185 protein-coding genes, 2 tRNA genes, 5 rRNA genes and 2 pseudogenes (1 of these 194 cut by a window edge) are annotated in these 230,686 nt (G+C 38.2%); 102 read left to right on the top strand and 92 right to left on the bottom strand.

Annotated features, from left to right (window positions below; all coding sequences use genetic code 11):
* Positions 1-477: 477 nt before the first annotated feature.
* From rrf (QF042_RS07925) to QF042_RS07895, 7 genes are all read right to left on the bottom strand, one after another.
* Positions 478-589, bottom strand: a 5S ribosomal RNA gene (gene rrf / locus QF042_RS07925).
* A 185-nt stretch (positions 590-774) separates the two neighbouring features.
* A 5S ribosomal RNA gene (gene rrf / locus QF042_RS07920) occupies positions 775-886 on the bottom strand.
* A gap of 185 nt (positions 887-1,071) precedes the next feature.
* Positions 1,072-1,183: ribosomal RNA gene (rrf, locus tag QF042_RS07915) — 5S ribosomal RNA — on the bottom strand.
* A 129-nt stretch (positions 1,184-1,312) separates the two neighbouring features.
* Positions 1,313-4,189, bottom strand: a 23S ribosomal RNA gene (locus QF042_RS07910).
* Positions 4,190-4,611: 422 nt separating this feature from the next.
* A tRNA-Ala gene (locus tag QF042_RS07905) sits at positions 4,612-4,688 on the bottom strand.
* An 82-nt stretch (positions 4,689-4,770) separates the two neighbouring features.
* A tRNA-Ile gene (locus QF042_RS07900) sits at positions 4,771-4,845 on the bottom strand.
* A gap of 288 nt (positions 4,846-5,133) precedes the next feature.
* Positions 5,134-6,655: ribosomal RNA gene (locus QF042_RS07895) — 16S ribosomal RNA — on the bottom strand.
* Together the 16S, 23S and 5S rRNA genes with 2 tRNA genes alongside form the textbook arrangement of a ribosomal RNA operon.
* A 1,512-nt stretch (positions 6,656-8,167) precedes the next feature.
* Here QF042_RS07895 and QF042_RS07890 point away from each other — a divergent pair.
* The 5 genes from QF042_RS07890 (at position 8,168) to QF042_RS07870 (ending at position 12,581) form a co-directional block, all read left to right on the top strand.
* A complete protein-coding gene (locus QF042_RS07890; RefSeq protein ID WP_307526994.1) occupies positions 8,168-9,115 on the top strand; it encodes an outer membrane protein assembly factor BamD in 948 nt (315 codons plus the stop codon).
* Positions 9,116-9,118: 3 nt separating this feature from the next.
* The gene (locus tag QF042_RS07885) at positions 9,119-9,445 is read left to right on the top strand and encodes a DNA-directed RNA polymerase subunit omega (RefSeq protein WP_029287811.1); all 327 of its coding nucleotides are present in this window, start codon (positions 9,119-9,121) and stop codon (positions 9,443-9,445) included.
* Positions 9,446-9,523: 78 nt separating this feature from the next.
* Positions 9,524-10,720 (top strand): bifunctional phosphopantothenoylcysteine decarboxylase/phosphopantothenate--cysteine ligase CoaBC, encoded by a 1,197-nt coding sequence (gene coaBC / locus QF042_RS07880; RefSeq protein WP_307526990.1) that lies wholly within the window; start codon positions 9,524-9,526, stop codon positions 10,718-10,720.
* Positions 10,717-11,610 carry a DUF4835 family protein gene (locus tag QF042_RS07875; RefSeq protein ID WP_307526988.1) on the top strand — a complete coding sequence of 298 codons (894 nt, stop codon included), beginning with the start codon at positions 10,717-10,719 and terminating at the stop codon, positions 11,608-11,610. Before coaBC ends, QF042_RS07875 begins: the two co-directional genes overlap by 4 nt.
* 599 nt (positions 11,611-12,209) lie before the next feature.
* Positions 12,210-12,581, top strand: coding sequence for a BlaI/MecI/CopY family transcriptional regulator (locus QF042_RS07870; protein WP_307526986.1), 372 nt, complete (start codon positions 12,210-12,212; stop codon positions 12,579-12,581).
* A gap of 2 nt (positions 12,582-12,583) precedes the next feature.
* Here QF042_RS07870 and QF042_RS26315 read toward each other — a convergent pair.
* Positions 12,584-12,670 (bottom strand): annotated as a pseudogene (locus QF042_RS26315) (hypothetical protein); the annotation flags it as partial.
* Between the two features lie 6 nt (positions 12,671-12,676).
* Here QF042_RS26315 and QF042_RS07865 point away from each other — a divergent pair.
* From QF042_RS07865 to QF042_RS07840, 6 genes are all read left to right on the top strand, one after another.
* Positions 12,677-14,785 (top strand): M56 family metallopeptidase, encoded by a 2,109-nt coding sequence (locus QF042_RS07865; RefSeq protein WP_307526985.1) that lies wholly within the window; start codon positions 12,677-12,679, stop codon positions 14,783-14,785.
* Between the two features lie 101 nt (positions 14,786-14,886).
* Entirely contained in the window at positions 14,887-16,542 is a 1,656-nt protein-coding gene (gene recN / locus QF042_RS07860; protein ID WP_307526983.1) for a DNA repair protein RecN, read from the top strand.
* A 258-nt stretch (positions 16,543-16,800) separates the two neighbouring features.
* The gene (locus tag QF042_RS07855) at positions 16,801-18,042 is read left to right on the top strand and encodes a carboxypeptidase-like regulatory domain-containing protein (RefSeq protein ID WP_307526982.1); all 1,242 of its coding nucleotides are present in this window, start codon (positions 16,801-16,803) and stop codon (positions 18,040-18,042) included.
* A 982-nt stretch (positions 18,043-19,024) separates the two neighbouring features.
* On the top strand, positions 19,025-20,263 hold the full coding sequence (locus tag QF042_RS07850; protein WP_307526980.1) for a carboxypeptidase-like regulatory domain-containing protein: 1,239 nt from the start codon (positions 19,025-19,027) through the stop codon (positions 20,261-20,263).
* A gap of 99 nt (positions 20,264-20,362) precedes the next feature.
* On the top strand, positions 20,363-21,430 hold the full coding sequence (locus QF042_RS07845) for a PA0069 family radical SAM protein (protein WP_307526979.1): 1,068 nt from the start codon (positions 20,363-20,365) through the stop codon (positions 21,428-21,430).
* 187 nt (positions 21,431-21,617) lie between these two features.
* Positions 21,618-22,490, top strand: a complete 873-nt coding sequence (locus QF042_RS07840) for a RimK family alpha-L-glutamate ligase (protein ID WP_307526977.1) — start codon at positions 21,618-21,620, stop codon at positions 22,488-22,490.
* 333 nt (positions 22,491-22,823) lie between these two features.
* Here the strand turns inward: QF042_RS07840 and QF042_RS07835 are convergent, their stop codons facing one another.
* Positions 22,824-25,376 carry an ATP-dependent Clp protease ATP-binding subunit gene (locus tag QF042_RS07835; RefSeq protein WP_307526975.1) on the bottom strand — a complete coding sequence of 851 codons (2,553 nt, stop codon included), beginning with the start codon at positions 25,374-25,376 and terminating at the stop codon, positions 22,824-22,826.
* 572 nt (positions 25,377-25,948) lie between these two features.
* Here QF042_RS07835 and QF042_RS07830 point away from each other — a divergent pair.
* The 3 genes from QF042_RS07830 to ettA all read left to right on the top strand — a co-directional run bounded on the left by QF042_RS07830 (position 25,949) and on the right by ettA (position 28,917).
* Complete coding sequence (locus QF042_RS07830; protein WP_307526973.1) at positions 25,949-26,314, top strand: hypothetical protein; 366 nt, start codon at positions 25,949-25,951, stop codon at positions 26,312-26,314.
* 189 nt (positions 26,315-26,503) lie between these two features.
* Positions 26,504-26,950, top strand: coding sequence for a DUF1569 domain-containing protein (locus tag QF042_RS07825; protein ID WP_307526971.1), 447 nt, complete (start codon positions 26,504-26,506; stop codon positions 26,948-26,950).
* Positions 26,951-27,237: 287 nt separating this feature from the next.
* Positions 27,238-28,917: an energy-dependent translational throttle protein EttA gene (gene ettA, locus QF042_RS07820; RefSeq protein ID WP_307526969.1), complete on the top strand. Its 1,680-nt coding sequence runs from the start codon at positions 27,238-27,240 to the stop codon at positions 28,915-28,917.
* 996 nt (positions 28,918-29,913) lie between these two features.
* On the opposite strand, the gene QF042_RS07815 is transcribed toward ettA, so the two are convergent.
* From QF042_RS07815 to QF042_RS07795, 5 genes are all read right to left on the bottom strand, one after another.
* Entirely contained in the window at positions 29,914-30,648 is a 735-nt protein-coding gene (locus QF042_RS07815; RefSeq protein WP_307526967.1) for a GDSL-type esterase/lipase family protein, read from the bottom strand.
* Positions 30,649-30,692: 44 nt separating this feature from the next.
* The gene (locus QF042_RS07810) at positions 30,693-33,389 is read right to left on the bottom strand and encodes a TonB-dependent receptor (RefSeq protein ID WP_307526965.1); all 2,697 of its coding nucleotides are present in this window, start codon (positions 33,387-33,389) and stop codon (positions 30,693-30,695) included.
* Positions 33,373-33,606 carry a DUF1456 family protein gene (locus QF042_RS07805; protein ID WP_029274124.1) on the bottom strand — a complete coding sequence of 78 codons (234 nt, stop codon included), beginning with the start codon at positions 33,604-33,606 and terminating at the stop codon, positions 33,373-33,375. The genes QF042_RS07810 and QF042_RS07805 overlap by 17 nt, the downstream gene beginning before the upstream one ends.
* Before the next feature lie 105 nt (positions 33,607-33,711).
* Positions 33,712-35,016: a DEAD/DEAH box helicase gene (locus QF042_RS07800; protein ID WP_307526958.1), complete on the bottom strand. Its 1,305-nt coding sequence runs from the start codon at positions 35,014-35,016 to the stop codon at positions 33,712-33,714.
* A gap of 50 nt (positions 35,017-35,066) precedes the next feature.
* Complete coding sequence (locus tag QF042_RS07795) at positions 35,067-35,285, bottom strand: hypothetical protein (protein WP_029274122.1); 219 nt, start codon at positions 35,283-35,285, stop codon at positions 35,067-35,069.
* A 235-nt stretch (positions 35,286-35,520) separates the two neighbouring features.
* Here QF042_RS07795 and QF042_RS07790 point away from each other — a divergent pair, with 235 nt between their 5' ends.
* Together QF042_RS07790 and QF042_RS07785 are read left to right on the top strand one after the other, a co-directional pair.
* A complete protein-coding gene (locus QF042_RS07790; RefSeq protein WP_307526956.1) occupies positions 35,521-35,994 on the top strand; it encodes a ribonuclease H-like YkuK family protein in 474 nt (157 codons plus the stop codon).
* A 310-nt stretch (positions 35,995-36,304) separates the two neighbouring features.
* Positions 36,305-36,772 carry an SRPBCC family protein gene (locus tag QF042_RS07785; protein ID WP_307526954.1) on the top strand — a complete coding sequence of 156 codons (468 nt, stop codon included), beginning with the start codon at positions 36,305-36,307 and terminating at the stop codon, positions 36,770-36,772.
* A gap of 10 nt (positions 36,773-36,782) precedes the next feature.
* Here QF042_RS07785 and QF042_RS07780 read toward each other — a convergent pair whose 3' ends face one another.
* The 5 genes from QF042_RS07780 to QF042_RS07760 all read right to left on the bottom strand — a co-directional run bounded on the left by QF042_RS07780 (position 36,783) and on the right by QF042_RS07760 (position 43,306).
* Positions 36,783-37,361, bottom strand: coding sequence for a DUF4468 domain-containing protein (locus QF042_RS07780; RefSeq protein WP_307526952.1), 579 nt, complete (start codon positions 37,359-37,361; stop codon positions 36,783-36,785).
* Positions 37,362-37,454: 93 nt separating this feature from the next.
* Positions 37,455-38,480 carry a porin gene (locus QF042_RS07775; protein WP_307526950.1) on the bottom strand — a complete coding sequence of 342 codons (1,026 nt, stop codon included), beginning with the start codon at positions 38,478-38,480 and terminating at the stop codon, positions 37,455-37,457.
* A gap of 37 nt (positions 38,481-38,517) precedes the next feature.
* On the bottom strand, positions 38,518-39,924 hold the full coding sequence (locus tag QF042_RS07770) for an ammonium transporter (RefSeq protein ID WP_307526948.1): 1,407 nt from the start codon (positions 39,922-39,924) through the stop codon (positions 38,518-38,520).
* A gap of 346 nt (positions 39,925-40,270) precedes the next feature.
* The gene (locus tag QF042_RS07765) at positions 40,271-41,218 is read right to left on the bottom strand and encodes a TIGR01212 family radical SAM protein (RefSeq protein ID WP_307526946.1); all 948 of its coding nucleotides are present in this window, start codon (positions 41,216-41,218) and stop codon (positions 40,271-40,273) included.
* A 645-nt stretch (positions 41,219-41,863) separates the two neighbouring features.
* Positions 41,864-43,306 carry an APC family permease gene (locus QF042_RS07760; RefSeq protein WP_307526944.1) on the bottom strand — a complete coding sequence of 481 codons (1,443 nt, stop codon included), beginning with the start codon at positions 43,304-43,306 and terminating at the stop codon, positions 41,864-41,866.
* A gap of 279 nt (positions 43,307-43,585) precedes the next feature.
* On the opposite strand from QF042_RS07760, the gene QF042_RS07755 reads away from it, so the two are divergent.
* The 4 genes from QF042_RS07755 to QF042_RS07740 all read left to right on the top strand — a co-directional run bounded on the left by QF042_RS07755 (position 43,586) and on the right by QF042_RS07740 (position 49,498).
* Positions 43,586-45,832 (top strand): sodium-translocating pyrophosphatase, encoded by a 2,247-nt coding sequence (locus tag QF042_RS07755; RefSeq protein WP_307526942.1) that lies wholly within the window; start codon positions 43,586-43,588, stop codon positions 45,830-45,832.
* Positions 45,833-45,947: 115 nt separating this feature from the next.
* Positions 45,948-47,423: an amino acid permease gene (locus QF042_RS07750; RefSeq protein WP_307526941.1), complete on the top strand. Its 1,476-nt coding sequence runs from the start codon at positions 45,948-45,950 to the stop codon at positions 47,421-47,423.
* 97 nt (positions 47,424-47,520) lie between these two features.
* Positions 47,521-48,852: a porin gene (locus QF042_RS07745; protein WP_307526939.1), complete on the top strand. Its 1,332-nt coding sequence runs from the start codon at positions 47,521-47,523 to the stop codon at positions 48,850-48,852.
* Positions 48,853-48,931: 79 nt separating this feature from the next.
* Positions 48,932-49,498: a MarC family protein gene (locus QF042_RS07740; RefSeq protein ID WP_029274105.1), complete on the top strand. Its 567-nt coding sequence runs from the start codon at positions 48,932-48,934 to the stop codon at positions 49,496-49,498.
* Between the two features lie 387 nt (positions 49,499-49,885).
* On the opposite strand, the gene QF042_RS07735 is transcribed toward QF042_RS07740, so the two are convergent.
* The 7 genes from QF042_RS07735 to QF042_RS07705 all read right to left on the bottom strand — a co-directional run bounded on the left by QF042_RS07735 (position 49,886) and on the right by QF042_RS07705 (position 56,940).
* On the bottom strand, positions 49,886-51,055 hold the full coding sequence (locus QF042_RS07735; RefSeq protein ID WP_307526937.1) for an RsmB/NOP family class I SAM-dependent RNA methyltransferase: 1,170 nt from the start codon (positions 51,053-51,055) through the stop codon (positions 49,886-49,888).
* A gap of 33 nt (positions 51,056-51,088) precedes the next feature.
* A complete protein-coding gene (locus tag QF042_RS07730; RefSeq protein ID WP_307526935.1) occupies positions 51,089-52,300 on the bottom strand; it encodes an ABC transporter substrate-binding protein in 1,212 nt (403 codons plus the stop codon).
* Between the two features lie 111 nt (positions 52,301-52,411).
* Positions 52,412-53,941 carry a glutamine-hydrolyzing GMP synthase gene (guaA, locus tag QF042_RS07725; RefSeq protein WP_307526933.1) on the bottom strand — a complete coding sequence of 510 codons (1,530 nt, stop codon included), beginning with the start codon at positions 53,939-53,941 and terminating at the stop codon, positions 52,412-52,414.
* A 264-nt stretch (positions 53,942-54,205) separates the two neighbouring features.
* Complete coding sequence (locus tag QF042_RS07720; protein WP_307526931.1) at positions 54,206-54,604, bottom strand: type II toxin-antitoxin system VapC family toxin; 399 nt, start codon at positions 54,602-54,604, stop codon at positions 54,206-54,208.
* The gene (locus QF042_RS07715; RefSeq protein ID WP_307526929.1) at positions 54,601-54,837 is read right to left on the bottom strand and encodes a type II toxin-antitoxin system Phd/YefM family antitoxin; all 237 of its coding nucleotides are present in this window, start codon (positions 54,835-54,837) and stop codon (positions 54,601-54,603) included. Before QF042_RS07715 ends, QF042_RS07720 begins: the two co-directional genes overlap by 4 nt.
* 143 nt (positions 54,838-54,980) lie before the next feature.
* On the bottom strand, positions 54,981-55,439 hold the full coding sequence (locus tag QF042_RS07710; RefSeq protein ID WP_131530401.1) for a dCMP deaminase family protein: 459 nt from the start codon (positions 55,437-55,439) through the stop codon (positions 54,981-54,983).
* A 64-nt stretch (positions 55,440-55,503) separates the two neighbouring features.
* Positions 55,504-56,940 (bottom strand): MFS transporter, encoded by a 1,437-nt coding sequence (locus QF042_RS07705; protein WP_307526926.1) that lies wholly within the window; start codon positions 56,938-56,940, stop codon positions 55,504-55,506.
* A 143-nt stretch (positions 56,941-57,083) separates the two neighbouring features.
* Between QF042_RS07705 and QF042_RS07700 the strand changes: the two genes are divergently transcribed.
* Complete coding sequence (locus QF042_RS07700) at positions 57,084-57,710, top strand: LysE family translocator (RefSeq protein WP_307526924.1); 627 nt, start codon at positions 57,084-57,086, stop codon at positions 57,708-57,710.
* A gap of 905 nt (positions 57,711-58,615) precedes the next feature.
* On the opposite strand, the gene QF042_RS07695 is transcribed toward QF042_RS07700, so the two are convergent.
* The 15 genes from QF042_RS07695 to ubiE all read right to left on the bottom strand — a co-directional run bounded on the left by QF042_RS07695 (position 58,616) and on the right by ubiE (position 73,112).
* The gene (locus QF042_RS07695) at positions 58,616-60,517 is read right to left on the bottom strand and encodes an amidophosphoribosyltransferase (protein ID WP_307526922.1); all 1,902 of its coding nucleotides are present in this window, start codon (positions 60,515-60,517) and stop codon (positions 58,616-58,618) included.
* Positions 60,518-60,924: 407 nt separating this feature from the next.
* Positions 60,925-61,746, bottom strand: a complete 822-nt coding sequence (gene murI / locus QF042_RS07690; RefSeq protein WP_307526920.1) for a glutamate racemase — start codon at positions 61,744-61,746, stop codon at positions 60,925-60,927.
* 362 nt (positions 61,747-62,108) lie between these two features.
* On the bottom strand, positions 62,109-62,687 hold the full coding sequence (locus tag QF042_RS07685; protein ID WP_307526919.1) for an OmpH family outer membrane protein: 579 nt from the start codon (positions 62,685-62,687) through the stop codon (positions 62,109-62,111).
* 63 nt (positions 62,688-62,750) lie between these two features.
* Positions 62,751-63,281 (bottom strand): OmpH family outer membrane protein, encoded by a 531-nt coding sequence (locus QF042_RS07680; RefSeq protein WP_121283542.1) that lies wholly within the window; start codon positions 63,279-63,281, stop codon positions 62,751-62,753.
* A gap of 190 nt (positions 63,282-63,471) precedes the next feature.
* Positions 63,472-66,015 (bottom strand): outer membrane protein assembly factor BamA, encoded by a 2,544-nt coding sequence (gene bamA / locus QF042_RS07675; RefSeq protein WP_307526914.1) that lies wholly within the window; start codon positions 66,013-66,015, stop codon positions 63,472-63,474.
* A 149-nt stretch (positions 66,016-66,164) separates the two neighbouring features.
* Complete coding sequence (locus QF042_RS07670) at positions 66,165-66,905, bottom strand: isoprenyl transferase (RefSeq protein ID WP_307526912.1); 741 nt, start codon at positions 66,903-66,905, stop codon at positions 66,165-66,167.
* Positions 66,906-66,924: 19 nt separating this feature from the next.
* Positions 66,925-67,722 carry a DUF6089 family protein gene (locus tag QF042_RS07665; protein ID WP_307526910.1) on the bottom strand — a complete coding sequence of 266 codons (798 nt, stop codon included), beginning with the start codon at positions 67,720-67,722 and terminating at the stop codon, positions 66,925-66,927.
* 2 nt (positions 67,723-67,724) lie between these two features.
* Positions 67,725-68,606, bottom strand: a complete 882-nt coding sequence (locus QF042_RS07660; protein ID WP_307526909.1) for an NAD kinase — start codon at positions 68,604-68,606, stop codon at positions 67,725-67,727.
* Positions 68,607-68,615: 9 nt separating this feature from the next.
* Positions 68,616-68,966 (bottom strand): hypothetical protein, encoded by a 351-nt coding sequence (locus QF042_RS07655; protein ID WP_307526907.1) that lies wholly within the window; start codon positions 68,964-68,966, stop codon positions 68,616-68,618.
* Positions 68,944-69,279 carry a CBS domain-containing protein gene (locus tag QF042_RS07650; RefSeq protein ID WP_307526905.1) on the bottom strand — a complete coding sequence of 112 codons (336 nt, stop codon included), beginning with the start codon at positions 69,277-69,279 and terminating at the stop codon, positions 68,944-68,946. Before QF042_RS07650 ends, QF042_RS07655 begins: the two co-directional genes overlap by 23 nt.
* Entirely contained in the window at positions 69,280-70,044 is a 765-nt protein-coding gene (locus QF042_RS07645; protein WP_307526902.1) for an alpha/beta fold hydrolase, read from the bottom strand. It abuts the gene before it with no gap.
* A 187-nt stretch (positions 70,045-70,231) separates the two neighbouring features.
* Entirely contained in the window at positions 70,232-70,678 is a 447-nt protein-coding gene (locus QF042_RS07640; RefSeq protein ID WP_307526900.1) for a GatB/YqeY domain-containing protein, read from the bottom strand.
* Positions 70,679-70,738: 60 nt separating this feature from the next.
* Positions 70,739-71,497, bottom strand: coding sequence for an SDR family oxidoreductase (locus QF042_RS07635; RefSeq protein WP_307526898.1), 759 nt, complete (start codon positions 71,495-71,497; stop codon positions 70,739-70,741).
* 89 nt (positions 71,498-71,586) lie between these two features.
* Entirely contained in the window at positions 71,587-72,384 is a 798-nt protein-coding gene (locus QF042_RS07630) for an outer membrane beta-barrel protein (protein ID WP_307526896.1), read from the bottom strand.
* Positions 72,381-73,112: a bifunctional demethylmenaquinone methyltransferase/2-methoxy-6-polyprenyl-1,4-benzoquinol methylase UbiE gene (gene ubiE, locus QF042_RS07625; RefSeq protein WP_307526894.1), complete on the bottom strand. Its 732-nt coding sequence runs from the start codon at positions 73,110-73,112 to the stop codon at positions 72,381-72,383. The genes QF042_RS07630 and ubiE overlap by 4 nt, the downstream gene beginning before the upstream one ends.
* A 166-nt stretch (positions 73,113-73,278) precedes the next feature.
* Between ubiE and yihA the strand changes: the two genes are divergently transcribed.
* The 3 genes from yihA (at position 73,279) to QF042_RS07610 (ending at position 76,664) form a co-directional block, all read left to right on the top strand.
* Positions 73,279-73,902: a ribosome biogenesis GTP-binding protein YihA/YsxC gene (gene yihA / locus QF042_RS07620; RefSeq protein ID WP_307526892.1), complete on the top strand. Its 624-nt coding sequence runs from the start codon at positions 73,279-73,281 to the stop codon at positions 73,900-73,902.
* An 89-nt stretch (positions 73,903-73,991) separates the two neighbouring features.
* Complete coding sequence (locus QF042_RS07615) at positions 73,992-74,849, top strand: UbiA-like polyprenyltransferase (RefSeq protein ID WP_307526889.1); 858 nt, start codon at positions 73,992-73,994, stop codon at positions 74,847-74,849.
* Positions 74,850-74,960: 111 nt separating this feature from the next.
* The gene (locus tag QF042_RS07610) at positions 74,961-76,664 is read left to right on the top strand and encodes a M3 family oligoendopeptidase (RefSeq protein WP_307526887.1); all 1,704 of its coding nucleotides are present in this window, start codon (positions 74,961-74,963) and stop codon (positions 76,662-76,664) included.
* Between the two features lie 1,265 nt (positions 76,665-77,929).
* Here QF042_RS07610 and QF042_RS07605 read toward each other — a convergent pair.
* Positions 77,930-79,147: an MFS transporter gene (locus QF042_RS07605; protein ID WP_307533262.1), complete on the bottom strand. Its 1,218-nt coding sequence runs from the start codon at positions 79,145-79,147 to the stop codon at positions 77,930-77,932.
* A gap of 292 nt (positions 79,148-79,439) precedes the next feature.
* Between QF042_RS07605 and QF042_RS07600 the strand changes: the two are divergent.
* Together QF042_RS07600 and QF042_RS07595 are read left to right on the top strand one after the other, a co-directional pair.
* Positions 79,440-81,390 (top strand): annotated as a pseudogene (locus QF042_RS07600) (amino acid permease).
* 6 nt (positions 81,391-81,396) lie between these two features.
* Positions 81,397-81,912 carry a transposase gene (locus tag QF042_RS07595; protein WP_307526882.1) on the top strand — a complete coding sequence of 172 codons (516 nt, stop codon included), beginning with the start codon at positions 81,397-81,399 and terminating at the stop codon, positions 81,910-81,912.
* Positions 81,913-81,949: 37 nt separating this feature from the next.
* Here the strand turns inward: QF042_RS07595 and QF042_RS07590 are convergent, their stop codons facing one another.
* Both QF042_RS07590 and QF042_RS07585 read right to left on the bottom strand, forming a co-directional pair.
* A complete protein-coding gene (locus QF042_RS07590) occupies positions 81,950-82,102 on the bottom strand; it encodes a hypothetical protein (RefSeq protein ID WP_307526880.1) in 153 nt (50 codons plus the stop codon).
* 3 nt (positions 82,103-82,105) lie between these two features.
* On the bottom strand, positions 82,106-84,064 hold the full coding sequence (locus tag QF042_RS07585) for a KUP/HAK/KT family potassium transporter (protein WP_307526878.1): 1,959 nt from the start codon (positions 84,062-84,064) through the stop codon (positions 82,106-82,108).
* A 368-nt stretch (positions 84,065-84,432) separates the two neighbouring features.
* Between QF042_RS07585 and QF042_RS07580 the strand changes: the two genes are divergently transcribed.
* The 13 genes from QF042_RS07580 (at position 84,433) to QF042_RS07520 (ending at position 95,626) form a co-directional block, all read left to right on the top strand.
* The gene (locus tag QF042_RS07580) at positions 84,433-84,774 is read left to right on the top strand and encodes a T9SS type A sorting domain-containing protein (protein WP_307526876.1); all 342 of its coding nucleotides are present in this window, start codon (positions 84,433-84,435) and stop codon (positions 84,772-84,774) included.
* Positions 84,775-84,849: 75 nt separating this feature from the next.
* Positions 84,850-85,461: a fumarylacetoacetate hydrolase family protein gene (locus QF042_RS07575; protein WP_307526875.1), complete on the top strand. Its 612-nt coding sequence runs from the start codon at positions 84,850-84,852 to the stop codon at positions 85,459-85,461.
* Between the two features lie 3 nt (positions 85,462-85,464).
* Positions 85,465-87,198: a M23 family metallopeptidase gene (locus tag QF042_RS07570; RefSeq protein WP_307526873.1), complete on the top strand. Its 1,734-nt coding sequence runs from the start codon at positions 85,465-85,467 to the stop codon at positions 87,196-87,198.
* 213 nt (positions 87,199-87,411) lie between these two features.
* Positions 87,412-87,876, top strand: coding sequence for a thioredoxin-dependent thiol peroxidase (gene bcp, locus QF042_RS07565; RefSeq protein ID WP_307526871.1), 465 nt, complete (start codon positions 87,412-87,414; stop codon positions 87,874-87,876).
* A gap of 57 nt (positions 87,877-87,933) precedes the next feature.
* Positions 87,934-88,779 carry a transketolase gene (locus tag QF042_RS07560; protein WP_131530458.1) on the top strand — a complete coding sequence of 282 codons (846 nt, stop codon included), beginning with the start codon at positions 87,934-87,936 and terminating at the stop codon, positions 88,777-88,779.
* A gap of 140 nt (positions 88,780-88,919) precedes the next feature.
* Positions 88,920-89,876, top strand: coding sequence for a transketolase family protein (locus QF042_RS07555; protein WP_029274068.1), 957 nt, complete (start codon positions 88,920-88,922; stop codon positions 89,874-89,876).
* 79 nt (positions 89,877-89,955) lie between these two features.
* Positions 89,956-90,516 carry an RNA polymerase sigma factor gene (locus QF042_RS07550; RefSeq protein ID WP_025145705.1) on the top strand — a complete coding sequence of 187 codons (561 nt, stop codon included), beginning with the start codon at positions 89,956-89,958 and terminating at the stop codon, positions 90,514-90,516.
* A gap of 33 nt (positions 90,517-90,549) precedes the next feature.
* Positions 90,550-91,203, top strand: coding sequence for a hypothetical protein (locus tag QF042_RS07545; RefSeq protein WP_307526861.1), 654 nt, complete (start codon positions 90,550-90,552; stop codon positions 91,201-91,203).
* 5 nt (positions 91,204-91,208) lie between these two features.
* On the top strand, positions 91,209-91,649 hold the full coding sequence (locus tag QF042_RS07540; protein ID WP_307526859.1) for a hypothetical protein: 441 nt from the start codon (positions 91,209-91,211) through the stop codon (positions 91,647-91,649).
* A gap of 69 nt (positions 91,650-91,718) precedes the next feature.
* On the top strand, positions 91,719-92,915 hold the full coding sequence (locus tag QF042_RS07535) for an aspartate aminotransferase family protein (RefSeq protein ID WP_307526858.1): 1,197 nt from the start codon (positions 91,719-91,721) through the stop codon (positions 92,913-92,915).
* A 52-nt stretch (positions 92,916-92,967) separates the two neighbouring features.
* Positions 92,968-93,645: a response regulator transcription factor gene (locus QF042_RS07530; protein WP_307526856.1), complete on the top strand. Its 678-nt coding sequence runs from the start codon at positions 92,968-92,970 to the stop codon at positions 93,643-93,645.
* A 74-nt stretch (positions 93,646-93,719) separates the two neighbouring features.
* The gene (locus tag QF042_RS07525; RefSeq protein WP_307526854.1) at positions 93,720-95,030 is read left to right on the top strand and encodes a HAMP domain-containing sensor histidine kinase; all 1,311 of its coding nucleotides are present in this window, start codon (positions 93,720-93,722) and stop codon (positions 95,028-95,030) included.
* A gap of 122 nt (positions 95,031-95,152) precedes the next feature.
* A complete protein-coding gene (locus QF042_RS07520; protein ID WP_307526852.1) occupies positions 95,153-95,626 on the top strand; it encodes a hypothetical protein in 474 nt (157 codons plus the stop codon).
* A gap of 253 nt (positions 95,627-95,879) precedes the next feature.
* On the opposite strand, the gene QF042_RS07515 is transcribed toward QF042_RS07520, so the two are convergent.
* The 4 genes from QF042_RS07515 to QF042_RS07500 form a co-directional block, all read right to left on the bottom strand.
* Positions 95,880-96,308, bottom strand: a complete 429-nt coding sequence (locus QF042_RS07515; RefSeq protein ID WP_307526850.1) for a hypothetical protein — start codon at positions 96,306-96,308, stop codon at positions 95,880-95,882.
* An 81-nt stretch (positions 96,309-96,389) separates the two neighbouring features.
* Complete coding sequence (locus tag QF042_RS07510; RefSeq protein WP_108198402.1) at positions 96,390-97,076, bottom strand: RluA family pseudouridine synthase; 687 nt, start codon at positions 97,074-97,076, stop codon at positions 96,390-96,392.
* 151 nt (positions 97,077-97,227) lie between these two features.
* Positions 97,228-98,043, bottom strand: coding sequence for a 3-methyl-2-oxobutanoate hydroxymethyltransferase (gene panB / locus QF042_RS07505; protein WP_307526844.1), 816 nt, complete (start codon positions 98,041-98,043; stop codon positions 97,228-97,230).
* Between the two features lie 108 nt (positions 98,044-98,151).
* Positions 98,152-98,286 carry a hypothetical protein gene (locus QF042_RS07500; protein WP_307526842.1) on the bottom strand — a complete coding sequence of 45 codons (135 nt, stop codon included), beginning with the start codon at positions 98,284-98,286 and terminating at the stop codon, positions 98,152-98,154.
* 35 nt (positions 98,287-98,321) lie between these two features.
* On the opposite strand from QF042_RS07500, the gene carA reads away from it, so the two are divergent.
* From carA to QF042_RS07465, 7 genes are all read left to right on the top strand, one after another.
* Positions 98,322-99,434 carry a glutamine-hydrolyzing carbamoyl-phosphate synthase small subunit gene (gene carA, locus QF042_RS07495; RefSeq protein ID WP_307526840.1) on the top strand — a complete coding sequence of 371 codons (1,113 nt, stop codon included), beginning with the start codon at positions 98,322-98,324 and terminating at the stop codon, positions 99,432-99,434.
* 73 nt (positions 99,435-99,507) lie between these two features.
* On the top strand, positions 99,508-100,368 hold the full coding sequence (locus QF042_RS07490) for a hypothetical protein (protein WP_307526839.1): 861 nt from the start codon (positions 99,508-99,510) through the stop codon (positions 100,366-100,368).
* Between the two features lie 96 nt (positions 100,369-100,464).
* The gene (locus tag QF042_RS07485; protein ID WP_307526837.1) at positions 100,465-101,229 is read left to right on the top strand and encodes an ABC transporter ATP-binding protein; all 765 of its coding nucleotides are present in this window, start codon (positions 100,465-100,467) and stop codon (positions 101,227-101,229) included.
* A gap of 80 nt (positions 101,230-101,309) precedes the next feature.
* A complete protein-coding gene (locus QF042_RS07480; protein WP_307526835.1) occupies positions 101,310-102,431 on the top strand; it encodes an ABC transporter permease in 1,122 nt (373 codons plus the stop codon).
* 118 nt (positions 102,432-102,549) lie between these two features.
* Positions 102,550-103,035: a Fic family protein gene (locus tag QF042_RS07475; protein ID WP_307526833.1), complete on the top strand. Its 486-nt coding sequence runs from the start codon at positions 102,550-102,552 to the stop codon at positions 103,033-103,035.
* 31 nt (positions 103,036-103,066) lie between these two features.
* Complete coding sequence (locus tag QF042_RS07470; RefSeq protein ID WP_307526832.1) at positions 103,067-103,507, top strand: Fic family protein; 441 nt, start codon at positions 103,067-103,069, stop codon at positions 103,505-103,507.
* A gap of 55 nt (positions 103,508-103,562) precedes the next feature.
* Positions 103,563-104,246 carry a hypothetical protein gene (locus QF042_RS07465; protein WP_307526830.1) on the top strand — a complete coding sequence of 228 codons (684 nt, stop codon included), beginning with the start codon at positions 103,563-103,565 and terminating at the stop codon, positions 104,244-104,246.
* 132 nt (positions 104,247-104,378) lie between these two features.
* Here the strand turns inward: QF042_RS07465 and QF042_RS07460 are convergent, their stop codons facing one another.
* From QF042_RS07460 to kbl, 4 genes are all read right to left on the bottom strand, one after another.
* Complete coding sequence (locus QF042_RS07460) at positions 104,379-104,954, bottom strand: TetR/AcrR family transcriptional regulator (RefSeq protein ID WP_029274048.1); 576 nt, start codon at positions 104,952-104,954, stop codon at positions 104,379-104,381.
* Position 104,955: 1 nt separating this feature from the next.
* Positions 104,956-105,366 carry a hypothetical protein gene (locus QF042_RS07455; protein ID WP_307526827.1) on the bottom strand — a complete coding sequence of 137 codons (411 nt, stop codon included), beginning with the start codon at positions 105,364-105,366 and terminating at the stop codon, positions 104,956-104,958.
* A complete protein-coding gene (gene pheS, locus QF042_RS07450; protein WP_307526826.1) occupies positions 105,366-106,406 on the bottom strand; it encodes a phenylalanine--tRNA ligase subunit alpha in 1,041 nt (346 codons plus the stop codon). The genes QF042_RS07455 and pheS overlap by 1 nt, the downstream gene beginning before the upstream one ends.
* A gap of 148 nt (positions 106,407-106,554) precedes the next feature.
* The gene (gene kbl / locus QF042_RS07445) at positions 106,555-107,742 is read right to left on the bottom strand and encodes a glycine C-acetyltransferase (RefSeq protein WP_307526824.1); all 1,188 of its coding nucleotides are present in this window, start codon (positions 107,740-107,742) and stop codon (positions 106,555-106,557) included.
* Positions 107,743-107,990: 248 nt separating this feature from the next.
* Here kbl and QF042_RS07440 point away from each other — a divergent pair, with 248 nt between their 5' ends.
* The 10 genes from QF042_RS07440 (at position 107,991) to QF042_RS07395 (ending at position 126,771) form a co-directional block, all read left to right on the top strand.
* Entirely contained in the window at positions 107,991-110,438 is a 2,448-nt protein-coding gene (locus QF042_RS07440; protein ID WP_307526822.1) for a DUF5686 and carboxypeptidase regulatory-like domain-containing protein, read from the top strand.
* A 167-nt stretch (positions 110,439-110,605) separates the two neighbouring features.
* Entirely contained in the window at positions 110,606-111,541 is a 936-nt protein-coding gene (locus tag QF042_RS07435; RefSeq protein ID WP_307526820.1) for a rhodanese-related sulfurtransferase, read from the top strand.
* A gap of 526 nt (positions 111,542-112,067) precedes the next feature.
* Positions 112,068-114,947 (top strand): triple tyrosine motif-containing protein, encoded by a 2,880-nt coding sequence (locus QF042_RS07430; protein ID WP_307526819.1) that lies wholly within the window; start codon positions 112,068-112,070, stop codon positions 114,945-114,947.
* A gap of 365 nt (positions 114,948-115,312) precedes the next feature.
* On the top strand, positions 115,313-118,324 hold the full coding sequence (locus tag QF042_RS07425) for a TonB-dependent receptor (protein ID WP_307526817.1): 3,012 nt from the start codon (positions 115,313-115,315) through the stop codon (positions 118,322-118,324).
* Between the two features lie 10 nt (positions 118,325-118,334).
* A complete protein-coding gene (locus QF042_RS07420; protein ID WP_307526816.1) occupies positions 118,335-119,807 on the top strand; it encodes a RagB/SusD family nutrient uptake outer membrane protein in 1,473 nt (490 codons plus the stop codon).
* A 59-nt stretch (positions 119,808-119,866) separates the two neighbouring features.
* Complete coding sequence (locus QF042_RS07415; RefSeq protein WP_307526813.1) at positions 119,867-121,240, top strand: glucoamylase family protein; 1,374 nt, start codon at positions 119,867-119,869, stop codon at positions 121,238-121,240.
* A 58-nt stretch (positions 121,241-121,298) separates the two neighbouring features.
* Positions 121,299-121,700, top strand: coding sequence for a hypothetical protein (locus QF042_RS07410; protein WP_307526812.1), 402 nt, complete (start codon positions 121,299-121,301; stop codon positions 121,698-121,700).
* 13 nt (positions 121,701-121,713) lie between these two features.
* Positions 121,714-123,468, top strand: coding sequence for a discoidin domain-containing protein (locus QF042_RS07405; RefSeq protein ID WP_307526810.1), 1,755 nt, complete (start codon positions 121,714-121,716; stop codon positions 123,466-123,468).
* Between the two features lie 158 nt (positions 123,469-123,626).
* Positions 123,627-125,924 (top strand): beta-glucosidase BglX, encoded by a 2,298-nt coding sequence (bglX, locus tag QF042_RS07400; protein WP_307526808.1) that lies wholly within the window; start codon positions 123,627-123,629, stop codon positions 125,922-125,924.
* A gap of 67 nt (positions 125,925-125,991) precedes the next feature.
* Positions 125,992-126,771 (top strand): dienelactone hydrolase family protein, encoded by a 780-nt coding sequence (locus QF042_RS07395; protein ID WP_307526805.1) that lies wholly within the window; start codon positions 125,992-125,994, stop codon positions 126,769-126,771.
* A 481-nt stretch (positions 126,772-127,252) separates the two neighbouring features.
* Here QF042_RS07395 and QF042_RS07390 read toward each other — a convergent pair whose 3' ends face one another.
* Complete coding sequence (locus QF042_RS07390) at positions 127,253-127,981, bottom strand: YebC/PmpR family DNA-binding transcriptional regulator (protein WP_307526803.1); 729 nt, start codon at positions 127,979-127,981, stop codon at positions 127,253-127,255.
* A 75-nt stretch (positions 127,982-128,056) separates the two neighbouring features.
* Positions 128,057-129,001, bottom strand: coding sequence for an NAD-dependent epimerase/dehydratase family protein (locus tag QF042_RS07385; protein ID WP_307526802.1), 945 nt, complete (start codon positions 128,999-129,001; stop codon positions 128,057-128,059).
* Between the two features lie 221 nt (positions 129,002-129,222).
* On the opposite strand from QF042_RS07385, the gene QF042_RS07380 reads away from it, so the two are divergent.
* From QF042_RS07380 to QF042_RS07290, 19 genes are all read left to right on the top strand, one after another.
* Positions 129,223-129,783 carry a sigma-70 family RNA polymerase sigma factor gene (locus tag QF042_RS07380; protein WP_307526800.1) on the top strand — a complete coding sequence of 187 codons (561 nt, stop codon included), beginning with the start codon at positions 129,223-129,225 and terminating at the stop codon, positions 129,781-129,783.
* A 106-nt stretch (positions 129,784-129,889) separates the two neighbouring features.
* Positions 129,890-130,912 (top strand): FecR family protein, encoded by a 1,023-nt coding sequence (locus QF042_RS07375; RefSeq protein ID WP_307526798.1) that lies wholly within the window; start codon positions 129,890-129,892, stop codon positions 130,910-130,912.
* Positions 130,913-131,106: 194 nt separating this feature from the next.
* Positions 131,107-134,037: a TonB-dependent receptor gene (locus tag QF042_RS07370; RefSeq protein WP_307526796.1), complete on the top strand. Its 2,931-nt coding sequence runs from the start codon at positions 131,107-131,109 to the stop codon at positions 134,035-134,037.
* 48 nt (positions 134,038-134,085) lie between these two features.
* Positions 134,086-134,991 carry a TIM barrel protein gene (locus QF042_RS07365; RefSeq protein ID WP_307526794.1) on the top strand — a complete coding sequence of 302 codons (906 nt, stop codon included), beginning with the start codon at positions 134,086-134,088 and terminating at the stop codon, positions 134,989-134,991.
* A 279-nt stretch (positions 134,992-135,270) separates the two neighbouring features.
* On the top strand, positions 135,271-135,855 hold the full coding sequence (locus QF042_RS07360; protein ID WP_307526792.1) for a gluconate 2-dehydrogenase subunit 3 family protein: 585 nt from the start codon (positions 135,271-135,273) through the stop codon (positions 135,853-135,855).
* A 24-nt stretch (positions 135,856-135,879) separates the two neighbouring features.
* Positions 135,880-137,580 carry a GMC oxidoreductase gene (locus QF042_RS07355; protein WP_307526790.1) on the top strand — a complete coding sequence of 567 codons (1,701 nt, stop codon included), beginning with the start codon at positions 135,880-135,882 and terminating at the stop codon, positions 137,578-137,580.
* A gap of 84 nt (positions 137,581-137,664) precedes the next feature.
* Positions 137,665-138,822 (top strand): Gfo/Idh/MocA family protein, encoded by a 1,158-nt coding sequence (locus QF042_RS07350; protein WP_307526789.1) that lies wholly within the window; start codon positions 137,665-137,667, stop codon positions 138,820-138,822.
* Between the two features lie 9 nt (positions 138,823-138,831).
* Complete coding sequence (locus tag QF042_RS07345; protein WP_307526788.1) at positions 138,832-139,890, top strand: sugar phosphate isomerase/epimerase; 1,059 nt, start codon at positions 138,832-138,834, stop codon at positions 139,888-139,890.
* A gap of 95 nt (positions 139,891-139,985) precedes the next feature.
* The gene (locus QF042_RS07340; RefSeq protein ID WP_307526786.1) at positions 139,986-140,372 is read left to right on the top strand and encodes a c-type cytochrome; all 387 of its coding nucleotides are present in this window, start codon (positions 139,986-139,988) and stop codon (positions 140,370-140,372) included.
* Positions 140,373-140,404: 32 nt separating this feature from the next.
* Positions 140,405-141,862, top strand: coding sequence for a Gfo/Idh/MocA family protein (locus QF042_RS07335; protein ID WP_307526784.1), 1,458 nt, complete (start codon positions 140,405-140,407; stop codon positions 141,860-141,862).
* A 100-nt stretch (positions 141,863-141,962) separates the two neighbouring features.
* A complete protein-coding gene (locus QF042_RS07330) occupies positions 141,963-142,643 on the top strand; it encodes a DUF1080 domain-containing protein (protein WP_307526782.1) in 681 nt (226 codons plus the stop codon).
* A 160-nt stretch (positions 142,644-142,803) separates the two neighbouring features.
* Complete coding sequence (locus QF042_RS07325; RefSeq protein WP_307526779.1) at positions 142,804-144,024, top strand: nucleoside permease; 1,221 nt, start codon at positions 142,804-142,806, stop codon at positions 144,022-144,024.
* 2 nt (positions 144,025-144,026) lie between these two features.
* Complete coding sequence (locus QF042_RS07320) at positions 144,027-144,917, top strand: hydroxypyruvate isomerase family protein (RefSeq protein ID WP_307526777.1); 891 nt, start codon at positions 144,027-144,029, stop codon at positions 144,915-144,917.
* Positions 144,918-144,927: 10 nt separating this feature from the next.
* A complete protein-coding gene (locus QF042_RS07315; RefSeq protein ID WP_307526774.1) occupies positions 144,928-145,803 on the top strand; it encodes a sugar phosphate isomerase/epimerase in 876 nt (291 codons plus the stop codon).
* A 9-nt stretch (positions 145,804-145,812) separates the two neighbouring features.
* Positions 145,813-146,682 carry a sugar phosphate isomerase/epimerase gene (locus tag QF042_RS07310; protein ID WP_307526772.1) on the top strand — a complete coding sequence of 290 codons (870 nt, stop codon included), beginning with the start codon at positions 145,813-145,815 and terminating at the stop codon, positions 146,680-146,682.
* Between the two features lie 625 nt (positions 146,683-147,307).
* Positions 147,308-148,297: an aspartate-semialdehyde dehydrogenase gene (locus QF042_RS07305; protein WP_131530532.1), complete on the top strand. Its 990-nt coding sequence runs from the start codon at positions 147,308-147,310 to the stop codon at positions 148,295-148,297.
* A 43-nt stretch (positions 148,298-148,340) separates the two neighbouring features.
* Positions 148,341-148,958 carry a CDP-alcohol phosphatidyltransferase family protein gene (locus QF042_RS07300; RefSeq protein ID WP_307526769.1) on the top strand — a complete coding sequence of 206 codons (618 nt, stop codon included), beginning with the start codon at positions 148,341-148,343 and terminating at the stop codon, positions 148,956-148,958.
* Between the two features lie 112 nt (positions 148,959-149,070).
* Entirely contained in the window at positions 149,071-150,480 is a 1,410-nt protein-coding gene (gene dacB / locus QF042_RS07295) for a D-alanyl-D-alanine carboxypeptidase/D-alanyl-D-alanine-endopeptidase (protein ID WP_307526766.1), read from the top strand.
* Between the two features lie 20 nt (positions 150,481-150,500).
* Positions 150,501-150,860, top strand: coding sequence for a hypothetical protein (locus QF042_RS07290; protein ID WP_307526763.1), 360 nt, complete (start codon positions 150,501-150,503; stop codon positions 150,858-150,860).
* A gap of 652 nt (positions 150,861-151,512) precedes the next feature.
* Here the strand turns inward: QF042_RS07290 and QF042_RS07285 are convergent.
* Positions 151,513-152,280, bottom strand: coding sequence for a hypothetical protein (locus QF042_RS07285; RefSeq protein ID WP_307526761.1), 768 nt, complete (start codon positions 152,278-152,280; stop codon positions 151,513-151,515).
* Positions 152,280-152,912, bottom strand: coding sequence for an ATP-binding cassette domain-containing protein (locus QF042_RS07280; protein ID WP_307526759.1), 633 nt, complete (start codon positions 152,910-152,912; stop codon positions 152,280-152,282). The genes QF042_RS07285 and QF042_RS07280 overlap by 1 nt, the downstream gene beginning before the upstream one ends.
* 71 nt (positions 152,913-152,983) lie before the next feature.
* On the opposite strand from QF042_RS07280, the gene QF042_RS07275 reads away from it, so the two are divergent.
* The 5 genes from QF042_RS07275 to QF042_RS07255 all read left to right on the top strand — a co-directional run bounded on the left by QF042_RS07275 (position 152,984) and on the right by QF042_RS07255 (position 157,214).
* Positions 152,984-153,493 carry a GNAT family N-acetyltransferase gene (locus tag QF042_RS07275; RefSeq protein ID WP_307526758.1) on the top strand — a complete coding sequence of 170 codons (510 nt, stop codon included), beginning with the start codon at positions 152,984-152,986 and terminating at the stop codon, positions 153,491-153,493.
* Positions 153,494-153,564: 71 nt separating this feature from the next.
* Positions 153,565-154,413 carry a DUF2911 domain-containing protein gene (locus tag QF042_RS07270; protein WP_307526757.1) on the top strand — a complete coding sequence of 283 codons (849 nt, stop codon included), beginning with the start codon at positions 153,565-153,567 and terminating at the stop codon, positions 154,411-154,413.
* A gap of 281 nt (positions 154,414-154,694) precedes the next feature.
* Complete coding sequence (gene eno, locus QF042_RS07265) at positions 154,695-155,990, top strand: phosphopyruvate hydratase (RefSeq protein ID WP_307526755.1); 1,296 nt, start codon at positions 154,695-154,697, stop codon at positions 155,988-155,990.
* Positions 155,991-156,165: 175 nt separating this feature from the next.
* A complete protein-coding gene (locus QF042_RS07260) occupies positions 156,166-156,465 on the top strand; it encodes a septum formation initiator family protein (protein ID WP_113951033.1) in 300 nt (99 codons plus the stop codon).
* Positions 156,466-156,599: 134 nt separating this feature from the next.
* Positions 156,600-157,214, top strand: coding sequence for a trimeric intracellular cation channel family protein (locus tag QF042_RS07255; RefSeq protein WP_307526752.1), 615 nt, complete (start codon positions 156,600-156,602; stop codon positions 157,212-157,214).
* A 188-nt stretch (positions 157,215-157,402) separates the two neighbouring features.
* Here the strand turns inward: QF042_RS07255 and QF042_RS07250 are convergent, their stop codons facing one another.
* A complete protein-coding gene (locus QF042_RS07250; protein WP_307526749.1) occupies positions 157,403-157,951 on the bottom strand; it encodes a transposase in 549 nt (182 codons plus the stop codon).
* A gap of 140 nt (positions 157,952-158,091) precedes the next feature.
* Positions 158,092-160,176, bottom strand: coding sequence for a hypothetical protein (locus QF042_RS07245; RefSeq protein WP_307526747.1), 2,085 nt, complete (start codon positions 160,174-160,176; stop codon positions 158,092-158,094).
* A gap of 205 nt (positions 160,177-160,381) precedes the next feature.
* On the opposite strand from QF042_RS07245, the gene QF042_RS07240 reads away from it, so the two are divergent.
* A complete protein-coding gene (locus QF042_RS07240) occupies positions 160,382-161,116 on the top strand; it encodes a murein L,D-transpeptidase family protein (RefSeq protein WP_307526745.1) in 735 nt (244 codons plus the stop codon).
* An 86-nt stretch (positions 161,117-161,202) separates the two neighbouring features.
* On the opposite strand, the gene fabG is transcribed toward QF042_RS07240, so the two are convergent.
* The 6 genes from fabG to QF042_RS07210 form a co-directional block, all read right to left on the bottom strand.
* Positions 161,203-161,946: a 3-oxoacyl-[acyl-carrier-protein] reductase gene (fabG, locus tag QF042_RS07235; RefSeq protein ID WP_057933957.1), complete on the bottom strand. Its 744-nt coding sequence runs from the start codon at positions 161,944-161,946 to the stop codon at positions 161,203-161,205.
* Positions 161,947-161,997: 51 nt separating this feature from the next.
* Positions 161,998-162,294 carry a GIY-YIG nuclease family protein gene (locus QF042_RS07230; RefSeq protein WP_307526742.1) on the bottom strand — a complete coding sequence of 99 codons (297 nt, stop codon included), beginning with the start codon at positions 162,292-162,294 and terminating at the stop codon, positions 161,998-162,000.
* Positions 162,295-162,441: 147 nt separating this feature from the next.
* Positions 162,442-163,518 carry an agmatine/peptidylarginine deiminase gene (locus QF042_RS07225; protein WP_307526740.1) on the bottom strand — a complete coding sequence of 359 codons (1,077 nt, stop codon included), beginning with the start codon at positions 163,516-163,518 and terminating at the stop codon, positions 162,442-162,444.
* 147 nt (positions 163,519-163,665) lie between these two features.
* Complete coding sequence (locus QF042_RS07220; RefSeq protein WP_307526738.1) at positions 163,666-164,019, bottom strand: four helix bundle protein; 354 nt, start codon at positions 164,017-164,019, stop codon at positions 163,666-163,668.
* Positions 164,020-164,239: 220 nt separating this feature from the next.
* A complete protein-coding gene (locus tag QF042_RS07215) occupies positions 164,240-165,115 on the bottom strand; it encodes a carbon-nitrogen hydrolase (RefSeq protein WP_307526736.1) in 876 nt (291 codons plus the stop codon).
* Between the two features lie 1,452 nt (positions 165,116-166,567).
* Positions 166,568-168,535 carry an SPFH domain-containing protein gene (locus QF042_RS07210; protein ID WP_307526734.1) on the bottom strand — a complete coding sequence of 656 codons (1,968 nt, stop codon included), beginning with the start codon at positions 168,533-168,535 and terminating at the stop codon, positions 166,568-166,570.
* A 411-nt stretch (positions 168,536-168,946) separates the two neighbouring features.
* Between QF042_RS07210 and QF042_RS07205 the strand changes: the two genes are divergently transcribed.
* Together QF042_RS07205 and QF042_RS07200 are read left to right on the top strand one after the other, a co-directional pair.
* Positions 168,947-169,843: a hypothetical protein gene (locus tag QF042_RS07205; protein ID WP_307526732.1), complete on the top strand. Its 897-nt coding sequence runs from the start codon at positions 168,947-168,949 to the stop codon at positions 169,841-169,843.
* Positions 169,844-169,925: 82 nt separating this feature from the next.
* Complete coding sequence (locus tag QF042_RS07200) at positions 169,926-170,093, top strand: hypothetical protein (protein ID WP_307526731.1); 168 nt, start codon at positions 169,926-169,928, stop codon at positions 170,091-170,093.
* Between the two features lie 262 nt (positions 170,094-170,355).
* Here QF042_RS07200 and QF042_RS07195 read toward each other — a convergent pair whose 3' ends face one another.
* From QF042_RS07195 to sucD, 6 genes are all read right to left on the bottom strand, one after another.
* Positions 170,356-170,595, bottom strand: a complete 240-nt coding sequence (locus QF042_RS07195; RefSeq protein ID WP_307526729.1) for a cysteine-rich CWC family protein — start codon at positions 170,593-170,595, stop codon at positions 170,356-170,358.
* A 204-nt stretch (positions 170,596-170,799) separates the two neighbouring features.
* Entirely contained in the window at positions 170,800-173,184 is a 2,385-nt protein-coding gene (locus QF042_RS07190; RefSeq protein WP_307526727.1) for a ribonucleoside-diphosphate reductase subunit alpha, read from the bottom strand.
* Positions 173,185-173,329: 145 nt separating this feature from the next.
* Positions 173,330-174,301: a ribonucleoside-diphosphate reductase small subunit gene (locus QF042_RS07185; protein ID WP_307526725.1), complete on the bottom strand. Its 972-nt coding sequence runs from the start codon at positions 174,299-174,301 to the stop codon at positions 173,330-173,332.
* Positions 174,302-174,753: 452 nt separating this feature from the next.
* Positions 174,754-175,134 carry a septal ring lytic transglycosylase RlpA family protein gene (locus QF042_RS07180; RefSeq protein WP_307526723.1) on the bottom strand — a complete coding sequence of 127 codons (381 nt, stop codon included), beginning with the start codon at positions 175,132-175,134 and terminating at the stop codon, positions 174,754-174,756.
* A 145-nt stretch (positions 175,135-175,279) separates the two neighbouring features.
* Positions 175,280-175,783 carry a methionine-R-sulfoxide reductase gene (locus QF042_RS07175; RefSeq protein WP_307526721.1) on the bottom strand — a complete coding sequence of 168 codons (504 nt, stop codon included), beginning with the start codon at positions 175,781-175,783 and terminating at the stop codon, positions 175,280-175,282.
* A 405-nt stretch (positions 175,784-176,188) separates the two neighbouring features.
* Positions 176,189-177,061 (bottom strand): succinate--CoA ligase subunit alpha, encoded by an 873-nt coding sequence (gene sucD / locus QF042_RS07170; RefSeq protein WP_307526720.1) that lies wholly within the window; start codon positions 177,059-177,061, stop codon positions 176,189-176,191.
* Positions 177,062-178,064: 1,003 nt separating this feature from the next.
* Between sucD and QF042_RS07165 the strand changes: the two genes are divergently transcribed.
* Both QF042_RS07165 and QF042_RS07160 read left to right on the top strand, forming a co-directional pair.
* Positions 178,065-178,490, top strand: coding sequence for a cupin domain-containing protein (locus QF042_RS07165; protein WP_307526719.1), 426 nt, complete (start codon positions 178,065-178,067; stop codon positions 178,488-178,490).
* A 127-nt stretch (positions 178,491-178,617) separates the two neighbouring features.
* Positions 178,618-179,307, top strand: coding sequence for a VIT family protein (locus tag QF042_RS07160; protein WP_307526717.1), 690 nt, complete (start codon positions 178,618-178,620; stop codon positions 179,305-179,307).
* 326 nt (positions 179,308-179,633) lie between these two features.
* Here the strand turns inward: QF042_RS07160 and rlmF are convergent, their stop codons facing one another.
* From rlmF to truA, 5 genes are all read right to left on the bottom strand, one after another.
* A complete protein-coding gene (rlmF, locus tag QF042_RS07155; RefSeq protein ID WP_307526715.1) occupies positions 179,634-180,650 on the bottom strand; it encodes a 23S rRNA (adenine(1618)-N(6))-methyltransferase RlmF in 1,017 nt (338 codons plus the stop codon).
* A gap of 547 nt (positions 180,651-181,197) precedes the next feature.
* Positions 181,198-182,484: a C4-dicarboxylate transporter DctA gene (gene dctA / locus QF042_RS07150; protein WP_307526713.1), complete on the bottom strand. Its 1,287-nt coding sequence runs from the start codon at positions 182,482-182,484 to the stop codon at positions 181,198-181,200.
* A gap of 86 nt (positions 182,485-182,570) precedes the next feature.
* Positions 182,571-183,596, bottom strand: coding sequence for an isoaspartyl peptidase/L-asparaginase family protein (locus tag QF042_RS07145; protein ID WP_307526710.1), 1,026 nt, complete (start codon positions 183,594-183,596; stop codon positions 182,571-182,573).
* Positions 183,597-183,653: 57 nt separating this feature from the next.
* Positions 183,654-185,423 carry an ABC transporter ATP-binding protein gene (locus QF042_RS07140; protein ID WP_307526708.1) on the bottom strand — a complete coding sequence of 590 codons (1,770 nt, stop codon included), beginning with the start codon at positions 185,421-185,423 and terminating at the stop codon, positions 183,654-183,656.
* A gap of 86 nt (positions 185,424-185,509) precedes the next feature.
* Positions 185,510-186,292 (bottom strand): tRNA pseudouridine(38-40) synthase TruA, encoded by a 783-nt coding sequence (gene truA / locus QF042_RS07135; protein WP_307526707.1) that lies wholly within the window; start codon positions 186,290-186,292, stop codon positions 185,510-185,512.
* A 188-nt stretch (positions 186,293-186,480) separates the two neighbouring features.
* Between truA and QF042_RS07130 the strand changes: the two genes are divergently transcribed.
* The 9 genes from QF042_RS07130 to QF042_RS07090 all read left to right on the top strand — a co-directional run bounded on the left by QF042_RS07130 (position 186,481) and on the right by QF042_RS07090 (position 198,124).
* Positions 186,481-186,948, top strand: a complete 468-nt coding sequence (locus tag QF042_RS07130; RefSeq protein WP_307526706.1) for a DUF4293 domain-containing protein — start codon at positions 186,481-186,483, stop codon at positions 186,946-186,948.
* Between the two features lie 99 nt (positions 186,949-187,047).
* Positions 187,048-187,581, top strand: coding sequence for a hypothetical protein (locus QF042_RS07125; RefSeq protein WP_307526704.1), 534 nt, complete (start codon positions 187,048-187,050; stop codon positions 187,579-187,581).
* Between the two features lie 299 nt (positions 187,582-187,880).
* Positions 187,881-188,738 carry a dienelactone hydrolase family protein gene (locus QF042_RS07120; protein ID WP_307526702.1) on the top strand — a complete coding sequence of 286 codons (858 nt, stop codon included), beginning with the start codon at positions 187,881-187,883 and terminating at the stop codon, positions 188,736-188,738.
* Positions 188,739-189,063: 325 nt separating this feature from the next.
* On the top strand, positions 189,064-190,986 hold the full coding sequence (locus QF042_RS07115) for a DEAD/DEAH box helicase (protein ID WP_307526700.1): 1,923 nt from the start codon (positions 189,064-189,066) through the stop codon (positions 190,984-190,986).
* A 564-nt stretch (positions 190,987-191,550) separates the two neighbouring features.
* Entirely contained in the window at positions 191,551-193,395 is a 1,845-nt protein-coding gene (locus QF042_RS07110; RefSeq protein WP_307526697.1) for an alpha-L-fucosidase, read from the top strand.
* 343 nt (positions 193,396-193,738) lie between these two features.
* The gene (bshC, locus tag QF042_RS07105) at positions 193,739-194,536 is read left to right on the top strand and encodes a bacillithiol biosynthesis BshC (protein ID WP_307526695.1); all 798 of its coding nucleotides are present in this window, start codon (positions 193,739-193,741) and stop codon (positions 194,534-194,536) included.
* On the top strand, positions 194,484-195,326 hold the full coding sequence (gene bshC, locus QF042_RS07100; protein ID WP_307526693.1) for a bacillithiol biosynthesis BshC: 843 nt from the start codon (positions 194,484-194,486) through the stop codon (positions 195,324-195,326). Before bshC (QF042_RS07105) ends, bshC (QF042_RS07100) begins: the two co-directional genes overlap by 53 nt.
* A 99-nt stretch (positions 195,327-195,425) precedes the next feature.
* Entirely contained in the window at positions 195,426-196,511 is a 1,086-nt protein-coding gene (locus tag QF042_RS07095) for an Ldh family oxidoreductase (RefSeq protein WP_307526691.1), read from the top strand.
* 431 nt (positions 196,512-196,942) lie between these two features.
* Positions 196,943-198,124 (top strand): M57 family metalloprotease, encoded by a 1,182-nt coding sequence (locus tag QF042_RS07090; protein WP_307526688.1) that lies wholly within the window; start codon positions 196,943-196,945, stop codon positions 198,122-198,124.
* 63 nt (positions 198,125-198,187) lie between these two features.
* On the opposite strand, the gene QF042_RS07085 is transcribed toward QF042_RS07090, so the two are convergent.
* The 13 genes from QF042_RS07085 to QF042_RS07030 form a co-directional block, all read right to left on the bottom strand.
* A complete protein-coding gene (locus tag QF042_RS07085) occupies positions 198,188-200,860 on the bottom strand; it encodes a beta-glucosidase (protein ID WP_307526686.1) in 2,673 nt (890 codons plus the stop codon).
* 2 nt (positions 200,861-200,862) lie between these two features.
* On the bottom strand, positions 200,863-202,284 hold the full coding sequence (locus QF042_RS07080; protein WP_307526684.1) for an alpha-L-fucosidase: 1,422 nt from the start codon (positions 202,282-202,284) through the stop codon (positions 200,863-200,865).
* Between the two features lie 156 nt (positions 202,285-202,440).
* On the bottom strand, positions 202,441-202,689 hold the full coding sequence (locus tag QF042_RS26310; RefSeq protein WP_373459063.1) for a carboxypeptidase-like regulatory domain-containing protein: 249 nt from the start codon (positions 202,687-202,689) through the stop codon (positions 202,441-202,443).
* Positions 202,690-202,867: 178 nt separating this feature from the next.
* Positions 202,868-204,055: an ROK family protein gene (locus QF042_RS07075; protein WP_307526682.1), complete on the bottom strand. Its 1,188-nt coding sequence runs from the start codon at positions 204,053-204,055 to the stop codon at positions 202,868-202,870.
* A gap of 380 nt (positions 204,056-204,435) precedes the next feature.
* Complete coding sequence (locus QF042_RS07070; RefSeq protein ID WP_307526680.1) at positions 204,436-205,770, bottom strand: cytochrome c; 1,335 nt, start codon at positions 205,768-205,770, stop codon at positions 204,436-204,438.
* On the bottom strand, positions 205,771-206,352 hold the full coding sequence (locus tag QF042_RS07065; protein ID WP_307526678.1) for a redoxin domain-containing protein: 582 nt from the start codon (positions 206,350-206,352) through the stop codon (positions 205,771-205,773).
* Between the two features lie 60 nt (positions 206,353-206,412).
* Positions 206,413-208,104: a SusD/RagB family nutrient-binding outer membrane lipoprotein gene (locus QF042_RS07060; protein WP_307526676.1), complete on the bottom strand. Its 1,692-nt coding sequence runs from the start codon at positions 208,102-208,104 to the stop codon at positions 206,413-206,415.
* A 52-nt stretch (positions 208,105-208,156) separates the two neighbouring features.
* Positions 208,157-211,471 carry a SusC/RagA family TonB-linked outer membrane protein gene (locus tag QF042_RS07055; RefSeq protein ID WP_307526674.1) on the bottom strand — a complete coding sequence of 1,105 codons (3,315 nt, stop codon included), beginning with the start codon at positions 211,469-211,471 and terminating at the stop codon, positions 208,157-208,159.
* A gap of 401 nt (positions 211,472-211,872) precedes the next feature.
* On the bottom strand, positions 211,873-213,066 hold the full coding sequence (lepB, locus tag QF042_RS07050) for a signal peptidase I (protein ID WP_307526672.1): 1,194 nt from the start codon (positions 213,064-213,066) through the stop codon (positions 211,873-211,875).
* 171 nt (positions 213,067-213,237) lie between these two features.
* Entirely contained in the window at positions 213,238-213,972 is a 735-nt protein-coding gene (gene dapB / locus QF042_RS07045; protein ID WP_307526670.1) for a 4-hydroxy-tetrahydrodipicolinate reductase, read from the bottom strand.
* Positions 213,973-214,222: 250 nt separating this feature from the next.
* Positions 214,223-214,948, bottom strand: coding sequence for a DUF5683 domain-containing protein (locus QF042_RS07040; protein WP_307526668.1), 726 nt, complete (start codon positions 214,946-214,948; stop codon positions 214,223-214,225).
* Positions 214,948-215,856 (bottom strand): ParB/RepB/Spo0J family partition protein, encoded by a 909-nt coding sequence (locus tag QF042_RS07035; protein ID WP_307526666.1) that lies wholly within the window; start codon positions 215,854-215,856, stop codon positions 214,948-214,950. Before QF042_RS07035 ends, QF042_RS07040 begins: the two co-directional genes overlap by 1 nt.
* Positions 215,857-215,863: 7 nt before the next feature.
* Positions 215,864-216,667, bottom strand: a complete 804-nt coding sequence (locus QF042_RS07030) for a ParA family protein (RefSeq protein ID WP_055912555.1) — start codon at positions 216,665-216,667, stop codon at positions 215,864-215,866.
* A 180-nt stretch (positions 216,668-216,847) separates the two neighbouring features.
* Here QF042_RS07030 and QF042_RS07025 point away from each other — a divergent pair, with 180 nt between their 5' ends.
* The 3 genes from QF042_RS07025 (at position 216,848) to QF042_RS07015 (ending at position 221,737) form a co-directional block, all read left to right on the top strand.
* A complete protein-coding gene (locus QF042_RS07025) occupies positions 216,848-217,369 on the top strand; it encodes an NADPH-dependent FMN reductase (protein ID WP_307526661.1) in 522 nt (173 codons plus the stop codon).
* A 1,041-nt stretch (positions 217,370-218,410) separates the two neighbouring features.
* Entirely contained in the window at positions 218,411-219,487 is a 1,077-nt protein-coding gene (locus tag QF042_RS07020) for an IS110 family transposase (RefSeq protein WP_307525919.1), read from the top strand.
* A gap of 498 nt (positions 219,488-219,985) precedes the next feature.
* A complete protein-coding gene (locus QF042_RS07015) occupies positions 219,986-221,737 on the top strand; it encodes an ATP-binding protein (RefSeq protein ID WP_307526659.1) in 1,752 nt (583 codons plus the stop codon).
* Positions 221,738-221,855: 118 nt separating this feature from the next.
* On the opposite strand, the gene QF042_RS07010 is transcribed toward QF042_RS07015, so the two are convergent.
* From QF042_RS07010 to QF042_RS06995, 4 genes are all read right to left on the bottom strand, one after another.
* Positions 221,856-222,332 carry an acyl-CoA thioesterase gene (locus tag QF042_RS07010; RefSeq protein ID WP_230149642.1) on the bottom strand — a complete coding sequence of 159 codons (477 nt, stop codon included), beginning with the start codon at positions 222,330-222,332 and terminating at the stop codon, positions 221,856-221,858.
* An 822-nt stretch (positions 222,333-223,154) separates the two neighbouring features.
* Positions 223,155-225,299 carry a glycoside hydrolase family 97 protein gene (locus QF042_RS07005; protein ID WP_307526655.1) on the bottom strand — a complete coding sequence of 715 codons (2,145 nt, stop codon included), beginning with the start codon at positions 225,297-225,299 and terminating at the stop codon, positions 223,155-223,157.
* 542 nt (positions 225,300-225,841) lie between these two features.
* Entirely contained in the window at positions 225,842-227,095 is a 1,254-nt protein-coding gene (locus QF042_RS07000; protein ID WP_307526654.1) for a DUF2130 domain-containing protein, read from the bottom strand.
* Between the two features lie 92 nt (positions 227,096-227,187).
* Entirely contained in the window at positions 227,188-227,568 is a 381-nt protein-coding gene (locus QF042_RS06995) for an OsmC family protein (RefSeq protein ID WP_307526651.1), read from the bottom strand.
* 178 nt (positions 227,569-227,746) lie between these two features.
* On the opposite strand from QF042_RS06995, the gene QF042_RS06990 reads away from it, so the two are divergent.
* The 5 genes from QF042_RS06990 to QF042_RS06970 all read left to right on the top strand — a co-directional run.
* On the top strand, positions 227,747-228,112 hold the full coding sequence (locus QF042_RS06990) for a YtxH domain-containing protein (RefSeq protein WP_307526649.1): 366 nt from the start codon (positions 227,747-227,749) through the stop codon (positions 228,110-228,112).
* A gap of 95 nt (positions 228,113-228,207) precedes the next feature.
* On the top strand, positions 228,208-228,954 hold the full coding sequence (locus QF042_RS06985; RefSeq protein ID WP_307526647.1) for a YdcF family protein: 747 nt from the start codon (positions 228,208-228,210) through the stop codon (positions 228,952-228,954).
* Between the two features lie 263 nt (positions 228,955-229,217).
* Positions 229,218-229,700: a hypothetical protein gene (locus tag QF042_RS06980; RefSeq protein WP_307526645.1), complete on the top strand. Its 483-nt coding sequence runs from the start codon at positions 229,218-229,220 to the stop codon at positions 229,698-229,700.
* Positions 229,701-229,722: 22 nt separating this feature from the next.
* The gene (locus QF042_RS06975) at positions 229,723-230,385 is read left to right on the top strand and encodes a hypothetical protein (RefSeq protein ID WP_307526644.1); all 663 of its coding nucleotides are present in this window, start codon (positions 229,723-229,725) and stop codon (positions 230,383-230,385) included.
* Between the two features lie 7 nt (positions 230,386-230,392).
* Positions 230,393-230,686, top strand: partial view of a sensor histidine kinase gene (locus QF042_RS06970; protein WP_307526642.1) — the 5' portion only. It continues 480 nt past the right edge of the window; 294 of the gene's 774 nt are visible here — the first part of the coding sequence; the start codon lies at positions 230,393-230,395; its stop codon lies off the right edge, out of view.

The following is a 230,686-nucleotide window of genomic DNA, read 5'->3' as shown; positions in this document are numbered from 1 at the left end:
TCCGTCCTGCTGTCCGTTTTACTCCGCCAATGAAGAATTGGCTTCGTGTCCACTTCCATCAGGGCTATGGGGCAAACTCCGGCATCCAACTACCTTAACTTTTCTTAACTCCTTAATGGTAGAAAATAACCGCTGATAGAAATGCTTTTAAACTTAAAGCAATTAAAACCATTAAGAAACATGCTGTCAACGCCTCAACTTTTTATTTCAATAAATAAACGGCCAATAGATAAGGGCTCTGCGGAGATCAGCGCTATCTGCGGGAACAAACCTTAACGCTCTTTACTTCTTAATGATCCGAAACTAATCCAGGTTTATTTACCATTAAGAAGTTAAGCGCATTAAGAAGATTATTATGAAACAGTCCCTTAACTTTCTTCATTCCTTAATGGTAGAAAAAGATAGCGAACGGCTGGAAGGAAATGCCTATAAACCAAGAAAACCCTTGAGCATTGCTGCTGAAGGGTTTCTTTTAAGATTTGGCACCGACCTACTCTCCCACGTGTTACCGCAGTACCATCGGCTCTGGTGGGCTTAACTTCTCTGTTCGGAATGGGAAGAGGTGGACACCACCGATATAGGCACCTGAATATTTTATTGAGGTAGAAGGTAGAGGGTATAAAGGTGGAGGGTAAACCCTACGCCTTAAGCCTTTCGCCTTAAACCTTTGTTCTATTTCAATTGTACTGGACGTAAACCCGCTCCGGGATTTATATAGCCTTGTATATAACCAAGAAAACCCTTGAGCATTACTGCTAAAGGGTTTCTTTTAAGATTTGGCACCGACCTACTCTCCCACGTGTTACCGCAGTACCATCGGCTCTGGTGGGCTTAACTTCTCTGTTCGGAATGGGAAGAGGTGGACACCACCGATATAGGCACCTGAATATTTTATTGAGGTAGAAGGTGGAGGGTATAAAGGTAGAGGGTAAACCCTACGCCTTAAGCCTTTCGCCTTAAACCTTTGTTCTATTTCAATTTTATTGGACCTAAACCCGCTCCGGGATTTATATAGCCTTGTATATAACCAAGAAAACCCTTGAGCATTACTGCTAAAGGGTTTCTTTTAAGATTTGGCACCGACCTACTCTCCCACGTGTTACCGCAGTACCATCGGCTCTGGTGGGCTTAACTTCTCTGTTCGGAATGGGAAGAGGTGGACACCACCGATATAGGCACCTAAATATTTTATTGAGGTAGAAGGTAGAGGGTATAAAGGTGGAGGGTAAACCCTACGCCTTAAGCCTTTTCGCCTTAAACCTTAAACAGTATTGAAAGAAGTTATTATGAAGAACAAACAACAGTCTGTTTGCTTTGAAAGCTTCGGATGATTAGTACTACTCGACTGTGCTGTCGCCAGCTTTACATCTGTAGCCTATCAACGTAGTAGTCTTCTACGGTCCTATATGGAATTCTCATCTCGTGGCTAGTTTCGCACTTAGATGCTTTCAGCGCTTATCTATTCCCAGCGTAGCTACTCTGCAATGCCCCTGGCGGAACAACAGATTCACTAGAGGCTAGTCCAACCCGGTCCTCTCGTACTAAGGTCAGCCCCACTCAAAATTCCTACGCCCACAACAGATAGGGACCGAACTGTCTCGCGACGTTCTGAACCCAGCTCGCGTGCCACTTTAATCGGCGAACAGCCGAACCCTTGGGACCTTCTCCAGCCCCAGGATGTGACGAGCCGACATCGAGGTGCCAAACCTCCCCGTCGATATGAGCTCTTGGGGGAGATCAGCCTGTTATCCCCAGCGTACCTTTTATCCTTTGAGCGATGGCCCTTCCATGCAGAACCACCGGATCACTATATCCGTCTTTCGACCCTGATCGACTTGTCTGTCTCACAGTCAAGCAAGCTTATGCTATTGCACTCCGCGTACGGTTACCAAGCGTACTGAGCTTACCTTTGAAAGCCTCCGTTACCTTTTTGGAGGCGACCACCCCAGTCAAACTACCCATCAAACAATGTCTCCGATAAGATCGGATTAGACACCGAATACAGAAAGGGTGGTATTTCAACGTTGGCTCCACGACGCCTAGCGACGCCGCTTCAAAGCCTCCCACCTATCCTACACATCCTGTATCCAATGTCAATGTTAAATTGTAGTGAAGGTGCATGGGGTCTTTCCGTCCCGTTGCGGGTACCCGGCGTCTTCACCGGGACCACAATTTCACCGAGCTCATGGCTGAGACAGCGCCCAGATCGTTACACCATTCGTGCAGGTCGGAACTTACCCGACAAGGAATTTCGCTACCTTAGGACCGTTATAGTTACGGCCGCCGTTTACTGGGGCTTCGATTCAATGCTTCTCCTTGCGGATGACATCCCCTCTTAACCTTCCAGCACCGGGCAGGTGTCAGGCCTTATACCTCATCTTTCGATTTTGCAAAGCCATGTGTTTTTGTTAAACAGTCGCCTGGGCCTTTTCACTGCGGCTGACATTGCTGCCAGCGCCCCTTCTCCCGAAGTTACAGGGCCATTTTGCCGAGTTCCTTAGCCATGATTCACTCGAGCACCTTAGAATCCTCTTCCCGGATACCTGTGTCGGTTTGCGGTACGGGTTTTTATAACCTGAAGCTTAGCGGTTTTTCTTGGAAGTCTGATTACCTGCGCTATCCACTCAGCCGAAGCCTCGTGGTACTATCAGCGTTCAGCTAGATCGGCGGATTTGCCTACCGTTCTAATACCTACAGCCTTTAACGATCTATTCCGTCAGATCGCGGCAGTGTCACTACTCCGTCCCCACATCGCAGTTATAAAAAGTACTGGAATATTAACCAGTTGTCCATCGAATTTCCCCTTCGGGTTCTCCTTAGGTCCCGACTAACCCTGATCCGATTAGCGTTGATCAGGAAACCTTATCCTTTCGGTGGGCGGGTTTCTCTCCCGCCTTATCGTTACTTATGCCTACATTTGCTTTTCTAGAAGCTCCAGCACCCATTACCAGATACCTTCGCTGCCGCTAGAATGCTCCCCTACCGATATATTTCAATCCCATAGCTTCGGTGTACAATTTAATGCCCGTTTATTATCCATGCCCGATCGCTCGACTAGTGAGCTGTTACGCACTCTTTAAATGAATGGCTGCTTCCAAGCCAACATCCTAGCTGTCTGTGCAATCGGACCTCGTTAGTTCAACTTAACTGTAACTTGGGGACCTTAGCTGATGGTCTGGGTTCTTTCCCTCTCGGCGCGTGACCTTAGCACCCCGCGCCTCACTGCAGATCATATTTAATAGCATTCGGAGTTTGTCTGGATTTGGTAGGATTTGACTCCCCCGCACCCAATCAGTAGCTCTACCTCTATTAAACTTAATATCCACGCTGTTCCTAAAAACATTTCGGGGAGTACGAGCTATTTCCCAGTTTGATTAGCCTTTCACCCCTACCCACAGATCATCCGGAAACTTTTCAACGTTTATCGGTTCGGTCCTCCAGTACGTGTTACCGCACCTTCAACCTGTCCATGGGTAGATCACAAGGTTTCGCGTCTACCCCCTCTGACTATACGCCCTATTCAGACTCGCTTTCGCTTCGGATCCGTGCCTTAGACACTTAACCTTGCCAGAGAGGAGTAACTCGTAGGCTCATTATGCAAAAGGCACGCCGTCACGCAACTTGTACGCTCCGACCGCTTGTAAGTACACGGTTTCAGGTTCTATTTCACTCCCCTGTTCGGGGTTCTTTTCACCTTTCCCTCACGGTACTGGTTCACTATCGGTCTCTCAGGAGTATTTAGCCTTACCGGATGGTGCCGGCAGATTCCCACAAGGCGTCTCCGACCTCGCGGTACTCAGGATACTACTAGGCTAGCATTCTATACGTGTACCGGGCTATCACCGTGTATCGCTGGGCTTCCCATCCCATTCCACTTCTGTTTGCTAATGCCACATTGTAGTCCTACAACCCCCACTTTGCCGTAACAAAGTAGGTTTGGGCTCTTTCCCGTTCGCTCGCCACTACTTAGGAAATCATTATTATTTTCTCTTCCTCTGCTTACTTAGATGTTTCAGTTCGGCAGGTTTGCTCATTATATGTGACTAGTCTTCAACTAGCCGGGTTGCCCCATTCGGAAATCTTCGGATTAATTCCTATTTGCAAATACCCGAAGCTTATCGCAGCTTATCACGTCCTTCATCGCCTCTGAGAGCCAAGGCATCCCCCGTGTACTCTTTATTACTTTCTTCTACTTGTACGCCTTTTGCGCCGTACAGTATGCTTTTTTTGCTCTTGTTATGATGTCTCATACTTGTTGGTTGATTGCTCTCCCTTCAAGCGAGCACAAACACAACAGTCGCCTATTGTTGTTTGCTCTTCTTTTTTAACTTCTTCCAATATGTCAAAGAACTTTATTAAGGTTGAAGGTGGAGGGTATAAAGGTAGAGGGTTTCATTGTCCCCTAACTAAGCCTCGGTTCAGCCTTATTAGTAAAAATCATGGAGTCGAACCATTCAACAGTTTCCTGTTTTGCCCCTTCGGCAATTTCTTTCTTAATCTTTATGTCAATGTATATTATCTATCCCGATAATAAGGTGTTATTTCTGTTGTGGTGTGGTTCAGCTATAGGTCTTACCCTACACCTTCTACCTTTTAACCCTCAACCTTTAATGGTGGAGAATAACGGAGTCGAACCGTTGACCTCCTGCGTGCAAGGCAGGCGCTCTAGCCAGCTGAGCTAATCCCCCAGATTTTAGTTACCAGTTGACAGTTGTTAGTTTTCAGTTTAAACTGTCCACTGTAAACTGCCAATCGTAAACTTAAAACGTGTAGTCCCGTCCAGATTTGAACTGGAGACCCCTACATTATCAGTGTAGTGCTCTAACCAGGCTGAGCTACGGGACTGTTGATTTAAGGTCGGCTTATAGTATGCAGTATATAGTATCTTACCGCTACTGCTTTTCCTTTGGCTTTCCCCATCTTCATCTCCGTTATGCTTTCGCTTTATTGCTATTGCACACCGTTTTCTTCTGGGTGTTTCTTTTTTTCTCTTTTTTTATAAAGTATTTAGTATCAAGTATCAGGTTAATTAATGTAAGGCCTTAAACCCTATACCTTTTACCTTCAGCCTTATTACCCTCTACCTTAATTAGAAATATCATGTTGCGTGGCGAGTAGGCGGTGCTACTCCAGAAAGGAGGTATTCCAGCCGCACCTTCCGGTACGGCTACCTTGTTACGACTTAGCCCCAGTTATCGGTTTTACCCTAGGACGCTCCTTGCGGTTACATACTTTAGGTACCCCCAACTTCCATGGCTTGACGGGCGGTGTGTACAAGGCCCGGGAACGTATTCACCGCGTCATTGCTGATACGCGATTACTAGCGAATCCAACTTCATGGGGTCGAGTTGCAGACCCCAATCCGAACTGTGAATGGCTTTGTGAGATTCGCATCATATTGCTATGTAGCTGCCCTCTGTACCATCCATTGTAGCACGTGTGTAGCCCCGGACGTAAGGGCCATGATGACTTGACGTCGTCCCCTCCTTCCTCTCTGTTTGCACAGGCAGTCTGTTTAGAGTCCCCACCTTAACGTGCTGGCAACTAAACATAGGGGTTGCGCTCGTTGCGGGACTTAACCCAACACCTCACGGCACGAGCTGACGACAGCCATGCAGCACCTAGTTTCGTGTGATTGCTCACTTATCCATCTCTGGATAATTCACTAACTTTCAAGCCCGGGTAAGGTTCCTCGCGTATCATCGAATTAAACCACATGCTCCTCCGCTTGTGCGGGCCCCCGTCAATTCCTTTGAGTTTCAATCTTGCGACCGTACTCCCCAGGTGGAACACTTAACGCTTTCGCTTAGCCGCTGACTGTGTATCGCCAACAGCGAGTGTTCATCGTTTAGGGCGTGGACTACCAGGGTATCTAATCCTGTTTGATCCCCACGCTTTCGTGCCTCAGCGTCAATTAAACCATAGTAAGCTGCCTTCGCAATCGGTGTTCTGAGACATATCTATGCATTTCACCGCTACTTGTCTCATTCCGCCTACCTCTAGTCCATTCAAGCCCATCAGTATCAAGGGCACTGCGATAGTTGAGCTACCGTCTTTCACCCCTGACTTAACAGGCCGCCTACGCACCCTTTAAACCCAATAAATCCGGATAACGCTTGGATCCTCCGTATTACCGCGGCTGCTGGCACGGAGTTAGCCGATCCTTATTCTTCCGGTACATTCAGCTCTCTACACGTAGAAAGGTTTATTCCCGGATAAAAGCAGTTTACAACCCATAGGGCAGTCTTCCTGCACGCGGCATGGCTGGTTCAGAGTTGCCTCCATTGACCAATATTCCTTACTGCTGCCTCCCGTAGGAGTCTGGTCCGTGTCTCAGTACCAGTGTGGGGGGTCATCCTCTCAGATCCCCTAGTCATCGTCGCCTTGGTGGGCCGTTACCCCGCCAACTAGCTAATGACACGCATGCCCATCTCAATCCCATAAATGTTTGATCATTACACAATGCTGTGCTGTGATTTTATGCGGTATTAATCCGGATTTCTCCGGGCTATCCCCCTGATTAAGGTAGGTTGCATACGCGTTACGCACCCGTGCGCCACTTTCATATCCAGCAAGCTGGATAATCTCGTTCGACTTGCATGTATTAGGCCTGCCGCTAGCGTTCATCCTGAGCCAGGATCAAACTCTCCATTGTAAAATGTGTTGTAAGATGCTGACCAGTTTTAACTATTGTTAAAAATAGTCTTCTTTTTGTTATGTTGTCTGTTAGACACCACCTTTAAAATAAAGCTACGTAATCATGTACTTTGATCAGTACTCCATTACCTCGCTACGCTACATTGACATCTCTTTTAAGAACTTATTGACCGTTAACCTCGCGGTTGGTCTTTATATATCGTCGGTTTCAGTTTCAGCCGGTCTTCTTCGTCCAGCCTGTGTTTCACCCCGTTTCAATCTTTTTTTTCTATCTTCCCGACATCCGCCGTTCCGATTATTTTCCCTTTACTTATCGTTGGGAGTGCAAAGGTAAGGATCTTTTTTGAAACCACAAATAAAATAAATTTTATTTTCTGATCTTCTTTTTCTTCCTCTCCCTTATTTCAATACGCTAATTTGATTTAGCTTCCCGTTCTTCCGAACCGGGCTGCAAAGGTAGCAATCTTTTCCTCACCCGCAAGATCTATTTTAAAATAAATCCGCTCTCCTTATCCCCCTGCCATCTTTTCATTAAAACCCTTCCTCCGAAGCGGGATGCAAAAGTAGGAAATTTAATCGCTCCTGCAAAGCTTTTTTACAGAATGATGTGGGGTTTAACGTAAACACATGGTTTTCAACAAGAAAAAATGTTGCGATGGGTAAAACTTTTTGAGCGAAAGGGTGTTTCAGGTTGCCTCCCCTTCAGACTTATTGTGTGGACACAATGAATTGTAAAGATTTTTTACCGCTCTCTGCCGCGGGGGCATGGTACTTTGGAGCGCCAAAGTACCCAAAGCGCTTTGTCAATCCAGCCAGGGGCCTTTTACACAATCCCACACTCATCAAAAAAACAGCGGCACTTTGTTTTTGTGTTCAATGCCCGTAAAGGCTTAAAATTATTACTCATGAACACAAAACCACTGCGTTTTAGGTTTGTTAGTACCGTTTATACTGCCCTGCATCTGTTTTTTTGATTTCCCCGGCCCTTGGGATTGACAACGTCCTTCGGGAAAACCTGTGTTTTTATTAAAGCGAGCTAGCAAAATGCCTAAAAAACAACACCAGAAAGACATGTCCATACGAGAGGCATCAGAATTGCAGAGTATTCCCTGCACCTAGCCGTTTAAAACCCCGGAAGTCCCTGCCAATTAAACCCGATTGGAATGAAAAGCCCACAGCGAAGCGAGGACTTGTAATGAAAAGCGGGAACAAACCTATATAGTAGCACCCAAACTGCTTTGCTAAAAAAACAAAAGCACTCTTATATATGGTAGGAATAACTTATGTGGCCTGAATCGAATTCCGAAGTTCCCTCTGCACCCGTTTAAAACTTCGGAAGCATCCGATACATATATATAGTATAAGCAGCAAACAAGATGTTACTGATAAATAGGCTACATTATATATATGTTAAAAATTGTTAACTGTTATATTGTACTGAATTGCTTTGCATAGCTTAGCGGCCAATTGTTTTTATTGATGTTATCGTATTATTAATTATCTTTGCAGAATGTTTAAAGTTAAACACTTAATTATTTTAGTATTTGTTGCCGCTTTGGGTATTGCGGGTTGTAAAAGTCGTTTCGAAAAACTGAGAGCGAGTAATGACGTTGCAAAAAAATACCAGGAGGCGCTTCGTTTGTATAATAAACGCGATTACAGTAAAGCATTGGTGCTTTTTGAAGATCTTTCTCAAAAATACCGTGGCCGTGCAGAAGCTGAGGATCTGAACTATTATTATGCTTACACCTTATACAGATTAAGTGATTATACAACTGCAAGATACCAGTTTAAAAGTTTTGCAGATACCTATCCGGCAAGTAAAAATGCTGAAGAAGCCCGATATATGGGTGCTTATTGTTTCTATTTAGAATCGCCGAATTTTTCTTTGGATCAGGAAAACACTTATAAAGCTATTGATGCACTACAATTATTCATCAACTTATATCCAACCAGCGATCGTGCTGCAGCTGCTGGTAAATATATTGCCACGTTAAGGGGTAAATTAGAGGATAAAGCTTTTGAAAACGCTAAAATGTACTTAACCACCGGACCAAGTAATGTAGATAATTACAGAGCAGCGGTTATTGCCTTAAAAAATGCGCAAAGAGATTACCCAGATATTAAATATGCTGAGGAAATGGACTTTTTAATGATTAAGGCACAATATTTATACGCTAAAAACAGTTATGTCATCCGCCAGGAAGACCGTTATAATGAAGCACTTGCTTTATATACTGAGTTTACTGAAAATCACCCTGACAGCAAATTTACAAAAGAAGCAAAACTCCTTAAGGATGATGTTGAGGCGGGGATTGCGGCTACAAAACAAGAATTGGCATTATATGCTGCTGATCAGGAAAAATACAAGCAGATGCTGATTAGAAATGGTAAACTAAAGGATACCGTTTCTACAAAACCAACTAATGCTGATAACACGAATATTAAAAACAAGTAACACATGAATACTAACAAACCTGCTGTACCAAATACTACAGTAACCAGAAACGTACACGATTTAGATAAAACTACAGATAACTTATACGAATCTTTAGTGGTGATTGCTAAAAGAGCAAATCAGATTTCGAATAACGTTAAAGAGGAGTTACATGGTAAATTGGCAGAATTTGCATCAAGCAACGATAATTTAGAAGAAATTTTCGAAAATCGCGAGCAGATTGAAATCAGCAAGCACTACGAGCGTATGCCTAAGCCTGTTTTGGTTGCTATTGATGAATTTTTGAACGATAAAATTTATCACAGAAATCCTGCTAAAGAACAAAAGTAACTGGCGTAGCGCATAGCGTTTAGGGCAAAGCGTTTAGCACTACGCTCTATGCTCCGTGCCTTATGTACTCTGCGCATTATGCTAAAAAATAAAAATATAATCCTTGGCGTTTGCGGTAGCATCGCAGCATATAAGTCGGCTTTTTTAGTTCGGCTGCTTGTAAAAGCTGGTGCAAACGTAAAGGTTATTCTTACCCCTGATGGTGCTAATTTCATTACACCACTTACCCTTGCTACGCTTTCTAAAAACCCTGTTTATACGCAATACTTCGAAGAAGAAACCGGCGTATGGAGCAACCATGTTGAGTTAGGCTTATGGGCCGATTTAATCATCATCGCTCCACTAAGTGCTAACACCCTGGCTAAGCTGGCAACAGGTATTTGCGATAATTTATTAACTGCTGTTTATCTCTCGGCCAAGTGCCCGGTTTATGTAGCCCCGGCTATGGACCTTGATATGTGGAAACACGAAACTACCCAAGGCAATATCGAACGTGTTATTAGCTATGGCAATACCGTGATAGCACCTGCCAATGGCGAACTGGCCAGCGGACTCTGGGGTGAAGGCCGGATGGCAGAACCTGAAGAAATTGTTTCTTTTCTGAACAATGCCATTAAAAAATCGATGCCCCTGTTTGGCAAAAAGGTAATGGTTACTGCCGGGCCTACTTATGAGGCTATTGATCCGGTACGTTTTATAGGCAATCATTCATCTGGTAAAATGGGTTTTGCCCTTGCTGATGAACTAGCCAGGCTTGGAGCCGATGTTACCTTAATTGCCGGACCAACAGCTCAAAAATCTAATCAAACTTTAAAAAGAATTGATGTACTAAGTGCCCAGGATATGTTCGATGCATGTTCATCTGTATTTCCTGAAACCAATATTACCGTAATGTGTGCCGCTGTGGCCGATTATCGCCCTAAACTGGTTGCCACTCAAAAAATAAAAAAACAGGATAGCGGATTAGTTTTGGAACTGGAAAAAACAGCGGATATACTTACTTCTTTAGGTGCAGCAAAAAAACAACATCAAATTTTGGTCGGTTTTGCCTTAGAAACCAACGATGAGGAGAATTATGCAAAAGGCAAACTAGAGAAGAAAAATTTAGATCTCGTGGTTTTAAATTCTTTAAATGATAAGGGTGCAGGTTTTAAATCTGATACCAATAAAATTACTATTTTTAACAAAGCTTTAGAACGGACTGTATTTGAGATGAAATCGAAAACGGATGTCGCTAAAGATATATGTGCTGCCATTTTAAAAATTGCGAAATGATAAAAAAGATTGTTTGGATATTGTTATTGGTTGGTTTCGGAAAACTACAGGCCCAGGAATTGAATGCAAGGGTAACTTTGCTGGCTCCCCAGGTTTCGAATATCAGTAAGCCAACTTTAGATGCTTTGCAAAAAACAATCCGCGATTTTTTAAACAACAACAAGTTCAGCAACGAAAGTTATAAGCCACAGGAACGGATCGACTGTAGTTTTATCATCACCATCAATTCATGGGATGGTGGCTCTGGATATATTGCTGAAGCACAGATTCAAAGCAGTCGCCCGGTTTTTAACAGCTCTTATAACAGCACTTTGTTAAATATGAGTGATAAGAATTTCGATTTTAATTTCAACGATGGCGCTACAATCGACTTTTCAGATCAGAATTACATTTCCAATATCAGTGCCCTCCTCACCTACTATGCTTATACCATTATCGGACTGGATAAAGATAGTTTTAGCAAATTGGGTGGAACTCCTTTTTACAAAAAAGCACAGAACATCATTAATCTGGCGCAAGCCTCGGGCAATACCGGCTGGAGAGCAGCTGATGGTTTACGCAATCGCTTTTGGTTTAATGAAAACGTTTTGAACCCTATTTTTAGTGAGTTGCGCAATTTCATTTATAATTACCATTTAAATGGACTGGATCAACTTACGGATAATGATAAGGGCCTTACGCAAATTGTTGCAGCCCTACCCGCCCTCCAGCAAATGGATAAACAGAAACTGGGGTCTATTTTCCCAAATGTTTACTTTGCATCTAAGGCCGAAGAAGTAACCAATGTACTTTCTAAACTAAACGGTCAGGAACGCATGAAAGCTTATAATATGTTGGCAGAAATCGATCCGGCGAATATTGGCAAGTACGAGGGGCTGAAGAAGAATTAGTTTTTTTGGTTAAGCGGTTAATTGTTTTAATCGGTTAATTGATCGCAATGCGCCAAACACGCTAAACTGCTCATTGGTTTGATAATTCATGATTTGATAAATTACTTTTCGATTAACCAATTAACCAGTTCAAACAATTAACCATTAGGTAGTCTCTCTACTTGTTGTGTTAGTTTTTAGAAAAGCAATCTCAGCATTTTAATTAAAGCCAGCCCTGCTTTCGTTCATACCTGCCCGTTCGTTCAGGCGGATGGCTGCAGGCCTTAAACACTGGCCGGTATCCACATCAATCAGGTTTAATCACTTAAGTCAGTTTTTCATAGGGGGCCTCTCCTTTCTATAGTCTAATAGCATGCAATATGCCAACCTGCTCATGCCTTTTATAGCACAGTTAACCAATTAACCAATTTATACAGTTAACCCAACATTAATCCTTTTCATAGATGCAACATTCTACCTTTTCATGCGTCTTATAGCACAGTTACCTGTTAATCAGTTTCGACAATTAACCTAAAAAGTTAAAAATTTGTTAAAATATTTTGATCTTACGAATATCTTCGTACATTTGAATACGAAATAATTCGTACAACTTGTAACATATGACTAATCATAACATCAAACCAACAGAAGGTGAAATGGAAATCCTCCAGGTGCTTTGGCAAAAGGGGAATGCAACGGTAAGAGAAGTTCATGAGGCATTGAATAAAAAAGACTCCGGGTATACCACAACTTTAAAACTGATGCAGATTCTCCACGAAAAAGGAATGGTAGAAAGAGATACTAATCAAAAAACGCATATCTATAAAGCATTGGTTAGTCAGGATAGAACTGAAAAACAACTGGTAAATAAAATGATCGATAACGTATTTAACGGATCGGCAGCGAGATTGGTAATGCAGGCTTTGGGTAACCACAGTGCAAGTGCAGATGAAATTGACGAAATAAAAAAATATCTAGATAGCCTGAAGTAAGGTTAGTGTTGAAGGTTGAAAGGTGTAGGGTTTAGATCCCTAAAAAACAGTAAAATTTTCGGATTGTCCCCGTATAAAAAATTAAAACCACCGTTATGGAAACTTTATTACAACAGTTCATCAAAGCATTTGGCTGGAGTATTTTAAACTCACTTTGGCAAAGCGCCATTATTTATGGCATCCTATTTATCGTGATGTTAAGCATTCCGAAGCTGGCAGCAAAATATAAGCACAACCTAGCTTTTGGCGCCATCATTTTAATGTTTATTGGCTTTGGCTATAATTTCATTCATCAGTTAACATTGAATGTAAATAATCAAGCTCCCACAATCAACCCTCAAAATATTCAGGTTTACCAATATTTTAATAACCTGCCACCCAGTTTTAGCAGCAAGGCAGAGCAGTATTTCCCAGTGGTAGTCGTATTTTACACTATTGGTATTTTACTTCAGTTATTCGTCATCGTTAAAGGTTATGGTCAGCTTTCAAAACTAAAAAAAGAAAGTTTAAGTGCTATTCCAGATAGTTGGAAAGCCATTTTCGAGCAAGTAACGGCCCACCTTAAAATTAATAAAGTTATCCGGTTCCATCTGTCTTCCATTGTCAATGTGCCTTTGGTTATCGGTTATTTAAAACCAGTGGTATTATTTCCATTGTCACTGGTAAACCAATTAGACAACGATCAGGTAGAAGCGATATTAATCCATGAGTTATCGCATATCAGAAGAAACGATTTCTTATTGAACCTCATTAAAACAGCCATAGAAACATTATTATTCTATAATCCATTTGTGTGGATGGCGGGTAGATTTATACATATTGAGCGCGAGCATGCCTGCGATGATCTGGTATTAAAAATTACCGGAAAACCATTGAATTATGCCCATGCCCTACTTAAACTCGAACTCTTAAAAGACAAAAACAGTCCGGCTTATGCACTGGCAGCAACAGGTAAAACCCAGAATTTATATCAACGCATAAAAAGAATAACCAACATGAAAACAAATTATTTAAACGCCAAACAACAAATGGCAGCCTTAACTTTAGGGGTAGCCTGCTTGTTTTCTATTGCCTGGATTAATCCAACAGAAAAGAAAAAAGAAACTAAAAAAACGCCTAAAATTGAGGTTTTGAGTGTGATTAACCATCATGATATAAAAACCATTGTTTGCACTGATACCACTAAAAAGCGTAAAATTAAAATTGTAACCATTGATGCGGATGGTAAAAAAACCGAATACAACTCGGTAAAAGAAATGCCTGATAGCTTAAGAAAAGATTTTTACAGGGATGAGCTTTTTGCAGGAAAAAATATCTACAGACTGCGTACCGACAGTAATTTTAAATTTAAGTTCAACGATTCGCTATTGCTGGCAAAAATCCATAAAGAGTATAATTCTCCGGAAGCGCAAGCTAAATGGAAAAAATTTGGTGAAGATATAGCCAAACAATATAACTCACCAGAAGCACAGGCTAAATGGAAAAAATTCGGAGAAGATATTGCTAAACAATACAATTCACCAGAAGCACAGGCCAAATGGAAAAAACTTGGAGAAGAGATGCAAAAGAAAATGAATTCTCCGGAAGCCCAGGCCAAATGGAAAAAAATGAGTGAAGATATGGCTAAAGAATTCGGTTCACCAGAAGCACAAGCCAAATGGAAAAAAATGGGCGAAGATATGGCTGCTAAATTCAATACGCCAGAATTTAGAGCGCAAATTGAGAGTATCAGTGCGCAGGCTTTAAAATCAGGAGATATCGCAAAATTATCAGGATTGAGAAGGTTAAATTCGGATTCGCTATTTAAAGGAAACAGAAATATGCTTAAAGGGCCAGATGGCACAGTATTTTATTACAACGACAACAATAACACCAATAGTAAGGTAAGACAGACTGAAGAATACAAAAAACTGAAAGAAAAATTTGATAACGAAGTAAAAGAGCTGAAAGAGAAAATGGAGAAGAAAGAGAAAAAGGAAAAAGTAGAAGGTGGAAATAAAAGCTCACAAGTAACTCCAGCAGTTATGTTATACCATAATCAAGATTTTACAAGTGCCGTTAAAGCCTTAAACACACTAAATGCAGTGGTCACCTATAAAAAATCTGATTTTACCAGCGCTGATCAAATAGCAGTAAAAAGTTATGTTCAGGCAGGCAACTTAAAAATTGCTGATGATAATGTAATTAATATTTCAATAAAATAAATAACACATAAACCAACCAGATCATGAGCAGCGAAGATTATTCTTCGCTGTTTTTGTTTTGTATTCACCTGTTGAATAAATTTTGATATTTTTGCTTAGCTATGCTACAAAAACTTTCTATACGTAATTACGCATTAATTGACAGTCTCGATATCGAATTTGATCAAGGCTTAAATATTATCACTGGTGAAACAGGCGCTGGTAAATCTATCATTTTAGGGGCATTGTCGCTAATTTTAGGTCAGCGGGCAGAAAGCAAGTACTTTTTTAATCAGGATAAAAAATGTGTTATTGAAGGAAGTTTTGCGTTGGCAGATGAAAACCTGAAAGAATTTTTCGAAGAAAATGATTTAGATTTCTCTAACGAAAGCATTTTACGTAGGGAGATATCTATAGACGGTAAAACCAGGTCGTTTATTAACGATACACCGGTTAATTTATCCATTCTTAAACAAGTTGGCGAAAAGCTGATCGACATTCATTCTCAGCATGCAACGCAAGAGATTAACGATGCCGATTTTCAACTTTTAATTGTCGATTCACTAGCTAACCATCAGTCGCTCCTATTTAATTACCGCAGCGGATTTAAAAAATTAAAACAGGATACCAATCTGTTGAAGAAACTGGTGAGTGAGGCAGACGAAGCGAGAAATAAGCAAGATTATGAGCAATTTCTATTTAACGAACTCGAGCAGGCAAAATTACAGGAAGGTGAACAGGAAGACTTAGAGCAAGAGTTAGAACGTTTAACGCATGCCGAAACCATAAAAAAAGCCTTACTTACCGCTTCGGGGTTAATTAATGAAAGTGAACCTTCTGCTCTCCAGATTTTAAAAGAAGCTTCGTCACAATTACAGAGTATAGAAAAATTCGATCCGGCAATTAATGTGCTGTACGAACGTTTACGCTCATCGATTATCGAAATAAAAGATATTACCGATGAGGTTTCTGGCATTGAAGAGAATACTATCCATAGTGCCGATCGTTTAGAACTGGTCAATCAAAGACTGGATCTTTTTTATTCACTCCAGCAGAAACACCGGGTTGCCAATAATACCGAATTACTGGCACTTCAAAAACAATTGGAAGAGAATCTGAACAAGCTGTTATCTTCTGATGAACATATCGAAAAACTGCAGAAAGAAATCGATCAGCTTAAAATAGAATTGCATAAACAGGCTGACCAATTGAGTGCCAACCGCAAGAAAGCAATTAAAGTGGTTGAGGAACAAACCGGTATTACTTTGAAACAGGTAGGTATGCTTAATGCTAAATTGGTTTTAGACCAAAAAGTGTTGAACGAATTGAATAAAGATGGTTTAGATGAAATAAATCTCCTCTTTACAGCCAATGCCGGCCAGGCGCCTGCACCGGTGAATAAAGTAGCTTCTGGTGGTGAGTTATCACGATTGATGTTGGCCATAAAAGCTTTATTGGCTAAACACACTTCGTTACCAACCATTATTTTCGACGAGATTGATACCGGAATTTCTGGTGAAACCGCTTTAAAAGTTGGAGAAGTAATTGCCGATTTAGGACAGAATATGCAGGTAATTTCGATTACACACCTACCACAAATTGCAGCTAAAGGCATATCGCATTACTTCGTTCATAAAAATGAAGACCGCGGAAAAACCACAACCGGCATCCGTAAACTTAAACAAGAAGAACGTATTGGGGTAATTGCTGAAATGTTAAGCGGGAAAAACCCAGGCGCATCGGCTATGGAAAATGCACGGGAGTTGCTCGCCTCATAAAGATTCCAAGCTTTCTGGCCAACTTTACGTGTAGTCAGGTGTTCCCACCCGACTAAGCTGTATTTATATTTTTTATAAAAGATAAATAATATATTAATTTGATTCAGTGTCAGATAGTAATATCTGACACCACAAAAAAAAGCACCAATAGATGTGCCGTCAGATGTTACCATCTGATGGAAAACGAAATTTGCAGAAGCACTAATAATTTTACATTCACAGCTTATTAAAACTAATAAATTAGTTTATATTTAAATAATGAAATCTTTTATACTTCTACTTTCATTATTAATCGTCGGTAAATTTTGTTCTGCTCAACAAAGTTATATTCTTTCAGGTATAGTTAAAGATAAACATGGTGAGGCTTTACCTGGTGCGGGCGTATATGTAAGTGGTTATAAAATTGCAACCGTTTCTAACAATGATGGCACATACACACTACCACTAAAACCTGGTAACTACGATATTTTAGTACAATTAATCGGCTATAAAGCTTTAAACAAAAATGTAGTGATTGCTGATAAAGCCGTAAAACTGGACCTTATCCTTGAAGAAAGTGTAACCCAATTGGCCGAAGTAACCATTAAACCCGATCCGAACAGGGAACATTATATTGCCATGTTTAAGGGGTATTTTATTGGCACCACCCCCAATGCAGAACAATGTAAACTCATCAATCCGAACGTACTGATTATTGATTACGATAAAGAGGAACATAAACTTACAGTAAAAACCACCCAATTTCTGATTATTGAAAACAAGGCGCTTGGATACCGCATTAAATACCTGCTGAACAATTTTGAATACGATAGTAAAACCAGGATCATTTATTATGAAGGTTTCCCGTATTACGAAGATTTAAAAGGATCGGCACGCCGGAAGAAAATTTGGGAGCAAAAGCGGATTACCAGTTATTTAGGTTCTCCACAACACTTTTTTAGATCCATTTATCATCACCGCGCCACCGAAGAAGGGTTTATTATTAATAAACTGGTTACAATATCAAATCCGGGTAAACCTTCCGACAGTATAATTAATGCCAACATTAAACGCTTAACAAAAGTACAGGATGGCTTAACACGTACATTAACTTTTACGCCTGGAGATTCTTTGAGCTATTGGATAAAAAAGAAAAATCTTCCAAATGGGATTTCTATTTTAAGCCGCACTCCGGTAACGCAGGATACATTGGTACACGTGGGGAACCAAAGTATTAAAAGCTTCAATTTTACTGATCAACTTTATGTTGTTTACACCAAAGAAAGGGAAGATCCTTCTTATGCCAACCGGATCGGCCTGTCTATTGCAAGGCCATTAGATATGCCAGATTACCAGATTTCTACCATTACCTTACAAGTTGTTCCGGTATATTTTTACGAAAACGGATCTGTTTACAACCCTCGTTCGATGATTTATTCTGGTTATTGGGGCTGGGAAAAAATTGCCGACAGTGTACCTATGGATTATTTACCACCGGTTAGTGTAGTGGAAAAAAAGTAGAAATATCGTTAATACAGAGAGATATAACGATCAGAAGCCATTTTTCTTTTTTTGAAAAGCAAATACAGTGCTTTTTGGTTTCAGCAGCCCCGCCCTTCGTTACAAATCCTCGCCCTCATTCTTCGGGCTGTGGGTTTTTCACTTTGGTCTGGTTTAGCCGGCAAGGCCGGTAATACTATGAGGGTTTTGGAACCATACAGCACCTACCTTTGTTAATAAACCCCACAGAGCGGGTAGCCCACAGTGAAGCGAAGCGTAACGAGGACTACAAGCGATGGCGGGACTGTTCTAGCCATGAAAAACAGACCTTCTGTTTTCAAACCGAAAACAATTTTCACTCTTCGCTTGGTCTATTTGAATAAATTCTCTTCTTAAAGATCCTTCGCTCGCTATCATTGACGTATTTAGAATAATCTGTCGTCATTTCGACTGAAGCGCAGTCCCGAATTTTCGGGCGAGAAATCTTTTAACATAGTTCAAAGATTTCTCCCACTGCGGTCGAAATGACGATACCCCGACGCTATTCACTTCCTTAAAATCACGTCATTTATATTGATTTTATACAATAAATTAACCTTCAGGATGACAAATTTTATTAGGTCACTCGAAATAACGATATTAATCAATTACTAATTAAGTTTTGGGAACCATGCAGTACCTACCTTTGTTAAATAAACCCGACAGAGCGGGTAGCCCACAGTGAAGCGTAGCGTAACGAGGACTACAAGCGATGGCGGGACTGTTCCAGCCATGAAAAACAGACCTTTCGTTTTCAAATCGAAAATGATCTTTATAACGAACTTGATCTGTTTTGGAAATAGTCGTCATCTCGACTGAAACGTAGTGGAATGGAGAGATCTACAATAGATTCCCCGACTCCGTTGCACTCCGCTCGAAATGACGATTAATTGCAAATGTTAAAATTGTTAAAAATATTTTGTGTTTTTAATAAATATTACCTCTTTTGGTTACATTCGTCTCCATGATTAAAAGTCTTTTAGTAGCCCTTACGCTGATTGTTTTGGGTACTAATGCCATTGCTCAAAACACCTTCTCGATTAGTGGTTTGGTTAGGGATCAAAAAGATGGATTACCTGGCGCAAGTATTTATTTAAGTGGATATAAAATCGCAACAATGGCCGATAATAACGGGCGTTTTAAACTATCCAACCTAAAGCCAGGCAGTTACGATCTACTCGTTCAGCTGGTTGGTTACCTCCCCTATTCTAAAAGTGTAATCATCGCCGATAAATCGGTGCAGGTAGAGCTGGTTTTGAAAGAAAATGTTGCACAACTGGAAGAAGTTGTAATTAGGGCCGATCCTAACCGGCAGAAATATATCAACCAATTTAAAGACTTTTTTATCGGGAAAACCCCAAATGCCTCACAGTGCAAGATATTAAATTCACAGGTTTTAAATGTAGATTTCGACATTACCAAAAGTACCTTAACGGTTTCTACAACCGAGTTTCTGATTGTTGAGAATAAAGCTTTAGGTTATCGCCTAAAATATATGCTCGATCGTTTCGAATATAATTCCAGAACACACATTATTTACTATTCCGGGCATCCGTTTTTTGAAGAGTTAAAAGCATCGGCAGCCAAAAAGAAAAAGTATATCGCCGCCAGAGAGGTGGCATATTATGGTTCTTCACAACATTTCTTCCGTTCGCTTTATGCCAACAAAACACAGGAAGAAGGATTTATCATTAATAAGATGATCAAGGTGCCCAATCCTAACCGGTATCCTGAATATTTAATTAATGCCAATTTAGAAAAGATTAAGGCCGTACCCGAGAAAACGGGCATCAGGCAGAATAAAGGTAAAATAGACACCGCACTGCTCGCCTTTTGGACCAAACAAAAAGAGATGCCCCGAACCATTGATAAATTTTCGAGAGCGGAGGTACTTACCGATACTTTAGTGCACTATTTTAACCAGAATTTAAAATATCTTAGTTATACGGACGCATTACTGATCCAGTATACCAAAGAGAAGGAATCTCTGGCTTATTCTAATACCGGTTTCTGGATTTTTAGACCGTTGGATGTACCGGAAAATGAAATTTCTGTTGCTAACTTAACCGGCGAAGGCGTTCGTTTCTATGAAAATGGTGGTATTTACGACTCCCGTTCACTCTTATATGAAGGTTTCTGGGCTTATGAAAAAGTGGCCGATATGGTGCCGATGGACTATGTACCGCTCCCGAAGAATAAGTAAGGGAAGATATGAAACGGAGCATTGATCTAAAACTAAAAATGTTGAAAAGTAACCCTTTTTAGAAATTAAAATTGCTAATATTTTTAGTAATTTTAATTTATGATTGGCGAAGAAGAAAAACAATCTTTTAAAGGACGGGGTGCTCAGGTTAATCCACATAATAAATTTTTAAAAGATGTTTACGTAAAGGAGCATGATGAAGGAATAGACGATTGGGAGGAAAGCGATCGTAAAACTTCCTTTATTTTTGAAAATTCGAAAACCATTGTAAACAAAGTTGATAGCCCCGATGTGGGCATGGCTTATTCTTTAAATCCCTACCAGGGCTGCGAACACGGTTGTACTTATTGTTATGCGCGCAACTCACATCAATATTGGGGTTATAGCGCAGGAATAGAGTTTGAGCGGAAAATAATTGTTAAAAAGGAGGCCCCAGCACTATTTAAAAAGTTCTTAGAGAAAAAAGGTTGGGATGCCACCACCATTTCTCTTTCGGGAAATACTGATTGCTACCAACCTGCAGAACGAAAGTTTAAACTCACCAGGCAGCTCCTTGAAATTGCATTGGCCTACAAGCAGCCCATTGGTATGATTACCAAAAATTCACTCATTCTTCGCGATCGGGATATTCTGCAAGAAATGGCGAAGCTAAATCTCTGCATGGTTTATGTTTCCATAAATAGCTTAAACGAAGATTTACGGCAGGTAATGGAGCCCCGCACTACAACTGCTAAACAACGCTTAAAGGTTGTAGAAGAATTGAGTAAAGATGGAATCCCTATGGGGGTAATGGTTGCTCCACTTGTCCCTGGTTTAAGCGACCATGAAATTCCTAAAATTTTAAAAGCTGTAGCAAATGCTGGCGCCATTAAAGCAGGTTATACCGTGGTGAGGCTAAATGGAGCCATTGGACAGATATTTGAAGATTGGCTACAAAAAAATTTTCCAGACCGTTTTGATAAAGTTTGGCACATGATTCAGAGTTGCCATGGTGGTCAGGTAAATGACAGCAGATTTGGCGACCGGATGCGTGGAGATGGAAATATTTCTCAAATGATCAGAGATAATTTCAGGCTGCATTGCCGCTTAAATGGTTTAAATGTAAAGGATATTATTTTAGACCACACTTTATTCAAGATTCCGAGTAATCAGGTGAGTCTGTTTTAAAAAATTTGAGGAGAAGACCCTCAGCGCTCAGGGCCGTGGTTTATAAACACGGCCATCTTAAAGAATATAGATCACGATTTAATCAAGATGCTCTGAACGTGGATTTCTTAATCGTTAGTCAGGAATATTTTCCAGACTTTAGAGCTGTGGATTTGTAATCCATAACCATAAAACTTAGTTTTAGCCTATGAATATTGCATTGGTAACTTACCTTGATAAAGGCGCTTATGATAGCGCCACGGTTGAAAGCGAGGATGATAAACTCTTAAATTTCCTGAAAGAAAAGGGACTGAATATTGAAAAAGTAATCTGGAACGATCGGGATATAAACTGGGCAGATTATTCGCTTGCTATTTTAAAATCACCATGGGATTATTTTGACCTGATTGAAGAATTTTACCGTTGGCTTGATCAGTTGGACGCAAAAAAAGTAAAATTGCTTAACCCCATTGAAGTAGTAAGGTGGAATGCAAACAAACAATATCTGCGGGAAATTGAAGCTGCCGGATTAAAAGTTACCCCTGGTTTTTATATTCAAAATAAGGAAAGTGTAAATCTGGAGCATTTCTTTAAAAAATTTAACACCAATAAATTAATTGTAAAACCCTGTGTGAGTGGTGGTGCCAAAAATACCTTCAAAGTAACTTTGGATAATGTGAATGAGGTTAATCAAAAATTAAACCTCCTTATTCAGCATGAAGATTTTATCATTCAGCCATTTCTACCTGAGATTTTGGAAAGCGGTGAATGGTCTTTCATTTTCTTTAATGGCGTGTATAGTCATTCGTTAATCAAACAGGCTAAACCCGGCGATTTTAGGGTGCAGCCGGCCCATGGTGGATCCGTTCATCAGCAAAAACCGGGTGAAGAGCTGGTTGCTACCGCGCAACAATATGTAACATTGTTTGCTAAAGATTGTCTGTATGCGAGGGTTGATGGTACTTTTGTTAATGGCGAATTTTTGTTGATGGAACTGGAATTGATAGAGCCTTTTCTGTTTTTGAACACCGAACCCGAAAATTATGAGCGGTATTACAAGGCGTTGAAGGAATTGATTTAAAAAAATAGACTCTTCGTCATTCTCGCGCATGCGGGAATCTTAAAGCGCATTAAGATTCCCACCTGCGTGGGAATGACGCCTGACTTTAGGATCTGTTATTAGTAACGAAGTAGAAATGACGATTTTAGTCTTACTTATTTCGATGCAAAAACCTGAACCCAATAATTATCCGTTTTAGCTGCACCATTTCTTTGAAATTGGCATTCCTGATATTTTTACAGTGATCTTCTTTAAAAAAATTTATACCCATCTTTTTCACACGCCAAGAACAACTAAAAGTTAGCCAATATATCTTAAACAAAAAAACTCCCGATTTTCATCGGGAGTTTCCTATTATTTACTTGAAGAATCTTCTTCCTGTTTTGGCTCTTCTTTTTTCTTTTCGCCCTTTTTGTGGTTGATCGAAATTAGTTCGGTAGTTTTATCGTAATCAATTTCTAAAACATCACCTTCAGCTAATTCGCCTTTAAGAATTTCTTCTGCGATTGGATCTTCTAAATATTTCTGGATGGCTCTTTTTAACGGACGAGCACCAAAATTACTATCAAAACCTTTCTCAGCAATATATTCTTTAGCATTCTCAGTTAATGCAATTTCATAACCAAGGGAATGAACGCGACCGAATAACGCTTTTAATTCAATATCGATAATTCTGAAGATTTCCTCTTTACCTAAGCTATTAAATACCACTACATCATCAACACGGTTTAAGAACTCGGGAGCAAAAGCACGTTTTAATGCACTTTCAATTACACCACGACTGTGAGAATCGGCCTGGTTTGTTTTCGCTGCCGTAGAGAAACCAACACCTTGTCCAAAATCTTTAAGTTGACGGGCACCAATATTGGAAGTCATGATGATGATTGTATTTCTAAAATCAACTTTACGGCCTAAACTATCAGTTAACTGTCCTTCATCCAAAACCTGTAATAAGATATTGAATACATCAGGGTGTGCTTTTTCGATCTCATCCAATAGGATTACTGCATAGGGTTTTCTTCTAACCTTTTCCGTTAACTGTCCACCTTCTTCATAACCTACATATCCCGGAGGCGCGCCCACTAAACGGGACACCGCAAATTTCTCCATGTACTCACTCATGTCGATCTGAATCAGAGAATCATCACTATCAAACATGAAACGAGCCAATTCTTTCGCCAATTCTGTTTTACCTACCCCAGTTGGGCCTAAGAAAATAAATGAACCAATTGGTTTTTTAGGATCTTTTAATCCGGCTCTCGTACGCTGGATCGCTTTGGTTAATTTTTTGATCGCATCATCCTGACCGATAATTTTCTCAGCCACTTTATCGTACATGTTCAACAGTTTTACACTGTCTGTTTGTCCTACACGTTGTACCGGAATACCGGTCATCATCGAAACCACTTCGGCTACATTATCTTCTGATACTTCGTAACGTTTAGTTTTAGTTTCAGCTTCCCACTCCGCTTTAGCTTTATCTAATTCTTCAATTAAATTTTTCTCCGTATCGCGCAGTTTTGCAGCTTCTTCATATTTCTGACTACGTACAACCTTGTTTTTCTCTAATTTGATATCTTCAATTTTACCTTCGATATCGATAATATTCTGAGGAACGTGAATGTTGGTTAAGTGAACACGCGAACCTGCTTCATCTAAAGCATCAATCGCTTTATCTGGTAAAAAACGATCAGAAATATAACGCGATGTTAAAGTAACGCAAGCTAAAATCGCTTCATCAGTATAAGTTACACCATGGTGTTCTTCGTACTTATCTTTTATACGTGTTAAAATCTCTACAGTTTCATCCGGTGTAGCCGGTTCAACCATCACTTTTTGGAAACGACGGTCCAAAGCGCCATCTTTTTCAATGTACTGACGGTATTCATCTAACGTTGTGGCACCAATACATTGAATTTCGCCCCTTGCTAATGCAGGTTTGAACATGTTGGATGCATCTAATGAACCTGATGCGCCACCAGCACCAACAATGGTATGGATCTCATCAATAAATAAAATTACATCAGTAGATTTTTCAAGCTCGTTCATCACGGCTTTCATACGTTCTTCGAACTGGCCACGGTATTTTGTACCGGCCACCAGCGATGCCAAATCTAATGTAACTACACGTTTGCCAAAAAGCACACGCGAAACTTTACGTTGTACAATGCGTAAGGCGAGACCCTCTGCAATTGCCGACTTACCCACACCTGGTTCTCCAATTAAAATTGGATTGTTCTTTTTTCTGCGGGATAAAATCTGCGATACACGCTCAATTTCTTTCTCGCGGCCTACAATTGGGTCTAAACGACCTTCTTCTGCAGCTTTTGTTAAATCACGGCCGAAGTTATCTAAAACCGGGGTTTTAGATTTTATATCTGAAACCTTTTTAGGCGTACTAAAGCTTTCCTCTTCGCGATAATCATCATCGCCTCCTGTGGAAGCACTATTTGAGATATCATCTCTGAAACCATTTTTATTCACTTCAACCTCCTGTTTAAAAACATCATAAGTAACACCATACTGCAGTAAGATTTGTGAGGCGATGTTATCATCATCTCTCAAAACCGATAACAACAAATGTTCGGTGCCAATTAAATCGCTTTTAAATATTTTGGCCTCTAAATAAGTGATTTTTAAAACTTTTTCTGCCTGTTTTGTTAATGGAATATTGCCTAAGTTTACTGTAACACTCGAAGTACCGCGAACGGCATCTTCAATTGAGCGGCGCAATTTACCGGTATCAACCCCTAACGATCGTAAAATCTTTATAGCCATGCCATCGCCTTCGCGGATGAGGCCTAATAATAAATGCTCGGTTCCGATGTAATCGTGCCCTAAGCGGAGCGCTTCCTCCCTACTAAAAGAGATTACATCTTTAACCTGTGGTGAAAATTTTGCTTCCATAATACCTTTCTTAACAGCTACGTCCCTAAACTATAAAATAACTTTATAAAAACGAACGTACTGTTTTCTTTATTTTATCAACAATTGCGCCATATGGGTGGATAAAGAGGCATTTGAATGCCTGAGAACCCAAAATTCAATGTAAGATTATTGTTTCGATAAATATTATTTTGTTTATATCTATCTACGTAATAAGTATTCTAAAGGTTTTAAAGGGACATTTGCCAAAAACATCCGAATGCAGATATTATATTGTCGGTTTATTGTAAGGATTTTTTCGCAATCAAAAACTGACAATATGTATCTTTTTACCCAGGCAATTTACAAGTTTTGACAGAAAAACAAAAAGAACGTGACATCATTTAACAAATTCATTAGATAAAAAATCAACAAACTAATCCTAATCCCCGTTACCTCTAATAACCTTAATACGAAGTTAACTGTAATTTGGTTGTTTTTGTTTTTTAACACCGTAGTTTATTGTAATTCATTTATCATAAATAATAGCTAGCCTGATGTAGAAACCACATAAGCTACACTAATAATTTTTAATCATAAAGTGCTTCGGCAAATTGCTCTTCACACTAAAAGGTTTCAACAATAAATATGTAAATAGCCAGAACGGCGCCTCAGCCATGACCTGTACCAGTACTACCGCACAAGGATGGGAACAATTTACAGTAGTAGATGCTGGCGGTGGAAAGGTAGCGTTAAGAAGCATGGGTAAATATGTATCATCCGAAAATGGTACACAGGCTATTACCTGTAACCGCACTACAATCGGCAATACTGAGAAATTTGACTGGGTTGTTGCAGCAGATGGCAAAATTGCCTTCAAAGGCAACAACGGGAAATTCATCTCAAGCGAAAACGGCACGCAGGCCATGACTTGTACTCGTACTACTGCTTCTGGCTGGGAGTATTTCACCAAAAACTAATGACAAAATGGGTTGAGATTACATTCTCTCATCCTAATTGTATATTAATGCGGGCCTAATGGTTCCGCATTAATCAATTGCAAATCACCAACCTATAACTCTGGCTCAGAATGCCCTATTATTGGCTGTTTTATACCCCATGCATGCAGATCTGGTTCTATAGCTTTGATAAGCAATAAAACATTAACCATGAAAACAATATTTGATGAAACCTTACGGACACAATTGATTGAGCGGATTAATACGCTTAACGAAAACAGCACCGCTTTATGGGGAAAAATGAACCTTTACCAGATGTTGAAACACTGTAGGGTATACGAAGAAATGATGTTGGGCAAGAATCAATATCAACGGGTATTTTTAGGCCGGCTATTCGGTAAAATGGCGCTGAAAGAATTTACCCAGGATGATAATCAAATCAAACAAAAAACGCCTACCCTTAGCCAGCTTAAGGTCAAAGAAAAAAGCGGTGATATAGAAAGCGAAAGAAAAAAATGGATTGATTTATTGAATGAATATGCAAATCCTCCGGAGCATGAAATTGTACATTCCTTTTTTGGTAAACTAAGTTATGAGCAGGTTGGCCAGCTGGTTTATAAACATACCGACCATCATCTCCGCCAGTTTAATAGTTAGGTGAGCGAAAAAATGTTTGTTTTCGAGTCTTCAAATTGGATCATATCGCTTCCAGATTAGATCGCATTATATTCTATTGTTGTTTAATGTTATCGAAAGTTAAAGTATAATCACAAACCACTTTGTTATGGGCTTGTTGTTCTTATCTTTGTAAGCAATTTTGGCTTTGCCATTATTTCGGTCGGGTTAAATCAGTTATGATGATAGAAATTCCATATTTTTTAATCATACCTTGATTATCGATCTTATAAATAAGCATTAAACTACTTTAAAAACAATACATAATAATGTCTGACGAAAAAATAATCTTTTCAATGGCAGGTGTAAATAAAATTTACCCGCCACAAAAACAGGTTTTAAAAAATATTTACCTTTCTTTCTTTTACGGGGCCAAAATCGGGGTAATCGGTTTAAACGGTTCTGGTAAGTCATCCCTTCTAAAAATCATTGCCGGTTTAGATAAAACCTATCAAGGCGAAGTGGTTTTCTCGCCGGGTTATTCGGTGGGTTATTTAGCTCAGGAGCCGATCTTAGATCCTGAAAAAACCGTTCGCGAGGTAGTTGAAGAAGGCGTTGCTGAAGTAACTGCTATTTTAAAAGAATACGAAGAAGTAAACGAAGCTTTCGGTTTAGAGGAAAACTACTCAGATCCTGATGCCATGGATAAACTGATGGCCAGACAAGGCGAACTTCAGGATAAAATTGATGCCTTAGGAGCCTGGGAAATTGATTCGAAACTAGAAAGAGCCATGGATGCTTTGCGTTGTCCTGATCCTGACACTAAAATCGGTGTATTATCAGGCGGGGAGCGCCGTCGTGTAGCCATGTGCCGTTTATTGCTTCAACACCCTGATGTATTATTATTGGATGAGCCTACCAACCACTTGGATGCCGAAAGTATCGATTGGTTAGAGCAATTTTTACAAAATTACGAAGGAACCGTTATTGCAGTTACCCACGATAGGTACTTCTTAGATAACGTTGCCGGATGGATTTTAGAATTAGACCGTGGTGAGGGTATTCCTTGGAAAGGAAATTACAGCAGTTGGTTAGAGCAAAAAGCAAAACGTTTATCGCAGGAAGAGAAAACAGAGAGCAAACGCCAGAAAACATTAGAACGTGAGTTAGAATGGGTACGTATGGCACCAAAAGCACGTCATGCAAAATCTAAAGCACGTTTAGCCAACTACGATAAATTAGCTTCAGAAGATGGCAGAGAAAGAGAAGATAAATTGGAACTTTTCATCCCTGCAGGGCCTCGCTTGGGTAACGTAGTGATTGAAGCGACCAATGTTACCAAAGCTTATGGCGATAAGATATTGTTCGATAATTTAAACTTTTCGCTTCCTCCAGCGGGTATTGTTGGTATTATTGGCCCTAATGGTGCAGGTAAAACCACTTTATTCCGTTTAATTACCGGACAGGAAGAAGCAGATGCTGGTACTTTCCGTGTGGGTGAAACCGTAGAACTGGGTTATGTAGATCAGATGCACAACGATTTAGATGCCGATAAAACCGTATATGAAAACATTACCGATGGATTAGATAATATCCAATTGGGCACTAAAGCCGTTAACGGACGTGCTTATGTATCCAAATTCAACTTCAACGGTGGCGATCAACAGAAAAAAGTAGGCATCCTATCAGGTGGTGAACGTAACCGCGTGCACCTGGCCATTACCCTGAAAAAAGGAGCAAACGTATTGCTACTGGATGAGCCAACCAACGATATCGACGTAAATACTTTACGTGCACTGGAAGAAGCCTTAGAAAACTTTGGCGGTTGTGCCGTAGTGATTAGTCACGATAGGTGGTTTTTAGACAGGATCTGTACACACATCCTAGCTTTCGAAGGAAACTCTGAAGTTTATTTCTTTGAAGGCAACTATTCAGATTATGAAGAAAACCGCAAAAAACGTTTAGGTGATGTTACTCCAAAACGCATTAGATATAAAAAATTGAATTAATGCAAAGTCCCGATGAGAATCGGGACTTTTTTGTTTGAGAAGCGTAATTTCAAAATTATTTTCTAACGTTATCGTCATTCCCGCGCATGCCTATCGTGTGGACACATCTTTCGAGTTTAACTTTTTAGGCGTTTTGCTAGCTTCCTCAAATAACACATTGTTTTAACCGAAGAACGCCGTCAATCCCAGGGGCCGGAGAAATCAAAAAAACAGGTGCAGAATAGAACAAATAGCATTGCCAAACCTAAAACGCCGTGGTTTTGTGTTCATAAACGCTAATTTAAAGTTTTAAAGAAGCATTGAACACAAAACGAAGTGCCGCTGTTTTTTTGATGTGTATAGGATTGTGTAAAAGGTCCATTGCTGGATTGGCAGAGCGCTTTGGGTACTTTGGCGCTCCAAAGTACCATGCCACCGCGGCATAGAGCGGAAAAAAAATCAACATTTATCTCCAAACTATTTAGATGTGTCCACACGATAGGCGCATGCGGGAACCACAAAGTGCTCAGCGGAGCTAATCTTAAAGTCTATTGCATTACGATTATTCATAAGTCTTCCTTTTTTCAAAGGCATTCATGAGCACTACATGGTTCCTAATCAAGTACCAAAGACAGATTCTAAAATTAGCGTCATCTCGACCGAAGCAAATGCGGAGTGGAGAGATCTTTGGACTATGTTAAAAGATCTCTCCACTGCGGTCGAGATGACGATTTATCTTACCTGTCACCCAACTCCTTTGTTTTTTGCTAAAAAACTAACCTCTGGAAATGACGATCTTCCATAAATTTATGCTGGTTGAAAAGGAACAGGTCTTTGATTTTTTTTCGCTTTGCGTTTCCCTCTAAAAAAGAAGTACGGGTTGATAAATAGCATAATACCCAAATAAATCGCAAAGCCACCAATCTTAGCACTATCGCTTGTAGCGAACGCTTTAAGATTGCTTCGTCGTTCCTCCTCCCAATGTCGACTTATTTGCAGTAATCTCTCTTAATCAAATTAGCGTCGATTCCTCAAGGCTTTTCTGATCGCAGCATCCGTCACTTCTTCCATTATTTTATAACCAGCCAGGTTGGGATGAACACCATCAACCGTTAGTTCTGCACGCTGCCCTTTTCGTTCATCAACCAGTGGTGTCCAATAATCTAAAATGGTATAATTTCTTTCTTTAGCGTAGGCCTCAATCTTTTCGTTTAAATTAACGATGCTATCGGCTGCTTTAATGCTTTTATTCCATGGATATTCATAAACAGGCAGGTATTTACAGAGTATTACCTTAATATGGTGTAACCTCGCCAGTTCTGCCATCGATTTAATGTTATCCATAATTTTATCGTTGGTAACATGGCCTGTATTGCCCGCAATGTCATTACTCCCTGCCAAAATAATAACCACTTTTGGCTTAAGGTTAATTACGTCTTGTCGAAAACGGATGAGCAGTTGCGGCGATATCTGTCCGCTGATCCCCCTATCCAGATAAGGTTTATCCCTAAAATATTCAGGATCTTTTTGCTTCCAGAATTCGAATATCGAACTCCCTAAAAAAACAACTCTTTTTTCTTTTTTGCCTGATGGCGGTAAAAGTTCATTTTCTTTCTGGTACTTACTTAAGGCAGCCCAGTCATCAGCAAAATTCTCTTTTTTAGCTTGATTACTTAACGAATCTGTCGTTAGTTGTGCAAATGAAACATTTGCAAAGACCAATAAAAAAAGGATTAAGATTTTACTTTTCATCTGATATTTGATTTGAACGAAACGCTAAACTAATTAATTCCTGATTAATTAAATTCGGCTCCACTCAAATTTACATTCGTTTTGTTTCTTTTATTTCCAAACTGGCTCAGGTTATAACCTAATGTGGCCTGTACAAATCGGCTGATAAAGCGTGTCCTGTTTTCGGATATGGAATTATTGCTAATACTGGTACTAAAGAGCGCACCCTGATTAAATAGATCATTCGCCTGGACAGAAAAAAGGAGTTTATTATCCTTTAAGAAGGAAGTGTTTAATCCCATGTTCACTAATAAAGGATTGCCGGAATATAGGCTATATCCAAAATTTAAACTTTTAGAGGCCGATGCATTTACCCTAAAACGTTTATTTGGAATCCAGCTGGCACTGCCATTTAAAGCCAAAACCTGGATATTCTTAATATTCTGGTTCATTACAGAATAAGTATTTGAACTAAAGCTATACGATACACTGGTATTAAAAGAATATTTTTTTTCATTCAGGTTAAACCTGAAAGCATTCGAAACGTTAATTCCGCCACTCCGGTTTAATACATTTTCGGTATAAAAAACATTGTGGCTGTAGGCAATATTCCCGTTGATAGAGAGCGACAGTTTATTGGTTAACAACCTTTTATTTAAGGAGTAATTACCACCAATATTATAAATACCATTTACATTTTCATAGGTAGTTTGTTGTTTTAAACTGTTTAATGTATCTCTCAGAAAAACCGTATTACTTACTACACTATTAAAAGCAAAAGTTCCCGATAAACCGGCCATAATACTCAATCCCGATTTGAGGCCAAATTGATTATAGCTCAAATCGGCAGTGTGGCTCGATGTTGCCTTCAGATCTGGATTACCAATAATCAGGTTCTGTACATCGTTATTGTTTCTAACCGGCTGGAGTTTATTAAAATCCGGCGAACTGGTATAACCGTTATAACCAAAACTCAAATTTCCATTGTCTTTAATCTGATAACTTAAATTGGCAGAGGGCGAAAAATTTAACTGGTAGTTTTTTAGCTCCTGCCCGGTATTCTGGTATTTACCGATGATGATACTCGGCGAAAAATTAAGACCTAAATTATAACTAATCTGCTTCGCATTGGTATTAAAACCAATACCGAAATTCTGATTTATAAAATTAGATACGTAATCTTGCCCTAATGAATCGACAACAAAACTGTTCCCCAGCAGATTGGTAACCCTTGTAGTTTGCAAATTCCGGCTTCTGCTAACCGAAAAACGGTAAGACAAGTTAATAAAACTGTAGCCTGTACTGTCGTTTGGCTTTTTTAATGAATTTGAAAACTGAAAATTGCCTCCAAAATTGGAGTTTGAGGTATTATTATCAACCAATCTGTTTAATAACGAGTCTTTAACCAGTACGTTGGTGGTTTCATTGTAGTACCTGATCATGTCGTTAATTGTACTGTTCGAATTTCCTTCACTTGTGCCAAAATTAAACCCCATCGATAGCGACCGCTTATTATTGGCCAACCGCCGGGACCAATTGATACTGCCGTTAACATTAGGATTGCTATTCCGCGAACCTGAATTAGACATCAGATCTTGTTTAATAAACCCGGTTTTATTCGAAGTAGAAAATGCATCGTTGTGGGTATTAGCCAGAGCCCCATTAAGCGAAATATTAAAATAATTCTTTTTTGTGGCTCCATTTAAGCCGAGATTGATGTTATTATTTAGCGATTTGGAATTATTGGCACTTTCTCTTAAATCGAATATGGTTCCCTGCGGATTAAACGTTTCGAGGTAATTACTCTGAATAGATTTATTTATTCCATTACTAAAATGATAGCCGCCATTAAAGCTAAATTCCTTTGAAATTTTGTCTCTGATATTACCGTTCAAACCTCCATTGTTCATTTTGGTAAACTCGTTATTGGTGATACCATAACGGCTTCCAAAACCAATTTGCTTCGTTTTTTTCCATATACTACCGTTACCACTAAGGTTGTGTGCATTATTGGTAGCCGAACTCATATTCACTCCGCCAAAAACACCTTTGTCCATACCCGGCTTATTAACCAGGTTTAACATTTTTTGTGGTGTACCCACTTTTATACGTGTAAAATTGGCTTCATCACCATAATCATCAATTACCTGAAGTTTAGCAATAATATCGGCTGGCAACTGCCTAATGTAATCTTCCACGTTACTGGTAAAAAAATCTTCGCCATTTACCCGCAGCTTGGTCATTTTTTTGCCCATTGCGGTAACAGCGCCTTTTTCGTCAACCTCAACGCCTTGTAGTTGCTTTAACAGATCCTCCACTTTATCATTTTCTCTTATGGTGTAGGCAGCAGCATTGTACTCAATGGTATCTTTCTTGATTTTAATGGGGTCTACTTTTACTTTAACCTCTACATCTTCAAGACGGATGGTTTCCATCTTGAGCATAATGGGTTCTAAAACAGCGTTTTTTTTTGAAGATTCAACTTCGTAGATCGAAGCAAATGGCTTGTAACCCAATGCAGTAATACTAAGATAGAACTTATTGCGGCTTACCTTTGCGAATGCAAAGTCTCCCTTCGCCTCAGAATTTGAGCGGAGGGTATCTTTATCAGTAATCAATCGAATGCTTACGCCCTCAATAGGCTTTTTCAAAGAATCGATTACAGTACCACTTATTTTAAACTGAGACTGAGCGAGAGCGTTAAAGGAAAGTGTGATCAGTATAAAAAATAATAAAAAGCATAAATTATTGCTTTTTCTCATCCCTCGGACCTCTTTTATAAATTACAAGACCATTTAAAAAATTACGCAGAATCTGATCGCCGCAAGGTTTAAAATTCTCATGGTCTTCATTTCTGAAAATATCGCCTAGTTCTGCCTTGGTTACCTTAAATCCAACGAGATCGCAAATGGTTATAATGTCTTCTGTTTTTAATGATAAGGCTACTCGTAGTTTTTTTAATATATCGTTGTTGCTCATGCTTTTAATGATTGAATTGCAGAAAGATTGAGTTAGTGAATGTTGTAAGTTGCAATGTTTGAAAGTTAAAATGTTGTAAAACGTTCAGACTTCGGACTTATCGAACTAACTCGCCACTTCTAATTTAAGTTTTTTTCCTTTAATTTTTTCACCACTTAAGGCTTTCAATAATTTCTCTACTTTGTTTCTCTTAACAGCCACATAACTGGTCGTATCTTTAACTTCGATCAGGCCAAGATCTTCTTTTGTTAAATTACCTTTCTGCAAAAATAAACCTACAATATCAATTTTGTTAATTTTATCCTTCTTGCCATGTGCAATATATAAAGTTACCCAATCGCTTGCTTCTGGTAACTTATATTGTTCAGATAAAACTTCTTCCTCAATATCATCAGGTAAATATTTATAATGTTCTTCTGTAGTTAAAATGGCGTAGGCCGTTCCTTTTGCATGCATCCTTGCTGTTCTACCATTGCGATGGATATAGGCATCTTCAGTGTAAGGCAATTGGTAATGTACAATATGTTCAACTTCGGGAATGTCGAGACCTCGGGCAGCCAGATCTGTTGTAATTAAAATCCGATGGCTACCATTTCTAAATTTAAGCAATGCCTTTTCACGATCGAACTGTTCCATCCCACCATGAAAAACGTCATGACCTAAACCATTTTCGAAAAGTAGATCACTTATCCGATCCACCGTTTCCCTGTGATTACAGAAAACCAATGTGTTTTTACTGCCTATCTTACTGAGTAACCTAAAAAGGAAATCTAATTTATCGGCCGCAGGTGCAGTTATTTTTTTAAGCTTTAAATCTGGCTTAATCTGAACATTTTTCGAAAAATCTACTTCAACAGGTGCATTTAACTTTACAAAAGCCGGAACTTCTTCCATTTTGGTCGCAGAAGTAAGCATACGCTGTTTTAGCGAAAGCAGCGAGCCAATGATGTAAGACATATCATTTTCAAAGCCAAACTCAAGTGCCTTATCAAATTCGTCTAAAACTAAAGTTTCGATAAAAGATTCGTCAAAGTTTTGATGCTCTAAATGGTAAGCTATCCTACCAGGTGTCCCGATTAAGACGGCGGGAGGATGTGCAAGATTATTTTTTTCTATCCGTACAGCGTGACCACCATAACAGCAGTTTACCTTAAATGAAGTACCCATTTGTTTAAAAACCTGCTCTATTTGCAAGGCAAGCTCTCTCGAAGGAACCAAGACTAAGGCCTGCACTCCCTTAACTCCGGCTTTAAGGTTGGAAAGTAATGGCAATAAAAAGGCCAGCGTTTTCCCCGAACCCGTTGGCGCAATCAATATTACATCTTTACCAGTCTTGGCTGCTTTTACAGAAGACTCCTGCATCTCATTAAGTGCAGTAATGTTTAATTTTTTTAAGGCATTTTCTATCATTCCGCTATAAAGGTAATCATTTCTCTTTACGGCAAAAACGATGTCCTTAGTTAGGGTTTGAAAAATCTTTCCCTAAGTTTGCGGAGGGTAGAAAAATTTAATCTTTTCTCGAGCAACATTAACATGTTACCACGTTTAGACATTGATGATAGCACTTTTTCGTTAACTGCATCAACCGAAGATAAAATCTTGTCAGCCAGTTCATCTGCAAATTTATTCGCTCTGCTGTTTTGTAATAACTGAAGCTCTTGAATTAATTCTGCTCTCATAATTAAGAATTTTAATGAATATACAAATATTAACGGACCGGATAATAATTTGTTTCATTAAATAATAAGTTCATCTAAACTATTATCACTAACTTGTTGATAACTAACTTTTTGTTAGCAAATAAACAATCTACACTTAACACATGTTTAATTTTTAGCGCTTATTTTTATAAAAACCTGATTACCATTCGTCCCAAAGGGATTCCTTTGGAATTAACCTCAAAAAACACAATGTATGACGTGGAAAAAATTTAATGGTGAAATTATTCAATCTTCGATCCTGGAAGAAATAGAAAAAGCAATTATCAGAGAAAGCGAAAACGGCTTTAAGCTTAAAGTTTGTATTGGTACCGATTCGCAGGTAAAAGGCGCAATAACCGATTTTGCAACCGTAATTGTGCTGTTAAGAGAGCATCATGGCGGCTTTATGTATATTCACCAGGAAAAAAGCACACAGCAGGTAAGCATTAAGGAAAGAATGTTGATGGAAGTACAAAAATCTATAGAAACAGCTTATTCCATCTGCGATTTACTTGATATTTATGATGTAGCCCTTGAAGTACATGCGGATATCAACACCAGTCCATCGTTTAAATCGAACAAAGCACTTAACGATGCGATGGGATATATTTTAAGTATGGGCTTTATATTTAAGGCTAAACCAGAAGCATTTGCAAGCTCAACCTGTGCGGATAAGATGGTGCATTAAATGAGTCGGAAAGCTTGGGGTCAGAGGTCCGAAGTCGGGTACCGTCATTTCGGGCGCAGCCGAGAACCACGAAGTGCTCAGCGAAGCTAAATCTGTCTAGATAGATCTCTCCATTCCACTACGTTCCAGTCGAGATGACGGCCCATTTTTTTTTTGGAATCCGTTAATAATAGCGGAATGGAGAAATTTATCGGATCAAAATGTAGATCTTTTTTGCGATTTCTGCGCCTTCATTCTGCGAACTTTACTGTTAAACCTAAACTATCCTCAACAAAACCGCATCTTTGTTGTTGTGCTTTAAAACAAAAATTTGAAAACCTATAGATTAGAATTTACCCAAAAACTCCCTGTTGATCTGGACACCGCCTGGGACTTTTTTTCTTCGCCCATGAACCTGGCCGAAATTACTCCACAAGATATGACCTTTGATGTAACCTCACCAAATATGGTCAATACTAAAATGTATCCCGGCCTGATCATCACCTATAAGGTTTCGCCCTTGTTCGGTATTAAATTAAACTGGGTCACGGAGATCACACATGTTAAGGATAAGGAATATTTTATCGATGAGCAACGCTTTGGGCCTTTTGCATTCTGGCATCACCAGCATCATTTCGAAAAAGTAGATGGTGGTGTATTAATTCACGATACTTTGCATTATAGCATTGGCTGGGGACCAATAGGCATCATGGCAAATGCTTTGATCGTAAATAATAAAATCAACGAAATTTTTAAATTCCGCTATCAAAAAGTGGAGGATTTATTTGGAAAATTTTAGTTTGAACCAATTACCATTTTTTAGTAGAAATGGTTTCTGTCTTTTTCTTGGCTTTCTCTACCCTATTGGCTGCCAAATACTTTTTAAAATCATCACCGAATTTTTCGATTTTATTATAGGTACTGTTTAAAATATCTTTCCATGCCCCAGCACCCAATTTGCCAGGTGTACGCTCTAAAGGCACGCCGATTTTTGTAGTGGCTACAAAATTTCCATAACGGTCTCTTTGGTATGGAATAAACAACAGATCGGTTAACCAGAATCTATATTTTCCATTACGTGCCTCAAAAACAAAACTATAGCTCACCTCCCCGCTAGGGTGACCAGCAACCAAAATGGTTTTATCAATTACCATCGTTCCTTTGGCTAAAACAGAAGAATCGGTGCTATTTTCCTGAGTCATCGATTTTTTATAGGCTACATGGATAAAAGATTTGGCCCTTTGCAATAAAGTATCTTTATTCAGCTGTAGCGAATCGACTACCTGATAATAGATAAATTTACCATTATCATCTTTCGAAAACTGTTTCTGTTGTGCGGATAATTGAATCGAAAAAAGAGCAAGAATAATAAAAAGAAGGTATTTCATTTGAAATCGGTTAACAGGCAAATCTAATTATTTAAAGGTACAAAAAAGCCGTCCCTATTTAACATCGGGACGGCCTAATATTATTTTATTTGCTTAAAAAGCGTAAACAGCTGCTAAAGAGAACTGACCTCCATTTGGTGCTGCAGCGCCACCTTCTTTGAAGAAAGGTTTGTCGCTGTTGTGGTCTAATCTAACCTCTGGGATAAAGGTTAAACCACCAGATTTAATGTTTGCGGTAAGCGTTACTGCAGTAAAAGCTGTAGCCGGAACTGCACCTGCCGCTTTAAATTTGAAGTACTCACCTCTTAAACCTAAAGTTACTGCATCCAATACAGCAAATTGAGGGTATAAAGCCGCACCAGCATAACTTCCTGGTACCGAGCTATCTTTGATATCATAATTGGCTGCATTTAAACCCAATTTAAATTTCTCTGTAATTTGATAAGAAGTAGTTAAATCGATAATCGTTCCATACCCGCCAAAACCAGCACCGGATAGAGCATTGATATAAGCGGTCCAGCCTTCAACCGGAGCAACCATTAACTGGCCACCGATAGCCGAAACACCTCTAGATGCTGAATAAACATTCCAATCATTAAATAAACCAGCCATTAAACTTACCTTATCACTGAATTTATAAGTTGCTTTAATACCGGCATTTTGGAATGGCCCATTGGTAAACAGGTATGAGGTAGAATAGTTGAAATTTCCAACCGGAGAGATTACTTCATACCCAATAAAGGTACCCATGTAACCAGCAGTCATGCTAAATTGATCTGTAAACTCGTAGTTAACATATAAATTCTGAATATTAAATGAAGAACCTGCAGCAGCGGCATCAGGAATAGATTGTGATTGTCCTCTTGGACCAAAAGACAACTCTCCAACAAATGAAGCCTTACCTGTTTTTTTCTTCAAAGCAATATCAATCATCCCTAAGGATACCGAGTTGTGATCAGTTACAAAAGATGTTTTTCCGTTTAATGGATTTTTAGCAAAATCATATTTAAAGTACGTATCTACCGACCCTGAAATTTCAAGTGGTGATGTAGGGGTTTCCTGAGCCAGGGCACACGTAGTGCTGGCCATTGCAAAAATAGCGGTTAAAAGTTTCTTCATGTTTGAGCTTGTTTTGAGTTTAGATATTATAAAATCCTTAAGAAATTGGTTCTGTTAATGGACTGTTTCTTTCGATATAGATCGCTCTTTCTTCAACTAACAAGGTACCTTGAGAGTATTTTTCATCGTGTTGAGATGCATCAAGACCCATTTCTTCTTCTTCATCAGAAACCCTGATTGGATTGATAAGATTTACCAGTTTGAAAATAATGAATGATACAACGAAACTGAAGATGATTACGATTACAGCACCTTTTAATTGTGTAATAAAGAAAGCTGGATTACCATAAAATAAGCCATCAGCACCAGCAGCATTCACTGTTTTTGTAGCAAAAACACCAGTTAACAACATACCAACGATACCACCCACACCATGACAAGGAAAAACATCTAAAGTATCATCTAAGCTGGTTTTTTGTTTCCATGAAACCACAAGGTTAGAAATCACTGCAGCAATAGCACCAATAAATATACTTGATGAAATACTTACAAAACCTGCACCTGGCGTAATGGCCACTAAACCAACTACTGCCCCGATACAAAAACCTAATACTGATGGTTTTTTACCTCTTGCTACATCAAAGAACATCCAGGATAAACCCGCAGCGCCTGCAGCAGTATTTGTGGTTAAAAATGCCGAAACAGCCAAGCTACCTGCGCTTAATGCAGAACCTGCATTAAAACCAAACCAACCGAACCATAATAAACCTGTACCAATTAATACGTAAGGGATATTTGCAGGTGGAACTTCTTTATGCTCTAAGTGAGATTTTCTACGTTTTAAAACCAATGCACCAGCTAATGCAGCCATACCAGCAGAAATGTGTACTACCGTACCACCTGCAAAATCTAACACACCCATTTTAAACAAGAAACCTTGTGGATGCCATGTCCAGTGAGCTAACGGAGAATAAACAAATATGGCGAACAAAACAATAAACAGAATGTACGAAGTAAAACGGATACGCTCAGCAACCGCTCCAACTACTAAACCTGGTGTGATAATGGCAAACATTAATTGAAACACAGCAAATAAAGAAAGCGGAATAGTTAAGTCTGCTCCTCCCTGAAGATGCGGTGCTCCAGAATTTACACCTTTAAAGAAAAGGAATGTTGTAGGGTTTCCGATAAAACCACCAATGGTATCTCCAAAGGCTAAACTAAATCCAACTACTGTCCATAAAACGGTAATTACTCCTGCGGCTACAACACTTTTAATCATGGTAGATAATACATTTTTACGATGAACCATTCCACCATAAAAGAATGCAAGACCTGGAGTCATTAAAAATACTAAAGCAGCGGCGATTAATATGAATGCAATATCAGGTGCACTATACTTGCCTTCATCAAAATTAGGGAGAAGTGGAATAAATAGAGCGAAAATTGCGACAATCATCAATATCGCAAAAGGCGCGTACTGTTTAAAGGAGAATTTACTCATAGTTTTTAGCTTAATTTGTTTGTATTGTTTAAATATTTAAAATATGCGTGATTTATTTTGATAAAAATACGATATATCGCAGTTTTTACACCATTAAATTGAAATATTTTAATAAAAATGAGTGATTTTTATGGAACAACACAAAAACGAACCTTAAAAATAAAAATAACAAAAAATAGAGGGGATTTTAATGCAAGATTTTAATAAAAACAAAATCCAACACTAACCATCATTTATGCGATTTTAACTAAAATTTATAAAAAAATAGCTCAAAAAACTATTAATAACACAAAAACCCATGAAATTTCATGGGTTTTTGTGAAAAATATTAAAAAATTTAATTTTTTTATGAAAAATACGCAGAACCTTGAACTACACCTCTTCTTTCAATTTCTTTATCCATATAGGTTTGAATTGCCGATTTGTTAAGCCCCCAGTTCGGTGCAATTAACAAATCCCAGTCAGAAATTCCAAAAAGACGCTGAATAACAATATCAGGACGCAATAGAGGGATTAACTCGCAAAGTAAGTCGGTATATTCTTCAAGCGAGAATAGCTTAAAGGGCTCTTTTTTGTATTTGGCACCCATTATCGAGCCCTCTACAACATGAAGGTGATGGAATTTCACAAACTTAATCTGCGGAAAACGATTAATTTCGTGAATATAACCATGCATTTGTTCTCTGGTTTCCCAGGGGAAGCCAAAAATAGTATGCACACACAGATCGAGCTTACTGTCTTTTAAAAGCTCTACCGCAGCAACAAATTCGCTATGACTACAGCCTCTGTTAATCTGGTTAAGGGTTTCGTCATAAATAGATTCCATACCCATTTCCAAGTCTACATCAAAACGATCGGTATAACTTTCTAATAAAGCTACCTTTTCGGCATCGATACAATCAGGGCGGGTACCCACCGCAAAACCCACAATATCTTCGGTATTAATTAATAAGGCTTCATCGTACATCATCTTTAAATAATGTACCGGCGCATAAGTATTGGTGTTCGGCTGAAAATAAACAATATACTTATCAGCTTTATAAGAAGTTTTAGCCCTTAACATGCCTTCGGCAAGCTGATCTTTAATATTTGGATTTTTACGTGAAGGTTCTGGTGTAAAAGAATCTACATTACAATAAGTACATCCACCATACCCCTTGCTGCCATCGCGATTGGGGCAGGTAAAACCACCATCTACAATTACTTTAAACACACGTTGCCCCTTATACTTTTCGCGCAAATGTGTACCGTAATTTTTATATCCCTTTATCCCTGAATCTACTAGTGTTCCCATTGTTTGCAAAAATACGGTTTTTGTTTGAGACGCGAGGTTAGATGTGAGATATTAGACATGAGATGTGAGATTGAGTATACATATATAAGGTAAAAGGTTTAGGGTTTAGGGTTTAGGGTTTAGGGTTTAGGGTTTAGGGTTTAGGGAAAACGATTTCGAACGGCTAAGTTTTAAAAAATCATTATTTTTTATTTTAGAAAAGCAAAGCTTGTGTTTCATTACAAAGTTAGTCCCGCCACATGCTCATACCTGCCCGTTCGTTCAGGCGGGCGCCTGCAGGCCTTAGGCGCAAGGCCGGTATCCGCCATGTCGGGTTTAGATTACTCTGTTTCCTGCACAGCTTTAAGTGAGCTAAACCCGGTAGTAGCGAACACGATCCCGATTTTTTCTATCGGGAGAAGTAAAGCGGATAACGGGGCTACCGGAACCGATTGAAACAGAACACTGCTTTTCAAAATGTAAAAATGAGATTGGAGAGGTAAGATTAGAGAAGCAAAAAACCTCGCATTTTTAAAAAACTGCGAGGTTCCGTAGTAAATTCCATCTCGTATCGTCATCCTGAACATGTTTCAGTATCTGCCCTACCATTAAGATACTAAATTAATGCAGCAGGACGATCGCGCGTACTCCTGAAATTAAATCAGATTAACTTTGCTGTTCCTTTTTGTTAATGAAAAAATAAACAGGCACACCCAGTAAAACAATTACAAGCCCAGGCCAGGTATATTGTTGTTTATAAATGAGGAGCAAAATGCAAAATGCCGCCCCAATTAATAAATAAATAATTGGCGTAATGGGATATAACCAGGTTTTGTAAGGCCTTTCAAGTTTAGGTTGTTTAATCCTTAAATAAATCACACCAAATACGGTGATCATATAAAAGAGCACAATAACAAAAGAGATCATATCTAAAAGGTTACCATACTGTCCGCTTAAACATAAAGCAGATGCCCAAATGCCCTGCATCCAAAGCGATCTTTCAGGAACTCCATTTTTATTGTTTTTAAGCGCTGCTTTAAAAAACATGCCATCTTTTGCCATGGTTTGAAATACCCTTGCACCTGCCAGTACGATTCCATTAACGCAACCAAAAGTAGAAATCATCACCAACAAGGCAATTACAATTGTACCAATTCCATTACCAAAAATTTGCTCCGAAGCAGCAACAGCAACCCGATCATTGAGTGCAAAGGCGATACTATCTCTGTTTAGGGTATTGAGATAGATAAAATTGACCAATAAATAAAGAATCATTACAGCTGAAGTACCCAAAACCATCGCGCGCACCACATTTTTTTTAGGATTTTCGATCTCTCCCGAAACAAAAGTTACGTTTTCCCAGGCCACGCTCGAAAACACCGAGCCAACCATTGCCGCTGCAATTCCACCCATTATGGTCATTCCAGAAATCGATTCCCATCCGGATTTCAAGAAATTTCCACCTGCATCTGTTTTGAGATTATTAAAAGCACTAGACCCAAACCCTAAGTTTTCAGTCCAAAAGCTGTTTTTTACCAAGAGAAAGCCTAAAATAATTAAACCAATTAAAGCGATGATTTTAGAGCCGGTAAAAATATTCTGTAATATTTTACCGCTTTCAACACCTTTTGTATTAATATAAGTTAAAAGCAAAATCACACCAATAGCTACAATCTGTATCCAGGTAATTTTATAGCCACCGCTTTGAAAAATTGGAGCAGCATCGTTAAGCGCTGGAATTAAATAAGCTGTAAATTTACCAAAAGCAACTGCAACAGCTGCTATAGTTCCGGTTTGAATTACAGTAAACAAGCCCCAACCATAAAGAAATCCCATCATTTTACCGAAAATCTCTCTCAGGTAAGTATATTGACCGCCTGCTTTAGGAAACATAGAAGAAAGTTCTCCATAAGAAATTGCGGCTGCAACGGTCATCACTCCAGTGATCACCCATACCACAATCAACCAATAACCAGAACCTAGATTCCGCATGATGTCGGCGCTAACAATAAAGATCCCGCTTCCGATCATTGAGCCCATTACCAGCATTGTAGCATCAAAAAGGCTTAATTTTCTTTTAGAAGGCCCATCTTCCTTTTGCATTTCCATTTTAGTTCAGTTTAGTTTGTGGCTAATTTATTTAAAAAAAAGAAAATAGGAGCGCTTCGCTTGTATTATTTTAATGGAGCGAAATTTTATTTGCCTTGGCAATGAAAATTTTAATCACAAGAAAAATATTTTATTATCTTGCTACTTATAAGTACGTAGTTTGGAGCGAGGCGTTCGGAGTTTAGCACCTGGAGTTTGGAATCGATAAAACAATTAACCGATTTATACAGTTCACCAATTAAACAACATAATAACCAAATATAAAACCAATTATTAACTATGGATTTTTTACAAAACAATTTAATTTACTGTATCCCGGCCCTGGGCCTTGTCGGGATTATAGTTATGATGATTAAAAGCGCCTGGGTAAACAAGCAAGATGCCGGTGATCAAAACATGCAAGAACTTGCGGGTTATATAGCCGATGGCGCGATGGCCTTTTTAAAAGCCGAATGGAGGGTGTTGAGCATTTTCGCTGTTTTTACAGCAGCGCTCCTGGCCTACTCGGGAACAATTACCGAAATTAAAGGTGTACCGATGCATTCGAGCTGGATTATCTCTATCTCTTTTATTATAGGAGCGGTATTTTCTGCAACTGCGGGTTATATCGGGATGAAATCTGCCACTAAAGCCAATGTTAGAACCACACAGGCGGCCAGAACAAGTTTAAAACAAGCATTAAAAGTTTCATTTACCGGCGGTACCGTAATGGGTTTAGGTGTTGCCGGACTTGCCGTTTTAGGTTTAGGCGGTTTATTTATTGTGTTTTTACAGGTATTTCATGTAACCAGTGCCAACAGCACCGAAATGAGAACTGCTATTGAGGTTTTAACCGGTTTCTCTTTAGGAGCCGAATCAATAGCCTTGTTTGCCCGTGTTGGTGGTGGTATATATACTAAGGCTGCCGATGTTGGTGCCGATTTAGTAGGTAAAGTAGAAGCTGGAATTCCGGAAGATGATGTGCGTAACCCTGCAACCATTGCCGATAACGTTGGCGATAACGTGGGTGACGTAGCAGGTATGGGTGCCGATTTGTTTGGTTCTTATGTAGCAACGATATTGGCCACTATGGTCCTAGGACAAGAAATTACCGTAACTGATAAATTTGGCGGCATGTCTCCTATCCTTTTGCCAATGGTAATATGTGGTCTGGGAATTTTATTTTCGATTGTGGGCACTTGGTTTGTAACCATTAAAGATGATAAATCAAATGTTCAGACGGCATTAAACTTAGGTAACTGGTCATCAATTTTAATTACGGCAATAGCCTCATTCTTTATTGTAAAATGGATGCTGCCAGAAACCCTAAACTTACGTGGTTATGAGTTTTCGAGCATTAATGTATTTTACGCCATTATTGTTGGTTTAGTAGTGGGTACGATTATGAGTATTGTTACCGAATATTTTACTGCAATGGGCAAAGGACCTGTAAATTCTATTATCCAGCAATCATCAACAGGGCATGCAACCAATATTATTGCGGGTTTAGCGGTCGGGATGAAATCGACCGTGATTCCGATTTTAGTATTGGCTGGAGGGATTATGTTATCCTATCATTTTGCAGGTTTATATGGTGTGGCTATTGCGGCAGCAGGAATGATGGCTACAACAGCTATGCAATTGGCTATTGATGCTTTCGGACCAATTGCAGATAATGCAGGTGGCATCGCCGAAATGAGCCAGTTACCGCCGGAAGTGCGCGAACGTACCGATAATTTAGATGCGGTTGGAAATACAACTGCAGCAACCGGTAAAGGATTTGCTATTGCCTCTGCAGCCTTAACTTCTTTAGCTTTATTTGCAGCTTTTGTAGGTATTGCAGGTATTACTGCTATCGATATATATAAGGCACCTGTTCTTGCCGGCTTGTTTGTTGGCGGTATGATTCCGTTTATCTTTTCTGCACTTTGCATTCAGGCAGTGGGTAAAGCAGCCATGGATATGGTTCAGGAAGTTCGCCGCCAGTTTAGGGAAATTCCTGGTATTATGGAATATAAAGCGAAACCAGAATATGAAAAATGCGTGGCCATTTCAACTAAAGCATCCATCCGCGAAATGATGATGCCTGGTGCTATTGCCTTAATTACCCCAATAATTGTTGGCTTTACTTTTGGCCCGGAAGTTTTGGGCGGATTGCTAGCCGGAGTAACCGTTACGGGTGTATTAATGGGTATTTTTCAAAGCAATGCAGGTGGCGCCTGGGATAATGCCAAAAAATCTTTTGAACAAGGTGTAATGATTAATGGCGAAATGCACTATAAAAAATCAGAACCACATAAAGCTTCTGTAACTGGTGATACGGTTGGAGATCCTTTTAAAGATACTTCAGGCCCTTCCATGAACATTTTAATCAAATTAATGTCTATTGTTTCACTGGTTATCGCTCCATACATCGCAGTTAAGGCGATTGCAAGCGAACACAAGCTAGAAGTTAGAAAAGAAATCAGAATTGAGCAAAAAACGGATAGTTTAGGACACATAATTACCGATACTTTAACAAATACAACCGATACATTAAGTCGTTAGTTGTAAAATCATGGATATAATAAAAGTAAAAGGGATTTTTAACCAAAATCCCTTTTACTTTTCCGTAATTTTTAATTACGTTTGGAGCTGAATTAATCTAAACAAAAACTATAATATGGGTTTATTTACTAAAAAGCCAATGCATCTATTGCTTGAAGAAGCAGGCGATTCAGGCAAAGGCTTAAAGCGTACACTTAGTGCAGGTGCATTAGTTGCATTAGGTGTTGGGGCTATTATTGGTGCCGGGCTATTTGTTCGTACTGCTGCTGCAGCCGCTCAAAATGCTGGACCATCAGTTACAATCGGTTTTATAATAGCAGCAATAGGCTGCGCTTTGGCTGGCTTATGTTATGCTGAGCTCTCATCTTCTATTCCAATCTCTGGTAGTGCGTATACTTATACTTATGCTACCATGGGTGAGCTAATGGCTTGGGTTATTGGCTGGGATTTAGTACTAGAGTATGCTGTTGGAGCTGCTACTGTGGGTATAGCCTGGAGTGAGTATCTGAATAAATTATTGGTAGAAGTATTACATACCTCACCCATACCCTACGAGTGGTGCCACTCGCCTTTTCAATCGCATCCAGATGGTACCGTAAATGGAATTATGAATCTTCCTGCTTTGTTTATCGTAGGCTTGTTAAGTTTGCTTTTAATTAAAGGAACATCAGAATCTGCTTTTGTAAACGGTTTAATTGTTATTACTAAAGTGGGTATTGTGATCTTAATCATTATTTTAGGCTGGGGCTTTATACACGAATCTAACCACCATCCGTATATTCCGGCTGCTACAACTTATGTAGATCATGCAGGTATTAGCCATAGCTTTGGTGGTTTCTGGGGCATTATTGGCGCTGCCGGAACCGTATTCTTTGCCTTTATCGGTTTTGATGCCGTAAGTACTGCCGCTCAGGAAACTAAAAACCCTAAAACAGCAATGCCAATTGGTATTTTAGGATCGTTAGCCGTTTGTACCATATTATACATTTTATTTGCACACGTTTTAACAGGAATTGCACCAGTTGAGTTTTTCAGAACTAAAGGTGGTGAAGCTTCTGTTGTAGCTGCAATTAGCGAATATATGACTGGATACTCATGGTTATCTAAATTAGTAACCGTAGCAATTTTAGCAGGTTTCTCTTCGGTAATTTTGGTGATGTTATTAGGCCAAAGCCGTGTATTTTATTCAATGAGTAAAGATGGGTTATTACCTAAAATGTTCAGTGATTTACACCCTAAATTTAAAACACCTTATAAAGCAAACTTAGTAATCTTGGTAATTGTAGGTTTATTTGCTGCATTTATCCCTGGCGATGTAGTTGGCGATATGACGAGTATCGGTACATTATTTGCATTTATGCTTGTTTGTATTGCGGTAATTATCTTAAGAAAAACAGATCCGGATCTTCCTCGTCAGTTTAGGACACCTTGGGTACCTTTAGTTCCAATTTTAGGTGTTCTTGCCTGCGGTTTAATGATCCTTGGTTTAGGATGGACAAACTGGTTAAGATTATTTGGCTGGTTAGCATTAGGATTTATCATTTACTTTGGATACAGTAAAAAGAATTCACATTTGAAAGACGCTAAATAAGTTATATTTTCAAAAAATTTAAAGCCTCGACAAAAAGTCGGGGCTTTTTTGTGTTAAATAATTGTTAATAAAACTACCTTTGCAAAAAAATGAAAACATGTACCGCAATTCTGCCAAAATTAAACGCGTTTATTTCTCCTTAACCATTGTTTTGCTTTTCATTTCCGTTGCCGGATATGCACAAAGAACAATTAACGATGTAATGGATTCTACAACGGTTAATCATTTGCTCATTATTTCAAAGAAATATGGTTCGTTATCTTTTAGCGGATACCTGCAGCCTCAATTCCAGGTTGCACAAGCAAATGGTGCACAAGCAGAATATCAAGGCGGAAACTTTGGCGAGTTTACCAATAACCGGTTTAGATTAAGAAGGGGGCGTTTAAGGGCAGATTACATGATGTTAACGGATGACGGCAGTCCTTCTACCTATTTTGTACTTCAATTTGATGGTACGGAACAGGGCGTAGCGATAAGGGATTTTTGGGGACGTTATTACGAAAATAAATGGAAGATACTGGCGGTTACATTAGGGCTCTCAGGCCGTCCGTTTGGGAACGAACTGCAATTATCTTCTTCAGTGAGGGAAGCCCCGGAGCGCGGCCGGATGTCGCAAATTTTAATGAAAACAGAACGAGATCTGGGGGTTACCTTTACGCTAAACCCGCGGTGGAAAGATGCCAGACTTAAAAACTTTGTATTCGATTTTGGCATTTACAACGGACAAGGCTTAGCTGGGGCAGGAGAATTTGATAACAGTAAAGATTTTATCTTCAGATTAAGCCATAAAACTTATGCATTTAATAAATTTACCATTGCAGGCGGCATCAGTACTTTACAGGGCGGGTTAAATCACCGCTTACCCGTAAGTTATAAGATGGATAGAATCAACGACCAATGGAGAATGATGAAGGATTCGTCGGCTAATACCATCAATCAGGTTGCCCCAAGGAGATATTATGGTGCCGATATTCAACTGGCTACAAAAACCAAGAGCTGGAAATCTGAGTTAAGGGCAGAAGTGGTATCAGGCTTACAAACAGGCACTTCAACAACATCAACCACACCAGGCTCCTACCCTGTTGACAGTAAATCGGTAGCGCTACCATATTATACGAGAACTTTTAACGGTGCTTACCTTACCTTTGTACAAACCTTAAACAGCACCGATAACCAGATCATTCTAAAATACGATTGGTACGATCCCAATTCAAAAGTAAAAGGCTTGGATATTTACAGCGACCGTGGACTTTCTCCTGCCGATGTTCGTTTTGATACTTTTGGCTTTGGTTTTCTACACCACTTTAACCCACATTTTAAAGCGGTGCTTTATTACGATATCATTAAAAACGAATCGACCCAAATTGAGGGCTATACCGCTGATAGAAAGGATAATGTGCTCACTTTAAGAACACAGTTCTATTTCTAACAAATAACTGCACAATTGAGGAATTGATACAAATTCCGCTACCTTTGCTTAAAATTGCGCTGCTATGAAATTTGATTTTATGACGTTCAACTTAAGCCAGATCCTATCGACAACGATGGTGCTCTTTGCTATTATCGACATTTTAGGCGCAATCCCTGTTGTGATCGAGCTGCGCAGAAAAGCAGGTCATATCGAATCAGAAAAAGCATCGCTCGTGGCTACAGGCTTAATGATTTTATTTTTGTTTGTTGGAGAATCGCTGTTAAAAGTAATCGGACTTGATGTAGAATCTTTCGCTATTGCGGGTTCATTTGTAATATTTTTTATTGCCATGGAAATGGTATTGGGATTAACCATTTTCAAAGAAGAAGCTCCCGAAACAGTCTCTATTGTTCCATTAGCCTTCCCGCTAATTGCCGGAGCCGGTACAATGACCACTTTGCTATCGTTAAAAACAGAATACCATACCCAGAATATTTTAGTGGGCATTATACTCAATATGTTGTTTGTTTATTTTGTATTGAAAAATACCAACAGACTGGAAAAACTCTTCGGAAAATCAGGCTTAAACATCTTACGTAAAGCATTTGGCGTAATTTTATTGGCTATAGCGATTAAATTGTTCAGGAATAATACGGGGCTTTAGTAGGTCCATCTAGATCGTCATTTCGACTGAAGCCTACCAATTCTTCATTGGTAGCGAAATGGAGAAATCTTTAAATGTAAGTTCAAAGATTTCTCCACTACGGTCGCAATGACGATCATTATTAAATGACAATCCTCCAATCAATCTGTAACAATAATTCCCTATATTCATCTAAACATAAAGCTTACATCATGAACAGCTTTGAAGAATATACCTTAATTATCGGAGCAATAGCCGTTTTAATCGAAGCGGTGAAATACTTCAAAAAGAATTTCAAATCCTGGTTTGAACATACGTAATGTCGCTTTAAGTGAGCGTCATGCTGAATTTATTTCAGCATCTATATGTTAAGACCCTGAAATAAATTCAGGGTGACGAACCGAGTGATTAATCCTGGCTCTTCTTAATCAATCTCGCTACAAACATCGTATCGGCATTGTTTTCATAACCCTTTATCAATTCCATCTTTTCCAGTTCTAATGGCAATGTATCAATCATGTGCTGAACAATGGCTTCGTTTTCTTCGGCAAAGACAGAGCAGGTAATATAAATTAAGGGCTTACCTGGCTTCAAATATTTTACAATATTTTGGACAATTCCCTTCTGGATGCCCGCAAATTGATTAATTTTCCGTTCCTCGAAAAAGGTGAGCATTTCGGGTGTCCTCCCCCATGTTCCGGAACCAGTACAAGGGGCATCTAAAATGATCCCGTCGAATTGATAGTGATGTAAAACCTGATCATTGTTCTGTAAAAGATCCAGTTCTTTCTTATGATACTTTTTAATGCCCGCCAAACGGAAACGTTCATCTAAGTTTAAGAGTATGCTTTCTCTCAGATCAGAAACCAAGAGTTCGATAACAGGCTCCAAACTATGCAACAGCAATGTTTTCCCACCAGATGCCGCGCAACAATCCCACCATTTATCCCATTTGTTCGGTTTAAAATAATTACCTGTATGCTGAGAAGATAAATCCTGAACCTGATAACTGCCTTCTTTTAAAACGGTTTCAAGCTTGGTTCCATTGGGTAATGCCAAAGCGGTTTCAGAAATAGCTTTAACCGCAACGTTTTCATCTTCTAATTTTGCAACAATAGCTGCAGATTCATCAGCTGCTACCCTGATAAACAGATCTGGCTGTTTGAAGAATGAGGTAGAAAAAGCTTCCTGATCTAATTCATCAGATAGATTTGCATGAAACGGGTATACCTCCTGCAAATCAAAATCTGGATACCTGGTTTTAATGATGGATAATTTTTCTTCCAGCGACAGTATAATGCTGTCCTTTAATTCTGGCAGATTCTTTTCAACAATAAGACTTAGCGTATCGTGGCATAAGAAATCGGCAATGCTTAAACGTTCTTCGGGGGGAAGTGCCGGTAAAGTCTTACCTAATCTAAAAAAGCTATAGATATGCCTTGTAGCCCATCTCCTATCTGAGGAACCCATTTGCTTATGCTGCTTAAAATAGGCTGGCAGAAAACGATGCAAAGGCAAACTTCCATCATAATTATTCAAAATCTGTTCAAAGGCTCTTAACTGATGATCTGCTCTCATGCAATAATTAAAATGGAAGAAAAAATTATAGAATTACTCAACTACGTTTAACGCAAAGTTTTTAAACTTCAGTAACATTAAACTGGTGTTAATATAGCCTAATTTTTCATCATGAATAAATGAAAAGTTATTATGGAGGCCTTTATATTTATCTTTTACCAGATATTCTCTATAATCTTCCCCGTAAGTGCTTAATAGTTTACCAAAGTAATAGCCTACATCAAATCCCTTAAAGGCATATTCCCCAGGCTCAAATCCATACCTGTAGCGATATTTTTTAATAAAGGCCACAACAGCACTGCTTTTGTAGTCTATTTTATAAGAAGAGCTGATAATGGTATTTAGATCTTGTAGTTTATCGGTAGAATAATTTTGTTTTACCCAGTTAGGATGGCCGAATAAATTAATACTATAACCACCCGTAGGCAGATGCTTTAATTTATACAATTTTTCTACTGTTGGTACTACAAAAGTCCTGTCGGATGAAGTAAGCACCACTACATATTCTTTACCTTTAATCATTTTCGTTTCAAAAGTATAGGCCGAAGCATACTCCTGTACCACGAACCTGGTATTGGCTTGAAAATAGTTCCTGATCGGTGCGGCAAATTGCTCGTCTTCTGTTTTCTTAGGGTTAATCAGTACCACTATGGTATTGGCAGGGTTATAATTTTTAGCAATATAGGTGGCTATCTTTTTTCCATGTAAACCAATATTATTTACAATGGAGACCAGATTTGGATTATTAAATTCGGCAGGTTCGGAAGCAGCCAGAGGAGATACGATAATTGCATTATTTTCTTTGGCATAATTGGAGATAAATTTCAATCCATCAGGAAAAACCGGACCAATAATTAAATTGCTTTGTTTAAAACGTTCATTTTTATACAATACAGATATATGTGCATTATCATCCTGGGTATCAAAAACATTTAGTTTAAAATTTAAACCCTGAGTCGCAGCAGAATCCAATCCCAACCTAAAGCCCTGATAAAAATCGATAGGCATGGCATATTTCTCGATATCGGCTTTTGTGGCTGTTTTTAAATTTAGCTCATCCAGTTTAAAGGGAACAAGCAAGGAAACACTTGCCTGCGAAAACTTTTTGATCGGCTTTTTATCTGCCGGTTTTTCTTTTTCAACTGGTTTACTTGTTTCGGGTTTGGGTGTCTTGATTTTAGGCGAACAAGCACTCAAAATTACCGCAAACAAAACCAACAACCAATAAACCCTCTTGAAATTCATACCTATCATTTTTAACAAAATATGCTAGCAAAGTTTATTCCACCTTGCTAGCATAAGCATATTATTTGTATATCGACTCCCGACTAATGACTCAGGACTCTGAACTAAAAACTATTCCCACTCTATAGTTGCAGGTGGTTTAGAGCTAATATCGTATACCACTCTATTGATTCCTTTAACTTTATTGATGATTTCGTTAGAAATTTTAGCCAGTACCGGATAAGGTAAATGACACCAATCTGCAGTCATACCATCAAGTGATTCAACGGCTCTTAATGCAATTACATTCTCATAAGTACGTTCATCGCCCATTACACCAACAGAACGTACCGGTAAAAAGATTGCCCCTGCCTGCCATACCTGATCGTAAAGGCCAGCTTCTTTCAAATTATCAATATAAATCTTATCTGCATCTTGTAAGATAGCTACTTTTTCCGGGGTTACCTCTCCGATAATACGGATGCCTAAACCTGGTCCTGGGAAAGGGTGGCGGCCTAAAATAAACGTCTCTAAACCTAAAGCCTTACCTACTCTTCTTACTTCATCTTTAAACAACGTTTTAAGCGGTTCTACCACTTTAAGTTTCATGAAATCTGGCAAACCGCCCACATTATGGTGCGATTTAATGGTTGCTGATGGACCTTTAACTGAAATCGACTCAATAATATCGGGGTAAATTGTACCTTGTGCTAACCACTTCACATCTTGAATCAGATGAGATTCTTCGTCGAAAACTTCGATAAATACACGGCCAATAATTTTACGTTTTGTTTCCGGATCTTCTACCCCAGCTAATTGACCCAAGAATTTATCCTTTGCATCAACGCCTTTAATATTTAAGCCAAAATCTTTGTACTGCTCTAAAACACTTTCATACTCGTTTTTACGCAATAAACCATTATCAACAAATATACAATGTAGGTTTGTGCCAATGGCTTTATGTAAAAGTACCGCAGCAACACTGCTGTCAACACCACCCGAAAGTGCCAAAACAACCTTATCGTTACCTACGGTTGCTTTAATATCGGCAATGGTAGTTTCAACAAAAGCAGCAGAAGTCCAGTCCTGGCTACATCCGCAAATATCAACCAGGAAGTTTTCTAAAAGGATTTTTCCATCAATACTATGCGTTACTTCAGGGTGAAACTGGATAGCATAAGTATCCGAATCTTTAATGTGATAAGCTGCCACTTTAACGCTATCGGTACTGGCAATCAATTCAAAATTTTCAGGAATATCGGTAATGGTATCGCCATGACTCATCCAAACTTGTGAATCGATATTGATACCTTTAAATAATTTATTCTCCTGGTTTACAAAATTCAGGTTAGCACGACCATACTCGCGGGTTGAAGATGGCTGAACCGCACCACCAGAATGTTGGGCAATATATTGTGCACCATAACAAACAGCCAATAACGGATATTTTAAATGGTATTTTGATAAATCGATTTGAGGTGCATCTTCCTGGCGGACAGAATAAGGACTACCTGAAAAAATAACTCCTTTTACATCAGGCGTAACCTCAGGAAGATTGTTATATGGATATATTTCACAGTAAATATTTAGTTCGCGAACCCTACGAGCGATGAGTTGTGTAAATTGCGAACCAAAATCGACGATAATGATTTTTTCTTGCATCCGCAAAGGTACCAATTAGATATGAGATTTGAAGGCGGAGATTTGAGATTTTTGAAGGAAAAAGTCCGAAGTCGGTAGTCCTGAGTCCGAAGCCAGTTTGGAGTTGAGCGTTTGGCGTTTGGAGTAAATTAACCGGTTTAAACAGTTAACCGATTAACCAGTATAACTAAAAAGTCCGAAGTCGATTAACTGATTTAAACAATTAACCAGTAAACTACTTGCCGTCACCAATTAACTAATGACAAATGAACCACTGGACAATAATCACCAAACAACTTTTAATCCTGCTGATCGGTATTTATTAATGTCTTCGTCTTTGCTAATTAAGGTTATATCTTTCTTAATAGCTTGCCATATCAACATCCGATCAAAAGGGTCTCGATGCCAGTTCGCATTTAAGTGATGGTAATTAGCCACATCATCAGGTAAAAGGGGCAAAAGCTCGTAACCGGCCTCAATTGCGAGTTCAGGTAAAGCCTCTGGTATGATTCTCAAAATATCTAGTTTATTTATTGAATGTTTCAAAGATATTTCCCAAAAACTTATCGTACTTACTAGAATTGTATTTTTCTTGTTCTTTAAAATTTCCATGCAGACATTCGAAAGCTTAGATGAATACATTAATGACCAAACTAATACATGGGTATCTAAGAGGTAAATCATAAGCCTAAGAATTCCTCTTCTGTAATCTTGAAATCATCTTTAAATATTATTTCGGCTTTCCCGTCAAGCATACCTATTTTACGCTCTTTATTGTTTTCTTCCAAATCAGGAACAAAATAACCAATAACCTCTTTTTTTCTTCCATATGTTACGGCAATACCAATACCTGCCTTAACATCTTCAAGTACTTCAGAAAAGTGAGCTTTAAATTCTCCAACAGACATTGTTTTCATAGCTAATAGATTTATAATCAAATATAAGCAAAACTTGTCAAGTTGTCAAGATGAAGCTGAGTTATGTTTAGATATAGACTTTGCTAAGCTGATATACTACTTGCAGTCACCAATGAACTAATGACAAATGAATCACTGAACCTTTATGATTCCATCAAAACCACCTCAACCCCAAACTTCCGTAAAAAATCTACACCTTCGTCGCTAGGTAAACCTTTATAAGCCGCATACGATTTAGAATAATACACCAATTTAATTCCTGATGATAGAATTAAGCGGGCGCAAGCAATACAAGGCGACAAGGTGGTATATAAGGTACAACCTTCTATTTTCGATCCGTTTTTAGACGCATACAGAATTGCATTTTCCTCAGCATGTAAGGCTAAAGAACAACTTCCCTTACTATCACGTGCACAGCCATGCTCTGGCCATTCTTCGTCACAGTTATGCGTACCAGCCGGCGGACCATTGTAACCAATAGAAATAATACGGGTATCTTTTGTGAGCACTGCACCGACATGGGCACGCACGCAGTGTGAGCGGGCTGCCAAATCGGTGGCGAGGTTCATAAATATCGAATCGAAACTGGGTTTATCTGTCATTATAGAAATTAAAAAAGCCACAAAGAAATAAATCTTTGTGGCCGCAAAATTACTTTATTAAAAATTAATGTCCACCAGAAATTTTTTGATCAAAGTTTATTCCTTGTGATCTTAATATTCCAGCCACTTTCCAGGCATAAAATGCTAAGTAAGCAAAACAGATAATCCCTACAACATAGCTGTATTGAATACCCGTAAACTCTGATACTGCACCCTGTGCCCAGCTAATAATACCACCGCCCATAATCATCATAATTAAGAAGCTACTTCCCTGACTGGTGTGTTTACCCAAACCACTTACGGCTAATGTAAAAATACAAGGCCATAATGTGCTACAGAACAAACCAACGCTTGTAATGGCGTAAACACTCACCATTCCTTTGGTAAGCATGCCGATTAATAGCGCAGTAATACCAATTGCCGAAAAAATCAATAACATTCTGGCTGGATTACCTTTACTCGCCATATCGGCAGCAATTAGCACCAATATAATTAAACCATACACATAAAAAGGAGCCAGGTCGTGTTTCGCAATAGCATTTACTGCTAAAAAAATACCAAACGCCAAATAAGGCGCAATAAACCTTAACACTTTTTGGGTGCTCACATTATCGGTAAATGCTTCAACGGCACCTGTCCAACGACCAATCATCATACTTGCCCAGTATAAAGAGATATAAGGGGCAATATCTTTAATGGCAAAACCTAAATCTTTCTCCATATAAGCTGGCAAGTTACTTGCTGTAGAAACCTCTACACCTACATAAACAAATATGGCAATCATACCCAAAACCAATTGAGGATATTGTAAAGCAGAGCCCTTAATCGATTTAGTATCCTCAACCACAGCTTCAACCAAAGCAGGTCTATCAGGCAACGATGACATTTTTAAGAAAATAGCAACCGCGATAAATGCAACACCCAAAATCAGGTAAGGAATTTTAACACTTTCTATGCTGATATTTGTGCTTGCATTTGCAGCAGAACCAAAAATGGCAAAACTTACAATAAGCGGCCCGATGGTTGTACCAAAGTTATTAATACCACCAGCAAGCGTTAAACGTTGCGAGCCTGTTTTAATTGGCCCTAACGCAATAGCCAATGGGTTGGCAACGGTTTGTTGTAACGAAAAGCCCAATGCTACAATAAATAAACCAGAAAGCATTAAAGGAAATGAATGCAGGTTTGCTGCAGGATAAAATAATAAAGTTCCAAGTGCAGAAATAACCAACCCTAGTGCCAACGAATTTTTATAGCCCAATTTGTTTACTATATCTTGCCCTATGATAACAGAAATACCATTATATATTAAAGCGCCCACGGTATAGGCAATGTAAAATGCCAATGAAACCAATTGGCTTTCAGCCTGTGATAAATCAAAAGCTTTTTTAAATACCGGTATTAAAATATCATTACTGGCGGCTACAAAGCCCCAAAAAAAGAATACCGTGACCAAAGGAATAAACTGCCCCCATTTGGTTTGTGCTTGTTCTGAACTCATTTTTTAAATTTAGTTTTAGTGGCTCTAAACATAAATAAAAAAAAATGAAAACCAGTAAATTTTATGCAACCAATGCAACAAAAATAAATGTTATATGTTTAGGTATAAAATTGCATATTCGCATATTATAAACAATACAATGCATGTTTGAAGCCATATTACTAGGTATAGGAGCAGGGATTATTTCGTCGTTTTTAACAGGGCCGGTATTTTTTGCAATGATCAAAACCAGCATAGAGAGGGGCTTCAAAGCCGGGTTTTCCCTGGCCGTTGGCGTAATTATTAGTGATATTGTCTTAATTGGCCTCGTTCTTTTTGGCAGTCAATTTATCGATTATAAATCCGAATTTGATAAATACGTAGGCAGTATTGGTGGTGTTTTTCTGTTGGCCGTAGGTGTTTATTACCTCGTTTCCAAAATTACCGTTAATTACGATAGCTCAACTTTACAAAAGGTAAGTAAGCGGGGTTATGTGATAAAAGGATTTTTAATGTGTATCCTCACCCCCTCTACCTTAATGTTCTGGATTATTGTAAGCGGAATCATCTCGGTTAAATTGAACAATATGCTTAACGAAAAATTAGTCTGCTTTTTTATCGCCATGGCTACCCAATTGAGCATAGATGGTGCAAAGAGTTTTTATTCTAGTAAACTCCGTTATAAAATAAAGGAAGATGCGCTTAAAAAACTAAATAAAATCGCAGGTGTCGTGATCATCTTCTTTGCCATTTGGCTCATCGTTAAAACGTACCTTAAGTTTTACGCATAGGTTTTTACCACAGATATACCTAGCATTTTAGCCACGGAAACACAGAACACATGGAATTTCCTCACGTTCTGTCACCCTTAGCGGAGTCGAAAGGCAGACAAAAATTGCTAAACCAGAGTTTTCTGTTTTTTTTGAAAAGCAGGTGCATTGCTGCTATTAAGCGTTAGTCCTGCCAATGCTTCAAGTCCTCACTCGTTCCTCACTCCGGGCTTTCCGCGAATGTCAGGTTTAGATTGAGTAAGACAGCAGTAAAAATCTACATTTCTTCCACCATGGTTCGTGTCCTCACGAACCGCTAAATCACCAACTTCTGTTCTCTAATATATTAGTAGGAACAATAAAACAGATCCTGAAATAAATTCAGGATGACGGACAGTTGAGAAAACAATTAAACCTTCACGAAGTTAATTAATGTTGCCTTTGTGTCTTGGTGGTTAAAATATTGAAAATCGGGTACTATTAAACATTTCCGCCGTGGTTCGTGTCCTCACGAACCACTAAATTATCAACTCTGTTCTCTAATATATTAACAGGAATAATAAAATAGATCCTAAAATAAATTCAGGATGACGCAGAGGGCAGCTATGTCACCCTGAGGGATAATTTCTTGTATAAGAATCAATATAAATGGCAAGAGATTTTAAGGAGATAAATCTTCTCAGATTATCGTCATTGCGAGAAGGCTTTTTCAGCCGACGAAGCAATCTTTATAGCAGGAAAGATTGCTTCGTCGTTCCTCCTCGCAATGACGACCCTTTCTTATGGAATCTGTCAATGGTAGCGGAGTCGAAGGGCTCTGTTTTCTCTGTGCGAACTCCGTGTTCTCCGTGGTAAAAAAAGCACAAAAAAATAGCCCATATTACTATGAGCTATTTGTTATTCAAGTCCCTTTAGGCGATATAGGGCTAATAAGCCCTTTGGTTATTTCCTTCTTTCCAGTTAACAAAAGCTTTATTTACCACTTTGTTTCCACCTGGGGTTGGATAATTTCCTGAGAAATACCAATCTCCTTTGTTTTTCGGACAAGCTTCGTGCAGGTTCTCTAAACTTTGGTAAATTACTTCAACCTCAGCAACAGTACCTTTTGGGGTAATAATCTGTGCAATTTTAGCCGAGATTTCTTCAGGAGTAAACGGCTTATAAATTTCCTTAACGTGATTTACAATTTCCTCTTTAGGTAAAAGTAATGAGGCTTTACATTTGGTATAAACATCTTCAATCACCTGCCACATACCACGCTCCGTTAGCAACTGAATAGCCGCATCGAAAGCAACAAACTGTCCCATCCTGCTCATATCGATACCATAACAATCAGGGTAACGAATCTGAGGTGCGGAAGAAACAATAATAATTTTCTTAGGATGTAAACGGTCAACAATTTTAATGATACTTTGTTTTAAGGTAGTACCACGCACAATAGAATCATCAAGCGCAACTAAAGTATCCTGATGGTTGTTGATAATACCATAAGTAGTATCATAAACATGCGCCACCATTTCACTACGGTCTGCATCCTGAGTAATAAAGGTCCTCAGTTTTACATCCTTAACCGCTAACTTTTCTACACGAGGTGCTAAAGATAACAAGTCATCAAGTTGTTGATCTGTTAGTGTTTCTTTCTTATGTAAGAGTATATCTTTCTGGTGCCTGCGCACATATTGCTGAACACCATCAACCATTCCAAAAAACGCAACTTCTGCTGTATTTGGGATAAATGAGAATACCGTATTTTTTAAATCGTAATTAACCGCCTGAAGAATTTTATCACTCAATAAACGGCCTAACTGCTTACGCTCACGGTAAATTTCTACATCACTTCCTTTTGAGAAATAAATGCGCTCGAACGAGCATGATAATCTTTCGGTAGGCTCTCGGAATTGCTCCATGCTTACCTCTCCGTTTTTCTTGATAATTAAAGCGTGACCGGGATCGATCTCTTTAACATCTTTAAACTGGATATTAAATGCAGTTTGTAAAGCTGGTCTTTCTGAAGCCGCTACAACAATCTCATCATCATAATAATAATACGCCGGACGGATACCTGCCGGATCGCGCATAATGAACGAATCGCCATTACCCACCATGCCACAGATAGAATAACCTCCATCCCAGGTTTTGGCTGAGCGGCGAAGAATGTTCGCGATATCTAAGTTATCAGATATTTTGTGTGTAATTGCAACGTTATCATGACCTTCTTTTTTATACTGATCGAAAAGCTCCTGGTTCTCATCATCTAAAAAGTGACCGATTTTCTCCAATACTGTAACGGTATCTGCTTTTTCTTTAGGATGCTGACCTAACTCGTACAATTGTTCCAATAACTCATCAACATTCGTCATGTTAAAGTTACCCGCAATAACCAAGTTACGTGTCATCCAGTTGTTTTGCCTTAAAAAAGGGTGGCAATTTTCGATACTGTTTTTACCATGTGTACCATAACGCAAATGGCCCATTAACACCTCGCCGATAAAGCTTACGTTGTTTTTGAGCCATTCTGTATCCTGCATTAGTTCAGGTGTGTTTTCTTGGATATCGACAAATTTGTTCTGTACATATTCGAAAATATCAGCTACCGCATTAGATGCCATGCTCCGGTATCGGCTAATGTACCTACTGCCCGGTTTCATATCCAGTTTAATGGTGGCAATACCTGCGCCATCCTGGCCCCGGTTATGCTGTTTTTCCATTAAAAGGTATAATTTATTAAGGCCGTAAAGTGCTGTACCGTACTTTTGCTGGTAGTAAGAAAGTGGTTTTAACAGGCGAATAAAAGCGATTCCGCATTCGTGTTTTATCTGATCACTCATTGTGTGGGTTTGAAGCCGCAAAGTTATCCTTTTAACTTGTTACAACCTAAAGAAAAATGTTTTCTTTTATTATGATGAGTTTAGGCTGACAGATGACTATTAAAGCCTTCCATTTGCCTTTCTAGCTTAAAAACAATTATCGCAGTTGGCAATTTTCAGTTTTCAGTTAGCAATGGACAATTAACCGATTAACCAAATTTCAGTTGACAGTTAGCCATTTGCGGTTCACAATTAACCTATTTCAGTTTACACTTGTCAGTTAACAATTTAGCAATCCAACAATCTATCTTAATCAACAGTTAAGCAGTTAACCGATTAATCATGGTTCAGTTTATAGTTGGCAGTTTACAGTTGGCGGTTTACAGTTGGCGGTTTACAGCTAAACAATTAACCGACAACATCAACAATTAAACAATCATTCTATGCGATTCCAATGTCTCTCCAAAAAAAATAGAGGCATGTTCATCAAAAGCTAAAGGATCGCCGCTGGTATAAAAAGATTTCTTTCCCTGTTTTACTAATTTTTGTTCCATTTCAGGATGTCTCTTTAAATAATCAACTAAACTATTGGCTACAATCTCGCCTTGCGTTAAAACGCTTATATGGTCAGGGAATACTTTCCTCAGTTTAGGCATTAATAAAGGGTAGTGCGTACAGGCCAATAATACACAATCGATGTCTGCCGATTGGCGCAATAACTGATCGCAATATTCATTGATAAAAAAATCTGCTCCTGGTTGTAAGTGTTCGTTGTTTTCGATCAGCGGAACCCACATTGGGCAGCTTTGCTGGTAAACCTTAATCTCAGGAAAAAATTTATTGATCTCTAAAAGATAAGATTGAGAATTAACCGTCCCCCTGGTTCCCATTACACCAACTTGTTTTGTGGTTGTATATCCATCTATAACCTCTGCAGTGGGTCTGATTACACCCAACACTCTTCTATCAGGATAATTAGCAGGAAGATCTATTTGCTGGATCGTTCTAAGCGCTTTTGCTGAAGCTGTATTGCAGGCCAGGATAACCAAATGGCATCCTTTAGCAAAAAGCCATTCAACGCATTCTAAAGTATATTTATAAATGGTATCAAAAGAATGATCGCCATAGGGTGAACGGGCATTATCACCCAAATAGATATAATTGTAATCAGGCAATTTATCGGCAATAGAACGAAAAACCGTTAAACCACCGTAACCTGAATCGAAAATACCTATTGGAGATGACTGCATTGTGTTGGAAAGTTGAAATGTTAGAAAGTTGTAAAGTTAGTTGAAAATTGGAATGTTTTAGTGTTGGTTAGCATGTTGTAAAGTTGAAATGTTTAGCACTCTTGAACAAAAACTTCCAACAAGAAAATCGTCATTTCGAGCGGAGTGCAACGTAGTCGAGAACCCGAAGGCTCAGCGAAGCTAAATCTATCAAGTATAGATCTCTCCATTTCGCTGCGCTTCAGTCGAGATGACGACAGTCCAGATAAATCTGTAATTGGTAAATCCTTCAAAAACAAAAAAGCGGAACTAAGTTAAACTTAATTCCGCAGTATCGTGTTTCTTGACTTGAGACTAAGGACTCAAGACTATGGACTGAAAGACTACTTTTTAGGTGCTGCTGGTTTTGCAGCAGTTGCAGTAATTCCTAATTTAGTTTTTACTGAAGCAGTAATATCATCACCACCTTCCCAGAAAACTAAGTTGTTGCCACCTTGTCCGTTTGCAATATCGAAAACGTAAGCAAGGCCTTTTTCTTTTGCTACAGCTGAAATTGCAGTTGCAACTTTAGCTTGAATTGGTTGGAACAATTCACCTTGTTTAGTACCTATATCTTGTGAAGCTTTAGTACGGGCATCAGTAATGCGTTTTTCTAAATCCTGTAATTCCTGGCCTGCAGTTTGTAATTCTTTACCCACTGTTTCTTTATTAGCTTCACTTAAAGTCTTTTCTTTAGCCTGAGCTGCTGCCAATTTTCCCTGATATTCTTTGATCATTGCATCAATATCAGCTTGTTTTTGTTTACCTAAGGTCTCTAAAGTTCCTTGAGCTGCTTTAGCCTCTGGTAAATTTGCAAATACCTCCTCAGAATTAATGTGACCCAATTTTTGTTGTGCACTTGCCATATTCGCTGTAAACAATAAACCTGCTGTTACAAAGAATACGTTAATTAACTTTCTCATCGTTCTATTTTACTTTTTTATTTTTTCTAATTGTTTTTTTTCTAAAAATCAGGGGCGAATATACTAATTATTTACAGTCCCTGGTTTATAACCTAATTTTACAATTACATCATTACTAACATCGTAACTGCTACTTGCATAAATCATCATTGTTGCTTCACTACTCTTGTCGAAAATGAAGTCTAGATATTTAGATTTTGCAATCTGTTTAATAGCCTCGGCAACTTTATCCTGGATAGGTTTAATTAATTTTACCCTGCTTTGAAAAAGATCCCCATCTGGCCCAAATTTGGAACGTTGAAATTCCTTAGCCTGCTTTTCTTTTTCTATAATTTCGTTTTCACGGCGTTTACGCATATCATCAGTTAATAAAACCTGATCGGCCTGATAAGCCTTGTACATCCGGTCTATTTCAGAAAAATTCTGATCTACTTGTTGCTGCCATTGTTTTGAGGCAACATCTAACTGACTTAATGCCGATTTATATTCTGGTAAATGCTTCAAAATATACTCCGTGTCTACATAAGCAAACTTCTGTGCAAAGGCACCAAAAGAAGTGCAAAGTAGGAATGCGATAAAAAGATATTTTTTCATCCTGTTAATAATTGTTTTTTAAGGGCGATGAAGCTATCATGATTTTATCTTCTTTATTGCCAAGTAGGCAAAATCCTGACGGTTTCATTTGCGTGTGTGTGTTAATGATATAGTTAATAACCTAAGCTTTCTTTAAACTCCTATTGCAATGATTTATTGCATAATTAGTTAAATTTTTGTTCTTTATCAATTAAAATCCACCTAATTGTTGTGCGATACTAAATGTAAAATTTTGCTTTCCTCCGTCTGATAGCCCAGGGATGGTATCAAATGCGTGTCCATAATCGATACCCAACAAACCAAATATAGGAAGGAAGATCCTTGCACCTACACCCACTGATCTTCTAACATTAAAAGGATTAAAATCACCAAATCTGTTCCAGGTGTTACCAGCTTCAGCGAAGGCCAGAACGAAGGCTGTAGCTTGTTGACTTGCAATAACCGGATAACGTGCCTCCAATACATATTTAGTATAAATCGGGCTACCTGATTGCTGTGCTACAGCCGGATCAGAGCCATTCGGAATAACAGCATTGTTTGCATAACCACGCATTGCGATCAGCTCAGATCCCTGCAAGAAATCGAATCCCTGCATACCATCACCTCCCAATTTGAAACGTTCAAATGCTGATTGACCCACTGCTTTATTGTATTGACCCAAGAAACCAAACTGTGCCTGTGCTTTGATGACCAGGTTCCCTGCTACACGTTGGTACCATTGTGAATCGAATTTCCATTTATGATATTCAGTAAAGCGGTATTTCTCTCTATCAGATGCCGTTGCATAGTTTGTTTTATTTAACAATGAAAATGGTGGCGTTGCCTGAATAGTGAAACGTAAGAACGACCCTGATTTAGGGAAGATTGGTGAATCTCTTGAATCGCGACTAATCTCTTGTGATAAGCTTATGTTGTAAGATGTACCAGTATTAAATAAATATCCTGAATAGTTATTTAAGATGTACTGTTGTACACTAACGGCATGGCTTAATTGGAAATAATTATCTGGCCAGTTTAATCTTCTACCTAAACTAACCGTTACACCGTTTAAACGTATTTTTTGAAAAGTTGGATCACCATTACTTAAACCGTTAGATTGTAATGAAGTAAATGCACTTACGCCAAAACTTACGGGTTTCTCGCCACCAAACCAAGGTTGTGAGAATGAGAAACTGTATGATTGGTAATATTTACCATTGGTTTGTCCACGTAAGCTTAATTTTTGACCATCTCCTTTTGGCAATGGCTTGTAAGCTTTTAGATTAAATAAGTTACGTAATGAAAAGTTATTGAAAGTTAAACCTAATGTACCGATGATACGGCCACCACCAAAACCACCTGATAGTTCAATCTGATCTGAAGGTTTCTCTTCTACTGCATATTCTATATCTACAGTACCATCTGCCGGGTTAGGACGAGGTGTAGGTACAGTTTTAGACTCGTCGAAGTTACCCAATTGACCAATTTCGCGAATGGTACGGATTAGATCACTTTTGTTAAATTTCTGTCCTGGCTTAGTACGGATCTCACGTAAAACAACCTTGTCATTTGTAATCGTGTTACCTTTTAACGTAATGCGGTTGTTGGTATATTGTGGTCCTTCGTACATGCGTAATTCCACATCAACCGTATCGCCATAAATTTTGGTCTGTACCGGATCGATGTTAAAAGTTAAATATCCATTATCGGTATACATACTGTTAATATCGCCACCGTTTTCGCCACCCCCGTTTAATTTTTTATTTAATTTTTCTTCACTAAAAACATCACCTTTTTCGATGGTTAATACTTTCTTCAAAATACTATCCGGATAAATGGCATTACCTGCCCAGGTAATATTTCCAAAATAATACTTTTTACCTTCGTAAAGGTCCATTCTAATGTTAACCTTTTTCTTGTTATATTGGTAAATGGTATCTTTTAGTAATTCCGCATCACGATAACCTTTCTCGTGCATTTTGGCAATCATTTTTACCTTGTTCTCATCGTATTTCTCTTTTGCGAATTTTCCAGAGCCCCAAAAACGCCACCATGCAAACTGTTTAGGCGTTTTAAGGTATTTTCTCAGCTTTGCTGATTTGAAATCTTTGTTTCCGGTAAAATCGATATGCTGTACTTTAACACGATGACCTTTATCAATATTAGCCTCTAATACTACACTGTTTTCTGCATTCGGATCTTTACGTGTTTTGTAATCAATCTTGGTAAAGAAAAAGCCCTTATCCAATAAGTATTTTTTAACAATAGCCGAGGTGGTGTTATACAAGTTATCGTTTACGATTTTACCTGTTTTATCATTTAGCTTTTCTTGAATGGCAGTTTTTTCAGATTTGCGGATACCTTTTAAATCGATAGAACTTAAACGCGGGCGCTCCACTACCTCAATTTCAAAATAAACAGAATCCTGAACAAATTTTTCGATGTTAAGTTTAACATCATCAAACAATCCCTGTGCCCACAGCGTTTTAATTGCATCAGAAGTTGCCTCGCCAGGAAGAACGATTTTATCGCCTTTAGTTAGTTTAGATAAGGTAATTAATACTTCTTTATCTAAATATTGGGTTCCGGTTACCGTGGTACCACCAATGATATATTCTTTTGGACTAAAATAATCGAGATCTAAGCCACCAACCTTTAAAGAAGGGGTTACCGGTGCCTGACCTTGTGGACGTACTTGAGCGAAGGCCGGAGCGGCTAAAACTAGTAGAATTAAAACTTGAAATATTCTTTTCATTAAAATTATTTGTTCAGTAATGGCCAAAAGGTAACGATATTTTATAAAGCAAAATTCTTTATGGTTGTTCCCTTATTATGGTTTCATTTATCGTATAAAAGTGGTGCTAAGTTAGTTTAAACGCTTGTTAAAAAGTGTTAAAAGAAAAATTAGTTTAATTGCTCACTAATTTTACCAAAACGGCGTTCGCGTTTTTGATAGTCTACAATAGCCTCGAAAAGATCTTCACGTCTGAAATCCGGCCATAAAACATCAGTAAAATAAAACTCGGTATAAGCCATTTGCCAAAGCAGATAATTGCTAATACGGTGTTCGCCACTGGTCCTGATCATGAGTTCAGGATCCGGTATATTTACGGTTGTTAGTTTTGATGAAAACAAGTCTTCGTTAATATCATCCAAAGAAATGATGTTGTCTTTTACAGCTGATGCAATTTTTTTGGCAGCCTCTAAAATCTCCCACTTGGCACTATAACTTAATGCCAGTGTTAAAGTACATTTTTCGTTATGGGCTGTTTTCTCCATAGCTTCTTTTAAATCATCAATACACTCTTGAGGTAAAGATGCAATATTGCCAATGGCATTCAGCTTAATATTGTTTTTATTAAGTGTTTCGGTTTCTTTGTTGATGGTCGAAATCAGAATTTGCATTAAAGCATCTACCTCTTCTTTGGGTCTGTTCCAATTTTCGGTAGAAAAAGCATATAAAGTGAGGTACTCAATACCCACTTCAACGCAACCTTCTACAATGTCTTTTACAGAAAGTACACCTTGTTCATGTCCGAAAACCCGCACTTTACCCTGGCCTTTTGCCCATCTTCCATTACCATCCATGATTACGGCAATGTGCTTTGGCAGGCGGCTATAGTCTATTTGTTCTTTAAATCCCATTAATTATGTCAAAATCAGCTTAAAAGGAATAGCATTTTGAGGATACAAAGGTAAAAGATATGCCAACACTAACAAATAGATAAGTGTCCCTTTTTCGAAAATCGCCTCTTTGGGTACCCGTTTGTCCTATTTGGTTGAGGGAAGGATCTGATAAATTGACCTGATATTGGCCGTTTCCTACAATTACCGGATTAGCCGGATAGCGGCCACTCACATCATCAATATAATCTGTAGAGGGTGTTCTGTAACCCAATTCGGTAAAAACGCTCCAGGTATCTTTGTAATTATACCTTAGGCCTAAGCCATATGGGATAGTTAAAACAGCATTATTATATCCATTTTCCTGCCCTTCGGTAGCTAATCGGTCTAACCGGTATTTGTCACCGTTAACTTTTACGGTTGGTTTAAAAATAACCAAACCAGCTCCAACAAAAAGGTATGGCGTAAATTGTCTGTTTCCTCCACCAAGATTAAAATTGAAAAAATTAAAATCGATCAAGCCGCTAAATTCGTTGAGTGCTGTTTTAAAACGCAGGTTTCTTTCGCGGAATTGTTCATTACTGGAGTTGGCATCATCTGCCTTTATCTGTCCGTAAGTATAATTTAAACGAACGCCCACATATTGGTTAAAGTTGCGTTTTACATATGCACCACCCGAAAAACCGCTGATCTGCAAAGGATTATTCTGATTGAGATCGCCCATATAACCTGCACCTCCACCCATTAACCCAACTTCCCAGGTACCTTCCTGTGCACGAACAATTTGTCCGCTAAAGATAAAAAAGAGGAGAATTAAAAGAGGTTTGGCTGGCGTCATAATTAGTAGTTACGGGTATCAATGCCCCATAATAATTTATTCCTTAACGTGTTTAAGTAAGTTTCATTGTTAAGGCGGATAAGATTTACGCAAAAATCTGCCTTTTTTATACTAATTTTTACTGATCGCTCTACGGTAACGGTTCGGCTATCGCACGAAACCAAAAATTTAGATTCTCTGGCTTCTACCTCAAAAGAGAGTTTATTACCATCTGGTACAACTACAGGCCTCACATTTAAATTATGTGGCGCAATAGGTGTAATTACAAAGTTTTCAGAATCGGGATAAATAATTGGACCACCGCAACTTAACGAGTATGCTGTAGAGCCTGTTGGAGTAGCAATAATTAATCCATCGGCCCAATAAGAGTTGATAAACTCATTGTTCATCGAAGCATGGATAATCATCATTGCTGAATTATCCCGACGGTGAATGGTAATATCGTTCAGTGCAAAATTTTCCTCACCAAATAAACCATTATCAGATTCTAAAATTAAAAGTGAACGGGAATCTAAGGTATATTCTTTATTGATCAGGGCTTTGAGTGCCGATCCGATTTCGTTTTTGTTGATACTGGCCAGGAAACCCAGGCGTCCAAAATTGATCCCAATTACAGGTATCCCCGAATTGCGGATTAACGATAAGGTATCGAGTAAGGTACCATCTCCCCCTAAACTCAACAATACATCGGCAAGCTCCTTTAATTCGGTATGATTATGAAAAATAACCGTATTTGCTGGTAATTTAATTTTACCATGAAGCGATGTTTTAAATTTAGAATATAAAACTGGCTGGATATGATGTTCGGCTAAATGATTAAAAACCTCTTGTACATAGGGCAAAACCGTATCATTAAAATCTCTGCCGTAAATTGCAATCCTCATAAAGTAGGTTTATACATTTAAATAGTTCATGAAAGAATCGTAACGCTCCTGCGATCCATCATCAATCTGTGTGTTATTGTATACCTCTTTAACCAGATAATCATATCTTTCGAAAGAGGCTACCAATGAAGTAATTTCTGTTTTATTTACTTTGAGCGTTACTTCTAAACGTGTAGAATCTTCGAAAGAATTAACATAAGAAGAGAGCACCTGCGCATTATCAGCTTCAACAATCTGTGCAATATGTGCCAGCGAATTATCGCGGTTACTAATCTCCAAAACGATAATTCCGCCAGGTTCATTTACCGCATACTGTTCGGCAACGGCATTTACCATGTTATTGATAGATATTAAACCCACATAATTTTTTTGTTGATCTAAAACGGGAACAGCGGTTAATTTTAGCTGACTCAATTAACCTGATTACATCATAAGTATGCATATTACTCAACACAAAAACATTAAGCATGTTTACCGAACTATCGCTTAAAAGGGTGTCGTGATTATCAACATTTAATAAATCATCTTCAGAAACCAAACCTAATAAAGTTACCTCGTTAACAACGGGTAAATGCTTTAGCTTAAAATCGTTCATACGATCTAAAGCTTTCTGCACCGTGTCACCGGCCTTTAGTGATGGAATTGCATCTGATATGATTTCTGCTGCAAACATTTATTTTAACAATATTCTATCTAAAAATTTCTCTAAAAATGCATTAAATATTTGTGGTTGTTCCATCATAGGCGCATGCCCACATTTATCAACCCAATTTAATTCCGAATTTGGCAACAATTCATGAAATTCTTTTGCCACTTCTGGTGGGGTAACCTTATCATTTTTACCCCATATTAAGGAAACCGGTATCGTAATTTTCGATAATTCTTTAGCCATGTTGTGGCGGATTGCCGATTTTGCCATGGTTAAAATCCTAATCACCCTCGACCTGTCGTTAACCGTTTTAAAAACGTCATCAACCAGTTCTTTGGTTGCCGTTGCAGGATCGTAAAAAGTAAATTCTACCTTTTCTTTAATGTAATCGTAACTCTCTCTACGTGGGAAAGATCCTCCAAAAGCATTTTCGTATAAACCAGAACTACCTGTTAGTACCAGGGCTTTAACAAACTCCTGATGGGCAACCGTAAATACTAAACCTACGTGGCCGCCAAGCGAATTGCCTACAAGCACTACCTGGTTTAAATTTTTATATTTTAAAAAGCGATGAAGATATCTCGACAATGCCTTTACGCCCAATGTTAAAATAGGCAAATCGTAAATTGGTAAAATTGGAATAATTACGCGATAGCGATCTTTAAACTGTTCGATAACCAGTTCCCAATTGCTTAGTTCGCCCATTAGGCCATGTAGCAATACCAGTGTCTCGCCTGTTCCAGCTTCAATGTATTTAAATCCGTCCTCTTCTATTATCGGGTAAGTCATATATATTCTAGATGGTATTGTGCTACTAAGTTAGTAGAGTAAAATTAAATTTATGTATTTATATGCCATTTTTCTGAAATAAAATCGAAAACGGTATAAAAACCTACTTTTGAGTATCGAGAAACAAGTATTAAGTATCAAGATACGTATTTTACAACAAGTTTTTAGCTTTAGTCTTTAAACTCCGCTAGGCTAGTTTTTCTTTAACAATCTCCGCAATTAATTTACCATCAGCTTTACCTGCAAGTGTTGCATTTGCCATCCCCATTACCTTCCCCATATCCTTAACCGATGTAGCACCAGATTGTTTTATTACTGCTTCGATAATTACAGCAACCTCTGCTCTATCTAACTGTTTCGGTAAAAATTGATTAATCACTTCAATTTCTTCTTCCTCTACCTGATACAAATCTTCGCGATTTTGTTGCTTGTAAATATCAGCAGATTCGCGGCGTTGTTTAATCAGTTTCTGAAGAATTTTAAGTTCAGTTTCTTCCGTAATTTCTTCTGGAGATCCTTTCTCTGTTTTAGCTAAAAGTAAAGCTGCTTTTATTGCTCTTAAACCTCTTAACTGTGCATTGTTTTTAGCCAACATGGCTTTTTTTATTTCCTGATCTATTATTGTAGATATCATTGTTAAATTGTTCTATTGATAAATTGTTGAATTGTTAACTGAAAACTGCTAACTGAACTTTTACCCCTTGTTAATTATCGTCGCCGTTGCCTGAGCGGTTGGCATAATCAGCATATCATTTATGTTAACATGCTTTGGTCTGCTTACCACATACCAAATGGCATCGGCAATATCATCGGCTATTAAGGGCTCAAAGTTTTCATATACCTTTTTCGCCCGGTCTTCATCGCCTTTAAAGCGCACCACTGAAAATTCGGTTTCTACCATGCCTGGATTAATTTCGGTAACCTTTATGCCATGGGGCAATAAATCGATACGCATACCTTTACTCAAAGCATCAACTGCATGTTTGCTGGCACAATATACGTTTCCATTTGGATAAACTTCTTTCCCGGCAATAGAACCAATGTTAATAATATGGCCCGATTGGTTTGGTATCATCCAGTTGGCAACAATTTTGGTTACATAAAGCAAACCCTTCACATTGGTATCAATCATGGTATCCCAGTCATTCGTATCGCCTTTATCAATCGGATCTAAACCCTGGCTCAAGCCTGCATTGTTAATCAAAACATCAACCTTTTTCCATTCTGCTGGCAAAACTTCTAAAGCAGCGGTAAGACTTTCTTTATTGCGAACATCAGCAAAAACCTGTTTAATGGTAATGGCATATTTATCTTCTAAATGATGAGCAATTTTAGCCAACCGATCTTCTCTGCGGGCCAATAATACGAGGTTATAGCCTTGTTGGGCAAATGTATGTGCGCAAGCTTCGCCAATACCAGAAGTTGCACCTGTAATTAATGCGATTTTAGACATTTTTATGAATTTTAAGTATCGGTAATCCTTTAAGATATCATCTTTGATTTACCTACACCAACAAAGGTAAGTTTTTTTGAATTGCAGGACTATTGAAAAATCAAACTGAATGTTAATTGACGTAATTTCAACTTATCTATTGGATTGGCGTAAACAGTATTGTCGTGTTGAAGCAAATCGTTGGTTGAATATGAGAGTTTTATTTCGGGCGACATTTTGAAATACTCGAAATAAATATCGAAACCAATACCCGTTTCGTACGAAAGGTAATTTCTTTGATTTTTTAACAACTTATTTACGGCTGTTTCTCCTTCATCGAAGGTTTTCTTTTTCGAGGCGATATCGATCGAATATTTAGCACCGCCTAACCAGTATACCCTAAAATTGTTCATCCGGTTCGACTTCACCTTTAGGCCTAATGGAAATTCGAACATGGTAGCCTGCACTTTTCTTTCTACCACCGTTTGAAAGTTTTTTGTTTGCCCGTTGCCTACATTAATCGGCGCCATAGGTTCGTATTCGTAAGTTACTACCCTATCGCTAAAAATAATGGAAGGTGTTGCCCTGATATCGAAGTTATCAGAAATCATTCTATTCATTACAAAACCTAATCCAAAACCTTGAGAAGGTGGGCTCGAAATAGAATTTAATGTTGAGGTAACCGGAACGCCCGAATTTGGATCGTAAGAAGGATCTAGCGAATTTGTCACTTCATAAAAAGGCGATCGCCAATTTTGCTTTTTAAGAATTTTGTATTCGGCTGAGATATACTGGAAATTAAAACCAAAACTCCAATCTTCATCATCTATTCCACCACCCCAATTTTGAGCAAAGGTGGTTGTAGAAACAATAAAAAGGGAAAGAATGAGGCTTAATTTTCTGATCATTTGGTTCCTACATATATCGAACTTATTCCAAACGTTAAAATTCTTTGTTTGGTACTTTTAAAGCCAACTTTTTCCATCAGGTTGGTAAAATCTTCTCCATCAGGAAAAGCAGCTACCGACTCTGGCAAATAAGTATAGGCTCTATGGTCCTTAGAAAATAGTTTTCCAAAGAAAGGTGTTATCTGTTTAAAATAAAAACTATACAATTGTTTTACCGGAAAAACCTTTGGTTTTGAAAATTCCAGTATCACCATTTTCCCATTGGGCTTTAATACCCGGTACATATCCGTTAATCCCTTTTCGAGGTTTTCGAAGTTACGTACACCATATGCGCAGGTAATGGCATCAAAAGTATCATTTTCGAAATGCAGTCCTTCAGAATCGCCTACCTGAACGGTAAAAACTTCGTTTAAACTACGCTCGTTAATTTTCTTCCTGGCCACGTCTAACATCCCTTCAGAAATATCAACGCCAATTACTTTTTCGGGATGAAGCTTTTTAATGGCTTCAAAAGCAAAATCGCCAGTTCCTGTAGCTACATCAAGTAAAGTTCTTGGATGGATGGAAACCAGTTCTTTAATGGCTTTCTTGCGCCATAATACATCAATACCTAAAGAAAGAAAATGGTTTAAAAAATCGTAAGTGCCAGAAATGTTGTTAAACATGGTTGCAACCTGCTCTTTTTTAGTTGCATCTTCTACTTGGTATGGGGTGATATTCTGATTCATGATATGGAGCAAAGATAGATAAAAGTCGGGAGTCTTTAGTCCGGAGTCCGAAGTCTTTGATGCAAAGTATTCAGTGTATTGTCAAAAATCATATTTAAAAAAATTATCAATTTGTACTTTAGACTTCCGACTTCGGACTTCGGACTCAAAACCCTACCTTTGCGCTATGATTATCAAAACGGCAACATTTGTTTGCAGCAACACCCAGATTTCGGCACTACCCGTACCAACTATGCCCGAATATGCATTTATTGGTCGCTCTAACGTGGGTAAATCTTCATTAATCAATATGTTGGTTAATCAGCATGGATTGGCCAAAACCTCTCAACGGCCGGGAAAAACACAGTTAATTAATCACTTTCTGATAAACGAGAAATGGTATATTGTCGATTTACCTGGTTATGGTTATGCCAAGGTTTCGAAAACCAGCAGAGAGAAATGGGAAAAATTTATCCGCGCCTATATAACCAAGAGAGAAAGTTTGCAATGTGTTTTTGTTTTGATAGACAGCCGTTTAGAACCTCAGGGAATTGATATTGAATTTTGCTATTGGTTAGGCGAAAAACAGATACCGTTTTCGTTAATTTTTACCAAAGCCGATAAGCAGGGCATGACCACCACCCAGAAAAATGTAGCTGCCTTTAAGAAAAAATTAGGCGAATTTTTCGAAGAGATTCCTGCCACCTTTATTTCTTCTGCCGAAAAAGGAACTGGTAAAGATGAAGTGCTTGATTTCATTTATGAGGTAAATAAAGACTTTGTTGTTCCTACAGATTATAAGAAGTTTTAACCAGTTATCAGTTTACAGCGCACAATTTTCAGTCTAACATTAAAAAATCTGTGTAATCAAATAATCTGTGTAATCAGTTCTAAAAAAAAATGAAAAAATACTTTTCACTCGTATTATTCGCCCACTCTGTTTTTGCGCTACCATTTGCCATGATTGGTTTCTTTTTGGGCGTAACCACAACAGAAAACCCATTTTCCTGGTATAAACTGATTTTGGTTTTGCTCTGTATGGTTTTTGCCAGAAACTCGGCCATGGCTTTTAACCGTTATCTCGACAGAAATATCGATGCAAAAAATCCACGCACCAAAATGCGCGATATCCCTGCTGGTAAAGTTTCGGCAAATGAGGCGTTGATTTTCGTTATTGCCAATTGCGTGCTTTTCGCCATTACCACCTACTTCATTAACCCGCTTTGTTTCTATTTATCGCCAGTGGCTTTGTTTGTGGTTTTGTTTTATAGTTATACCAAAAGATTTACGGCGCTTTGCCACTTGGTATTGGGCTTAGGCCTGGCGCTTGCGCCTATTGGCGCTTACATTGCCGTAACCGGACATTTTGCGCTGGTTCCTGTACTTTACTCCTTAACCGTATTGTTTTGGGTAAGTGGGTTTGATATTATATATGCCTTACAGGATGAAGAATTTGATCGTGAAGAAAAATTACACTCCATCCCATCGGCGCTTGGCATTAAAAATGCTTTAAATGTTTCAGTGCTACTGCATATACTCTCTGCCACCTGTGTTATTTTGCCTGTGTTTTTTACATCGTTTAGTTGGGTTTATTACGTAGGTATCGTGTTTTTCTGTTCGATGTTAATTTATCAGCACTTACTGGTAAAACCAAATGATATCAGCAAAGTAAACAGGGCATTTCAAACCTTAAATGGTTATGCTTCGGTAGTGTTTGCCCTATGCTTTTTGATTGACGCGTATTTAAGACATAAATAAAATGAGTGAAGGCCGAGTGATTGAATGATTGATTTTTGAATGAGAGAATATAACATTGTGTCGTAAACCATTCACTCAATCACTCATTCTCTAATTTAACAATTAACTATTATGATAACTAAGAAACCTAGAACATATATCCCACAGGAATTAAGCATTACCTGGGAAAATTTAGAACCACTTTTTACCGAACTGCAAAACCGCGAAATAACCAGCACCGCTGCGTTAGAGCATTGGTTAAAAGACCGTTCGGAGCTTGAAGCTGCCTTAGAAGAGGATTTTGCCTGGAGATATATCAAAATGAGCTGCGATACCGCAAATGAAGAATTGGTTAAAAATTTCCAATATTTTGCAACTGAAATAGAGCCGAAAATTTCTCCGTTAGCCAACGAATTGAACAAAAAATTTGTCGAGAGTCCCTTTATGGATGATTTAGACAAAGAAAAATATTTCGTTTACAGCCGTGCGATTAAAAAGGCGTTGGAGCTTTACCGTGATGAAAATGTTGAGCTGTTTACCGAATTACAGGTGAAACAACAAAAATACCAAAGCATTACAGGCGCCATGAGCGTGGAGCTAAACGGCCAGGAATATACTTTGGAACAAGCCTCGATCTTTATTAAAGATTTAAACCGCGCGGTACGCGAAAATGCATGGAAAACGATCCAACAACGCCGCTTAATTGATAAAGATGATTTAAACGTATTGTTTGATGAGTTGATTAAACTGCGTAATCAGGTTGCCTTAAATGCAGGTTTTGAAAACTACCGTGATTACATGTTTCAGGCTTTAGGTCGTTTCGATTATAGCCCGCAAGATTGTTACGATTTTGCCAATGCCATTGAAAAAGAGATCGTACCGATTTTAAAAGAGCAAGCCGAAAAACGCCGCGAAGCTTTAGGGCTAGAAGTGTTAAAGCCCTGGGATTTAGAAGTGAGTATAAGTGGAAAACCAGCTTTAAAACCTTTTAACAATGGTGAAGAGTTAATTGATAAAAGTATTGCCTGTTTTAATGCCATTGATGAAAAATTAGGCGCAAAACTGGCAACGATGAAGGCCAATAACCTTTTTGATGTGGAGAGTAGAAAGGGTAAAGCACCAGGCGGTTATAATTATCCTTTGGCCGAAACGGGAGCACCTTTCATATTTATGAACTCAGCAAATTCGTTGCGTGATTTAACCACAATGGTTCATGAAGGTGGTCATGCAATTCATACCTTTTTAACGGCAAATTTAGAGTTAAACGACTTTAAACACTGTCCATCTGAAGTAGCTGAGCTGGCATCGATGAGTATGGAATTAATCTCAATGGATAAGTGGGATGTTTATTTCGACAATGAAGAAGATTTAAACCGTGCTAAAAAAGAACAATTGGCCGATGTTTTAAAAACTTTGCCTTGGGTAGCGGTAATAGACCAGTTTCAACACTGGATTTATACCAATCCCGACCATACTGCAGCTGATCGTGAAGAAACCTTTAAGCAGATTTTTAACCGTTTTGGTGCTGGTTTTGCCGACTGGACAGACTTAGAACAACAATTCGGAAATGGCTGGCAAAAACAACTGCATTTATTCGAAGTTCCTTTTTATTATATCGAATATGCAATTGCCCAGTTAGGTGCCATTGCGGTTTGGAAAAATTATAAAGAAAATCCTGAAAAAGCTTTAGAACAATATTTAGCGGCACTTGCGCTGGGTTACACCAAACCCATGAACGAAATATATGAAACTGCCGGAATCAAATTTGATTTTAGTGCTGAGTATGTGAAAGAGCTGGCGAGTTTTGTAAAAACAGAACTGGAGAAATTGGGATAAGGAAGGTGGAAGGTTTTAAGGTGGAGGGTTGAAAGTTTTCCCCTCATAGTAAAATATATCAGAGGTCGTGGCATTTTGCCACGACTTTTTTGGTTTATAACCACAGATAAAAAGGATGAACACAGATTAATACTAGTTCTGGTCTTAGCCTCTCGCTAGAACTGAAGTTTAATTATTTTATCACAGCATGGATATTGTAGACTCTTCGACTCTGCTATCAATGACAGAATCTGCTAGTGTGATCGTCATTCCCACGCAGGCCTATCGTGTGGACACATCACTGTCAATTTACATTTGTTTTTAGCGTCGTTGCCTTGGTCGATCGTCATGCTGTCCCGAAGCTTCGGGATCAGCATCTTTCCTGCTGTTAAGAGACCCCTGATTTTAAAAAGACTATCAAGTGTCGGCACAAATATTTATTTATTTTTCCGCTCTTTGCCGCGGGGGCATGGTACTTTGGAGCGCCAAAGTACCCAAAGCGCTTTGTCAATCCAGCAATGTGGCTTCTCACCGCCCACGCTCATCAAAAAAACAGTGGCACTTCGTTTTGTGTTCAATTTATATTAAACTTTAAATTCAGTGCTAATGAACACAAAACCACTGCGTTTCAGGTTTGGAAATGCTATTTCAGCAGTTGTACTCCTATTTTTTTGATTCTTCCGCCACTTGGGATTGACGGCGTCCTTCGGTAAAGACTGTGGTTTATTAAAAGCCAGCTAGCATGATGCCTAAACCATTCTTATAAAAGATGTGTTCACACGATAGGCGCAGGCGGGAATCTTAAAGCACTTGCATTAAGATTATCTGCGATGAGCACTTCGTGGTTCCCAATCGAGTTGGGAATGACGATACTTCGAGATCATTTATCTCCTTTAGAATACCCTGTTATTTATATTGATTTTTATGAACTAAATTCCACCTCAGCGTGACAACCCGAGGAAGAATTGTCAACCGGCCTTAGCACCTCGCTAAGCATTTTTTGCCACGAAACACTAAGGCACGGAAACTAAGCGAGAATGCAGCCAGCACTCACTTCATATTTTTTGGTAATCAAAACCAATGTTTTATCTGCTGTACCCAAATAATAGACCTGATGGAAGTGAAAATCCCTTTTTGGGCATTGGATAGATTGTTTTTACCAAAATTTCCCAAAAAGGATTGTAACAAACAGCAGGACAGAACCCTGACTATGAAATACAGACGCTGCTCTTCAAAAAATCTTCGACTTCACTTAGAAGGAGAAAAAACACATCATCTCCCATAAATTACGCTTCATCCTTTTTCCTAATCCTGAGGATGACGAACATCACTAAAACAGATATTAAGATCATAATCAAATAACTGTAACTGAGGTTTCGTTCATCTTTAGCAGGAATCAGGTTTACGATGCCATAACTTAAAAACGAAACAATCACATAGGTAATCCCTCCTGTTAATCCACCTGCAATGCCTGCATTTTTCGGAAATTTGCTCAGGCAGAAAGTAAAGTAATTATTAAAGGTAAAGCCCGCTCCTACATGGATTAAAAAGGCAAAGAAAATTAACGACCAGATGTTAGAAACAAAATTTAAGCTTATAATCATCAGGACTACAAATGCTACCTGAAACAGCGAGTTGATCATTAACCTTTTAAAGAAGGGCCTGTTAATGGTGGCCTTACCGATAAAGCCTCCAACCATCCACGCAAAGCCTAAAAACAAGGAAGTATAGCCTGCAATAACCGGAGAAAATTTAAAGTGGTGCTCAATAATAAACGGACCGGTCATATTGTAAACCATCACCATACAATAGGCTAAACCCAACATTACAATACCTAGTGTAAAGCTCGTTGTTTTAATCATTTCGATATAAATACCTGTTATCTTTTTCAGTTGAAAATCGGTAAAATGTTTCAAGGTTTCGCCACTGAACAATAACTCCAACACAGCAAAAACAAGTGCAAACCCGGCCAAAAAATAGAAATTAGATTCCCAGCCAAATACCGTTTGAAGATAACCGCCAATAAATGGTGCTACAATTGGTCCTGTAGACCAGATGATGGAAAACAAACTCAGATAATGTTTAAGCTGCTCACCCTCGAAAAGATCGACAAAGTAAGCCCTTTTTGCCACAACAATTGCGCCTACAGTAAGCCCATGAATAATGCGCATTAAATAAATAAGATAAATGTTATGGGTTGTGGCAATAATGATACTTGCAGCAGCGAAGATTAATAGCGAGTACAGACAGATCTTATACCTGCCAAAGCTATCGAGCACACTCCCGATAAAAAGTTGCGAAACACCATAGCTAATTAAAAAGATACTTAATGTAAGTTGAACCTGAACACTGCTTACCTGCATTTCGCCAGCCATTGTTGGCAAAGAGGGGATGTAAATATCGGTAGCAAAACCCGACAAGGGAATTAAGGCAAAGGCTAGTAAAGTAGCCAAGCCCTGGTGACGTTCTTTAATGTATTTTATTTGTGCTGTATTTGCATTCATATTGGTACTGTAATGGTATTTAAATATTCTAATCAAACATATATTTAAGTGCCCTTACCTATATGATTGATTATTAAGAGCAAAATTAGAATTTTCACTCATCCTAAAATTATGCGAATCAAACAAAGGATTATTCAAGCCAAATAATTGCAAATTTTTACTTTAATCTAATAAATACAATCCTTTTCGATGTCATTATGCTATCCAATAGATAGTGAATTGAAAATTATATCCTGCTTTAAACGTTTTTAACCAAACTTTTTATAAGTTTGAAGAAACAAGCAAACAAAAGATGTTCGAAAAGCTATTCAGAAAGAAATCTATTTCCAAGATATTACAAGATGCGGCAAAAGGCTATGGCGACCATGAAAATTACATTACATAAAACACTCGGTGTACGCGATTTAACAGCTTTTGGAATTGCAGCGATTATTGGAGCAGGAATTTTTAGTACGATTGGCAAAGCAAGTGCAGATGGTGGTCCAGCGGTAATCTTTTTGTTTATTTTTACAGCAGTTGCCTGTAGTTTTGCGGCCTTTGCTTACGCAGAGTTTGCTTCAATGGTACCTGTTTCTGGTAGTGCTTACACCTATTCTTATGTGGCCTTTGGCGAACTGGTTGCATGGATTATCGGTTGGTCGCTCATTATGGAATATTCCATCGGTAATATTACGGTAGCCATATCCTGGTCTGATTACTTTACAGGACTACTCTCTACTATCAAAATACCTCCCCTTGGCATAGATGGCATCCATGTACCCGATTGGATGACAATGGATTACCTCAGCGCTTATAACGGGCATAAACACGCGGAAGCGCTTTTGGCCGCCGGCAAAAATCTTGTAGATTTAGATCCGGCTACAGCCTTGGCCAATAATGCATGGCTTACCGCACCACAAATCGGTAGTTTTCACCTCGTTGCAGACATTCCTGCTTTAGGTATTATCATTTTAATAACCTGGTTAATTTACCGCGGAATGAAAGAAAGTCGCAATGCCAGCAACGCTATGGTGGTAGTTAAACTTGCGGTAATTCTTTTGGTATTAGCGGTAGGTATATTTTATGTAGACACCAAAAACTGGGATCCATTTGCTCCGAACGGCGTTTCTGGCGTGCTAAAGGGTGTTTCAGCAGTATTTTTTGCCTATATCGGTTTCGATGCTATTTCTACAACAGCCGAAGAATGTAAAAATCCACAACGCGATTTACCCCGCGGAATGATGTGGGCGATTATTATCTGTACCATCTTGTACGTAGCCATTGCACTGGTTTTAACGGGTATTGTTAAATCTGATACCTTAGCCGTTGGTGATCCGTTAGCATTCGTTTTTGATCAGATTAATTTAAAATTAATGAGTGGCATTATTGCAGTAAGTGCAGTATTTGCCATGGCAAGCGTACTTTTGGTTTTCCAAATGGGTCAGCCACGTATCTGGATGAGCATGAGCAGAGACGGCCTATTACCGAAATCTTTTTCTAAAATTCACCCGAAATATAAAACACCTTCATTTGCAACTATTGTGGTAGGCTTTGTGGTGGCTGTACCATCGTTGTTTATGAATCTTACCATCGTTACCGATCTCTGTTCTATCGGAACACTTTTCGCTTTCGTGCTGGTTTGTGCAGGGGTTTTAGTATTACAAAACAGGCCCGATGTACAACGTGGAAAATTCAAAATACCTTATGTAAATAGTAAGTTTATTGTTCCTGTTGTTTTAATTGCAACCATAATTTTTGCATTCGCAAAATACGGAAAGGAAACCAAAGCATTCTTTTTCAATTCGCCTAAAACAATCCAAACCGTAACTTTTGTCACTTCTCTAAGTGGCGATGAGCTGAAAATAGTGAAGGAGGAGATTGTTAAAAATTCGGCTCCTCAAATTATTTTAGCAGAAAAAGTAGACGCAGAATCTTATCTAAGTTCATTACCTGCTGATCGTTATGAGCAGTTTATTTCAGCCTCAAAAGTACCAGTAGAAAAGAAATATGAAAGCGGCTGGGGTTTATTTAAGCACAAAATCCCCATGTGGATTTTCCTGATCATCTGCGTCATCATTACCTACTATTGCATTACTAAAAACTTATCGCTAATTCCTGTTTTGGGATTGATTAGCTGTTTATATATGATGTGCGAACTTGGCATTTCGAACTGGATCGGTTTTGGTATCTGGCTGGTAATTGGGCTTATGGTTTATTTTGCTTATGGTTACAGACATAGTAAACTGGCAAATCCAGAGATTTAAATTAAAATGAAATACAATCCTTTAATACATCATCGGAGATCGATTAGGTTAAAGGGCTATGATTATTCAAAAGCAGGAGCTTATTTCATCACGATCTGCTGTGAAAATAGAATCCATAGATTTGGAAAAGTTTCAGGCAATGAAATGATCCTGAATAAATCTGGAACTATCGCTTACAATGAATGGATTAATTTAGCTGATAGATTTTCAAATTTCGAGCTTGATGTTTTTCAGATCATGCCGAATCATATGCATGGCATAATTGTATTATCAGATATTTCTTCTCCTGTCGGGGCGACCCTTGCGGTCGCCCCGACAATTGCTGACATCGTCGGAGCTTACAAATCAATTGTTTCGAATGCATGTCTAAATCTTTACAAATCGCATGACAAAACGATGGGCAAGCTCTGGCAAAGGAACTATTATGAGCACATTATCCGCGATGAAAGAGCGTATCAAAATATTTCAAATTACATCATAAATAATCCCAGCAAATGGAATGAGGACAAATTCCATTTATAAAAAAATCCCCTTTTCTTTTCAGAAAGAGGACTCTTTTTTATTTCTTCTTTATAAAAGCCAGCGCAGTAATCATCACCAGCCCTAATCCGGATGCAATCATATAATTATTGGCATGATCAAGATGGTATAGTTTAGCTATAGGTCCGGCTATAAACAAACTCATAGCCAATATTAAAATCGCAGTTCTCATGAGTTAAACCGGCAACCTGTTTAATTCAATATCATCTGGTGTAACGAAAATTAATGGAACTTTCTCTACATCAACATAACTGCTGTCTAAACCAAAACTCCGCTCTTCTGATAAACTTAATTTTTTAAGGATAAAGTAGTAATCCATAATCTGTCTCTCATAAAAACTCAGTTTAGTAAACTTAGATAAATGTTTTTCTAAAAGAACAAACCTGAAATCGCCTGCAATTTTATGTTTGTTTAACGAGGTATACTGGCTGGTAATATCGATCTCTCCGTTTTTCACTAACTCTTCAACCACTTTACGGTACAATAAATTCACCCGTTGCTCAATCCTGAAGCCTAATCTAAAATCAATTCTGATTAACTTGCCGGGGATTAGGAATTCGACCTTATAATCTAAGGTATAAGGCTCGTCCATTACATCAACATGCACCAACCAGTACACATCAGCACGTTTTGGTTCCTTTTGTATAATAGAATAGATGATCTTCGATTCGATCTCAGTTTTAAAGTTGGCACTCGTTAAATAAACCAGTTGAGAGGAGTATTTTGGAACGGATTCATCGCTGCTTAATTCAGTTAAAATCTCATAATAATCTTCTATTTCGACATATTTAACAAAGCGGTTTTTGATTTTACGGGCTACAAACCAACTCCACATTACCGTAAATAATAAAGAACCGATTAATACCGTTACCCAACCACCATGTAGGAATTTGGTTAAATTACTGATCAAAAATGTACCCTCAATAATTACATAAGTAAAAAAGAATATCGCAACTAAATATTTCGGGAAACGTTTGCTTCTCAAATAAAAACTCACCAAAATGGTGGTCATTAACATGGCTATCGTGATCGATAAACCATAGGCCGCATCCATTTTCTCAGCTTTTTGGAACAACAGTACAATACCGCAGCAACCAATCCACAACATCCAGTTAATCGAAGGAACGTATAACTGGCCTTTAGAAACTGATGGGTAAACAATTTTAATTTTAGGCCAAAGGTTTAAACGTACTGCCTCAGCAATTAAGGTAAAAGAGCCACTAATTAAAGCCTGACTGGCAATTACTGCCGCCATTGTAGCCAGTATTACCATTGGAATTTGAAACTGATCAGGAACGATCTGGAAAAATGGATTCATTTTTGCCCCAGGAATGTAACTCCCGCTGTTCTGCAAAATCCAAACGCCTTGTCCTAGATAGTTTAGAATAAGGGTTAACTTTACAAAAACCCAACTGATTCTAATGTTATTTCTACCACAGTGGCCCAAGTCAGAATATAAAGCCTCTGCCCCTGTTGTACATAAAAACACACCGCCAAGAATTAAAAATGCCAATTTATTGGTAACCAATAAATGAATGGCATAGTAAGGGTTAAATGCCTTTAAAATACTGAAATCTTTAATAATAAAAGATACACCTAAAACCCCCAAAACAGCAAACCAAACAAACATTACCGGGCCAAATAGCTTCCCTACCAGGTTGGTTCCGAACTGCTGGATAATAAACAGAACTGTTAAAATGCCTAATACAATTGGAATAACCGGCACCTCAAACTTATTGGTAAGCCCTTCAATTGCCGATGTTACGGTAATACTGGGAGTGATAATACCATCTGCAAGTAATGCACAGCCACCTACAACGGCTGGAACCACTAGCCACTTAGCCTTTTTGCGCACCAGTGAGAATAAAGAGAAAATCCCCCCCTCGCCCTTATTATCGGCTCTTAGGGTAATAATAACATACTTAATGGTGGTTTGTAAGGTTAGTGTCCAAATGATACAGGATAAAACGCCTAGAACATTGGTTGGATTGATATCTTGCTTACCCCCTAAAATGGTTGTAAAAATTGCATTTAAGGTATATAGAGGTGATGTACCAATGTCACCGAACACAATTCCTAAACTAATTAGAACACCGCCGGCGGTTAACGCGTTGACATTTTTATGATTTGACACTTCGTTGATTATTTAGTGCGGCAAAAGTAAACTAACTATAACAATTTAACAACCAAATTATTGTGTATTTTTAACACTATGAAAATTAAATTTTATTGTTAAATTGTGTTAAATTATGGGTTTTAAACAAAATGTTTAATTTCTTTGTTTTAAATTAATACATTTGCTATACCAATTTGATGAAACTCTACACTAAGATAACGTTACTCACAAAACTTGCATGCACATTGTGCATTGTTTTGCTATGCAGCGTAAATTCTTGGTCGCAACAAACTGATAGCATTCACATTAGTTTAAAAAACAGAACCAAAAAAGTAAGCCGAATTCCTGAAATTAAAGCGAATATCACTCCATATAAACCGCTTTATATGGCAGTAGGTGGTTCCGGAATGTTCAATACTTATTCTACAACTCCTAAAAATGCAACAGTTGTAGCGAAAGACAAATTGTTAAGCATCGTAAAAATATACCCTAATCCAGTAGAAGATCAGTTAAATATTATTTTATCTATAGGAAAAGATGGTACCCAAACTACAATCAAAATCATCGATTTATTGGGAAATGAAGTGGCAACACTTTCAAACGAACGTTTAAATGCCGGTGAGCAGACCAAAAGCTTCATCATCCCTAACAGAATTAACCCAGGCATTTACTTTTTAAGGGTTATTGCCGGTTCAGAAAGCCAGGTAAAACGGATATCAGTTTTATAACACCATTTTCTTTTCTATTTTTGATTGATGTGGATTTAATTCCCGTCTATTTTATCATATTTCATATTCTTAAGAATGAAGATCATCGCCATTGGCCGAAATTATGCCGAACATGCAAAAGAACTGAACAATCCGGTTCCAACCACACCAGTAATTTTCCTGAAACCAGATACAGCCGTTTTAAAAGACAATAAACCTTTTTATCTACCCGATTTTTCTGATGATGTTCACTACGAACTCGAAGTGGTATTAAAAATCTGCAAGGAAGGAAAACACATTGCCGAAAAGTTTGCCGCTAATTATTATAATGAAGTAGGATTAGGGATCGATTTCACTGCACGCGATATTCAGAGCAAACATAAAGAGAAGGGATTACCCTGGGAGCTGGCCAAAGCTTTTGATAACTCAGCACCAATCAGTATTTTTTTGCCTAAAAGTGATTATGAAGATCTTTACAATTTAAAATTTGAGTTAAAGATCAACGGTGAGAGTCGTCAGATTGGCCATACTAAAGATTTGTTATTCTCGTTCGAGAAGATAATCAGCTTTGTTTCTCAATATATTACTTTAAAAAAAGGTGATTTAATTTTTACCGGAACCCCACAGGGCGTCGGAAAAATAAATAAAGACGATAAATTAGAAGCCTGGTTAGAAGGAAAGCAACTTTTAAATTTTGATGTAAAGTAACGAATGATTAAAAACCCGATCCAATACAAGTTAAAGTTTTCCATTTCAATTTGCCTTTTATTTGCATCAACCCTTGTTCAGGCACAACAGATTTTCAGTACGAATAAATACCCGATTACAGATTTCAGACAACCTTTAGACATTAGCCCTCCTGCCCTTGCAGGTTCTTTTGGAGAAATCAGAGGCAATCACTTTCACTCTGGAATTGATTTCAGGACCAACCAGCGCGAAGGTTATCCTGTTTATGCTGTTGCAGATGGGTATATTTCGAGGTTAAGGGTTCAGAACAGTGGTTTTGGACAGGCACTATACATCAATCACCCTAATGGTTTTACCACAGTTTACGGCCACCTACAGCGTTTCGCTCCAAAAATTGCCACAAATATTAAAAATCTTGAATATGAAAAAAAATCGTTTGAGATTGATGAATTTCCTGATGCCACATTAATTCCGGTACATAAAGGCGAGATCATTGCCTGGTCTGGTAACCGTGGTAGCTCAGGCGGCCCGCATTTGCATTTCGAAATCAGAGATACCAAAACTGAAGAAACCATAAATCCGCAGTTTTTCGGGATCGTCATCCCCGATAATATTCCACCCGCTATTCATGGATTGTACGTGTATCGCTTAAATGGCAAAACCTTTAACGAAAATACACCAAAACAGGCCATTGGCATTAGTGGAGCAAATGGCAGTTATAAAACCACTGCATCCATTAGCTTAACCGGTGAGGTTGGTTTCGGGATCGTGGTAACCGATCGGCATAATGGTTTATCGGGCACCAATGGTGTATACTCCATTCAGCTAGAGGTAGATGGCAAGAAAGTATACACTTCTGCCCTGGAGCGTTTTGCTTTCGAAGATAGTAAGGCCATTAATTCGCATATCGATTATCCTACCTACTTAAATACCAAAAGAAGTATCCAAAAAAGTTTTGTTGAACCTGGTAACCCTTTAAAAATTTATAGCGGTTTAGTCAATAGCGGAAGAATTAATTTTAACGATGGCGCCACACACCAGCTTCGGTATATCATTACCGATTCGAAAGGAAATTCATCTGTTTTGCCTTTCACCGTAAATGCGGGGTTAGCGCCGGTAGCAAAAGCAAGTGTTCCTGCTGGCATAATTTATCCATATAATAAGGTGAATGAATTTAATACCGACGACATTAAAGTCGTTTTTCCACAGGGAACATTGTACAGCGATTTAAACTTCACTTATAAAAAACTGCCTAAACCAACTGGTAATGCATGGTCGGCTGTACATCAGATTCACAATAAGTATACGCCATTGCACATCGGTTTCGATATCTCAATCAAGGCTGATAATCTTCCGGAGAACTTAAGAAGCAAAGCTTTGATTGTAAACTCAAATGGTTCATCCCAAGGCGGGTTTTTCGATAATGGATATATTAAGGCTACGCCAAAAAACTTTGGCAGCTTTTATATCGCTATAGATACCATTGCACCGAGAATAGTACCCGTAAATATTGCTGAAGGGAAAAACATGGCAGGTTTATCTAAAATATTTTTCAAAATCAGCGACAATCTTTCCGGAATAAAAAGTTTTAATGGTTATATCGATGGAAAGTGGGCACTGATGGAATTCGATACCAAAACAGCGACCTTATGGCACAGTTTCGACGAAAGAACAACTTCCGGAAAACATAAACTGGAACTGGTTGTGATCGACATGAAAGAGAATACCAGAAAATATACGTTAACATTTTTTAAATAGCAATAGGATGTTTAGGATGATGGGATTTCAAGATCATATTGACCTCCGCTTTTCATTACATAAACGAAGAAATGTCATCTTTTAACATATATCCAACAGTATAATAGGTTAAACTGTTTAAATTGCAGGCATGATTAAACATTCTATCATTCAAAATTCAATCATTTAATTACACTCCATCATTAAAGCATTCAAAATTCAATCATTATAAATATGGCAGAGTTAAAAGAAGGTGATCAGGCACCGGCAATCACATCAAAAGATCAAAACGGCATTGAAGTTTCACTAAGCGATTATAAAGGCAAAACAGTTGTGCTTTATTTTTATCCAAAAGACGATACTCCTGGTTGTACCGCCGAAGCTTGCGATTTCAGAGATAACTACCAAGGTTTACAGGCCAAAGGCATTGTAGTTTTAGGCGTTAGTGTTGACGATGAAAAATCGCACCAGAAATTTGTAACCAAACATAATTTACCATTTACCTTACTGGCCGATACTGATCAGAAAATTGTAAATGACTATGGTGTATGGGCAGAAAAAAACATGTATGGCAAAAAATACATGGGCACGGTTCGCACCACTTTTATTATAGATGGCGATGGAAAAATTACCCATATCATCAAAAAAGTTGACACAAAAAACTCAACAGAACAAGTACTCAATTTAATCAATAACTAATTATGATATAGCGGGTAAAATATTACCTTTGCTATGTAACAACAACCTCTTATTTTAATGAAACATACAATTAAAGAGCTAGAAGATATTGCCTCTCAAATCAGAAGAGATATCGTAAGAATGGTTCACGGATGTCAATCTGGTCACCCAGGCGCTTCGCTTGGATGTACAGATTTTTTTACCGCTTTATATTTTGAAGTTTTGAACCACAAAACAGATTTCACTATGGAAGGCGCAGGCGAAGATTTATTCTTTCTTTCGAACGGACATATTTCTCCGGTTTGGTACAGCACATTGGCTCATGCTGGTTATTTCGACAAAAGCGAACTGGCAACTTTCCGTAAACTAAATTCCAGATTACAAGGTCACCCAACTACACATGAGCATTTACCAGGTATCCGTATTGCTTCAGGCTCGTTAGGCCAGGGCTTATCAGTTGCCATTGGTGCGGCATTGGCTAAGAAGTTAAATGGCGATAAATCTTACATTTTTGCCTTATTAGGTGATGGAGAATTACAGGAAGGACAAAATTGGGAAGCAGCAATGTTCGCACCTTTCAATAAAGTAGATCATTTAATTGCATCAGTTGATTATAACGGACAGCAAATTGATGGCCCTACAAGTAAAGTTCTTGCCTTAGATGATTTACAAGCTAAATTCGAAGCTTTTGGCTGGCATGTAATCAATACTGATGGTAACGATATGCAAGCCATTGTTGAAGGTTTACATTATGCTAAAACACTAACCGGAAAAGGTAAACCAATCTTAAATTTAATGAGTACTCAAATGGGTGCTGGCGTAGATTATATGATGGGTTCTCACAAATGGCACGGTACAGCGCCTAATGATGAGCAGTTAGCTTTAGCTTTAGCACAATTACCAGAAACTTTAGGGGACTATTAAACTAGATTTGAGACAATAGATATGAGATTTGAGACTAATTGTCGCCTGATCTCACATCTAAAATCTCACATCTCATATCTAAAAAACAATGAAAACCTGCGAAGCAAGCTTGAACGCAGCTAATTAAAAAATATAAAAACGTGAAAAAATATACATATACAGAAAAAAAAGATACACGTTCGGGTTTTGGAGCTGGCTTACATGAGGCCGGAAAGAAAAACGAAAATGTGGTTGCCTTATGTGCCGATTTAGTTGGATCGCTTAAAATGGATGCTTTCATTAAAGATTTTCCGGAGCGTTTTACACAGGTTGGCATTGCAGAAGCAAACATGATCGGTATCGCAGCAGGCATGACCATTGGCGGTAAAATCCCTTTTACAGGTACTTTTGCCAACTTTTCTACGGGCCGTGTTTACGATCAGATCCGTCAATCGGTAGCTTATTCAAACAAAAACGTTAAAATCTGTGCATCTCATGCTGGTTTAACCTTAGGCGAAGATGGTGCAACACACCAGATTTTAGAAGATATTGGCTTAATGAAAATGTTGCCAGGCATGGTGGTGATTAATCCTTGTGATTACAACCAGACTAAAGCCGCAACAATGGCCATTGCAGAATATGAAGGCCCTGTTTATTTACGTTTTGGTCGTCCGGTAATCCCTGTTTTTACAGATCCGGATCAAAAATTTGAGATCGGTAAAGCTTGGATGGTTAACGAAGGAACAGATGTTACCATTATTGCAACCGGCCACATGGTTTGGAAAGCAATCGAAGCTGGTGAAAAATTAGCTGAATTGGGTATCGATGCCGAAATTATCAATATACACACCATCAAACCTTTAGATGACGAAGCCATCTTAAAATCAGTTAAAAAAACTGGTTGTGTGGTTACCTGCGAAGAGCATAATAAATTTGGTGGCTTAGGCGAAAGTGTAGCCCGTTTGTTAACGACCGAATTGCCAACACCACAAGAGTTTGTGGCCACTAACGATACTTTTGGCGAAAGCGGAACACCAGATCAATTAATGTCTAAATATGGCTTAGATGCTGTAAACATTGTAGAAGCTGTTCAAAAAGTAATTGGCAGAAAAAAATAGATTTGAGATATTCGATATGAGGTTTGAGACATAAAATCAAATCTCATATCACAATTCTCACTTCTCAAATCTATACATAATGAAACAAGTTGAAGATTCAGAAATTCTTGCCATGTTTGCTGTCGAGCGCACGCGTAATGAAGCCTTTAACCTGTTGTTAAAAAAATATCAGCAAAAAATATATTGGCACATTCGCAGACTGGTTTTAAACCATGATGATTGTGATGACCTTTTGCAGGAAGTATTTGTTAAAGTTTGGAAAAACCTTGATAAATTTAGAAGCGATTCTCAGCTCTACACCTGGATTTACCGTATTGCCACCAACGAATCTATCACTTTCTTAAATAAGCAAAAGCAGCGTAACAATACGCCTTTAGACGAAGTATCATCAGAACTCGCCGATAATTTAGTGGCATCATCTTATTTTAACGGCGATAAACTGGAGCTTAAACTGCAGAAAGCAATCCTCACCTTACCCGAAAAACAACGGATTATCTTTAACATGAAGTATTTTGATGATATGAAATATGAAGAGATTTCGGAAGTTTTAGGAACCTCTGTAGGCGCTTTAAAAGCATCATTTCACATCGCAGCAAAAAAAATTGAAGCTTTTATTACAAATGATGAAATAGACTATTAAACCTTTTCACTTTAATTGTATCATATATCTGTGATGAACGAAAATATAGAAAATAACGATTGGATGAACGAAGCTCCTGCACTTGCGGCAATGGGGAAACGCAATCCATTCGCCGTTCCTGATGGATATTTCGAAAATGGTGATGAGGCTATTTTTTCTGCTATCTTTTTAGATGGGTTGAAGCAGAAAACCAGTGACAATAATTTTGAAGTTCCGCAGAATTATTTTGAAGATTTAACGGAACGAATACAAACCCGAATTGCCTTGTCTGAGCTGCCTAAAGCAGAACAGTCCTTTACAGTACCCGAAAATTATTTCGATACATTACAGAGTAGAATTGCCAATAGAATTGCAGCATCGGAACCTAGAAAGGAAGCTAAAGTTATTCCTTTATGGAGACGCAACATTGTTAAATATGCAAGTGCAGCCTGCTTCTTATTAATAGCTTCGTTTGGGGTTTATTTTTACCAGAACGGCTCAACAACTACGGTTCAGCAGGCACAATCAGCAGAAGCAATAAACGAACAGCTATTGTATGATATTGACGAAAGTACTATCATCGATCATTTAGAAGCGCAAAACACAACATCTAATACAAAAACTACTTCTGCGTCAGATACAGAAATGGAAAACTACATCCTGAGTAATTTCTCATCAAATGATTTATCTCAGGAATTAAATAATTAATGAAAATGAAAAATTTACTTTTTGTTGCTTTAATGTTTTTATTACCCACTACCCTATTGGCACAAAAACCAAAGGGAGAAGAAATAGAATCACTTAAAATAGCTTTTTTCACTCAAAAACTGGACTTATCACCAGAAGAGGCTAAGATTTTCTGGCCGATTTATAACGATATGCAAGCAGAACAAACTGCTTTGCGCAAAGAACGCATGCAGAAAATGATTTCTTTCAGAAAAACGACTGAAATAGATAATCTAACCGATGCACAGGTACAAAGTTTAATTACCAGCGAATTCGACTTCAAGCAAAAAGATCTTAATCTTGATAAAAAATATTACAACAAACTTAAAGCGGTATTGCCGATAAAAATTGTTGGAAAGTTTTACCGGGCCCAAGAAGGTTTTAAAAGAGAGTTACTCAATAGATTTAAAGGTGGCCACAAACAATAAAGAAAAGACTTACAGCAATGTAGGTCTTTTTTGTTTTAAAGCGCTCTATCATTTCCGTACTTTTGTGCTATGCTTACCCAACGTCAGTTGTTTTTACAACACAATGCACAAACTTCTCCTGAGCCACTTATGCTCGAATTTGTAAGGGCAAAAGGAATTTACATTTACGATGCCCAAAACAAAAAACACATTGATCTTATTGCCGGTATCGGTGTAAGTAATGTGGGCCATTGTCATCCGGCTGTGGTTAAGGCTATCCAAGAGCAGGCAGAAACTTATATGCACCTGATGGTTTATGGCGAATATGTGCAAACACCTCAGGTAAATTTTGCCAAAGCCCTTGCCGATATTTTACCCGAAAGTTTAAGCTGTACCTACTTTTTAAACTCAGGGACTGAAGCTGTAGAAGGTGCCATGAAACTGGCCAAACGTTATACAGGCAGAAAAGGATTTATTGCCTGTAAAAACGCTTATCACGGCAGTACACAAGGAGCTGAAAGTTTAATGGAAAGCGATTTCTATTCCTCAGGATATGGGCCATTTTTGCCACACGTAAGTTTTATTGAGCATAATAACGTTCCTGATCTCGAAAAAATCACTACAGAAATTGCTGCTGTTTTTATTGAGCCCATACAAGGTGAAGCCGGAATAAGGGTTGCCAATTTAAACTATATGCAAGCTTTGCGAGCAAAATGCACAGAAACAGGAACTTTATTAATTTTCGACGAAATACAATCCGGCTTTGGCCGCAGCGGTAAAATGTTTGCTTTCGAGCATTACAATGTTGTACCTGATGTGCTACTCCTGGCGAAAGGAATTGGCGGTGGAATGCCAATTGGGGCTTTTATCAGTTCATTGGAAATTATGTCGGTATTATCGCATACGCCAATTTTGGGTCACATGACTACTTTTGGTGGTCATCCGGTTTGTTGTGCTGCCGGGTTGGCTACTTTACGTACCTTGGTTGATGATCACATTGTGGATGAAGTAGAAGAAAAAGGGCAATTGTTTAAACAGCTCCTTCAACATCCTGCCATTAAAGAAATTAGGGGAAAAGGATTGATGCTTGCTCTCGAGTTTGAGAATTTCGAGATCAATAAAAAAATCATAGATGCCTGTATCTTAGACGGTGTATTGTCAGACTGGTTTTTACACTGCAGCAATTCTATGCGCATTGCCCCTCCTTTAATTATTACCAAAGAAGAAATTGAAGAAGCTTGCACAATCATTCTTAAAAATGTAAATTCAGTTTTCGGTTCGCAGTAAGCAGTTTTCGGTTTATAAACAATTGAACAATAAAACAATTTAGCAATATAAAATGAACGTACTCATAGTTGAAGATGAAAAAAGCCTGGCGCTTGAAATGGATGAATTCTTGAGCAAAGAAGGATTTATTGTAGAGCACGCCTGGAAAAAATCTTCTGCAGAAGAAAAGATATTTGTAAACAATTACGATTTCATTTTATTAGATCTGGGCTTACCCGATGGCGATGGTTTCGATATTTTGAAAGAGTTGAAATCTATGAAAGACCGGGATGACGCCGTAATCATTTTAACAGCCCGTAGTGCTGTCGACGACCGGATTAAAGGTCTTGATGAAGGTGCAGACGATTATTTGCCAAAACCATTTTCGCTAAACGAACTTTTAGCGCGTATGCACGCCATTACCCGTAGAAAACATAAGTTAGAAAAAAACGAGGTAAACATTCACAACTTCTTGCTCAATATCCAGAACAGAACTGTTTCTTTTGGTGATGAAAGATTAAATCTTACCAAAAAGGAATTCGAAATATTTAACTATTTGGTGCTGAACAAAAACCGTGTGGTATCGAGAATGAGTTTAACTGAGCACGTTTGGGGCGATATTTTAGAAGTAAATTCTGATTCCAACTTTGTTGATGTTCATGTTAAAAACCTGCGAAAAAAACTTGCAGCGGTTAACCCCACCGATTGGTTTGAAACCGTAAGGAGTATTGGCTATAGGATTAATTGCTAGAGTCGGGAAGTCAGAAGTCCGAGGTCAGAAGTTAAGCGCCAATCTACCAATGAACCAATGAACGATTAAACAAAATGAAGTTACAGGTTAAGTTTTCTTTATACAATGCAGTAACCAAAATCGCCATCATATTGGTGTTGGGTGCTATCATTTTATTCTCACTAGACAGACTTGCCTACAACCAGCTTGATAACCGTTTAATCAAAAAGAAGAACAAAATCATCGAAAATTTAAATGATGATGAGATCGACAGCCTTTTAAATAAAGAACAATCATTTACCGACTACAATATATTAAAGGAAGAATTTATTGTATTAACGGATATACCCGATAATCAAAAAGATTCTACGGCGAAGGTATTTACCGAGAAAAGAGAGATTGAGGGGGATATTGAAGTATATCGCATCTTAAACTATAAATTCTCTTATCATACAAATTGGTACAACCTGGAGATTGGAGAAACGATGACAGCACTCCAATCGATTAAAAATTCAATCCGTTTCTATATGCTGATTGTACTCGTTGCGGCACTGCTCATTACCCTTGTAGCTGATTATACCTTCTCTAATTTCTTACTCAAGCCCTTTTATCGCATTATCGATAAAAAAATCAACCTGGTTGATGATCCTTCCCATTACAATTACCAGAATATACCCACCAGTACCAGTGATTTTAAAATCCTGGATAACAGCATAAATTCTCTAATGCGTAAAATAAATACGCTTTTCGCTTTAGAAAAGCAGTTTATTGCCAACGTTTCGCATGAGTTACTTACCCCGATTTCAATTTTAAGTACACGTTTCGAAAATATGCTCAACACACCAGATATTCCTGTAGAGCACGAAAATAAGATATACGCATCACTAAAAACCCTGAACCGGTTAAAGGTGATTATCAACAGTTTGTTACTCATTTCGAAGGTTGAGAACAATCAGTACCTAAAAACAGAAGAAATTAGCCTTAAACGCGAAATAGATGATATATATGAAGATCTGGAAGATCGAATAGCGGATAAAAACATCAGTTATAGCGCACATCTTTCAAAGGATTTTCATTTCACCGGAAATAAAGCACTGATCCATACCCTTTTAATCAACATCATCAATAATGCAATAAAGTACAATGTTGTGGGCGGTTCCATTGCCATAACCGATAAAACCGAAGCGGAAAAATATGTCCTTACCATCAGCGATACCGGATCAGGCATGAGTGCGGCACTGGTAGAAAATGCATTCGATCGTTTTAAAAGGGGAAATACCGAAGAAAATGGCTTTGGTTTGGGGTTGGCCATTGTGCAAAGTATTGCCCGATTCCATAAAATAGATGTTGATATTAAATCTGAAGAACACAAAGGAACCAGTATTTTCTTATTCTTTTCAAAATGAGATTCCGCTGATAACGCTATCAACAAGACCCTGATCCATGTGAAGATCGGGAAAGGGTGACGTTTTTTTTGGCAGGGGCTTTGCTTAATAATAAAAAACCAACCCGATAAAAACATATTCCAATGAGAAACATTATCCCAATACTAGGAGCAGCCACTTTATTTATGGCATCTTGCCAGGGCGGCACGGCAAAAAAAACACAGGCCAAAATAGATTCTACCATAGTAACCAATGCAGCGGCAACACCCGATTCGATTCAGTGTTACCATTACATTAAAAACCGCGATACCGCTACCCTATCGCTAAAAACATCAGATAATAAGGTAACAGGTACATTGGGCTATAATTTATATGAAAAAGATAAAAATGCGGGCACTATAGCCGGAGTTGTTAAAGGCGACACCATAATTGCGAACTATACTTTTCAGTCTGAAGGCAAAACATCTGTTAGGAAAGTGGCTTTTTTGAAAAAGGGCGATCAGCAAACAGAAGGATTTAGTGATGTGCAGGAAGTAAATGGGGAAAGTAAGTTCAAAGATCTGAGCACATTAAAGTTTAATGGATCAATGATCTTTAGTAAAATTGATTGTAAATAAATTCCAAAGAGCCGTCATTCCCAGAGGTCAGTTTTTTATCAAAAAACAAAGGAGTTGGGTGACAGGTAAGATAAATCGTCATTTCGACCGCGGCGGAGAGATCTTTTAACATAGTCCAAAGATCTCTCCACTCCGCATTTGCTTCGGTCGAGATGACGCTAATCTTAGAATCTGTCATTGGTAAATGATTGGGAATCTTAGGCTTTAAGATTCCCGCGTACGCGAGAATGACGATTTTTCTATAGTTTGAGCTTTACTTAGTTACTGCTTCTTTCGCTGCTTTTGTCCACTCTTCGCTGAGCTTAAGCACGTAATCAGAATATTTTTGTATTTCGTCGGGTTTTAATTTACTCGCCCAACCCATTGCCTGATTTGACCAGGCGGTATATTTATCGCTTATGGCCTTAATTTCAGTTGCATTTTTACTTTTTACTGCTGCAATATATTCGTCTTTTAATTTACTATACTCAGCAAGACCCTTATTTACTTCTTCACTTGAGAAAGTCGGAACCTCTGTTTTAACGGTTTCAGTTGTTTTTGTAGTCACTTTTGTAACGGTGTCTCCATTAGCAGAAATTTCGCTTGAGTCTTTGGTCGTTTCCGTTTTTTTAGTACTATCGCACGATATTAATGTAGAAGCCAGCAGGCCTACTGCGGCTATTGATAAGATGGTGTTTTTCATAATTGATCTGGTTTTTAGCCGAAAGAAGACTAATATTGTGCCAAATCGTTAAAACCCCGATTAATCCGTAAATCATTTTGCCTATAAATCTTCAAACCGTTCCCAAAACCCATCAACAGGTAATTTGGCGAATATATTTACAGGTTCTTTTTTTACCGGATGTATAAATTGTAAGCGACGGGCATGTAGGCAAATACTTCCTTTTCTGCTTCCTCGCGGATAACCGTATTTATTATCACCCATAATCGGGCACCCCATTGATGAGAGCTGAACCCTAATCTGATGCGAACGTCCGGTTAATGGATCTACCTCCAAAAGATAATAATCGCCAACCTTAGCTTTTACTTTGTAAGAAAGCTCCGCACGCTGACTGCCGGTAACTTCTGTATTATAATAAGAAACTACATTTTTCTGTGGGTTTTTAACTAACCAGTGGATCAAAGTAGCTGACTCTTTTTCTGGTTTGTTTTTCACCACTGCCCAATAGGTTTTCTTTACTTCCCTGTTTTTAAAAACAGCATTCATCCGTTCTAAAGCCTTACTGGTTTTAGCAAACAAAATTACACCACTCACCGGCCGGTCTAAACGATGCACTACCCCTAAAAAAGCGCCATTGGGTTTATTGTACTTCTTAGCAATATACTTTTTAACCTGTTCATCCAAAGGCTCATCGCCAGTTTCATCCACCTGCACAATATCACCCGCCCTTTTATTAATGGCGATTAAATGATTATCTTCAAAAAGGATGTCGTTATCGGTAATGGGCATCGGTTAGTTCATTGGTTCATTCGTCATTAGTACATTTGATAAAGCAAATCGTCTATTACGAATAGTTTATTGGTTAATCGGTTAACTCTTTAATTGTTGGACAGTTATCTGTGAATTAAAAACTCCAAACTCATAACGCCCAACTCCAAACTTAGTATTGTTCTTTCTCGTTCGGGAAATCGTTCGCTTTGACGTCACGGATGTACGATTGTGCTGCGCCTAAAATTTCATCGTAAAGATTTATATACTGGCGCAAAAAACGAGGTTTAAATCCTTTTGTTAAACCAATCATATCATTTACCACCAAAACCTGTCCATCGCAGTTTTGCCCTGCACCAATACCAATAGTTGGGATATGCAGACTTTCTGTAACTTCTTTGCCTAGTGCAGCGGGAATTTTCTCTAATACGATTGCAAAGCAACCGGCAGCCTGTAAAGCCAAAACATCTGTTTTTAACTTATTTGCCTCTTCTTCTTCCTTAGCGCGAACAGTATAGGTTCCGAATTTATAAATAGACTGTGGTGTTAAGCCCAAGTGTCCCATCACAGGGATTCCCGCAGTGATGATCCGTTGAACAGATTCGATAATTTCTTCCCCACCTTCCAATTTAACGCCATGAGCTCCCGATTCTTTCATAATCCTTATCGCCGAATTTAAAGCTTCCTTCGAATTTCCCTGATAAGAGCCGAAAGGTAAATCAACGACAACAAAAGCACGCTTAACTGCTCTAATTACAGATGCCGCATGGTAAATCATCTGATCTAGCGTTATAGGCAAAGTCGTTTCATGACCCGCCATTACATTCGAAGCAGAATCGCCAACAAGTAAAACATCTAATCCTGCATCATCTAGTATGGTTGCCATCGAATAATCATAGGCCGTTAACATCGATATTTTTTCACCACGTTGTTTCATTTCCTGTAAAATGTGTGTGGTGACGCGTTTGATTTCTTTATGTACCGACATAGGATTTGTTTTGTGTTGTCAAAAGTATTGTTTTTTCTTTAAAAAGGTATAAGGTTTGAGGCATAAGGTTTAGGGTTGAGCAACCTTATGCCCTACACCCCAAACCTTTTACCTTATTTCACTTTTCTCTTTACATTCCCAATCTAAAGCTCTATCTTTGTACCCCGAAATGGAAGGGATATATTCATCTTTTTTTGCACCCTGCAAAAACGGCTCTAATGCCGAAAGCCATTCTTTTTTCAACTCTTTTTTAAATCAAAATCCATATTGTAATTACCATGACTAACTACACCAAGTTACCTGCGATTTTATTACTGGCCGATGGCACAGTTTTTTACGGCAAAGCGGCCGGAAAAATTGGCACTACTACTGGCGAAATTTGTTTTAATACCGGGATGACAGGTTACCAGGAAATTTTTACTGACCCAAGTTATTTTGGACAGATAATGGTTACCACCAATGCACATATTGGTAATTACGGTATCCACAAAGATGAAATCGAATCAGGTTCGATCAAAATCGCCGGTTTAGTCTGCAAAAACTACAACATTGTTTATAGCCGTAAAGAAGCGACAGAATCTATTCAGGATTATTTCCAGAATGATAACCTGGTTGCCATTTCTGATATCGATACACGTGCATTGGTTCGCCACATCAGAGATAAAGGCGCAATGAATGCGATTATTTCTTCTGAAATTACGGATTTAGAAGAGTTAAAACAAAAATTAGCTGAAGTACCTTCAATGGAAGGTTTAGAGCTTTCTTCTAAAGTAAGTACAACCGAACCATATTTTTACGGTAACCCTGAAGCAAGCTTAAAAGTTGCAGCTTTAGATTTAGGTATTAAGAAAAACATTTTGCGCAGTTTCGAAAACCGCGATATCTACGTTCAGGTTTTCCCTGCCAAAACCACCTTTGCTGAAATGGAAAAATTTAGTCCTGATGGTTATTTCATATCTAACGGCCCTGGCGATCCATCGGTTATGCCTTATGCTGTAGAAACCATCAAAGAAATTTTAGCGGTAAATAAACCTATGTTCGGGATTTGTTTAGGCCACCAGTTATTGGCTGAAGCTAATGGCATCGGAACAATGAAAATGTTTAACGGTCACCGTGGGTTAAACCATCCGGTTAAAAATATTATTAAAAACCATTGCGAGGTTACTTCTCAAAACCACGGTTTTGGTGTAATTCCTGATGAGGTTAGAAACTCTGATAAAGTGGAGATTACACACTTAAACTTAAACGATAAATCAATCGAAGGTATTCGTGTTAAAGGTAAAAAGGCATTTTCAGTGCAATATCACCCAGAGTCTTCTCCAGGTCCACACGATTCACGTTATTTATTCGATGATTTTGTTGAAGTAATGAAAGGTGAATTAACCTGGTAAAACAGCATTATTTCTGTAAAGCATTAAACACTGCTCATATTTATTGGCAGTGTTTTTTTATTTAAGTTAGGAGATGTTCAAAAACCTTTTTCTTGCATTTATTGCTATTGCGATAGTCTTGTTTAGTTCTTGCATCTCTAGATTGTCGAGGCCGGCAATTTCAGGCACCATACTAGATTATGAGAACAAGCCTATTGCAGGCTGTAAAGTGGGCGAAACTATTACTGATGCAAATGGTAAATTTTATCTCAAAGAAATCCGGTACAATAAATTTTTCATCACCGAAATTTTCATGATGGAAGCCCCACCGCTCCATTTTTCTGAAAAAATTAAAAAAAATGGTTATTTAAGCTACAATATAGAAGGCCACAACCCATTTGGCGGCGGACAGAGAAAAGGTGCATCGGTTAGTATTGATACCGTCTATCTAAAAAAGGTAAACGAGGTACTTAAAATTGAAGATTACATTTATACTAAATGGAAATTTGCCGCGAATAAAAATTTAGATACGCTATACGGAACCAATGCCAATTTTAGACTTCAAAATGCAGTAACCAACAACAGCAGGTTTATAGAAAAAATGCAATATGGATTAATCTATAAATTTAATACAACAAAGAAACCAGATAGCGCATGGAGTGCCGAGTCTTATGATTTAAAAACCACTTATTCCGTATCACTTAACCTTAACGGCACTTACACAGGAAAAAAGGTACGTGAATACCAAAATCCCTGGAAACACAGGATGGAATATGATCGAACTTATAGAGAATCGTACGTTATTCCGGGCGATAGTTTGAATACAAAAGGAACATTTAGCTTTTTAAAAGATAAAATTATTTTTTACAGCGCTTATAACAATACCAAAAACACCTATAAAATAGATTCGATAGATCGGGATGTAATTATTTTAACGCGAAAAAACGCCAATTAATAATTTTACCTACCACAAACATCATTTTACCGACATTTTCTGCTTCCCGGGTTAAAATTCATTTTCTATTCATTTAAAGCTCCTTACATTCGCAATATGGAAACAAAGAAAGCCATTATCAGCGTTAAAAACCTGGTAAAAAAGTATGATGATTTCGTGGCCGTTCAAGGTCTGAGTTTTGAAGTTTATGAAAATGAAATTTTTGGTTTGCTTGGTCCAAACGGAGCAGGAAAAACCACTACACTCGAAATAATAGAAACCTTAAGGGATAAAACATCAGGCGAAATTATTGTTGATGGTTTTTCTGTCGACAAACAACCGCAGGAGATTAAACAAATTATTGGCGTACAACTACAGGCAGCCGGTTATTATCCAAATCTTAATCTGATTGAACTGATCGAACTTTTTGCTGGCTTGTACGGCGCCAACATTAAACCGATGGAAATGCTGGAGAAAGTAAACCTTCAGGATAAAGCCAAGGCAAAATATAAAGCACTTTCTGGAGGCCAAAAGCAGCGTTTTTCCATCGCAACAACACTAATCAATCAACCAAAAATTATATTCCTTGATGAACCCACTACAGGGCTGGATCCGCAGGCAAGACGGAACTTGTGGGATTTGATTACCGAAATCCGTAATGCAGGAACAACGGTTGTAATTACTACACACTACATGGATGAGGCCGAACAGCTTTGTGATCGTGTTGCCTTTGTAGAGCGTGGTCAGATTATCGCTTTAGATACTCCGGATAATTTAATCGATAAATTAGTAAGCAGCGGTTTTGAGCGTAAAAAGGAAGTTAAAAAAGCCAACCTGGAAGATGTTTTCATTAACCTGACGGGCCAGGAGTGGCGAGAATAATTCACCCCCTAGCCCCCTGAAGGGGAACTTAAAACCTAGTACCTAATACATTTTTAAAAACAAAATCTAGCTGAACTAATATGCAAAAAGATATACACGAAAGAAATTCAAACTCCCCTTCAGGGGCTGGGGGCTATAATAACCTTAAAGCAACACTAGCCCTTGCCAAAGCGAGTTTCCGGTCGATTATGCGGAGCCCTTCGGCGGTGGTATTTACCCTTGCTTTTCCTTTGATATTTATTTTAGTCTTCGGATTTTTAGGCGGCGGTGGCACCCATATCGATGTTGGTGTTACACCAGGATCAGACGTTAACAACCCAGTAATGGGTATGCTGGGAAAAACAGGAATGATCCGCCTGGTAAAAGATAAATCAAAAGCTGAGTTTGATAAGCTACTGGAAAAAGGGAATGTTGATGCCATGATTGATGTACACAGGAAGGTAAATTCTACTGCTTATTCGGTTAATGTTGTTTACACCTCCGCATCGAGAGATAAAGGCGGGATTTTAAAATCAGTTTTAAATAATATTTTTTACGATAAAACCTTAAAGCCCACTGTAGCAGAAATAAAAGAAAGCACCGTTACAGGTCGCGAATATAAAACGATTGATTTTATCCTTCCAGGCCAATTGGGCTTTTCGCTATTAAGCACAGGTGTTTTCGGAACAGCATTCGTATTTTTAAGTCTTCGCCAAACCCTGGTAATTAAACGCTTTTTTGCAACACCCGTAAGGCGTTCGAGCATTGTGATTGGCGAAGGGATCGCCCGTATTGGCTTTGCCTTAATTGGCGCATTATTTATCATTTTAATTGGCCATTTCTTTTTTGGCTTTACCCTTGTACATGGCGCACTCACGGTCGTCAATATGCTTATACTGGCCACACTTGGTGTTATTGTGTTTATGGGCTTTGGCTTTATTATTTCGGGCATTGCCAAAAGTGAAAGTATGGTACCTCCAATATCAAACATAATTACCCTGCCACAGTTTTTATTATCGGGAACATTCTTTTCTATTGAGGCTTTCCCAGGTTGGTTACAGCCGATTAGCAGAGCCTTACCACTCACTTATTTAAACGATGCCATGCGCAAAGTAGCTTTTGAAGGGTTAGGTTTGTGGGACGTTAAATTCCAGATTATGATCCTATTACTTTGGGGCATTGGTATTTATGCCGTTGCGGTAAAAGTATTTAAATGGGAATAAGCACTCTTAAAAGCATTTTGAAATGATAACGTACGTGTTATCATTTTTTTTTGGATAAAAATCTTTAATATCGGATAAGTAAATTTTCAAATCCAACCGATAATTATTATATTTGGGTATGTGGGAATTCGATTTAAGCGATTTAGAAGAACTACTACCTCAAATAGATAGGTTGTACGAAAAAAAGGCTAGGCTGGAAACCTCAAGGCCATTGCCTAATAGCGCGCTACACCGTATCAAAGAAGATCTCACCTTAGAATGGACTTACAATTCCAATAGCATAGAAGGGAACACCTTAAGCCTGAAAGAAACCCAGATGGTTTTACAGGAGGGTATGACCGTTAAAGGCAAATCGTTACGAGAACATTTTGAAGCTTATAACCACGAAAAAGCTATTGATTACCTCTATACCTTAGTCAATAAGAATTATAGCTTAAGAAGCATTGATATCCTATCGCTTCATGGCTTAGTGCTCAGAAGTATAGAAGATGACTACGCAGGCCGTTTAAGAAACGGCGGTGTGCGCATTGTGGGTGCGAATTTTACACCACCGAATGCCAGCAAGGTTTCTGATTTATTAGATCAATTAAATCACTTTTGTTAATGATAATCCTTTGGGATTAAATGATATTGTATTGTCTACTATTTTCCATCATAAACTCGTTTGGATCCATCCTTTTTTTGATGGGAATGGTCGTACTGTAAGGCTTGCCATGAATTTACTACTCATGCGAAATGGCTTCCCTCCTGCTATTATCCTCAAAAACGACAGAAAGAAATACTACGAGGCACTTAATCAAGCCAATAAGGGTAATTACCATAAGCTTTGTTTGTTAATGATGCAGGCCCTGGAACGTTCGTTAAACATCTATATAAATGCATTGCCAGGAAACACCTACGGAGATTACGAACTAATATCGCATATTGTTTCTGAGCCTGATGTTCCTTATGGCCAAGAATATGTGAGCCTATTGGCCAGGCAGGGCAAAATAGATGCCTATAAAGAGGGCAGAGATTGGCTCACTACAAAATCTGCGGTACAAAGCTATATCAAAACACGTAAAAGAAAACGTTAACTTTTTTTAACTTTTCGGTGGATGATATTGGTGTAATTTTACCGAAAAATATTTAATGAAAAGTTTGATCATCTTTTGTAGTATTTTACTTGTTACCAATACTTCAAAAGCACAGTTTAAATTCTTAGCCAATAACAGCTCTAACCAGTACAAGGCCAAAATTTTTGTCGATAAATGTGAGGGTAATGCTTGTAGCGGAAAAGCCACTATTATTATTTATGATAAGGCCACAGACAGAGAAGTAGACACCTTCCACTCTGAAGATTTCGATTTTGGCTTAACTGAATCTCAAAATGCTAAACTTGGATGGCTGGAACTCGGCAAATATCAAACACCTTTAATTTTTGGCGATTTTAATTTTGACGGCTTTGAAGATCTTGCCATCAGAAACGGCAATAATGGCGCATATGCCAGCCCATCATACGAGGTTTATTTAGCATCAAAAGAAAACAAATTTCTACTGAGCAGGGAACTTACCAAAATGGCCAGCGAAAACCTGGGCATGTTTGATATTGATAAAAAGACAAGGCAAATTGCTATTCATCAAAAAGATGGATGTTGTTTTGATAAAACCATTAACTATAAATTTGACGCTAAAAACGTACTATACGAAGACTCATCCGTAATTGAAGATTCGAGCATCGCCGATAACGTTACGGTGATTACTCAAAAACTTGTTGATGGAAAAATAAAAAGAACCGTACAAAAATTTAAGGTGAAAGATTATTATAATCAATAAATCAGCTAATTTATTAATTTAATGATCTGTTTTCAGCTATTTCACCAACGCGATCGTCATACTGAATTTAGTTCAGTATCTATTATGCAAATAGACCCTGAAATGAATTCAGGGTGACGCCAGTAAGTAAATTTAAAGCGCTGCTTTTACCAGGAATGGCAGTATTTCTTTCTGGAAACTTACAAAGTTCTTACGAACGTCAGAATCACTAACAGAAGTAAATGCAAAAGAAAACACAATACTTTTACTCGCTTTTAGCAAAAAGGCCAGTCCTTCTCTTCTTGCAGGGTTATTTTTAAAGTTATCCAATTGCAGGTATGCGGCCAATAATAAGGCTTCAAGCTGATCTGATAAATGTTTTAAAAATTCCTGTGAGTTTGCATTTTCGCGAACAAAATCCCAACCGATAAACTCGTTACAGGCCGTGAAAGATAAACGACTGGTTTTCATTACCAAGGCTTTTAAATGTTCTTCTTCTGATGCGTAGCTTAATTTATTATGCAGGATTTCGTGAAGATTCTGATCCAGGTAATCCATCAGGATACTATCCAGCACCTGCTCCTTACTCTCAAAATATTTGTAAATAGTTGCTTTAGCTATACGTGCCTTTTTAGCAATTTCATTTACACTGGTTTTATGGTAACCGTATTTTCTAAATAGTTCTTTGGCAGCCTTTTTTACTGTTTCTTTTATTTTTTCAGCTTCCATTTTAATTGCTTACGTGTATTAGTGTGTTGCCTTGCAAAGAAACATTGTATGCTTTTAAGCTTCTTTCTGCAGGTGCTTTTTGTGGGCTGCCATCAAGCAGTGAAAATTTAGCTCCCGAACAAGGATCGGTTGCCGTTACGCCACTGTCATCGGGTGCTACCTTGCAGATTTTCTCCGGGTTTACGGTACTACAGCGATCGAAGGCGACATATCCTCCAAGTGGCGTTTTTACAATTAATAGTCCACCTACCCCATTATTCGAGACTACCAATACGTTATTTACCGATTTAAGGCTAAATTCGGTTATCGTTACATTATAATTTACAGGCACATCAGGTATGTAACCTTCATCTTTACCGCAACCTGTGGCAATTAGGAGTACAAACAATATGCTGTATAGATATTTCATCATTAGATTAAAGCAGATTTAAATTGCTTTAAGAAACGCGCATCATTCTCAGAGAATAAGCGCAAATCTTTAATTTCATATTTTAGATTGGTAATACGTTCTATTCCCATTCCAAATGCAAAACCACTATATTTTTTCGAATCGATACCGCAATTTTCCAAAACATTGGGATCTACCATACCACAACCTAAAATTTCTACCCAACCACTGTATTTACAGAATTGGCAGCCTGCTCCTTTACAAATGGTACAAGAAATATCCATCTCTGCAGATGGCTCTGTAAAAGGAAAATATGATGGACGGAAACGCACTTTGGTACCTTCTCCGTATAATTCCTGAACGAAATAAAACAAGGTTTGCTTTAAATCGGCAAATGAAACATTTTCGTCAACATACAAACCTTCCACCTGATGAAAAAAGCAGTGTGCGCGGGCAGAAATGGCCTCATTACGATAAACGCGGCCTGGCATAATTGCTCTGAATGGTGGCTGGCCTTGCTCCATCATGCGCACCTGTACTGAAGAAGTATGCGTACGTAAGGCAATATCGCCTTTCTCACCACCTTTTTTGATGAAGAAAGTATCTTGCATATCTCTTGCCGGATGCTCTTCAGGGAAGTTCAGTGCCGAGAAGTTATGCCAATCATCTTCAATTTCAGGACCTTCTGCTACTGTAAAACCAAGTTTAGCAAAAATCTCTACAATTTCTCTACGCACTAAAGCTAAAGGATGGCGTGAACCAATCTCAAAACCTTCGCCTGGTAAAGTTAAATCTTCTTGCAAATTTTCACTTTTCACCTCAGCACTTTCTGTAGATTCTTTTAAGGTGAGGTATTTTGATTCGGCAAGTTGTTTAAACTCATTTAAAACTTTACCTAATGATCTTTTTTCTTCAACAGAAACAGATTTGAATTCATCGAAAATCTCTTTAATGATGCCTTTGCTTCCTAAATATTTGATGCGGAATTGCTCTAATTCGTCTGCTTTTTCAGTTACGAAAGCATTAATTTTATCGGTATATTGTGTTATTTTATCCTGTAACATGGCTTCAAATATACGGCAAATTATCCAATAATTTTAGGGTTGGTGAGTTCAAATAATCTGTTTACAATACCATTATAAAAGAAAATGAACCCATAAACTACAAAAGCCGCTTAAAGCGGCTTTTGTAGTAATCGTAAATCTATAGGTTTTAAATTACACCCAATTCTTTACCTACTTTAGTAAATGCAGCAATCGCTTTATCTAAATGATGTTGCTCATGTCCGGCTGATAACTGTACACGGATTCTCGCTTTGCCCTGTGGTACAACCGGATAAAAGAACCCGATTACATAAATACCCTCTTCTAACATTTTAGCAGCAAATTGTTGTGCAATTTTGGCATCGTACAACATTACCGGAACAATTGGATGAAAACCTGGTTTAATATCAAAACCAGCCTCGGTCATTTTTTCACGGAAATACTTCGTATTATTTTCTAACTTATCTCTTAATGATGTGGTTTCGCTTAACATATCTAATACTGCAATAGATGCACCTGCAATTGCTGGCGCTAAGGTATTAGAGAACAAATAAGGACGTGAACGTTGACGGAGCATATCGACAATTTCTTTTTTACCTGAAGTAAAACCACCAGATGCACCACCTAAAGCTTTACCTAAAGTACCGGTAATGATATCGATACGATCTATTACGTTGAAATGTTCGTGTGTTCCGCGACCATTTTTACCAATAAAACCTGTACAGTGCGATTCATCGATCATAATCAATGCCTCATATTTATCAGCCAGATCTGCAATTTTATCTAATGGAGCAACTGATCCGTCCATAGAGAAAGCACCATCGGTAACAATAATCCTATGTCTGCAATCTTTGGCAGCGATTAATTGTTTTTCCAAATCTTCCATATCTGCATTTTTATACCGGAAACGTTGGGCTTTACACAATCTAACACCATCGATAATTGATGCGTGATTTAACTCATCAGAAATAATAGCGTCTTCGGCATTAAATAATGGTTCAAAAACACCACCGTTTGCATCAAATGCAGCAGCATATAAAATAGTATCTTCAGTGCCTAAAAATTTCGAAATCTTAGCTTCCAGTTCTTTGTGCACATCTTGTGTTCCGCAGATAAAACGCACTGAAGACATTCCATAGCCATGATCGTCGATTGCTTTTTTAGCTGCTTCTATCACTTTTGGATGTGAAGAAAGGCCTAAATAATTATTTGCACAAAAGTTGACTACTTCAGCACCGCCGCTTACTTTAATGTCGGCACCCTGAGGTGTAATGATAATACGTTCGCGTTTAAATAATCCAGCGTTTTCGATTTCTTCAAGTTCTTTTTGAAGAACAGGTTGTAATGTTTTATACATGGCCTTTTTATATGGTTGATTTTAGGCCCAAAGTTATAAAAAAAAGTCTTCTCCGACCTAAAAAGGCAATTTTATCCCTATATTTTGCAGACAAACGTTTGATCGATTAAGTAATCAGTACCAATCTGGTATTATTTTTAAAAATGATCTATCCGGATAATTTTTTTTCGATCTTAACAAACTTTAACACACCCCTATATGTATAGTCTTAAAAGTTATTCGATATTTATAGCTTACTAATCTAACTTATGATAAGAATTTGCGCGCTCCTGTTTTTTTGTGGCCTTACCAATATTATTTCAGCTCAACAAGCTACCATTACAGGTATAGTTAAAGATAATAGCGGACAACCTATTCCTTTTGCATCGGTTTATTTAAAAAATACAACTAATGGAACATCGGCAAATATCGATGGAAAATACTCCATGAAGTTAAAAAATGGTGAATACACTTTAAGTTTTAGGGCTGTGGGCTATAAACAGCAAGATCATATTATTAATCTTTCGGGAGATCAATCGCTTAACGTCACATTAACATCAGAAACTTATACTTTAGAAAACGTAAATATCAGGGCAAATGCTGAGGATCCGGCTTACGCCATTATCCGCAAGGCCATTGAACAGAGAAAAGCACATTTAAATGAAGTTAAGGAATTTAGTTGTGATGTTTATATCAAAGGAGTGCAACGTTTAAGGGGTGCCCCTAAAAAGTTCTTTGGCCGCGATATCCAAAAAGTTTTAGAGCTCGATACCAACAGAAAGGGCATCATTTATTTATCAGAATCGCAAAGCAAATTCAATTTCAGAAGCCCAAATGATGTGCATGAAGAAATGATCTCTTCAAAAGTTGCGGGAAGAAACAATTCCTTTAGTTTTAACAAAGCGTCTGATTTAATTATTAATTTTTACGACAATTATCTGCTTGAAAATAAATTAAGTGCAAGGGGGTTCATTTCTCCAATTGCAGATAATGCTTTATTTTATTATAAATACAAATTACTCGGCGAAATCAAAGAAAACGGAGAACTGATCCATAAAATCCAGGTTATTCCCCGCCGCGAAAATGACCCTGTATTTAGAGGGATTATCTATATTATTGATGACAGCTGGAGAATTTACAATACCGATGTTTACCTGACCAAAAATGCGGGGATCAATTTTATCGATACCTTGAACATCAGCCAGCAGTTTACCAAGGTTAAGGATATTTATATGCCTACCGCTATTAATTTTCAATTTGCAGGGAATGTGTTGGGCTTTAAAATTGCAGGTTATTATGTGGGGATTTACAGCAATTATAATATTGATCCAAAGTTTCCTAAAAACTTTTTCAGCGGCGAAATACTGAAAGTAACTGAAATGGTTAACAAAAAGGACTCTGCTTACTGGACCAATAACCGACCTATTCCTTTAACGGCAGATGAAAAAATTAATTACGTTAAAAAAGATAGTATTGCAAAGCTAAAAGAGTCGAAAAAATACCTCGATTCATTGGAAAAAGATAATAATAAGTTCGGAATTGGCAAGCTTTTGCTTAGGGGTGTAAGTATTAACGATCGGTACGATAAGGAATACTGGTCTTTCGACCCTGTGCTAAAAGCTATATTTTACAATACCGTTGAGGGGTTTGCTGTTAAATACGGTGTTACCTACAGAAAAGATTTCGAGAATAGAAGATCTTATTCTATCCGCCCTGAACTGAGATACGGTTTTGCCAACCAAAAACTTACCGGAAGTTTAACAGGAAGTTACTACTATAATCCGCTTAAAAGAGCAAGTGTAGGTGCATCATTCGGAAACGGCATCTTTGATTTGAACAACTTAGGCTCCATGACTGCATTGGGCAATACCATTAACTCGTTACTTTATGAAAAAAACTTCTCAAAATTTTATGGGAAGAGTTTTATTAATATTAATACGACCAGGGAACTGGCAACCGGCCTTCAGGGAAGCGTAAGTGTAGATTACAGCAAAAACAAAAGCTTAACCAATAATTCTACCTTTAAATTCTTCGATGCAAAAGACAGGGAATTCACATCCAACAATCCTTTTAACCCAACTTCTGAAACACCACTTTTTCCAACCTATAACTCATTTAGTGCAACCGCAAGTTTAACTTATACCATTGGACAGAAATATATTACCCGTCCGGACGGCAAGTTTTATACGGAATCAAAATTCCCGAAGATGACTTTATTATATAAAAAAGGATTTAATGGCGTGTTAAACAGTGATGTTGATTACGATTTTGTAAAGCTTGAGGTTTCCCAGGACAGGATCGGATTAGGATTATGGGGTTACACCTCATTTTTGGCAGGTGTAGGCAAGTTTCTTAATAATAAAAACATGTATTACCCTGATTTTAAACATTTTGCCGGTAATATCTCGACCATCTTCCCCCCTAACTTGCGGAAGTTTCAGTATTTAGATTTTTATCAGTTCAGTACTAACCAACAATATTTCGAAGCGCATTTAGAACATAATTTCGCAGGCTTTTTCATGAATAAAGTTCCATTATTACGTAAGGCTAAGCTGGAAGAATTTATTGGAGGTGGCTACCTGTCTTCTCCTGAAAAGCGGAATTATAAAGAATTTTATTTTGGTATCCAACGTTTGGTGTTAAGGGCAAGCTATGGCTTTGCATATGATGGCGGAACTAAATTAACACAAGGCTTTAGGATTTCATACGGCTTCTGATAAGGTTTAAGGTGAAGGGTATAAGGCGTAGGTACACGCAGCCAATTTTAGATGTTTTCCTGAAAAGGAAAGATTCTGAAAGCAGAAGTTAAAAGCTTCTACCTTCTGCCTTTTTTTACTATCTTTGCACCGCTTTAAACGCCGTTTGCAACGGTATCAACAGCGTTATGAAAAAATATCAAACACTACTTTACTATTGCTATAGCTACATAGCAGAGGCAGAGCAATTTGCTGCCGATCATCTTAAATTTTGTAAATCGTTAGATCTAGTTGGTCGTATTATCGTTGCCGATGAAGGATTAAACGGAACTGTTTCAGGAACCGTTGAGTCTTGCGATGCTTACATGAAAGCGATACATGCCGATGAAAGGTTTGCAAAAACAGAATTTAAAATAGATGATGTTGAAGAACCTTCGTTTCTGAAAATGCACTGCCGTTACAAATCAGAGATAGTACATTCTGGTTTAAGAGATACTTCAATTATTAATCCGAATGAAAAAACAGGCAAACATTTAGAACCTGTAGATTTCATGAAAATGAAAGACGATGATGATGTAATTATCCTTGATGTACGTTCTAATTACGAGCATAATTTAGGCAAATTTAAAAATGCTGTAACGCTTGATATCGAAAATTTCCGCGATTTCCCAGAGCAGATTAATCAGCTTGCCCAATATAAAGACAAGAAAATATTAACCTATTGTACAGGAGGTATTAAATGTGAAAAAGCTTCTGCTTTGCTTTTACACCATGGCTTTAATGATGTGTATCAGTTGCATGGCGGCATTATTAAGTATGGAAAAGAAGCAGGTGGTAAAGACTTTGAAGGCAAATGTTATGTTTTCGATAACCGCATTGCGGTTGATGTGAATGAGGTAAATCCAACTATTGTTTCGGTTTGCTATAACTGTGGTAAAACTACGTCAAAAATGATCAATTGTGCCAACCCAGAGTGTAATGAGCATATTACCCAATGCGATGAATGTGGCGATCAGCTTCAGGGTTGTTGCTCAACAGCATGTACAACTAACCCTCGTAAACGTCCTTACGATGGCACCGGCTATTATGTAAAAGTTCCGCAGCCGGTTGCTGTAAAAGGTTAGGTTTTGAGTTGATAGTCTATAGTTGATTGCAAAGTTTTAGTTGTAGTGATTGTAACATCATAAGTATTTTGGAGCGCATTGTCATTGCAAACAACAAAGGTTCCGTCCTGCTGTACGTTTTACTTCGCCAATGAAGAATTGGCTTCGTGCCACTTCCATCAGGGCTAGTTGGCAAGAGCTGCTATCTACACTAATACTATTTAACTCCTTAATGTTGCTCAGTATCTTAGCCGTGATAATAATAGCGTCGTCACCCTGAATTCATTTCAGGGTCTATCTTAAAGAAAATGCTGACCGCGTAGTAGCTACAAGACAATTGAAAACACTATTTCTACTTGTAAAATAAATTCAGCATGACGATCGCGTTGGATAATAAAGCTAAAAATTGATCACTTGTGAATAATTTTCAATAAAATCAAGGTTGTGTTTTTTCGCAAATGATTCATTAACCATCAACCATCTCTCGCCTTATTAAACAATTTTTCATTTACTTTGTGTATTAATGGCTTTGCCAATTAACCATTTTATGCTAAACTATTTCCGGCTTCTATTATTACTATCCTGCTTCTCTATAAATACTTATGCATCAGAAATTAAAAGCATAGGCGTTCCTTATATCGAAAATTATCCGAAATCTGTTTATTCATCAGGGAATCAGAACTGGAGTATTGCAAAAGATAAAAATGGAGTAATGTACTTTGGCAACGCAGAAGGATTATTAACTTTTGATGGCCGTTACTGGCAGAAATACCAAATGCCAAACCGGCAGATTGTAAGATCAGTAGCTACAGACAACAAGGGAAGAATTTATACAGGCAGCTTTGGTGAGTTTGGCTTTTGGTCGATTAAGAACAACAAACTAAGCTACAACTCACTTACCAATCTATTGCCAAAAGGCATCAAAATCAATGATGAAGTCTGGAAAATTTATGTAGATCCAAACCGGGTGATATTCCAATCTTTTTCGAAGATTTTTATCTACAAAAACAACAAAATTGAAGTAGTAAAATCACCGTCTTCATTTCTTTTCCTTCATAAGGTAAACAACAGATATTTTATTGAAGTGCTTGAAAAAGGTTTATTTGAACTCGTCGGCAACAAATTAGTCCATATCCCGAATAGCGAAAAGCTGGGCAAAGAAGGTATATTATCTATTCTGCCTTATAAAACCAATGGACTGATTATTGGCACAAGCAAAAATGGATTATTTACATACGATGGGAAAGATTTCAGTCCCTTAAATACAACCGCTAACAGCTACCTCAAAACCTATCAACTCAACAATGGTGTGAGTTTACTGGGCAAGTACTTTGCGTACGGCACTATACTTAACGGTTTGATTATTATAGATGAAGATGGAAAGGTTGTTCAACGCATCAATAAATCCAGTGGCTTACAAAACAATACCGTTTTAAGTTTATATGCCGATAATGAGCAGAATCTTTGGACAGGGCTGGATAACGGGATCGACCGGATAGAACTTAATTCGCCATTATATTTTTATTTCGATAAAACAGGTCAGTTTGGAACTGTTTATTCAAGTATTATCTTCAACAATAAAATTTACCTCGGCACCAATCAAGGGTTATTTTATAGCGAGTGGTCACCTGATAATCTCTTACCCTTTAATTTTCGGTTAATCCCAAACTCGCAAGGCCAGGTATGGGAACTTACCATTATCGATAACGAGTTAATCTGTGGTCATAACAGCGGTACGTTTAAAGTAAATGGCGATAAAATTGACTGGCTATCGAGATCTTCAGGCGGCTGGACCATCAAAAAGTTAAATTCAAATCCAAATTACCTTATTCAGGGCACCTATACCGGACTTTCGCTTTTTACAGAATCTCCGGCTTCGGGATTAAAGTTTGCGACAAGAATTGCAGGCTTTGATGCTCCATCAAGATACGTCGAACAAGACAATAAAGGAGACATCTGGGTGGCACATGCCTACAAAGGTTTATTCAAGCTTAGCTTGAGTGCCAATTATACATCGGTAACCAGCACCAGATACTTCGACGAAAAGAACGGGCTCCCTGGCAATTACAACATTAATATATTCAACTTAGAGAACAAAATTGTTTTTTCTTCCGATGCAGGATTTTATACCTACGATGAGCTTAGTAATAAATTTACCAAATACGAAGCCCTTAACAAAGAGCTTGGCTCCTTCCAGTCTTCGAATAAAATTATTAATGCAGGCGGCAAAAAATACTGGTTTATCAACCATGGCAAAACCGCTTTGGTTAATTTTAGCGAACCTGGTAAAGTAGAAATAGATTCAAACCAGTTTAGCATTTTAGATGGCAGGATGGTTCAATACTATGAGAACATTAGCCGCATCAGTAATTCTATTTACCTGATTAGTGTTGATGATGGCTTTGTGATCTATAATCCAACAGCTAAGCTCAATGCGCAAAAGCAAAAACTTCCTGCAGTTCTGATCAGACGTGTAGAGGATATTACCGATAAATTTTCACTAATCAGTGAAACTGGTAATAGTGAGGAAGCTACAGAGATCCAAAACAGCCGTAACAATATCCGCATTTCTTATGCATTGCCCTATTACCGACAGGCTAAGGTTAAATACCAGTTTTATTTAGAAGGCTATTCGAGGGCATGGTCTGATTGGACTTACGCCACACAAAAAGATTTCACTAACTTAAGTGCAGGCAACTACATTTTTAAAGTTAGAGCAAAAACGGATGACAGCTCGGTAAGTGAGGAAGCCGTTTACAAATTTACCATTTTACGCCCCTGGTATTTAAACAACTGGGCTATTTTGTGTTATACGATCTTATTTGTAGTCGTATTGATTCTGGGTAAGAAAATTTACGAAAGAAAACTCCGCAGGGATAGTCAAAAAATCAGCGACCGTTTACAGGCTGAGCAGGAAGAGATATTAAAACAGGAAACCGAGATCAACGAAAAACAGATTATTAAACTCCAAACCGAGAAATTACAAGCCGAATTAGCCTCTAAAAACAGAGAACTGGCCAACTCAGCCATGACTCTTGTTTATAAAAACGAACTGCTCCAAAAACTGAGTGATGAGATCACCAAGTTAAAAGACGAAAACGGGAAAAAGCTTTCTGATGATCAGACACGCAAAATCCAGAAAGTCATCAACGATGGGATGAACGATGAACGCGACTGGCATTTGTTTGAAAACAGCTTTAACGAGGCGCACGAGAGTTTCTTTAAAAAGTTAAAAGCACAACATCCGGATCTTGTTCCAAATGATTTAAAGCTTTGTGCTTACCTCAGGATGAACATGAGCAGCAAAGAAATGTCGTCACTGTTGAACATCAGTTTAAGGGGTGTAGAGATACGCCGCTATCGCTTGCGCAAAAAGCTCGAAGTACCGCACGACAAGAACTTAACTGAATTTTTAATGGAACTTTAATCCTACATCTATAATCTAATTCCAGCGGTCAAAAATTACTAAAGCCAGCCTTGGGAACCTGTGCAGAAAAAACAGTTTTCGAGGCTTTTTCATGCTATCTTACCAAATCCGGACTACATCATTACCTCTCAAAGCTAGTTTCCTATCCCCACAAAACACTTAGTGTTGTTTGTACACTTACGCATGTGTTAAAATTATGTTAAATCACAAAAAAACTGTGTTTTTAGCCTTAAATGGCATTTGGTTTATTTTACAATTAAACCAAAAGCTGTTCATGATGTATTAATGTAGAGGTAAAAACACTTGCACATCAGCAAAAACAACCCCACATTTAACTAACAATTAAACTAAATTTATAATAAGGCATGAAAAGAATCTTTACAAGAATTTCTGTTCTCGCTGCATTTTGTTTGCTAACAATTAACGTAGCATTAGCGCAAAACATTACCGTAAAAGGTAAAGTAATTGATGGAGGTGATAAGACATCTTTACCAGGCGTAACTATTTTAATTAAAGGAACACAAAATGGCACGCAAACAGATGAGAACGGCAACTACTCAATAAGTGCGCCGGCTAACGCCACATTGGTATTTAACTTTGTAGGCTACACAGCATTAGAACGAGCTGTAAATAATCAAACTACACTTAATGTATCCTTAGCTTCATCAACACAACAATTAGAGCAGATTGTGGTTGTGGGTTATGGTACACAGCGAAAAATTGATGTTACAGGTTCTGTAGCTTCGGTAAAAGGAGAGGATATTTCAAAGCAGGCTTCAGTAAATCCGGTAAGTGCATTACAGGGTAAAGTTGCCGGTGTATCGATTACCAATAACGGTACCCCAGGTTCTTCTCCACAAATTACTATACGTGGTACAAGCACAATATATGGAAAAACCGGACCGCTATACGTAGTAGATGGCGTTTGGTATGATGATATAAACTTTTTAAATCCGGCAGATATTGCGAACATCAGTATCTTAAAGGATGCATCCTCACAATCGATTTATGGTATCCGTGCAGCAAATGGTGTTGTTCTGGTAACTACTGTAAAAGGCAAGAAAGGCAATGCAGTAATCAATTACAATGGATCTGTTGGTCTTCAAAAAGTAACCAATCAGGTAGAAATGGCTAATGCAAGTGAGTATGCTACTTTGGTAAATGAAGCTTATAGTCTTCAGACTCCACCTGTTGCACCTTTATTTGCCAACACCAATTTAGGTACTGGAACCGATTGGTACAACCAGGTACTTAGAACCGCAATGGTTAACAATCACCAATTGTCTATAAGTGGAGGTTCTGAAAAATCAACCTATAATTTCTCTTTGGGCTATCTTGATCAGGATGGAATTGTTAAAAACAATAATTACAAGCGTTATACCGTAAGGTTGGCTAACGATTTCCAGATTTTTGAGCCATTAAAAATCGGTTACAATGTTGCAGGAACTTATAGTAAATCAAAAGATGCTCCAACAGATATTTTCAGAGCCATGTATGCTGCATCACCAGTTGTACCAGTATTCAATACAGATGGCAGTTATGGTGATCCAAACGCATTTAATCTTGGAAATGGAAGCAACATGAACCCTCAGGCAACTCTTGATTTCTTTAACCAAAATACCACAAAATATAAAATTAATGGTAATGTATATGCGGAATTAAAATTCCTTAAAAACTTTACTTTCAAAACCAGTATTGGTGGAGATTTTGGACAGGAAGAAGTGAGGGGCTACGTTCCAAAATATCAGGCTACAAAAACACAATTGAGCACCATTAGTAAACTTGATATTGATCGCATTGAAAACAGAAATTGGCTTGTTGAAAATACCTTGACTTTTGACAAAAGATGGAATGATCATAGTTTAACTGTTTTAGCCGGTCAAACCGCTCAGCGCAATAAAATGTATACCATAAATGCTGATGCGCAAAACGTTCCTTACACTTCTGAAGGAGATTTATATCTGGCATTAGGTGATGCTGCCAGCAGAAGTATTATTGATAAAGGCGAGCTAAGTACCTTTACTTCTTATTTTGCAAGAGTTAATTACGGTTACAAAAACAAATATTTATTAAATGCTTCAATCAGAAGAGACGGTGCATCTCAATTTTTCGGATCTGATAACGTGTGGGGAAATTTCCCTTCAATTGGAGCAGGCTGGGTAATCAGCAACGAGGAATTCATGAAAAACCAGAACATCTTTAGCAACCTAAAATTAAGAGGAAGCTGGGGTAAAGTTGGTAATGCTGGAGTTCCATTCAATCCATCAACCCAAACGGTTGACCAAACCGCTGCTTTAATTGCAATTTTTGGAGGAATTCCATATACCGGAGCCAGCATAAGAACACTCGTACCACCAACCTTATTTTGGGAAAGAAGTGCGGGAACTGACATTGGTTTGGAAATGGGTTTCTTAAAAAACAGATTAAATGTTGAATTGGATTATTACAACAGAAAAACAGAACAGGCGATATTTGACATCCCGGTTCTAGGAAGTTTAGGAACCGTAAACAGTTCTATTATTGCTAATCAGGCAGATATTCAAAACAGTGGTTTCGAATTTTTGGCAACCTGGGCTGATAAAACCTCTGGCGGATTAACCTATTCGATTAGTGGAAACTTAGGAATTAACAATAACAAGGTATTAAATGTTACTTCTGGTGCAAATCCTATTTATAAAGGTGGCGCTGGCCTAACCAGTGGATATGTATCTACAAGAACGGTAAATAATAGAGCTATTGGAGAATTCTATGGCTATCAGGTAGCTGGTATATTCCAAACAGACGCTGAGGCAGCAGCATGGCCTGGATTTAAAAAGGGTGATTTTAAATATGCAGATATCAATGGTGATGGATTGATCGATCTAAGGGATAGGGTTGTTCTTGGTAACCCAAATCCTAAATTCACTTATGGATTAAACACCAACTTTGCTTATAAAAACTTCGATTTAACCCTTGATATACAAGGAGTAGCCGATGTTGATGTATTTAATGCGAACCTGAGTAGCAGATTCGGTAACGAAAACTATACCAAAGACTTCTTTGATCACCGTTGGACAGGTCCGGGTACTTCAAATACTTATCCTTCTGCTGATTTAGCTGGTGGACTCAACAATGCGCCAAACTCGTTTTATATCGAAAAAGGTGATTATATCAGATTAAGAAATATCCAGCTAGGTTATAGCTTACCATCAGCAATTGTTAATAAATGGAAAATGCAACGCTTAAGAGTATTCTTAAATGCACAAAATGCAGTTAACATTTTTGGATACAAAGGATTTAGTCCAGAGGTTGGTGGAACACCAACGAATGCAGGTATTGATACCAATGTATATCCTTTATTTGCTACTTATAACTTTGGAGTTAACGTAACTTTCTAATCGACTTAAAATGAAAAAATATATAAATACACGATCATTTTTTGCTGCAGCTGCATTTAGTGCTGTACTTTTTACTGCATCATGCAAAAAAGATTTCCTAAATGTTCCGCCTCAGGCTCAGCAACCTTCAGTAACTTTTTGGAAAACTCCGGAAGATGCACTAAAAGGTGTAAATGCAATTTACGCCAATTTGCGCAGCTGGAATAACGTTGCCTTTAACGCAATCGCTATAGAAAGCACTGGTTCCGATGAGGCAGATAAAGGGAGTACACCTACAGATGCTACCTTCTTCAATCTTTACGATCAGTTCACGGTTACATCCACTCATGGTACGCTTCAAGACTTCTGGACAGGTCAATATCAAAATATCAACCTTTGTAATCAGGTTCTTGATAATATTCCAAATATTCCTATGGATGAAACATTAAGAAACAGATATCTGGCAGAAGCTAAATTCATTAGGGCATATTCTTATTTCAGACTGGTTCGCGCCTATGGCAACGTAGTACTAAGGCTACATGTACCTAAAGATAATACCGAATATAACCTTCCTCAATCGGATAAAGCTACTGTTTACGCCCAAATAGAAAAAGATTTGAATGAAGCAGCTGCAGTATTACCACAATCGTATGGAGCAGCTGATTTAGGTAGAGCAACCAAAGGTGCAGCTATTGGCCTACATGCGAAAGTTGCCATGTATCAAAACAAATGGGCCGATGTACTCGCATTAACCAATCAGGTAATGACCATGGGATATGATTTATTTCCCGACTTTGAAAAAGGCTTCAGAACTCAGAATGAAAATAACATCGAATCTTTATTTGAAGTACAGGCAGAATTAGTTCCCGGAAATCCCGATGCATCCAATTCACAATATAGTCAGGTTCAGGGTGTGGCAGCTATAATGGGTTGGGGCTTTAATACCCCTTCAGAGGTGTTAGCTAATGCTTTTGAAGCTGGAGATCCACGTAGGGACGCAACAATATTATTTAAAGGTGAAACTACCCCACAAGGTGATTTGGTTCCTACATCAGTACCAAATGAAAGGTATAACCAAAAATCCTATGTTCCCTTTTCAACTCGTGTATCTGGATTTAACGAAGGTGCCCAGCAGAATTTTAGAGTATTAAGATTTGCAGATGTTCTTTTAATGAATGCAGAAGCTGCTAACGAGCAAGGCAATACTTCACAGGCATTAACTTCACTTAATAGGGTTCGTGCACGTGCAAGAGGTGGAAATAACAACATTCTTCCAGATGTTACCACCACGGATAAAACCGCTTTACGCACAGCAATCTGGAAAGAAAGACAGGTTGAACTTGCGATGGAAAATGACCGTTATTTTGATGTTATCCGTCAGGGAAGAGGAGCTGCAGTTTTTGGTGTTAAAGGTTGGAAAGCAAATAAAAATGAAGTTTGGCCAATCCCTCAAAATGAGATTGAACTAAGCGGAGGTTTATTGAAACAAAATCCTGGATATTAAAATAATATCATTCAAGGTTGTCAGCTCGCTGGCAACCTTTCTTTCCTTTATTTAACAGTATGCTAAAAATTACTCCAAACAGAATTACACATCTTACGATAGCGATTCTGTGCCCTTTTTTACTTTTAACAGCCTGTACCGACAGCAAAAATACGGTATACAAACCTGACCTGTCTATCAAAAAGAACTTATCCGACATAGAACTATTAGATCTGGTCCAAAAACAAACGTTCCAGTACTTTTGGGATGGTGCCGAACCTATATCTGGCGCAGGCAGGGAGCGTTTTCACGTAGATAATGTATATCCGGAAAATGATAAGAACACCGTAGCTACAGGCGCTACTGGCTTTGGCTTGATGGCTATTTTAAGTGGGATCGACAGAGCTTATGTGACAAAAAAAAATGGATTTGACCGGTTAAATAAAATACTGGATTTTTTATCCAAAGCAGACCGCTTCCACGGGGCCTGGCCGCATTGGATAAATGGAGAAACAGCTAAAGTACGCCCGTTTGGACGAAAAGATAATGGAGGCGATCTTGTAGAAACTTCTTTCGTTGCGCAGGCTTTAATCTGCATCAACGAATATTACAAAAATGGAACCGAACCTGAAAAAGCATTAGCAAAAAAAGCAGATGAACTTTGGAAGGGTATCGATTTTAACTGGTACCGCAATGGTCAAAATGTGTTGTACTGGCATTGGTCGCCGGAGTACAACTGGGAAATGAATTTTCCGGTAAAAGGCTACAATGAATGTTTAATTATGTACGTTATGGCGGCCTCATCCCCTACCCATTCTATCCCAGCAGCGGTTTATCACGAGGGTTGGGCAAGAGGAGGTGCAATTAAAGCAAATTTCGAACTATACGGCCATCACATCCCGTTAGATTATCAAGGTGCTAAAAATTCTGTGGGCCCTTTATTTTGGGCACATTATTCCTATTTAGGCTTAAATCCAAAAGGCTTAAAAGATCGTTATGCCGATTACTGGGAAAACAACGTCAATCAGACATTGGCCATTCACGATTACTGTGTAGCCAATCCAAAGAAATTTAAAGGTTATGGCGAAAATAATTGGGGCTTAACCGCAAGTTATTCGGTCAAAGGTTATGCCGCACATAGCCTTCAGGAAGATTTTGGTGTAATCTCTCCTACAGCAGCTATATCATCTATCCCATACACCCCAAAAGAATCGATGAAGGTAATCAGACACCTTTACGAAGACCTGGGCGATAAGGTATGGGGCAAATACGGCTTTTATGATGCCTTCTCTGAAACGGATAACTGGTACCCGAAAAGGTATTTAGGCATCGATCAGGGGCCAATGGTAGTGATGATCGAGAATTATAGATCAGGACTGCTTTGGAAGCTGTTCATGGGAAACAAAGATGTTCAAGCTGGCTTAACAAAATTAGATTTCCAGTTTAAACCATAGTATTCAGTAGTATATAAATGTTTAGCCATCATATATTTCAAATTAAATCTACAGAACCATGAAAAGAATAATTTTAATATTAACAGCAATGATAGGGTTTGTAACCCTAAATTCAAGCTTTACAATAGTATCAAGCGCTAAACATAAAACCATAAAAGCTAAGTTTGCTATCGTCAATGTAACAGCTACAAATTCTACCAGCGATGGCGTGTATGTTAGGCTAGAAAATAATACCAGTGGTGGTGTTCATTCCTTCTTTATCCCACCAAACTCGCCAAGCGGAACAGTAATCGGACAAATACCAGAAAACGGAGACATTTATACAGTAAAATTAACCTCAACAGGTGGCGCACATGACATGTGGGTTTACTGGGAGCATCAATCGCACGTTACCGGATTAAGCGTTAACGGAATGGCTATTGGCTGTTCAAGCTGTGCACGAATAAACATTTTTAATTAACCCCACACGAATAATGGCTAAGCATTTATTCAAAATATTTTTAATTACAATCTTCTTTTGCGGTACCCATGCGGTTTATGCGCAGCAAAAAACCTATTGCAACCCAATTAATGTTGATTATGGATACACACCTTTCGAATCGTTTACCGAGTGGGGCAAACACCGTGCAACTGCCGATCCGGTGATTGTAAACTACAAAGGAGATTTCTACCTTTTCAGCACTAACCAGTGGGGCTATTGGCATAGTGCCGATATGCTGAACTGGAAATTTCACGAAAGAAAATTTCTCCGCCCATGGAACAAAACAAAAGACGAACTCTGCGCACCAGGCGTAGGTATTATTGGCGATACCATGGTGGTTTTTGGAAGTACCTATACTAAAAACTTCACCTTATGGGGAAGTACCGACCCCAAGGGGAACAAATGGTTTCCACTTGTTGATTCCTTAGAAATTGGTGGCTGGGATCCTTCCTTTTTTACCGATGATGATGGTAAGTTTTACATGTACAATGGAAGCAGCAATAACTATCCCATGTATGGTGTAGAATTAGACCGCAAAACTTTTCAACCTAAAGGCACCCGCACACCAATGTACCTGCTTGAAAGCTGGCGGTATGGCTGGCAGCGTTTTGGTGAATATATGGACAATACTTTTCTCGATCCTTTTGCCGAAGGCGCATGGATGACCAAACATAATGGCAAATATTATTTTCAATACGGCGCACCAGGAACCGAATTTAGCGGTTATTCTGATGGTGTGGTGGTTGGAACCAAACCTTTGTTTTACGATAGCCCTTTTACCCCGCAATCTGATCCTTTGAGCTATAAAGGCGGTGGATTTTCTCGGGGTGCAGGGCATGGCGCAACCTTTCAGGATAACAGTAAAAATTACTGGCACATCTCTACCAGCATTATTTGTGTAAAAAATACCTGGGAGCGCAGAATGGGTATCTGGCCAACCGGTTTTGATAAAGACGATGTGATGTGGACGAATACCGCCTTTGGCGATTACCCACTCTATTTACCTTCCGAAAGAAAAGAAGGTGGTCCGGCTGGGCCCGGCTGGATGCTCATTAACTATAAAAAACCAGTAACGGTTTCTTCTACATTAGGCAGTTTTAATTCCAATAATGCTGTTGATGAAAGCATTAAAACCTACTGGAGTGCCAAAACCGCAAACAACGGAGAATGGATCCAAACCGATTTGGGCAGTCTTGCTACCGTTAATGCCATTCAGATTAACTATGCCGATCAGGATGCCGAATTTATCGGTAAGCAGATAGGGATTTTTCACCAATACAAAATCCTGTCCTCAACCGATGGCAAAAAATGGACTACCCTTGTTGATAAAAGCCAGAACAAAACCGATGTGCCACATGATTACATCGAACTCCAAAAGCCAGTTAAAACCAGGTTCATTAAAATGGTTAACATTCACATGCCTACCGGAAAATTCGCCATTAGTGGCTTACGTGTTTTCGGCAATGGAAATGGAGAAAAACCAACAACAGTTAAAAACCTGATTGTATTGAGAACAGAAAAAGATAAACGCAGCGCCTACATCAAATGGGAACCAGTGGATAATGCCTTTGCTTACAACCTCTATTATGGTACAGCACTAGATAAGCTTTACAATTGCATTATGGTCCACGATTTTAATGAGTATTGGTTTAAAGCAATGGACAGCCAAAAAGCATATTATTTTGCTATTGAAGCGATAAATGAGAATGGCGTATCGGTAAAAACCGAAGTGAAGAAGGTTGAATAATAAAGTTATAGCTCACGCTCGTTTGTAACGAGTGTGAAAATAATCAATCGCTTTTAGCGATTAATGTTAAAACACGATAAAATCGTAAAGCTAGTTAGGCACTCGTTGGAAACGAGCGCCAGCTAATCGGTTAATAAAAAGAATAAAACACACATATAATGAAGAGAGCGAATATCCTGGTTGTTTTTTTAACCCTGCTTGTACTGAACGGATCAGCACAAACCAAAAAACCTGTTTCGGCAGCAGATGCGAAGATGAATACCTTCATCAGCAACCTCATGACGAAGATGACTGTTGATGAAAAAATTGGTCAACTGAACCTGCCAAGTTCTGGCGATATCACCACAGGACAGGCTAATAGCAGTGACATTTCTAAAAAAATCAGAGATGGACAGGTAGGTGGTTTATTTAACATCAAAGGTGTAGATAAGATAAAGGCGGTTCAAAAGATTGCTGTAGAAAACAGCCGCATGAAAATTCCTTTGCTTTTTGGAATGGATGTTATCCACGGCTACAATACCGTTTTCCCCATTCCATTAGGCATGAGTTGCGTATGGGATATGAATACTGTACAAAAATCGGCGAGGGTTGCCGCAATAGAGGCCAGTGCAAGTGGTATCAACTGGACTTTCTCTCCTATGGTTGATATTTCGAGAGACCCACGTTGGGGCCGCATCTCAGAAGGAAGTGGCGAAGATGCTTATTTAGGTTCGCAAATTGCTGCAGCGATGGTAAAGGGTTATCAGGGGAAACTCCAGGCCAATAACGAAATTTTAGCCTGCGTAAAACACTATGCGCTTTATGGTGCAGCCGAAGCCGGTAGAGATTACAATACAACCGATATGAGCAAAGTACGCATGTACAACGAATATTTTCCACCTTACAAAGCCGCTGTTGATGCAGGTGCAGCCAGTATTATGGCTTCTTTTAACGAAGTTGATGGCATTCCGGCTACAGGAAGCAAATGGTTAATGACCGAAGTTTTGCGCAATCAGTGGGGCTTTAAGGGCTTTGTGGTAACCGATTATACTGGTATTCCTGAAATGATTGCACATGGCATGGGCGATTTACAAACTGTTTCTGCCCTCGCTTTAAATGCTGGCATTGATATGGATATGGTGGGTGAAGGCTTTTTGGGTACTTTAAAAAAATCATTAGCAGAGAAAAAAGTAAGCATAGCACAGATAGACAGGGCTTGCCGATTGGTGCTTCAGGCCAAATATAAACTGGGTTTATTTGCTGATCCTTATAAATTCTGCAGCGCAGAAAGGGCAGAAAAAGAAGTTTTTAGCCCTGCCAACCGCCAGGTTGCACGCGAAATCGCAGCAGAAAGTTTTGTGTTATTGAAAAACAACAACAATTTACTTCCCTTAAAAAAATCAGGCACAATTGGCTTAATTGGTCCATTGGCTGATAATACAGCCAATATGTATGGTACCTGGAGTGTTGCTGCCCTGTTCGATAAATCAATAACGGTACTTCAAGGTTTAAAAAATGCTTTAGGTAATGATGCGAAAATATTAACAGCCCGAGGTGCCAATTTTTTAGCAGATTCTACTATGGAACACCGTTATGTAAATATCCACAACCCGACTTACAAACGTGATCCACGAACTGAAGCTGAAATGATTAAAGAAGCTTTAGAGGTAGCGAAAAAATCGGATGTTATTGTAGCTACCATCGGAGAGGGTTCTGAGTTTACCGGCGAAAGCAGTAGTGTAACGGATATCCAGATTCCTGAAACACAGAAAAACCTGTTAAAAGCATTGGCGAAGACTGGCAAACCAGTAGTGCTGGTATTGTTTACAGGCCGTCCGCTGGCATTAAACTGGGAGCAAGAAAATATTCCAGCAATTTTAAATGTCTGGTTTCCAGGTAGTGAAGCAGGAAGCGCAATTGCCGATGTACTTTTTGGTGATGTTAATCCATCGGGTAAATTGAGTACAACCTTTCCTCAAAACGTAGGTCAGGTTCCATTGTATTATGCACATAAAAATACTGGCCGCCCCTTGGCAGAAGGTAAATGGTTCGAAAAATTCCGTTCCAACTATTTAGACGTAAGCAATGATCCTTTATATCCCTTCGGTTTTGGTTTAAGTTATACGACTTTCAGCCATAGCGATGTTAAACTAAGTTCAAATACCTTAACAAAAGGAAAATTGATCACAGCATCGGTTACTTTAAGCAATACAGGCAAATATGAGGGTAAAGAAGTTGTTCAATTATACATTCAAGATCTTGTTGGAAGCATTACCCGCCCGGTTAAGGAGCTAAAAGGTTTCCAAAAGATTAATTTAAAAGCTGGAGAAAGTAAAACCGTTACTTTCAATATTTCCGAAAACGACCTTAAATTTTACAATTCTGATCTAAAATTAGTTGCAGAACCTGGCGATTTCAAAGTATTTATTGGTACAAATTCACGTGACGTAAAAGAAGCATCTTTTATGCTGAAATAAAGACAATTAGGTTTGGTTATAAACCCTGAGCTATTGTAAAATAGCCAGGGTTTTCTATTTTTGTTAAATGAAGAAGATTATTCTAACCATCTGCATTCTTTTTTCTGTACTTTTTTTAAACGCTCAAGACTTAGAAAAATATGACAGGGGAAGTTATATCAAAGGAAAAGATTCTATTTACTATAGGATTTTGTTTCCCGAGAATTTTAATCCCGACCAAAAATATCCAATCATCTTTTTCCTTCATGGAAGCGGGGAAAGAGGTAATGATAATGCCAGTCAACTGGTACATGGTGGAAAATTGTTTTTAAAGAATGATTTACGCAAAAATTTTCCTGCTATTGTGGTTTTCCCGCAGTGCCCATTAAATGATTTTTGGGCGAATGCCAGGTTCGAAAAAGATGCCAAAGGTAAAAGGAGAATAAGTTTTGTGGAAGGTAGCAAACCAACCAAAATTATGCATGCGCTACAAGGAATGGTTAAAAACTTACTTAATAAACCTTACATTAACAAAGAACAGGTGTATGTAGGCGGTTTATCTATGGGTGCAATGGGTACTTACGAATTGTTAAGAAGAGAACGCCGTAAATTTGCCGCAGCTATTGCTATTTGTGGTGGAGACAATACCAACAACATTAAAAAATATCAAAAAATACCACTTTGGATTTTTCATGGTGCAAAAGATGATATTGTGGATCCTGTATTTTCGATTGCCATTGCCGAGCGCTTAAAAACCGTTGGTGATGAGGTAAAGTTCACCCTGTATCCAAATGCCAACCACAATAGCTGGGACAGTGCATTTGCCGAACCGGAATTATTGCCCTGGTTGTTTTCGCATAAGAAATAGCAGATTAACCTCGTAGAATTAATTTCTTTCGGATCGTCACCCTGAACCGAGCCTTAGCGAGCTCACCGAAGGTAATTTATTTCAGGGTCTCTACTAGATAGATGCTGAAACAAGTTCAGCAGGACGACTAAATTTAAAAAAGATTTCAATGTAAAATCAATTTTTAGGTAAAAGAATTAGAAAAGCAGGGTTCCGTACTTATCGGTTCGGAAAGTCCTGCCATCCGCTTTACTCTCCCCGATTGAAAAAAATCGGGAGCTCGTGCCCGCTGCTGTCAGGTTTAATTTACCTGGGTAAACCTAAGTAAACTAGACCCGACAAAATGGAAAGCCCGGATCCCGATTCTTCATCGGGAGAGGACTTGAAATGATGGCGGGACTGCTGCAACCATTAAGCACAGGCTTTGCTCTTCAAAAAACAAAAACCACAAAAAAAGCCTGAAGAAAAATCTTCAAGCTCTTGTAAAATATTCTAATTGTTGTTACTCAGCCATATTATGGTAAACCGCCTGCACATCATCATCTTCCTCTAACTTATCGATCAATTTTAATACATCAGCAGCTTGCTCTTCTGTAACCTCATGATGAGATAAGGCAATACGCTCTAATTTTGAACTTTTTAACTCGATGCCTTTCTCTTCTAAAGCTTTTTGCAAAGAACCAAAGTTTTCAAATGCAGCCTGCGCTACCGCGATATCATTCCCTTCTTCGTCAGCCTCAACATAAAGTTCCTCTAAACCAGCATCAATTAATTCGAACTCTAATTCTTCCAGATCTAAACCTTCAGCAGGTACAAAACGGAAAACAGATTTGCGGTTAAAAACAAAGTCCAACGATCCGGTTTTTCCTAAAGTACCATTCGTTTTATTAAAATAACTACGCACGTTTGCTACCGTACGGTTGGTATTATCAGTAGCCGTTTCAATTAAAACCGCAACGCCGTGTGGTGCATAACCTTCGTATACAATTTCTTCATAGTTGGCCATCGATTTATCAGATGCACGCTTAATTGCTGCCTCTACCCTATCTTTTGGCATGTTTACAGCTTTCGCATTTTGCATAGCTGTACGTAAACGAGAGTTGGTTTCCGGATGAGGTCCTGATTCCTTAACCGCCATTACGATATCTTTACCAATACGCGTAAACTGAACCGCCATTTTGGCCCAACGCTTAAATTTTCTCTCTTTTCTAAATTCGAATGCTCTTCCCATTTATTTTAGTATTGAGATATAAGATCTGAGATATCAGACCTTAAGCCTTCAACCTTCAAACCTTCTACCTTTATATTATTTCCTTAAATTTTTTAACATATCTGCTGTCAGTTTCGATAAATCGAATTCTGGCTTCCATCCCCAATCTTTTGCTGCATAGTTATCATCGATAGAACGTGGCCAGCTGTTTGCAATTTGCTGACGAGGATCATTAGGGCTGTAAGTTAGTGTAAAATCCGGAATATGTTTTCTGATTTCTGCAGCCAAAACCTCCGGTGTAAAACTTACCCCGCCAAAATTATAGCTGCTACGCACTGAAATCTGATCTGCCGGTGCATCCATCAGTTCGATTGTTCCGCGAATGGCATCATCCATATACATCATTGGCAATTCTGTTTCCGCATTTAAAAAACTCTGGTAACTACCTTTTTTCAACGCATCGTGAAAAATGTGGATTGCATAATCTGTTGTGCCACCACCCGGCGCAGCCTTCCAGCTAATTAATCCTGGATAACGGATACTACGCACATCCAATCCATATTTTTGGTTATAATATTCGCACCAGCGCTCACCTGCCAGTTTACTGATTCCATAAACGGTATTCGGATCCATTACACAATATTGTGAGGTATTATCTTTTGGCGAATTCGGACCAAATACAGCGATAGAACTTGGCCAATATACTTTTGCAGTTTTATATTCTAAAGCTAAATCTAAAACATTCAATAAGCCGTTCATATTTAAATCCCAGGCTAGTTTTGGATTTTGCTCGCCAGTAGCCGATAATAAAGCCGCTAAAAGGTAAACCTGTGTTGGTTTGTATTTACGAAAAATGCCGTTGATCATTTCCTTATCAAGCACATTCACAAATTCAAACGGTGCAGAGTTTTTGATATCATAATCCGGCCTGCGTATATCGCATGCCACAACATGATCATCACCATATATTTTACGTAACATGGTGACCAGCTCGGTACCAATTTGCCCATTAGAGCCTAAAACAACAATTTTTTCTTGCATATTTTTTTTGAGATTGAGCAAAGGTAAAAAAATGGGATAAAAGGCGATAAAATATTTATACTTAGTGTATAACTTTCACCTGGATTAATTGTCGAAATCGATTAATTGCATAAAACATTCGAACTTTATCATCTTCCAACGCCTAAAACTGAAGCCATTTAAAAGTGAAAGTCAAATAAATTATTACATTTACTACACGCGTACCGGATAACCAAATAACAATGACTCACCCTGAGCCTGAAAAATCTGCAGATTTACTTAAGCGCCTGAAACTAGGCGATAAGCAGGCTTACGAAAAAATATATTTCACCTATAGTAATGAGCTTTTATTGGCAGCTTACAAAAAAACAGGCGACAGGGTAATTGCGGAAGAGCTGGTGCAGAATATCTTTATTTCCCTTTGGGAAAAGCGGCAGGAAGCAGTGATCAATAATCTCCAGGCTTATTTGTTCGGTGCCTTGAAGTTAAGTGTAATCAACCACATCAGGAGTTTGGTTATGCAAAACAAGTACATGGAGTACCAAACCCTAACCTATTCAGAAAATCATCAGGATACCGCAAACCTGGTCGATCTTCATGATCTATCTTCCATCATTGAAGAAGGGATCAACTCACTTCCAGAAAAAACACAAGAGGTTTTCAGGCTGAGCCGGTACCAACACCAAACTACCAAAGATATTTCTGCTGGTTTAAATATCTCTGAAAAAGCTGTAGAATATCATATCACCCAATCAATTAAAAGGATAAAAGAATACATCAAAAATTTCTACATCTTTTTATAACTGATTATCAATCATTTACAATTTATTTTACTTTTTATCCCTCGCACCTTTAGGGTTTCACCCCTGTTGTGTTACTTGTATAGTATAAGACCAAATATTCTTTTTTATGGACCAGCAATCATTTTACGATTTACTCAACCGTTACGAAAACGGAAATTGTACGGAAGCAGAAAGGCTTTGGGTAGATAAATGGTACCATAACTTAAATAAGCAGAATTTTAAAGATTTATCATCAGGTGTGCTCGAAGAAATGCAGATGAATACCTGGCTTGGCATCAATAACATTGCGCAGAAACCAACAAACGCATTAAAAGTTAAAAAGCTTTGGCCAAAATTGGCTATTGCAGCATCTATTATGATTGCATTTTTTATTGCTGGTTTATATTTAACCAGTTACAACCATGCCGAACAGTCTTTTATTGATGAAAATGAAGGTTTAAACTTAATCAGCAAAACAAACGAGGGTGATAGCAGTATGGTTATATCACTTAGTGATGAAAGTACCGTAACCCTTAAACCAAAGGCAAACATTATTTACCCTAAGGTTTTTGCGACCAATAAAAGAATGGTTTATTTAAAAGGAAGTGCATTTTTCTCGGTAAGCAAAAATCCCAAGCGCCCATTTTATGTGTACAATCAAAAACTGGTTGTTCGTGTTTTGGGCACCAGCTTTTGGGTAAAATCATCAACTGATAAACTTCCGGCCCAGGTTGCAGTAAGAACAGGTAAAGTTCAGGTAGAAGAAAATCAAAAAAGTTCGCTATTCACTTTCACCAAAGCAAAACTGGCAAAACCAATACTGCTTACACCAAACCAAAAGGGCGTTTTTGTTGACCATAAGTTAAATAAAACGTTGGTAAACAAGCCCATTCCCTTGGCCGAAGCTTATAACATACCCACAAGCTTGAGCTATAATTTTAAAGAAGAAAGTGTTAAGGAAATTTTCAAAACCTTATCTGAAGCTTATGGGATAGAGATAAAAATGGATAATGAGCAAATTTCGACCTATACTTTTACCGGAGATTTAAGCAAAAAAGGGCTATATGAGCAGCTCGATCTGATCTGCGGAACCATCTCCAGCAAATATTACATTCAGGGAACCAGTATTATAGTTTCCAATAAAAACTAACCAAATATATAAACATGATGAAGAAGAACCACAACACCAACAGCCCATAACCGCGGCTCCGTTTTCCATAATATTTTTCTAAAAAACAAAGCCGACAATGTGGGGCATTGCCGGCGAGTTAATACATCAGAAATGTATTCATGGTATTTCTATGTCCAATAAATCCAATCATTTAATGAACAATAACCAAATTTATGAAAAAAAATCAACTTATTTCGCTGGCGATATATGCAATGAGAGTTTCGATTTACCAAATACTTGCAATAATAATTTTTACTTGTGGTGCTTTTGCCAAAAATGTCGACGCCCAGGATTTTCTGAATAAATCAATTTCGATTAAAGCCGATCAAACAGATATTAAAACCATAATAGAAAAAACAGAACACTTAGCCAATGTTAAATTTGTTTATAGTCCACAGTTAATAAATTCCAGCCGTAAAGTTTCTATTAATGTGGTTAACCAAAAGCTTAAATACTTTCTTGAGAATTCGCTAAAACGTTATGATGTGGGATATAGGATAGTTAAGGATCAGATTCTGCTCTATTCTATTCCCGCAAATAACAACCTCGAACTACTCAAAGCTTTCGAAGGTATTGTTACCGGCAAAGTAACCGATAGTAAAGGCAATGCCATTCCAGGTGTATCGATTACCGTTAAAGGAAAATCAATCGGAACTACAACCGACGAAAATGGTGCTTTTGCTTTAAAAGGCCTTACTGTTGATAGTCGTGTACTCGTGGTGAGATACGTAGGTTTCATTTCTAAAGAAGTAAACCTATCACCAGGCAATGCCGACGAAAACCTGAGCATCAGCCTGTCAGAAGATAACCTCCAGCTGGAAAGTGTGATGGTAACCGGTGGTAATCCGAAGAAAAAATTAGAAAGTAGTGTAGCGCTAACCTCGGTAAGCAATAAAGACATTACCAACAGGGCGCCTTTAAACAGTACCGATTTATTAAAAGCCATACCGGGTTTAACGGTAGAAAGTACAGGTGGCGACGGCCCTGGAAATGTTTGGGTAAGAGGCTTTCCGCAACAGGGTGGTTATATTTTCCTGGGTATACAGGAAGATGGTTTACCGCTTTTACCAACTGGTTTCAACACCAACCCATCTGTTGATCAATATTATAAAACAGATTTAACCATTCAGAATATCGAAGCGGTTAGAGGTGGCAATGCCTCCATTATCCAGGCCAATACACCAGGCGCTGTGGTAAACAACATTAGCTATGTGGGCGCCGATAAACCATATGGCCAGTTTAAATTTACCACAGGTTTTTCGCAGGGTTTATACCGTTTTGATGGAAATACCGGAGGAAAAATAAACGATCAGATTAAATATAACATTGGTGGTTTTTACCGTACTGATAACGGTGTGGTAGATCAGGGTTTTAATCCGGCCAACCAGGGCGGGCAAATTAAGGGCAACATGACTTTTAACTTTAAGAACAACAAAGGCTTTATTAGGGTATACGGAAAATACCTGAACGATAAAGTTCAGTTCTTGTTAACCAGTTATTACCCTTATGATGCTACCGGAAAGCCAACTACTTACCGCGATTATGATATGGCTTCGCAATCGATCCTACCCGTTCAGACTGAATGGAGCTATAACGATCCTTCAACCGGAAACCATAATTTTAGTTTAACAGATGGTATCCATACCAAATTGGGATCAGCTGGTTTCCAGTTCAACTACCTAACCGACAGTGGTTGGCAGATTGTGAACAATTTCCGTTATCAAAATACGCACACTAACTCAACCTATACCGTCCCTGCCGGAATTACAGCGAGAACAGCGGCAACCCCTTACTATTACCCGGGAGGTGCAGTTGCGCCGTTTGTAACTGGAGATTATGTAATTACATCAAATGCACAGGGACAAATTAACAGCGATGTTCAAATTGTTGATTACCTGGATTTAAAAAAGACTATTAAAAACCATAGTTTAAATATTGGTGCTGGCATCCATCAATACAATCGCGATGATTTACGTTATGCATTTAGGTCCTATACAGAATTTAAAGAGCATCCAAGTATTATCCTGCAATCGCCAACAACAGCAGAAAGAACCATTCAAACCAAAAACACCTTTATTGGCGATACCAGAACGTTATCGGCTTATGCAGGCGATGAGATTAAAATATCCGAAAAATGGCGTTTAGATATTGGAGCCAGAATTGATAACCAGAATGTTAAGGGCGATAGACCTTATTATGCACTTAATGCAAATGGAACTGTAAATATTGCAGCACCAGCAACTCCAACCATATTGGGTTATACCAGCTATGATGAAACATTAACCAACTGGGCAGCATCAATTGGCGCAAATTATAAGATAAGTACTACTGCAAGTATGTTTGCGCGTGCTACAAAAGCTTATAACGCACCTAATATAGGCGATTATAACGCTTCAGGATATAATGGTGCAAACATTAAAAAACGCCCGGTTTATTTAGGCGAAGTAGGCTTTAAATACGCCAAAAACAATCTGGCTATTTTTGCATCAGGAAGTTATTCTGCCATTAAAAATGTTTCTTTAACGATTAATGTGCCAACAACTGCGGCTGGAACACAAGCATTGGTGGCTTTTGGCTCTACACGTACCTGGAGTGCCGAGTATGAAGTTTCTTACAAAATATTCAAACCGTTAAGTTTGCGCTTAACCGGAACACTCCAAGATTCTAAATACACCGATTACGAAGCAAATACAAGTGGCAATGCCGCTGTAGCAGCCGAATTTGGCGACCGTGTATATAGCTTTACCGGCAAAAGAACCGAAAGGGTACCTGTATTGAATACGGAGTTAGGTGCCAACTACGATTACAAAAACTTTAACCTGTATGTGGCAGCCAATTATGTTGGCAGTCGCTTTACCTCACCTAGTGGTAGTTACGAACTCCCATCGTATGTAGTAATGAAAGCTGGAGCAGGATATAATTTTACTAAAAAGATTTCAATAAGATTTTGGGCAGACAACTTGTTAAATGCAAAAGTGTTGACAGAGGGCGATGTTCGCGGAGATCAGTTCAGAGATTTCTCAACCGTAACCCCTGGCACATTAATGATTGGCAGAACATTACTCCAACGTACTTTCTGGGGATCATTAGCTTATTCATTCTAACAAATAAAACCGGAGCTCACACTCCGGTTTTTTTAATTCTAAAACATCATGACAACAAGAAGAACATTTTTACAAAAAGTAAGCCTTGCTGGTGCAGCAGCCTTTTTAAGTCCATCATTAATTACAACCGCTTTAGCACAATCTGCTAAAGTTTCAAAAATCGGAATTGGTCTTTTTACTCTACGCGAGCAGCTAACCGCAGATGTAAAAGCCACCATCGAACAAGTAGCCAAAATTGGTTATAACCAGGTAGAAACCTATTATGGTTATCCGGGCAAATATGAAGTGAAAGGTTTCTGGGGTTTAGAAGCCAAAGATTTCAGTGCATTATTAAAAGCAAACAGCCTTACCTCTCCCAGTGGGCATTACAACCTAGCAGAGTTTTTAACCTCAGGCGATGATAAAGTGCTAAAATCGCATGTCGAAACTGCGGCTACCGTTGGCCAGCAGTATTTTGTTATCCCTGCCCTCCCAACTGATATCAGAGCCAATGGAACATTGGATGATTACAAACGTATGGCCGCAAAGTTTAACCAGGCAGCCGAGCTTTGCCAAAAATCTGGTTTAAAATTGGCTTACCACAACCACAACTTCGAATTTAAAGATCAGGGAAACGGTGTTACAGGTTACGATATTTTATTGAATGAAACTGATGCCAAACTGGTAGGCTTTGAACTTGATATCTTTTGGGCAGTAAATGCAGGCTTAAACCCGGTTAATATGTTCGGGAAAAATCCGGGCCGTTTTAAAATGTTCCATGTTAAGGATATGGACAAAACAGATAAAGCAGTTTTTGTAGAAGTGGGTTCTGGCAGAATCGATTTCAAAAGTATTTTTGCGGTGTCGAAACTCGCGGGAGTAGATTATATTTTTACAGAGCAGGATATCATTAAAAAATCACCCTATGAGAGTATAACAGAAAGCTATAATTACATCAAAAAAAATCTACTTTAGACCGGTTTCCTCCTTAAAAAATCTGCGTTTTTAAATTTATTAGTAAATAATATGTTCGCCGTTACTAAATGTACTTTTTACACCAAGTAAAATCGATATGAAAACATGGTTTAAACCACAATAAAGCAAAAAAATACCATTTATTTAGAATAATTCTACCCGGTAACAATCACATTGCAGACCGATAATTTAACTTAAAAAAGTTACTCTTTCCGTTATATTTTTTCTAATATTACTAATTCAACACATAAGTAACCAATATATAAAATCATAAAGACGATGCACAGAAGAGAAGCACTCAAAAACGTTGCATTTTTGCTGGGAGGAGCAATCTCGGCAAGTACAATGGGCGTTTTATTTGAAAGTTTTACGCTCCCGGAAAACGAAAAGAATTTTGTACTTTATTCACTCGAAGATGAAAAGATCTTTGCTGAATTCGCTGATATTATTGTCCCGACGACCAAATCATCTGCTGGCGCTAAAGCTGCAGGTTTAGGGAAGTTTATTCCGATGATGATGAAAGATTGTTACCCTGCTGAAATGCAAACCTCATTTGCGCAAGGCCTTAAAGATCTTCAGGCTAAATCAATGAAAGATTTCGGAAAAACCTACATCACTTTAACACCAGCCGATCGTAAAAAATTAATGATCGATTTAAGAGCAATAGCACTTGCCCAAAAAGAAAGCAAATCAGAAGAGAACAAAGATTTAGCTTACTTTTTTGTTACCGCAAGAGATTTAACCCTACTCGGTTATTATTCTTCAGAAATTGGTTGCACCAAAGCACGCGAATATGTGCTTATTCCAGGCCGATATGACGGCAACGCACCTTTAAAACCAGGTCAAAAATCTTGGGCAACCTAATTTCTAACACAACTACAAAACATCATGAATTTAAATACAAATTTAAAAGCAGAAAATACTTACGATGCTATTGTTATAGGATCGGGGATTAGTGGCGGCTGGGCTGCAAAAGAACTTACCGAAAAAGGCTTGCGTGTATTAATGCTCGAAAGAGGAATGAACATCGAGCACATTACCGGTTACGAGACGGCAATGAAAAATCCTTGGGATTTTAAACATGCTGGTAAATTAACCGAAGAGCAGAAACGTACCCACCCGGTGCAAAAAAGAGATTATCCTTACCAGGAAGCAAACGAAAAATGGTGGGTAAATGATTTAGAATGCCCTTATACTGAAGATAAACGTTTCGATTGGTACCGTGGTTTCCATGTTGGTGGTAAATCGTTAATGTGGGGCCGTCAAAGTTATCGTTTTAGTGATCATAACTTTGAGGATAACAAAAAGGATGGCCACGGAAATGATTGGCCGATTCGGTACGCCGAACTTTCTCCCTGGTACGATTATGCAGAGCGTTTTGCTGGCATTAGTGGTTCAAAAGAAAACTGGCCTACCTGCCCTGACGGTGAATTTCTACCCCCAATGGATTTAAACATTGTAGAAAAATCGGTAAAGGCCCGTGTTGAAGAACATTACAAAAAAGAACGCATTATCATGATTGGCCGTGTTGCCAATCTTACAGTTCCGCACAAAGGCCGTGGTAATTGCCAATACAGGAACTTATGTAGCCGCGGTTGTCCGTTTGGCGCTTATTTCAGCACACAGTCTTCTACCTTACCTGCGGCGATGGCAACAAAAAGGTTAACGGTTAGACCATACTCGATCGTAAATCATATCATTTACGATAAAGATACCAAAAAAGCAAAAGGTGTAATGGTAATCGATGCGGAGACCAACAAAACAATGGAATTTTATGCAAAAATCGTTTTCGTTAACGGTTCTACATTAGGTTCAACATTTGTGCTATTAAACTCAACATCCGAAGCTCATCCAAATGGATTAGGTAATGGAAGTGGTCAGTTAGGTCATAACCTAATGGATCATCATTTCCGTTGTGGAGCAAATGGAGAAGCTGAGGGCTTTGATGATAAATATACTTATGGTCGTCGTGCAAACGGGATTTATGTACCCAGGTATCAAAATATAGGTAACGATAAACGCGATTATTTACGTGGTTTCGGTTATCAGGGCGGCGCAAGCAGAAGCAATTGGCAAAGTGATGTGGCCGAGTTATCATTTGGTGCAGATTTGAAACAAAAAATGACTACCCCAGGAAAATGGACAATGGGATTAGGTGGTTTCGGAGAGATGTTGCCTTATTACGAAAACAAGGTGTATATCGACAAAACCAAAAAAGATAAATGGGGTCAGCCTGTATTGGCAATTGATTGCGAGTACAAAGAAAATGAGAAAAAAATGCGTTTGGATATGATGAACGATGCGGCTGAAATGTTAGAAGCAGCTGGCTTAAAAAACATCAAAACATTTGATAATGGCTGTTATCCAGGCATGGCCATCCATGAGCAAGGAACGGCAAGAATGGGTAACGATCCAAAAACTTCAGTCCTTAACAAATGGAACCAGATGCACGAAGTAAATAACGTTTTCGTAACCGATGGATCTTGTATGCCATCAATCGCCTGCCAAAATCCATCGTTAACATTTATGGCTTTAACTGCCCGTGCTTGCGATTACGCTGTAAAAGAATTAAAGAAAAAGAACATCTAGAAAGGTTTAAGGTTAAAGGTTTAAGGTGTAGGGGTTAATTTTCCTATACCCTAAGCCTTTAGCCCTATGCCCTATACCTCAACAATGAAAAGAAAATTAAGAATGGGCATGATAGGCGGTGGAAAAGACGCTTTTATCGGTGCCGTACACCGTTTGGCTGCCAACATGGATGGCCTGATTGAATTATCTGCCGGAGCTTTAAGTGTAAATCCTGAAATTGGATACGAATCTGGAAAACTCCTTTTTCTTCCAGATAACAGAATTTACAACAATTACGAAGAAATGCTGACGAAGGAAAGTGAATTGCCGGCAGATGAAAGAATCGACTTTGTAACCATCGTAACCCCAAACTTTGCTCACTTTGCCCCTGCAATGATGGCTTTAGATAAAGGTTTTAATGTCGTAATCGAAAAACCGATGACACTAACTTTAGAAGAAGCAAAGCAGCTGAAGGCTAAAGTAGAAGAAACTGGCTTAACACTATGTTTAACCCACACCTACTCTGGTTATCCAATGGTTAAACAGGCTAAACAAATGGTTAGCGAAGGTACTTTAGGTGCAATCAGAAAAATCATCGTCGAATATCCTCAAGGCTGGTTAAGTACCTTATCAGAACGTGAAGGCAATGCCCAGGCCGCCTGGCGTACCGATCCATCTAAAACCGGAAAAAGCGGTAGTATGGGCGATATTGGCACTCACGCCGCTCATTTGGCAGAATATATCTCTGGATTAAAAATCACTAAAATCTGTGCCGATTTAAGCATTGTTGTTCCAGGTAGAGCTATTGATGACGACGGAAACGTATTGTTAAAATTCGATAATGGCGCCAATGGTGTTCTTGTAGCATCACAAATTGCAGCTGGAGAAGAAAATGCATTGAAAATTAAAGTTTATGGCGAAAAGGGTGGCATGGAATGGCACCAAATGGAACCGAATACTTTAATTGTAAAATGGTTAAATGCCCCTGCTCAAATTTATCGAACCGGTAATGGTTATATGGGCAGTTTCGCTCAGCACAATACCCGTACACCAGGCGGTCACCCTGAAGGTTACTTAGAAGCATTTGCAAATATTTATAAAAATTTTGCACTAACAGTAGATGCGAAATTGAATAATGAACAACCTACTGCTGCAATGTTAGACTTTCCAGGTACTGAAGATGGAATTAGAGGAATGGCATTTATCGAAAATGTAGTAGCCTCCAGCCAATCAGACCAAAAGTGGTTAGATTATAAATTATAACAATCAAGCATGACAACGATAAAAGGACCAGCGGTATTTTTAGCCCAATTTATAAGTGACGAAGCACCATTTAACTCCCTGGATAACATTTGCGAATGGGCAGCCGGATTAGGCTTTAAAGGCATCCAGATGCCAACCCTGGATGCAAGGTTTATCGATCTGCAAAAGGCTGCTGAAAGCAAAACCTACGCTGATGAACTGAAAGGAAAAATCGCTTCTTATGGCCTGGAAATCACTGAACTTTCTACACACTTACAAGGCCAATTGGTTGCGGTACACCCTGCTTATGATGACCTGTTTGATGCTTTTGCACCAAAAGAAGTACACAAAAACCCAAAAGCCAGAACAGAGTGGGCTATACAACAAATGAAATATGCAGCTAGAGCCTCTCAAAATTTAGGTTTAAATGCGCATGCTACCTTTAGTGGTTCATTATTGTGGCAATATTTCCACCCCTGGCCACAACGCCCGGCTGGATTGGTTGAAGAAGGTTTTGCAGAATTGGCAAAACGCTGGACACCTATCTTAAACGAATTTGACCAATGTGGCGTTGATGTTTGCTACGAAATACATCCAGGTGAGGATTTATTTGATGGCGAAACATACGAAATGTTCCTCGCTGCAGTAAATAATCATCCTCGGGCATGCTTATTGTATGATCCTTCTCACTTTGTGTTGCAACAATTGGATTACATTCAATACATCGATTTTTACCACGAACGCATAAAAGCTTTCCACGTTAAAGATGCAGAATTTAACCCTACAGGCAAACAAGGCACTTTTGGTGGATACCAGAGTTGGGCAAATCGTGCTGGTCGTTACCGCTCACCAGGCGACGGTCATGTTGATTTTAAAACCATTTTTAGTAAATTGGCGCAATATGATTTTAAAGGTTGGGCCGTTATGGAATGGGAATGTTGTATCAAAAACCAGCAAGATGGTGCCCGCGAAGGCGCAGAATTTATCAAAAAGAACATTATTAACGTAACTGATAAGGCATTTGATGACTTTGCCGCATCGGGTAGTGATAGCGCTTTCAATAAAAGAATATTAGGATTACAAGATTAACAAAACACACACAAATGAAAACCTGCATAAGCTACAACAAATAAAATATTACCGTTTATGCAAGCTTGAATGCAATTAACAACAACACACAAGACATGAAAAAAACATTTTTAATTTTAGGCGCTGTAGTCATTTTTATGGCGTCGTTTTCAAAAGCCGATTTAACGAAAGAGAAAACTGTGGTTGCAACAGCAACAATAACAAACCATGCTGCTTTTCAATCAAATCCAGGCGAAAAGCTGATCAATAAATCAGATTGTTTAGGTTGCCACAACAAGACCAACAAAATTATTGGCCCTGCTTATGTAGAAATCGCAAAAAAATATCCAGCTACAGAGAAAAACATCAACATGTTAGCCGATAAGATTATTAAAGGTGGAACCGGAGTTTGGGGCAATATGCCAATGACCGCCCATGCAACCCTTAAAAAAGACGATGCAAAATTAATGGTAAAGTATATCTTATCTTTAAAGAAAAAATAATCGAACCAAATTAGCAAATCGATTTACTACATATGAAAACAGAGCAAGAAAATAAAAACATGGGTAACCGCCGTGATTTTATTAAGACCACAGCTATTGCCGCTGCTGCGTTTATGATCGTGCCCCGCCATGTTTTAGGTGGGCCTGGTTATTTAGCACCAAGCGATCGTTTATTAGTTGCCGGCATCGGTGTTGGCGGAAAAGGCCAAAGCGATTTAAGTATGTTTTACAAAAGCGGAAAAGCAGATATTGCTTTTTTATGCGATGTAGACGACCGCCGTGCAGCAAATAGTGTTAAAGCTTTTCCTAAAGCAAAATACTATAAAGATTGGCGCGAAATGTTAGATAAGGAACATAAAAATTTCGATGCTGTGTCTGTTTCTACTCCTGATCATAACCATGCCATCCAGGCTTTAGCAGCTATGCAATTGGGTAAACACGTTTATGTTCAAAAACCTTTAACACATGATATTTATGAAGCGCGTATTCTAACCGCAGCTGCAAAAAAATATAAAGTGGTCACCCAAATGGGAAATCAAGGGGCATCAAACGATGGCCCGCGCCAAATGAAAGAATGGTACGAAGCTGGTTTAATTGGCGATGTACACACTGTTTACGCATGGACTGATAGACCAGTTTGGCCACAAGGTATTCCCTGGCCAAGCAAAAAAGCAGAAATTCCTAAAGAATTAGATTGGAATTTATGGTTGGGCACGGCCCCTGAAAAGGATTTTGTAGATAAATTAGTTCCTTTTAACTGGCGAGGCTGGTGGGATTACGGTACTGGCGCACTGGGGGATATGGGCTGTCACTTAATCGAAGCTCCTTTTAGCGTATTAAACTTAAAATATGCAAAAGAGGTTCAGGCCAGTGTAGGCTCTGTTTATGTAGATGAATTTAAACGCGGTTATTTCCCTGAAAGCTGCCCGCCATCAAGCCATGTTACCTTAAAATTTCCTAAAACGGATAAAACCAAAGGTGATGTTACGTTACACTGGATGGATGGTGGCATTCAACCAGAACGCCCTGAAGAATTAGAAGCAAACGAAACTTTTGGCGATGGTGGTAATGGTACCTTGTTTATCGGAACTAAAGGCAAAATGATGTCTGAAACTTATAGCGCAAACCCAAAATTATTGCCTTTAAGTAAAAACAAAGATATTAAGGTAGCACCAAAATACGCTAGGGTACCAGATGGCGCAAACGGACACTACAAACAATGGGTTGAAGCCGCAATTGCGGGTTATGGCAAACAAGAAGTGAGTTCACCTTTTGAAATTGCAGGTCCATTAACTGAAGCTTTACTGATGGCAAATTTGGCAATCAGAAGTTTCGATATCCAAAAAACGGTAAACGGTAAGACGACTTACCCAGGCAGATACACTAAAATGCTTTGGGATAACGACAATATGAAAGTTACCAATTTTGACGAAGCAAACCAGTTTGTAAAACGCGAATACCGTAAAGGCTGGAACAATTTAACACTTTAATTATCATAACCTGATAGGTTTTTAAACGACGAAGTCCTCAATGAGGCCATTGAAAACATTAAAAACTTCGAATTAAACCTATCAGGTTTATTCAAAAAATATGAAAAAAATCTTTCTTTCTGCTTGCATCTTGTTAGCGGTAACACAAATATCAAAAGCTCAAAAGGGCTTTAAGCCACTTTTTGATGGTAAAACAACCACAGGCTGGCATACTTATAATAAAACTACAGTTGGTAGCGCCTGGCAGATTCAGGATGGTGCATTACATTTAGATTTAGCTACCAAAGGTACAGATGGCGGTGGCGATTTAGTTACAGACAAAGAGTATGGTAATTTCCATTTAAAATATGAGTGGAAAGTGGCTCCAAAAGCAAATAGCGGTTTGATTTTTTATGTTCATGAAGAACCCAAATACCATGCAACCTATTCTACAGGCTTAGAAATGCAGGTTATTGATAACGATGGCCACCCAGATGGAAAAATTACCAAGCACCGTGCAGGCGATTTATACGATCTGGTAAAAAGTTCATCAGAGCCAGTTAAAGCTGTTGGCGAATGGAATAAAGCAGAAATCATTAGCAACAAGGGCAAATTAACGCTAATTTTAAACGGTGTTGAAGTAGTAAAAACCACCCTTTGGGACGATAACTGGAAAAAGATTGTTGCAGGTAGCAAATTTGCAACATGGGAAAACTGGGGAGCTTTTAAAACCGGTAAAATTGCCTTACAAGATCACGGAGATGAAGTTTGGTACAAAAACATCTCTATTAAAGAACTATAATTGAGGAAAAAGGCGTAAGGTAGAAGGCTGAAGGTTTTTTCCTTACGCTTTAACCATAGATTTGAATTAGAAAGCGGGAAAACATAGTTTACCCGCTTTGGCTTTAACCTTACACCCTATACCTTTAACCTTATACCTTAATATACCTTATATAAACCAAATGAATAGCACTACTCGCTTTAAACTCTCTGCCATGATGTTCCTGGAATTTTTTATCTGGGGTGCATGGTTTGTAACCATGGGAACTTACCTTGGTAAAAATCTTCTATCAAACGATGTACAAATTGGTTCAGCCTATAGTACGCAATCACTAGGTGCAATTATTGCACCATTCATAATCGGATTAATTGCAGACAAATTTTTCTCTGCACAAAAAGTGTTAGGCGTATTGCATTTAGTTGGAGGTGTACTCTTATGGATTGCTGGAACGTCTTTAAATTTCGATAGCTTCTTCCCTTTCATATTAGGATATATGATTGCCTATATGCCTACATTAGCATTAGTGAATTCAATATCCTTCAAACAAATGAAAGATCCGGGAAAAGAATTTCCTTCAATCCGGGTATTCGGGACAATTGGATGGATTATTGCCGGGTTGGTAATTGGATGGTTAAATTGGGAACAGACTGGAAATTTGATGTTGACTTTTAAAATGGCATCGGTTGCCTCAATCATCCTAGGATTATTAAGTTTCTTCTTACCAAACACTCCACCGGTTAAAAAAGGTGAAAAAACGACTTTTGGCGAGATCATTGGATTAGATGCGATTGGCTTGTTAAAAAACAAATCATATCTTTTATTCTTCTTAGCATCTGTTGCTATCTGTATTCCACTAGCATTCTATTACAATTTCACTAATCCATTTCTTAATGAAGTTGGAATGAAAGGTGCGGCAGGGGTTCAATCATTAGGACAAGTCTCTGAAACCCTATTTATGTTATTAATGCCATTATTTTTTGCTCGCCTTGGCGTAAAAAAAATGCTTGCAATTGGTATGATTGCCTGGGTTGTGCGTTACCTTTTCTTTGCATTTGGAAATGCAGATTCAAACTATTGGATGTTGATCGGTGGAATTGTGCTCCACGGTATCTGCTATGACTTTTTCTTTGTTACCGGACAAATCTATACAGACAGGTTAGCTGGAGAAAAATTCAAAAGCGCTGCCCAGGGTTTTATTACTTTAGCAACCTACGGTGTTGGTATGTTAATTGGTTCGATCATATCTGGTATGGTAGTTAATAAATACGTTATAGAAGGAGGTGGTCATATTTGGCAAAGTATATGGATTATCCCAGCAGGAATAGCGGCATTAGTTGCACTACTATTCTTATTATTTTTCCGTGATAAAAACAAATCAGTTACAGAAGCTAACGCTATATAGCCATGACCTCGAACGTAAATAGAAGAAATGCTTTAAAGAACATCATTGCAGGAACCGCTGCAATTGGTGTTTCTTCAGGATTCTCAGCATTAGCAATGGATAAATCAGAACCAGATCAGCCATTAAGGCTAAAAGGAAATATTAATCATGCCGTTTGCCGTTGGTGTTTTAGCGGTTTAGATGTAGAAACACTTTGTACTGAAGCTAAAAAGATCGGCATTAAAGGCATAGATTTAGTTGGCCCTAAAGATTGGCCGACTTTAAAAAAGCATGGTTTAGAATCTACCATGTGTAATGGTGCAGAGATTAATTTAGTAGATGGTTTTAACGACGAAAAATTCCACGAAAAGTTAATCCAAAATTATACCGCAATGATTCCGCTTGTTGCCGAAGCGGGTTATAAAAACCTAATCTGTTTTAGTGGAAACCGCAGAGGTAAAGATGACGAAACAGGTTGGAACAATTGCGTTAAAGGGTTAAAACAGTTAATCCCATTAGCCGAAAAGCACAATGTTGTATTGGTAATGGAGTTGTTAAACAGCAAAATTAACCATAAAGATTACCAATGCGATAGAACCTCGTGGGGAGCTGAACTTTGCAAACGCTTAGGATCTGAAAACTTCAAATTGTTATATGATATCTACCACATGCAGATTGATGAGGGCGATGTAATCAGAAACATCAGAGATAACCATCAATACATCGCTCACTACCACACTGCTGGTGTTCCTGGTAGAAATGAGATAGATGATACACAGGAACTCTATTACCCTGCAATAATGAAAGCCATTGCCGAAACTGGCTTTAAAGGTTTCGTTGCACAAGAATTTATACCTAAAAATGCAGATAAAATAGCCTCACTAAAAAAGGCAGTTTCCATTTGTGACATCTAAAAATAAACCTATGTTATCAAGAAGAAATTTTATATTAAATACAAGTATGGCTGCAGCGGCAGCACTTTTGGTTCCATCCTTCGCTTGTATGGCTACTGATAAAAAATTAGTTGGACTGCAATTATACTCTTTAAGAGATGAGCTGCCGAAAGATGTAAAAGGAACATTGGCTAAAGTAGCTAAAGCTGGCTTCAAAGAAGTTGAAACTTATGGCTTTTCTATAAAGGATCAATTTTGGGGCTTAACACCAGCCGAATTTAAAAAATTGCTTGATGACAACGGATTAACTGCACCAAGCGGTCACTACGGCTTAGGTAGCTATTTAACCGATGGAAACACGGAAGAATTAAAAGCAGCAATTGCAGCAGCTAAAGTATTAGGAAGCGAATATGTAACCATTCCCTGGTTAGATGAAAGCATCAGAAAAAGTGCTGAGGACTACAAAAAAATTGCAGTAAAAATTAACGAAGCCGGAAAATTGGCTAAAGAAGCGGGTATCAGGTTAGCTTACCATAACCACAACTTCGAATTCGAGAAACAAGGTGATACCACTGGTTACGAAATCCTGTTAAAAGGAACGGATAAAAATCTTGTTGATTTTGAACTTGATTTATATTGGGTGGTACGCTCAGGAAACGATCCGATTAAATTATTTAAAGAAAATCCAGGACGTTTTACCATGTGGCATGTTAAAGATATGGATAAAGCAGATCCGGCACTAAACGCTGAAGTAGGAACCGGTTCTATTAATTTCAAACCTATTTTTGCTGATGCAAAACTTTCGGGCATGAAACACTTCTTTGTAGAGCACGAAACCAATTACAAGCCAAATCCAATGGAATCTGTTGCAGCAAGCTGTGCATATATTAAAAAAGAAATTATTTAAATTTAAGAGATGAATTCAAGAAGAACATTCTTAAAACAGGCAGGATTAGCTGCCGGGGCAGCATTGTTAATTCCGTCGTTTGCCTTTGATAAGGTAAATAAAAATGTTGGTTTACAATTGTACTCTTTACGTAATGAACTGCCAAAAGATGTAAAAGGCATTATCGAAAAAGTGGCACAGGCCGGGTACAAAGAAGTTGAAACTTATGGTTTTTCTAATGGAAAATTTTGGGGTTTAACACCAAAAGAATTTAAAGCATTATTAAATGCGAACGGTTTAAAAGCACCAAGTGGCCACTACGGAATGGATGAATTCTCCAAAACTGGAAAAACCGACAAGTTAAAAGCCGATATCGAATCTTCAGCAGCCATTGGCGGTAAATTCTTTACCATTGCCGGTGCGCATGTAGATATAAGCAAAGGTGTAGATGCCTTTAAGAAAACCGCTGATGATTTTAATAAGGTTGCTGAAATTGCGAAAGCATCTGGTTTAAAATTCGCCTACCACAACCATGATTTCGAATTTAAGAAATTAGGTGATACCACTGGTTACGATGTGTACTTAAGCGAGACCGATAAAAACCTGGTAAATTTCGAATTAGATTTATACTGGGTTGTACGCTCGGGTAACGATCCTTTAGCTTTGTTTAAAAAATATCCAGGCCGTTTCCCAATGTGGCATGTTAAAGATATGGACAAAGCCAAACCAGAATGGAATACCGAAGTTGGCAAAGGTTCTATTGATTTTAAAAGCATTTTTGCCCAGGCAAAACTTTCGGGCATGCAACATTTCTTTGTAGAGCACGAAACCAATTATCAACCAGATCCTGTTGGTTCAATCAAAACAAGCTGCGATTATATTAAAGCCAATTTGATTTAAAACTTATCCAAACCTCGCAGTTTAAAATTGCGAGGTTTGTAAAAAAAAGAATTGCAAACTGTAAATTGCAAACTGATATGGGCGTTACCCAAGCTACGCAAGGGTCGGGCTTTTCAGGGCTCCGCTTTGCTCCGGTACCAATAAAAAATTGGCACTGAACCCTTACAATCCCTAACGCGGATTTATTACACTAAAAAAAATTCTTTATGTTATAACGGCTAACTTAGGTTATTTAAACCTGATAGAACGGCAATACTTTTTAATTGCAGTAACTATAAATTTTGCTGTCATGCTGAGGTACGAAGCATTTGCAACCAATGAAACAGATGCTTCGTACCTCAGCATGACAGTTGTTGTTTAAAAAGATTATAGTGAGAGCAGGGCTTTCGTAACCGATATGAACAGGAACCTGCTTTCCAAAAAACAAGTCAAATAATTTCTTACTAGTATGTATCAAGATCAACTAAATCGAATTACACCTAATCTTTCTCACCCTATTTTCTATTGAAAAACTAAGATTTTAAATATTAAAAGCAAATTTAATTGGTAACAATGGAGATATAAGCTTAATTTTTAGCATATTTGGGCTTATATCAAATGTTTAATAATATAATTAAAAATTAAAATGAAAGTAGCAGTAGTAGGTGCCACCGGATTGGTAGGCACTGTCATGTTAAAAGTATTGGAGGAAAGAAATTTCCCTTTAACAGAGTTGATTCCCGTAGCATCAGAAAAGAGTGTTGGTAAGGAGATTACTTTTAAGGGTAAGAAGTTCCCAATTGTTAGCATGGATACTGCAATCAGCATGAAACCTGATATCGCTTTGTTTTCTGCAGGCGGAAATACTTCATTGGAGCATGCGCCACGTTTTAAAGAAGCCGGAACAACCGTTATCGATAACTCTTCTGCATGGAGAATGGATCCTGCAATTAAATTAATTGTACCAGAAGTTAATGCACACGAGCTTTCTATCGATAACAAAATCATTGCTAACCCAAACTGTTCTACCATTCAAATGGTTGTGGTTTTAAAACCTTTGCACGATAAATACAAAATTAAACGTGTTGTGGTTTCTACTTATCAATCGGTTACCGGTACAGGTGTTAAAGCGGTTGAGCAGTTAATGAACGAGCGTAAAGGTATTGATGGACCGAAAGCTTATCCATACGAAATTGACTTAAACGTACTTCCTCATATTGATGTTTTCATGGAAAATGGATATACCAAAGAAGAAATGAAAATGGTTAAGGAAACGAACAAAATCATGAGCGATGATAGCATTAAAGTTACCGCCACTACAGTTCGTATCCCGGTTATGGGTGGTCATTCAGAATCGGTAAATATCGAGTTCGAAAATGATTTCGATTTAGCTGAGGTGCGTAGTATTTTAGAAAAGTCACCTGGCATAATCGTTGTTGATGATGTTGCCAACTTAAAATATCCAATGCCAAAAGATGCACATGAAAAAGATGAGGTTTTTGTAGGCCGTATCCGTAGAGATGAATCGGCACCTAAAGCATTAAACCTTTGGATTGTTGCCGATAACTTACGCAAGGGCGCTGCAACCAATGCCGTTCAAATTGCCGAATATCTGATTCAGAAAGAATTGGTTTAATCAATAAATTTAAACAAAAGCCTCGATTTATCGGGGCTTTTTTATGCGCTCTCCAATCATGAAACATGTCCCCATTGCTTTAATTTACTCCAGATTACTGATTGGTTTCGGAATAATTTTATTAAGCATTTCCCATGTCAATCACTATTCCTTTATAGCGATAACCTTGTTATCCATTGGTTTATTAACCGATATTTTTGATGGAATAATCGCCAGAAAACTCAATATCTCTTCTGAAAAATTACGCCGTTTAGATTCCGGCGTTGACCAGGTCTTTTTTATTTCGGTCGCTGTTGCCACTTATATTCAATGTCCTGATTTTTTCAAAGCTAACCTGATAAAATTAATTGTTCTTGGCACTTTTGAAGTTTCAACCTATATATTAAGTTATATAAAATTTAAGAAGGAGATTGCTACGCATTCTATTGGTGCTAAAATTTGGACCTTAGTTTTGTTCTCAACCTTAGTCGAAATTATAGTGCATTGCGAATCGGTTGTGTTATTTGAACTTTGCCTTTGGATTGGTCTGGCAACACGAGTGGAGATCCTTGCCATTGTGTTCACCCTGAAAAAATGGACCAATGATGTACCTACCATCTATCATGCAGTAAAGCTAAGGCAGGGAAAAGAAATTAATCGTAACAAACTGTTTAATGGATAAACTGCACAAATCATAAACATATAATTCAGGGATTATAATCACTAAATTATATATAAATTAGTGATTAGCCTTTTAATTTTATCTTTGTTAATCTTCAACGGATAAAATCTCTATGCGATTAAAAATATATTCCCTATTGCTTCTAGTTTTTGCTGCAAACATTACAATTGCCCAAAACCGAATTCAGAACCTCGAAAAAGCCTTTAATAATTTATTAAATGATGAACAGGCAAAACATGCCATTGCTTCACTTTGTGTTTTAGATGCCAATACCGGAAAAATATTATTTGCCAAAAACGAGCAAATTGGCCTGGCTACCGCTTCAACATTAAAAACCATTACTGCAGCCACTGCTTTCAGTATTTTAGGAAAAGATTTTCAATTTCAAACTACACTCGCTTATACCGGAACAATCACTACAGAAGGAACATTAAAAGGAAACCTAATTATTATTGGCAGTGGCGATCCAACATTGGGATCATGGCGTTATCAGAACAAAGAAAATGCTGTTTTAACGCAATGGGTAGCTGCAATAAAATCGGCAGGAATTAAAAAAATTGAAGGTATGGTAATTGGTGATGACCGTGTTTTCGGTACACAAACCACACCGGAAGGTTGGGTTTGGCAGGATATCGGCAATTATTATGGTGCCGGAACATCTGGCTTAACCTGGCGCGAAAATCAATTCGACATCCATTTAAAACCTGGAAGTAGTACATCGGATGAAGTTAAAATTGTAAAAACAGTTCCAGCTACTCCTTATTTGCAGCTGGTAAATGAACTGAAAACTGGCAATGCTGGATCTGGAGATCGTGCTTATGCTTTCTTGCCTCCTTATAGCAATACCGCTTATATCCGTGGCAGCTGGGGCATGGGCATTGCAAAATCAGGGATTTCAGTCGCTACCCCCGACCCTGCTTTTGACTGTGCCTACCGTTTGCAGGATACTTTGAAAAGGTTAGGAATTCCTGCAAGCCAACAAGCCACTACAGCCCGGTTAATGGTACTAAACAGTCAGGTAATTCCTTCGGTGACACAAAAGATAAGCACCATAAGCTCACCCAATTTAAGCGAAATCACTTATTGGTTTTTAAAAAAGAGCATTAACCTGTACGGTGAAACACTTTTAAAAACCATTGCGATAAAATCGGGCAAGGCAGCCACAACAAGCAAAGGAGCCGAAACAGAAATCAATTTCTGGGCAGATAAAGGCATTGATAAAACAGCATTAAACATTATCGATGGCAGCGGACTTTCTCCTGGTGATAGAATAACTACTTCGGCAATGGCGAGTGTACTTTTCCAGATCCAAAAGGAAAACTGGTTTCCAGATTTTTACCAAGCTTTGCCCGAATACAATGGCATGAAAATTAAAAGTGGAACGATAAATGATGTTTCGGCATTTGCCGGTTACCATACAGATACAGCTGGGAATAAATATGTGGTGGTAATCAACATCAACAATTATAACGGGAGCGGAATTAATAAAAAACTGTTTAAAGTATTAGATGAACTTAAATAAAACCAATTGATATAAAAAATATGGCACATTTTATAAAAAACCTGCAAACTGTTGACGGATTGATTTCGAATTTATACAAAGAAATTTCTATCGAAGAAATGACTAAAAAAATTACTGACCTCATGGAACAACAAGGTTATAAAGTTTTCGACCATCAATATGGAAATTTAATTTTAGAGAAAGGCAGCCGAACAAAACGGCTTTTATTAGGCGCATTTGCAACCTATTATAAATTTAGTGTAACCATGTCACCAAATGCTGAAAACGAACTTACGGTAAATGTTTTTCAACGATCGAGTGGTATGTCGGGTGGTTTAATTGGTATGAATCAGATAAAAACAGAGCTTACCAGATTAAACTTTTTGTTTTCGAATATTTAAAAGTAATCTAAAATTCTCGCGCAGGCGGGAATCTTAAAGCTTGTCTCATTACGATTCCCAATCGAGTTACCAATGACAGATACTAAAAATCGGCGTCATCTCGACCGGAGCAACGCGTAGTGGAGAGATCTTTGGACTATGTTTAAAAGATCTCTCCACTGCGGTCGAGATGACGATTTATCTTACCTGTCATTAAGCTCCTTTGTTTTTTTCTAAAACTCCGCTCTGGGAATGACGATACCTTGGAACTGATCTTAACTTGACGACCATAGTAGGTACACCTTTGCATCAGATACCACTGCAGTTATCATTCAAATAATTTCTCCTGAACACTATCCAGGCAACAATAACATCCAATGGAATTAGGATTAACCCGAAGCCAAACATGATGAACACATAAAAAAGGAAAAACAAACAAAAAACCCTTATCAAAAAGCCTTTAATCTCTATTGAATTCAATAGCAGCAAACTTCTGAACAGCAATATTACAGAAAAGGAAAATGCCATTAACTCAAGTAATATTAAAATACCGAAGTTGGTAAATATCCAACAGATTTCGGGCAATAATAAAATTAGATAGTTTAAACAGAAGCTAAAAAACACTTTTTCCTTAGTAAAAGGAAAATTTAGCAAAAAGGACAAGTACCTGTTATTAAAAATTTTTTTCCTGATAAATAAGCACTATATGTGCAACTACAATACATGATGTAATGAGCATCAATAATCTTGAATCATCTTTAAGATCAGTAAAAACCAAAAACACACTTGAAATCAACACCCACGAAAGCAGTTTTGTGAGCACATAAGCCAACTTCGATTGATTGAAAACCTGAAAAGTATACAACAAGAAAACTGGTTTGTTCCATTTTCCGCAGATCCTGATCAACCAATTTGGTTTATTGGTCTCGATTAAACGATTATTTTCTTTTAAACAGATATAAGCACTGATCACAATCAAAAGAACCTGAAATAGCAAGATCCCAGTAGAAATAAGATAATACCCAAATACAATTCCAATGGTTATGGCGTACAGCGTATAACACAATACAGGGATAAATATGCAGCTTTGCACCGCACACCAGACCACAAACTGTTGTTTTTTGGTTGACGAGGTGAAACTATAATATAAAAACTCCTGCTGGGGCAAAGCAAGCTGACTCAAAACATATTTTAAGCTCTTGTAGGCATATAACGAACTGCCTATAAGATAGAAAGTCATCATTAGTGGATTACTCACCAAACTAATGGTAAAGAAAAACTGCCAGAAATCAATCTGATCTGGCCGAACCGTACCCAGGGTATTGATAAACAAACAATAACTCATCAATATCACAAAGATGAATACCAACATACCTGCGTGGGTACGGTAAAAACCATCAACAAATATTTTTCTTAAGGCAGCGTTTGAAAGTGAAACCATTAAAAATTTAGCGTTAATTTTTTATCTTCGATATTGATCTGTTTAAGTCCGGGCAATTTTTCCACATCCAATGGCTGATGTGAGGATAGTAAAAAACTGATTTTTTCATTTTGGTGTTTCTCACTGATCCAACGGTATAATATTTCTAAAGATTCTACATCGATTGTATTTAAAGGCTCGTCTAATAAGATCAATTTGGGCTGCCCTAAAAAAGCTAAAACCAACGACAATTTTTTAAGCATTCCGCTTGAATATGAACCCAATGGGTTATGAATGTAAGACGTCATTCCCATTTCATTTATTAAACCCTCTCCCTGACCCGAAACAACTCCTTTTGCTTTAGCGAAAAGATCAACCATTTCAAATCCGGTTAAAAACTCAGGGTATAGAGGCTCTGCTTCAGCGAAGTTTACAAGCTTGCGATAGGAAACGCCATGATTTTTTAAATAGACAGTACCTATGGAAATATCTCCTTCAAAAGACAGTATTCCTGCAATTGTTTTCAATAAGGTACTTTTCCCTGAGCCGTTACTTCCTTTTATCCAGAAAATGCCTTCGGGAATTTTAATATTATCTATCTTTAAAACAAGATGATTGAAATAAGATTTTTCAAATTGATTGAAGTGTAACATAAAATCATTTTATTTCTGACTTTAGTTTTAATAAAAAGTTACAGACCTTATTCATCATAAAATTATATACGATGCAATTAATTTTACGCCCTTACCAAGCCAGCGATCTTGAAAGTTTGGTTAAACACGCCAATAATTTTAACATTTCGAAAAACTTAACCAATAAATTCCCTTTCCCATACGAGAAAAAAGATGGTGAAGCTTTTATTCAACTGGCTTTAAGTCACAAACCATTACAGATTAAGGCCATTGTAGTCGACAATGAAGTAGTTGGATCGATAGGTGTGCATCAATTAACTGATATTTATAGTAAAAGTGCAGAAATAGGCTACTGGATTGCTGAAGATTTTTGGGGCAAGGGTATTGTTCCACTTGCCATTAAAGAAATGTTGAAGTATGGTTTCGAAACCTTTGATGTGGAAAGGATGTTTGCACGCACTTCCCATGCAAACTTAGCATCACAACAGGTTTTAAAAAAAGCTGGTTTTATTTTCGAAGCGGAATTAAAAGGTACCATTTTTAAAAATGGTGAATACTTTGATGAATTGATATTTGGGTTCAGGAAACATCAGTTGATCTGAGAGCAGAATTAAAAGTTTATTAAACTCAACGCTTATTGCGTAAATTCGTGCTAACCAAAAACAACAAAACCATGAAATTATCGATCAAATCAGTAGTGCTGTTTATTGCACTATTAGGCGCAGCAGATCTCGCGAATGCCCAGGAAGTCAAATTTCCGCAAGCCAGTAGTGGCCAAACCCTAATCCAGGATTTTGGATTAGGTAAAATAACTTTAACCTACTCGCGCCCGAATGTTAAAGGCCGAAAAATTTTTGGCGGTATGGAGCCAATGGGCGTAGTTTGGCGTACTGGAGCAAATGCAGCTACACGTATTAAATTTACCGATGATGTTAAAATTGAAGGCAAAGACTTACCTGCTGGCGAATATGCTTTATTCAGTATACCTGGTAAAAATGAATGGACAGTTATTTTTAACAAAACGGCTAATCAATGGGGTGCTTATGAGTACAAGGAAAGTGACGATGTATTGCGTGTAAAAGTAAAAACAACAGCTTTAAAGGATAAAGTAGAAACCCTTACCATGCAATTTTCGGCTGTTGGCGAAACTTCTGCAACGTTAAATATGATGTGGGAGAACAATGCCTTTGCCATTAATATTACTACTTCTATTGATGAAAAAGTGATGGCTAATATTGCTGAAGCGATGAAAGGCGAAAAAAAGCCCTATTTTAATGCTGCAATGTATTATTATCAAAATGGAAAAGATTTAAAAACCGCATTAGAGTGGATGACTGAAGCAGAAAAATCAGATCCTAAAGCACCATGGTTTAAACTGTGGAAAGGCCGTATCCAATTAAAAATGGGCGATAAAGCGGGAGCATCAGCTACAGCACAGCAAGGTATAGATGCTGCAAAGACGCAAAAGGTTGACGAATATGTACGTCTTAATTCAGAACTTTTAGCTGAAGCAAAGAAATAAATAACCCTCATTTCGACCGCAGTGGAGAAATCTATCGGCATTATACTGTACATAGATCTCTCCATTTCGCTGCGCTTCAGTCGAGATGACGACATTCATCCGGCAATACAGATAGCCTATATTAACTTAAAATTAACCGTTGATTAACTTGAACAACTATCATAACATTAACCCTTAAAACGCTTTATTTATTTAAAAATAATACTAACTTTGATGTTGCGCTTAGTAATTGTACTTTATACACTAAGCAGGTTAAAAAATCAATAAAAAATTAAATAAAAATGAGCATAATCGTTAATGTCCATGCCAGACAAATTCTCGATTCGAGAGGCAATCCAACAGTAGAAGTAGAAGTTGTAACAGAAGCAGGTGCTTTTGGCCGTGCAGCTGTACCAAGCGGTGCATCTACTGGACAATATGAGGCTGTTGAATTACGTGATGGAGATAAATCTACATATTTGGGTAAAGGTGTTTTAAAAGCTGTAGAAAATGTAAATACTAAAATTGCTGATGCATTAAGAGGTATTGATGTTTTTGAGCAAAATACAATTGATAAAATCATGTTAGACCTGGATGGTACCGAAAACAAAGGTAACTTAGGTGCTAACGCAATTTTAGGTGTTTCTTTGGCTGCTGCTAAAGCTGCTGCTGATGAAATCGGTCAACCATTATACCGTTATATTGGTGGTGTTAACGCAAATACTTTACCAATTCCGATGATGAACATCATTAACGGTGGTTCACACTCTGATGCGCCTATCGCTTTCCAGGAATTTATGATTATGCCAGTTGGCGCACCTTCTTTCTCTGAAGCTTTACGTTGGGGAACTGAAGTTTTCCATAGCTTGAAAAAAATTCTTCACGATAGAGGTTTATCTACTGCAGTAGGTGACGAAGGTGGTTTTGCACCAACTTTTGATGGTACTGAAGATGCAATTGAAACGGTTTTAAAAGCAATCGAAACTGCTGGTTACAAACCAGGTTCACAAATCTGTTTAGCTCTAGACTGTGCATCTTCTGAGTTTTACAAAGATGGTAAATACGACTATACTAAATTTGAAGGCGCTACTGGAGTAATTCGTTCTAGCGAAGAGCAGGCACAATATTTAGCTGATCTTTCTGCAAAATATCCAATTATCTCTATTGAAGACGGTATGGACGAAAACGATTGGACTGGCTGGAAAAGCTTAACGGATAAAATCGGCGACCACGTTCAGTTGGTTGGTGATGATTTATTTGTAACTAACGTAACCCGTTTACAACGTGGTATCGACGAAGATACGGCTAACTCAATCTTGGTAAAAGTGAACCAGATTGGTTCTTTAACTGAAACCATCAATGCCGTAACTTTAGCACAAAACAGTGGTTATACTTCGGTAATGAGTCACCGTTCTGGCGAAACTGAGGATGTTACAATTGCAGATTTAGCTGTTGCATTAAACTGTGGACAAATTAAAACTGGTTCTGCATCACGTTCTGACAGGATTGCAAAATACAATCAATTATTACGTATTGAAGAAGAATTAGGTGAAAACGCTCGTTTCATTGGTTCAAAATTCAAATACGCTAAAAAATAATTATAGCCTTGGGTTTAAACCCAAGGCTATAATGTTAACAAGTTGAAAAACTTATTTGGAAAACATCCGGAGATTTTAAATCTTCGGATGTTTTTATTTTAATACTATATTTGTTCTACACACCTTACAGGTTTTTAAAACCTGCAAGGTATAAATAACGGTTTTCGAGAAATATATGAAACGTTTAATAGATCTTTTCCGCAATAAATATTTCCTTGCTACTGTCGCTTTTGCGCTGTGGATGCTATTTTTCGACAAAAACGATATGATGTCGCAATATGAATATCGCAGTCAGGCGAATAAACTGCAGGAAGAAAAGGAATATTTCGAGAAAGAAACCGCCCAGGTTAAAAAAGATTTAAACGAACTGAATACCAATCTGAATACGGCTGAAAAATTTGCCCGCGAAAAATACTTCATGAAAAAAGACAATGAAGATGTTTTCGTGATTATTCAGGAAGAGAAAAAGGATTAGTTTTCAGTTGGTAGTTCCCGGTTAGCAATTGGCAGTTTGGAGTTAACAGTTAAGCCATAGAGGACTCCCTCAACAATTAATTTATCTAACCAACGAACCTTCCAACTTTTACCTGTAACGTTTCAACTTACGCCATGCTGCATATTCTCTACATTATCGCCATAACAGCTGAAGCCATGACCGCAGCACTTTCTGCAGGCCGACGTGATATGGACTGGGTTGGTGTTTGTATTATTGCCTGGGTTACTGCATTAGGTGGTGGCACGGTTAGAAATGTATTATTTGGCCATTATCCGATGAGCTGGGTAGAACATCCAGAATATTTAGTGATTACCGCGGTAGCAGCATTACTCGCTGCATTTATCGCATCAATCATGACGAAACTTAAAAAGCTATTTCTTTATCTAGATGCATTAGGCTTAGTGGTTTTTACCATTATTGGCTGTCAGGTTGCACAGGAAATCCATTTGTCTTACTTAATTGTACTTTTCAGCGGAATGATAACAGGCTGTGCAGGTGGTGTGCTTCGTGATGTACTTTGTAATGAAGTACCATTTCTTTTTAGAAAGGAGATTTATGCCAGTGCAGCGATCGTAACGGGCGCTGTTTATATCGGGATAGAACATTTTCACGGAAGTGAAATGCTGGCTACCATTACAGCTGCTGTAGTTGGGCTAGCGTTAAGACTACTTTCTATCCGATTCGAATGGCACATGCCCAAGTTTGTTTATCGGGACGAATGGCACTAGGCCAGTTGGGAGTTTTCAGTTTAGAGTTTTTACCCTTCCAAACTCTTTCGTGGTGTCAGATGTTACCATCTGACACTTTCAAAATTATTAAAAAATGTGGAATAGCAACTATTGCAATTCCATCCGCCAAGTTACAAGTAACTGTCTACCAGTCAGATGGTAACATCTGACTGCACATCAACCAACTATCACTCAAAAATATCTCGATAATCAGTTAGTTGAACAATATTTTCCGGATTACCCAGATAAAATGCAGCACTGCTATATTTATAATTCTCAGGATACTCACTCAAATTCCAATGAGATTGCAGTGGGTTTTGATGAATATATTCTAGTTTAATTTCCAAAAGCTCCTTATTACCTATCCAGACATCATCAAATCTATCTTCCCAAACTTTAAAAACCTGCTTATCATTTTCAATTCTTATCAAATTTAGTAGTGAACTCTGACTTGATTCCAAATGTTTTCGAATCTCAAAAGCACAAAACTTCTTCAAATCGCGCATGCTATCCGATAATTTATTTTCATTGTTGAAATAGAATAAAACATGAAAGTGATTAGGCATGATTACGTAACCAAGAATTGAAATCTTATATTTTAAAGCGACAAAATTTAAACTATTGGCAATGATTAATTTGCACTGGTCACTTTCGAGAAGTTTTAAATGTTTATAGCAACTGGTAGTAACAAAAAAACATTTTTCTTCAAGAAATAAAGTTCTGTTTCTTAATCCCATACCTATATAAATTGAACTTTTCGTGGTGTCAGGTGTTACCAGCTGACACTTTCAAAGTCATTTGATATATCAATTATTCTTCAATTTCAAGATAATCTATCAGTCAGATGGTAACATCTGACTGCACACCAACTCCGAACTTAAAGCTCTCCGTTCCTCTTTCTTAAAAACCACTCTACTCCCAGCAAAATCAAAATTAAGCCGAACAGCCATTTCATGCTAATCAGTTCATCGTATTTACGGTCTTCGTAACTGATGGTTTTAATATTTTCATTTTTGGCAATCTCATCAACTATTTTGAGCAGATTTTCAGGCATAAACAATTTACCATTGCTTTGTTTAGACATCGTATTTAAAAGCTGATGATTGGCTGTGGTTTGCTGAAATTCTGCAATCAACGCGTTCACATAGAAGCTACCTGTAGCAGTGAATTTCTTTCCGCCCAATTCGGTATTAGCTAAATAAGAATAATTACCTGCAGGCATAGTTCCGGCATCCAATTGATAGCCATTTTCCGTTTTAGAAAAAATATAGTTAAAAACTTTACCCGCTTCATTTTTAACCTGAAGATTAACTTCTGACTCGTTTACAGGTTGATAGCTATCGTTATACAGGGTGCCGTTAAACTGGATGGTTTCATTTTCATCGTAAGCCGGCTTTGAAGTAAACACCTTAAACCTACGTTTATCATCCTTAACAGAAAGGTATTGAACTGTTTTCGAAATCAGATCGTTCAAAACTGACTGATTACTTTCATTTTCTGCTTCAGAGAGTTTCCAGCGCCAAAGCCCCTCTCCCATTAAATAACCTGTCTTTAAACCATTTTCATTCGCAAAGAATAACAATGGCTGTTGTGTACTTACTTTACCAATACGTTGATTAAAAACAGGTGTTGCGCCCGCATTTACCGTTAACCTCCCGAAAGGACTTAACAAGGGATCGAAGGATGAAAACTGTTTTTTATCCTCTTCACTAAGGTTGAAACTCGTAAATCCATTGGCAAAATCAGCATAAACTTCCTGAATGGAACCATTGGCAGCGCCTAAGTTGACCTGATTTTGGATTTGATTAAAAGCATTTATATTACTCTGCGCGCCCAGAATGTACCAGATCGGTTTCTTTAGCCCAGTTAATTTCTTTAAAAATGCAGATGAAATGTTTTGGGCATCTGGCAATTGATACAACACGATTAAATCGAATTTAGACGGATCTGTTGTATTTAAATCATCGGCAAGTGCCAGTTTAGCTTCGTAGTGTTTATTGAGTGAAATAGCTTCCTTTAATACTCCTAAATCGGGATGTGGTGCAGCCGCTGCCAGCAATACTTTTTGTCTGCCATCAATAACTTCTACATAAAAAGTCTGAACATTATTCCGGGTAGTGATCTCATTTTTTAAAGCGCCTAGCTGCACCGTATATTTCTGAACGCCAATTTTACCCGCATGAATTTTAACAGGAATCGTTTTAACAAAAGAACTTCCATTAATGGCTATGTTCTGTTGCTCAATCTTAGCGCCATTTTGACTTACCGTTAAAGAAGTGCTTTCCCCATCACTTTGGAAAGCCTGAACCTGAACTTCGATGGTAAAATCATCATCCAAATAAACTATGTTGTTGTAATTTACATTCGAAATCAATACATCACGCTTTGGAATACTATCACCCAGGGCAATCGTGTATACCGGGGCATTAATCTGATTAACACTATATAGCGGATTTCCACCGTGATTAAAAATACCATCGGTAGCTAAAATAATGGCACCAACGTTTCGATTGGTATATTCATCTCTAACTTTCTGAAAAAAAGCCGAGGCATCTGTTAATTTTCCCTGATTTTTAAAGTCGAAACCATCTGCCACCTGATCTCCAAAGTGAAGCGTTTTCACCTCATACTTATCTGATAGTTTATCTTGCAGTGTCTTAAGATTTTTCTCGTATAGTTTTTGGTCGAAACCTGCAGCCTTAACCTGACCTACAGAAAGAGAATTATCCTGTCCGATAATAATTACAGGTTTATCTAGCGTGTAATTTAATGTTTTAATGAGCGGTGCAAATATTAACCAGGCAATGGTGCTAACCACAATAATCCGTAATGCAGTTAAGCCATACTGAAGCTTTTTATCTAAATTTTTATTACCACGATAAAGCAACCAGGCATACAAAACGCCCAATGCCAAGCAACCCAGAAAATACAAAATAGAAGTACCCGAAAAAAAACTATTCATACTTTTATAAAGATGGTAATTTTGGGGAAATTTTCAAGGTTATTAACCGCAAAGCACACAAAGAATTTACGCAAAGTATCGCAAAGACATTATTCATCGTTCATTGCCTAAACTCTGCGTTCTTTACGCCTTAGTGATAACGAAATCTCAGCGGCCTTTGCGGTAAAAAATTATAAATTCATTAGCTTTAACCAAACCAAAATTTATGAAATTAATCTGTTTAACGTTTCTACTGTCTCTAAGCCTTATGGTAAATGCCCAAAATAATTTTAAAGCCACTCAAATTAAATTTGAAAGAGTAGAAAAGGCCTACAATGAAAAATGGGAAACATTGAGAAAATTTGTTCTGGCAGGTGGCTATGGCGATCAGTTTTCGATGTTGATCAATGCCTATAAAACGGAAGGAAAACTTGAAGTATGGTTAAAGAATAATTCGGCTAAAACCTATTCGTTATTTAGAACTTACGATTTCTGTGCGCATTCTGGCAATATTGGCCCAAAAGTGATTGAAGGTGATGGACAAACACCTGAAGGTTTCTACTACGTTAATGTTTTTAATCCCATGAGTAATTTCCATCTATCATTAGGTGTAAACTATCCAAATACAGTAGATTATGCGAGAACCGGAAAAGACAGAAAACCAGGAAGTGACATCTACATTCATGGTAATTGTGTAACGGTTGGTTGTATTCCTTTAACCGACGAAAAAATTAAAGAAGTTTATATTTTAGGCGTTGAAGCCAGAAATGCTGGTCAGGAGAAGATTCCAGTTAACATTTATCCTTTCAAAATGACGGATGGTAATATGAAGAAATACATTGCTCAATTCCCTGCACAGGCCAGCTTTTGGAAATCGTTGCAACCAGGATATTTAGCTTTTGAAAAGAGTAAAAATCAAGCAAGCATTACTGAAGCTAAAGGAAAATACGTTATTAAATAGTTGGAATGTTAAAAAGTTGGAATGTTCTAAGGTTCCGCTTCCAAAACCTTTCAACCTTCCAACCTTTCAATCTCTTAACCCTTCTCTTACAGCATTCCGCCGCAAACAGATAAAGTTTGACCAGTTACATAAGCACTCATATCTGAGGCTAAGAAAACGCAAACATTGGCAATATCTTCAGTTTCTCCGGCACGTTTTAATGGAATATCTTTTTCCCAGCCTTCAACAACTTTCGGATCAAGAATATCTGTCATTTCGGTACGGATAAAGCCTGGCGCAACTACGTTGGCACGGATATTCCTCGAACCCAGTTCTTTAGCGATTGATTTAGTAAAACCGATGATCCCCGCTTTAGATGCAGCATAATTTGCTTGCCCCGCATTACCTGTAGTACCCACAATAGACCCCATATTAATAAAAACACCTTTACGGGCTTTCATCATTACTTTAGAAGCCGCTTTGGTTACATTGAAGATCGATTTTAAGTTAATGTTGATTACATCATCCCAGTTTTCTTCACTCATACGCATCAATAAACCATCTTTAGTGATGCCCGCGTTATTTACTACAATATCAATAGTACCAAACTCAGCTACAATATCATTGATTAATTGTTCAGCTTCAGCAAATTTAGAAGCATCAGAACGATAACCTTTAACTTTTGTTCCGAAGCTTTGTAATTCCTGCTCTAGAGCTTCGCCTTTTTCTACTGATGATAAATAGGTAAAAGCTACATTAGCGCCCTGCTCGGCAAATTTTTCAGCTATTTTACGGCCGATTCCTTTAGACGCGCCTGTAATTAATGCTGTTTTTCCTTCTAATAATTTCATTTGTTTTTTATAGTTTGTCAGTCTGAGCCTGTCGAAGACCGAACATTTAATTTATTTTTTATAGTTTGATAATCTTACAATTTCATTCCAATCTTCATTGAATAAAGCTTCTTTTTTCTTTCTACTCCATCCCTTAATCTGCTTTTCAAAATTTATTGCATCTTCTATTAGGTCAAATCTTTGATAATATTTTAATACCACAGGCCTTCTTGAAAAGGTATAGGCCAAAATATTTTCTCCACTATTATGCTGCGAAAGTCTAGTTTCTAAATCATTTGTTACTCCAACATAATAACTCTTATCAGTGCATTCCAAAATATAGACAAAATAATTATGTACTCTCGTCATAAATAATTTTAGCAGGTTAAAGTTACAAAAAATTATTTCTCGAAGATACTCTGTTAAGTTTATCGAAACACTTCAAACAGTCCTTCGACAGGCTCAGGATGACAACACCGCAAGATTGACTAATGACTTTTGACTAAGGACTCAAGACTAAACAGCCGGTTCCTGCTGACTCAAACAATGGAAACTTCCCAGTCCCCAAATAATATCTACAGAGTTTATACCGATCACTTTCCGGTCAGGGAAACAGCCCTGAATAATTTCAAGTGCTTTTTCATCATTTACATCGTCAAAAATCGGAACAATTACAGCCGCATTAGCAATATAAAAGTTTGCATAGGATGCTGGCAAACGGGTATCTTCATGGATCACAGGTAATGGCATAGGCAATTGAACAATATTCAATGCTCTGCCATCTTTCAGTTTCATTGCTTTTAAAGCCTCTAAGTTCTCTTGTAATAAAATATAGTTCTCATCCAGCGGATTGCTTTCTACGACGGTTAAAACCGTATCCTCATTTACAAAACGGGTAATATCATCAATGTGACCGTCGGTATCGTCGCCAACAATTCCATCTCCTAACCATAATACCTGCTCCTGGCCATAATATTCAAGTAAATATTGCTCAATCTGCGCTTTGGTTAAATGTGGATTACGGTTTTTGTTCAACAAACAAGCAGTCGTAGTTAAAACTGTTCCGGCACCATTAAATTCTACCGAACCACCTTCCATCACAATATCTGGTGTAAATAGAGGTAAATTAAAATGTTTCGCGATTTTTGTTGGCACCACATCATCCAGTTCGAACGGAGGGTATTTCCCGCCCCAGGCGTTATATCCCCAATCTACAACAGCCTTTTCATTCCCTTTTAGCAAAAATGCAGGACCATGATCACGGCACCAGGCATCGTTGGTTTCATTGAAATAAAATTCAATCTGGCTTAAATCGGCATCTACTTTTGTTAATTCAGAAATAGCAAAAGCTTTCATTTCTTCATCTTTCACATTGATACGCACTTTTTCACCTTCGGCGACAGCCTTAATAAACTGGCAGTATGGTGCGTAAATGGTTTCAATTTTACCAGGCCAACTCTCCTCTTTATGCGGCCAGCTTAGCCAGGTTGCCTCGTGTTTAGCCCACTCGGCAGGAAAGATATAACCTTGTTGCTTTGGAGAATAATCGAATTGATTGATATTTAAATCTTTTTTAGGAGGAAAGTTTGACATAGTTTTAAAGTCCGAAAGTCGGGCGTCCGAAGTCGGATGATTTAGTGTGTTATTTTTTAAGTCCGAAAGTCGGATGCCCGAAGTCGGAAGTTTAAATGTTTATTTTAATCGCCCGTATCATCGGACTCCGGTCTCCTGACATCCGACTTAACTTAACGATTTGATTAAAGCAGAAATCATGATCAAAATTTCTTCGCAGGCCTGATAATGTTTCTGAAATATTTCCTCTGTAATGTAGCCTCTTCTTATTGCCAAGTGTAAACAGTTCACGACTTCTATATCAGACCGTAAAGAATATCTTAAAAATCTACAGAATTCAGGGTTACTTTGACCTGTACTCCCCTCAGCAATGTTCATTGAAATGGAATCCGCAGCACGCTTAACTTGCGATGTTAAAACATAAATCTCTTCTTTTGGAAAAGTTTTTGTCATTTTATCAATCTCATCAGCCAAATCTAAAGCCTTTTGCCAAACCTTAAGTTTTTCAAATTTGAATGCCATTTTTAGTCCGAGGTTAGTGGTCCGAAGTCCGATGTCATAGTTTACATTAATACCACAACAAATTACAACTTCCTACAGTTCAATCCAAATATTTAGGACTTACTGCATTAAGCACCTCTCCTCCTGTTCACGATCTCTAACTTCTATGGGCCTTCAAAATTTTGGCACCTTGTAATTATGCGCTTTGACCTCCGTCTTCGGTCTCCCAACCTCCGACTTATTAATCCCCGTCAATATATCTTTTCGTAATCGGCTGATAAGAATCAATTCTTCTGTCTCTTAAGAAAGGCCAGTGCTTACGGAAGAAATCAGATTCTGACAAATCCAGTTCAACCACTTCAGTTTCTTCTAAATCGTGAGAACCTAAATAAAGTATCTTACCTTGTCCGTTTGTGGCGAAACTTCCACCCCAGAATTTCATCGCACCATCTTGCTCAAAACCCACACGGTTTACACTCACCACCGGTATACCATTCGCAACCGCATGCGAACGTTGGATGGTTTGCCATGCATTGTATTGATCTTGATTGGTTTCTTCGTCCTGATCGGTAGCCCAGCCAATTGCAGTTGGATAAAACATGATATCTGCACCCATTAACGCTGTAATACGTGAAGCCTCTGGATACCATTGATCCCAACAGATCAGGATACCAATTTTAGCAAACTTGGTTTGAAAAACCTTGTAGCCTAAATCGCCTGGAGTGAAATAGAATTTTTCGTAAAAAGCAGGATCATCAGGAATATGCATCTTTCGATATTTACCCAAATATGAACCGTCGGCATCTAAAACGGCTGTGGTATTGTGATACAAACCTTCAGCACGTTTCTCAAACAAGGAAGCAATAATTACAACACCCAATTCTTTGGCTACAACCTGCAAAGCATCGGTAGATGGACCCGGAATTGCTTCTGCCAGATCAAAATTATCGTAATCTTCTACATCGCAGAAATATAGCGAAGTAAAAAGCTCTTGCAAACATACAATCTGCGCACCTTTTGCAGCTGCTTCCCTTACTTTCGAAATTGCTTTATCTAAATTCTCTTGCTTATCTTTAGTACAGCTCATCTGCACCAAGCCAACATTTACTTTCTTCATGTTTTTTGAAATGAGAGAATGAGAGAATGATTAATTGAGAGAATGTTATTGTACTTATAAACCACATTCACTCATTCAAAAATTCATTCATCCAAAATTAGGCTGCAAAGTTACTATTTTGTTTAAAAGTAGAACGGCATAATTGTGTAATTGTTTTTCTGTTTTAGGAAAAGCAAAGGCATCATTTCAAACGGTTGTCAGTCGGGCTATCCATTATAGCTCCGATGAAAAATCGGAGGCTGCCATTCCTATCCCGTTTAGGTGGCGTGGTTATTTGCAGCTATTAATGTTAACCCACCTGCCAAAAGCGATTCCCTCCCCGAAGTTATTATTTCGAGTGGAAAAAACATTGTCATCCTGAGGGTTAATTTCTTGTATAAAAATCAATATTAATGACGTATATAATTGACTGTTTTTTTACCCTACAGCTCATGCTTTCCTCGGCTCACCGCCGCCGATGGGCTCTTTCTTTTTGGCGTCAAAAAGAAACAAAAAACGCCGGCTGAAAATTTTTCTTTCGAAGTTAGTGGGTTGGCTCTCTCGGTGAAGCCCGAAAAATTTGTTAGGCCGGATTTAAGTAGAACGGGGATGCGGTGCTACGGCCTAGTTGGGTGGAAATACACAGTCGGCATAACACTCATATTTAAATGGTTACAAAATAACGTCAATGGTAGCTTATCGAAGGACCAAATGTTTTTTATTTTCGATTATAAAAGGTCTTCGACTACTTGTCCCGACTTTCTTCCTATCGTGTGGACACATCTTCTTGGCACGGGTTTTTTAGGCGTTATGCTAGCTTGCCTTAATAACACACAGGTTTTACCGAAGAACGCCGTCAATCCCAAGGGCCAAGGAAATCAAAAAAACAGTTGCAGAAAAGAACAAATAGCATTACCAAACCTAAAACGCAGTGGTTTTGTGTTCATAGAGGTTGATTAAAGCTTTAATAAGTATTGAACACAAAACGAAGTGCCGCTGTTTTTTTGATGTGAGCAGGGTTGTGTAAAAGGCCCATTGCTGGATTGACAGAGCGCTTTGGGTACTTTGGCGCTCCAAAGTATCATGCCACCGCGGCATAGAGCGGAATAATCAATGTTTGCGTTTAATTGATGTTTCTTTGCGAAATGACTACCTTTTAGTAGCTGGAAAGATGCTGACCACGAAGTAGCTATTAGGCCTTTAAAACAATAAAAACTGCTAATAAAATAAATTCAGCATGACAATCGCCTTAGGAATGTGTGCTAAAAACAAATATAGGATTAACAAAAGATGTGTCCACACGATAGGACTTTCTTAGGGAGGCTCAGACAGACAATTATGCTTAAGTAATAAAATTTAGGAGGGTGATAAAATGAAAAAGCCCCGATTCTCATCGAGGCTTTCAATTAAAACTTGAGGGTCAAAAACCACCACCAACCTTCCTCCTTGAAATAAGGAGGGCAGTTAACCAAATTAAGGGTTAATATTATCCTTTTTAGGTTTTGGCTTTGTTTCTACAATTTCTGCAACGGCTACCACTTCTTTACGTGCCTGAGGGTCCATTAACTCCATCAGTTTCAAGCCCAATAAGCCATCCATTGCTGAACCACCATGATTTCCCCCACTGCCACCAATCAGTACATCAGGGATCAATTTCACATTACCTTTTGATAACTCTTCGGTAATTTTATAACGGGTAAAGTTTTCACCACCCAAAGCTTTCACGGCAAGTTCATAGGCTTCAGCAGTTGATTTACCCACGGCTAAAATTTTACCTGCTTCTGCACTACCGGTTAACGAAATCTGTTCAGCTTCTGCCGATGCTCTTAATTTAATGGCTTCTGAATCTGCCTGTGCTCTTGCTTTTGTTGCTTCTGCCTCGGCATGTGCCCTCATTTTTGTGGCCTCAGCCTCTGCCCCTACTGCTAGTTTTACACCAGCGGCATCACCTTCCGATTTTTTCACGGTTGCACTCGCCGTACGTTCAGCAATCTCAACACTTTGTTGTGCCTTTACGATATCTTTCTGCATATCGGCAATTGCAGTTTCTTTCTCCATCCCTTGGCGGGTTTCCTGTGCCTGTTTTTGGGTTTCGTAAGTAACCTTTTGCTCTTCCGCAATTTTACGGTCGGTTAAGGTTTTCATTAACGATTCTGGCGGAACAATGTCACCGATCAAAGTATCGACCGCATTTACGTTATATTCGTCAAGCACTTTACGGATATGCTCTTTTGCCGATTCCTGACGCTCTTTACGGGTACTCAAAAAAGCAATTACATCACTACCCTGTGCGGAGTTACGGAAATAGTTACCAATTGTAGGCTCTAAAACCTGTGAAACCAGATTTACCATGTTACCAAAACGGGCAATTACTTTCGGCGCTTCGGTTGTGGGCACGTGGATAATCTGTGCCACATCTAAATTAAAGGGGAAACCATCTTTAGAACGTACGGTAATAGTTGATAGGTTTTTATCCAGATTGTGCGCCTCGCTGCGTGCTGATGCCCAGTTTAACACCAAATTGGTTGTCGGCACCAGCTCTACCTTCATAATGTATTTATTAATCGGATATTTACCCGGGCCAAGCGGTTCGAGCCAAACACCTTTAGAACCTTTTGCAACAATATTACCATGTTTAAAGTCTGCACCGGTTAAATCGTTTCCATCTGTACCAATAAACGAGATTACAACGCCTACATAACCAATTGCGATTTCCGTCATCGGAATTTCCTCCAATTGGATTGCCCACGGGTTTAAGTTGTAAGAACCGGCCAAAATAACTTGTGGTTGCAAACCGCGGTTACCTCCATTTTTGATAAAATTATCAAAGTTCTGGAAATTGTTGTGGCCTTCCACCAGTTTACCTGCGATCTGATTGGCCTCAATCGGCAAACCATCCAGGGTTGTGACAATACCCACCATACTTTCCTGAATCCGGATCATATCGGTAACAGAAACCTGAAACAGCATCGTATTGATACGATAAGAACCCGAGGTAATGTAGGAGGTTTGCCGGCCACGCTGACCGCCATTGTCGAGAAATTTCACGGCATCCTGAAAATTATCAGATTCTACCCGCTGTCCGAGGATATTTCCTGTCGGGATTTCTGAACCATCCTTGGCCATAATGAGTCCGATTTTACCTTCGGGAATAATGGTAAACTGTTCCATCGTTACGCTGTACTGCCAAAACCACATCCCGAAATACAATCCTGGCGCCAGTGTTTTTCCCTGGAAACCAGCTTCACCTTTAACCGCGATAATCCGGCCATCGGGCAGTTCACGATCGGAACCAAAGAGCACGAATTTTTTGGTAATTAAGCCGATTCTATCTTCGGGTACAATGACCATCCCGAATAAGAAACGTAAAATATATTTGTATAAAACTACGCACAACAGTGCCACTAAAACCCACCAATAATTAGAAATGAGCGCTTCCATAATCTTTTATGTTTTTCTATTTTTTTACCCTGATAAACCATTTATCAAGCATGATATTGATAGCAAACGATGTGCTTTGTTACCATATTTAACACTTATTTTTCAACTATTTTTTATCAGCCCTAAGACCTCAAAGATGACTCAGGATTGAGTCGGAGCGAAATACCATCTGCAGATGACATTTTCAGGAATACCTCAACTCAACACTTATAAACCGCAAAAACTAACCTTTTAGGTTTTGGGAACCAGCTGGCGGAATTTTAATTGTATAAATAACAATTAATGATGAAAAACTGTCCTTTTTTGGGCCTATATCAACTGACTAAATTGGAGTACACTTATTCGGAAACTTTTATGCTGAACCAAAGAATTGAAGATATTAATTATCTTTATTACAAAATGTGATCAGACATGGGCTTTGTTGAAGATTTTACAGATGACTATATAAAACCCTTCGGAGCACTAATCGTACTGGTTACTTTCTCTATTTATACGCGAATTGCCTTATGTATTTATCTGGTCTCTAGCGACCCGATTTCAGTTGAATTTAAATTTCTCGCCGTTATTATATTCTGTATCCCAATTTTGAGGTATGTTTTTCATTTGGTTACCAAAACCAATATGCCAGATGGTTCAAATATGTTTACGCTGTGTATTTTACCAATATTATATGTTTTCTTGATTTCTCGCATATTGTCTATTTATGATTTCCACCTGCTATTCGGATTATTCATATTATTTTTACCATTGGCGGTTTATTATGTCTTCGTTATTTCTGAGCACCGTTACCCTGATAACCGGATACGTTTTTTAACTACCCTTTGTTTCTATCTCCTACCATTTTTGTTTGTTATTAACTACGCATTCGACTTTTCTAAGCCGATTATTAATAGATATTATGTAATTGATAAGTCGGAGATTACTAATTTCACTTATTCTGCAGATGATGGAGGAACCGGAAGGGATGCAGATTATTATTTATATTTAATAGATGCAGACTCAGGTGTTCCGCCTCCGAGGTGGGTAGATATTACTAAAAATGTAAATGATAATTCCAATTATTTTCGCATCAATACATCCGTAACTATTGAAAATGAAACCTATAAAATATTTGATAAGAAAAAAGAAGTTGATACCATGAGCAGTGGAGCAACACATTTTAAGTATTACTTTCTATTGCAAAAAGACATGGGTTATAAGCGTATCAATGTAGATTGGAAAGTATATAATAGGGTGAAAAAAGGGCATTATGTTTTTAGAGAAATACAAAGGGGTCTTTTGGGTATCAATAGAACAGCTTATAGATAATCTTATATTATTATGAACATAAAAGAAGAGTATCTAGAACCCATTACAGATTTTTTATTTTCTATATATACCCGGTTGCTTTATGCTTTTTCCACTATTTATGGGTCCGTTTGACCAGAAAAACCTCAAGAATTATGAAAAGAAGGAAGTTGATGAAGAAATATATAATGCATCTGTAAACAATCAATATATACATATTCACACACATCCGGGCTTACTGGGGATTGCATGGATAACTTATCATTATTAGGTAGCTAAAACCGCAATCAAAGCGCATAAATAAAAAGATTTTCAGAAAAGAGCAGAACTCAGGTTAGCTAAACCCGATTGCACGAATGCCGATTCCTCCTAATCGGCAGAAGGAAAAGCGGGACAGGAACCAACCCAAAAGCGCTGGAACCTGCTTTTCAAATTATTTTCCTAAATATTATGCTGGTTGATGATTCACAAACGATTAACAGATTCGGTCTGTGAGCCACAGACCGTGGAAGCCGGCAACGAAGATCATAAATTTATATGCCTATTTCTACACGGTATTCCTGCTGTAACTCAAATAAACATTTGGCACACAGACAACCATCGTACAGTTCGGAGATGTATTGTACTTCGTTTATACTAAGCTGTACAACACTGCATTGGCACTTGGTATATGAATTTGCCTTGCACTCAATAGCATTATTACATCGCTCGCAAGGAATGATTTCATGTTTGGCGCTATGTTTTAAGGTATTGTTCATTTGTTCACTGGTCATTAGTTCACTGGGGTTTGGCGCTTTAAAAAACTAATGAACCAATGGCTAATGAACTAAGAACCATTACAAAAGTATAAACAAAAAATAAGGTTTTGAGCGTTTGCCCAAAACCTTACGATATGATTAGATTCGTCATCCTGAACTTGTTTCAGGATCTATGTTGTGCAGATGCTGAACTAAATTCAGCATGACGACTGCGCGGGACTAGCCTGAGCAGCTGATACAGCCTTCTTCCATCGAACAAACTGGTCCGTCAACGATTTCTTCAGCAACCTGATCTTGTGTCATTTCAGCTGGGATAACCGCTTCAATGGCTTTACCACCCTGGTTCTCTACAGTAAATTTAACTGCCTGAGATGCTGCCTGAGTACGTAAGTAGTACATACCGGTTTTCAAACCTTTCTCCCATGCATAAAAGTGCATTGAAGTTAATTTCGAAGTATTCGGTGCGTTTACGAACAAGTTTAACGATTGCGATTGGCAGATATAAGCACCACGATCGGCAGCCATATCGATGATATTACGCATCTTGATCTCCCAAACGGTTTTATACAATTCTTTGATGTAATCTGGAATTGAATCAATCCCCTGAATTGAACCGTTAGCCAATATGATCTGGTTTTTCATATCGTTGTTCCACAATCCTAATGCTACTAAATCTTTCAATAAGTGTTTGTTTACCACTACAAACTCTCCACTTAACACACGGCGGGTATAAATATTAGAAGTATATGGTTCGAAACATTCGTTGTTACCTAAAATCTGAGAAGTAGATGCAGTTGGCATTGGTGCAACCAATAATGAGTTGTACACACCATCTTTAACTACTTTTTTGCGCAATGCGTTCCAGTCCCAACGGCCACTATCTGGTGTAACATTCCATAAATCGAACTGGAATTTACCTTTTGATAATGGAGAACCTTTAAAGGTTTGGTAAGGACCATTTTTCACAGCCAAATCGTGCGAAGCCGTCATTGAAGCGAAATAAATCGTCTCGAAAATATCTTTATTTAAACGTTTAGCCTCATCACTTTCGAAAGGTAAACGCAATAAGATAAAGGCATCAGCCAAACCTTGCACACCTAAACCAACCGGACGGTGACGCATGTTTGAGTTTTCGGCTTCTGGAACTGGATAATAGTTATGGTCGATGATCTTGTTCAGGTTTAAAGTAGCCTGATACGTTACATCGTATAATTTTTGGTGATCGAAAGCACCGTTGATTACGAAACGAGGCAATGCCAATGAAGCTAAGTTACAAACTGCAACTTCATCTTTAGAGGTATACTCGATAATTTCGGTACACAAGTTAGAACTTTTGATGGTACCTAAGTTCTGTTGGTTAGATTTGCTGTTTGCTGCATCTTTAAACAACATGTAAGGCGTACCGGTTTCAATCTGAGAATCTAAAATAGCAAACCAAAGTTCCTGTGCTTTAATCGTTTTACGGCCACGGCCTTCTGCTTCGTATTTAGCGTATAATTCTTCGAATTCCTTACCGAAACAATCGGCCAAACCTGGTGCTTCGTGCGGGCAGAATAATGTCCAATCGCCATTATCTTTAACACGTTGCATAAATAAATCGTTAATCCAAAGGGCATAAAACAAATCGCGCGCACGCATTTCTTCTTTACCATGGTTTTTACGAAGATCTAAGAATTCGAAAACATCTGCATGCCAAGGCTCTAAATAAATAGCAAAGGCACCTTTACGTTTACCTCCACCCTGATCTACGTAACGGGCAGTATCGTTAAATACACGTAACATTGGGATGATACCGTTACTTGTACCGTTTGTACCACCAATGTATGATCCTGTTGCACGGATATTATGAATACTCAAACCAATACCACCAGCGCTTTGCGAAATTTTAGCCGTTTGCTTTAAAGTATCGTAAATACCTTCGATGCTATCATCCTGCATGGTTAACAAGAAACATGACGACATTTGAGGTTTTGGTGTAGCAGCATTGAACAGGGTTGGTGTAGCGTGCGTAAACCAACGCTCGCTCATCAAATTATAGGTTTTGATTGCGCTTTCGATATCTTCTTTGTGGATACCAACAGAAACACGCATAAACAAATGTTGCGGGCGCTCTACAATCTGACCGTTAACTTTTAAAAGGTAAGATTTTTCTAAAGTTTTAAAACCGAAATAATCGAAACCGAAATCGCGGTCATAAATGATAGAACTATCTAAAATGTCCTTGTTTTTTTCTATAATCTCATAAACATCATCAGCGATAAGCGGTGCCGCTTTCTGCGCTTTCGGGTCGAAATATTCGTACAACATTTTCATCGTACCCGAGAATGATTTAGTGGTGTTTTTATGTAGGTTGGAAACCGCAATGCGCGATGCCAGCAAAGCGTAATCAGGGTGTTTGGTTGTTAACGAGGCAGCAGTTTCTGCAGCAAGGTTATCCAACTCAGAAGTGGTTACACCATCGTATAAACCTTCGATAACCTTTTTGGCTACATCGATTGGATCTACCAGATCTGAATTTAAACTATAGCACAACTTTTGAATACGAGCTGTGATTTTGTCAAATTGCACCGCTTCTTTGCGGCCATCTCTTTTTAGTACGAACATATTTTATGAGATTAAGTTGTATTATTAAGTCGTGAGTATCAAGTATCAAGACTTAATCATCACTTTTGTATTTTTTGTTATTTATTTAATTGGTATCGAGTAGTGAGTATCAGGTATCGAGGTATAAAACCTTTTGCCATCTACCTTAAAAGTCTTCATCTAAAGAAAACGCCTGTTTGTTATTATCAGCAGAGGTTAATACACCGCTTTTCTGATAATCGCCAACACGTTTCTCGAAGAAGTTGGTTTTACCCTGCAATGAAATCATTTCCATAAAATCGAATGGATTGGTTGCATTGTAGATTTTTTTGTAACCCAGCTCTTGCAACCATCTATCGGCTACGAACTCGATGTACTGACTCATTAATTTTGCATTCATACCAATTAGCGCAACTGGTAAGGCATCAGTAATAAATTCTTTTTCAATTTCTACAGCATCACTAATGATACCATGAACTGCTTCTTCGCTCAATCTATTGCTCAACATGCTGTACAATAAACAAGCAAATTCGCAGTGTGAGCCTTCGTCTCTCGATATCAGCTCGTTACTGAAAGTTAATCCTGGCATTAAGCCACGTTTTTTTAACCAGAAAATAGAGCAGAAACTTCCGCTGAAGAAAATACCTTCAACCGCAGCAAATGCCACTAAACGTTCTGCAAAAGTGCCGTTTTCGATCCATCGTAAAGCCCATTCTGCTTTTCTTTTTACTGCAGGAACAGTATCAATAGCGTGGAACAAACGGTCTTTTTCTTCAGGATCCTTAATATAAGTATCGATTAACAGGGCGTAGGTTTCGGCATGGATGTTTTCCATCATAATCTGGAAACCATAAAAACAACGCGCTTCTGGCAATTGAACCTCACTCATGAAGTTTACTGCAAGATTTTCGTTCACGATACCATCACTAGCAGAAAAGAAAGCAAGGATGTGAGAAATGAAATGTCTTTCGCCATCATTTAAATTGTCCCAGTGTTTCTGGTCGTCAGAAAGATCAATCTCTTCTGCAGTCCAAAAACTAGCTTCGGTCTTTTTATACATTTCCCAAATTGCCGGGTACTTAATCGGCAAAAGCACAAATCTGTCTTTGTTTTCTTGTAGTAATAATTCCTGTTCCATACGCTGATATTTTTAATTCTATTTTAACAGAGCCGACAAAGGCACGCATCCATCAATTTTATATGATGATTGTAATGTCTTTTATCAAAACGCTGTTGTGAAAGTGCTAACCCTATTGCCTGGCAAACAACTGAGTTTTTAGTTAGGAAAATTTAAAATTGCAATCAGAATGATATACTCATAAATTACTAAAAACTAAGCTTTTATATTTGTTTTCAAGCGCAAGAAGTTAAAGAACTTTGTTATAACAAATATATATACGGTGGCCCTTTTTTGTGAATCAAAGTTGTTAACACCCCACCCAATTGCTGGGGAAAAACGATCAGTCGAATATCATTTTCAAGCGAAAAAAAAGCTAATCGTTTCTTTTCAAGGGTTTAGCAAACCAAAATGAGTGTTAATAACTTAAATTTGAGGGATATAATAAGCACTAAATAGAGCTAAACGGAGTATTACTCAACCATATAACTGAGGCTTACTTTAGCTATGCCTTTACTGAAGATACCGATCTGTTTTGCAGCACGTTCGGACAAATCTATAGCCAATCTTTTAGAGAAAGGACCACGGTCATTTACCTTCACTACTACCGATTTTCCGTTATCTGGATTGGTTACTGTAACCATAGTGCCGAATGGCAGGGTACGGTGGGCAGCCGTTAGTTTTTTTGCCCGGTATTTAGCGCCGCTGGTGGTTCGGCGGCCCTCGAATTTTCTGTGGTAATAAGTGGCGAGAACTGTTCTTTTGATGCTATCCGGTTCATTTGATGAATCAGAATTTTGTGCTTTACCTTGTAAAAACAGGAAACAAAAACTTAATAACAGAAGATACTTCATAGGCTAAAATTTTCTTTATCGAGCCTGCAAATATAAGCATTTAGTTTATAATCAATAATTTGTGGAAAAACAGCTTGATTTTGCACATTAAAAAAGGCGTACAACTTATTGCTGTACGCCTCTACCTAACCCTACTATACCCACCTTATTTTTTATCGGGCACGAAATTCATTGAGATTGAATTTACACAATGACGGGTGTCTTTATTGGTAAATCCTTCGCCCAAAAATACGTGACCTAAATGTGCACCGCAGTTGGCACAAACAATTTCTGTACGGGAACCATCGGCATCAGGAATACGCTTTACAGCACCTTTAATTTCGTCGTCGAAAGCAGGCCAGCCACAATGTGCATCGAACTTACTCTCTGAACGGTATAAGGCTGCATTACAACGTTTACAGGTATAAGTTCCTTTATCCGTTGTATGTTCATATTTACCTGTGCCAGGATATTCTGTACCTTTATTTACAATTACTCTTTCTTCTTCGGGTGTTAATGGATTCCAGTTCATTTTCTTCTTTGGTATGATTTGTTCTGTTTCCTTTGATTGTTTTATCTCTTTCTTATCTTGCTTTTGTGCACAAGCAGAAAGGCCTGTTATTAAAACAACAGCAGAAAGCAAAAATAGTTTATTTAACATCGTTTTCATACCTCAATATACGGTATAGATTCAGTTTTGGTTTGCTGGTTTAAGGGAATTACGTTGTATTTACAGAATAATGATAAATGTGTCTTTCTAGTTTGGAGTTGACAGTTAGGAGTTTTCAGTTTTGGGTACAGAGACCTCACCCTGACAAAGTTTGAGCGGTATGTTCTTTTTTGTATTCCCTCTCCTGGAGGAGAGGGAAACGAGGGCTGGTGGTTTAAACCTGAATTTTAGATTCCCGCCTGCGCGGGAATGACGGCATAAGAAGAAAGATGGCAGTAACACCCCAACTTTGTGTTCTTTGCGACTTAGTGGCCGAACACATTCTTCGCGAACTTTGCGGTAAAAAAACAAAAAAAGCGTCCCGAACCTAATCGAAACGCTTTTCTATAATGAGATTTTTAAATCTTATTTTGCTAATTCTTCTGCCATTGCAGCACCGATTTCAGCAGGACTTTCTACTACACGGATACCACACTCACGCATGATTTTCATTTTTGCAGCAGCAGTATCATCAGCACCACCAACAATAGCACCAGCGTGGCCCATTCTACGTCCCGGAGGCGCAGTTTGACCAGCGATGAAACCAACAACAGGTTTAGTACCGTGTTCTTTAATCCAACGGGCAGCTTCAGCTTCCATTCCACCACCAATTTCACCAATCATGATGATACCGTGAGTGTCAGGATCGTTCATTAATAATTTAACAGCCTCTACAGTTGGTGTTCCGATAATTGGATCACCACCGATACCGATAGCCGTTGTAATACCTAAACCAGCTTTAACCACTTGGTCTACCGCTTCGTAAGTTAAAGTTCCTGATTTAGAAACCACACCTACATGACCTTTTTTGAAGATAAATCCTGGCATGATACCAATTTTCGCTTCGTCAGCAGTAATTACACCTGGGCAGTTAGGGCCTATAAGCGTAACATCACGATCAGCAATATATTCTTTAACCTGAATCATATCCTTAGTTGGGATACCTTCAGTAATACAAACAATAACTTTAATACCACCTTCGGCAGCTTCCATAATTGCATCAGCAGCAAAAGCTGGTGGCACAAAAATGATAGATACATTTGCACCCGTTTTATCAACGGCATCTTTAACAGTATTAAAAACAGGCTTTTCTAAATGCAATTGCCCACCTTTGCCAGGCGTTACACCACCAACTACGTTTGTACCATAGGCCAGCATCTGCTCAGCGTGGTAAGTTCCTTCGTTTCCGGTAAAACCCTGAACGATAACCTTAGAATCTTTATTTACTAAAACGCTCATGTATCAATATTTTTTTGTGCAAAGCTAATATTATTGAACTGGAATTCAAATCTAAAACCATATTATTTAGTTCGTTTTTTCAGGAAAATGTAAGGAAATGGTTTATGGCAGCTGGAGTGCGCCATATGTTAAATCTCTTTAATAACTACTGTCATGCTGAGGCACGAAGCATCTGTAGCCGATGAAACAGATACTTCGTGCCTCAGCATGACAACAAATTCAGTGTTGCTGCTAGTAAAAAGTATCCGCCCCTGTTGCCTGGTTGCTGTCGGCAGGCGTTTGGCTATAAAAGATAAATGCTTTTTCGCACCATATTCAGAACAAGCCTTTCAGTTATAAACCTGACAGGAACGGGCATCCCGATTTAAGCACTATTTTTTGCTTTTTATGGTATGCTTGCTTGTTTCACAGGTTTCATCGGGATAAAGTGGATGGCAGGACAGAACCTGACCTAAGTACTACAAACCGTTCGTTTTCAAATCAAAAACATTAAGGCTTAGGGTAAGGAAATGAACAGTCTAGCGCTTTTGGAGGGCTGTACTCCCGCTCTCCGTTCTTTCCGATGAAAAATCGGAACCACTGCGATCGGGTTTAGTAACAAAGTGCTGGTGCTTGTGGCAACATGTCGGGAGCAAGCCTTTCATTATAAACCTGACAGGAACGGCAGCCTCCGATTTAAGCACCAGTTTATGTTATATTTTGGTGTGCTTGCTTGTTTCACAGGTCTTCTATCGGAGCTACAGTGGATGGCAGGGCGGAACCTGACCTAAGTAAACAAACCGTTCGTTTTCAAATCAAAATATCAACATTAAGGATTAGAAAATGAGCAGTTCAGTGCTTTTGGAGTCCACACTCCCGCTCTACGTTACTTCTGGTGAAGAACCAGAACCACTGCGATCGGGTTTAGTAACAAAGTGCTGGTGCTTGTGGCAACATCCATGCAAAACGCCTAAATTTACGTTTGAAGACTAAAGCTACAGACCAAATAATAAAAATCTATATCATGAAGAAATTAATTCCAATTATAACCGTTTTTGCTGCAGTTTTTATTTCCATTAATGCACGTGCCCAAAATAGCGATACAACTAAATATATCCTTCAAAACGATGTTGAAGTAGCTAAAGAAGAGCCAGGAACACATAACGGCGGTGGTAAAACCATCGGCTTTAACTTTTTTAGTGAGGCGAAAAGCCTGAAAACAGCATTCCGTAAAAGGATTTTAAAATCAGGATCCTCCATCGGTTACCATTTGCAAAAAGAGGATGAAATTTATTATGTGATTAGTGGTAATGGCACCATGCAGATGAACGGAAAAACTTTTGCTGTTAAACCTGGTGATGCCATTTTAACGCGCCCGGGCAGCTCGCATGGTATTGCCCCGAATGCGGGTAACGACTTAACCATTTTGATTGTTTACGAAAAGAAATGATGATATTCGAACCTAAACCATTTCCTCCCCCTTCGGAGGGGTAAGGAGAGTATAGCGCTATTTTCATCCCCCTGCCCCCTTCAAAGGGGGACGTTGGATACTACAACTAGAGAACAGATACCAGACAATGGAATTAGAAAAACATTACACCAATAGAACGGGCTGGCTAAGGGCTGCTGTACTTGGTGCCAACGATGGCATTATTTCTACAACCAGTTTGGTTATTGGCATTGCCGCAGCCAGTGATACGAGGAGTCCGATTGTTCTGGCTGCCCTGGCGGGCTTGGTTGCCGGGGCATTATCTATGGCTGCTGGCGAATATGTTTCGGTAAGCTCTCAGGCTGATATTGAAAAAGCAGATCTGGCCCGCGAGAAAATAGAACTCGAAACCATGCCTGAGGTGGAGCTGAAAGAACTTGCCAAGATATATGTAGCACAAGGATTGGATGAAGATTTGGCCATGCAAGTAGCCATCAAACTAACAGAGAAGGATGCTTTAGTAGCACACGCAAGAGACGAACTGGGTATTAACGAAATTACACAGCCCAAACCACTTCAAGCTGCTTTTGCATCTGGCGCCTCCTTTGTTAGCGGCGGAATCCTACCCTTTTTGGTTGCCTTTCTAGCTCCTATCAAATCGATGGTGTTTTATCAATATGGTTTTGCTATCGTATTCCTGGCTTTATCGGGTGCAATTGCAGCAAAAGCTGGAGGCTCCAATATGACTAAAGGAATAATCAGGATCTGCTTTTGGGGAACAGTAGCCATGGTAATTACGGCATTGGCCGGATATATTTTTGAGGCCAAAACGAGTTAGTTTTCAGTTGACAGTTTACAATTTCAGTAAACAGTTCTATACTCGCAGTACCTCTTTTTTAAAAAGCTTGACAGTTTAGGCGGTTAATTACTATTGCTCTTTACAACCCGCCTAAAGAATTTATATTCATAGGTTGGTCGGGAAATGTTTTCCCGCCCCTTGGACTGTGGATTTACAATCCACCTACAAGGATTACAAATCCTTAGCTCTTGAATCGGGATTGCAAATCCCGATTAACCTCGCAACCAACTAACGCAGAAAGCCGGACTAACTTTAATTGTTCATCCGGCTTTGATTTAGTATTTATTAGACTAAAGACTGTTGACTTAAGACTTAGGACTTTCTATTTTAGGGCTATCTGCTTTTGGTTTTGCCTCAGTTTTCCAGGTTTTTACCCATTCGGCCTGTGCAGCTTCGTCATGGAAAGTCCATGCCACGAAACGGCTTATTTTTTGTCCCTGGCTCATTTGAACGGTGGTTACCTCAAAAGCATTTGCTTTAACCAATGCGCTATAGATACTTTTTAAATTGGCACTTTTTGATACCAATGAGGTAAACCATAACACCTGATTTTTGATCTGCTCGCTCTGAATAATCATTTGCTCTACAAAAGCACGCTCGCCCCCCGGGCACCAAAGTTCGGCTTTGTTACCTCCAAAGTTTAATACATGCTTTACTTCTTTTTCCTTACCACCCAGGTTACGCCATTTCTGACGGGTACCCTGCTCTGCCTCTTTTAAAGAAGCATGAAACGGTGGGTTGCAAACCACAGCATCGAACCTTTCTTTACCACCTACAACACCTCTAAAAATACCCATTTTTGAAGATTGCTGACGGATTTCTACCGCTCCCTGTAAGGGTTTATTGGCTTCGATAATACGTTTTGCCGAATCAACCGAAAGTGGATCGATCTCAGTTCCGACGAAATTCCAGCCATATTCCTGGTGACCGATGATTGGGTAAATACAGTTGGCACCTACACCAATATCCAATACATTGATATTTGCTCCTTTAGGGTTTTTACCTTTATTGCTTGATCCTAACAGGTCGGCAACATAGTGGATATAATCGGCCCGGCCCGGAATAGGTGGACAAAGAAAATCAGCAGGAATATCCCACTGCGAAATGTTATAAAAATACTTTAACAACGCCCTGTTAAGCGCTTTAACGGCATTTTGATCTGCAAAATCGATAGAATCATCATTGTGTTCGTTTTTAAAAACGAAACGTTTTAATTCTTTTGAGGTTGCGGTAAGTTGTTTGAAATTGTAACGCGAACGGTGTTTGTTGCGTGGGTGTAACTCGCTTTTTTCTTTGCGGTTATTTTGTTCTTCTTGAGCCAATGTGTTATGGATTAATTAAACAAGCTGTGTGCATGTTTCTGCTGCAAAGATAGTTAATTAATTGGGAGTTCGGAGTTTTTAGTTTGGAGTTACCAAGCGCAAAAATAAAGCGATTGCCACTTTGAATTTGTTTCAAAAACCAAATAAAAAGGTTGAAGGCGGGAAGGTTGAGGGTAGAAGGTTTTTTCATAGGCTAAAAACAACGATTATTAGGAAATGTAGGGTTCTGATTTTTTGGCTTATTCAGTCCTGCTTTCTCTCCAGCCAATTTTGAAGGAAATTGGCGTCCGTTTAATCAGGTTTATTTAACCTAGGCTGGTGCCTGGAAAAACAACCCTGTTAGCTAAACCCGACAGAAGCGAGCATCCCGATTTTTTTCAATCGGGATAAAGCGGATGGCGGGACTATAGTACCTATGAAATACTATCCTTTCATTTCCTAAACCTAGAAATTATTTATGCTCAATACAAGACAAACGGCTTCCATGTTTTGAAATTTTCGAAAAATCGGCTCCCTGAACTCCTTACTCCAAACACTCAACTCCAAACTAAACTTCCTCTGCTTTTTCTATCATCGCGGGTTGAATAGCTTTTAAATACTTCTGCTCATCAAACTGGTTTTCACTTTTAGCAATTACAATAGTGGCTACTCCGTTTCCGATTACATTGGTTATCGCCCTGGCTTCACTCATAAAACGATCTACACCGATTAATATTGAAATATGTTCTATCGGCATAATTTTTAAAGCAGTTAGGGTTGATACCAAAACGATAAAACCACTTCCCGTCACCCCTGCGGCACCTTTAGAAGTAACCATGAGCACGCCTAAAACGGTGATCTGCTGTCCTAATGATAAATCGACATGAAAAACCTGGCAAAGAAATATTACCGCCATGGCCAGATAAATTGCCGTTCCATCAAGGTTAAATGAATAGCCGGTGGGAATAACCAAGCCAACAACTGATTTATCACACCCAATGGCTTCCATTTTTTGCATCATACTCGGCAAAGCTGATTCTGACGAAGAGGTACCCAGTACAATTAAAATTTCCTGACGGATATACTTCAGGTAAGCCCATAAGCTAAAGTTATAGTAGCGGCAAATTCCATTTAAAACCACGAAAATAAACAAGAGGCAGGTTAAATAAACCGAACCCATTAGTTTGGCCATTCCAACTATACTTTCCAGTCCATGGGTACCAATGCTGAAAGCCATCCCGCCGAAAGCACCGATTGGCGCTAAACGCATAATCACTTTCATAATCCTGAAGAGTACTTTCGATATTTTATCAAAGGCGTTTAACAAGCTTGTTCCCTCTCCACCCAATTTATTCAGGCCATAACCAAAAAGAATGGCAAACAGCAAAATCTGCAAAATGTTGCCTTCTGCAAAAGCAGCAATAACATTATGTGGGATAATGTGCAGAAAGAATTCTGCCCAGTTCATATCTTTTGCCTGCTCGGCATAACCTACGATTTTCGTAGCATCGCCAGCCTTAGCAATCATGCCGGCACCTGGCTTTAAAACATTGGCCACCAATAAACCAATTGCAATAGCTACTGTGCTTACAATTTCGAAATATAACAGTGCTTTGCCACCTACCCTGCCTACTTTTTTCATATCGCCCATATGTGCGATTCCTAAAACAATGGTAAAGAATATAATTGGCGCAATTAACATGCTAATCAGGTTGATAAAACCCTGACTGATTAATTTAGCAGTGGGTGCAAAACCAGGAAAGTAGGCACCAACATAGATTCCTATTATGATAGCGAGTAAAACCTGGAAGGTTAAATTGGCGAATACTTTCTTTACAAATTCTATACGTGTCATTTACCTGATGTGAGTAAGGAAATATATGATTATTTTTCTATTGGTGGCACAATAGCTTAAAACTCGACTTTAGAATAGCGTTTTCATTATTTATAAATACTCACTTCAATTTTACCATCGGTGGTGATTGTTCCCCGGTACATGCCTTCAGTATTAAATGGCATGGCAACATTGCCTTTTTTATCTAAAGCAATTAAACCACCGTCGCCACCCATTTTACCTACTTTATCTAAAGCAATTTTCGATGCCTCTGCAACAGATAATCCCTTATATTCCATTAAATCGGAAATCGTTTTGGCCACCACATTACGGATATAAAACTCACCCCAACCGGTACAGGAAATACCAGCTGTTTCGTTATTGCAATAGGTACCAGCACCAATAATAGGTGCATCGCCCACCCGTCCATATTTTTTATTGGTCATGCCACCGGTTGAAGTTCCTGCAGCTAAGTTGCCCGCTTGATCTAAGGCTACACAACCCACAGTACCAAATTTATAATCGTGGTTTTTACTTCCAAGTAATTCCGATTTCTTGTTTCCATGATCTAATACCGCCTTTGTCGAATCTTCTTTAATTGCTTTTTGCAAACCATCCCAACGTTCTTTAGTCCAGAAGTATTTTGGATCTACAATTTCCAGTCCCACTTCTTTAGCAAACTGCTCTGCACCAGTACCAACCATCATTACATGTTCCGATTTTTCCATCACTACCCTTGCTGCAGAAATTGGATTTTTTATGGTAGTTACCCCAGCAACGGATCCCGCCATCAAGGTTTTTCCATCCATTATTGCGGCGTCAAGCTCATTTCTACCATCATGCGTAAAAACTGCACCTTTGCCAGCATTAAAATGAGGATCGTTTTCTAAAACATGAATGGTTGCTTCAACGGCATCGAGGCTCGATTTACCTGCTTTAATTTCTGCATAGCCTGCTTGTAAGGCTTGTGTTAAAACAGCAATATAAGCGGCTTCCTTTTCGGCAGTCATGTTCTTTTTAAGAATGGTGCCGGCACCGCCGTGAATGACCATTACATATTTTTTCTGCTGTGCAGAAACTTGCAGGGTTAAAGCCGAAAACAAGAATAAGGTGATTAATTTTAACCGTTTCATCTTCCAATAGGGTTTAAGAAGCCGTTAAATTAAGAAAATCCTTGAGAATAAATGCGTTTAAACTTTAGCTATGCCTTTTGACGAGAACTGCAGATCGTAAAGCTTTTTATAGTAGCCATTTAATTTTAACAGCTGTTGATGCGTGCCTTTTTCTTTAATTTCTCCTTTATCGAGCACAATAATCTGATCGGCTTTTTGAATAGTCGATAAGCGGTGGGCAATTACAATTGAGGTACGGCCTTCCATTAAGTTATCAATGGCTTTCTGGATCAATAATTCTGTTTCGGTATCAACTGAAGAAGTGGCTTCATCTAAAACCAAAATAGCAGGATTGTGTACCAGCGCACGGATAAACGAAATTAACTGCGCCTGACCTGCAGAGAGCGTCGCACCTCTTTCCATCACATTATATTGATAAGCGCCTGGTAAACGTTCGATAAAATCGTGCGCACCAACTTTTTTGGCCGCATTAACCACTTCTGCTATCGTAATTTCTGGATTATTAAGGGTGATATTATTTAAAATGGTATCTGAAAATAAGAAAACATCCTGAAGTACAGTGGCAATGTGGCTTCTTAAATAATCCAGTTCAAAATCTTCTATGCGGATGCCATCAACCGTAATATCTCCTTTTTTCACTTCATAAAAGCGATTCAGAATATTAATGGTAGAAGATTTTCCTGCTCCGGTTGCACCAACCAAAGCAACGGTTTCGCCAGCTTTTACCTCAAAGCTGAGGTCTTTCAATACGTAGTTCTCGTCGTTATAGGCAAACCAAACCTTTTCGAACTTGATGTTGCCTTCCAGTTTGGCTGGTTTCTGCTCACCATGATCTGGTGTAGTTTCGTCGGTATCTAAAACTTTAAAAACACGTTCAGCGCCCACCATGCCCATCTGTAGCGTATTAAATTTATCAGCCAGCTGGCGGATAGGCGTAAACACCATACCCAGGTACATGATAAACTGCGTGATGGTTCCGGGTGTTACATCCAATGGCTTGGAAAGAATGCTTTTTGCGCCGTACCAAACCAACAAACCCAAAGACATGGCCGATATCAACTCTACTACGGGAAAAAAAATAGAATAATACCAGTTAGAACGGATATTGGCATCGCGATAACGTTTATTGATGGCGTAGAATTTTCTGTACTCCTGTTTCTCTCTTGCAAAGTATTGAACAATAGAAACGCCTGTAATATGTTCTTGTAAAAAGGTATTCAGGTTAGAAACCTCGTTCCTGATTTCCTGAAATGCAACTTTAATCGCCTTCTGAAATTTCCGGGTAGCCATAATTAACAGCGGGATAGGCAAAAGCACCACTAAACTTAACTGCCAGTCGGTATATAACATTACGCACACAATTACCACCACCTGCAAACTATCGCCAATCATTGAGATTAAACCTTCCGAAAAAATATCGGCAATGGTTTCCAAATCTGAAACTGTTCTGGTAATTAATTGTCCGATTGGTGTTTTATCGAAAAATTTAAGGCGGAGTTTGGTAATGTGGTTAAATACATTGATCCGCAGGTCGCGGATTACCGATTGCCCCAATGTATTGGTTAAAAGGGTATGGTTATATTGGATCAAAGTCTGTAAGATCAGCATGAAAACCATCAGCATGGTCATATTTACCAAACCTGAGAAATTACCTGTTAAAATATAATGATCGAGCGTATACTTAATTAAAAATGGACGAACGGGAGAAATGGCTGCAAGCAGTATGGTTAAAATAACCGACCAAACAAAAACAGCACGATAAGGCTTTACGTATTGAAAAATACGTTTCAGTAATCCGGTGTTGTATACGTCGCCTGTAACTGCCATGTTTTTAATTTTGAATGAGAGAATTTCGAATTAGTGAATGTTAGAGATACCTTTTCATTCCCTGATTCAACCCTTCTCTCATTCTATCATTTTATATAATCGTATTCTATCTTCACTAAATACAAACCGCAGGCAGGTACCGATTGACCGGCTTTACTGCGATTTTTACTTTCTATTATTGCTTTAAAATCTGCTAAATTTATTTTTTTTTTACCGATTTCCACCAAAGTACCCATAATGGCCCTTACCATGTTCCTTAAAAAACGATCGGCCTGGATAGTAAAAACCAATCCGTCTTCCTGTTGTTCGAAAACTGCTTTAGTTATTTTACAGTTGTTTGTAAAAGTTTGGGTATTCGATTTGCTAAAACACGAAAAATCGATGTAATTTAATAAAAGGGTAGCTGCCTCGTTCATGGCTTCAACTTCCAGCTTATCTTTAACCAGCCACGATCGATTATGTTTAAAAGGATTTTTTTCGAAGTGAAGGTAATATTTATAAGCACGGGCAGTGGCATCAAAGCGGGCATGCGCATCGTCATGTACCGGAATTATCCGTTTTGCTGCAATTTGGTAAGGCAACATGGCATTAACCCCAGTAATGGCATTCAATACCTTAGTCTCTTCTATTCCTTCCACATCAAAATGCGCATAAAAATCAGTAGCATGCACACCTGCATCCGTTCTTCCACAACCCAAAGTTTCGATAGGCTGCCTAAAAAAAACAGACATAGCCTTATCTAACAATTCCTGAACGGTGATTGCATTAGGTTGAATTTGCCAGCCGTGGTACAAGCTGCCATCATAAGCCAATTGGATGAAATACCTTTTTTTACTCAAAGCGATGCAAAAGTACAGTTTAACGTGCAAAGGGCAAAGCGATAAGGCGAGAGTTTGGCGTTTGGCGTTCGGCGTTTGGCGTTCGGCGTTCGGCGTTCGGAGCGAATTTAAATCATAAACAGCAATTAATGCTTCTTATGAATCCCTACTCTTATCCGGAAACTTTATTCTTTCTTTTCTCAAAAAAGGCTAGATTTGTTCCTATACATTTTACATCTATGATACAAAGAATACAATCGATCTGGCTTTTTTTAGCGGCTTTAACCTTAGTTTTAATGTTGTTTTTACCCATCGCAACTAAAGATGCTGCCGGAACAGCATCAGCGATATACACTACAGGCTTATATCAAACTTTAAGTATTAAAGCAGGTGTAGGTCTTAAAACCCAATCTTTTTTACCTTTAATCATTACCAATATCGCTGTTGCATTTATTTGTTTAATGAATATCTTTAACTACAAAAGAAGAAGTTTCCAGAAACGCATTGCAATTGTAACGATTGTGTTGATTGGTGGCTTTGCTTTTTGGTGCAGCATTTACGCCAAAAAATTGCCTGGCGGCATTGAAGGTGCCAATTTCGGAGTTGGAGCTTACTTGCCTGCATTAGCTATTTTATTTATTGTACTGGCTATTTTTGGAATTAATAAAGATGAGCGGTTAATCCGTTCGGCCGAAAGGTTAAGATAACACCCTATGACTTTCAGAAACATACTTGCCTTTCTTATCATTTGCTTAACGTTTTCATGCAAAAAAGGCGGGAGCAAAGCAGAAATAAATTTCCCGTTATTGCTACAAACAGAAAATCTGGTTAAAAAATCGGAAACACGATTATTTACAGCAAACGGTGAAATAAAAGACCAAAACATTATTAAGCAATTTATTAAAAACGAAAGTAGCTTTGTTATATCGGATCATTATGTTGCGGATGGAAGTAGCCTGTTTTTCTCGTCTAACGATGCGGCAACTATTGGCGGAAATATAAGCTATTCGGTGGTAAAAGATGGAGATTTAATTTTGTTCTATTCACCAAAAACCGTATTAACTAACAATCAGCTCGTAGATCAGATTTTTAAATACCGTGCACCAATAAGCCCTATCCCAACGCAGAATGGATACAACTACATTACACAGGAAGTAAGGGTTGCCCGGGGAGATTATGATAGATTTTCATTTTCAAGAACGGTATTTTTGCTAAAACACGGAACCACTTCAAAACAATCGGGGATTGCATTTAATGATATTGCAGATGATATAGTTTCCAAATTGACAGCTCAGGATACCCTGGCCTATTTAGAAACTGCACTGATTATGGCCCGTTAACGGCTCCTAAAACAAAAAAGTTGATTAAAGCTATTTATCTAATATTAATTTTAAATATTTTTTGGCACTAATCTGCTTTGCAATTTTCAACTTTAAAAGTAGAAGCGCTCAAAAGAGGACTACAATGCTGACCATTATTACTGATTGCCGGTTTTGCATTTTGGTGTAACTTCTATGACCGCACTTGCTATTTTATTTTTGACTCTTGCCATCTTCGGCATGAACAAGGATGAAAGATTGATACGCTCGCTGAAAGGTTGTGCTAATTCTTTAATTTTAACTGAAAATTACCTCTCTCTATGCAGATTAAAATAAATCATGCCGTTAACTATATCTGTTTAGTGGTTTTGCTTTGCGGAATCTTATCATGCTATAAAGGCGTCCATACTTTTGGAAAAACCAAAATCGACAAAAGTGCTGATTCGCTCTACCTTAAAAGGAGAATAGCGGAAATAAAAGGTTTAAATACCGATGTTTTTACGAAAGGTTCGTTTAAAGGTACTGCCGATACACCAATCGTATACCGCTTACTAAAACCGAATAACACCAAAAGTAAACTTCCATTGGTTATTGTGTTTCACGGTTCAAATGCTATAGGTAACGACAATGCCAGCCAGTTGGGTATTTTAGCCAAGCTATTTGCCATGAGTGAAATGCAAGCTAAATACCCTTCATTTATTTTAGCTCCACAGTTCCCTTCCAGATCGTCGAATTATGTATTAGATGAAAGCAGAAAGGTACTTACTTCGATACCGCAACCCTGTCTAAAAACAGCATTGCAACTGATCGACAGCTTAAAAAACACTTTAAATATTGATGAGAAAAGGATTTACCTCATCGGTTTTTCGATGGGGGCTTCTTCAGTGATCAATGCCTTATCGTTAAAACCCGGTTTATTTGCTGCAGGAATAAGCATTTCAGGGATACCGCAATTCGACCACGTAAAAACATTAACGAACATTCCGATTTGGCTGATCCACGGAAATATAGATACTGAAAACCCTTTTAATAGTGACGAACAGTTTTTTAAAGAAATAAACCAAAACAATAAAACCAGATTCTGGGAATTCGACAATCTTGCGCACAACGATATTTTTGCTCCCGCACTTTTAACGGATGAACTGCCTAAATGGCTATTTAAAAACAAACGTAAATAGCTGCTCTTTCCCTGCCACCTAAACCCGGTTGGAGTGAAAATCCTTTTTAAAAACCTGAAAGGTTTAAAAAGATTAAAACGGAAAACGGGACTACTGCAACCGAAACCTCACTGCATTTGCTTTCCAAATCAAAAAAATATAGGCCATACTGCAATCACGGTCTTATTTTAATCTGGCCCTATCCCACCTTTCCCATCATCCATTTTACATTTCTGCTTACTTCCTTATTTTCAAATATTTAGCCTAAAAAACTATTTACTTGATTATCTGTGAAATACGGATTATTAACCGTACCTTTGCGGCTCAATTAAAAATAAAAAGACGAATGACAAACCCATTTCAATTATTGGGGATAAGTGATGACGTCGTTAATGCCGTAAAGGATCTTGGATTTGAAACTCCAACACCTATTCAGGAGCAAAGTATTCCTGTACTGTTAGAAGGCACTAATGATTTTGTTGGTTTGGCCCAAACAGGAACAGGAAAAACAGCCGCATTTGGTTTGCCGCTGTTAGAACTAATCGATTTTAAAGTTAATAAACCACAGGCATTAATTTTATGCCCTACCCGTGAGTTATGCTTGCAAATCGCTAACGACCTTAAAAACTTTTCTAAAAACGTTGCTAATGCCCACGTTGTTGCCGTTTACGGTGGCGCGAACATTATGCAACAACTACGCGAAATACGCCAAGGCGTTCAGATCGTAGTGGCCACGCCCGGCCGTATGTTGGATATCATTGGCCGTAAAGCCATTGATTTTTCTTCTGTTAAATTTGTTGTGCTTGATGAAGCTGACGAAATGTTGAACATGGGTTTCCAGGACGACATTAACGACATTTTATCAACTACACCTGATGACAAAAAAACCTGGTTATTCTCGGCTACCATGCCTGCAGAAGTTCGCCGTATAGCTAAAAACTATATGGATAACCCTGTTGAATTAACCATGGGCACTAAAAATACGGGTAACGTAAACATTGAACACGAATATTATATTGTTCGTGCACGTGATAAATACGCTGCCTTAAAACGTATTGTAGATTTTAACCCTGAAATTTTTGCTGTAGTATTTTGTAAAACCAAACTGGATACACAAGATGTTGCCGAGCATTTAATTAAAGATGGTTACAATGCTGATGCTTTACACGGCGATTTATCGCAACAACAACGTGATAAAGTAATGCAACGTTTCCGTGAGCGTAACATGCAGTTGTTAATTGCTACTGATGTTGCTGCCCGGGGTATCGATGTAAACAATGTAACACACGTAATCAACTATTCTTTACCTGATGAAATTGAAAGTTATACCCACCGTTCTGGCCGTACTGGTCGTGCTGGTAAAACTGGTATCTCTATATGTATCATCAACTCTAAAGAAGTTGGAAAAATCCGTCAGTTGGAGCGCATTATTGGTAAACAATTTACCAAAGCTGAGCTTCCTACAGGATTTGACGTTTGTGAAAAACAATTGTTCTCTTTGGTACATAAAGTACACAATGTTGAAGTTAATGTAGAACAGATCGATCAATACATTCCACGTATTATGGATGAATTTAAAGATTTATCTAAAGAGGATGTAATCAAACGTTTTGCTTCATTAGAGTTCAACCGCTTCTTAGATTACTACTCTAAAGCACCTGATTTAAATGCTGCAGTTGGTGATGATCGCGGCGAAAGAGGTGAACGTGGTGAAAGAGCTGGTCGCGGACGTGGTAGCGAAGGTTACACCCGTTTGTTTATCAACTTAGGTTCGGTAGATGAGTTTACCCGTGGCGATATGTTATCATTTATCTGTAACAATGGTAAAATTGGTGGCAAAAGCGTTGGTAAAATCGATTTAAAAGGTGTTTTCTCTTTCTTTGAAGTGGAAGACGATGTAGCTGATAAAGTTTTTGAAGGCTTTAAAGCTGTTGAGTTTAACGGACGTCAGGTACGTATCGAGAAAAGCGGAGATGGTGGTCGTGGTGAAGGCGCTGGAGAACGACGCGGTGGCGGCGAAAGACGTAGCGGTGGCGGTGGTTTCGGCGGTGAACGCAGAAGCAGCGGTGGCGGCGGCGGTTATCGTGGCGGCGGCGACAGAAAAAGTTCTGGCGGTGGTAGCGGAAGACGTGAAGGCGGAAACAGCGGTGGCGGTTTCAGAGATTTCTCTGGACGTAGCCGTGACGACAAAGGTGGTAACACCGGAGGTCCACGCAGAGAAGGCGGAAGCCGTGAAGGTGGAAGTGGCGAACGCAGAAAAAAATGGTAAATCACTAAACCAAATATTTTACAGCCGTCTCGATTTTTCGGGGCGGCTTTTTTTATGGGTAAAAATTTGTTGTTTTGGAGGATCGTCATTTCGAGAGAGTGCAACGCAGTCGAGATTACGAAGTGCTCAGCGAAGCTAAATCTATTCCTGTGATGTCAGATGTTACCATCTAACATGGTCGAACTTTAACTTGAATATTTTTTTTTTAGAAAAGCAGTTTCAGCAGCGTTTCGGATCCGGTAGTCCTGCTATCATCCCACCCGATGAAAAATCGGGTTCCCTTCTATCAGGTTTAGTTAACAAAGGTCAGTTTTCCAAAACAAGTCGCCAATCTTTCTGTGATGTCAAATTCTTGTGATGTCAGATGTTACCATCTGACAGAAAACCAGATTCTTAATTTAGTACTTCTATAGCTAGCTTTCAACCTGATGATAATGCCTGGTTACAAATTCCTTACTAAATTAATCTCCAGTCAGATGGGTAACATCTGATTTCATACCCAATTTTGTTAAAAAAACAGCTACAAAATATTATATTTATCGTTTATCTGCACAACAAAACAATATGCGATATTTAAAGTTTTTCTTCCTCTTATTACCATTATTTGTAGTTAATAAACTTTCTGCTCAACAAAAAGTTTCCGATCAAAAAATGCAATGGTTTGCCGATGCCAAATTGGGGATTTTTATCCATTGGGGTATTTATTCCGTTAATGGTATTTCAGAGTCGTGGTCGTTTTTTAACAATTACATCAATCACGATGCTTACATGAAGCAGCTTGACAGTTTTACCGCTGCAAAATATAAACCAGAAGAATGGGTAAACCTAATTAAAGAAAGTGGTGCCAAATACGCGGTAATTACCACGAAACACCATGATGGTGTGGCCCTTTGGGATAGTAAAGCGCCTTTAGCCACTACAACATTAAAAAATAGTGCGGCAAAAAAAGATTTAATTACTCCATTTGTGGCTGAACTCAAAAAATCTGGTCTTAAAACAGGCTTATATTTTTCATTACCTGATTGGAGCTATCCGGATTATGATGGTTTTACCCGCGACAGAAAACGTTATGATTATAAACAGGATGCGCCACGCTTTAAAAAATTCCAAAATTATTTCCAAGGCCAATTAAACGATCTCTCTGACAGATACAATCCAGATTTGTTGTGGTTTGATGGTGATTGGGAGCATAGCGGCGAAGAATGGCAGGCCAAAAACATATTGGCAAATTTACGCAAGGTAAATCAGAACATCATTATTAATTCGCGCTTAAACGGGCATGGCGATTACGATACGCCAGAGCAAGGTGTTCCAGTGGTAAAACCAAGCTCACCTGAGTGGGAACTTTGTTACACGATGAACGATTCGTGGGGATACCAGCCATACGATAATCATTATAAATCGTCAAACATGATTATCCGTACATTGGTTGATTGTATCAGCATGGGTGGTAATTTATTGCTTGATATTGGACCGAAGGCCGATGGAACCATTGCACCGGAACAGGTTAAAATTTTGAAAGATTTAGGCCGTTGGACCAAAAAATACAGTGAAGCCATTTATGGAACTCAGGCAGGGATCCCTGAAGGACATTTTACAGGGAAAACCGCATTATCGAAAAACAAAGATGTTTTATACCTCTATCTTGATTACAAAACCAGAAATGGCATTTTGCTTAGCGGCATAAAATCTAAAATAAAAAAGGTAGAGTTGATTGGTAATCAAACACCTATAAATACAGTAAAACTAAACGAGACTGATTATTTTCTTGATGTTAATGAAAGCGATTTCGACAATGATGTCACTGTATTAAAAATTTATTTAAACGAGCCGCTCCAATTATCAAAAGAAAAACAACAAAGCACTTCTTTAGAAACTTTATTTGCGGCATCCCAGCATTTAGACCTAACCAATTATAATCTGAGAAAACTTTCTTATGATTTAAATTCTGGCGTAAATATTTTTCAAAACACCAATCTGACTGCTGATGGTTTTGAATTTAAATCAGGCATTAAAAATTTTAATCCAAAAGTTAATAACTGGGTAATCAAAAATGCTGAAGCGCTATACAAAACAACAGGGGGAATTCCAGCGGGACACTACCAGGGCAATACAGCACTTTCAGCCGACAAACAAACACTTTACTTATTTGTAGAAGGCACACCAACTGGCCCAATTGCCATTAAAGGTTTAAAAAATAACATCAGCAGGATCAGGATTGTAGGTGAAGGCACCATGCTTCCGCACGACATTTATAACAAACTGTATTGGAGCAAAATACCGGGTATTGTTTACATTCCGGTGCCGAAAGATAAATTAGATCTTGAATTAACAGTAATTGCAGTACTTTTAGATAGCCCGATTGATTTGTACCGTGAAAAAGTTGGCGCCATTGAAAGCAATCTCTAATTATTTTCTCCTGAAGATAGTTCGACTCCGATACCAATAACAGATTCCCAAAATCGGTCGTCATTTCGACTGAAGCGTAGTCCCGAACTTTCGGGAGAGAAATCTTTGAACTGTGTTTAAAAGATTTTGCTTCGCAGAGCCTTCGGGTTCTCCACTACAGTCGAAATGACGAACCTACGTAAAACCTCATCAAAACTCCTCTGTTTTTTCTAAAACTTACCCAAAAGGATGACCATATAGAAATTCCGTGATTTCTGTGCATCCGTGGGAAAAATTATTTAACAATTGTAAAATAGTGGTTCAACTTTACGATTATCCTTAAATTGCATTACTTTCGCACATCATGCAGGCAAAATATATCTCATATCAGGAAACCGGATCATTTTCAAAACTGGTTTTAGATTATATTAACGACGAAGAACAGCTTAAAGCTTTCTATAGTTATCGTCCTGATATGGAGGGATTAGCCAAAGCAATTGAGCATAGAAACTTCTTAGGGAATAGAGAAACCTTAGTTAGGGTTTTACAAGATCAATATCAACATTTACAGCCCAATAAATCGGTTACCAAAAACATAGAACTTTTAGGCTCGGCGAATACCTTTACGGTTACCACAGGCCACCAGTTGAACCTTTTTACCGGTCCGCTTTATTTTATTTACAAAATTGTAACCACCATTAATTTAGCTATCGAGTTAAAAATGGCCCATCCTGATAAAAATTTTGTTCCGGTTTATTGGATGGCAACAGAGGATCACGATTTTGATGAAATTAACCATGTAAGTGTTGATGAAAAAAACATTAGCTGGATACAACAAACCAACGGTGCCACCGGAAGACTAAGCACCAAAACAGTTGCCGCAGCAGTAACGGCATATAAAGGATACCTTGGCATCTCTAAAAACGGGAAACGGATTGCCAAACTAGTAGAACAGGCCTATTTACAACACGACAATTTAGCCGATGCCACCAGGTTTTTGGTGAATAACTTATTCGAGAAATATGGCTTGGTGATTGTAAATGCAGATGATGCACAACTAAAGAAGCAATTCGCGAATATCATTACCGAAGATATTATTCAGCATAATAGTGCAAAAAATATCGACGAAAGTTCGAAAAACCTGGAGGAGTTTAGGCTATAAAAACCAGGTGAATGGCCGTGATATTAACTTCTTTTACCTGATCGATAATCTCCGCGAACGCTTGATTTTTGAAAATGGCAAATACATTGTAAACCATACCGATATCAGTTTTACCGAAGAAGCACTAAAAGCTGAAATCGAATTACATCCTGAGCGGTTTAGTCCGAATGTGGTGATGCGCCCCATGTACCAGGAAGTTATTTTACCTAACGTGGCTTATATTGGTGGCGGTGCGGAAGTGGCTTATTGGATGCAGTTAAAAGCAAATTTCGACTTTTATAAAGTTGACTTCCCGGTTTTATTATTGCGTAATTCGGCTCTATTGATTGATAAACGCAGTGCGCAAAATTTATATCATTTAGGTTTTTCTCTGGAAGATATTTTCTTGCCTGTTGAAGAACTAAAAAACATTTGGGTAAAGCGAAATACCACTGCTCTATTGAGTTTAGCTGATGAAACAAGGGCCATTAACAGCATTTTTGATCAGATTAAACTCAATGCCTATAAAATAGATAAAACGCTTTCAGTTTCTACTGATACGGCGAAACAACGAACCAATCATTTATTGGCTAACCTGGAAAAGAAACTATTCCGCGCAGAGAAAAGAAAACATGAAACGGCATTGCTACAGATTGACAATGTAAAGAAAAGACTTTTCCCAAATGGAGCACTTCAGGAAAGAACCTTGAATATTGCGCCCATGTATGTGAATTACGGAGAAGATTTTCTTTCGTCGTGCATAGAAAACTTCGAACCATTAGGCGGCGATTTTACTGTTTTATTACCGTAATATTAGTCCGGAGTCGGGAGTCGGGAGCCGATGACCTAAAGCGCCCAATCTCGATACTTGCTACTCAATACTCATTACCTACAACTTGATACCAGCAAAATGAACTTCATCACTTTTACCGAAACCAACCTCAGGACTTTTACTTATAACGTTTTTAAAAAAATGGGCTGTTCTGATGAACATGCCGATTTAGCAACCGATGTATTGATTCGCTCAGATTTACGGGGAATCGACTCACATGGTGTAGCGCGTTTAAGTGGCTACGTACGCCTTTGGGAAAAGAAAAGAATCAATGCCACACCTGATATTAAAATAGTACATGAAACACCCACTACGGCAACAGTAGACGGCGATGCCGGATTAGGTCTGGTTGTTGCGCCATTTGCAATGAAGGTCGCCATCGAAAAAGCAGAAAAATACGGTAGTGGATGGGTATCGGTTAAAAATTCCAATCACTTTGGCATTGCAGGTTACCATGCGCTAATGGCAGTAGAAAAAGATATGATTGGTATTAGTATGACCAATGCAAGTCCTTTGGTGGCGCCTACTTATGCTAACGAACGTTTACTGGGTACCAACCCTATGTGTTATGCTTTCCCGGCAGGAAAATATCCACCAGTAATTGTAGATATGGCTACAGCAGCCGCAGCAAATGGCAAATTGGAAATTGCCCAACGTGCAAATAAAAGTATTCCTGATGGCTGGGTTCAGGATAAAAATGGAGAAAACTCTACCGATCCGAACGAATTAAAAAACGGTGGTTCGCTTTTACCTTTGGGCAGCGACAAAGATCATGGCAGTCATAAAGGTTATGGGCTAAGTGCTACAGTCGATATTTTATCGGCGGTGTTATCTGGCGCCAATTACGGCCCATGGGTACCTCCTTTTGTGGCTTTTTTAGAACCATCTGCAAATCCGGTTGGCGAAGGACTTGGTCACTTTTTAGGCGCTATGCGTGTAGATGGCTTCAGACCAGCTGCAGACTTCAAAAACCATTTAGATAATTGGGTAGAACGCTTTAAAAGCGCAAAAACGATAGATCCTGGCAAAAAGGTAATCATTCCTGGCGAACCTGAACACGAATTTGAGCAGGAAAGGAAAATCAGCGGTATTCCGATCATTGATGTTGTGGTGAAAGACCTGAATGAGCTGGCTGCGAAGTTAGGGATAGAAGGGTTAAAATAGTTAGTAAAGGCTTCGAACATTTAACCGCAAAGGACGCGGAGAAGAAAACGCTAAGTTCGCAAAGCGAGGTGAATACTAAGAATTTTCATCATTGCGAGTAAGCACAACGAAGCAATCTGTTAAGCCAAATCAAGAAAATGCAACTACAGCTTAACGCAAATTATGCGAAGATAAGGTGCAAGAACGCAATTTAGATGTATTAAACCCCTGAAATCTTTTCTGACATTTCAGGGAGGAACAATAAACAATTTCGTTTAATTCCTCTGAAGCTTGGAATGGTTATTAATCAAGCAATAATCCTAATAGCAATGAACTTGTCTAATAATTGTTTATACATAATGCATTAATAGATTTTCAAGAAAACTAATAGATTCTTTGTATATTAGGTTTAAAATAATGTAATTTTAAACCTACAAACAAAATCTACAACTATGATCAAAAAAAATCTGTATTCGCTTTTTGTGGTTTTATTTATTTTCATGATTTATTCCTGTTCTAAAAAACAAAATTTAGAAAATAAACAAGACAGTGAAATACCTGAATCTGTATTAGCTAGTATTAAAAAAATGGGATTTAATACCAATGGTATAACAATTATGAAGGATGGGTATATTGTGGAGGGAGATATTTTTCTACCAAAATCTTCTCTAGGTAAGGACCCAAACTCTTCAAACTTAATTATTGCTAAATCAGAACAGTACCAAACGTATAATCTAGTTCAAAACTTACCTCGCACAATAACAATTTCTGTTTCAAATTTACCTGCTGTTTATTCCACAGCTGCAAGTAATGCGGTTGGAAGGTATAACTCATTAAACTTGAAAATCAACTTTCAACTTGTTAGTAGCAATGGAAATATTGAAATCATTGGCTTCAATGAAGGTCCAACACCTACAGGCACCAAGTTAGGCTATGGTGGTTTTCCTTTTTCCGGAAATCCATTTAATCAAATTGGATTAAATACAAATCCTGCTGCATTCGGTACAAATCCAGATGTAGGCTATATCACCTCTGTAATTCAGCATGAAATAGGCCACTGTATAGGTCTAAGACATACAGACTATTATGACCGGGGTTATAGTTGTTCAATAAGTGAGAATGAAGGCAATAGCTATAATAGTGCTGATATTCAAAACTTTCCTGGGGCAATTCAAATCCCTGGAACTCCCGCTTCTGCTGAGCCCAATTCATTTATGCTTGCTTGCAATAATGGTGTAGATCGTTCTTTTAATACAAATGATATCGTTGCCTTAAATTATTTATATGGTTATCCCACATATACTTACTCTTTTAGGGTTACAACCATGAGTAATACACCAACTTATTATGGATTAATACTTAATGGAACTCACATTGCTGCCACAATTTCTACCCCGCCAGTAAATACTACCGCTACTTATGTTTATAACATTAGCAGTTATAATCCAAGCTCGACGCTAGTAGTAAAAATAAGTTCAGGATATATGCCAGTATCTGCCACAGCAAATGCAAACGGCTCTACAGTTAATGGAGTTATAAATGCTACCGATAAAACAATTACTTTTTCTAATCTTAACATGTCTGTACAAAATGGCTATGTTTCCATTGCACTAAAGAATTATGGATTAGATTAATCTTAAAAAAGCCGCAGATTTACCAGAATCTGCGGCAACTATTACTTGATAGGAAGTATTTTTTTAAGGCTTAACCGTTAAATTATCTTTTAAATAAAGTGATTTACTTGATGAGCCAATCATGATTCTATATTCCCCTGGAGCAACTTCCCATACATTATTGATATTGAGTGTTTGCAGCACCTCTTTATCCAGTTTGAATGAAATGATCTTTGTTTCACCAACCTTTAAATGTATCCTCTGGAAAGCTCTCAGTGCAAGAACAGGTTGAGCCAATTTGCTTAACAAAGGCCTCATGTACAATTGTACCACTTCTTCACCATCGTAATTGCCTATATTTTTAAGCTCGAAGCTTAAATTAGCAGTTTCATTTTTAGCGATACTTTTGCGGTTAAATTTCAAGTTGTTGTAAGAAAAGTTGGTATAACTTAATCCGTATCCAAAAGGAAAAAGTGGCTCGCCGCTTAAATTGTTATAATCATCGCCTCTCCCGGTAGGTTTGTGGTTATAAACCAGGGGTAACTGCGATTCGTCAACCGGGTAAGTAATTGGCAGTTTACCTGATGGATTTATCTTCCCGAGCAATACATCAGCAATGGCAGCGCCTCCAGCTTCGCCAGGATACCACACGTTTAAAACCGCGTTAACTTTATTTAACCAGGGCTGCATATTGATGGCACTTCCACCGGTTAATACCACGATAATAGGTTTTCCTGTTTTTGCAAGTTCTTCCAATAACAATTCTTGGTTACCTGGCAGGTTTAACATCGCCCGATCTAAAAACTCGCCTTCTTTTATACCCGCAACAAATATGATTGCATCGTTATTCTTTGCCGCGGCCACTGCATCAGCTATTTCGTTTGATTTACTGATCTTATAATCCCAGATCAATTTGATTTTGCCATTGCCCTTAGGTTCAAAAAATTCGACCTTAATGACATATTCCTTATTTTTCTCGAAATGAAAGGGAATTGTCTTGGTATTGAAAGACTTTTTATCCCAATTATCGATAAGTAACTGGTTATCCAGGTATAATCGGTAACCATCGTTTCCCTCCAATCCGATATTAACATCTGTATTCTGTGGTACTTTAATTTTACCATCCCACCTTACCGAATAATCATCCAGCTGGAGCTGCTCGTCTGGAGGATATAATGTCCAACTGAAATTAATAACCTTATTATTTATTTCTTTAACGGGTTTTCCGGAGAGGTGAAGTCCTTTGTAATAGGTTCCGGTTAATCCTGCTTTTTGATTTGTTGAAAGAAACTGGCTATCAATTGGAATATAAGACTGCGGCTCCCGGCTGCTTCCTTTTAAATAATTAATCTTAAAATCATCGGATACCGCATTTTTAAGCCCATCCAAAATATTTACTTTATTATTTCCAGTACCGCTATATCCACCTAACCTGGCTTCAATTGCATCTTCGCCTAATAATAGAATCCGTTTTGCACCTTTTAGCGGAAGCGTGTTGTTATCGTTTTTTAAGAGTACAAATGATTTTAAAGCAGCCTCTTTGGCCAGATTATGGTTACTCTGATCGCTTAACATCTTTTCTGCAATACTTTCATCTACATATGGATGCTCAAACAGCCCCAACTCGAATTTAGCTTTCAGAACCCTGGCAAGGGCATCGTCTATTCTCGATTTGGGAATGCTGCCATCCAAAAATGCTGGCAGAAAAAGTTTGTAATGGTTATAATCTACCTGGAAGATTACATCAAGGCCTGCGTTAATTGATTGTGCCGTTGCATCTCTATAATCTTTAGCCGTAAAATGTAATACATTAGCACCGCCAACTGCACCTGCATCAGAAATAACGAAACCTTTAAAGCCCCACTCCGTTTTTAGTTTAGTGGTTAACAGCCATTTATTTGAGGTTGCAGGAGAACCAAAAACACTGTTATAGGAAGTCATTAATGAACGGATGCCTACATTTTTAACGCCATCTTTAAATGCAGGAAAATGAATTTCTTCTAAATAATGTTTATCCATTTCGATTGGATAACTATCTCGACCGCCATCGCCAACATTGGCAATAAAATGTTTTGGGGTAACAATAATATTCTGCCTTTCTATGGCATTCATAAAGGCATGGCCCAGAACTGTTGTTAGATAAGGATCTTCACCGTAGGTTTCTTCTACCCTTCCCCATCTTACATCTGTAGCCATATTAATTACAGGTGCCAAAAGATCTCTCAAGCCACGTGCCCTTGCCTCATGGGCAATAGCCGTACCAATCCTGGCCACTAAAGCAGTATCGAAACTCGCAGCTAAACCAATGGATTGCGGAAAAGCGGTAGCGCCTTGCCTAACCAAACCATGTAAAGCTTCATCGAATGGAATGATCGGGATGCCCAAACGGGTTTCCTCAACAAAATACTTTTGAATTTTATTAACCTTTTTAGCCAGAGAAAGTCCGTCTTCAGAGGTATTATAGGTCAACATTTGCTGGGCATTACCAGTTCCTTGTGCAGCTGCACTTACCTGCAGACCAAAAATACCATGCTTAAACTGTTCTTTGTTTGTTTCGGTTACATCACCTGGAATCATGAACAACTGCCAAAATTTCTCTTCTGATGTCATTCTCGAAATGAGGTCTTTTACCCTCAAATCGACACTTAATTTTGAATTTTTATAGGGTAAAGATTGCCCTTTTTTAACTTGCGCAAAAAGGCTACAAGAGAAAAAAAGTGTAGGCAATAAGTATAGGTATTTTATTGATTTCGACATTACTAATCGGTTTCGGGCGTAAAAGAAAAAGTCAAGGCAATTTTTTCCTCTGTTTTAGGAAAATCGAAGTGCACCCGGCCATCTTTCAATGTCCATTTTACTTTTTGGTTAGTGCTTAAAATGGTAATCGAAGTTCCTTTTTTAGGAATACTTCCCTGCCAGGAAATTCCCTTAAGCGGCGTATTGCCAAGCAAACTGATGCCATAAATAATTTTACCATCTTTACTTTGTGTAAACCAGTTTTGTCCATCATGATAATTTTTGGTTATCCGTGTTCCGTATATGGCAGCACCATTTTTACTGGTCCATTTACCAATTTCCGTCAATTTCGTAACCACATCATCAGGTAGCGTACCTTCAGCCTTAGGCCCAATACCTAAAAGCAAACTTCCACCTTTGGCTACTATTTCTACTAGTTTATGAACCACTTCACCTGCCGATTTATACTGATCGTTGGGTACAAAACCCCAGGCTCCGCCTAAAGTCATGCAGCTTTCCCATGGGTAATCCAATTGCGTTTCCGGAATTTTTTGTTCTGGGGTTTGGTAATTTTCAAACTGTCCATGTACAGTCCGATCAACCATAATTAAACCCGGCTGTGCTTTCCGGGCATCAGCGGCAATTTTAGGCATATCAATATCCTGACTCCACTCCGGAATTGGTGCTCCCCAGGAAAGTACTTCTTCATTTACTGATGCTAAAGGCCTTACCCAACCGCCATCTAACCACAAAATATCAATGCTTCCATAATTGTTCATCAGCTCACCAATCTGATTCTGGGTATAACTTTTAAACTTATTCCAGCGCCACGGGTTCTTTCTGATATCGTAATTATTATTCCTGTCTACAGTGGCATATTTATCCCACCAATAGTATTGCGAATGCCAGTCGGGTTTAGAAAAATAAGCACCGATCATAAAATTTTGCTTCCGGAAAGCATCGAATACATATTTGGCAACATCTTTTTTAGGATTGTTGGCAAATGGACCTTTTGCAATGCTGAAATCGCTTTCTTTGGTATCGAACATGGCAAAGCCATCGTGATGTTTGGTGGTAAAAACCAGGTATCTCATTCCAGCGTCTTTACCCGCCTTTGCCCATTGCTCGGGATTAAATTGGGTTGGATTAAATTTTTCATTCAGCCCCCAATACCATTTCTTGTAATCATCGTACTTTATCGTACTGTCTCTGTCAATCCAGTCTTCCGAACAGATTGACCAGGATTCAATAATTCCAGGAACAGCATATAAGCCCCAGTGGATAATCATTCCAAATTTTTGGTCTTGCCAGTGTTCTAATTTCTTTTTTACGGCTTCATCTTTTGGCCATTCGTAAATTTCTGATTGGGGCATAATATCGTTCTGTTGAGCAGAAACTATAGCAGAAAAGCTGAAAAACAATAATAGCAAAATAAAATACTTCATATTCATTTTCAATAATTAAAATCTCAGCACAAAACAATGCTGGGATCGGTGATAAATTAAGGTATCTAATAAATTTTCATTAACATTTTTGGGGCTTGTGCAATGGTCAATTAGATCCAGAAACCATTTGTATTGCATATCCTAATGATTCTTTTCTCAATTAGCACCTAGAGCCGTTGTAACCTGAACTTCATTCAAGCTATTAATAGATGGCTCTAGTCTAACACCTATTGTTGAAAACGCTGGTTCACTAATTTCTTTTGAAGCATAGCTAACAGATCTAAAAACAAGCATATTTCCTTCAGTTGCCGAAATAGAGAATTTACCCGTAGCATCTATTTGGGTAGCTTTAGTTGTGCCTTTAATAAAGCCTCTTACACCTCGTATTGGTCCGGATGCTTCCACCCCGTACGATAATGGTTTTTTGGACAAAAGCTGTTATTGTCAAAAAGGTTAACAAAAACACACTTAAGCAAGTTAAGTACATTTTTTTTTATAATTCGTTTAAGTTAGTTTTGGTTAAAGATGGTTCCTCATAATTTCGGTTGTTAATTAAAAATTATTTTATTTTTTGCTTAATTAATTATTCAAATAGGCTATTTTCCACCATCAAGCTGGCAGCAGCCAGTAGCTCAGCCTGATCGCTTAAGCTAGAGCATTTAATTTCTGTTTGTTCAGCTACTCGAGGTATACAAAACTCATTAATAGCCTGCTGTATTGGCGGTAGAAGCATTTTCCCTGCTTTTGCGCCACGGCCACTTAATACAATTCGTTCAGGATTCATAATATGGATTAAAGTCGCTAATCCTTTACCAATCTGAAATGCGGCATCAGCTAATATAGAAATGGCTACAGGATCTTGTTTTACAACAGCGTTTAAAAAATGATCAACATGGCTTTTACTTCTGTCATTAAAAAGAGTTTTTAAACTTGTTTCTTCTCCGTTTTTTACCGCTGCTTCTGCTTTCTGAACCATCACCAAAAGAGATGTTTCCACTTCAAGGCACCCCCGTTTACCACAAGAGCATAAGGTATTTGAATTAGATAAAGGGATATGACTAAACTCACCAGCATAGCCGCTACTACCCCGGTATAATTTGCCATTAATAATCATCCCCAAACCTGTACCCCAGCCAATATTCACGACGAGTACATCTTTTAAATTTCTTGCTTCACCAAAGTTTAATTCAGCTAAGGCGATCAAACTCGAGTCGTTATCTATATAAACTGGTAAACTTAATTTTTTAGCGAGATAGTCTTGCAGGCTTATATCGTTTTCAACCTGCATAAAAGAATAGTTCATTCCCTTTTCTGCATTCACAAAACCCGGCATACCAATGCCAATCCCCAAAAAATTTTCTTTATCGATTGTTGATTTCTTTATGCAATGATCAATGAATGCAATTAAAGTATCAGCACTTTTACCCTCTGTCATATCTAAATCGATCACCTGTGTTGGTAAAATCTGTTGATTGGATAAATCGTATATAGTTAACTGACTAGTTAACTGATCCATTGCTACGGCTATTATATACCTCTTGTAATCGGGGTTTAATAAAAAATTTAAAGGGCGGCGGCCTCCGGTAGATGGTGCTAATCCCTGCTCTATAATTAAACCATCCTCTATCAATGCATTTACAGTCGACGTAATTAAAGGCAAGCTCTTTTTAGTACGTTTACTTAAATCGGTAAGAGATGATGTTTTTTTATAATAAAGTAGCTTAATGATGTCGGCTCTTAGTCTTTGTGCTTTCTTAATAGTTGCTGACATTTTAATTTGATTTGTATAAATTTATAAAAAATGAAAAGAAAAGCAATCTTTTTAAAAAAATTAAAAAGATTTTATAAAACAGGCAATTTGCAGTTATACTTTACAAAAAATCAATTTGATGGAAAGAAATTGATTTTTTTAAACTCGATTTAAAAAAAATTATAGTGCAAACAGTTGAGAATTACTTAGAGACGTTAATTCTATTTTAATTGAAGTACCTCGAAAAAACATCTTATAAATTGGAACAGCCAAATTCTCCAGGTTCTGTAATAAATTAAGACATTTACGCTAAAATAGATATAGCAACAGTCAATTTTTATTTTGATTGGCTATTTTGGCAACGAAGCCTGTTGCAGTTAGCAGCTTTATTTGTCATTCCTCTAATTATTTTTTCGGCTTTCTAAAATATCAAAGCTTTTATTTTCATCACCTTCTTCATATTTTAGAAATACCAGCAGCATAGTAAGCATTTCATCAGTAGATTTCATATCATTTGCAGAAAACACCATTTTTGGAGGGTTATTGGGATTATTTGGATTATTCTTTGTATTATCATAGGTTCCTTCTATGGTAAGTACCGATCCTTTAGGAACTTTAATCAACTTATTGAAGCGATAGATTTCTTGCCACCTAAAATCCCAGGCGGGAATGGATATCAATTTAATTGTATCACCTGCAGGTGTAACAGCATAAGATTTAAAGCTCTTACCTAGTAAATGCATATGTGGCCATATATACAACAAAGATTGATCTTGTGGAGTTAAAATTTTAAGGTTGAATTTTTTAACTGAATCGGCTTGGATCATAAAATAAGGATCGATAGAACTTTCCCCAACTCCACCAGAACCTAAACTCACCACATTTACTACTCGTTTAATTGGCGTTTCTTTAAAAAACAGATTTATACCCGATATATCTTCTTCATCTTTAGCAAGAGGGGCATAATGAATGGTTAGCAATATAACCCCTCTTTTGGGCATAACCCAGCCTAAATCAGCAGGGTAAAACTCAAAGGAAGTACCAGGTATCCAACCACCATAATATGTCATTTCTTTTTTAAATGGCAAATATTGATCATAATTAACTCTGGACTCGTCTGTTAGATTTACAAAATCTGCAGCCTGATTAATATCTATGTCATCAGCTACTGGATGTATAGCAAAGTTAGCATGGTGGATGATTTTCTTATTGGCAGAAACAAATTCCATTGCTGCGACATTTCTTGAAGTAGTCATTTCGAATGGAATTTTAAATACAATGAACCTTTCTTCATTATCTCCCTTAACAACAAATGCTTTTTTAACTTTCAGTGTAATATCCGGCTTCCTTGTGTATTGAGTTCTTAAGATAAGCTTATCGGTTTCAGGCTCGCTATTTTTGCTCACTCCTTCTGGAGCCTTATTATCTATCCAACTAATAATTGTTTTCTTTTCTTGATTGGTTAAAGAACGGTCATTTGCAAACATCCGGTAATGGTTATCTGGCTTCCATGGAGGCATAAATCCCGATTCGACAACATCTCTGATAAATGAAACTCTTTTTGCAACATCAGCATAAGTCAACAACGAAAAAGGACCTGCTTCGCCCGGACGGTGACAAGGTGCACATTTGTTACGGATTATTGGAGCAATATGCTCATAGTAGGTAATCTTCTGACCAAAAGAAGACTTAAAGAAAAAGCAAAATACAATTATAGTAATTAATTTATTTAGCATTTACAGATCATTTATAAGACATCCAACAGGTATAGTCTGTGTAAATTTATAATTTGAAATATTGATATCCTTTATTGCATCATCCAGATAATGCTCAGTAACAACCTTTCGTTTTACGCCAAGTTTTGCCTGCCAGTTATCAATTAATCCTCTGTATCTGATATTACCTTTTTGGTCTATTAAAATTACTTCGGGGGTAATTTTTGCTTTAAGGACATTGGTTAGTAATTTATTTTTATCCAAATAAATATCAAAAAGGGCATCGTAACTTTTGGCAAACAAATTAATTTCATCAATAGTATAACTTTTACCCGGTACAATTCCAATGATATTAACTTCTGGGTGCTGCTTAGCTAGCGCATTTAATAATGGAGTATAGTTTTTGCAAAGCGGGCATTCTGGCGATAAAAAAACAAAAGCTGTATTTATTTTTGTTTCTATTAAAGCCTTTTTATTTTTTACATTAACAAGGTTACTGTTTTTTATTTGCTCCCAAAGTAGTTTATTGGGCAGTGGAGCCTGGCTAGAGACTTGACTTAACGAAAAAAAAAGTAGCCAAACAATGCTTGTTATCAATTTCATAATACAAAAGAACTCCTAATCTGGATTAGGAGTTCTGCTAATTTAAATAAAGATTCTTTATTATTTTTTATCCCACCATACTCTACCCAAAATATCACCAGGACCTTGACCAAAGTCAGGGTCTGCCTGCATTATTTTATAAGCAGCTACAATGTTTTGATAATTTAAATTGGTAACAGCAGGGAAAGCTAAACTCGCTCTTCTCGGAATTACCTGTTCTGTCCCGCTCGCAATAATTTTTTCGAGTTTTAAAACTGTCGTAGAATTAGGCATTCCTGTTCTTTTGTATAGTGCCCAAGCCTCATTAGGTTGCTTAAAGAAATTTAGGTATGCCTGACCGATAATTTGATCTAAAGCTCTGGTTGCATCAAATTTAATATCTGCTTTAGCTGTATAAGCTGCAATTTCAGCAGGAGTTGAGGCAACATAACTTAAAGTTCCACTTCTATCCACAATCTGTGCTTTATTAGCTAGGTCATCATAAAATGCAATCGAAGCATTTACACCTTTATTGTACCAATCTTCAGCTGATTCTGTCGTTACTGATCTGGCAGCTAACTCAGCTCTCATAAAACAAACATCAGCATAGGTAATTAAAGGAAAAGCATTTATGCCTTTTCCGCCATTCTCGCCTGCTGCAAATAAGCGTGGCTGAATGAGCGATAACGAATCCATTGTCTGATTAACAGTTTGTCCCGTCGAATTTACCACAGAAATGGTAATATTATTGAAGAAATTTGCAAATGCAGGAGCTGCTGAAACATCAGGACTGGTTGGCACACCATAAAATCTTCTTGCATCAAAAGTAGCTGAGGCCGCAATTTTATTTTGAGCTTTTGCAGCATCAAAATTAGCCTGAGTAAACGTATTTTGCTGATAGAAAAATCTGATCCTTGGATCACCATTTGTGTACATGAAATCTACAACTGGTTTTGGTGCTCTTAAACCAGCAGCCGACCAATCTCCGCCATCTGCATAAGTTGCATTGGCTTTGAAAACCCAGCTATCTGTTGCACTATTAATTAAGCCGCCTGGTGCAGCTAAAATTTCAAGAACTTTAGCTTTCATTTTTACAGCGTCTCTTTTCATTAAACGCATAGCGATACGTAAACGGGTAGAATTAGCAACTTTTATCCAATTAGCAACATTACCCTGAAAAAACAAATCGTTTGCACCTAAAGAAGCTTGTGCAGCTGCTTGCGTTGTACCCAAAGTAGTTGCTGATTTTTTAAGTTGCGCGTCCAAAAGTTCAAATAAAGCTTCCTGCGTATCGTACTTTGGTGTTTCAGTGCCACCATATCTTACCATAAATGCATCTGTATAAGGCAAACTTCCACTTACATCTGATACATAAAATGCATAATATGCTTTAACAATATGTGCTATTTCTATTTCATAAATCCTTTTTGCCTGCTCTTCTGCCGGCATTTTCTTTACCAGTTCTTCCATATCGGTTAAATTTCCGCCAACTTTAGGGTAAAAATTATTATATCTAACATTTCTGAAACTAGCCGCATCCGATATAAAGGTTACACTATTTCCGTTTAAGGCGGTCAACATCTGCATCCATGGCATAATGGCTCTAAAATTATCATAGTAAGCCTCAAATCGATCTCCATGCATGTTGATAACCGAATTCATAAATTGCTGTTCCGGCGTTATTTTATCAATAATAGAAGGATCAGTGTTTAATTGAACAAACTGATCTTTTTTACATGATGATATGGTAATTCCTATTAATGCTGTAAGCATTAGAATTATATAACTTGTCTTTTTCATTTTCAATTTCTTTAACTGTTAATTATTATAATGCTGCCCTTACTGAGAATGCGAAAGTGCGTACATATGGCATACCACCATATTCTGCAAAAGCACCTGCACTGTTATTAAATAAACCTTCTGGGTTTAAGTGATCAGGTAAGCTATTATATATATACATCAGGTTTCTTGCTGTAACACCAACATTAACCTGTTTGAAATTAATTTTATCGGTAAATTTCTTTGGTAAAGTATAACCTAATGAAACTTCTCTCAGTGCAACCCAGCTATTTTCAAATGTCGAATATTCCCTGATACCTGTAGACCACTGCGTTAATCTCGCATAGTAAATTCGTGCACTTACTGGTTGTACATAACCTTTATCTGCTGCTTCCTGAAAAGTTAATCCACCAACGTTAATGTTGTTGATAATCGTTCCTTTCGCAAATACGCCATCAGGAATAATACCATCACTGGCAATTACAGCGCCTGAAGCATCTTTTCTTGGCAAACCACCAAAATCTGCAGAACGGCCAAACAATGTACTTTCGAAAGCACCAAAGTTAGTACCATATTGATGTGTACCTGATGCCATTAAGCCACCAACTTTAGCATCGATCTGGAAACCTAAATTGAAGTTTTTAAATCTGATGTTATTGATTGAACTTGCATTGAATTTTTCCATCATCGAGCCTAGAATCTTGTTACCCTGTCCAGCATCCCCACTTCTAAAGTAACTTCCATTTGCTTTTAATAATTTTTTACCATTGTTTGGGCTATCGATATTATTACCTGCTGCATCAGTTGCTTGATAAGAGGCATAACCATAACTTGTGTAAATGCTACCATATTCTTGACCAGCAATAGCAACAGATGTCATATCGGCACCAAATGCATAACCCAAAGTATAAGAATCTACTCCAGGTGCCAATTCGATGATTTTATTCTTATTTCTTGCAAAGTTAATTGAACTTGTCCATTCTAGGTTTTTAGTTTTGATAGGTGTACCTGTTAACAAGATCTCAATACCTTGATTTTGGATATTACCCGCATTAAACAGTTTTTTTGTAACACCTGATTCAGAAGGCAACGCTAAAGATAAAATCTGATTTTTTGTATTCTTTTTATAATAAGAGAAATCAATACCTAAACGATCTTTAAAGAAACGCAATTCGGCACCTAACTCCAGCTCTTTTGTTAATTCGTTTTTAAGGGCATCATTTCCAAGTGTGTATTCTGGATAGCCATATCTAGGCATCTGTTTTCCATTTTCGTCAGTATAAGTACCTAAGAACTGGTATTTGCCTGCACTTGTAACATAAGGACTAGTTCCTAATCCTGTATATCCAAAGTTAGCTCTTAATTTACCGTAAGAAAGGAAATCGAAAGCAGATTTATTTTTTAAAGATTCTGAGAAAACATATGATAAACCGACAGCTGGGTAAGTGTATGAGTAATCACCGTGGCCGTCAGGATAAGTTAAAGTTGAAGACCAGTCATTTCTTACGCTAAAGTTTAAGGTTAGCATATTTTTATAGGTCAAATCACCAAAACCATATACAGCATCTGTTCTTTGACTACCATCTAGGCGAGTATCCGTTACAGCAGCATTTACAGAGTTGCCCATAAAGAATTTTCCTGGGTCTTTTAATCCGCCATCTGTCCGGGTACGGGTATAGTTGTTACCAAAATCTTTGGTCGTTTCAGCACCTAAGCTCATATTGAAGTCAAAATCATCACTTAACTTTTTACTTCCGTTCAACAAAAACTGCAACCTGCTACTTTTTTGATTCGATTGACTTAAAGCATATTCTCCTCCTGCAAATCCCACACCGCTACCAATATTTTTTGTTTCTCCAGTAATATTAATTTGGTTCAATGTTCCTCTAACAAGTGCATTTAACCAAGGTGTTATATTTGCTTTAACATCTATATTACCTCTAAAATTATTCTCCCGTTGTCTCACATTTGTTTCGTAAATACTGAACCAAAGAGGCGATAAGCCATAGGGATCGTCGTTACCGCTTAATACTCCTCCGTTTACAGGATCGATGTATTTATTCTTCCAATAATTTGTATCATAGCTTCTAGGATTACCGTAAACAAGAGCAAACAGTGGATTATTATTGTTTGATTGGTTGATTGGGTTAAAACTATTACTGATGGTATAATTCACACCTGCGTTTATTTCGAATATTTTTCCGAATTTTTGAGAACCTCTAAAATCCAAAGCATCGCGGTCGAATTTGTTATTCGGCAAAATACCTGTACTATATAATTTTGAATAGGAAAGTCTGAATGTTCCAGTTTCATTGCCACCTTGAAATGCCAAATTTGAATTGCTATAGTTACCTAATTTATATGCGTCTAGTAAATTGTTTGGCTGTGCATTCCAGCTAATCATTCTGCCGTCAATATCTTTTACCTGGCTTCCGTCGAAACGAGGGCCAAAGCTCCAAAAATAGTTTGCTGCATCAATTATGGGCGTACCAGAAGCATCTTTTGAGAAAGTTGGATTAATACCCGCACCAAATTCATTCTGTAAATCCATTGTTTTGTATGCTTCTTCAATAGTTTGTGTATGCGAAAATGAAATACCTAAACCTTGGCCACCCTTACCTTTTTTAGATGTAATTAAAAGTACTCCATTTTGTGCTCTCGAACCATATAGCGAACTTGCGGCAGCACCTTTTAAAACAGTAATACTCTCATAGTCATCGGCATTTAGATTTTTCATTATATTTCCAAAATCTTGAGGGCTGTTTCCGTAAGAATCGGCTCCACTTACTCCAGGTTGGATAAGAACACCATCGATGACAACTAAAGGTTGTGTATTTGGACTTAAAGATGAGTTACCCCTGATTCTGATTCTTGATGACGATTGTGGCCCACCAGAACCTTGATTGATCATCACACCGGCAACTTTACCTTGTAATGCATTTACAATGTTCTGTTCATTAGCCCTAACTAAATCCTCGCCCTTTACTTCTTGAATAGAGTAACTCAACTTTCTAGTCTGTTGTTTTACACCAAAGCCTGTGGTTACAGTAACCTCCTCTAAAGATTTTGAATCCTCTTTTAAAGAAATATTGAAATTTTTGTTGCTTCCCACAGTTACTTCCTGACGCAAGAAACCAACAGCAGAAAAAACAAGTATATCATTACTTGAAGCACTGATGCTAAATTTACCATTTACATCGGTTTGGGTTGATTTTTGTGTACCTTTTACAGAAACATTTGCCCCTGGAAATGGCCCGGACGCATCTTTTACCGTCCCGGTAATTATAATTTGTGCATGAGCTGCAATTGCAAAAAATGCAAATAAAAGCAGACTCAAAAATTTAAAGTACATTTTCTTCATGTCCTATTTTGTTAGTTTTTAAATAATATGATTAGTTGGTTTAATTTTTAGTTTGGTTTGTTTTATGCCATAAATTTCAGTTTAAGTTATTATTGCTTGGAATTAAAGTTAATAGGCATATGCCTTACCTACTCTTTTTTTATTGTGCTCTTCGTAAAAGGGAATATAGTTTATTAAAAATAATGACTAACTATAGCAATGCAATGTTTATTTCTAAATCATAAACCCACTGCCAGGTTATTTTGAAAATCGTAATTACTTAGTTTAATTTGGTTTACAACAAACTTATGAAAAAAAAACATAAACAATGAAAACTTTTTAATTTTTTTAAAAAGGTGGTTTTGGCACAAAAAAAAAGCCTGCATAAAGCAAGCTTTCTTTCAAAAAAATACGGTATAAGATTAATGGATTCCCATAAACAACCTGCTCCATCTTATTTTATGTAATAAAGAGGCAGTACTGTCCCAGCTCATCCAAACAAATAAAGCTTTACCTACAATGTGGTCTTCGGGTACAAAACCCCAATAGCGCGAATCGGCCGAATTATGGCGGTTATCGCCCATCATCCAATAATAGTCCATTTTAAAAGTATAGGTAGTGGCTACCTTGTCATTAATATACCAAACCCCAGCTTTTTGCTCTACTTTATTGCCTTCGTAAGTTCTGATTGCCCTGTAATATAGCGGCATGGTATTGCTATCGATTTTCACGGTCCATCCTTTAGAAGGGATTTTAATCGGCCCGAAGTTATCCCTGTTCCAAACTCTGTTTGGATCGTTTGGAAAAACACCACCTGGAACAGCTCCGGCAGGATCAGGACTTAATGTTACTGTTTTTACAAAATCGAAAGTTTTCAGTTTTTCAGCAATTTCTGGCGAAGCATCTAAAATATAGGTATTGGCAGCCACCGCCGGTGCACCGCCCAAGTTTAAATTAAATTCATCAAGCGCTGCATAATTAAAGTCCATGGTTTTAAATTCGATGCGATACGGCATCATACCTGTATTTTTTAAAGGCTCATTTTTGCCATTTACATTGGCAATACCATTGCTCATCGAAATTACATCACCCGGAATACCTATACATCTTTTAATAAAGTTTTCACGTTTGTCTACCGGGCGGTCTATTATGGTAAAGATGCTTCTCACTTGCTGCCGACCCATGCTCCGTTCTAAAGCATAATAACTTTCTGCCTGGTTTTCTACTGCAACAGTATCTCCTTCAGGAAAGTTAAATACCACTACATCATTTCTTTTAATTTTAGATAAACCTGGTAAACGGTGATATTTCCACTGTACACCATCCCAATAAGCTTTGGTAGAAGTGGTTAAAGGCAAAGTATGGTGTGCGAAAGGAAAAGCAACCGGAGTCATCGGGATACGCGCGCCGTAATTAACTTTACTCACAAAAAGGAAATCACCAATCAGTAATGATCTCTCCATCGAACCAGATGGAATGGTGTAAGCCTCGATAAAAAATACGCGGATAATAGTTGCTGCAACTACAGCAAAAACAATTGCATCGACCCACTCACGGGTTTTAGTTTTTTTCTTCTTTGGGGCATCTTTTTTTCGTTGCCAGAATTTATAATTCATATATCTTATTTTTGGTTTGCGATTTACTAATCGGTTACCTGTTATCTGTAATCCTTCGGTGTGATTTCACAGATTGAGTGATTTCACAGATTTATTTTAAATTTTGGTTAATCGGTTAATCGAACAAATCGCTTAACTGAAAACTGCCAATTGTTAGCTGAAAACTATCTTCTATTCAAAAATATCAGTAATGTTGAAAAATCCTTTTTTATCTTTTAGCCACTCTGCAGCCACTACAGCACCTAAAGCAAAACCTGCTCTATTATGGGCGGTATGTTTAATTTCTATTTCATCTACCTCGCTACTGTAAATTACCGTATGTGTGCCCGGAATATTTTCTATCCTATGCGATTCTATAAGCAATTGTTCCGCTTTCGGAAACATTTCAACATCACTTCCTACCACTTCATTTAACCACTCCTGTTTTCTGTCCAGGTTATCTACAATCCCTTCTGCAAGGGTAATGGCTGTTCCACTTGGCGCATCCAATTTTTGTGTATGGTGAATTTCCTCAACCTGTACCTCGTAGGCAGGATAGTTATTCATCAGCTTTGCCAAAGTTTGATTAAGCTTAAAGAATAAATTTACACCAATACTAAAGTTAGACCCATAAAGCAAAGTATTGTTACTGCTGTTGCAATCGTCTTTTACTTCCTGGAGTTTGCCATACCAGCCGGTTGTACCCACTACTATTGGCACATTAGCATCAAAACAGGCGTCAATATTTTTTAAAACCGAATCAGGCGTACTAAAATCGATGGCCACATCAGCTGATTTTAAATTTTGTCTGGTTAAATCTTCCTGATTATCGATCGTTATTTTTAAAACAATTTCGTGGCCACGTTCCACTGCAAATTTTTCGATAATCTGCCCCATTTTACCATATCCTAAAAGCGCAAGTTTCATTTGTTTATAGTTTAGTTTTAATAGTGATGAAGCGATCAGATTTTTCACCAATGTAGATGTTTTATGGTGTTCAAGAAGGCTTGAGCCATTTATTCATCCCATTGTGGTTTGAAAAATCATGATGGTTTCATCTGTTTATATTTTTTTCAGTTTCTGTTCTTATTTTTATTCGTAATCATAGCAGTTAATTAGCAAATCATCACGATTTCAAATATAATACCTATATTGATATCCCTGACGTTTTTCGACATTAAAATGTTAGTGATACTTTTAATGCAGGTGTTGCATTGAAACCATATATGGAATTGGTATTAATCATAGATGGCATTACTTTAAAAGAAAGGTTATCATCAATATTGAAGAAGTGCAAACGGGCTGCAACATAGGCATCTACTATATTGGCGAAATAAACCAAACCGTAAGAGAACAATACAATTTGTTTATTTCTTCTATAGGTATCTTTACGCTGGGTTATGCCTGTAGTAGAATAACGGCTCCCAAAAGGGCCGTTAGGATCAGGCTGATCGCCATGTGAGTCGCGATACTGTAATTCAGTTAAGGCTAAATCATATTGTTTACTACTTTCAATGTACGACATGGTAAGCACGGTTATACCGCCATAAATAGCCACAATTTTACCTCCGGTGTATAATTTCTGGAAAAACTGACTTTTTCCTGCTCTAGCACCGTAGCCATCGTTAAGCAGCTGCATATTGTACAATTGCCCCCAACCCGGAATAATCATTGATCTGAAAACAGCTTTTCTACCAGCAACCTTACCAGGATTAACATACTTGGCTTTCATCGAATCCTTTCTGGTCATCGGTTTTCGGGCCGCAGTATCTAATGATTTAGATAACTTAATTTTCGAAGTATCAGCAGGTTTTAATACCGTATCCTTAACCTGCGCCGAGGCTAAGTTTACAAGAAAAAATGTAAATGCAGCAACCAGTATTAAAAGCTTAGTCTTTTGCATTACCAGTCTAATAACTCTAAAATTCGGTTTAAGTCGTCATCACTCATAAAAGGAATTTCTATCGCCCCTTTACCATTCTGACTTACTTTTAACTTTACACGGGTAGCGAATTTAGAGGCCAGATCGTCCTGCAGTTTTTGATATTGAAAAGAAACCACTTTTTCTTTCGATTTTTCGCCGGCTTTTAAAGGTACATGCTGTAAATTACGTACAAGCTCCTCTACCTTGCGTACCGATAATCCTTTTTCTAAAATTTCCTGGTGAATAAACAATTGTTTGTCAACACCATCAACATTAATTAAGGCCCTGGCGTGCCCCATACTAATTCTCTGATCGCGAATAGAAGCCTGAATAGCTGGCGGAAGTTTTAACAATCGCAGGTAATTGGTAACTGTTGTCCGGTTTTTACCTACACGCTCTCCCAATTGTTCTTGCTTTAAACCTACCTCATCAATCATCCGCTGGAAACTCAATGCTACTTCAATGGCATTTAAATTTTCGCGCTGAATATTTTCGATCAGGGCCATTTCCAACATCTGTTGGTCGTTGGCACTGCGGATGTAAGCAGGAATCTGTGTTAAACCAGCTAGCTTCGAAGCCCTGAACCTGCGCTCGCCCGAAATGAGCTGGTATTTATTGGCACCTAATTTCCTTACCGTAATCGGCTGGATCAAACCCTGTGTCTTTATCGAATCGGCCAGCTCGTTTAAAGCAACCTGATCAAATTCGGTACGTGGCTGATATGGATTGGTTTCAACTTCAGTTAAACTTACGTGACTGATATTGCCAATCTGCTCAGTTTCGCTAACAGCATTTACCTGCTGTTTCGGCGGATGAGAAGATTCGCTATCATCTAAAAGCGCACTTAACCCTCTTCCTAAACCTGTTTTTCGCTGAAAAGATGTCATCTATAATTTATAAAGTTGCTGTTCCTATGTTTTCTTCTTCCTTTAAAAGGCCGTTTTTCTTTACAATTTCGCGGGCGAGGTTCAGGTAGTTAATGGCACCTTTGCAATTGGCATCGTGCATAATTACCGAAACGCCATAACTAGGCGCTTCGCTTAAACGTGTATTACGCTGGATAATGGTATCAAAAACCAATTCATGAAAATGCGTTCTCACCTCTTCTACCACCTGGTTCGATAAACGTAAGCGCACATCGTACATGGTAAGTAAAATACCTTCAATTTCCAGATCAGGGTTTAAACGGTTCTGAACAATTTTTATCGTATTTAGTAATTTACCTAAACCTTCCAGCGCAAAATACTCACACTGAACAGGAATAATAACCGAATCGGCAGCGGTTAAAGCATTGATGGTAATTAAACCTAAAGATGGCGAACAATCGATAATAATAAAATCATATTGGTCTTTGATTTTCTCTAAAACCGCTTTCATTTTATACTCGCGGTTATTCAGGTTAATCATCTCAATTTCTGCACCAACCAGATCGATGTGGGCAGGCAGTAAATCTAAATTCGGGGTATCCGTTTTTTGGATGGCCTGTAAAGGATCGATATCATTAATGATGCACTCGTAAATGCTATCTTTAATATTCCGGGGATCGAAACCGATACCAGAAGTCGAATTTGCCTGAGGATCAGCATCTACCAGTAAAGTTTTGTATTCTAGTACGGCCAAACTCGCAGCCAGGTTTATAGATGAAGTTGTTTTACCAACACCACCTTTTTGATTTGCTAATGCAATAATTTTGCTCATCTATGTATCCGAAATTTACTTAACGTTTATTTGGGCTGTGTTATTTATGCGTTTTAATTGGCAAAAAGTTCTATTTTTGCGTTGTTTACGGCCTTTTTCACAATCAGCTAAGATACAAACTATATGGCAATTTTAGCAAGAAGCGCATTTGGGTTTTACACATCTTATTAACAATTATCCATGATCACAATTATAGCCGCTACCAACAGGCCCAATAGCAATACGCTAAAAGTTGCTAAATATTACCAAAGGCAACTAAAAGAAAAAGGAGCTGATGCCAGTTTGTTCAGCCTGGAGCACCTGCCCATAGATATTTTGAATACGGATATGTATGGCAAAAGATCGGAAGCTTTTCAGGAAATCCAGAACATGATTAATAATACCGAAAAGTTTTTGTTTATTATGCCAGAGTACAATGGAAGCTACCCGGGGGTATTAAAAGTGTTAATAGACGCCTGTAATTTTCCGGATAGTTTTTATGATAAAAAAGCAGCCCTGGTTGGTATTTCTTCTGGCAAATACGGTAATATCCGTGGTGTAGATCATTTTACAGGCGTTTGTCATTACATTCACCTGCATATTTTACCCTTACGTTTGCACATTCCGAATATTAAAACCGAGTTAGATGCAGAGGGTAACTTTACCCAAGCAGATACCATCAGGTTCACCACCGAGCAGATAGAGAAATTTATTAAATTCTAGAAATTATTCATTTTATGCTCCCTGCAACCCTAAATCATGGTACAAACCGCGCCACCTAAACCTGATGGAAGCGGCACGCAGTAAAGCGGACAGCAGGACTGCATTATCCTAAATGCTTCAAAAACTGCTTTCCAAAAAAATAAAAACCCATTATTCTTTTGAAAAGCAAAACCTGTGTTTCATGGCAGCGTTAGTCCCGTCTTCCGCTCATACGCCTTCAGGCCTTAATCACAAGGCCGGTATCCGCTGCAACCGGGTTTAGTAACAAAAAGTAGCGCCATAACCTTAAAACTACTCCCTTTAATAAGAAAGTTTCATTTTTAGCACCCTGCAACCCTAAATCAAGGTACAGACCGCGCCACCTAAACCCGATGGAAGCGGCACGCAGTAAAGCGGACAGTGGGACTACATTAACCTAAATAACTACCAAAACTGCTTTCCAAAAAAACAAAAACCTATTCTTTTTTTGAAAAGCAAAACCTGTGTTTCATAGGATCGTTAGTCCCGTCTTCCGCTCATACACCTGCAGGCCTTAATCACCAGGCCGGTATCCGCTGCAACCGGGTTTAAGAACAAAAAGTAGCGCCATGACCTTTAAAACAACCCAACTTAAATAAGAAATTTCATTTTTAGCGACCTGCAACCCTAAATCAAGGTACAGACCGCGCCACCTAAACCCGATGGAAGCGGGCACGCAGTAAAGCGTACAGCGGGACTGCACCAGCCTAAATATTACCAAACCTGCTTTCCAAAAAAATAAAGCTCTATTCTTCTTTTGAAAAGCCCAGCCTGCATTTCATAGGAGCGTCAGTCCTGCTCATATCTTTACCTTTATAATAAAAATAATCAAAAGAGGGAGAAAAACTTGTAGTCCCGCTAGACACGAGAATTCATCGATGTCGATGTAAAAGGATAACCCTCCCTTTTTTATTTCTTAAAGTTTGAACAGTACCTATTGACCATTTCGCTGTATTTGGATCATCTATATCATGAGCAAAAACTAAGAGAGATTATTGATTATTCTATCTAAATAATAAAGGTATGATGAACTTAAAGTATTCCATCGGAATTGATGTATCAAAAAAAGATTTTCATTGCTGTTTGTCGGTCATAGACAGTAGCCAGAAAGTAACTGTAAAATCCAGCCGTAAGTTATCTAACAGCCCTGGCGGTTTTAAAGAGTTTTTGGCATGGATCAAACAGCACCAGAAAGAAGAGTTGCCCCTGCGCATCGTAATGGAAGCCACTGGCGTGTACCATGAACAACTTGCATGGTTTCTGCATTCCAAAGGCTTAGTGTTAAGTATTTTATTGCCAAACAAAGCTAAGAAGTACTTACAGGCAGACGGAGCAAACTCTAAAAATGACAGTATAGATGCCCGCGGCCTTGCTAAGATTGGTGCAGAAAAGAACCTGGAACCTTGGACACCAGGAAGTGAGAAATTGTATGAACTCAGACACTATACCCGTCAGCATCAAAACCTAAAAGAGACCATCAATGTTATCGGTAACCAGCTTGAGGCACTGACCCATGCCCAGTTCCAAAGCAGGGAAGTTATAAAGCAGCTGAACAAAACGATAAAACTGCTTGAGCAACAAGTAGCAGAAATGGAAAAGGCAATGGGAAAGCTTGTTAAAACAGACAAGGTCTTAAATCTTCACTATGAAAACATTACGGCAATAAAAGGAATTAACCTGCTATCTTTTTGCGTAATCGTAGCTGAAACTAATGGCTTTACATTGTTTAAAAATTCGGCATCCTTGGTAAAATACTCAGGTTACGATGTGATAGAAAACCAATCGGGCAAACATATAGGAAAAACAAAAATATCAAAAAAGGGGAATTCCCGGATCAGAAGAATTCTGTTTATGCCAGCATTTTGTGCGGTAAGGGATGACCAGCCGCAATTTAAAAGTCTTTATGAAAGAGTTGTTGAGCGAACAGGATTTAAAATGAAGGGCTATGTTGCCGTGCAAAAGAAACTATTGGTAATGATGTACCATCTTTGGAAAAATGAGCAGAGATACAATCCTCAATTCAATTATTTAGAAAAAATAATAGCTCCAGAAAAATCCAGAGCTACACATGATAAAATTCCAGATGGAAGTTTTCACTAAAACAAAGGTAAAGTTATTGTGCTGTTTTACAAATGGAAGGCATTTAAGTTAATGCTTCTCAGAAGCTAAATTTTTATCAACTTTTATTTGCTTTTAAAGACAGTACCTTTTCATTACAAGTCCGCACTCGTACCTCGCTTACGGGCTTTCCATTACAATCAGGTTTAGGAACGTAAAACAGCGCATTAAACCTTCAGCAGCAATGGTTCAAAATGATAAAAACCCTTCCAAAATGAAAAGGTTTTTTGCATAAAACAATCACAAAAATTTCATATCCAGCTAAAAAACAACAACTTAAATAAAACCTCAACCTACTGGCACAGCTATTGGTTATAGGCCAAACAGATGCTATTTATTTAACGAGTTGTGATGTAATTTAGTTAATCAAGAAACAGATTTAATTATAACCTATTTTTACTGCAAAACCACAAAGAGAAAAACTGCTTTGCGTTCTTAGCGAAAAACTTTGCTCCCTTTGCGGTTAAACTAAACATATACATGAAAATCAAGACCAAGCTCCGCCTCGGATTCGGGTTTCTCTTTATAATCGTTTTATCCTTCGGATTAATCGCGCTCTTTTACTTAAATGAGCTTTCCGATAAATCGAAGGTAATTCTTAAAGACAACTACAAATCGCTGAAATATGTTGCTGCCATGCGCAATGTAATCGACCAGCACCCTTTTCCATTAAGCCGCACACAACTGGCTGTATTTAGGGAAAACCTAAAAAATGAGGGTTTAAACATTACCGAGCCTGGCGAAAAAGTGGCTTTCCAGAAATTAGGAATGGCTTTTAACGTGCTGAACAACGCACAATCGTTATCCATTAAAGAAAATAGCATCAAAAATTTGCGTATTGCATTGCGAAATATCGAAGAGTTAAATATGAAGGCCATTTACGATAAAAATGAACTGGCTAACGAAACCTCATCGAGCGCAAACCTGTATATTATGATTGCAGCGACCCTGAGTTTTATTATCCTCTTTACCTTCATTGTAAATTTTCCAGGTTTTGTAGCTAACCCCCTTGCCGAATTTAGTGCAGCCATTAAGCAAATCAGTCGAAAAAACTATAAACAGCGCCTGCATTTCGAAAACGACGATGAGTTTACAGAACTGGCAGACTCCTTTAATGGAATGGTGGTTAAACTAAACGAATGGGAAAACAGCAACTTATCTAAAATTAAATCCGAAAAATCGCGTATCGAAGCCATTATTGCACAAATGCAGGACGCCATAATCGGCTTAAATGAAAAAGGAGAAGTACTCTTTCTAAATCATCTGGCTGCAAAACTAATGAGCCTTGATGAGGATAAGGTTGTTGGTCAGAACGTGGCCGAACTCGTGCAAAAGAATGAACTACTTAAACGAATCATTAAACCGGAAACAGCTGATAATACCTTAAAAATTTATGCTGATGATAAAGAATCTTATTTCCTGTTGGAAAACCGTGAAATCATCATCCCAAATTATGAAGAGCAGAACGAAAGCACATTAATTGCCTCGTCTAAATCTGCAGGAAGCGTTTATACCTTAAAGAATATTACCCAGTTTAAAGAGCTTGATGAAGCCAAAACAAATTTTATCGCTACCGTTTCGCACGAGTTAAAAACACCACTATCGTCTATTAAAATGAGCTTGAAATTGCTTAATGATGAACGTGTGGGTGGTATGAACGAAGAACAGCACGAGTTGCTCAACCACATCAAGGAAGATAGCGACCGGCTGCTGAAAATCACCAGCGAACTTTTAGATCTCTCACAGGCAGAAACCGGTAATTTAAAACTCACTTTTGCCATCACCAAACCCGAAGAAATTGTAAGTTATGCAGTTGATGCCGTTAGATTTCAGGCTGAACAAAAATCAATTCAACTGGTGCTTAACTGCAATCAGAACTTGCCGAATGTGAATGCCGATATCCAGAAAACAGCCTGGGTACTGGTTAACTTTTTATCGAATGCATTGCGGTACAGTTCCGAAAAATCGAAAGTAATCATTGATGTTTTTCAAAAAGACAATTTTATCGAGTTTTCAGTACGTGATTTTGGCAAAGGTATTGACGAAAAATACCAAAAAAGATTATTCGACAGGTATTTCCAGGTACCAACTGATGGTCAGAATAAATCGGGCTCCGGATTGGGTCTGGCCATTTCTAAAGATTTTATCGAAGCCGAAAATGGAAAAATATGGGTAATAAGTGCCATTGGTGAAGGCAGTAAGTTTTGTTTTAGTTTGCCGGTTGTAGAGTAGATCCTATTTCCTTTTAACCGCAAAGGGCACAAAGTTTTACGCAGAGGACACAGAGAAAAGTTGTAAGATAGCAAATGAATGATGGAAAACGGCACCGCCAAACTCCACCCGCCCAGCGCTATACGATATACGGCTCCATTTCCTTATCAATGCTTTTGCGCAATTCCATTAATTTAATCGCGTAACCATGCATGGCAATTTCTTTTTCGGTTTTGGGTTTAAAGGCGGGGATTCCCTTCGGTTGTCCATCGTCATCTACTGCAACAAAAACAATAATACAATGTGTATTTTTCACAAAATCGGCTTGCCCTACGGGTTTTGAAAAAGCATCAACGGCAATATGCATACTGGTTTTACCGGTATAAATGATCCGTGCTTCCATTTTAACCAAATGCCCGATATGAACCGGGTGAAAAAACCTGATTCCACCAACATAAACCGTTACACAATAGGTTTGGCTCCATTGTAAAGCACAGGCAAAAGCAGCCTGATCAATCCATTTCATCATCATCCCCCCGTGTACCTTACCGCCATAATTAACGTCAGAGGGTTCGCTTAAAAATTGAAGTTCGATATGGTTTTTGGTTCTGGGCATGGTAATGTTCTGTTAAAATTGCTTGGTTTTAATGTCTTTGCTAAGATATTATAAAATAAGATATTTTCTTGCAATCAGCTGTTATGATCTGTTAAGAGAGATTGGACAAATTTAATCGCCAGAATAGTCCTGCAGATTTAAGGTGACTACCGCAGATTGCTTATTTTTTCTATTTCCGTGCAGTCAGATGTTGCCATCTGGCTGATAGAAAACTTAGCATCAGTTGATAATAACTGGCTCCAAAAACGGCTCCCGCAGATTAAGATGATTATTGCAAATTGCTTATTTTTTCTGCGCTAATCTGCGAATCTGCTGGAAATAAACTTACCGGCTGTCGTCATCCTGAGTTCATCTCAGGATCTAACTAGCATGATAGATACTGAAACAAGTTCAGTATGACGAAACGGAGAAAGCGCAATTTCCGTGCAGTCAGATGTTACCATCTGGCTGATTGATAACTTAGCATCAGTTGATAACAACTGCGCCAAAAACGGCTCCCGCAGATTAAGATGATTACTGCAAATTGCTTATTTTTTCTGCGCTAATCTGCGAATCTGCGGGAAATAAACTTACCGGCTGTCGTCATCCTGAGTTCATCTCAGGATCTAACTAGCATGATAGATACTGAAACAAGTTCAGTATGACGAAACTACTTTTCTGTATCAATCCGTGTTTATCTGAGGCAAAAAAACAGCCACGAAAAAAGTCGTAGCAAGATGCTACGACTAGATTCAGCGTGCAGTGAGATGTTACCATCTGACTGATAAATAACGTTGTGTCAGTTGGGAACAACTGACACAACATCAATTTCGAAACACAAAATTATTTTGCCATAATACTAATTGCATATCCTCCACCTGGTGCGCAATATTGGGCTAATTTAGTTTTGTTGGTTACCTCCATTTTGCGAATGATATAGGCTTTAGGGTTCGTTTCATAATGTGCATCCTTTGCATCAGCATAAATGGTTGCCGTATATTTTTTACCAGGATCTAAAAAGCTAAAATCGATTTTAGAGGTTCGGGCCACCTCATCATTGGTGCGGCCAACAAACCAGTTGTTTTTACCTTTCGCCTTACGTGCAAAAGTGATATAATCACCAGGCTCTGCTTCTAAAACTTTGGTATCGTCCCAATCTACAGCTACATCTTTAATAAACTGAAAAGCATCCATGTATTTGTTATACGTTTCTGGTAAATCGGCAGCCATTTGCAGCGGGCTATACATAGTAACATAAAGCGCCAACTGGCGGGCCAGTGTGCTGTGCACAAAAGAAGTATTTTCGGGATTGTAAACGCTTACTTTAGTTTCAAAAATACCAGGCGTATAATCCATCGGGCCACCAATTAAACGTGTAAAGGGCAAAATCGTAGTATGATCGGCATTGTTACCGCCAAAGGCTTCATATTCGGTTCCCCTTGCCGATTCGTTTCCAATTAAGTTCGGGTAAGTACGCGCCAAGCCGGTAGGGCGAACAGCCTCATGTGCATTCACCATAATTTTGTATTCAGCTGCTTTTTGGATGGCATACAGGTAATGATTGTTTAACCATTGTCCATAATGATGCTCTCCTCTTGGAATCATATTACCTACATAACCGCTTTTAACGGCATCATAACCATTGGCTTTCATAAATTTGTAAGCAGTATCTAAATGGCGCTCATAATTACGTACAGACGAAGAAGTTTCGTGGTGCATAATCATTTTAATGCCTTTGCTTGCAGCGTAACGATGCAATTCTTTTACATCAAAATCGGGATAGGGCGTTACAAAATCAAATACATAATCTTTTGTTTTACCAAACCAATCTTCCCAACCCTCGTTCCAGCCTTCAACCAAAACCGCATCTAAGCCATTCTTAGCAGCAAAATCGATATATTCTTTTACGTGTGCGGTATTTGCAGCGTGTTTTCCATTAGGTTTCGTTTTGGCATAATCGGTCACACCCAATTGCACGCTGGTTAAATCATTGTAGGCCCAGGTGCTTTTTCCCGTTATCATTTCCCACCAAACACCAACATATTTTGTAGGTTTTATCCACGATACATCTTTAAATTTTGTTGGCTCGTTTAAGTTATAGGTTAATTTTGAGGTCAAAATATCACCTGCTTTATCGCTCACCATAATGGTTCTCCAGGGAGATAAACATGGCGCCTGCATATAACCTTTACCGCCAACTGCATCAGGCGTTAACCATGATTCCAAGACCATGTTTTTGTCATCAAGATTTAACGACATTAAAGAATAATTAATCAACGCCGCTTCATGGATATTAATATACAAACCATCTTTGCTCTTCATCATCAACGGGGTTTGTAAACCTGTTGGTGAAAAAGTAGTTTGCGATGCATTTGGTGTTACAGCAGCTTTCATTTTGCCACGTACTTCTGATAAGTTTGAGGTTACTGTACTATATTCCTGTGTATCGTAATCGCCGGGAAGCCAAAATGCTTTATGGTCGCCGGCTAAGGCAAACTGCGTTTTCTCTTCTTTAATGATGAAATAATCTAAGTTTTTTTGCTCTGGAAATTCGTATCTAAAACCCAAACCATCGTTAAACAGGCGAAAACGCACAATAATATAACGGTTGCTTTCTTTTTGGGTTAGGGTTACTGCCAGTTCGTTATAATGATTTACAATTTCTTTTACCTCGCCCCAAACCGGTTTCCAGGTTTCGTTAAAAGTACTGGTTTTGGTATCGGTTATTGTGAAACCGTTGGTTAAAGATTTACCATCTTTAAGTTCAAGCCCCAGCTTGCTGGTTTTAATAACGACTTTTCCTTTGTACTTTAAGTTATAGGTAGGTACTCCCCCTTCAGCTAAAGCAAAGCTGGCCACCAGATTGCCGTCCGGCGACTTCAAATCCTTTTCGGGAACGTTCCCGAAAGCTTCGCCAAAAAATAGCAAAGTGCATATTAAAATAAGGATTTTAAAGCGGTTAAAGGATTGGTTAGGTTTCTTATTCATGTTATCATTTATTTTTTGTTATTACTATTTATATACATTAGAACTTGCAGGTTTTGGTTTCTCTAATATAAAAACGCATTTAATTAAATACAATTTATATTTAATTAGATCCTAATCCGGTATAACCTGATACAAAAGTATTTCTACTTTACTATGTTTCGGTCCGTGAAGACACGAACCGCGGCGGAAGTTAATATTATTTTTAATGGCCTCATTGAGAGTTGAGCCGTTTAAAAACCTGCGAGGTCTAGTCACGCAATACCTTCGCGTTATGGATTGTAAGGGTTCAGTACCGATTAAGCATCTGTTTTTATTTAATTACGGTATGCTTGCTTGTTTCACAGGTTTTCATCGGTACCGGAGCGAAGCGTAGCCCTGAAAAGCCCGACCCTTTCCCGTATTTTACGGGATTGGGTAACGCCCAAATTAGTTTGCAGTTAACCATTGGCGGTTAGCAGTTTGCCTTGTTAAATAGATCCTGAAACAAGTTCAGGATGACGATTTGATATATTAAAATCGGGACAGGATGATGATACTGTTAGTTACTCTAAAAGCAAAGTATCATCGTCGTCATCGGTTAAGCTTAACTGCACGCTATCGCTACCTGCAATTCCTTCTATAGAACCACGGATATGTGTCGCATTTAACAATACTTTCTCCAATTGTTTTTCTCGTGCCTTCCATAAACGCTCCATCGCATCACGTTCGCGTTGTATGGATAGTTTCATGCTCATAAAACCTTCTCTAATGGCTTTCCATTGTTCAGAAAACTCTGCTCCCATCAAATAATCGTAAAGCATGTGCATTTTTTCGCCGCGGTTTTCCTGCGATTTTACTGCGCCTGCCAAACGCAAAATACCTTCACGCAATACATAGGCTACGGCATTTACTTCTTCAAAAGAACAGATCCAAATCCCATCGCGTTGCCCGAAACAATCCATGCCTTTTGGATAACATTGACTCACAATTACTGCAACATCAATGCCCATGTTACGCATATCTTTCTTCAGTTTCTCGATCCAGTCGCCTCCAAAATCTTTGGTACGCTTGCTTTCGTAAATAATTTTACCACATTCCTGCCCGAATTGATTACGCACCACTTGTACACAGTCTGCACCACGCACTCCTTTACCAACTTCTTCAATTAAATCGAAAGGATAATTGGTACGGAGCAGTTCTTCCAGGATCAATTCCTGCACCTCGCCCTGCAATTGCATACTACCCTGCTCGGCTTTGCGTTTCATTTCTTCAGCCAATTTTTTCTGGTCGTCGAGCTGTTTTTCTAATTCCTTTAAACGCAGCTGGTGTTCAGTATCTTTAATGCTATTTTTTTCTGCCTCTTGTTTACGAATCTGCTCTACCAGCTCATTACGCTGCTCTTGCATTTTACGTTGAAAAGCAAGTTCCATTTCTTCTTCTTTCACCTTAAGGCTTTCTTCGCGACGTAAAAACTCCAGTTCTTTTTCACGGGCCAGCTTTAGTTTTTCGGCATTATCTTTCGCATTACCTTCCAGCATTTGCAGCTTGGTTTCAAAATCGGCCGAAATACTTTTACGCAGGTTTTCCTCGAGATCATCTTTAAGCTTATTTTTCTCTTCGGCAAGTTTAGCTTCAAAAGCTTTTAACTGCAGCTGTTTTTCTGACTCAAAAACCTGCAGTTTACGTTGATATTCTTCATCCTTCTGCCTTGCGTAAGCAGCCGCTTTCTCACGTAACTCTTTCTTATAATCTTCGGCCATGGCTTCTTCCATCGGAAAAACATGGGCACAGTTGGGGCATTTTATTTCGGTAGGCATACAATTATTTTTTTACCACAGCGAACGCTTGGGTTACGACAAAGATATTAAAGCTTTTTATGAATGTACAAACGAGTTTTACACCGTTACCATTAAAGCACCTTCGATCTGATTTCGTGACCGGAGGCTAAAATTTTACTTACCGGGCATTTCGCTGCAATTTCTTCCAATCTGATTTTTTGGTCCTCGGTAAGTACTCCTGTACAGGTAATTTCTTCAAAAAATATAGTCTCGCCATTTTCGGTATCAATGTTTACTTCCACCTCAATTTTATCAATAGGCCATTCTTTTCTATCGGCATACATTCTTAAGGTAATGGCGACACATGATGCTAAAGAAGCCATTAATAATCCTTTGGGGGCAAAACCTTTATGTGTTCCACCTAATTCTAAAGGTTCGTCTACTATTATATCATGAGAACCATTGCTTACTGAACACGCATAATGCTCCTTATTTATTGTTGCTTTTACCATGTAAATTGATTTAGTATCCCAAATATTGTGCTTTAACTTTAAACTTAGGTAAAAGTCTGGTCTTTTTTTGAAAATGAATGAGGAACTGCTTTAGCAAAGAGCCATTGCTACTACTTTCTAAACAAAAAACATCAAACATTATTACAGGCTAATTGTTGAGTTATAAAATCACATGATCATGAACTACAGAAAGTTAATCGGAAAATATTTCAAGCACGAATCGGATAACAGTGCAAAAATAGCACTTGCTTTAGTGGCTGGTTTAGCGGCGGGCGCAGTAATTAGTATTTTATTTGCTCCCGATAGTGGAGCAGGTACGCGGGGAAAAATTGCAGGCGGTGCCAGAAATCTTCGTTATGGATTCCAGGACAAATACAATCTTTTAAAAGAGAAGGTTTTCGGTGTTGAAGCTATCGAAGAAGATATTGTTGAGCATGAAGTGCCACACTTTAAACATACTGTTGCTAAAAAACGCAAATCGGATGTGCAGGAACTTTTACAAAATGCGCACGAAAATACTCAGGTACAGGAAGGGCAAGGATAAAATAAAGGTGACTGGTTATTGGCATGCATTAATTAACATGCCAAAACCCTTTACCGTTTAAACAATTTCTTAGTTTTACAGGATAATATCGGTATATGATTTTTATCCTCTCGAAGATTTTGCTTTTCCTCATTAAACCAATAGTATGGGTTTTTGCGCTTTTGATTTTTGCAATTGCATCTAAACAACCTAAACAAAGGAAAAGATATTTAATCAGTGCTGTGATTATTTTGTTCCTTTTCTCTAATGGCTTTATTGTTGGAAAAATAATGAACAGTTACGAAGCCAGTTATCCGAAAACAGGGAAATACGACATTGGAATAGTTCTTGGAGGTTTTTCGGGTTTAAATAAACGGAATAATGAAATTGCTTTTAATTGGGCAGGAGATAGATTGTTCCAAACAATCGCACTTTATAAAAAAGGACAGATTAAGCAGATCTTGCTTAGTAGTGGAAATGCAAATTTAATAGACCGACAAGTAAAAGAAGCTGACTTAGCCTTCAAATACTTAAAACTGATCGGTATTCCTGATTCTGCAGTCCTGATTGAAAATCACAGCAGAAATACGATCGAAAATGCCAGGAACAGCTTAGCACTCATCACCAAAATCAACCCTACAGCTAAAATTCTGGTGATTACCAGTGCATGGCACATCCCAAGGGCAAAACTAATTTTTGATAAACAGGCCAAACAGAAAATTGAATATTACCCAACCAATTTTTCCGGAAATACTGAATTTCAATTCAGTGATTTCGTTATCCCAAGTGCCAGCGCATTAGAAGCATGGGAAATGTTATTCAGAGAATGGATTGGCTTGGCTGTAGACCGGATAAGGGGTTAATCTGCACAAATCGACTAGTAGCTTGTGCTATTAATTGCTGAAATTGATAATAATGGAACCCGATTATAATTCCATGCAGCTATATAATTGCACAATATAAACAGTAATCAAAACACAAATACAGGTCAACTCTTTGATTTATAAAGCTGTATAAACATCATCAAACATAAAAAATCTATAAAAGTATTTTAAAAATTACTTTCTAAGAATGTTTTTATTTACACAATTGTATATCTTTATGCAATACTTATCTAGATAAAAACATGCTCACAGAAAAACAAACACAAAAATTCTATTGGTTAAAGTACGAAATCAGCTCTATCCAGGCATTAATCCTTAACTCTCCAGGTATTGATCATTTTGCATTTTGTTATTTTTTCCCGGAAACCGACCAGCCAACTAAACCTTTGCAATTGATTGCTTATGGTTACATGGCACCAAGCAACCAGTACAGCAGTTATTTCGACAGGTTGGAAATTTACAACAACAGTGCTTTAGATTTAAGCGGGCCGATTATTTTAAGCAATAATATCATTTCGCTTGCCGATATCTTATTGTTGATTAACAATCCTGATGCTAACGGCGATAAACCTGACTATTTGGTGTTTGTTCCAGATGTTAACCGCGGACACATTTTTTACAATGTTAAACGGTTTAAAAGAATTGACACAGGAGATGTTGAATTAATTTACGACGATGAAACTCCAATTGTTACCAATCCATCTCCGCCAGCTACAATAAATTGATTAATTAACACGCTTATCTCAAATGCTTAAAATATTCCAATTTATTATTGATTGGTCTGAAGTCTGGGCGTTATTAATCCCTATATCTGTACTGCTAATAAAAAAACAACCGGCTAGCCTCAAGCTGGTTGTTTTTTATGTATGGGCAGCGTTGATCATTAACCTGGGAATAGATCTGATCTGGAAATTCAGGAGTATGCTGCCTGTAGCATACAATTCTAATAATTTCCTCTACAACCTACACTCGGTTATCCGTTTTTATCTGTTCTGTGCATTTTTTATTCAGTTAAACCAATCTTTTTTAGTGCCCATAAAGAAAATTATCCCTATCTGCTTTACGGTTTTCATCATCATCAATTTTACTTTTTACGAACACTTTTTTGATTATTGGAAATTAAGCAGCCGTTTGCTCTCAACCGAGGCCATTTTTCTTTTGTTCTATACGCTTCAATATTACTTATTCAAAATAAACGATAGCACGGCTACCAAAATTACGAACAGCGATTTTTGGATAATCACCGGACTTGGCATTTTTGTTACCTTAAATTTTTTCATTTTTCTATTATACAACGAACTTACATTGCGTTTTCAAAATTTTGCCATTAGCTTGTGGAGTGTGCACAATATCTCTTACATCATTTTTAACCTATTTATAGCGAAAGGATTTTATGAATCAGGTAAATAATGAGATTATGCAGATATTAATGGTTGGCATTGCTGCTATGCTTATGTTATTTATCAGTGTACTGCTCATTTTTATATTCATGCAGCGCAAAAAACTTCAATACAAACTTAACCTACAAACCTTACAGAATATACAAAAAAATCAGTTGATCGAAGCAGCAGTAAGGAGCGAGGAAATTGAGCGGCACCGTATTGCTGAAGAATTACACGATGAGGTTGGTGCAATTTTAGGGTCGGCTAGCTTGTATTTCTATGGAACCGATATCAACGGTTGCGACGAAATAAGTAAGGAAATGTATCAA

Origin of the sequence: Pedobacter sp. W3I1 (genome assembly GCF_030816015.1) — a bacterium.
Lineage (GTDB): Bacteria > Bacteroidota > Bacteroidia > Sphingobacteriales > Sphingobacteriaceae > Pedobacter.
The sequence above is the reverse complement of the archived record's forward strand: the minus strand, read 5'-3'. Positions and strand labels throughout refer to the sequence as shown.

Coding starts and splice junctions, on each gene's coding strand:
- ubiE (WP_307526894.1), bottom strand. CDS start 73,112: ATGAATCAGAATATCACCCCATACCAAGTAGAAGATGCAACTAAAAAA.
- QF042_RS07410 (WP_307526812.1), top strand. CDS start 121,299: ATGAAAAGAATAATTTTAATATTAACAGCAATGATAGGGTTTGTAACC.
- QF042_RS07550 (WP_025145705.1), top strand. CDS start 89,956: ATGAAACAAGTTGAAGATTCAGAAATTCTTGCCATGTTTGCTGTCGAG.
- QF042_RS07700 (WP_307526924.1), top strand. CDS start 57,084: ATGTTTGAAGCCATATTACTAGGTATAGGAGCAGGGATTATTTCGTCG.
- QF042_RS07545 (WP_307526861.1), top strand. CDS start 90,550: ATGAACGAAAATATAGAAAATAACGATTGGATGAACGAAGCTCCTGCA.
- QF042_RS07390 (WP_307526803.1), bottom strand. CDS start 127,981: ATGGGAAGAGCATTCGAATTTAGAAAAGAGAGAAAATTTAAGCGTTGG.
- QF042_RS07355 (WP_307526790.1), top strand. CDS start 135,880: ATGAATTTAAATACAAATTTAAAAGCAGAAAATACTTACGATGCTATT.
- QF042_RS06995 (WP_307526651.1), bottom strand. CDS start 227,568: ATGGTAAAAGCAACAATAAATAAGGAGCATTATGCGTGTTCAGTAAGC.
- QF042_RS07405 (WP_307526810.1), top strand. CDS start 121,714: ATGGCTAAGCATTTATTCAAAATATTTTTAATTACAATCTTCTTTTGC.
- QF042_RS07010 (WP_230149642.1), bottom strand. CDS start 222,332: ATGCCCAGAACCAAAAACCATATCGAACTTCAATTTTTAAGCGAACCC.
- QF042_RS07280 (WP_307526759.1), bottom strand. CDS start 152,912: ATGTTACACTTCAATCAATTTGAAAAATCTTATTTCAATCATCTTGTT.
- QF042_RS07835 (WP_307526975.1), bottom strand. CDS start 25,376: ATGGAAGCAAAATTTTCACCACAGGTTAAAGATGTAATCTCTTTTAGT.
- QF042_RS07190 (WP_307526727.1), bottom strand. CDS start 173,184: ATGTTCGTACTAAAAAGAGATGGCCGCAAAGAAGCGGTGCAATTTGAC.
- QF042_RS07335 (WP_307526784.1), top strand. CDS start 140,405: ATGAAAACAGAGCAAGAAAATAAAAACATGGGTAACCGCCGTGATTTT.
- QF042_RS07075 (WP_307526682.1), bottom strand. CDS start 204,055: ATGTCAGCAACTATTAAGAAAGCACAAAGACTAAGAGCCGACATCATT.
- QF042_RS06975 (WP_307526644.1), top strand. CDS start 229,723: ATGCTTAAAATATTCCAATTTATTATTGATTGGTCTGAAGTCTGGGCG.
- QF042_RS07825 (WP_307526971.1), top strand. CDS start 26,504: ATGAAAACAATATTTGATGAAACCTTACGGACACAATTGATTGAGCGG.
- QF042_RS07240 (WP_307526745.1), top strand. CDS start 160,382: ATGAAATTAATCTGTTTAACGTTTCTACTGTCTCTAAGCCTTATGGTA.
- QF042_RS07460 (WP_029274048.1), bottom strand. CDS start 104,954: ATGGAAGCTGAAAAAATAAAAGAAACAGTAAAAAAGGCTGCCAAAGAA.
- fabG (WP_057933957.1), bottom strand. CDS start 161,946: ATGAAATTATTAGAAGGAAAAACAGCATTAATTACAGGCGCGTCTAAA.
- QF042_RS07030 (WP_055912555.1), bottom strand. CDS start 216,667: ATGAGCAAAATTATTGCATTAGCAAATCAAAAAGGTGGTGTTGGTAAA.
- QF042_RS07360 (WP_307526792.1), top strand. CDS start 135,271: ATGCACAGAAGAGAAGCACTCAAAAACGTTGCATTTTTGCTGGGAGGA.
- QF042_RS07595 (WP_307526882.1), top strand. CDS start 81,397: ATGAAATACAATCCTTTAATACATCATCGGAGATCGATTAGGTTAAAG.
- QF042_RS07745 (WP_307526939.1), top strand. CDS start 47,521: ATGTACCGCAATTCTGCCAAAATTAAACGCGTTTATTTCTCCTTAACC.
- QF042_RS07735 (WP_307526937.1), bottom strand. CDS start 51,055: ATGAGAGCAGATCATCAGTTAAGAGCCTTTGAACAGATTTTGAATAAT.
- QF042_RS07080 (WP_307526684.1), bottom strand. CDS start 202,284: ATGAAGTATTTTATTTTGCTATTATTGTTTTTCAGCTTTTCTGCTATA.
- QF042_RS07285 (WP_307526761.1), bottom strand. CDS start 152,280: ATGGTTTCACTTTCAAACGCTGCCTTAAGAAAAATATTTGTTGATGGT.
- QF042_RS07795 (WP_029274122.1), bottom strand. CDS start 35,285: ATGAGAGCAGAATTAATTCAAGAGCTTCAGTTATTACAAAACAGCAGA.
- QF042_RS07525 (WP_307526854.1), top strand. CDS start 93,720: ATGAAGTTACAGGTTAAGTTTTCTTTATACAATGCAGTAACCAAAATC.
- QF042_RS07415 (WP_307526813.1), top strand. CDS start 119,867: ATGCTAAAAATTACTCCAAACAGAATTACACATCTTACGATAGCGATT.
- QF042_RS07805 (WP_029274124.1), bottom strand. CDS start 33,606: ATGAGCAACAACGATATATTAAAAAAACTACGAGTAGCCTTATCATTA.
- QF042_RS07515 (WP_307526850.1), bottom strand. CDS start 96,308: ATGAAAAACACCATCTTATCAATAGCCGCAGTAGGCCTGCTGGCTTCT.
- QF042_RS07200 (WP_307526731.1), top strand. CDS start 169,926: ATGCTTTTTCCACTATTTATGGGTCCGTTTGACCAGAAAAACCTCAAG.
- QF042_RS07230 (WP_307526742.1), bottom strand. CDS start 162,294: ATGACGAGAGTACATAATTATTTTGTCTATATTTTGGAATGCACTGAT.
- QF042_RS07070 (WP_307526680.1), bottom strand. CDS start 205,770: ATGCTAAATAAATTAATTACTATAATTGTATTTTGCTTTTTCTTTAAG.
- QF042_RS07865 (WP_307526985.1), top strand. CDS start 12,677: ATGGAAACTTTATTACAACAGTTCATCAAAGCATTTGGCTGGAGTATT.
- QF042_RS07730 (WP_307526935.1), bottom strand. CDS start 52,300: ATGAATTTCAAGAGGGTTTATTGGTTGTTGGTTTTGTTTGCGGTAATT.
- QF042_RS07120 (WP_307526702.1), top strand. CDS start 187,881: ATGCAGATTAAAATAAATCATGCCGTTAACTATATCTGTTTAGTGGTT.
- dctA (WP_307526713.1), bottom strand. CDS start 182,484: ATGACACGTATAGAATTTGTAAAGAAAGTATTCGCCAATTTAACCTTC.
- QF042_RS07540 (WP_307526859.1), top strand. CDS start 91,209: ATGAAAAATTTACTTTTTGTTGCTTTAATGTTTTTATTACCCACTACC.
- QF042_RS07755 (WP_307526942.1), top strand. CDS start 43,586: ATGGATTTTTTACAAAACAATTTAATTTACTGTATCCCGGCCCTGGGC.
- QF042_RS07705 (WP_307526926.1), bottom strand. CDS start 56,940: ATGAGTTCAGAACAAGCACAAACCAAATGGGGGCAGTTTATTCCTTTG.
- QF042_RS07345 (WP_307526788.1), top strand. CDS start 138,832: ATGACAACGATAAAAGGACCAGCGGTATTTTTAGCCCAATTTATAAGT.
- QF042_RS07465 (WP_307526830.1), top strand. CDS start 103,563: ATGAAAAGTTTGATCATCTTTTGTAGTATTTTACTTGTTACCAATACT.
- QF042_RS07425 (WP_307526817.1), top strand. CDS start 115,313: ATGAAAAGAATCTTTACAAGAATTTCTGTTCTCGCTGCATTTTGTTTG.
- QF042_RS07845 (WP_307526979.1), top strand. CDS start 20,363: ATGATTGGCGAAGAAGAAAAACAATCTTTTAAAGGACGGGGTGCTCAG.
- QF042_RS07435 (WP_307526820.1), top strand. CDS start 110,606: ATGAAAAAATATCAAACACTACTTTACTATTGCTATAGCTACATAGCA.
- QF042_RS07315 (WP_307526774.1), top strand. CDS start 144,928: ATGTTATCAAGAAGAAATTTTATATTAAATACAAGTATGGCTGCAGCG.
- QF042_RS07780 (WP_307526952.1), bottom strand. CDS start 37,361: ATGAAATACCTTCTTTTTATTATTCTTGCTCTTTTTTCGATTCAATTA.
- QF042_RS07255 (WP_307526752.1), top strand. CDS start 156,600: ATGCTGCATATTCTCTACATTATCGCCATAACAGCTGAAGCCATGACC.
- QF042_RS07770 (WP_307526948.1), bottom strand. CDS start 39,924: ATGAGTAAATTCTCCTTTAAACAGTACGCGCCTTTTGCGATATTGATG.
- QF042_RS07250 (WP_307526749.1), bottom strand. CDS start 157,951: ATGGGATTAAGAAACAGAACTTTATTTCTTGAAGAAAAATGTTTTTTT.
- QF042_RS07130 (WP_307526706.1), top strand. CDS start 186,481: ATGATACAAAGAATACAATCGATCTGGCTTTTTTTAGCGGCTTTAACC.
- QF042_RS07430 (WP_307526819.1), top strand. CDS start 112,068: ATGCTAAACTATTTCCGGCTTCTATTATTACTATCCTGCTTCTCTATA.
- QF042_RS07090 (WP_307526688.1), top strand. CDS start 196,943: ATGATCAAAAAAAATCTGTATTCGCTTTTTGTGGTTTTATTTATTTTC.
- QF042_RS07485 (WP_307526837.1), top strand. CDS start 100,465: ATGGAAACAAAGAAAGCCATTATCAGCGTTAAAAACCTGGTAAAAAAG.
- bglX (WP_307526808.1), top strand. CDS start 123,627: ATGAAGAGAGCGAATATCCTGGTTGTTTTTTTAACCCTGCTTGTACTG.
- QF042_RS07455 (WP_307526827.1), bottom strand. CDS start 105,366: ATGATGAAATATCTATACAGCATATTGTTTGTACTCCTAATTGCCACA.
- QF042_RS07640 (WP_307526900.1), bottom strand. CDS start 70,678: ATGATATCTACAATAATAGATCAGGAAATAAAAAAAGCCATGTTGGCT.
- QF042_RS07175 (WP_307526721.1), bottom strand. CDS start 175,783: ATGAAAACGATGTTAAATAAACTATTTTTGCTTTCTGCTGTTGTTTTA.
- QF042_RS07365 (WP_307526794.1), top strand. CDS start 134,086: ATGACAACAAGAAGAACATTTTTACAAAAAGTAAGCCTTGCTGGTGCA.
- QF042_RS07320 (WP_307526777.1), top strand. CDS start 144,027: ATGACCTCGAACGTAAATAGAAGAAATGCTTTAAAGAACATCATTGCA.
- QF042_RS07420 (WP_307526816.1), top strand. CDS start 118,335: ATGAAAAAATATATAAATACACGATCATTTTTTGCTGCAGCTGCATTT.
- QF042_RS07185 (WP_307526725.1), bottom strand. CDS start 174,301: ATGGAACAGGAATTATTACTACAAGAAAACAAAGACAGATTTGTGCTT.
- QF042_RS07005 (WP_307526655.1), bottom strand. CDS start 225,299: ATGAATAAGAAACCTAACCAATCCTTTAACCGCTTTAAAATCCTTATT.
- QF042_RS07660 (WP_307526909.1), bottom strand. CDS start 68,606: ATGAGGATTGCAATTTACGGCAGAGATTTTAATGATACGGTTTTGCCC.
- QF042_RS07215 (WP_307526736.1), bottom strand. CDS start 165,115: ATGAAGAAAGTAAATGTTGGCTTGGTGCAGATGAGCTGTACTAAAGAT.
- QF042_RS07570 (WP_307526873.1), top strand. CDS start 85,465: ATGATTAAAAACCCGATCCAATACAAGTTAAAGTTTTCCATTTCAATT.
- QF042_RS07650 (WP_307526905.1), bottom strand. CDS start 69,279: ATGTTTGCAGCAGAAATCATATCAGATGCAATTCCATCACTAAAGGCC.
- QF042_RS06980 (WP_307526645.1), top strand. CDS start 229,218: ATGCTCACAGAAAAACAAACACAAAAATTCTATTGGTTAAAGTACGAA.
- QF042_RS07840 (WP_307526977.1), top strand. CDS start 21,618: ATGAATATTGCATTGGTAACTTACCTTGATAAAGGCGCTTATGATAGC.
- QF042_RS07605 (WP_307533262.1), bottom strand. CDS start 79,147: ATGAATGCAAATACAGCACAAATAAAATACATTAAAGAACGTCACCAG.
- QF042_RS07635 (WP_307526898.1), bottom strand. CDS start 71,497: ATGTCTAAAATCGCATTAATTACAGGTGCAACTTCTGGTATTGGCGAA.
- QF042_RS07180 (WP_307526723.1), bottom strand. CDS start 175,134: ATGAAGTATCTTCTGTTATTAAGTTTTTGTTTCCTGTTTTTACAAGGT.
- QF042_RS07855 (WP_307526982.1), top strand. CDS start 16,801: ATGAAATCTTTTATACTTCTACTTTCATTATTAATCGTCGGTAAATTT.
- dapB (WP_307526670.1), bottom strand. CDS start 213,972: ATGAAACTTGCGCTTTTAGGATATGGTAAAATGGGGCAGATTATCGAA.
- QF042_RS07210 (WP_307526734.1), bottom strand. CDS start 168,535: ATGGAAGCGCTCATTTCTAATTATTGGTGGGTTTTAGTGGCACTGTTG.
- pheS (WP_307526826.1), bottom strand. CDS start 106,406: ATGTTACAGGATAAAATAACACAATATACCGATAAAATTAATGCTTTC.
- QF042_RS07560 (WP_131530458.1), top strand. CDS start 87,934: ATGAAACATACAATTAAAGAGCTAGAAGATATTGCCTCTCAAATCAGA.
- QF042_RS07530 (WP_307526856.1), top strand. CDS start 92,968: ATGAACGTACTCATAGTTGAAGATGAAAAAAGCCTGGCGCTTGAAATG.
- lepB (WP_307526672.1), bottom strand. CDS start 213,066: ATGAATTATAAATTCTGGCAACGAAAAAAAGATGCCCCAAAGAAGAAA.
- QF042_RS06990 (WP_307526649.1), top strand. CDS start 227,747: ATGAACTACAGAAAGTTAATCGGAAAATATTTCAAGCACGAATCGGAT.
- QF042_RS07715 (WP_307526929.1), bottom strand. CDS start 54,837: ATGAAAACAATGTCTGTTGGAGAATTTAAAGCTCACTTTTCTGAAGTA.
- QF042_RS07165 (WP_307526719.1), top strand. CDS start 178,065: ATGAAGAAATTAATTCCAATTATAACCGTTTTTGCTGCAGTTTTTATT.
- QF042_RS07350 (WP_307526789.1), top strand. CDS start 137,665: ATGAAAAGAAAATTAAGAATGGGCATGATAGGCGGTGGAAAAGACGCT.
- QF042_RS07290 (WP_307526763.1), top strand. CDS start 150,501: ATGGCACATTTTATAAAAAACCTGCAAACTGTTGACGGATTGATTTCG.
- QF042_RS07085 (WP_307526686.1), bottom strand. CDS start 200,860: ATGTCGAAATCAATAAAATACCTATACTTATTGCCTACACTTTTTTTC.
- QF042_RS07270 (WP_307526757.1), top strand. CDS start 153,565: ATGAAATTATCGATCAAATCAGTAGTGCTGTTTATTGCACTATTAGGC.
- QF042_RS07685 (WP_307526919.1), bottom strand. CDS start 62,687: ATGAGAAAGTTAATTAACGTATTCTTTGTAACAGCAGGTTTATTGTTT.
- QF042_RS07645 (WP_307526902.1), bottom strand. CDS start 70,044: ATGACTTACCCGATAATAGAAGAGGACGGATTTAAATACATTGAAGCT.
- QF042_RS07220 (WP_307526738.1), bottom strand. CDS start 164,019: ATGGCATTCAAATTTGAAAAACTTAAGGTTTGGCAAAAGGCTTTAGAT.
- QF042_RS07490 (WP_307526839.1), top strand. CDS start 99,508: ATGTTCAAAAACCTTTTTCTTGCATTTATTGCTATTGCGATAGTCTTG.
- QF042_RS07670 (WP_307526912.1), bottom strand. CDS start 66,905: ATGGGATTTAAAGAACAAATAGACTATAGCCGCCTGCCAAAGCACATT.
- QF042_RS07765 (WP_307526946.1), bottom strand. CDS start 41,218: ATGGGAACACTAGTAGATTCAGGGATAAAGGGATATAAAAATTACGGT.
- QF042_RS07710 (WP_131530401.1), bottom strand. CDS start 55,439: ATGACAGATAAACCCAGTTTCGATTCGATATTTATGAACCTCGCCACC.
- bshC (WP_307526695.1), top strand. CDS start 193,739: ATGCAGGCAAAATATATCTCATATCAGGAAACCGGATCATTTTCAAAA.
- QF042_RS07510 (WP_108198402.1), bottom strand. CDS start 97,076: ATGCCCATTACCGATAACGACATCCTTTTTGAAGATAATCATTTAATC.
- QF042_RS07055 (WP_307526674.1), bottom strand. CDS start 211,471: ATGAAGAAAATGTACTTTAAATTTTTGAGTCTGCTTTTATTTGCATTT.
- QF042_RS07115 (WP_307526700.1), top strand. CDS start 189,064: ATGACAAACCCATTTCAATTATTGGGGATAAGTGATGACGTCGTTAAT.
- QF042_RS07370 (WP_307526796.1), top strand. CDS start 131,107: ATGAAAAAAAATCAACTTATTTCGCTGGCGATATATGCAATGAGAGTT.
- QF042_RS07275 (WP_307526758.1), top strand. CDS start 152,984: ATGCAATTAATTTTACGCCCTTACCAAGCCAGCGATCTTGAAAGTTTG.
- carA (WP_307526840.1), top strand. CDS start 98,322: ATGACTAACTACACCAAGTTACCTGCGATTTTATTACTGGCCGATGGC.
- QF042_RS07575 (WP_307526875.1), top strand. CDS start 84,850: ATGAAGATCATCGCCATTGGCCGAAATTATGCCGAACATGCAAAAGAA.
- coaBC (WP_307526990.1), top strand. CDS start 9,524: ATGCTAAAAAATAAAAATATAATCCTTGGCGTTTGCGGTAGCATCGCA.
- QF042_RS07225 (WP_307526740.1), bottom strand. CDS start 163,518: ATGTCAAACTTTCCTCCTAAAAAAGATTTAAATATCAATCAATTCGAT.
- QF042_RS07665 (WP_307526910.1), bottom strand. CDS start 67,722: ATGACGCCAGCCAAACCTCTTTTAATTCTCCTCTTTTTTATCTTTAGC.
- QF042_RS07245 (WP_307526747.1), bottom strand. CDS start 160,176: ATGAATAGTTTTTTTTCGGGTACTTCTATTTTGTATTTTCTGGGTTGC.
- QF042_RS07065 (WP_307526678.1), bottom strand. CDS start 206,352: ATGAAATTGATAACAAGCATTGTTTGGCTACTTTTTTTTTCGTTAAGT.
- QF042_RS07850 (WP_307526980.1), top strand. CDS start 19,025: ATGATTAAAAGTCTTTTAGTAGCCCTTACGCTGATTGTTTTGGGTACT.
- QF042_RS07260 (WP_113951033.1), top strand. CDS start 156,166: ATGAAACGTTTAATAGATCTTTTCCGCAATAAATATTTCCTTGCTACT.
- QF042_RS07060 (WP_307526676.1), bottom strand. CDS start 208,104: ATGCTTACAGCATTAATAGGAATTACCATATCATCATGTAAAAAAGAT.
- guaA (WP_307526933.1), bottom strand. CDS start 53,941: ATGCAAGAAAAAATCATTATCGTCGATTTTGGTTCGCAATTTACACAA.
- QF042_RS07330 (WP_307526782.1), top strand. CDS start 141,963: ATGAAAAAAATCTTTCTTTCTGCTTGCATCTTGTTAGCGGTAACACAA.
- QF042_RS07025 (WP_307526661.1), top strand. CDS start 216,848: ATGATCACAATTATAGCCGCTACCAACAGGCCCAATAGCAATACGCTA.
- QF042_RS07810 (WP_307526965.1), bottom strand. CDS start 33,389: ATGAGAAAAAGCAATAATTTATGCTTTTTATTATTTTTTATACTGATC.
- QF042_RS07580 (WP_307526876.1), top strand. CDS start 84,433: ATGGCAGTAGGTGGTTCCGGAATGTTCAATACTTATTCTACAACTCCT.
- ettA (WP_307526969.1), top strand. CDS start 27,238: ATGTCTGACGAAAAAATAATCTTTTCAATGGCAGGTGTAAATAAAATT.
- QF042_RS07395 (WP_307526805.1), top strand. CDS start 125,992: ATGAAGAAGATTATTCTAACCATCTGCATTCTTTTTTCTGTACTTTTT.
- QF042_RS07195 (WP_307526729.1), bottom strand. CDS start 170,595: ATGACCAGTGAACAAATGAACAATACCTTAAAACATAGCGCCAAACAT.
- dacB (WP_307526766.1), top strand. CDS start 149,071: ATGCGATTAAAAATATATTCCCTATTGCTTCTAGTTTTTGCTGCAAAC.
- QF042_RS07590 (WP_307526880.1), bottom strand. CDS start 82,102: ATGAGAACTGCGATTTTAATATTGGCTATGAGTTTGTTTATAGCCGGA.
- QF042_RS07720 (WP_307526931.1), bottom strand. CDS start 54,604: ATGATTTACCTCTTAGATACCCATGTATTAGTTTGGTCATTAATGTAT.
- kbl (WP_307526824.1), bottom strand. CDS start 107,742: ATGTATAAAACATTACAACCTGTTCTTCAAAAAGAACTTGAAGAAATC.
- QF042_RS07375 (WP_307526798.1), top strand. CDS start 129,890: ATGGACCAGCAATCATTTTACGATTTACTCAACCGTTACGAAAACGGA.
- bamA (WP_307526914.1), bottom strand. CDS start 66,015: ATGAAAAGAATATTTCAAGTTTTAATTCTACTAGTTTTAGCCGCTCCG.
- QF042_RS07340 (WP_307526786.1), top strand. CDS start 139,986: ATGAAAAAAACATTTTTAATTTTAGGCGCTGTAGTCATTTTTATGGCG.
- panB (WP_307526844.1), bottom strand. CDS start 98,043: ATGTCGGTACATAAAGAAATCAAACGCGTCACCACACACATTTTACAG.
- QF042_RS07875 (WP_307526988.1), top strand. CDS start 10,717: ATGATAAAAAAGATTGTTTGGATATTGTTATTGGTTGGTTTCGGAAAA.
- QF042_RS07040 (WP_307526668.1), bottom strand. CDS start 214,948: ATGCAAAAGACTAAGCTTTTAATACTGGTTGCTGCATTTACATTTTTT.
- QF042_RS07870 (WP_307526986.1), top strand. CDS start 12,210: ATGACTAATCATAACATCAAACCAACAGAAGGTGAAATGGAAATCCTC.
- QF042_RS07205 (WP_307526732.1), top strand. CDS start 168,947: ATGGGCTTTGTTGAAGATTTTACAGATGACTATATAAAACCCTTCGGA.
- QF042_RS07535 (WP_307526858.1), top strand. CDS start 91,719: ATGCTTACCCAACGTCAGTTGTTTTTACAACACAATGCACAAACTTCT.
- QF042_RS07815 (WP_307526967.1), bottom strand. CDS start 30,648: ATGAAAAGTAAAATCTTAATCCTTTTTTTATTGGTCTTTGCAAATGTT.
- QF042_RS07775 (WP_307526950.1), bottom strand. CDS start 38,480: ATGAAGAAACTTTTAACCGCTATTTTTGCAATGGCCAGCACTACGTGT.
- QF042_RS07890 (WP_307526994.1), top strand. CDS start 8,168: ATGTTTAAAGTTAAACACTTAATTATTTTAGTATTTGTTGCCGCTTTG.
- QF042_RS07680 (WP_121283542.1), bottom strand. CDS start 63,281: ATGAAAAAATATCTTTTTATCGCATTCCTACTTTGCACTTCTTTTGGT.
- QF042_RS07110 (WP_307526697.1), top strand. CDS start 191,551: ATGCGATATTTAAAGTTTTTCTTCCTCTTATTACCATTATTTGTAGTT.
- QF042_RS07380 (WP_307526800.1), top strand. CDS start 129,223: ATGACTCACCCTGAGCCTGAAAAATCTGCAGATTTACTTAAGCGCCTG.
- QF042_RS07300 (WP_307526769.1), top strand. CDS start 148,341: ATGCGCTCTCCAATCATGAAACATGTCCCCATTGCTTTAATTTACTCC.
- QF042_RS07800 (WP_307526958.1), bottom strand. CDS start 35,016: ATGATAGAAAATGCCTTAAAAAAATTAAACATTACTGCACTTAATGAG.
- QF042_RS07015 (WP_307526659.1), top strand. CDS start 219,986: ATGAAAATCAAGACCAAGCTCCGCCTCGGATTCGGGTTTCTCTTTATA.
- QF042_RS07140 (WP_307526708.1), bottom strand. CDS start 185,423: ATGGCAGTTACAGGCGACGTATACAACACCGGATTACTGAAACGTATT.
- QF042_RS07480 (WP_307526835.1), top strand. CDS start 101,310: ATGCAAAAAGATATACACGAAAGAAATTCAAACTCCCCTTCAGGGGCT.
- QF042_RS07750 (WP_307526941.1), top strand. CDS start 45,948: ATGGGTTTATTTACTAAAAAGCCAATGCATCTATTGCTTGAAGAAGCA.
- QF042_RS07440 (WP_307526822.1), top strand. CDS start 107,991: ATGATAAGAATTTGCGCGCTCCTGTTTTTTTGTGGCCTTACCAATATT.
- QF042_RS07630 (WP_307526896.1), bottom strand. CDS start 72,384: ATGATCAGAAAATTAAGCCTCATTCTTTCCCTTTTTATTGTTTCTACA.
- QF042_RS07475 (WP_307526833.1), top strand. CDS start 102,550: ATGTGGGAATTCGATTTAAGCGATTTAGAAGAACTACTACCTCAAATA.
- QF042_RS07035 (WP_307526666.1), bottom strand. CDS start 215,856: ATGACATCTTTTCAGCGAAAAACAGGTTTAGGAAGAGGGTTAAGTGCG.
- QF042_RS07740 (WP_029274105.1), top strand. CDS start 48,932: ATGACGTTCAACTTAAGCCAGATCCTATCGACAACGATGGTGCTCTTT.
- QF042_RS07305 (WP_131530532.1), top strand. CDS start 147,308: ATGAAAGTAGCAGTAGTAGGTGCCACCGGATTGGTAGGCACTGTCATG.
- QF042_RS07610 (WP_307526887.1), top strand. CDS start 74,961: ATGATAACTAAGAAACCTAGAACATATATCCCACAGGAATTAAGCATT.
- recN (WP_307526983.1), top strand. CDS start 14,887: ATGCTACAAAAACTTTCTATACGTAATTACGCATTAATTGACAGTCTC.
- QF042_RS07095 (WP_307526691.1), top strand. CDS start 195,426: ATGAACTTCATCACTTTTACCGAAACCAACCTCAGGACTTTTACTTAT.
- bcp (WP_307526871.1), top strand. CDS start 87,412: ATGGCAGAGTTAAAAGAAGGTGATCAGGCACCGGCAATCACATCAAAA.
- QF042_RS07385 (WP_307526802.1), bottom strand. CDS start 129,001: ATGCAAGAAAAAATTGTTGTTTTAGGCTCTAATGGGCAAATTGGTACC.
- sucD (WP_307526720.1), bottom strand. CDS start 177,061: ATGAGCGTTTTAGTAAATAAAGATTCTAAGGTTATCGTTCAGGGTTTT.
- eno (WP_307526755.1), top strand. CDS start 154,695: ATGAGCATAATCGTTAATGTCCATGCCAGACAAATTCTCGATTCGAGA.
- QF042_RS07615 (WP_307526889.1), top strand. CDS start 73,992: ATGAAAAAATACTTTTCACTCGTATTATTCGCCCACTCTGTTTTTGCG.
- QF042_RS07310 (WP_307526772.1), top strand. CDS start 145,813: ATGAATTCAAGAAGAACATTCTTAAAACAGGCAGGATTAGCTGCCGGG.
- QF042_RS07020 (WP_307525919.1), top strand. CDS start 218,411: ATGATGAACTTAAAGTATTCCATCGGAATTGATGTATCAAAAAAAGAT.
- QF042_RS07145 (WP_307526710.1), bottom strand. CDS start 183,596: ATGAAACGGTTAAAATTAATCACCTTATTCTTGTTTTCGGCTTTAACC.
- QF042_RS07325 (WP_307526779.1), top strand. CDS start 142,804: ATGAATAGCACTACTCGCTTTAAACTCTCTGCCATGATGTTCCTGGAA.
- murI (WP_307526920.1), bottom strand. CDS start 61,746: ATGCAGTCATCTCCAATAGGTATTTTCGATTCAGGTTACGGTGGTTTA.
- QF042_RS07520 (WP_307526852.1), top strand. CDS start 95,153: ATGAGAAACATTATCCCAATACTAGGAGCAGCCACTTTATTTATGGCA.
- QF042_RS07760 (WP_307526944.1), bottom strand. CDS start 43,306: ATGGAAATGCAAAAGGAAGATGGGCCTTCTAAAAGAAAATTAAGCCTT.
- QF042_RS07885 (WP_029287811.1), top strand. CDS start 9,119: ATGAATACTAACAAACCTGCTGTACCAAATACTACAGTAACCAGAAAC.
- QF042_RS07160 (WP_307526717.1), top strand. CDS start 178,618: ATGGAATTAGAAAAACATTACACCAATAGAACGGGCTGGCTAAGGGCT.
- QF042_RS07000 (WP_307526654.1), bottom strand. CDS start 227,095: ATGCCTACCGAAATAAAATGCCCCAACTGTGCCCATGTTTTTCCGATG.
- QF042_RS07695 (WP_307526922.1), bottom strand. CDS start 60,517: ATGAGTGATCAGATAAAACACGAATGCGGAATCGCTTTTATTCGCCTG.
- yihA (WP_307526892.1), top strand. CDS start 73,279: ATGATTATCAAAACGGCAACATTTGTTTGCAGCAACACCCAGATTTCG.
- QF042_RS06985 (WP_307526647.1), top strand. CDS start 228,208: ATGATTTTTATCCTCTCGAAGATTTTGCTTTTCCTCATTAAACCAATA.
- QF042_RS07790 (WP_307526956.1), top strand. CDS start 35,521: ATGACGTGGAAAAAATTTAATGGTGAAATTATTCAATCTTCGATCCTG.